This window comes from Natranaeroarchaeum sulfidigenes, assembly GCF_017094485.1.
GTDB classification, from domain to species: domain Archaea; phylum Halobacteriota; class Halobacteria; order Halobacteriales; family Natronoarchaeaceae; genus Natranaeroarchaeum; species Natranaeroarchaeum sulfidigenes.
In genome coordinates this window covers 166,665-391,737 of the sequence record NZ_CP064786.1, presented here as the reverse complement: position 1 = coordinate 391,737, position 225,073 = coordinate 166,665, and the positions used below count along the sequence as shown (strand labels likewise).

At 61.3% G+C, this 225,073-nt stretch carries 222 protein-coding genes, 8 tRNA genes, 3 rRNA genes and 7 pseudogenes (1 of these 240 running past the window's edge); 97 read left to right on the top strand and 143 right to left on the bottom strand.

What is annotated here, in order from left to right; genetic code table 11:
* A protein-coding gene (gene truA / locus AArcS_RS02025; protein WP_238478757.1) for a tRNA pseudouridine(38-40) synthase TruA crosses the window boundary here: on the bottom strand, positions 1–806 show its 5' portion. Its footprint begins 28 nt before the window's first position; 806 of the gene's 834 nt are visible here — the first part of the coding sequence; the start codon lies at positions 804–806; the stop codon falls past the left edge of the window.
* Positions 807–904: 98 nt separating this feature from the next.
* Between truA and AArcS_RS02020 the strand changes: the two genes are divergently transcribed.
* Both AArcS_RS02020 and AArcS_RS02015 read left to right on the top strand, forming a co-directional pair.
* Positions 905–1,939 (top strand): amidohydrolase family protein, encoded by a 1,035-nt coding sequence (locus tag AArcS_RS02020; protein WP_238478756.1) that lies wholly within the window; start codon positions 905–907, stop codon positions 1,937–1,939.
* A gap of 101 nt (positions 1,940–2,040) precedes the next feature.
* Entirely contained in the window at positions 2,041–2,205 is a 165-nt protein-coding gene (locus tag AArcS_RS02015) for a 30S ribosomal protein S14 (protein ID WP_238478755.1), read from the top strand.
* Here the strand turns inward: AArcS_RS02015 and AArcS_RS02010 are convergent.
* Both AArcS_RS02010 and AArcS_RS02005 read right to left on the bottom strand, forming a co-directional pair.
* A complete protein-coding gene (locus AArcS_RS02010) occupies positions 2,202–2,645 on the bottom strand; it encodes a TIGR00725 family protein (RefSeq protein WP_238478754.1) in 444 nt (147 codons plus the stop codon). The two genes, AArcS_RS02015 and AArcS_RS02010, sit on opposite strands and share 4 nt — an antisense overlap.
* A gap of 32 nt (positions 2,646–2,677) precedes the next feature.
* Positions 2,678–4,003: an oxidoreductase gene (locus AArcS_RS02005; protein WP_238478753.1), complete on the bottom strand. Its 1,326-nt coding sequence runs from the start codon at positions 4,001–4,003 to the stop codon at positions 2,678–2,680.
* 116 nt (positions 4,004–4,119) lie between these two features.
* On the opposite strand from AArcS_RS02005, the gene AArcS_RS02000 reads away from it, so the two are divergent.
* The gene (locus tag AArcS_RS02000; RefSeq protein ID WP_238478752.1) at positions 4,120–5,991 is read left to right on the top strand and encodes a heme-binding protein; all 1,872 of its coding nucleotides are present in this window, start codon (positions 4,120–4,122) and stop codon (positions 5,989–5,991) included.
* A 170-nt stretch (positions 5,992–6,161) separates the two neighbouring features.
* The gene (locus tag AArcS_RS01995; RefSeq protein ID WP_238478751.1) at positions 6,162–7,508 is read left to right on the top strand and encodes a metallophosphoesterase; all 1,347 of its coding nucleotides are present in this window, start codon (positions 6,162–6,164) and stop codon (positions 7,506–7,508) included.
* On the opposite strand, the gene AArcS_RS01990 is transcribed toward AArcS_RS01995, so the two are convergent.
* Positions 7,505–7,996, bottom strand: a complete 492-nt coding sequence (locus tag AArcS_RS01990; RefSeq protein WP_238478750.1) for a Tfx family DNA-binding protein — start codon at positions 7,994–7,996, stop codon at positions 7,505–7,507. The genes AArcS_RS01995 and AArcS_RS01990 overlap by 4 nt on opposite strands.
* A gap of 198 nt (positions 7,997–8,194) precedes the next feature.
* Between AArcS_RS01990 and AArcS_RS01985 the strand changes: the two genes are divergently transcribed.
* Positions 8,195–8,890, top strand: a complete 696-nt coding sequence (locus AArcS_RS01985) for an SDR family NAD(P)-dependent oxidoreductase (RefSeq protein ID WP_238478749.1) — start codon at positions 8,195–8,197, stop codon at positions 8,888–8,890.
* A gap of 4 nt (positions 8,891–8,894) precedes the next feature.
* On the opposite strand, the gene AArcS_RS01980 is transcribed toward AArcS_RS01985, so the two are convergent.
* From AArcS_RS01980 to AArcS_RS01965, 4 genes are read right to left on the bottom strand one after another with little or no spacing between them, the layout of a single operon-like run.
* A complete protein-coding gene (locus AArcS_RS01980; protein ID WP_238478748.1) occupies positions 8,895–9,410 on the bottom strand; it encodes a hypothetical protein in 516 nt (171 codons plus the stop codon).
* A 50-nt stretch (positions 9,411–9,460) separates the two neighbouring features.
* A complete protein-coding gene (locus tag AArcS_RS01975) occupies positions 9,461–10,075 on the bottom strand; it encodes a MogA/MoaB family molybdenum cofactor biosynthesis protein (protein WP_238478747.1) in 615 nt (204 codons plus the stop codon).
* A complete protein-coding gene (locus tag AArcS_RS01970) occupies positions 10,072–11,424 on the bottom strand; it encodes a CobW family GTP-binding protein (protein ID WP_238478746.1) in 1,353 nt (450 codons plus the stop codon). Before AArcS_RS01970 ends, AArcS_RS01975 begins: the two co-directional genes overlap by 4 nt.
* A complete protein-coding gene (locus AArcS_RS01965; RefSeq protein WP_238478745.1) occupies positions 11,424–12,632 on the bottom strand; it encodes a GTP-binding protein in 1,209 nt (402 codons plus the stop codon). Before AArcS_RS01965 ends, AArcS_RS01970 begins: the two co-directional genes overlap by 1 nt.
* 106 nt (positions 12,633–12,738) lie before the next feature.
* On the opposite strand from AArcS_RS01965, the gene AArcS_RS01960 reads away from it, so the two are divergent.
* Entirely contained in the window at positions 12,739–13,167 is a 429-nt protein-coding gene (locus tag AArcS_RS01960) for a CopG family ribbon-helix-helix protein (RefSeq protein WP_238478744.1), read from the top strand.
* A 3-nt stretch (positions 13,168–13,170) separates the two neighbouring features.
* Here the strand turns inward: AArcS_RS01960 and AArcS_RS01955 are convergent, their stop codons facing one another.
* Positions 13,171–13,560 (bottom strand): CopG family ribbon-helix-helix protein, encoded by a 390-nt coding sequence (locus tag AArcS_RS01955; protein WP_238478743.1) that lies wholly within the window; start codon positions 13,558–13,560, stop codon positions 13,171–13,173.
* A 178-nt stretch (positions 13,561–13,738) separates the two neighbouring features.
* Here AArcS_RS01955 and AArcS_RS01950 point away from each other — a divergent pair, with 178 nt between their 5' ends.
* The 3 genes from AArcS_RS01950 to AArcS_RS01940 all read left to right on the top strand — a co-directional run bounded on the left by AArcS_RS01950 (position 13,739) and on the right by AArcS_RS01940 (position 15,443).
* Positions 13,739–13,921, top strand: a complete 183-nt coding sequence (locus AArcS_RS01950) for a DUF7501 family protein (RefSeq protein ID WP_238478742.1) — start codon at positions 13,739–13,741, stop codon at positions 13,919–13,921.
* Positions 13,918–14,151 (top strand): helix-turn-helix domain-containing protein, encoded by a 234-nt coding sequence (locus AArcS_RS01945; protein WP_238478741.1) that lies wholly within the window; start codon positions 13,918–13,920, stop codon positions 14,149–14,151. The genes AArcS_RS01950 and AArcS_RS01945 overlap by 4 nt, the downstream gene beginning before the upstream one ends.
* A 119-nt stretch (positions 14,152–14,270) precedes the next feature.
* Entirely contained in the window at positions 14,271–15,443 is a 1,173-nt protein-coding gene (locus tag AArcS_RS01940) for a hypothetical protein (protein WP_238478740.1), read from the top strand.
* Here the strand turns inward: AArcS_RS01940 and AArcS_RS01935 are convergent.
* From AArcS_RS01935 to AArcS_RS01920, 4 genes are all read right to left on the bottom strand, one after another.
* A complete protein-coding gene (locus AArcS_RS01935; RefSeq protein WP_238478739.1) occupies positions 15,440–16,600 on the bottom strand; it encodes a DUF5305 domain-containing protein in 1,161 nt (386 codons plus the stop codon). The two genes, AArcS_RS01940 and AArcS_RS01935, sit on opposite strands and share 4 nt — an antisense overlap.
* A 126-nt stretch (positions 16,601–16,726) precedes the next feature.
* The gene (locus AArcS_RS01930) at positions 16,727–17,884 is read right to left on the bottom strand and encodes a signal peptidase I (RefSeq protein ID WP_238478738.1); all 1,158 of its coding nucleotides are present in this window, start codon (positions 17,882–17,884) and stop codon (positions 16,727–16,729) included.
* A gap of 97 nt (positions 17,885–17,981) precedes the next feature.
* A complete protein-coding gene (locus tag AArcS_RS01925) occupies positions 17,982–19,127 on the bottom strand; it encodes a CARDB domain-containing protein (protein ID WP_238478737.1) in 1,146 nt (381 codons plus the stop codon).
* 37 nt (positions 19,128–19,164) lie between these two features.
* Positions 19,165–19,749 (bottom strand): hypothetical protein, encoded by a 585-nt coding sequence (locus AArcS_RS01920; protein ID WP_238478736.1) that lies wholly within the window; start codon positions 19,747–19,749, stop codon positions 19,165–19,167.
* A 441-nt stretch (positions 19,750–20,190) separates the two neighbouring features.
* Here AArcS_RS01920 and AArcS_RS01915 point away from each other — a divergent pair, with 441 nt between their 5' ends.
* The 5 genes from AArcS_RS01915 to AArcS_RS01895 all read left to right on the top strand — a co-directional run bounded on the left by AArcS_RS01915 (position 20,191) and on the right by AArcS_RS01895 (position 23,947).
* A complete protein-coding gene (locus AArcS_RS01915) occupies positions 20,191–20,697 on the top strand; it encodes a hypothetical protein (protein ID WP_238478735.1) in 507 nt (168 codons plus the stop codon).
* 115 nt (positions 20,698–20,812) lie between these two features.
* Positions 20,813–21,235, top strand: a complete 423-nt coding sequence (locus AArcS_RS01910) for a nucleoside 2-deoxyribosyltransferase (protein ID WP_238478734.1) — start codon at positions 20,813–20,815, stop codon at positions 21,233–21,235.
* 282 nt (positions 21,236–21,517) lie between these two features.
* Positions 21,518–22,048, top strand: a complete 531-nt coding sequence (locus AArcS_RS01905) for a DUF7344 domain-containing protein (RefSeq protein WP_238478733.1) — start codon at positions 21,518–21,520, stop codon at positions 22,046–22,048.
* Positions 22,049–22,258: 210 nt separating this feature from the next.
* Positions 22,259–22,933: a hypothetical protein gene (locus AArcS_RS01900; RefSeq protein ID WP_238478732.1), complete on the top strand. Its 675-nt coding sequence runs from the start codon at positions 22,259–22,261 to the stop codon at positions 22,931–22,933.
* A gap of 51 nt (positions 22,934–22,984) precedes the next feature.
* Positions 22,985–23,947, top strand: a complete 963-nt coding sequence (locus AArcS_RS01895) for a nucleoside recognition protein (RefSeq protein WP_238478731.1) — start codon at positions 22,985–22,987, stop codon at positions 23,945–23,947.
* Here AArcS_RS01895 and AArcS_RS01890 read toward each other — a convergent pair.
* The 6 genes and pseudogenes from AArcS_RS01890 to AArcS_RS01875 form a co-directional block, all read right to left on the bottom strand.
* A complete protein-coding gene (locus AArcS_RS01890; protein WP_238478730.1) occupies positions 23,944–24,360 on the bottom strand; it encodes an RNA-binding domain-containing protein in 417 nt (138 codons plus the stop codon). The two genes, AArcS_RS01895 and AArcS_RS01890, sit on opposite strands and share 4 nt — an antisense overlap.
* Entirely contained in the window at positions 24,357–24,908 is a 552-nt protein-coding gene (locus tag AArcS_RS01885) for an AAA family ATPase (protein WP_238478729.1), read from the bottom strand. The genes AArcS_RS01890 and AArcS_RS01885 overlap by 4 nt, the downstream gene beginning before the upstream one ends.
* Positions 24,909–24,956: 48 nt before the next feature.
* Positions 24,957–25,832 (bottom strand): zinc metalloprotease HtpX, encoded by an 876-nt coding sequence (gene htpX, locus AArcS_RS01880; RefSeq protein ID WP_238478728.1) that lies wholly within the window; start codon positions 25,830–25,832, stop codon positions 24,957–24,959.
* Between the two features lie 69 nt (positions 25,833–25,901).
* A complete protein-coding gene (locus tag AArcS_RS15895; protein ID WP_375139643.1) occupies positions 25,902–25,994 on the bottom strand; it encodes a PIN domain-containing protein in 93 nt (30 codons plus the stop codon).
* 74 nt (positions 25,995–26,068) lie between these two features.
* Positions 26,069–26,140: pseudogene (locus AArcS_RS15980) on the bottom strand (IS6 family transposase); the annotation flags it as partial.
* Positions 26,141–26,233: 93 nt separating this feature from the next.
* Positions 26,234–26,883: pseudogene (locus AArcS_RS01875) on the bottom strand (ISH3 family transposase); the annotation flags it as partial.
* A 357-nt stretch (positions 26,884–27,240) separates the two neighbouring features.
* Between AArcS_RS01875 and AArcS_RS01870 the strand changes: the two are divergent.
* Positions 27,241–29,064, top strand: coding sequence for a hypothetical protein (locus tag AArcS_RS01870; RefSeq protein ID WP_238478727.1), 1,824 nt, complete (start codon positions 27,241–27,243; stop codon positions 29,062–29,064).
* A gap of 3 nt (positions 29,065–29,067) precedes the next feature.
* Positions 29,068–30,111, top strand: a complete 1,044-nt coding sequence (locus tag AArcS_RS01865; protein ID WP_238478726.1) for a CARDB domain-containing protein — start codon at positions 29,068–29,070, stop codon at positions 30,109–30,111.
* Between the two features lie 90 nt (positions 30,112–30,201).
* Here AArcS_RS01865 and AArcS_RS01860 read toward each other — a convergent pair whose 3' ends face one another.
* The 5 genes and pseudogenes from AArcS_RS01860 to AArcS_RS01840 all read right to left on the bottom strand — a co-directional run bounded on the left by AArcS_RS01860 (position 30,202) and on the right by AArcS_RS01840 (position 31,858).
* Complete coding sequence (locus tag AArcS_RS01860) at positions 30,202–30,480, bottom strand: hypothetical protein (protein ID WP_238478725.1); 279 nt, start codon at positions 30,478–30,480, stop codon at positions 30,202–30,204.
* Between the two features lie 251 nt (positions 30,481–30,731).
* A pseudogene (locus tag AArcS_RS01855) lies at positions 30,732–30,991 on the bottom strand (ISH3 family transposase); the annotation flags it as partial.
* A 17-nt stretch (positions 30,992–31,008) separates the two neighbouring features.
* A pseudogene (locus AArcS_RS01850) lies at positions 31,009–31,365 on the bottom strand (transposase domain-containing protein); the annotation flags it as partial.
* Positions 31,366–31,395: 30 nt separating this feature from the next.
* A complete protein-coding gene (locus tag AArcS_RS01845; RefSeq protein WP_238478724.1) occupies positions 31,396–31,638 on the bottom strand; it encodes a PIN domain-containing protein in 243 nt (80 codons plus the stop codon).
* Positions 31,635–31,858 (bottom strand): annotated as a pseudogene (locus AArcS_RS01840) (antitoxin VapB family protein). The gene AArcS_RS01845 and the pseudogene AArcS_RS01840 overlap by 4 nt, the downstream one beginning before the upstream one ends.
* A gap of 164 nt (positions 31,859–32,022) precedes the next feature.
* Here AArcS_RS01840 and AArcS_RS01835 point away from each other — a divergent pair.
* On the top strand, positions 32,023–33,156 hold the full coding sequence (locus AArcS_RS01835) for a 60S ribosomal export protein NMD3 (protein ID WP_238478722.1): 1,134 nt from the start codon (positions 32,023–32,025) through the stop codon (positions 33,154–33,156).
* On the top strand, positions 33,149–34,231 hold the full coding sequence (locus AArcS_RS01830) for a class I SAM-dependent methyltransferase (protein ID WP_238478721.1): 1,083 nt from the start codon (positions 33,149–33,151) through the stop codon (positions 34,229–34,231). Before AArcS_RS01835 ends, AArcS_RS01830 begins: the two co-directional genes overlap by 8 nt.
* Here the strand turns inward: AArcS_RS01830 and AArcS_RS01825 are convergent, their stop codons facing one another.
* Positions 34,232–34,705, bottom strand: a complete 474-nt coding sequence (locus AArcS_RS01825; protein ID WP_238478720.1) for a cupin domain-containing protein — start codon at positions 34,703–34,705, stop codon at positions 34,232–34,234.
* A gap of 198 nt (positions 34,706–34,903) precedes the next feature.
* On the opposite strand from AArcS_RS01825, the gene AArcS_RS01820 reads away from it, so the two are divergent.
* Entirely contained in the window at positions 34,904–35,803 is a 900-nt protein-coding gene (locus tag AArcS_RS01820; protein WP_238478719.1) for an NmrA/HSCARG family protein, read from the top strand.
* A 62-nt stretch (positions 35,804–35,865) separates the two neighbouring features.
* Positions 35,866–36,870, top strand: coding sequence for a type IV pilin domain-containing protein (locus AArcS_RS01815; protein WP_238478718.1), 1,005 nt, complete (start codon positions 35,866–35,868; stop codon positions 36,868–36,870).
* Positions 36,871–37,151: 281 nt separating this feature from the next.
* On the opposite strand, the gene AArcS_RS01810 is transcribed toward AArcS_RS01815, so the two are convergent.
* From AArcS_RS01810 to AArcS_RS01780, 7 genes are all read right to left on the bottom strand, one after another.
* Positions 37,152–37,236: transfer RNA gene (locus AArcS_RS01810), tRNA-Leu, on the bottom strand.
* Between the two features lie 55 nt (positions 37,237–37,291).
* Positions 37,292–37,636: a ferredoxin gene (locus tag AArcS_RS01805; RefSeq protein WP_238478717.1), complete on the bottom strand. Its 345-nt coding sequence runs from the start codon at positions 37,634–37,636 to the stop codon at positions 37,292–37,294.
* 41 nt (positions 37,637–37,677) lie between these two features.
* Complete coding sequence (locus AArcS_RS01800) at positions 37,678–38,193, bottom strand: peptidylprolyl isomerase (RefSeq protein ID WP_238478716.1); 516 nt, start codon at positions 38,191–38,193, stop codon at positions 37,678–37,680.
* A gap of 48 nt (positions 38,194–38,241) precedes the next feature.
* On the bottom strand, positions 38,242–39,165 hold the full coding sequence (locus AArcS_RS01795) for a BtuF-related (seleno)protein (protein ID WP_238478715.1): 924 nt from the start codon (positions 39,163–39,165) through the stop codon (positions 38,242–38,244).
* Between the two features lie 102 nt (positions 39,166–39,267).
* On the bottom strand, positions 39,268–39,687 hold the full coding sequence (locus AArcS_RS01790; protein WP_238478714.1) for a PIN domain-containing protein: 420 nt from the start codon (positions 39,685–39,687) through the stop codon (positions 39,268–39,270).
* Entirely contained in the window at positions 39,684–39,986 is a 303-nt protein-coding gene (locus tag AArcS_RS01785; RefSeq protein ID WP_238478713.1) for an AbrB/MazE/SpoVT family DNA-binding domain-containing protein, read from the bottom strand. Before AArcS_RS01785 ends, AArcS_RS01790 begins: the two co-directional genes overlap by 4 nt.
* A 58-nt stretch (positions 39,987–40,044) precedes the next feature.
* Complete coding sequence (locus AArcS_RS01780; RefSeq protein ID WP_238478712.1) at positions 40,045–41,559, bottom strand: carboxypeptidase M32; 1,515 nt, start codon at positions 41,557–41,559, stop codon at positions 40,045–40,047.
* Between the two features lie 220 nt (positions 41,560–41,779).
* On the opposite strand from AArcS_RS01780, the gene AArcS_RS01775 reads away from it, so the two are divergent.
* The 4 genes from AArcS_RS01775 (at position 41,780) to AArcS_RS01760 (ending at position 46,608) form a co-directional block, all read left to right on the top strand.
* On the top strand, positions 41,780–42,892 hold the full coding sequence (locus AArcS_RS01775; protein ID WP_238478711.1) for a GNAT family N-acetyltransferase: 1,113 nt from the start codon (positions 41,780–41,782) through the stop codon (positions 42,890–42,892).
* A gap of 155 nt (positions 42,893–43,047) precedes the next feature.
* Positions 43,048–43,983, top strand: a complete 936-nt coding sequence (locus AArcS_RS01770; RefSeq protein ID WP_238478710.1) for a TylF/MycF/NovP-related O-methyltransferase — start codon at positions 43,048–43,050, stop codon at positions 43,981–43,983.
* A 106-nt stretch (positions 43,984–44,089) separates the two neighbouring features.
* The gene (locus tag AArcS_RS01765) at positions 44,090–44,695 is read left to right on the top strand and encodes a DUF8173 domain-containing protein (RefSeq protein WP_238478709.1); all 606 of its coding nucleotides are present in this window, start codon (positions 44,090–44,092) and stop codon (positions 44,693–44,695) included.
* A 53-nt stretch (positions 44,696–44,748) separates the two neighbouring features.
* Positions 44,749–46,608: a PINc/VapC family ATPase gene (locus AArcS_RS01760; RefSeq protein ID WP_238478708.1), complete on the top strand. Its 1,860-nt coding sequence runs from the start codon at positions 44,749–44,751 to the stop codon at positions 46,606–46,608.
* 10 nt (positions 46,609–46,618) lie between these two features.
* Here the strand turns inward: AArcS_RS01760 and AArcS_RS01755 are convergent, their stop codons facing one another.
* The 5 genes from AArcS_RS01755 to AArcS_RS01735 all read right to left on the bottom strand — a co-directional run bounded on the left by AArcS_RS01755 (position 46,619) and on the right by AArcS_RS01735 (position 51,608).
* The gene (locus AArcS_RS01755; RefSeq protein WP_238478707.1) at positions 46,619–47,155 is read right to left on the bottom strand and encodes a GNAT family N-acetyltransferase; all 537 of its coding nucleotides are present in this window, start codon (positions 47,153–47,155) and stop codon (positions 46,619–46,621) included.
* Positions 47,156–47,200: 45 nt separating this feature from the next.
* On the bottom strand, positions 47,201–47,620 hold the full coding sequence (locus tag AArcS_RS01750) for a hypothetical protein (protein ID WP_238478706.1): 420 nt from the start codon (positions 47,618–47,620) through the stop codon (positions 47,201–47,203).
* Positions 47,621–47,847: 227 nt separating this feature from the next.
* Positions 47,848–48,150 carry a hypothetical protein gene (locus tag AArcS_RS01745; protein WP_238478705.1) on the bottom strand — a complete coding sequence of 101 codons (303 nt, stop codon included), beginning with the start codon at positions 48,148–48,150 and terminating at the stop codon, positions 47,848–47,850.
* A gap of 1 nt (position 48,151) precedes the next feature.
* The gene (gene alaS, locus AArcS_RS01740; protein WP_238478704.1) at positions 48,152–50,929 is read right to left on the bottom strand and encodes an alanine--tRNA ligase; all 2,778 of its coding nucleotides are present in this window, start codon (positions 50,927–50,929) and stop codon (positions 48,152–48,154) included.
* A 106-nt stretch (positions 50,930–51,035) separates the two neighbouring features.
* A complete protein-coding gene (locus tag AArcS_RS01735; RefSeq protein WP_238478703.1) occupies positions 51,036–51,608 on the bottom strand; it encodes a hypothetical protein in 573 nt (190 codons plus the stop codon).
* 89 nt (positions 51,609–51,697) lie between these two features.
* Between AArcS_RS01735 and AArcS_RS01730 the strand changes: the two genes are divergently transcribed.
* Positions 51,698–52,207 carry a metallophosphoesterase gene (locus AArcS_RS01730; protein ID WP_238478702.1) on the top strand — a complete coding sequence of 170 codons (510 nt, stop codon included), beginning with the start codon at positions 51,698–51,700 and terminating at the stop codon, positions 52,205–52,207.
* Between the two features lie 243 nt (positions 52,208–52,450).
* On the opposite strand, the gene AArcS_RS01725 is transcribed toward AArcS_RS01730, so the two are convergent.
* A complete protein-coding gene (locus AArcS_RS01725) occupies positions 52,451–53,230 on the bottom strand; it encodes an ArsR/SmtB family transcription factor (RefSeq protein WP_238478701.1) in 780 nt (259 codons plus the stop codon).
* 89 nt (positions 53,231–53,319) lie between these two features.
* Between AArcS_RS01725 and AArcS_RS15830 the strand changes: the two genes are divergently transcribed.
* On the top strand, positions 53,320–53,445 hold the full coding sequence (locus tag AArcS_RS15830; RefSeq protein WP_259372673.1) for a DUF7859 family protein: 126 nt from the start codon (positions 53,320–53,322) through the stop codon (positions 53,443–53,445).
* Positions 53,446–53,451: 6 nt separating this feature from the next.
* On the opposite strand, the gene AArcS_RS01720 is transcribed toward AArcS_RS15830, so the two are convergent.
* Entirely contained in the window at positions 53,452–54,486 is a 1,035-nt protein-coding gene (locus AArcS_RS01720) for a threonine aldolase family protein (RefSeq protein ID WP_238478700.1), read from the bottom strand.
* Between the two features lie 59 nt (positions 54,487–54,545).
* On the opposite strand from AArcS_RS01720, the gene AArcS_RS01715 reads away from it, so the two are divergent.
* The 3 genes from AArcS_RS01715 (at position 54,546) to AArcS_RS01705 (ending at position 57,596) form a co-directional block, all read left to right on the top strand.
* The gene (locus tag AArcS_RS01715; RefSeq protein ID WP_238478699.1) at positions 54,546–55,625 is read left to right on the top strand and encodes an aminopeptidase; all 1,080 of its coding nucleotides are present in this window, start codon (positions 54,546–54,548) and stop codon (positions 55,623–55,625) included.
* A 493-nt stretch (positions 55,626–56,118) separates the two neighbouring features.
* A complete protein-coding gene (locus AArcS_RS01710; RefSeq protein WP_238478698.1) occupies positions 56,119–57,312 on the top strand; it encodes a carboxylate--amine ligase in 1,194 nt (397 codons plus the stop codon).
* Complete coding sequence (locus tag AArcS_RS01705) at positions 57,309–57,596, top strand: hypothetical protein (protein WP_238478697.1); 288 nt, start codon at positions 57,309–57,311, stop codon at positions 57,594–57,596. The genes AArcS_RS01710 and AArcS_RS01705 overlap by 4 nt, the downstream gene beginning before the upstream one ends.
* A 44-nt stretch (positions 57,597–57,640) precedes the next feature.
* Here AArcS_RS01705 and AArcS_RS01700 read toward each other — a convergent pair whose 3' ends face one another.
* The 6 genes from AArcS_RS01700 to AArcS_RS01675 all read right to left on the bottom strand — a co-directional run bounded on the left by AArcS_RS01700 (position 57,641) and on the right by AArcS_RS01675 (position 63,834).
* Positions 57,641–58,048, bottom strand: a complete 408-nt coding sequence (locus tag AArcS_RS01700) for a DUF5788 family protein (RefSeq protein WP_238478696.1) — start codon at positions 58,046–58,048, stop codon at positions 57,641–57,643.
* Positions 58,049–58,109: 61 nt separating this feature from the next.
* Complete coding sequence (locus tag AArcS_RS01695) at positions 58,110–58,790, bottom strand: DUF7504 family protein (protein WP_238478695.1); 681 nt, start codon at positions 58,788–58,790, stop codon at positions 58,110–58,112.
* A gap of 93 nt (positions 58,791–58,883) precedes the next feature.
* Positions 58,884–59,966, bottom strand: coding sequence for an SDR family oxidoreductase (locus AArcS_RS01690; protein WP_375139626.1), 1,083 nt, complete (start codon positions 59,964–59,966; stop codon positions 58,884–58,886).
* Positions 59,954–61,540, bottom strand: a complete 1,587-nt coding sequence (locus AArcS_RS01685) for a succinic semialdehyde dehydrogenase (RefSeq protein WP_238478693.1) — start codon at positions 61,538–61,540, stop codon at positions 59,954–59,956. Before AArcS_RS01685 ends, AArcS_RS01690 begins: the two co-directional genes overlap by 13 nt.
* A gap of 71 nt (positions 61,541–61,611) precedes the next feature.
* Positions 61,612–63,354, bottom strand: coding sequence for a nitrite/sulfite reductase (locus AArcS_RS01680; protein WP_238478692.1), 1,743 nt, complete (start codon positions 63,352–63,354; stop codon positions 61,612–61,614).
* A gap of 126 nt (positions 63,355–63,480) precedes the next feature.
* Positions 63,481–63,834 carry a DUF8134 family protein gene (locus AArcS_RS01675; protein ID WP_238478691.1) on the bottom strand — a complete coding sequence of 118 codons (354 nt, stop codon included), beginning with the start codon at positions 63,832–63,834 and terminating at the stop codon, positions 63,481–63,483.
* 318 nt (positions 63,835–64,152) lie between these two features.
* On the opposite strand from AArcS_RS01675, the gene AArcS_RS15825 reads away from it, so the two are divergent.
* The 3 genes from AArcS_RS15825 to AArcS_RS01665 all read left to right on the top strand — a co-directional run bounded on the left by AArcS_RS15825 (position 64,153) and on the right by AArcS_RS01665 (position 65,192).
* Positions 64,153–64,284, top strand: a complete 132-nt coding sequence (locus AArcS_RS15825) for a DUF8595 family protein (protein ID WP_259372672.1) — start codon at positions 64,153–64,155, stop codon at positions 64,282–64,284.
* Positions 64,285–64,353: 69 nt separating this feature from the next.
* Positions 64,354–65,067 carry a DUF7119 family protein gene (locus AArcS_RS01670; protein ID WP_238478690.1) on the top strand — a complete coding sequence of 238 codons (714 nt, stop codon included), beginning with the start codon at positions 64,354–64,356 and terminating at the stop codon, positions 65,065–65,067.
* A gap of 51 nt (positions 65,068–65,118) precedes the next feature.
* Positions 65,119–65,192 (top strand) — tRNA-Lys (locus tag AArcS_RS01665).
* 411 nt (positions 65,193–65,603) lie between these two features.
* Here AArcS_RS01665 and AArcS_RS01660 read toward each other — a convergent pair.
* Together AArcS_RS01660 and AArcS_RS01655 are read right to left on the bottom strand one after the other, a co-directional pair.
* Positions 65,604–66,401, bottom strand: a complete 798-nt coding sequence (locus tag AArcS_RS01660; protein ID WP_238478689.1) for a DUF8231 family protein — start codon at positions 66,399–66,401, stop codon at positions 65,604–65,606.
* Between the two features lie 413 nt (positions 66,402–66,814).
* On the bottom strand, positions 66,815–67,225 hold the full coding sequence (locus tag AArcS_RS01655; RefSeq protein ID WP_238478688.1) for a hypothetical protein: 411 nt from the start codon (positions 67,223–67,225) through the stop codon (positions 66,815–66,817).
* 158 nt (positions 67,226–67,383) lie between these two features.
* Here AArcS_RS01655 and AArcS_RS01650 point away from each other — a divergent pair.
* Positions 67,384–67,712, top strand: a pseudogene (locus AArcS_RS01650) (PD-(D/E)XK family putative nuclease).
* A gap of 1 nt (position 67,713) precedes the next feature.
* Here the strand turns inward: AArcS_RS01650 and AArcS_RS01645 are convergent.
* Positions 67,714–68,103, bottom strand: coding sequence for a PIN domain-containing protein (locus AArcS_RS01645; protein WP_238478686.1), 390 nt, complete (start codon positions 68,101–68,103; stop codon positions 67,714–67,716).
* Positions 68,100–68,252, bottom strand: coding sequence for a hypothetical protein (locus AArcS_RS01640; RefSeq protein WP_238478685.1), 153 nt, complete (start codon positions 68,250–68,252; stop codon positions 68,100–68,102). Before AArcS_RS01640 ends, AArcS_RS01645 begins: the two co-directional genes overlap by 4 nt.
* Before the next feature lie 152 nt (positions 68,253–68,404).
* On the opposite strand from AArcS_RS01640, the pseudogene AArcS_RS15890 reads away from it, so the two are divergent.
* Positions 68,405–68,783 (top strand): annotated as a pseudogene (locus tag AArcS_RS15890) (PD-(D/E)XK family putative nuclease).
* Between the two features lie 42 nt (positions 68,784–68,825).
* Here AArcS_RS15890 and AArcS_RS01635 read toward each other — a convergent pair.
* On the bottom strand, positions 68,826–69,650 hold the full coding sequence (locus AArcS_RS01635) for an HNH endonuclease (RefSeq protein WP_238478684.1): 825 nt from the start codon (positions 69,648–69,650) through the stop codon (positions 68,826–68,828).
* 211 nt (positions 69,651–69,861) lie between these two features.
* Here AArcS_RS01635 and AArcS_RS01630 point away from each other — a divergent pair, with 211 nt between their 5' ends.
* On the top strand, positions 69,862–70,839 hold the full coding sequence (locus tag AArcS_RS01630) for a hypothetical protein (protein WP_238478683.1): 978 nt from the start codon (positions 69,862–69,864) through the stop codon (positions 70,837–70,839).
* 412 nt (positions 70,840–71,251) lie between these two features.
* Here AArcS_RS01630 and AArcS_RS01625 read toward each other — a convergent pair whose 3' ends face one another.
* The 3 genes from AArcS_RS01625 to AArcS_RS01615 all read right to left on the bottom strand — a co-directional run bounded on the left by AArcS_RS01625 (position 71,252) and on the right by AArcS_RS01615 (position 72,641).
* A complete protein-coding gene (locus AArcS_RS01625; protein ID WP_238478682.1) occupies positions 71,252–71,656 on the bottom strand; it encodes a hypothetical protein in 405 nt (134 codons plus the stop codon).
* 737 nt (positions 71,657–72,393) lie between these two features.
* Positions 72,394–72,468: transfer RNA gene (locus tag AArcS_RS01620), tRNA-Ile, on the bottom strand.
* A 100-nt stretch (positions 72,469–72,568) separates the two neighbouring features.
* Positions 72,569–72,641: transfer RNA gene (locus AArcS_RS01615), tRNA-Asn, on the bottom strand.
* A 99-nt stretch (positions 72,642–72,740) separates the two neighbouring features.
* Between AArcS_RS01615 and cca the strand changes: the two genes are divergently transcribed.
* Positions 72,741–74,102, top strand: coding sequence for a CCA tRNA nucleotidyltransferase (gene cca, locus AArcS_RS01610; protein WP_238478681.1), 1,362 nt, complete (start codon positions 72,741–72,743; stop codon positions 74,100–74,102).
* On the opposite strand, the gene AArcS_RS01605 is transcribed toward cca, so the two are convergent.
* From AArcS_RS01605 to AArcS_RS01595, 3 genes are all read right to left on the bottom strand, one after another.
* Positions 74,099–75,118, bottom strand: a complete 1,020-nt coding sequence (locus AArcS_RS01605) for a histone deacetylase family protein (RefSeq protein ID WP_238478680.1) — start codon at positions 75,116–75,118, stop codon at positions 74,099–74,101. The genes cca and AArcS_RS01605 overlap by 4 nt on opposite strands.
* Before the next feature lies 1 nt (position 75,119).
* The gene (locus AArcS_RS01600; protein ID WP_238478679.1) at positions 75,120–75,551 is read right to left on the bottom strand and encodes a histone family protein; all 432 of its coding nucleotides are present in this window, start codon (positions 75,549–75,551) and stop codon (positions 75,120–75,122) included.
* 62 nt (positions 75,552–75,613) lie between these two features.
* Positions 75,614–77,062, bottom strand: a complete 1,449-nt coding sequence (locus tag AArcS_RS01595; RefSeq protein WP_238478678.1) for a single-stranded DNA binding protein — start codon at positions 77,060–77,062, stop codon at positions 75,614–75,616.
* Positions 77,063–77,313: 251 nt separating this feature from the next.
* Here AArcS_RS01595 and AArcS_RS01590 point away from each other — a divergent pair.
* Positions 77,314–77,386: transfer RNA gene (locus tag AArcS_RS01590), tRNA-Arg, on the top strand.
* A 333-nt stretch (positions 77,387–77,719) separates the two neighbouring features.
* Here AArcS_RS01590 and AArcS_RS01585 read toward each other — a convergent pair.
* From AArcS_RS01585 to AArcS_RS01575, 3 genes are all read right to left on the bottom strand, one after another.
* Entirely contained in the window at positions 77,720–78,322 is a 603-nt protein-coding gene (locus AArcS_RS01585) for a DUF4382 domain-containing protein (protein ID WP_238478677.1), read from the bottom strand.
* A 47-nt stretch (positions 78,323–78,369) separates the two neighbouring features.
* Complete coding sequence (locus AArcS_RS01580) at positions 78,370–78,735, bottom strand: hypothetical protein (protein WP_238478676.1); 366 nt, start codon at positions 78,733–78,735, stop codon at positions 78,370–78,372.
* Positions 78,736–78,993: 258 nt separating this feature from the next.
* A complete protein-coding gene (locus tag AArcS_RS01575) occupies positions 78,994–79,446 on the bottom strand; it encodes a hypothetical protein (protein WP_238478675.1) in 453 nt (150 codons plus the stop codon).
* Positions 79,447–79,671: 225 nt separating this feature from the next.
* Between AArcS_RS01575 and AArcS_RS01570 the strand changes: the two genes are divergently transcribed.
* Entirely contained in the window at positions 79,672–80,100 is a 429-nt protein-coding gene (locus AArcS_RS01570) for a DUF5807 family protein (protein WP_238478674.1), read from the top strand.
* Positions 80,097–80,783, top strand: coding sequence for a hypothetical protein (locus AArcS_RS01565; RefSeq protein ID WP_238478673.1), 687 nt, complete (start codon positions 80,097–80,099; stop codon positions 80,781–80,783). The genes AArcS_RS01570 and AArcS_RS01565 overlap by 4 nt, the downstream gene beginning before the upstream one ends.
* Positions 80,784–80,789: 6 nt before the next feature.
* On the opposite strand, the gene AArcS_RS01560 is transcribed toward AArcS_RS01565, so the two are convergent.
* Positions 80,790–81,881, bottom strand: coding sequence for a DHH family phosphoesterase (locus tag AArcS_RS01560; protein ID WP_238478672.1), 1,092 nt, complete (start codon positions 81,879–81,881; stop codon positions 80,790–80,792).
* Between the two features lie 66 nt (positions 81,882–81,947).
* Positions 81,948–82,370 carry a universal stress protein gene (locus AArcS_RS01555; protein ID WP_238478671.1) on the bottom strand — a complete coding sequence of 141 codons (423 nt, stop codon included), beginning with the start codon at positions 82,368–82,370 and terminating at the stop codon, positions 81,948–81,950.
* 113 nt (positions 82,371–82,483) lie between these two features.
* On the opposite strand from AArcS_RS01555, the gene AArcS_RS01550 reads away from it, so the two are divergent.
* Positions 82,484–82,990 (top strand): universal stress protein, encoded by a 507-nt coding sequence (locus tag AArcS_RS01550; RefSeq protein ID WP_238478670.1) that lies wholly within the window; start codon positions 82,484–82,486, stop codon positions 82,988–82,990.
* Here AArcS_RS01550 and AArcS_RS01545 read toward each other — a convergent pair.
* On the bottom strand, positions 82,982–83,515 hold the full coding sequence (locus tag AArcS_RS01545) for a GNAT family N-acetyltransferase (protein ID WP_238478669.1): 534 nt from the start codon (positions 83,513–83,515) through the stop codon (positions 82,982–82,984). The genes AArcS_RS01550 and AArcS_RS01545 overlap by 9 nt on opposite strands.
* Positions 83,512–83,880, bottom strand: a complete 369-nt coding sequence (locus tag AArcS_RS01540) for a universal stress protein (RefSeq protein ID WP_238478668.1) — start codon at positions 83,878–83,880, stop codon at positions 83,512–83,514. Before AArcS_RS01540 ends, AArcS_RS01545 begins: the two co-directional genes overlap by 4 nt.
* A gap of 286 nt (positions 83,881–84,166) precedes the next feature.
* Between AArcS_RS01540 and pdhA the strand changes: the two genes are divergently transcribed.
* From pdhA to AArcS_RS01525, 3 genes are read left to right on the top strand one after another with little or no spacing between them, the layout of a single operon-like run.
* A complete protein-coding gene (gene pdhA / locus AArcS_RS01535) occupies positions 84,167–85,276 on the top strand; it encodes a pyruvate dehydrogenase (acetyl-transferring) E1 component subunit alpha (protein WP_238478667.1) in 1,110 nt (369 codons plus the stop codon).
* A gap of 2 nt (positions 85,277–85,278) precedes the next feature.
* Complete coding sequence (locus tag AArcS_RS01530) at positions 85,279–86,304, top strand: alpha-ketoacid dehydrogenase subunit beta (protein WP_259372671.1); 1,026 nt, start codon at positions 85,279–85,281, stop codon at positions 86,302–86,304.
* 1 nt (position 86,305) lies between these two features.
* Complete coding sequence (locus AArcS_RS01525) at positions 86,306–87,853, top strand: dihydrolipoamide acetyltransferase family protein (protein WP_238478666.1); 1,548 nt, start codon at positions 86,306–86,308, stop codon at positions 87,851–87,853.
* A gap of 14 nt (positions 87,854–87,867) precedes the next feature.
* On the opposite strand, the gene AArcS_RS01520 is transcribed toward AArcS_RS01525, so the two are convergent.
* Together AArcS_RS01520 and AArcS_RS01515 are read right to left on the bottom strand one after the other, a co-directional pair.
* On the bottom strand, positions 87,868–88,602 hold the full coding sequence (locus tag AArcS_RS01520; protein ID WP_238478665.1) for an FAD-binding protein: 735 nt from the start codon (positions 88,600–88,602) through the stop codon (positions 87,868–87,870).
* Between the two features lie 141 nt (positions 88,603–88,743).
* Entirely contained in the window at positions 88,744–91,101 is a 2,358-nt protein-coding gene (locus AArcS_RS01515; protein WP_238478664.1) for an amino acid permease, read from the bottom strand.
* A 192-nt stretch (positions 91,102–91,293) separates the two neighbouring features.
* On the opposite strand from AArcS_RS01515, the gene lpdA reads away from it, so the two are divergent.
* The gene (gene lpdA, locus AArcS_RS01510) at positions 91,294–92,724 is read left to right on the top strand and encodes a dihydrolipoyl dehydrogenase (RefSeq protein WP_238478663.1); all 1,431 of its coding nucleotides are present in this window, start codon (positions 91,294–91,296) and stop codon (positions 92,722–92,724) included.
* 44 nt (positions 92,725–92,768) lie between these two features.
* Here the strand turns inward: lpdA and AArcS_RS01505 are convergent, their stop codons facing one another.
* Positions 92,769–93,206: a halocyanin domain-containing protein gene (locus AArcS_RS01505; RefSeq protein WP_238478662.1), complete on the bottom strand. Its 438-nt coding sequence runs from the start codon at positions 93,204–93,206 to the stop codon at positions 92,769–92,771.
* Positions 93,207–93,389: 183 nt separating this feature from the next.
* Between AArcS_RS01505 and pheA the strand changes: the two genes are divergently transcribed.
* Both pheA and AArcS_RS01495 read left to right on the top strand, forming a co-directional pair.
* The gene (gene pheA, locus AArcS_RS01500; RefSeq protein WP_238478661.1) at positions 93,390–94,193 is read left to right on the top strand and encodes a prephenate dehydratase; all 804 of its coding nucleotides are present in this window, start codon (positions 93,390–93,392) and stop codon (positions 94,191–94,193) included.
* 85 nt (positions 94,194–94,278) lie between these two features.
* Complete coding sequence (locus AArcS_RS01495) at positions 94,279–94,692, top strand: Hsp20/alpha crystallin family protein (RefSeq protein WP_238478660.1); 414 nt, start codon at positions 94,279–94,281, stop codon at positions 94,690–94,692.
* A gap of 69 nt (positions 94,693–94,761) precedes the next feature.
* Here AArcS_RS01495 and AArcS_RS01490 read toward each other — a convergent pair whose 3' ends face one another.
* The 5 genes from AArcS_RS01490 to AArcS_RS01470 all read right to left on the bottom strand — a co-directional run bounded on the left by AArcS_RS01490 (position 94,762) and on the right by AArcS_RS01470 (position 99,329).
* On the bottom strand, positions 94,762–96,195 hold the full coding sequence (locus AArcS_RS01490) for a hypothetical protein (RefSeq protein WP_238478659.1): 1,434 nt from the start codon (positions 96,193–96,195) through the stop codon (positions 94,762–94,764).
* A gap of 389 nt (positions 96,196–96,584) precedes the next feature.
* On the bottom strand, positions 96,585–96,887 hold the full coding sequence (locus tag AArcS_RS01485; RefSeq protein ID WP_238478658.1) for a hypothetical protein: 303 nt from the start codon (positions 96,885–96,887) through the stop codon (positions 96,585–96,587).
* A gap of 59 nt (positions 96,888–96,946) precedes the next feature.
* Positions 96,947–98,770, bottom strand: a complete 1,824-nt coding sequence (locus AArcS_RS01480) for a helicase C-terminal domain-containing protein (RefSeq protein WP_238478657.1) — start codon at positions 98,768–98,770, stop codon at positions 96,947–96,949.
* 69 nt (positions 98,771–98,839) lie between these two features.
* Positions 98,840–98,998, bottom strand: coding sequence for a hypothetical protein (locus tag AArcS_RS01475; RefSeq protein ID WP_238478656.1), 159 nt, complete (start codon positions 98,996–98,998; stop codon positions 98,840–98,842).
* Positions 98,999–99,113: 115 nt separating this feature from the next.
* On the bottom strand, positions 99,114–99,329 hold the full coding sequence (locus AArcS_RS01470; protein ID WP_238478655.1) for a DUF7561 family protein: 216 nt from the start codon (positions 99,327–99,329) through the stop codon (positions 99,114–99,116).
* 112 nt (positions 99,330–99,441) lie between these two features.
* Between AArcS_RS01470 and AArcS_RS01465 the strand changes: the two genes are divergently transcribed.
* Genes AArcS_RS01465 through AArcS_RS01455 form a run of 3 tightly spaced genes read left to right on the top strand, consistent with a single transcriptional unit; the run spans position 99,442 to position 101,953 of the window.
* Positions 99,442–100,302, top strand: coding sequence for a YkgJ family cysteine cluster protein (locus AArcS_RS01465; protein WP_238478654.1), 861 nt, complete (start codon positions 99,442–99,444; stop codon positions 100,300–100,302).
* A 41-nt stretch (positions 100,303–100,343) separates the two neighbouring features.
* Positions 100,344–101,270, top strand: a complete 927-nt coding sequence (locus AArcS_RS01460) for an NAD(P)H-binding protein (protein WP_238478653.1) — start codon at positions 100,344–100,346, stop codon at positions 101,268–101,270.
* A complete protein-coding gene (locus AArcS_RS01455; RefSeq protein ID WP_238478652.1) occupies positions 101,267–101,953 on the top strand; it encodes a DUF7530 family protein in 687 nt (228 codons plus the stop codon). Before AArcS_RS01460 ends, AArcS_RS01455 begins: the two co-directional genes overlap by 4 nt.
* Before the next feature lie 24 nt (positions 101,954–101,977).
* Here the strand turns inward: AArcS_RS01455 and AArcS_RS01450 are convergent, their stop codons facing one another.
* On the bottom strand, positions 101,978–102,151 hold the full coding sequence (locus tag AArcS_RS01450) for a DUF5786 family protein (RefSeq protein ID WP_238479960.1): 174 nt from the start codon (positions 102,149–102,151) through the stop codon (positions 101,978–101,980).
* A gap of 109 nt (positions 102,152–102,260) precedes the next feature.
* Here AArcS_RS01450 and AArcS_RS01445 point away from each other — a divergent pair, with 109 nt between their 5' ends.
* Positions 102,261–103,292 carry a DUF5784 family protein gene (locus AArcS_RS01445; RefSeq protein WP_238478651.1) on the top strand — a complete coding sequence of 344 codons (1,032 nt, stop codon included), beginning with the start codon at positions 102,261–102,263 and terminating at the stop codon, positions 103,290–103,292.
* Here AArcS_RS01445 and AArcS_RS01440 read toward each other — a convergent pair.
* From AArcS_RS01440 to radA, 4 genes are all read right to left on the bottom strand, one after another.
* Entirely contained in the window at positions 103,289–103,570 is a 282-nt protein-coding gene (locus AArcS_RS01440) for a DUF5789 family protein (RefSeq protein ID WP_238478650.1), read from the bottom strand. The two genes, AArcS_RS01445 and AArcS_RS01440, sit on opposite strands and share 4 nt — an antisense overlap.
* Before the next feature lie 113 nt (positions 103,571–103,683).
* Complete coding sequence (locus tag AArcS_RS01435; RefSeq protein ID WP_238478649.1) at positions 103,684–104,550, bottom strand: redoxin domain-containing protein; 867 nt, start codon at positions 104,548–104,550, stop codon at positions 103,684–103,686.
* Between the two features lie 38 nt (positions 104,551–104,588).
* Positions 104,589–107,627 carry an FAD-binding and (Fe-S)-binding domain-containing protein gene (locus AArcS_RS01430; RefSeq protein WP_238478648.1) on the bottom strand — a complete coding sequence of 1,013 codons (3,039 nt, stop codon included), beginning with the start codon at positions 107,625–107,627 and terminating at the stop codon, positions 104,589–104,591.
* Positions 107,628–107,784: 157 nt separating this feature from the next.
* Complete coding sequence (gene radA / locus AArcS_RS01425) at positions 107,785–108,819, bottom strand: DNA repair and recombination protein RadA (protein WP_238478647.1); 1,035 nt, start codon at positions 108,817–108,819, stop codon at positions 107,785–107,787.
* Positions 108,820–109,142: 323 nt separating this feature from the next.
* Here radA and AArcS_RS01420 point away from each other — a divergent pair, with 323 nt between their 5' ends.
* Entirely contained in the window at positions 109,143–112,151 is a 3,009-nt protein-coding gene (locus AArcS_RS01420; protein WP_238478646.1) for an alpha-amylase family glycosyl hydrolase, read from the top strand.
* A gap of 4 nt (positions 112,152–112,155) precedes the next feature.
* Here the strand turns inward: AArcS_RS01420 and pspAB are convergent, their stop codons facing one another.
* A complete protein-coding gene (gene pspAB, locus AArcS_RS01415) occupies positions 112,156–112,767 on the bottom strand; it encodes a PspA-associated protein PspAB (protein WP_238478645.1) in 612 nt (203 codons plus the stop codon).
* A gap of 92 nt (positions 112,768–112,859) precedes the next feature.
* Between pspAB and AArcS_RS01410 the strand changes: the two genes are divergently transcribed.
* A tRNA-Arg gene (locus AArcS_RS01410) sits at positions 112,860–112,934 on the top strand.
* A 430-nt stretch (positions 112,935–113,364) separates the two neighbouring features.
* Here AArcS_RS01410 and AArcS_RS01405 read toward each other — a convergent pair.
* Entirely contained in the window at positions 113,365–113,790 is a 426-nt protein-coding gene (locus tag AArcS_RS01405) for a universal stress protein (RefSeq protein WP_238478644.1), read from the bottom strand.
* A gap of 156 nt (positions 113,791–113,946) precedes the next feature.
* On the opposite strand from AArcS_RS01405, the gene AArcS_RS01400 reads away from it, so the two are divergent.
* Positions 113,947–114,357 (top strand): universal stress protein, encoded by a 411-nt coding sequence (locus tag AArcS_RS01400; protein ID WP_238478643.1) that lies wholly within the window; start codon positions 113,947–113,949, stop codon positions 114,355–114,357.
* A gap of 214 nt (positions 114,358–114,571) precedes the next feature.
* Positions 114,572–114,742, top strand: coding sequence for a hypothetical protein (locus tag AArcS_RS01395; RefSeq protein WP_238478642.1), 171 nt, complete (start codon positions 114,572–114,574; stop codon positions 114,740–114,742).
* An 8-nt stretch (positions 114,743–114,750) separates the two neighbouring features.
* On the opposite strand, the gene ilvD is transcribed toward AArcS_RS01395, so the two are convergent.
* The gene (gene ilvD / locus AArcS_RS01390) at positions 114,751–116,475 is read right to left on the bottom strand and encodes a dihydroxy-acid dehydratase (protein ID WP_238478641.1); all 1,725 of its coding nucleotides are present in this window, start codon (positions 116,473–116,475) and stop codon (positions 114,751–114,753) included.
* 128 nt (positions 116,476–116,603) lie between these two features.
* Here ilvD and AArcS_RS01385 point away from each other — a divergent pair, with 128 nt between their 5' ends.
* The 6 genes from AArcS_RS01385 to xylA all read left to right on the top strand — a co-directional run bounded on the left by AArcS_RS01385 (position 116,604) and on the right by xylA (position 121,735).
* Positions 116,604–117,596, top strand: a complete 993-nt coding sequence (locus AArcS_RS01385) for a beta-ribofuranosylaminobenzene 5'-phosphate synthase family protein (RefSeq protein ID WP_238478640.1) — start codon at positions 116,604–116,606, stop codon at positions 117,594–117,596.
* Positions 117,597–117,661: 65 nt separating this feature from the next.
* The gene (locus AArcS_RS01380; protein WP_238478639.1) at positions 117,662–118,498 is read left to right on the top strand and encodes an RAD55 family ATPase; all 837 of its coding nucleotides are present in this window, start codon (positions 117,662–117,664) and stop codon (positions 118,496–118,498) included.
* Positions 118,499–118,569: 71 nt separating this feature from the next.
* Positions 118,570–119,454: a hypothetical protein gene (locus tag AArcS_RS01375; protein WP_238478638.1), complete on the top strand. Its 885-nt coding sequence runs from the start codon at positions 118,570–118,572 to the stop codon at positions 119,452–119,454.
* Entirely contained in the window at positions 119,447–119,977 is a 531-nt protein-coding gene (locus AArcS_RS01370; RefSeq protein WP_238478637.1) for a DUF8135 domain-containing protein, read from the top strand. The genes AArcS_RS01375 and AArcS_RS01370 overlap by 8 nt, the downstream gene beginning before the upstream one ends.
* Before the next feature lie 30 nt (positions 119,978–120,007).
* Positions 120,008–120,337: a transcription factor S gene (locus AArcS_RS01365; RefSeq protein WP_238478636.1), complete on the top strand. Its 330-nt coding sequence runs from the start codon at positions 120,008–120,010 to the stop codon at positions 120,335–120,337.
* Positions 120,338–120,415: 78 nt separating this feature from the next.
* Positions 120,416–121,735, top strand: a complete 1,320-nt coding sequence (gene xylA / locus AArcS_RS01360; protein WP_238478635.1) for a xylose isomerase — start codon at positions 120,416–120,418, stop codon at positions 121,733–121,735.
* A gap of 42 nt (positions 121,736–121,777) precedes the next feature.
* On the opposite strand, the gene AArcS_RS01355 is transcribed toward xylA, so the two are convergent.
* From AArcS_RS01355 to AArcS_RS01345, 3 genes are all read right to left on the bottom strand, one after another.
* Positions 121,778–124,219 carry a DUF2309 domain-containing protein gene (locus AArcS_RS01355; protein WP_375139625.1) on the bottom strand — a complete coding sequence of 814 codons (2,442 nt, stop codon included), beginning with the start codon at positions 124,217–124,219 and terminating at the stop codon, positions 121,778–121,780.
* Positions 124,216–125,730 carry a proton-conducting transporter transmembrane domain-containing protein gene (locus AArcS_RS01350; RefSeq protein WP_238478634.1) on the bottom strand — a complete coding sequence of 505 codons (1,515 nt, stop codon included), beginning with the start codon at positions 125,728–125,730 and terminating at the stop codon, positions 124,216–124,218. Before AArcS_RS01350 ends, AArcS_RS01355 begins: the two co-directional genes overlap by 4 nt.
* A 245-nt stretch (positions 125,731–125,975) precedes the next feature.
* A complete protein-coding gene (locus AArcS_RS01345) occupies positions 125,976–126,455 on the bottom strand; it encodes an Lrp/AsnC family transcriptional regulator (protein ID WP_238478633.1) in 480 nt (159 codons plus the stop codon).
* A 106-nt stretch (positions 126,456–126,561) separates the two neighbouring features.
* On the opposite strand from AArcS_RS01345, the gene ppc reads away from it, so the two are divergent.
* Positions 126,562–129,252: a phosphoenolpyruvate carboxylase gene (gene ppc / locus AArcS_RS01340; RefSeq protein WP_238478632.1), complete on the top strand. Its 2,691-nt coding sequence runs from the start codon at positions 126,562–126,564 to the stop codon at positions 129,250–129,252.
* A 176-nt stretch (positions 129,253–129,428) separates the two neighbouring features.
* Here the strand turns inward: ppc and AArcS_RS01335 are convergent, their stop codons facing one another.
* The 5 genes from AArcS_RS01335 to AArcS_RS01315 form a co-directional block, all read right to left on the bottom strand.
* Entirely contained in the window at positions 129,429–130,823 is a 1,395-nt protein-coding gene (locus AArcS_RS01335; RefSeq protein ID WP_238478631.1) for a signal recognition particle protein Srp54, read from the bottom strand.
* A gap of 59 nt (positions 130,824–130,882) precedes the next feature.
* The gene (locus AArcS_RS01330; RefSeq protein ID WP_238478630.1) at positions 130,883–131,092 is read right to left on the bottom strand and encodes a helix-turn-helix transcriptional regulator; all 210 of its coding nucleotides are present in this window, start codon (positions 131,090–131,092) and stop codon (positions 130,883–130,885) included.
* Positions 131,089–131,526: a DUF2178 domain-containing protein gene (locus tag AArcS_RS01325; RefSeq protein ID WP_238478629.1), complete on the bottom strand. Its 438-nt coding sequence runs from the start codon at positions 131,524–131,526 to the stop codon at positions 131,089–131,091. The genes AArcS_RS01330 and AArcS_RS01325 overlap by 4 nt, the downstream gene beginning before the upstream one ends.
* Positions 131,527–131,678: 152 nt before the next feature.
* On the bottom strand, positions 131,679–131,876 hold the full coding sequence (locus AArcS_RS01320; RefSeq protein WP_238478628.1) for a hypothetical protein: 198 nt from the start codon (positions 131,874–131,876) through the stop codon (positions 131,679–131,681).
* 74 nt (positions 131,877–131,950) lie between these two features.
* Entirely contained in the window at positions 131,951–133,453 is a 1,503-nt protein-coding gene (locus AArcS_RS01315) for a TrkH family potassium uptake protein (RefSeq protein ID WP_238478627.1), read from the bottom strand.
* A 278-nt stretch (positions 133,454–133,731) separates the two neighbouring features.
* Here AArcS_RS01315 and AArcS_RS01310 point away from each other — a divergent pair, with 278 nt between their 5' ends.
* Positions 133,732–134,178 carry a universal stress protein gene (locus AArcS_RS01310; RefSeq protein ID WP_238478626.1) on the top strand — a complete coding sequence of 149 codons (447 nt, stop codon included), beginning with the start codon at positions 133,732–133,734 and terminating at the stop codon, positions 134,176–134,178.
* Positions 134,171–136,429 carry an amino acid permease gene (locus tag AArcS_RS01305; protein WP_238478625.1) on the top strand — a complete coding sequence of 753 codons (2,259 nt, stop codon included), beginning with the start codon at positions 134,171–134,173 and terminating at the stop codon, positions 136,427–136,429. The genes AArcS_RS01310 and AArcS_RS01305 overlap by 8 nt, the downstream gene beginning before the upstream one ends.
* Before the next feature lie 14 nt (positions 136,430–136,443).
* On the opposite strand, the gene trkA is transcribed toward AArcS_RS01305, so the two are convergent.
* Complete coding sequence (gene trkA, locus AArcS_RS01300) at positions 136,444–137,778, bottom strand: Trk system potassium transporter TrkA (protein WP_238478624.1); 1,335 nt, start codon at positions 137,776–137,778, stop codon at positions 136,444–136,446.
* A gap of 287 nt (positions 137,779–138,065) precedes the next feature.
* On the opposite strand from trkA, the gene AArcS_RS01295 reads away from it, so the two are divergent.
* From AArcS_RS01295 to AArcS_RS01280, 4 genes are all read left to right on the top strand, one after another.
* The gene (locus AArcS_RS01295; protein WP_238478623.1) at positions 138,066–139,382 is read left to right on the top strand and encodes a PAS domain-containing sensor histidine kinase; all 1,317 of its coding nucleotides are present in this window, start codon (positions 138,066–138,068) and stop codon (positions 139,380–139,382) included.
* 152 nt (positions 139,383–139,534) lie between these two features.
* On the top strand, positions 139,535–140,299 hold the full coding sequence (locus AArcS_RS01290; RefSeq protein ID WP_375139642.1) for an ABC transporter ATP-binding protein: 765 nt from the start codon (positions 139,535–139,537) through the stop codon (positions 140,297–140,299).
* The gene (locus AArcS_RS01285) at positions 140,289–141,512 is read left to right on the top strand and encodes an ABC transporter permease (RefSeq protein WP_238478621.1); all 1,224 of its coding nucleotides are present in this window, start codon (positions 140,289–140,291) and stop codon (positions 141,510–141,512) included. The genes AArcS_RS01290 and AArcS_RS01285 overlap by 11 nt, the downstream gene beginning before the upstream one ends.
* Positions 141,509–142,720, top strand: coding sequence for an ABC transporter permease (locus AArcS_RS01280; RefSeq protein WP_238478620.1), 1,212 nt, complete (start codon positions 141,509–141,511; stop codon positions 142,718–142,720). Before AArcS_RS01285 ends, AArcS_RS01280 begins: the two co-directional genes overlap by 4 nt.
* An 8-nt stretch (positions 142,721–142,728) precedes the next feature.
* Here AArcS_RS01280 and ftsY read toward each other — a convergent pair whose 3' ends face one another.
* The 7 genes from ftsY to AArcS_RS01245 all read right to left on the bottom strand — a co-directional run bounded on the left by ftsY (position 142,729) and on the right by AArcS_RS01245 (position 146,135).
* The gene (ftsY, locus tag AArcS_RS01275) at positions 142,729–143,829 is read right to left on the bottom strand and encodes a signal recognition particle-docking protein FtsY (protein ID WP_238478619.1); all 1,101 of its coding nucleotides are present in this window, start codon (positions 143,827–143,829) and stop codon (positions 142,729–142,731) included.
* Positions 143,830–143,832: 3 nt separating this feature from the next.
* Positions 143,833–144,297, bottom strand: a complete 465-nt coding sequence (gene pfdA, locus AArcS_RS01270; RefSeq protein WP_238478618.1) for a prefoldin subunit alpha — start codon at positions 144,295–144,297, stop codon at positions 143,833–143,835.
* Complete coding sequence (gene rpl18a, locus AArcS_RS01265) at positions 144,294–144,467, bottom strand: 50S ribosomal protein L18Ae (protein WP_238478617.1); 174 nt, start codon at positions 144,465–144,467, stop codon at positions 144,294–144,296. The genes pfdA and rpl18a overlap by 4 nt, the downstream gene beginning before the upstream one ends.
* 62 nt (positions 144,468–144,529) lie before the next feature.
* Positions 144,530–144,967, bottom strand: a complete 438-nt coding sequence (locus AArcS_RS01260) for an SRPBCC family protein (RefSeq protein ID WP_238478616.1) — start codon at positions 144,965–144,967, stop codon at positions 144,530–144,532.
* A gap of 69 nt (positions 144,968–145,036) precedes the next feature.
* Positions 145,037–145,702, bottom strand: a complete 666-nt coding sequence (locus AArcS_RS01255) for a translation initiation factor IF-6 (protein ID WP_238478615.1) — start codon at positions 145,700–145,702, stop codon at positions 145,037–145,039.
* 2 nt (positions 145,703–145,704) lie between these two features.
* Positions 145,705–145,983 (bottom strand): 50S ribosomal protein L31e, encoded by a 279-nt coding sequence (locus AArcS_RS01250; protein WP_238478614.1) that lies wholly within the window; start codon positions 145,981–145,983, stop codon positions 145,705–145,707.
* A complete protein-coding gene (locus AArcS_RS01245) occupies positions 145,983–146,135 on the bottom strand; it encodes a 50S ribosomal protein L39e (RefSeq protein ID WP_238478613.1) in 153 nt (50 codons plus the stop codon). The genes AArcS_RS01250 and AArcS_RS01245 overlap by 1 nt, the downstream gene beginning before the upstream one ends.
* A 135-nt stretch (positions 146,136–146,270) precedes the next feature.
* On the opposite strand from AArcS_RS01245, the gene AArcS_RS01240 reads away from it, so the two are divergent.
* On the top strand, positions 146,271–146,882 hold the full coding sequence (locus tag AArcS_RS01240; protein WP_238478612.1) for an MBL fold metallo-hydrolase: 612 nt from the start codon (positions 146,271–146,273) through the stop codon (positions 146,880–146,882).
* Here the strand turns inward: AArcS_RS01240 and AArcS_RS01235 are convergent.
* Positions 146,879–147,028, bottom strand: a complete 150-nt coding sequence (locus AArcS_RS01235) for a 50S ribosomal protein L40e (protein ID WP_238478611.1) — start codon at positions 147,026–147,028, stop codon at positions 146,879–146,881. The genes AArcS_RS01240 and AArcS_RS01235 overlap by 4 nt on opposite strands.
* Positions 147,029–147,208: 180 nt before the next feature.
* Here AArcS_RS01235 and AArcS_RS01230 point away from each other — a divergent pair, with 180 nt between their 5' ends.
* Positions 147,209–147,592 carry a DUF7522 family protein gene (locus tag AArcS_RS01230; protein WP_238478610.1) on the top strand — a complete coding sequence of 128 codons (384 nt, stop codon included), beginning with the start codon at positions 147,209–147,211 and terminating at the stop codon, positions 147,590–147,592.
* A 67-nt stretch (positions 147,593–147,659) separates the two neighbouring features.
* Positions 147,660–148,187 carry a DUF5813 family protein gene (locus tag AArcS_RS01225; protein WP_238478609.1) on the top strand — a complete coding sequence of 176 codons (528 nt, stop codon included), beginning with the start codon at positions 147,660–147,662 and terminating at the stop codon, positions 148,185–148,187.
* On the opposite strand, the gene AArcS_RS01220 is transcribed toward AArcS_RS01225, so the two are convergent.
* Both AArcS_RS01220 and AArcS_RS01215 read right to left on the bottom strand, forming a co-directional pair.
* A complete protein-coding gene (locus tag AArcS_RS01220; protein ID WP_238478608.1) occupies positions 148,184–148,414 on the bottom strand; it encodes an Lrp/AsnC family transcriptional regulator in 231 nt (76 codons plus the stop codon). The genes AArcS_RS01225 and AArcS_RS01220 overlap by 4 nt on opposite strands.
* Complete coding sequence (locus AArcS_RS01215) at positions 148,415–149,110, bottom strand: potassium channel family protein (protein WP_238478607.1); 696 nt, start codon at positions 149,108–149,110, stop codon at positions 148,415–148,417. It lies immediately after the preceding gene.
* 118 nt (positions 149,111–149,228) lie between these two features.
* Between AArcS_RS01215 and AArcS_RS01210 the strand changes: the two genes are divergently transcribed.
* Positions 149,229–149,459 (top strand): Lrp/AsnC family transcriptional regulator, encoded by a 231-nt coding sequence (locus AArcS_RS01210; protein ID WP_238478606.1) that lies wholly within the window; start codon positions 149,229–149,231, stop codon positions 149,457–149,459.
* Here the strand turns inward: AArcS_RS01210 and AArcS_RS01205 are convergent.
* Positions 149,456–149,830, bottom strand: a complete 375-nt coding sequence (locus tag AArcS_RS01205) for a DUF5518 domain-containing protein (protein ID WP_238478605.1) — start codon at positions 149,828–149,830, stop codon at positions 149,456–149,458. The two genes, AArcS_RS01210 and AArcS_RS01205, sit on opposite strands and share 4 nt — an antisense overlap.
* Before the next feature lie 92 nt (positions 149,831–149,922).
* Between AArcS_RS01205 and AArcS_RS01200 the strand changes: the two genes are divergently transcribed.
* The gene (locus tag AArcS_RS01200; RefSeq protein ID WP_238478604.1) at positions 149,923–150,963 is read left to right on the top strand and encodes an NOG1 family protein; all 1,041 of its coding nucleotides are present in this window, start codon (positions 149,923–149,925) and stop codon (positions 150,961–150,963) included.
* Between the two features lie 228 nt (positions 150,964–151,191).
* Positions 151,192–151,809, top strand: a complete 618-nt coding sequence (gene engB / locus AArcS_RS01195) for a GTP-binding protein EngB (protein WP_238478603.1) — start codon at positions 151,192–151,194, stop codon at positions 151,807–151,809.
* Here engB and ribB read toward each other — a convergent pair.
* From ribB to AArcS_RS16030, 4 genes are all read right to left on the bottom strand, one after another.
* On the bottom strand, positions 151,806–152,513 hold the full coding sequence (gene ribB / locus AArcS_RS01190; protein ID WP_238478602.1) for a 3,4-dihydroxy-2-butanone-4-phosphate synthase: 708 nt from the start codon (positions 152,511–152,513) through the stop codon (positions 151,806–151,808). The two genes, engB and ribB, sit on opposite strands and share 4 nt — an antisense overlap.
* Position 152,514: 1 nt before the next feature.
* On the bottom strand, positions 152,515–153,219 hold the full coding sequence (locus AArcS_RS01185; RefSeq protein ID WP_238478601.1) for a DUF120 domain-containing protein: 705 nt from the start codon (positions 153,217–153,219) through the stop codon (positions 152,515–152,517).
* 134 nt (positions 153,220–153,353) lie between these two features.
* Positions 153,354–154,316, bottom strand: coding sequence for a 4-demethylwyosine synthase TYW1 (gene twy1 / locus AArcS_RS01180; RefSeq protein WP_238478600.1), 963 nt, complete (start codon positions 154,314–154,316; stop codon positions 153,354–153,356).
* A 251-nt stretch (positions 154,317–154,567) separates the two neighbouring features.
* On the bottom strand, positions 154,568–154,813 hold the full coding sequence (locus AArcS_RS16030; RefSeq protein ID WP_510627370.1) for a DUF8015 family protein: 246 nt from the start codon (positions 154,811–154,813) through the stop codon (positions 154,568–154,570).
* A 271-nt stretch (positions 154,814–155,084) separates the two neighbouring features.
* On the opposite strand from AArcS_RS16030, the gene AArcS_RS01175 reads away from it, so the two are divergent.
* Positions 155,085–155,678, top strand: a complete 594-nt coding sequence (locus AArcS_RS01175) for an HdeD family acid-resistance protein (protein ID WP_238478599.1) — start codon at positions 155,085–155,087, stop codon at positions 155,676–155,678.
* Positions 155,679–156,138: 460 nt separating this feature from the next.
* On the opposite strand, the gene AArcS_RS01170 is transcribed toward AArcS_RS01175, so the two are convergent.
* From AArcS_RS01170 to AArcS_RS01160, 3 genes are all read right to left on the bottom strand, one after another.
* The gene (locus tag AArcS_RS01170) at positions 156,139–156,696 is read right to left on the bottom strand and encodes a flavodoxin domain-containing protein (RefSeq protein ID WP_238478598.1); all 558 of its coding nucleotides are present in this window, start codon (positions 156,694–156,696) and stop codon (positions 156,139–156,141) included.
* Positions 156,697–156,766: 70 nt separating this feature from the next.
* A complete protein-coding gene (locus AArcS_RS01165) occupies positions 156,767–157,378 on the bottom strand; it encodes a peptide-methionine (S)-S-oxide reductase MsrA (RefSeq protein ID WP_238478597.1) in 612 nt (203 codons plus the stop codon).
* 114 nt (positions 157,379–157,492) lie between these two features.
* Positions 157,493–158,734 carry a cytochrome P450 gene (locus AArcS_RS01160; protein ID WP_238478596.1) on the bottom strand — a complete coding sequence of 414 codons (1,242 nt, stop codon included), beginning with the start codon at positions 158,732–158,734 and terminating at the stop codon, positions 157,493–157,495.
* 152 nt (positions 158,735–158,886) lie between these two features.
* Here AArcS_RS01160 and AArcS_RS01155 point away from each other — a divergent pair, with 152 nt between their 5' ends.
* The 4 genes from AArcS_RS01155 to AArcS_RS01140 all read left to right on the top strand — a co-directional run bounded on the left by AArcS_RS01155 (position 158,887) and on the right by AArcS_RS01140 (position 165,056).
* The gene (locus AArcS_RS01155; protein ID WP_238478595.1) at positions 158,887–159,636 is read left to right on the top strand and encodes an SIR2 family NAD-dependent protein deacylase; all 750 of its coding nucleotides are present in this window, start codon (positions 158,887–158,889) and stop codon (positions 159,634–159,636) included.
* A gap of 831 nt (positions 159,637–160,467) precedes the next feature.
* Positions 160,468–161,244, top strand: coding sequence for an IclR family transcriptional regulator (locus AArcS_RS01150; RefSeq protein ID WP_238478594.1), 777 nt, complete (start codon positions 160,468–160,470; stop codon positions 161,242–161,244).
* 1,132 nt (positions 161,245–162,376) lie between these two features.
* Positions 162,377–162,877: an LUD domain-containing protein gene (locus AArcS_RS01145; protein ID WP_238478593.1), complete on the top strand. Its 501-nt coding sequence runs from the start codon at positions 162,377–162,379 to the stop codon at positions 162,875–162,877.
* A complete protein-coding gene (locus tag AArcS_RS01140) occupies positions 162,870–165,056 on the top strand; it encodes an LUD domain-containing protein (protein WP_238478592.1) in 2,187 nt (728 codons plus the stop codon). Before AArcS_RS01145 ends, AArcS_RS01140 begins: the two co-directional genes overlap by 8 nt.
* 169 nt (positions 165,057–165,225) lie before the next feature.
* Here the strand turns inward: AArcS_RS01140 and AArcS_RS01135 are convergent, their stop codons facing one another.
* Both AArcS_RS01135 and AArcS_RS01130 read right to left on the bottom strand, forming a co-directional pair.
* Positions 165,226–166,521 (bottom strand): TRAP transporter large permease, encoded by a 1,296-nt coding sequence (locus AArcS_RS01135; protein WP_238478591.1) that lies wholly within the window; start codon positions 166,519–166,521, stop codon positions 165,226–165,228.
* A complete protein-coding gene (locus AArcS_RS01130; protein ID WP_238478590.1) occupies positions 166,512–167,054 on the bottom strand; it encodes a TRAP transporter small permease in 543 nt (180 codons plus the stop codon). The genes AArcS_RS01135 and AArcS_RS01130 overlap by 10 nt, the downstream gene beginning before the upstream one ends.
* 541 nt (positions 167,055–167,595) lie before the next feature.
* Between AArcS_RS01130 and AArcS_RS01125 the strand changes: the two genes are divergently transcribed.
* The gene (locus AArcS_RS01125) at positions 167,596–168,615 is read left to right on the top strand and encodes a TRAP transporter substrate-binding protein (RefSeq protein WP_238478589.1); all 1,020 of its coding nucleotides are present in this window, start codon (positions 167,596–167,598) and stop codon (positions 168,613–168,615) included.
* A 153-nt stretch (positions 168,616–168,768) separates the two neighbouring features.
* Here AArcS_RS01125 and AArcS_RS01120 read toward each other — a convergent pair whose 3' ends face one another.
* Positions 168,769–169,212: a universal stress protein gene (locus AArcS_RS01120; RefSeq protein WP_238478588.1), complete on the bottom strand. Its 444-nt coding sequence runs from the start codon at positions 169,210–169,212 to the stop codon at positions 168,769–168,771.
* A 1,050-nt stretch (positions 169,213–170,262) separates the two neighbouring features.
* Here AArcS_RS01120 and AArcS_RS01115 point away from each other — a divergent pair.
* Positions 170,263–171,147: a dihydrodipicolinate synthase family protein gene (locus AArcS_RS01115; protein ID WP_238478587.1), complete on the top strand. Its 885-nt coding sequence runs from the start codon at positions 170,263–170,265 to the stop codon at positions 171,145–171,147.
* A 1,246-nt stretch (positions 171,148–172,393) separates the two neighbouring features.
* On the opposite strand, the gene thpR is transcribed toward AArcS_RS01115, so the two are convergent.
* From thpR to AArcS_RS01085, 6 genes are all read right to left on the bottom strand, one after another.
* The gene (thpR, locus tag AArcS_RS01110) at positions 172,394–172,954 is read right to left on the bottom strand and encodes an RNA 2',3'-cyclic phosphodiesterase (RefSeq protein ID WP_238478586.1); all 561 of its coding nucleotides are present in this window, start codon (positions 172,952–172,954) and stop codon (positions 172,394–172,396) included.
* Between the two features lie 145 nt (positions 172,955–173,099).
* On the bottom strand, positions 173,100–173,564 hold the full coding sequence (locus tag AArcS_RS01105; RefSeq protein ID WP_238478585.1) for a PTS fructose transporter subunit IIB: 465 nt from the start codon (positions 173,562–173,564) through the stop codon (positions 173,100–173,102).
* Positions 173,561–175,249, bottom strand: a complete 1,689-nt coding sequence (gene ptsP / locus AArcS_RS01100; RefSeq protein ID WP_238478584.1) for a phosphoenolpyruvate--protein phosphotransferase — start codon at positions 175,247–175,249, stop codon at positions 173,561–173,563. The genes AArcS_RS01105 and ptsP overlap by 4 nt, the downstream gene beginning before the upstream one ends.
* Positions 175,242–175,514 (bottom strand): HPr family phosphocarrier protein, encoded by a 273-nt coding sequence (locus AArcS_RS01095; RefSeq protein ID WP_310736980.1) that lies wholly within the window; start codon positions 175,512–175,514, stop codon positions 175,242–175,244. The genes ptsP and AArcS_RS01095 overlap by 8 nt, the downstream gene beginning before the upstream one ends.
* A complete protein-coding gene (locus tag AArcS_RS01090; RefSeq protein WP_238478583.1) occupies positions 175,511–175,978 on the bottom strand; it encodes a PTS sugar transporter subunit IIA in 468 nt (155 codons plus the stop codon). Before AArcS_RS01090 ends, AArcS_RS01095 begins: the two co-directional genes overlap by 4 nt.
* 41 nt (positions 175,979–176,019) lie before the next feature.
* Positions 176,020–177,159 carry a PTS fructose transporter subunit IIC gene (locus tag AArcS_RS01085; protein ID WP_238478582.1) on the bottom strand — a complete coding sequence of 380 codons (1,140 nt, stop codon included), beginning with the start codon at positions 177,157–177,159 and terminating at the stop codon, positions 176,020–176,022.
* Positions 177,160–177,597: 438 nt separating this feature from the next.
* Here AArcS_RS01085 and AArcS_RS01080 point away from each other — a divergent pair, with 438 nt between their 5' ends.
* From AArcS_RS01080 to AArcS_RS01070, 3 genes are all read left to right on the top strand, one after another.
* The gene (locus AArcS_RS01080; protein WP_238478581.1) at positions 177,598–178,470 is read left to right on the top strand and encodes a fructosamine kinase family protein; all 873 of its coding nucleotides are present in this window, start codon (positions 177,598–177,600) and stop codon (positions 178,468–178,470) included.
* Positions 178,471–178,763: 293 nt separating this feature from the next.
* Complete coding sequence (locus tag AArcS_RS01075) at positions 178,764–179,519, top strand: tetratricopeptide repeat protein (RefSeq protein WP_238478580.1); 756 nt, start codon at positions 178,764–178,766, stop codon at positions 179,517–179,519.
* The gene (locus AArcS_RS01070) at positions 179,516–179,809 is read left to right on the top strand and encodes a DUF424 domain-containing protein (RefSeq protein WP_238478579.1); all 294 of its coding nucleotides are present in this window, start codon (positions 179,516–179,518) and stop codon (positions 179,807–179,809) included. The genes AArcS_RS01075 and AArcS_RS01070 overlap by 4 nt, the downstream gene beginning before the upstream one ends.
* On the opposite strand, the gene AArcS_RS01065 is transcribed toward AArcS_RS01070, so the two are convergent.
* From AArcS_RS01065 to AArcS_RS01055, 3 genes are read right to left on the bottom strand one after another with little or no spacing between them, the layout of a single operon-like run.
* On the bottom strand, positions 179,806–179,991 hold the full coding sequence (locus AArcS_RS01065) for a hypothetical protein (protein ID WP_238478578.1): 186 nt from the start codon (positions 179,989–179,991) through the stop codon (positions 179,806–179,808). The two genes, AArcS_RS01070 and AArcS_RS01065, sit on opposite strands and share 4 nt — an antisense overlap.
* Positions 179,992–180,028: 37 nt before the next feature.
* A complete protein-coding gene (locus AArcS_RS01060) occupies positions 180,029–180,919 on the bottom strand; it encodes an ABC transporter permease subunit (protein WP_238478577.1) in 891 nt (296 codons plus the stop codon).
* Positions 180,916–181,869: an ABC transporter ATP-binding protein gene (locus tag AArcS_RS01055; protein WP_238478576.1), complete on the bottom strand. Its 954-nt coding sequence runs from the start codon at positions 181,867–181,869 to the stop codon at positions 180,916–180,918. The genes AArcS_RS01060 and AArcS_RS01055 overlap by 4 nt, the downstream gene beginning before the upstream one ends.
* Before the next feature lie 143 nt (positions 181,870–182,012).
* Here AArcS_RS01055 and AArcS_RS01050 point away from each other — a divergent pair, with 143 nt between their 5' ends.
* The 3 genes from AArcS_RS01050 to sufU all read left to right on the top strand — a co-directional run bounded on the left by AArcS_RS01050 (position 182,013) and on the right by sufU (position 184,290).
* Positions 182,013–183,263 (top strand): aminotransferase class V-fold PLP-dependent enzyme, encoded by a 1,251-nt coding sequence (locus AArcS_RS01050; protein ID WP_238478575.1) that lies wholly within the window; start codon positions 182,013–182,015, stop codon positions 183,261–183,263.
* A gap of 151 nt (positions 183,264–183,414) precedes the next feature.
* Positions 183,415–183,783, top strand: coding sequence for a TRAM domain-containing protein (locus AArcS_RS01045; RefSeq protein WP_238478574.1), 369 nt, complete (start codon positions 183,415–183,417; stop codon positions 183,781–183,783).
* An 87-nt stretch (positions 183,784–183,870) separates the two neighbouring features.
* Positions 183,871–184,290, top strand: a complete 420-nt coding sequence (sufU, locus tag AArcS_RS01040) for a Fe-S cluster assembly sulfur transfer protein SufU (RefSeq protein WP_238478573.1) — start codon at positions 183,871–183,873, stop codon at positions 184,288–184,290.
* Here sufU and AArcS_RS01035 read toward each other — a convergent pair.
* From AArcS_RS01035 to AArcS_RS00985, 11 genes are all read right to left on the bottom strand, one after another.
* Positions 184,287–185,384 (bottom strand): aminopeptidase, encoded by a 1,098-nt coding sequence (locus tag AArcS_RS01035; protein ID WP_238478572.1) that lies wholly within the window; start codon positions 185,382–185,384, stop codon positions 184,287–184,289. The two genes, sufU and AArcS_RS01035, sit on opposite strands and share 4 nt — an antisense overlap.
* Before the next feature lie 42 nt (positions 185,385–185,426).
* The gene (locus tag AArcS_RS01030; protein WP_310736979.1) at positions 185,427–187,019 is read right to left on the bottom strand and encodes an MATE family efflux transporter; all 1,593 of its coding nucleotides are present in this window, start codon (positions 187,017–187,019) and stop codon (positions 185,427–185,429) included.
* Between the two features lie 322 nt (positions 187,020–187,341).
* Positions 187,342–188,274 carry a lipoyl synthase gene (lipA, locus tag AArcS_RS01025; RefSeq protein WP_238478571.1) on the bottom strand — a complete coding sequence of 311 codons (933 nt, stop codon included), beginning with the start codon at positions 188,272–188,274 and terminating at the stop codon, positions 187,342–187,344.
* A gap of 196 nt (positions 188,275–188,470) precedes the next feature.
* Positions 188,471–188,546: transfer RNA gene (locus AArcS_RS01020), tRNA-Cys, on the bottom strand.
* Between the two features lie 209 nt (positions 188,547–188,755).
* The gene (locus tag AArcS_RS01015; RefSeq protein ID WP_238478570.1) at positions 188,756–189,088 is read right to left on the bottom strand and encodes a BsuPI-related putative proteinase inhibitor; all 333 of its coding nucleotides are present in this window, start codon (positions 189,086–189,088) and stop codon (positions 188,756–188,758) included.
* Positions 189,089–189,097: 9 nt separating this feature from the next.
* The gene (locus tag AArcS_RS01010; protein ID WP_238478569.1) at positions 189,098–190,936 is read right to left on the bottom strand and encodes a S8 family peptidase; all 1,839 of its coding nucleotides are present in this window, start codon (positions 190,934–190,936) and stop codon (positions 189,098–189,100) included.
* Positions 190,937–191,182: 246 nt separating this feature from the next.
* Positions 191,183–191,304 (bottom strand): 5S ribosomal RNA (gene rrf / locus AArcS_RS01005).
* Positions 191,305–191,455: 151 nt separating this feature from the next.
* Positions 191,456–194,376, bottom strand: a 23S ribosomal RNA gene (locus AArcS_RS01000).
* 236 nt (positions 194,377–194,612) lie between these two features.
* A tRNA-Ala gene (locus AArcS_RS00995) sits at positions 194,613–194,684 on the bottom strand.
* Positions 194,685–194,818: 134 nt separating this feature from the next.
* Positions 194,819–196,289 (bottom strand): 16S ribosomal RNA (locus AArcS_RS00990).
* The 16S, 23S and 5S rRNA genes sit together here with 1 tRNA gene alongside, the layout of an rRNA operon.
* Positions 196,290–197,146: 857 nt before the next feature.
* Positions 197,147–197,455, bottom strand: a complete 309-nt coding sequence (locus AArcS_RS00985) for a non-histone chromosomal MC1 family protein (protein ID WP_238478568.1) — start codon at positions 197,453–197,455, stop codon at positions 197,147–197,149.
* Between the two features lie 247 nt (positions 197,456–197,702).
* Between AArcS_RS00985 and AArcS_RS00980 the strand changes: the two genes are divergently transcribed.
* Together AArcS_RS00980 and AArcS_RS00975 are read left to right on the top strand one after the other, a co-directional pair.
* Positions 197,703–197,900 carry a hypothetical protein gene (locus AArcS_RS00980; RefSeq protein ID WP_238478567.1) on the top strand — a complete coding sequence of 66 codons (198 nt, stop codon included), beginning with the start codon at positions 197,703–197,705 and terminating at the stop codon, positions 197,898–197,900.
* A gap of 65 nt (positions 197,901–197,965) precedes the next feature.
* Positions 197,966–199,021 (top strand): quinone-dependent dihydroorotate dehydrogenase, encoded by a 1,056-nt coding sequence (locus tag AArcS_RS00975; RefSeq protein ID WP_238478566.1) that lies wholly within the window; start codon positions 197,966–197,968, stop codon positions 199,019–199,021.
* Positions 199,022–199,143: 122 nt separating this feature from the next.
* Here AArcS_RS00975 and pheT read toward each other — a convergent pair whose 3' ends face one another.
* Positions 199,144–200,871, bottom strand: a complete 1,728-nt coding sequence (gene pheT / locus AArcS_RS00970; RefSeq protein WP_238478565.1) for a phenylalanine--tRNA ligase subunit beta — start codon at positions 200,869–200,871, stop codon at positions 199,144–199,146.
* A complete protein-coding gene (pheS, locus tag AArcS_RS00965; protein WP_238478564.1) occupies positions 200,871–202,382 on the bottom strand; it encodes a phenylalanine--tRNA ligase subunit alpha in 1,512 nt (503 codons plus the stop codon). Before pheS ends, pheT begins: the two co-directional genes overlap by 1 nt.
* Before the next feature lie 347 nt (positions 202,383–202,729).
* Between pheS and AArcS_RS00960 the strand changes: the two genes are divergently transcribed.
* The gene (locus AArcS_RS00960; protein ID WP_238478563.1) at positions 202,730–203,815 is read left to right on the top strand and encodes an Mrp/NBP35 family ATP-binding protein; all 1,086 of its coding nucleotides are present in this window, start codon (positions 202,730–202,732) and stop codon (positions 203,813–203,815) included.
* 53 nt (positions 203,816–203,868) lie between these two features.
* Here AArcS_RS00960 and AArcS_RS00955 read toward each other — a convergent pair whose 3' ends face one another.
* From AArcS_RS00955 to AArcS_RS00940, 4 genes are all read right to left on the bottom strand, one after another.
* On the bottom strand, positions 203,869–204,843 hold the full coding sequence (locus AArcS_RS00955) for a DUF8054 domain-containing protein (protein WP_238478562.1): 975 nt from the start codon (positions 204,841–204,843) through the stop codon (positions 203,869–203,871).
* A 72-nt stretch (positions 204,844–204,915) separates the two neighbouring features.
* Complete coding sequence (locus tag AArcS_RS00950) at positions 204,916–206,562, bottom strand: tryptophan--tRNA ligase (protein WP_238478561.1); 1,647 nt, start codon at positions 206,560–206,562, stop codon at positions 204,916–204,918.
* A 77-nt stretch (positions 206,563–206,639) separates the two neighbouring features.
* Positions 206,640–207,689, bottom strand: a complete 1,050-nt coding sequence (gene endA, locus AArcS_RS00945) for a tRNA-intron lyase (protein WP_238478560.1) — start codon at positions 207,687–207,689, stop codon at positions 206,640–206,642.
* A gap of 82 nt (positions 207,690–207,771) precedes the next feature.
* Positions 207,772–208,545 carry a topoisomerase DNA-binding C4 zinc finger domain-containing protein gene (locus tag AArcS_RS00940; protein ID WP_238478559.1) on the bottom strand — a complete coding sequence of 258 codons (774 nt, stop codon included), beginning with the start codon at positions 208,543–208,545 and terminating at the stop codon, positions 207,772–207,774.
* A gap of 96 nt (positions 208,546–208,641) precedes the next feature.
* On the opposite strand from AArcS_RS00940, the gene AArcS_RS00935 reads away from it, so the two are divergent.
* Positions 208,642–209,307: an HAD family hydrolase gene (locus AArcS_RS00935; protein ID WP_238478558.1), complete on the top strand. Its 666-nt coding sequence runs from the start codon at positions 208,642–208,644 to the stop codon at positions 209,305–209,307.
* Between the two features lie 48 nt (positions 209,308–209,355).
* On the opposite strand, the gene AArcS_RS00930 is transcribed toward AArcS_RS00935, so the two are convergent.
* Positions 209,356–211,713 (bottom strand): DEAD/DEAH box helicase, encoded by a 2,358-nt coding sequence (locus AArcS_RS00930; protein WP_238478557.1) that lies wholly within the window; start codon positions 211,711–211,713, stop codon positions 209,356–209,358.
* A 176-nt stretch (positions 211,714–211,889) separates the two neighbouring features.
* Between AArcS_RS00930 and AArcS_RS00925 the strand changes: the two genes are divergently transcribed.
* Complete coding sequence (locus AArcS_RS00925; RefSeq protein WP_238477757.1) at positions 211,890–212,456, top strand: DoxX family protein; 567 nt, start codon at positions 211,890–211,892, stop codon at positions 212,454–212,456.
* Between the two features lie 160 nt (positions 212,457–212,616).
* Entirely contained in the window at positions 212,617–213,324 is a 708-nt protein-coding gene (locus tag AArcS_RS00920) for a DUF5806 family protein (protein ID WP_238478556.1), read from the top strand.
* A 38-nt stretch (positions 213,325–213,362) separates the two neighbouring features.
* On the opposite strand, the gene AArcS_RS00915 is transcribed toward AArcS_RS00920, so the two are convergent.
* Positions 213,363–214,157 (bottom strand): AAC(3) family N-acetyltransferase, encoded by a 795-nt coding sequence (locus AArcS_RS00915; RefSeq protein ID WP_238478555.1) that lies wholly within the window; start codon positions 214,155–214,157, stop codon positions 213,363–213,365.
* A 106-nt stretch (positions 214,158–214,263) separates the two neighbouring features.
* On the bottom strand, positions 214,264–215,559 hold the full coding sequence (locus AArcS_RS00910) for a dihydroorotase (RefSeq protein ID WP_238478554.1): 1,296 nt from the start codon (positions 215,557–215,559) through the stop codon (positions 214,264–214,266).
* Between the two features lie 185 nt (positions 215,560–215,744).
* Here AArcS_RS00910 and AArcS_RS00905 point away from each other — a divergent pair, with 185 nt between their 5' ends.
* On the top strand, positions 215,745–216,263 hold the full coding sequence (locus AArcS_RS00905; protein WP_238478553.1) for a DedA family protein: 519 nt from the start codon (positions 215,745–215,747) through the stop codon (positions 216,261–216,263).
* On the opposite strand, the gene AArcS_RS00900 is transcribed toward AArcS_RS00905, so the two are convergent.
* Positions 216,260–216,958, bottom strand: a complete 699-nt coding sequence (locus AArcS_RS00900; RefSeq protein ID WP_238478552.1) for a lipoate--protein ligase family protein — start codon at positions 216,956–216,958, stop codon at positions 216,260–216,262. The two genes, AArcS_RS00905 and AArcS_RS00900, sit on opposite strands and share 4 nt — an antisense overlap.
* A gap of 38 nt (positions 216,959–216,996) precedes the next feature.
* On the opposite strand from AArcS_RS00900, the gene AArcS_RS00895 reads away from it, so the two are divergent.
* Positions 216,997–217,842, top strand: a complete 846-nt coding sequence (locus AArcS_RS00895) for a DUF8155 domain-containing protein (RefSeq protein ID WP_238478551.1) — start codon at positions 216,997–216,999, stop codon at positions 217,840–217,842.
* Here the strand turns inward: AArcS_RS00895 and AArcS_RS00890 are convergent.
* The 3 genes from AArcS_RS00890 to AArcS_RS00880 form a co-directional block, all read right to left on the bottom strand.
* Entirely contained in the window at positions 217,839–218,213 is a 375-nt protein-coding gene (locus AArcS_RS00890) for a VOC family protein (protein WP_238478550.1), read from the bottom strand. The two genes, AArcS_RS00895 and AArcS_RS00890, sit on opposite strands and share 4 nt — an antisense overlap.
* A 48-nt stretch (positions 218,214–218,261) precedes the next feature.
* Complete coding sequence (locus tag AArcS_RS00885) at positions 218,262–218,834, bottom strand: cysteine hydrolase family protein (protein ID WP_238478549.1); 573 nt, start codon at positions 218,832–218,834, stop codon at positions 218,262–218,264.
* A 108-nt stretch (positions 218,835–218,942) separates the two neighbouring features.
* Positions 218,943–219,401: a TRAM domain-containing protein gene (locus AArcS_RS00880; protein ID WP_238478548.1), complete on the bottom strand. Its 459-nt coding sequence runs from the start codon at positions 219,399–219,401 to the stop codon at positions 218,943–218,945.
* Between the two features lie 160 nt (positions 219,402–219,561).
* On the opposite strand from AArcS_RS00880, the gene AArcS_RS00875 reads away from it, so the two are divergent.
* The 3 genes from AArcS_RS00875 (at position 219,562) to AArcS_RS00865 (ending at position 223,531) form a co-directional block, all read left to right on the top strand.
* Positions 219,562–220,437, top strand: a complete 876-nt coding sequence (locus AArcS_RS00875) for an EamA family transporter (protein ID WP_238478547.1) — start codon at positions 219,562–219,564, stop codon at positions 220,435–220,437.
* Positions 220,438–220,603: 166 nt separating this feature from the next.
* Complete coding sequence (gene hisS, locus AArcS_RS00870; protein WP_238478546.1) at positions 220,604–221,908, top strand: histidine--tRNA ligase; 1,305 nt, start codon at positions 220,604–220,606, stop codon at positions 221,906–221,908.
* Between the two features lie 129 nt (positions 221,909–222,037).
* Positions 222,038–223,531, top strand: a complete 1,494-nt coding sequence (locus AArcS_RS00865; protein WP_238478545.1) for an MATE family efflux transporter — start codon at positions 222,038–222,040, stop codon at positions 223,529–223,531.
* A gap of 81 nt (positions 223,532–223,612) precedes the next feature.
* On the opposite strand, the gene AArcS_RS00860 is transcribed toward AArcS_RS00865, so the two are convergent.
* A complete protein-coding gene (locus tag AArcS_RS00860; RefSeq protein ID WP_238478544.1) occupies positions 223,613–224,896 on the bottom strand; it encodes an adenosylhomocysteinase in 1,284 nt (427 codons plus the stop codon).
* Positions 224,897–225,073: the final 177 nt, after the last annotated feature.

Sequence of the window (225,073 nt, the reverse complement as noted above, 5' to 3'; positions counted from 1 at the left end):
GCGACGAGTTGTCCCGCTACTCGGCCCGCCGTGACATGCTCGACGCGCGCCGCCTCAAAGACCTGCCGGGCGCTCTCGGCAGCCTCGACATCGACGTCGAAACCGATGCCATCCGGCAGCGCATCGCTCGGGCCGTAGGTCACCCCTGCGAGCACCAGGGGCTGGGCTGGCGCGGGGGCAACGCCGCGGGGTCCGTCCAGCGGCTCCTCAGCAAGCACGCGCTCGACATCCCCAAGCGGGCGCTTGTCCCGTGCTACCGCGGCGACCAGTGAGACGAGTCGTCGGACGAGCTGGCGGGCGAACCCGCCCGCTGAAACCGTCAGGACGAAAAACGGACCGTCGACGGCGAGGTGGACCTGGAGCGTCCTGACGGTCCCGTCGTCGTCGGGCGTCAGGTTGTGGAAGTCGTGGCCACCCGAGAGCCGTTGAATGGCTTCACGCGCCAGTGCGGCGTCCGCTTCGGGCGCGTGCAGGTGGTACGTGTACCGGCGCTGGGTCGCGTGATGAGTCGCGTGAAATCCGTCCGGAACGTCGGAGCTTGCCCACGCCCGGACGGTCGCGGGGAGTTCGCTGTTCAGCGCGGCGGGCGAGAGCCAGTCTGGAGCCTCGAACGCGATGGTCTGGGCGAGCGCGGAGACGCCCGCGTCGGTGCGGCCCGCCGCCGCGTAGCTCGCCGGTTTCTCCCCAGTGAAGACATCGAGCGCATCCAGGGCGTCGAAAATAGCGTCCTCGACGGTCGGGACGTCGGGCTGGCGCTGGAAGCCGTAGTAGGGGCGACCGTCGTAGGCGATCCGATATGCGCGCATCACCGCACCGTTCCGGCGGAAACGGTTTGGCCGTTGCGGTGGGCGGTCACGCACCCGCGTCCGGAAGTGTATAATAGATGCATCAGAGAAAATCACGTGTGAAACAGATCGAGGGAACCATTCTGACGGGGCGGTCGTTCGAGCCGGTTCGTGGACGTGTTCTCGTCGAGGATGGACGGATCACGGCGGTCGAAGAGACGTCCGTCGATTCGACGGATATCGTGGTGCCGTCGTTCGTCAACGCACACACCCACCTCGGGGATTCGATCGCGAAGGAGGCGGCGGTCGGGCTCTCCCTGACCGAGGCGGTCGTTCCGCCCGACAGCCTGAAACACCGACGACTGGCCGCTGCCGATCGTGACGAACACGTCAGGGCGATCGGCCGGACCCTCCGCTTTATGGAGCGGACGGGGACCGCATCGGTGCTCGATTTCCGGGAGTTCGGCATCGAGGGCGCACGCGTGTTGCGCGAGGCTGCAGTGGACAGACGGATCGAGCCGTTCATTTTCGGGAGCGAGGAGCCGGCGGTGCTCGACTACGCCGACGGCTACGGAGCCAGCGGTGCGAACGATGAGGACTTCGAGGAACGGCGGGCGGCAGTCGCGGCGACCGGAAAGCCCTTCGCCATCCACGCGGGTGAACCCGACGCGACGGATATCCATCCCGCATTGGATCTCGAGCCGGAGCTGCTCGTCCACATGGTCCACGCCGAGGAGGAACACCTCGAACGGGTCGCAGAACAGGAGGTCCCGATCGCCGTCTGCCCACGGGCTAACGCCGTCCTCGACGTCGGCAAAGCGCCGCTCTCGGAACTACTCGCTCACACGACCGTCGCGCTCGGGACCGACAACGTGATGCTCAACCAGCCGTCGATGTTCCGGGAGATGGCCTTTACTGCGAAAACGTTCGACGTGAGCACCCGGGACGTGCTCCGGATGGCGACGGTCAACGGCGCGGAGATCACGGGCCGCAACTGCGGATGTATCGAACCGGGCCGGGAGGCATCGATGGTCGTTCTCGACGGCGACTCGGACAACCTCTCCGGCACCGAGGATCCCGTCCGGGCAGTCGTCAGACGGGCGACCGAACTGGACGTCGCGGACACGATCATACGGGGCGAATCGGTCGAGTGATCGCTCTCCCAAGCGTCGTCCCCGATCCTCCCCAGAGAGTTATTAATATTGCATTCTTTGTTAGCAACTTCTTTCAACCTGTGGAGCGTGCAGGGTGTTGTATGACTGACACAGCCGAGGAGACGGCCGACGAGCGCACAGGCCAGCAGAAGGAGTGTCGCGCGACAGGTCGCACGGACGGTCTGATCGGCACGTACGACATCTGGCTCTGTCGGCAGTCGTTCCGCGAGATGGCCCGTGATATGGGCTTTCGCAAGTACGACTAGCGCCGGGCCGATCCCACGTATTCGACCGCCGCTTCGGGGGAGTCGACCGCCTCGACACCCTCGATGTCGTGAGTATTCAGCCCGGCGACGGGCAGGCCAGCATTGAGCGCGAGTGCGATCTCCGAGAGCGTTCCCATGTTGCCGTCGATAGCGATCGCGGCGTCGCCATTGAGCACAACGAGGGCGTTCCGGGCATCACCCAGTCCGGTCGCGATCGGCGTCGTGACGTACTCGTTGGCGGCGTCACGGTGTTCGCCGGGCAGGATCCCGATCGTCTCGCCGTCGGCCTCGCGTGCGCCCCGACAGACCGCTTCCATCACGCCGGTCAGGCCGCCGCAGACGACGGTGTGGCCGCGTTCCGCCAGCAGTTGTCCGAGTCGTTGCGCCCGCTCGTACGTGGGCGTGTCGACGGTGCTCCCGCCGATGACGCTCACTCGCATACGCGGACCAACACGGTCCGGGCACATACGTTCTACTCACTGCGCTCGTACGCCCCCTCTTTCTGTAACTCGCCGTGTCGCCGCAGGATTTCGGGCGTCCGGCAGACGCCGGGTGCGCCGGTGGCCTGTGGCACCGTACAATTGTTACAGCTCTCACAGAGCACCCGCGAGTCCGGGTCGGCGTCGAGCAGGCGTGCGGGAAGCCGTGGCTCGGCGTAGAAGGGTCGGGCCATTCCGACCGCATCACAGGCCGGCCCGGTGCCGTTAGCACCGAGCAGTCGCCCGATCTGCTCGCGCTCGCGGATCCCGCCCTCGGCGAGAACCGGCACATCGACACGCTCGCGAACGCGGCGACAGAACGCCTCGTTCCAGCCCGGTTCGAAGTCGAATCGCCGCGCTTGCAAACGGTTAAGCAGGGCAACTGCGCGGGCGCGGTACCGGCTCCCGAACGCCTCGGTGTAGCCGTCCTGAAACCCCTCGTCGGCCCAGGCGCGCTCTGGGTACTCCCCGCGAACGATGCTCATGTCCCAGAAGGTCGACGTGACGACGGGGACGATGGCGTCGAAGCCGACCACGTCGAGTCGCGCCGCGATGTCGACGCCATCCTCCAGCGTGAGATGCCGCTGGATGGCACGCGGCGCGGCGGTCTCGGCGGGAACTTTAGTCAGGATCGGTACGTCGCCCGCCCGCCGTCGGATCTCGTCGTGGACGAGTTCGAGAAAGCGCGTCCGGTTCCGAAGCGTGCCGCCGAACTCGTCGTCTCGTCGGTTGTAAAACGGGGAGAGGAACTGCTGGATGATCCCCATGTTCGCGCCCGCCAGGTGGATGGCGTCGTACCCCGCATCGACGGCATAGCCCGCCGAGCGGCCGAAGTCGGCGGCGAGCGCGTACACCTGCTCGGTCGTCATCACGTCGGGATCGTAGGAGACGACGCCGAGCCGGTCGAGCGCGCGCAGTTGCCACGGTGGCTTCGAGACCGCGAGCTGTGAGAGTCCGGGATGGTCGGCGCGGTAGCCCGCGTGCCACGTCTCCATGCTTCGCAGGCCGCCGTATTCGAGCTGGATCGCAATCCGCGCGCCGTGGTCGTGGATGCGATCGGTGAGGTTCGCCAACCCGGCCACAAATTCGGGGTCGTGAACCCGGGTCATCCCCGGCGCGGCACAGCCGCCCTCCCCGCGGACGATCGTCGCACCCTGACAGAGCAGGCCCGCACCCGAAGCCGCACCCGGTTCGAGGTCGGCGATCAGTTGCTCGACTGCATCTGGGCCGTTTCCCGCGCATTCGAGCAGCGGCGCGCGATAGAGGCGGTTCCGCAGGGTCAGGTCGCCGATCGTCAGGGAGTCCTCCAGTCGCGCCATCTGGTACTGCTAGCGCCGCGAACGGCTTCAATGCGAGGGGAGGCCGGGGCAGGACCACCGGACAGAACACAGTGCCAGGAAGCAAGCCCCTTAACGACCCCGTCCCAAGGGAAAATATGGACAGACGCGAACCGCCACAGACCGACGAGGGCTGGTACGTGCTGCACGATCTGCGGACGATCGACTGGGACGCCTGGACCGAGGCCGCGCCGGCCGAGCGCGAGCGCGCGCTCGATGCTGGTGTCGAGTATCTCGAAGCGGCCGAAGCCGTCGAGGACGCCGACGAGGGGGCCTCTGCGGTGTTCACCGTCCTCGGCCACGAGGCCGACCTCATGCTGTTGCACCTCCGGCCGACACTCGCGGATCTGGACACGCTGGAACGCCAGTTCGAGACGACTGCCTTCGCACGCTTTACCGAGCATACTGGCTCGTACGTCTCCGTCACCGAGGCGTCGGGCTACACCGGTGCGGAGGCGTACTTCGACCCCGAGCAGGAGGCCGATCCGGGCATCAAAAACTACATCGAGTCCCGGCTGTATCCGAGCCTGCCGGACGCCGATTTCGTCTCCTTTTACCCGATGGACAAACGGCGCGGGCCGGATCACAACTGGTACGATCTGTCCTTCGAGGACCGTGCTGAGTTGATGTCCGGCCACGGCGATATCGGGCGCTCGTACGCGGGGAAAGTCAGCCAGATCATCTCCGGGAGCGTCGGACTCGACGACTTCGAGTGGGGCGTTACCCTCTTCGCCGACGACCCGACCGACGTCAAGGATCTCCTCTACGAGATGCGTTTTGACCCATCCTCCTCACGCTACGCGGAGTTCGGGCCGTTCTACTCGGGGCGACGGTTCAGCCCGACAGAGCTCGACGCCGTGCTGGCCGGGGACCCGGTCGGCGTCGACGACGCGGATGAGACAGGAATCAGCGACGAGGGGGCGGCGACCCCCGCGGATGCGGAGGCCGAACACGGGGACGCGGTCTCAGCGGATGCGGACGACGGCAACGGCCGCGACGTGCCGAGCGAACTCGATCGGCTCGGCGTCTCGCTACCCGACAAGGGGGTCGCACTCGTCGTCTACTCCGACGGGCGGACCGAGGAGGTTGACGAGGAAGTCGAGGGACTGCGCGGGAACTTCGAGCATTACGACTCCCATCTGGGCACCGAGGTCGTCGCCGACGGCGAGGACACCGCGGTCGTCAGCGGCTGGGAGACCGACCGGGCCGCGGGCATCGCCAGCGGCTTCCTCGAAGAGCTACCCGGAGTCACCGGCTACCTGCAGGGCAGCCTCGACGGCGGGGAAAGCGAGTTCCACCCCGTCGGCGAGGGCGAAGACATGGCAGGCGATCAGGGTGACGAGGACGGCGACGACGGGGACGCCCACAGCGGGTCCGACGAGGACGCCGCGGGCATCCGCGAGGAGCTCGATAACCGTGGTATCTATGCGGGCCAGCCCCACGGCGAGGACGTCTACGCTCTGGTGCTGTATTCGGCGGCCGACGTCGAGGAACTCCGCGAGGAGGTCGATAGCCTGAGCGACGGCTTCGACCGTTACGACACTCACGTCAAGACGGCGGTCTACGAGACAGCCGACGCCGACCCGGCAGTGGTCAGCATCTGGGAGACCGAAGACGCCGCCAACACCGCGAGCGACTACCTGTCGGACCTCCCTGACATCGTCCGGCAGGCGGGCGACGATGCCGACACCTTCGGCACGATGGGAATGTTCTACACAGTCAAGCCCGAACACGAGGATGACTTCGTCGAGAAGTTCGACACCGTCGGCGACCTGCTGGCGGAGATGGACGGTCACCGACAGACCGACCTCTACGCGAACGTCGAGGACGACTGCGACATGTTCATCGCGAGTCGCTGGGACACGAAAGAGGACTGCATGGAGTTCTTCCGCAGTGACGCCTTCAGTGACACTGTCGACTGGGGCCGGGACGTACTGGCGGACCGGCCACGTCACGTCTTCCTGGCCTAGACGACGGTACTCGTTTTTCACCGAGCCCGTCGTACCCGTCGTGTGAGTCTGTTCGGCGAGTTCCACGTGCCAGCCGAATCGTTTGCCCTCTATCAGACGTTACAGGCGCTTCCGGACGTCCGTCGACGAGAGAACAAACCATTTAGTTCTAGAAAGTGAATCTCCGGGCAATGAGTCAGGACAGGGACGACCGAACATACTACGTCATCAGTGATCTCCACATCGGGGGCGATGAACAGTTAGAACACGTCGACTTTCTCGACGAGTTGATAGACTTTCTTGAACGGCTCGAACAGACCGAAGAGGACGCCGAGCTGATTATCAACGGCGACGCCTTCGGCCTCTGGGAGTTCACCACGATCGAGGGGATCCAGAAATTCGATGCCCTCGAAGCGAGCTATCCCGAGCTGTTCGAGCAGTTCCGTGCGACCGGCGAGACGATGCCGATCACGATACTTCCCGGGAACCACGACCACGAGCTGGCCGCCTACGAGGAGTACATCGACCGGTTCGCCGAGTACAACATCACCCTCAAACAGGAGCTCTCGGCTACCCGACCCGTTGGCGATCGAACGATTCATTTCGAGCACGGCCACCAGCAGGACCCGAACAACCGGATCGACGACTTCGGAAACGAACACGCAACGCCGCTTGGCTACTTCTACAACACCCAGGTGACGAGCCGGGCGGGCCAGCTATCCGATCGCGGTCGGTTCAACTGGCTCAAGGATGTGCAGGCGGTGACGCCGACCGAACGGATGCCCAACTGGCTCATCTCGAAGTACTTTTATCGTGAGATGAACCCGTTCCTGCGCTATGCCGTCGTTCCGTTCCTGTTGCTGTTCAACATCAGCGTGATCCTCGCCGTACTCGCGGGGCTGGACCTCGCCGGAATCTGGTCGATGCCGGTCGAGCGGACACAGGCGATCCTCAGCCAGTTCGGGCTGGCCGGGACCGCGGCGTACATGATACTCTGGCTCAACGCCATCGTCGCGGGGCTACTCTTGCTGATCGGCATCCCACTGTACGTCTTCATCCGGGACGTCAGGCAGACGATCGACCGATTCGGCGTCTTCGAGACGCCACTGACCGTCGATCCGGAGGAACCCTACGTCGAGGCGGCCCGGGACGTCTTCGAGGAGCGCCCGGAGACGGCAGTCTTCTGTTATGGGCACACCCACCGACCGGGGATCAGAGAGGTCGACGACCGGCTGCTGGTCAACACCGGGACGTGGCTCAAACGCCTTCATCGCCGTGACGTCGCCGGACGCCTCATTCCCCCGGTGTTCGCCCCGAGCTACCAGATCCCGGTCGTTCGGATCGAGGCCACCGAGGAGGGCGTGGCGGTCGAGTACGAGGAGATCGAGAAGGACAACCCACGCAAGGAAGAGCTCACCCTCACAGAGCGGTTCCTGACGCGGAGCCGGGAGCCGAACCCGGAGCTCCCCGATCGGACGGTCGTTTCTGACGCGACTGTCTCGGGCGATCCGGAGCGGGCAGAACAGCCAGCGAGCTAGGAGGCGTCGGCCTGCTCGGGCTCCGGTCGCCGCACGTTGATATCCCCGTTCGTCGTCACGCTAACGACGAGCGACGCCGTCACTTCTCTGCCGACCACCGCGTCGCCCGCGGCGTCGCTAACCGCTTTCATCAGATCCGGTGCGGATTGGGTGACCTTGACGTTTGCGTCGTCGCAGGCGTCGTAGACACGATCGGGCACGTCGTACAGGTCCGTCTCGGCATCGATCCGGACCCGGACCGGGGCCTGTAACGCTTCGGCGAACGCGATCGTCTCGTGGGACTTTCGGATGTTCTCTCGCGCACTCGACTCGATACTGGAGACGTTCGCCCGCGAGGTGCCGAGTCGCTCGGCGATCTCCGACTGGGAGCGTCCGCGTTCGCGGAGTGTCAGCACCTCCGCCTGTCGGCGCGTGAGGACGTTTTCGTCCCCGTCGAAGCCGATACTGTCGAGTAGTTCGTCGACGTCGAGCGCCTCGTTCTCGCTCATCGTCCACCTCTACTGTGGCGATCGGCAGGACGACCGGTCTCGGACGGGAACGTACTATCGAACGGCATTAGCGGTGTTTGGCCCCCCACTCGCAAAAAAGCACCTGGACGTGGCGTCGCGGCACGCGAGACGTTGACCACGATAGTGACCCTTGCCGCCTGGGCCACGTTTAGGCTCTCCGGGCCCCTAATCGGATGTATGGACGACAGTACCGCGGTCGTGACGGGCGCAACGAGTGGAATCGGGCGAGCGGTCGCCGCCGCCTGCGCGGACGAGGGCGCACACGTCGTCGCCTGTGCGCGCGATGCCGATGAGATCGCCGACGTGGTAGCCGAGATCGAGGCCAGCGGGGGGACGGCAACCGGCGTCCGCGCCGACGTCCGTGACGAGTTTGACGTCGAACGGCTGGTCGAAACCGCCGCACGGGTTGCCGGTGATGGCATCGAGTATGTGTTCGCAAACGCCGGTGTGTTTCACGGGAGCCCCGGCGACGAACCGATCGACGCGGAGAGTTACAGCACATACGACGACCATCTGCGAACGAACGGTAGAGGAGTCTTCGCGACGATCAAAGAGGCGAAGCCGCATCTGACCGACAGCGCCCGAGTGATCGTTCCGACCGGCTCGGTCGCCCGTGACGCGAAAGCGGGGATTGGCTCGTATGCGGTCTCGAAGGCGACCGCCGAGGCCGTCGCCCGTGCGTTCGCGGTAGATATCGAGCAGACAGTCGGCTGTGTCGATCCCGGACAGGTCGCCACCGATCTGTCGGGACCGGATGGGCGCGCTCCGGAGGACGTCGCGCCGCTGTTCCTGTGGGCGGCGACAGAGGCCGATCCGGAGGAGCTAGACGGTGCGGTCCTCGGGCTTCGTGAGTGGAAGATGGCGACGCGATGAGGAGCTATAGCTCCCGATCGCTGTCCGGATTGTCCAGTTCCCAGAGCACTTCGGGGAGAAACGCGTCGAGTTCGTCGATGACGCGGCGCTCGCTGACATCGAGGCCCTCGCAATGTTCGTGGGCCGAATCACGGATATCGACGTGAAGCTCGCCGTCCTCGCGCGTCACTGCGAGCGGAAATACCGAACAGCGCGCGGGCTTCCAGTCGTGTTCGGCGTGGAGCGAGCACAGTCCATCCTCGCGCAGGAAATAACAGGCAGCGCCGTCCTCGGCGACGTGCTCGTCTCGGTCTTTCTCCTCGCGTCGGACGAAATCGTGACCGCGAAACTCCGTCGTCGACTCGTTGAGGTTCGCACGTTCGGCGAGGCCCAGAAAATCCCGGTCGTACAGCAGGACGCCGTGCTGACAGCACCAGGTGCAGTCGTCGACGCACTCGAAGGTGAGCTCGGGGTCGAACTCGACGATGACCTCGCGGCCGGGATAGACTTCGACGCGCTGGCCCGTCTGGTCGGTCGACACGGAGGAGTGTTCGGGTGGCGCGGGCAAAAGCGGCACGCATCGGGCGTGTTTTATAGATCGTTCTCGACGAGTGCCTGTCCCGCCGGATCGATCGCCTCATGGCGCGTTGCCAGCCCGGCCAGATGTGGTGCCTCGGGAACGATCAGGGTCTCGGTCGCCAGCTCTACTGCGCTTGCGCTTCCGGGGAGACAGAAAATCGGCACACCCGCTGTGACCCCGGCGAGTGCACGACTCGCCATCGCGCGGGTACCGACTTCCTCGTAGGAGAGCGCGCGGAACAGTTCGCCAAACCCACGGAGACGGCGGTCGATCGTTGCCAGGACCACGTCGGGTGTGACGTCGTCCGACGTGACGCCGGTGCCGCCCGTGGTGACGATCGTGTCAACGTCCTCGCGCGTCAGCAGGGACTCCAGCAGGTCTTCGATACGGTCAGCGTCGTCCGGGACCAGCGCGCGGGCGGTCACGCGATGGCCCGCAGACTCGAACGCCGCTACTGCGGTGTCGCCGCCGGGATCGTCGACCGAGGAGAGGGCGTCAGCGGGGTCGTGCTCGTCGTACGTGGAGGTCGAGACGGTGACGACGGCGACGTACAGCGGATCGATGACGTCATGGCCGTGATCGTCGGTTCCGCGACGGTCGGAACGGTCGAGGCGGTCGGCGGTCATCGTCCACCCTCCAGCGCCGCCGGTTTCGTCTTCCGGACGCCAGAGGCGTCGATCACGAGCTCCTGATCGGTGCGGCGTGGGAACCGGTCGTCGTCCAGTCCCTTGCGTTCACCCTCACGGACGAGCGTCTCGTCGAGCGTGGCGGTGACTGCGGCCTCGTCAAGTCCCTTGCCGATGACGACCAGACGGGTCTCCCGGTCGCCGACGTCGGGGTCCCAGTCGAGATCGTCGCCGCGTCGGTAGATCTCCTGTTTGGACTCCGGGAGGCTGGCGATCCAGCGCCCCTCGGGGACGACTCTGGTCGCCGACCCGGCGAAGCTCGCGGTGAAGGCGTGGCGATCCCGGCCTGCGACCCAGAGGATTCCTTTCATCCGGATAACGCTCGGGGGCAACGACTGGAAGCAGTCGACGAATCGCCCCGGATGTACCGGCTGGCGTCGGTGGTACGTAAACGAGTCCAGTCCGAACGCCTCCGGCGGATGCTCGTGATCGTCGTGGGAGTGGCCGTGATCCTCGTGCGAGTGGTCATCGTGAGAGTGGCCGTGATCCTCGTGCGAGTGGTCATCGTGAGAGTGGCCGTGATCCTCGTGCGAGTGGTCCCCATGCGAGTGCTCCGTACCACTCTCGTCGGTGTCACCGCCGTCAGCGTCGCGCAGGATCTGCTTCCACGCTGCCGAAGACTGTGACTCTTCCTCGTCGAACAGGCCGGTATCGAGGATCTCGTCGGGTGCGACATCGCCGTGGGTCGTCTCGTGGATCGTCGCACGCGGCTGGAGGGACCGAAGCGTCTCGGTGAGAGCCGCACGCTCGTCGGCATCGACCAGATCACATTTGTTGACGAGCAAGACGTCGGCGAGTTCGACCTGTTCGACGAGCAGTTCCGAAATAGGGCGACTCTCGTCAGCCTCGTCGGCCGCGCCGAGAGGCTTCCCCTCGATGACCGTGTCGTGGAACGCGCGGGCGTCGACGACCGTAACGAGCGCGTCGAGGTCATATCTGGGCGCGATCCGGGGCGAGCGGACGAACCGCTCGACGATCGGCGCGGGATCGCTCACGCCGGAGGGTTCGACCAGCAGGTGATCGAACGACGACTCGCCGTCGAGTTCGAGCAGGGCGGCGTCGAGTTCGCCCTGTAGCCCACAGCAGATGCAGCCGTTCGAGAGCTCGGTGATCTCCGAGCCGCCGGAGAGCTCCGAGCGGGACTCGATCAGGTCGGCGTCGACGTTGACCTCGCCCATGTCGTTGACGAGGACGGCCACGTCACGATCCGCCTGGGTTAGCACGCGGTTGACCAGCGTCGTCTTCCCCGCGCCGAGACCGCCGCTGAGCAGGGTCACGGGAACGGCCATCAGTCGTCGGCCAGCGCCAGTTCGCGCTGGTCGTCGGTCCCGAACGGATCCGGAAATCCGGTCCAGTCTTCGTCCATCTCGGCATCGGTGAGCACGCAGTCCTCTAGCGACTCGACGAGCGGGGCCGCATCGAACTCGCGGCCGATGAAGACGAGTTGTGTGCCGCGGTCGCCCCACTCCTCGTCCCAGTCCTCTTCGATACCGGGACGCGCCTGGAAGTACCGTTCCTGCTGGGCGGGCGGCAAGGCGGCAATCCACTGTCCTGCCGGTCCTGCTCGAACCGACGTGCCGGCCTTGTCGATCCCCATCGCCACGTCCTCGCGGCCCGCACTCCAGAAGAAGCCCTTCGCGCGAATGATCTGGGCGGGGAGCTCGGCGAGCAGGTCGGCGATCCGCACGGGGTGGAACGGGCGATCCGCCTCGAACGTGAATGACGTCACGCCGTGTTCTTCCTGTGGGTCGTGATGGTGATCGTGGTTGAGTTCGTGTTTCCAGCCAGCGGACTGGCTGGCGGCGTCGAAGTCGAACAGCCCGGTGTCGAGGATCTGTCCCGGATCGATGCTCCCGTGTTCGGTTCGGATGATCTCCGCGCGGGGCTGGAGCCGTTCGAGCACGGCCTCGATCTCGTCGAGCGCGTCATCGGGCACGAGATCGCACTTGTTGAGCAGGAGGACGTCACAGAACTCGATCTGGTCGAGCAGCGCCTCCTCGGGGACGCGACCGTCTTCGGGGGTGAGTTCGTCGGCTGTCAGCGCCGCCCCGGAATCGAACGCCTCGTAGAAGCTGTGCGCGTTGACGACCGTGACCATCGTGTCGAGTTCGTACGTTCCGGTCGGATCGAACTCGGCGTCCTCGAACCCGCGCGCGAACGTCTGTGCGACCGGGATCGGTTCGCTGATGCCCGAGGACTCGACCAGCAGGTAGTCGAAATCGCGACGCTCCGCGAGGCGGCCGACTTCCTCGAGCATGTCGCCGCGTAGCCGACAGCAGATACAGCCGTTGGACATCTCGATGATCTCCTCGTCGCCCTCCGAGAGCTCCGATTGCTGTTCGACCAGTTCGGCGTCGACGTTGATCTCGCCCATGTCGTTGACGACCACGGCGACGTCGAGGCCGTGCTCCTCGTTGAGAACGGTGTTGAGCGTCGTCGTCTTGCCCGCACCGAGGCTACCGCTGAGTATCGTGACGGGAATCGGTGAGTCTGTCATTTGTCCGTGTGGGGTTAATAATTTAGAACAACTTAGTATTAATCATCCACTAATTACTGCTTCAGACATAACAACCACTATTATCCCCGGCCACAAACGCACCGATATGCCGGTCGTCAGTATCTCGCTGCCGGAGGAACTGCTGGAATCCGTCGATAGCTTCGCCGAGGACCGGGGGTACACGGGCCGAAGCGAAGTGTTCAGACAGAGTGTTCGGGGACTCATCGGGGAGTTCGACGATCCCGAACTTCAGGGTCGGGAGCTGATGGGAACCGTTACCGTGCTCTTCGAGTATGGGAGCTCTGATGTCGAAAACGAGGTGACCCACTTGCGTCACGAGTACGAATCGCTGATCGTCTCGAACGTTCACGGTCACGTCGGCGAGCGCTACTGTATGGAGCTGTTCGTCATCGAGGGGACTATCGAGGATGTGTCCGATGTCGTTTCGGGCGTCCGGACGGTGGACGGCGTGTTGACCGTCGATTACTCGCTTCAGCCGATCGACGATGTTGGTGGAATCCCCAGTCAGTCCTGAGGACTAAAGGTTGCGCAACGAGAGTAGTTTGACACGACCCACACCGTCGAAATCCCGGAGATCGTAGACCAGCTTCCGAATTCGGGCAGCATCCCCCCGACAGAAGACAGTCTCCAGACACCACTCGCCTTCGTGGACGTGACTGGTCGCGTTGATCGCATCCTGGTAGTCGTGTTGGATTCCGTGGAGTTCGCGGATCACCTCTTCGTGTTCGTAATCGAAAACGATCACCGCAGCCACCGATCCCGACATCTCCTCCAGTTTCGAGTGCGCCTCGACGTACTCCTGGATCGCCTCACGAACCGCCCGCGAGCGTGAATCAAACCCCTCGGCCTGCCAGACAGCGTCGAACTCCGCGAGCACGTCTTCGGGAATGTTCAGACTCGTTCGCATATCTGTCGATGGTGCCGAACGGTGTTAGGACCTGTCTTTTTCGGTGTCTCCCCGTGGAGCAAAGTGTGTCATGTGCCAGTTATACAAACAACAATAATACACGTACTAGGAAAATCGAGACATTGGATACATATGGACCTAAGTTTATATTCGAGTTCCCCATTAGTAACAGATACACATGAGCCAGAGCGCCTCGACATCGTGGAGGGACCCGTCAACCTGTCCGTTTTGCGACGCCGAACTCACCGACCCCGGCGCGGGGTTCGTCGACCACATTCACACGAGCACCGAGTGCAAGAGCGAGTTTGACACCTGGCGCTCGAACATTGCGGGCGATATGGGAGGTGAGTGGAGCGGATGAGCCTCGGACGCCCCACTGCGACGACGTACACGCCGAGGCCGCTTCCGAGCGAGATCGAAACGCCGACGGCCAAACTCGTCTACATGGCACTCGACGCCGACGGCCCCCACACCGTCGACGAGCTGAGCGATCGGCTGAACATGCAGAAACTGGTGCTGTTCGAGACGCTCCGAACGCTCGAATCTAAAGGAATCGTTGAAGCTAACGGCGATTGCTGCACCACCCGGTAGCGATAGAACACTGGCGCTCTCTTTTTGACGACAGCGTGGGAACTACGGAGATCACCTAGTAACTCCCCGATAGCCGAGCGGCGACAATTGTTAAGTTTGTTCACCGGTTGATTGCGGGTATGGAACGACGACGATTTCTCGCCGCCGCTGGTGTTGGCGTGACGGGACCCCTCGCAGGCTGCACCGGCGTCCTCGACGACGAGACGGCCCCAGAACGTAATCCCGCGAACGAAGTTACCGACAACATCCGTACCGCCGTCGGGCTGGCAAACACTGCTGCGCTGTCGCTCGACAGTGTCGAAACGGACTTCGAGGATCCGGACAGGATCGAGTTCGATGAGAACGAGCCTCGCGACCGACTTGCCGAGGCCCGAACTGCGCTCGATGACGCCGAAGCCGACGACGATGGAAGCCACGAAACAGAGATCGTAGCCGCTCAGGCGTACGTCGGAATCGTCGAGTCGATGATCGAGATGTTCGTCGAGCTGCTCGACAGTGCGTCCGAACTCGCGGACTCCGACGAGTCGTTCGACCCCGACGATATCGATCGACTCCGGGAGAGTATCACCGGGGCCCGTGATCCGATCGAACGGGCGGTGAGTGCGCGAACGGCGGGCTCCGAGTACCGTGATTCGGCCGACGAGTCAACGCTGACCGACCTCGACGCCGAGTTCGAGACCGTTACCGACGGCTTCGACGAACTCGTTGCCTTCACCGACGGCTTCGACGTGCTAACCACGGGCTACGCGACGCTGCTCGATGGGGTCGAGTACGTTGAGACCGCACAGGAGCAGTTCAGTGCCGAAGAGTACGACGATGCGCGCGGTGGGTTCGCCGATGCAACCGCGGCGTTCGACGCGGCAAATTCGACGTTCACCGACGGTCGGTCCGACGCTCACGAGGAACTCGATGGGGAGTTCGATCGGGCGACAGGCCGCAGCGACTCGCTCTTTCGCCTGTCATCGAGCCACGAGTCAATGCTCGATGGGCGAGAGTTGCTGGAGGACGGCAAAGCGGAGTTCGAAAACGAGGACTTCGAGGCCGCAAGCGCTGCGTTCTCCGGGGCACAGGAGGAGTTCACAGCAGCATCCGAAGCACTCGACGCGGAGCCACGACCCGACGGAGAGTTCGATGCGGAATTCGATCAGGCCCAGTGTCGTGCCGACAATCTCGGTGAGGCCGCCGAGGAGTTCGCGGCCGCGGCCGACGCGGCCGATCAGGGGGATTTCGTCGAAGCGGACCAGCGGTTCGAGGACGGCGAAGATGCGCTTGAAGCGGCCGAAAACTGCTAGAAGTTCCGCCAGACGTCCTCGTCCCAGCTATCGGATGACTCGGAGTCGTCGTCCCCACTGTCCTCATCCCTGGGTGCTTCGCCCGGAGGACTCGTCGCGCCGCCCGCGACGTTGACCGGCTCCTCGGCTTCTGGAAGGTTCAATTTGGGCCAGGCCCCCTCGTCCCAGTCGCCGACCTTGCTGTAGTAGTAGACGACGTTCCCGTTGATGACCGCAAAGAGGTCCCGGCGCCGGTCGTGTACCACTCGTTCTTTCGTGTCGATCGCGACGTCGACCACGTCTTCGAGCGTGTCGAGTTCGATATAGTTGTTGCCGACCCACATCGGGATCGAGCCCGTCGAGATCCAGTCGGCGTACCGACGCCGGTGGATCTCCTGTTTGATCGCCGCGATATCCATCTCCTCGGGATTGGTCGCCCGAACTGTTCCAGCCGCAGTCAGGAAGAACAGTCCGATGAGACTGAACAACGAGACGGCCATCCAGTTCGGCGAGCCGGTCTCCTCGACCGTTCTCGTCGTATCACGGGTCTCCGAGTCGGTCAGGTCCGACTCGAACCAGTAGGCGCGGTCGGTTACCTCCAGCTCACTGCTCGTTGTAAGGTCACCCTCGTAGGTTCCCGTATCGTACTCTGTCCGCAGGTGGATCGTCGTTTCGACGCTCCCCACTCCGGAGAGTCGTTCCTGCAGTTCGGCGAGTCGTTCCTGCAGTTCCTCGACGTCGACCGAGGTAGTCGTGGTCGCGTCGCCGTCCTCGACAGTCGTCTCTTCGGTGATGAGTACCTCCTCCTCGTTCCAGAACACGTCACCGTCACGGGTCCCCTCGATCTGCAGAGTTACCTCGTGGGTTACCGCAGTCCCATCCGGCGCAGACGTCTGGGGTTCGATGTCGACGACTGGTGAGGCCTCGATAAGATACGTCGATCCGTCACTGGAGACGCCACTCCATTCCTCCTCGTCGACGACCTCGGCACTGATCATCCCGGTCGTCTCGATCGACTGCTGGTCAGTCTGCTCGGTCGCGGTCGTGGTCGGTGGCGTCAACGCGATGCCCGCCGCGACGACGAGCGCGATCACTCCGACGACTGCGAGCGCGATCATCAGGTTCCGCCCGTGGTTTGCGATCAGTAGCTTCGCGCGAGGGTCGTCGATCAGTGGCATTGTAATTGGTGTGACAGTCGTCGGTCTCCGGCGTGTTGCACCGTGTTCCGTCGACCGTCGGGCACGAGTCGTTCGTAATACCGCATTCCCATGATATAATTTTGTTGGAAAATCATTGGGGCGAAGTCACAGCCACTTGCGGAGCTTCCGTCGGAGTCGATATGCAAGCGGGACGTCTTTGCCCGACCTGAGCCGGATATCGCCCGTTCCGAACAGGGCGACGATCGCGGCCAGCCCGCCGATAGAAATCACGGCGTTGATGGTCAACAGCGCGACCAGCGGATGAATCGAGTGCAGTCCCGCGATCAGCGAGGGTGGCAACACCACGAGATAGCGGTGCTCGGTGACGTGACGTGTGTATCTTCCTTCCTCCTCGGGGACTGACAGCGTGACGCTGGTCTCGGCGGTAGCGCCGCGGCTCACCCACGTCCGATCCGGATCGGTCGTGACGTCCTCGCCGGGCTCGAAGAAGACGACAACGGGGACGAAACCGTCGTTTCGCACGGTATGCTCGACCGTCGAACTGCCGCCCGCCTCGATCACCAGCGGATCGTCTTCGGGCGTCTCCGAGCTTGCCACGCCGTACTCCTGAATCCCCGCGGGCACGACCATCGCCGCGGTCGCGGCGACGACCAGCACGACGAGTACCGCGCCGCCGACCACCCAGATCTTCACGACATCGGGGCGTGACGACGGGCGTGTGAGATCGCGCGCGTTCCGCGAGCCGGTCAGGACGGCCAGCCCGATAAAGAACATCCCAAGAGCGACGAACGCGCCGCCGAGCTGGGTTCGTTCAAGCCCGCCCTCCCCGCCCATGGCAGAGACGACGGACTGCTGAACGCTATCTGCACCCGACTGAAAGCCCATCACGACCGTCCCGAGATGCGGAATGGTCACGACTGTATCACCAACCTGGAGGGCGTGGGCGACAATTTGCCCATCCGAGACCGGCGGCTCGTCACCGTCCTGATCAGTGAACGGGTTGGCGTCGCCTCTCGTAATATAGCCCTCGTCGGTCTCCCCGACAACCCGGTGGGTCGTCAGCCCGCCGCCGTGGAGTTCCTCGGCCTCGAAGACCACGACATCGCCCTCGCTCGTATCGTCTGCGACCAACGATGGGACTGCCACGAACCCATCGCCAGCGCTCATCGTCGGCTCCATGCTACCCGTCGAGACGAAGCCAAGCAAGACCGGCTGGCCGAGCAACTGGCCAAGCAAGAGCGCAAGCACGACGACAACCAGCAGAATACCGAGCGCCCACTCCACGTAGGACCTGAGCGTCATAGTTCCCCCGCGCTTCCCGGGCTGGGCTGGCCCATACGTATCCGGGAAGTATTCTGCATACAGAGGTGTGGGCTAGCAACGGTGATATATTTGTTCCTCAGACGTACCGGCGGGCCAGCTCCCAGATGCTGCTGCGACCGATCGCAAGCAGTCCGACCAGCGCGGCCAGCCCGACGCTTGCCGTCGCCGGATTACTCAGATATCGTTGTGTGGTCTCGACAACGGTCTCGCCCGGCGACCCGACGGTTACCTCGCTGGCGTCGCTGCCGCTGACGCTCACTGCGAAGGTGCCTTCGTCGGCAAACCCGCGGGTGAAGGTGACCGTCTCCTCCTCGCCAGCCGCCACGTCGACCTGCTGGCTCTGGAAGACGATACCAGCAATCGCGAGTTCCGCTGTGAAAGTCCCGTCCTCGTCGCCGACGTTCGCGACGGTGGCCGTGACGTCGACGTTCTCGCCGGGGTCGATTTCGGTCGCCGACACAGCCGCGTCAGTCACCTCGAAGGAGGGACCACTGGGTGGGTCCGTGACAGTTACCGTCCCTGCATCGGTCGTGTAGACCGTCACGCCGGGGCGGTTCGTCACCGCGATCTCGTACTCGCCGGACTGCTGGAACGTGCGATCGAACGTCACCGCTGTGGTCTCGCCCGCGCGAAGACTGACGAGTTGCTGGGAGACGATCGTCCCGTCGACGGACAGCCCAACCCGCGTCGAGCCCGGCCCGTCACCGCTGTTCTCGACCGTCGCGGTCACCGTCGAGGACTCTCCGGTCTCTACCTCCCGCGGGTCGACGTCGACATCGGTCACCGAAATCGAGGATGACTCACTATCCTCCTCTTCGGTCTCGACGCGAATCGTGAACACGTCGCCATCCAGATCCTTCGAGCTATCGACTTCGAGGCCCACGCCCACCGACTCGCCGGGGTTCAGGGTCACTTCTTCGACCGGCTCGCCGGTGTCGCTCCGGTGGAATTCGACGCCCTCGACGTCGCTTGTCACCCAGACGCGCTGCTCGGTGTCTCCGGTCGAGCGGATCTGGAACGCCTCGTCGACGCTCCCCGTTGCGTATGGCAGCGTGTCGGCGTCGATCCTGATCTCGCTGTCCTCGATCGTCGCCACGCTGTCGTCGGTCGCCTCGATAGTGATCGTATCCGACGGCGAGTCCTCCCCTGCCACCACAGTCGGCGCTGCGAACAGCGCCAACAGGCAGACCGCGGCAATGAGCAGGAGGTTTGTTCTTCGCATAGTCGATTCAGGTGTTCATTCACTCTGTGGTCGAGTCTTACTGGGATGCACTGATCTCGATGATGAGCGTTCCCTCGGTTATCTCGTCGACGCCGCTCTCGGGACTAATCGAGACGTCGATCTGTTCGGTCGTGTCGACACCCACGTTCTCGATGTCGTTTCCGTCGTTGATCTCGATGTCGACCTCGTCGGCGTCCACGTGAAAGCTCACGTCGAAGGCCCGGGAGTCCTCGCCGTCGTCGAGGTTCACGATCCGGAACAGATCGTTGTACGCGTTCCTCGCGCTCCCCAGGAGGGAGCCGAACTCGATTGTGACGTCCTCGTTCAGGATACTGACTTCCTCGCCGGATGAGCTGAACCCGTCGACATCCTCGTAGTCGTTCTGTTCCGGAAAGAGGTTCGTCGCCTCGTCCTCGGAGGCATTGAATCCCGCGCTGCTGTAGGGTTCGGACTGCAGGAGCACGTCGGCGAAGCGCTCTGCAATCCCGGCCTCGGTATGCACTTCGACCTGCAGGCCACGCTGGGCTTCGGTCTGCGTGAGCGCCCCCGAGCCGAAGATGGCGCTACCGCTCACTGTGAGCGCGCCGAGACCGAGCATCATCTTTCGTCGACTTGTTCCCATTGGTGTGTCCGATCCGTGTCTAAGCTGTGGTTACCGCTCGACTGTTGTACCAGTACTCAACGTCCTACCCACTTTGTATTGAGTAGCTTGAACCTAGTCATCGCTGCCCCATCTGTCGGAAAGGTGGGCTTGAAGGGTTGTTTTGCTGCGTTCGATCCGCGATTGAGCTGGGTCGGCGGGCGCAATCGAGCCGTCTGCACGGTACAATTTCTACACATTCCACACATTGTAGCGGTTTTGTGCCGTTTTTCTCCCGAATGCGTGGTGCTGTTGGCCATGGTTGTCGAGGCGGTGTTTTGGAGGAATTGCAGTACTCCGGCGGGTTCAAGCCCAGCTTGAAAAATATATTGCTCGTCAATCCATGCTTCAAGCACCCTAATACAATGTGGGTAGGGTTTCTCGTACTGGGTAAGCGCAAACTAAGCGCAACAAGATTCAACCATGAAATCCAATCGACGAAGCGTTCTGATCGGACTCGGTGCACTGACAGTCGGCGGCGGCGCAGTATTCGGCACGGGCGCGTTTAGTAGTGTTGAGGCGGAGCGGCAGGTGGAAGTGAGCACAGAAGGCGACGCGGCCGCTCTACTTCAGTTAGAAATACTGAGTGACTCGCTCCATGATGGTGCCGACGGCGACGGAAATACTATCGAATTCAATCAAGACTCACTGAACACGGACGGAGTGACAAGGTTCGATCCGGGACTACGGATTGGTAATGACGGCTCTGAAGAGGTTACTGTAACAATTTCAGGCAGTGACGGGACCGCCGAACTTGCGGATAGCGCTGATGACGACGATGGGAATGGAATGTATTTTGTCACAAGCGAGGTTTCCGGAGATGAATTAACTGTTACAACGGAAGATGATAGAGAACTTGAAGTCGTATTTGTACTTGGCGATGATGATGACATTCCAGGCTCAATTACTGTTTCAGCAAACACGGAATAAAGCAAGGCCACCATCACCATCTGTAATTTAATTAATTATTTAGTTTTTATAACTTATAAACCCCTTATAAATATTTTTAACAGCATATATTATATGACTTAGCTCGAATTTTTATATGAACCTATTTTTCAGCGCCTCGATCCGCGGCGGCCGCGACGATGTCGACCTCTACGCCGACCTGATCAACCACCTCAACAGGCACGGCGACGTCCTCACCGAGCACATCGGCGAGCAGGACGTCGAAGCCAAAGAACAGGCCCAGGGACTCACGGACGCCGACATCTACAATCAGGATGTCTATTGGCTTCGCGAAGCCGACGCCGTGATCGCCGAAGTAACCACCCCCAGCCTCGGCGTAGGCTACGAACTCGGTCGGGCTGTCGCCTGGGACAAACCGGTACTTGCGCTGTATCGCCCCGACGCAGATCACGAGCTGTCGGCGATGGTCCGCGGGAATCCCGATGTTGAAGTGGTCGAGTACGAGACGCTCGACGACGCCAGACCAACGATAGACGCGTTCCTGAGCCAGCACGTCTGAGCTGCCGTAGGACCACCCGCAGATTTCTGCCACCCCGTCTTCCCCACGACAGTACTCGCCCACACAAGAACGCGGGGGGGACTGAAAGGGGCTGGCCGGGTCCGGGACGACGGGCGACGCAAGCACGGGACGCAGTCCCGCGCGCAGCGAGCCCCTCGACCGGAGCCGGGCAGGGGCTTTCGGGCTGTTAGTACCGTTAGAAACAGAGCCAATCACGTAAACAAATCATTCTGCGACCCGAAACAACTAACAACCATCCTCACATCTCCCGCAATAACCCGTATGTCTGCCGACGAGTTGCCCGACCGGGGCGAGATCTTCGATCTTCTGAGCAACCACCGCCGTCGGTACACCATCCACTTCTGCAAGCAGCAAGGCGAGACAGTGACGGTCTCGGATCTCGCCGAGCAAGTCGCGGCCTGGGAACTCGACAAGGAGATCGCAGAGATCGACTCCGCGGAGCGAAAGCGCGTCTACACCTCCCTCCAGCAGACTCATCTGCCAACGCTCGACGACGCGGGGATGGTCGTCTACGAGAACGGCGAGGTGACGCTGACCGAGCAGGCTGAACGAATGGAGGTCTACATGGACATCGTCCCCGGCGATTCGATCCCCTGGGGTGAGTACTACCTCGGGTTGTCGGTTATCGGTGCGCTGGTGTTGGCTGGAGTCTGGTTCGAGGTGCTCCCTACTGAGACTGTGCCGGAAGTCGGATGGGCGTTTGCGGTGCTGATGCTGTTTGCCGGGTCGGCGGCCTATCACGTCTATCAGGGGCGACAGAATCGGCTTGGAGAGATGGAACGGCCGCCGTGAGTCCCTAATTTGGTCGAAGGCGATGCTATATTGTGTATTTGTAGTTTAGTTTCTGAATAGGTATGTTCACAGCAGTTATGATGGTTGAGAATGTACTATCTGGTAATGAAGCGGCGGGCGTTCCTAGGACTGGGGGCTACTTCGGTTGGTGTCGGTGCGCTGTACAGCACTGGCGCGTTTAGCTCTGTCTCCGCCGGGCGAGGAATTTCTATGAGCGCGTCTGACGACCCTGCAGCACTTGTGGGGCTTGATATCGCAGACGAGGTTGAATCGAATAGCCTGAATGAACTTCTCACTGTTACTAACAATTTTAATAATACATTTGACTTCACTATCGAATTAACTGGCGATGCATCTAAAGAAGATTTTAATTTGGTTATAAACGGTGAAGAAGAGGGTAACTTTGCAACTGTGGCAGTTGATCCTGGGTCCGAAGAGAGTCAGCAAATCAACATAGATATCGATGGGGGTGGCCACAATGAGGCTGATGAAATTTCGTTTGATGTAGATGTATCCGGACAAAATGGGGAATCGGTTTCACTCAGTCGAGATGGTATCGGGGTAACAAATCCTGGCCCTGGTGGTGGCAATGATGACGATGAGGACCCTCCAGAAGAAGGTGATGAGGAAGACGCAGAAATCACCCTGTCGTTCGACAACCGGTCGGGGAACAGTGATAATCGAGACTACTCGTGGACAACAGATCCGATCATTGAGGGTGGTTCAGTAGAGTTCCGCGTTAACGATGATCTTATTGAGGATGGTCTACCACAGAATGAAGACGACTACAGAGACAGTAATGGCAGATCGGGAGATACTGTGACTGTGGTTCTAGTTAATGATGATGGTGATGAAGTTACATCCGATTCGGTAACTCTACCATAGAATTAGTATAAATCAGTACCCCTATTCAACCTCCGTCCTCTAAATTATTCAGTGACAACCCTCTCCACCCTCCTCCTCTCTGACGTCCTCCCCCGAATCCTCACCATCGCCCTCGCAATCGGCGTCGGCGTCACGCTCGCGAACCTCGCCGTCGAGTTCGGCGCAGTCGAGTACATCGCTGTCCTCTCGAAACCACTCACTGGTCCGGCGAACCTCCCAAACGAGGTCGGCACGGCTATCCTCACCACCGCAACCTCGACAACCGCGGGCTACGGCATGCTCGCGGAGTTTCGCGAATCCGGCCTGCTCGACGACCGGGCGACCCTCGTCGCCGTCACCATCAACACGTTCTTCGGCTTCGTCCAGCACATCTTCACCTTCTACATTCCAGTCCTCATCCCCATCCTCGGCGTCCAGGTCGGCGTGCTCTACGTCGGTGCACGCGCTGGCATCGCGCTGGCGATCACGCTCACCGGGATTCTCGCCGGGGCGCTCTTGCTCACCGAGCGCAACGTCGATCCGACTGCGATGGAGTCGGTCGAGGGGCCAGATGACGAGCCACGATCGCGCCGTGAAAAGGTTCGGAGCGCACTCCAACGCACCTGGAAACTGCTCCGGAAGATCGTCCCACGTCTGGCGATAATCTACGCCGTCGTGGTCGTCCTGATCGAGTCCTACGACATCGCAGAAGCGCTCGATTTCGCCGCGCCGCTGTCGGGCCTGCTCGAGCTCCCGCCCGAGGCGATCCCGGTGATCGCGATTTACGCCGTCGACACGACTGCCGGGGCGGTCGCCATCGCGCCACAGCTCGGTGATCCCTTTACTGCTACGCAGGCAGTGGTCGCCATGCTCGTCGGAGGAGTAGTCTCTTTTGCGTTCTCGACGTTCAGACGATCGATCCCGTTTCAGTACAGCATCTGGGGTGCTGAGTTCGGGACGAAAGTGATCATCGTCAACACCGTGTTGAAAATCGTCTTTATCAGCCTGACCGTCGCGCTGTTGCTGGTCGTCTAGTGCTCGTCGCTCGTGATCGGCTTCCCGTCCTCGGTCGGCGGCGCAACGGCATCGATAAACTCCTCGACTGACGGCTCGTCGACGTAGACCCGAACGTGCATATCGCCCAGCTCGTCGGGATTGCCGACGGCGAAGTTGACCCGTCCCTCGAATGCGGGGCCTTTCTTCAGCTCGAAGGTGAAGACATCGCGGTTATGGTTCTCGAAGAACGCCCCACGGGCGGTATCGAGGATCTCCTGGCGGTGGAGCTGTTCGGAGAAGTGATCCATCGAGTGCGCTTCGCCGCGGATCTCGCCGTGTGCCTCAGTTACCTCTGCCTCGGGGAAGAGGTTGGTCACCGCGTCGCTCACGCGGTCGGTGACTTCAGTATCCCGTACTGGTGCCGTGATCTCGACGTCGATGCTGTATATCATACGAGTTCCCCCTCGATGACGCCCGTAACTTGCTCGCGAAACGCCTCCAGACTGTCGGTGTTCTCGATTGTCAGGTCCGCCCGATCCATCGCGTCGTCCATCCCGAAGCCGAGTTCGCGCTCGTCGCGCTCGCGGAGCGCCTCACCGCCGTTTTCTGCGTCTGCATCGCGTCCCCGGTCGGTGATTCGTTCGGCTCGCACTTCGAAGGGTGCCTCGATGCTGACGAGGAAAAAGTCCTCGCCGAACGCGTCCTCGAAGACGTCGACCTCGACGCCGCTACGGATGCCGTCGACGAGAACGGTGTCGTGCTCATCCAGAGCCTCCCGGAGCAGCGGCAGGGAGCGCTCGGCGACGGCCGCGGGACCGTTCTCCTCGCGCAACGCCTGCGCGACGGTGCCGTGCTGGGTGGCCGGATCGAGCCCCCGGTCCCGACACTCCTCGCGGATCACGTCGCCCATCGTCACGACGGGGACGCCCTGTTCCTCGGCGACGGTCGCGGCTTCGCCCTTGCCGCTTCCGGCGAGGCCGACGGTACCGATTACTCTCATTAAAAGTGGATAGCGCCGACGCGCGCTTAAGCGCTGTGAATCGCCGACTTACCGCCCGCTCATTTCGGCGCTGAGCTGATTCAGCTGCTCGATGCGCTTCTCGGTCGGCGGGTGCGTACTGAACAGTTTGGCGATCGAGCCCTTCGAGATCGGGATGATGAAGAAGGCGTTCATTTCGGCCTCGTCGCGCATGTCGTTGGTCGGAATCTTCTCCATCTCACCCGAGATCGTCATCAGCGCCGAGGCCAGCGCGTCGGGCTTGCCCGTGATCGACGCCGCGCCGCGGTCGGCCGCGTACTCGCGGTAGCGACTCAGCGCCCGGATCAGGATGTAGCTGATGATCCAGACGACCAGCGAGATCAGGATCGCAACGATGATACCGCCGCCCTGACGATTTCGCCCGCCGCCGAAGATCGCGCCCCATCGGACGATCATAAAGGCGAGCGTCGAGAGGAACGAGGCGATGGTCATCACCATGACGTCCCGGTTCTTGATGTGGGCGAGTTCGTGGGCGATCACGCCCTCCAGCTCGTCGTCGTTCAACTGTTTGAGAAGCCCGGTCGTCACACAGACCGCTGCGTTGCGCTGGTTCCGCCCGGTCGCGAAGGCGTTGGGTACCCGATCGTCGGCAACCGCGACTTTCGGCTTTGGCAGGTTGGCCTGTTGAGAGAGCCGGGCGACCTGTGCGTGCAACTGCGGGTAGTCCTCTTCGCTTACGGTCTTTGCACCCATACTCCGGAGAGCTAACTTGTCACTGTAGAAGTACTGGACAAAGGAGAAGCCGCCGATCAGCATGGCGGCGATGACGATGCTCCCCCCGGTGTAGGCCCAGATCGCCGCGAAGAAGACGATATAGAGGGCGAACAGGAGGAACATAGTGAGACCCATTCGGGCGCGGAGACCCCAGTCGGCTTTCCACTGCATGGCCGGAAGTACGTACTCGACGACATTAAGGCGTCCTACATCGACTGAGGCTGACGGGGGCAATATCAATCAGTAGCGTACAGTCTGAAGACCGTCAACGTGGTCGAAGTCGCCGTCACGAGTGACGAGGCGCGCACCATTTTGCCGACAGACTCCAGCGATGAGTACGTCTCCAAGATTGATCGGGGTTCCCGCAGCGAGTATTCTACCTCAATAGTTGCGGCCTCCGGTAGTGTTTAGATAAGCTGATTCCATGCGAATGCGAACTCTTGAAGCCAATTTTCGACGGTGTTTGCTTCAGTGTGGCTGTCTAATGTAAGGTACCGACGTCGGGGTACAGTTTGGCCAATGACGGTTCGTCCCTGATTGGTATCGAACATTTCTCCCCACTTGACGATTTACATGATATCGTCGTAGTTGTGCGCGTACAGCAGTTTGAGGCAGTGCTGTTGTAGGATCTGCGGTCAAGGTAGATGGCCTTGACGCGCTGTTCAAGGCCGTCAAGGTGTTCGAAGAACTTATTGAAGGTATCACTGGTAGTTTTGCCAGCAACCAGTTGGCAAACCACCAGCGTATGTCTCTTGTTGCGCACCCGCGCGCACAGCGTCATACAGGCGTAGAACGCAGTGGTTTCTCGTTTCGCCTATGAGAAATACACCGCTTTTGTCTCGTCCTCGTCACCGTAGTAGGGATTGAGGAGGAGGTCGGCGACAACCTCCACTGGGCGATCTAAAAGCATCTCAATGACATCCATTTGTAAGAGCGCGTTGCCAACGGTCTCGACGGTTTAAGGATCGAATTGATCGGTGAGGTGTTCACGGACGGTATTGGCGTTTGGCGAGTCATCGGTCATCTCGTAGACGTGATTGATAGAAATATCGCAGTCGCTGGTGCCGGCGAGGACCTCCTAGAGCTTACCCGTCGTGACCTCAACGTTCTCTCCAAGCTCAAGCGGAAAATCGTCCCCGAGGCTGTTGACGGTAAAATTAGGAGGGTGCTTTTTTATCTCGCTGTTTTTTGTATTCGTTGTACACTTTCGAAAAGCGGACACTTTCACTCAAACCCGATGTGATCGACTGAGACTTAATCGGACAACTAATAGGCTATCGACATCATCAAAAATAACACCACGCAAGCGATTTCAGTGTTTTCAACAGAATGATGTCAGTATCGGGTGACCTGTAATTTAATCTGACGTATTTGTCTACAAAATCAAGCGTGTTATCACATGTTGAATCCCACCGCAGTATGGCGATTCACCACGGCCCTATCTACATAAGAAGCTGGTTCCACGGACACTGACTGCCGGACGATGTTGGATTGTGTGAACTCATCTGAATCATCTGAAATAGTTATTAGAAAGTATTATTAAGCTAGGCTAAAAATTATGTATATAGTTAAAGAAACTATGAAAGAGATTAACCGTCGAAAGTTCATTCTGTGTAGTACTTCAACGACTATCGCTAGTTTCGGGGCGGCTGGAGCTGTAACGGCGGACGATGAAACAGAAAGATTTGATTACAGTGAAGTAGACGATCTCGGAAATCCGATTGAGAAGGGAGTAACCTCTACAGTAGAAGGAGTAAGTACGTCTTCCACCAATCCAGACGATCCACCGAACGCGACAATTGAAGCTTCGGAGTTCGAATGGATCGATGTTGAACCGGATGAACACGGAGATGACACGACAGCGTTGCGACTCAGCGATGATGGCGGTGTCAATTTCAATTTTCAGTACGAAACTGAGGGTGATCTAACAGCGGACATAATTTGGCGTCATCATTCGGGTGACCAGCTTGCGTACCTGTTCAATGATCTTGACAGCACCCAATTCGGTTTCCGGGCTTTCACGAATGGCATTGCCGGAAACGGCCTATTCTTTAGGAACCCCTTCGGCGGTGACGACATCTTTGTCAATGATGATTTCCAGGATGGAAAATGGTACAAGATCAGAATCGTCCTTGACGCCGATGAGAATACGTACATAGTGTTCATCAATGGGGACGAAATTGCCGAAGTGTTCTACGATGGTAGTGGATTCGTGACGAGCGATGACTTCAGAATCATGGGTCGTAAGAGTGGGAGTCCTACCCTCATCAACTACCGGTACTTTGCATGGGCAAACAACGTAGTGCTTCCTGGCGACGCCGACCGAGTTGATTCTGAACACCTCCAGCTTGATCTCGAAGAAGGAGAGGGAGACTCGATAAACAACGAGCCTAAAGAGCAGATTCAAATAGAACCGCTGATTGACGACAAAATCGCACTTGCGGGAGAGATCGATGACGTTGGTGCGACATTGAATGAGCAACCACAGGTGAAGAGAACACTCACAAATCTCGAACGCAACGTCGATGATGGTGAAATCAGTGCTGATCGCGCATCGGAAGCAATCAAGCGCAAGCAGATTGGAGAGTCCACTACACGCTCGTATGTTGGTGGATTGAGTCCAAGAGATACAAGCAACTTCGATACTGGTGGCGAAATTACCGGACTCGCAATCACGGCTGGTGCCCAAGGATTAATTGGCGCAGCTGCTATCGGTCGGGTTGCGAACTTCGTCGGTTGGGGTCGGCTTGGAAGCCGGTTGGGATCCGCGAAGGATCGAATTAAACGTGGAATCGACAAGGCTGTCGATACGCTGGTGGGTGCCTCCAGCCGGGTTTCGCGATTCGTTCATACTCGGGCTAACCAAACGGGGACTTTCCTCAGAGAGTTGATTATCGATGGCGGAATTACTACCGGAGCGACCCTCGCAGATGAACTCGCTAGTCGTGTCGAAGGTGCCCGTGAGCAAGGAGGCGATCTTGTGCTGCAGTTTTACGAACAACTGATCCCAGGAAGAACGGTCAGCGACGATCTGGCAAGGCTTGATCAAACCCTGGGGCCAGCAGACGGTGGACCTACATTTGAGGGTACGACTGAAAATGCCCGAAGAGCCAATAAAAAAGCGGTTGAAAATATCGAGGAAACACTTGAGGACACTGAACAGACAATCAACCGAATTGAGAACGGACTGACCATCGCTAGCTTTCTCGGTGTTGCAGCAACTGCACTCGTTGTTAGCGGCTGGGGGTCTGCTATCGGGCTCGCACTTTCACTTGTTGAATTAGTGATCTCAGTCGCAGCCGCTCTCGGGGGGGTTGCAGTTGGTCTGGACGGAATTCGGCGAGCCCACCGAACCCACAATGACTCCATCGGTGCTGTCATCAACGGTCAACCGGGGGTGTAAACAATGACAGAAACTGATAATATTCTGACCGATTTCAAAGAAGCGATCAAGGCGGACGATAGAGAACAGACGGCAAACTTACTCGATGAGCTAGATACTGCTTTCGAAGAGGCGGAACTCACAGAAAGACAGTTATCTGCCCAGTCACGGAGCGTTAGACGGAACAGACCACTGGAACCGGCCCAAGCTGAGACTCTCGCAACGTATGATGGAACGCTTAGTAGTGTCGAACTTACTCGTGGAGCACTGCTCACCGCTGGTTCGATGTATGTCGCTGACCCAGACGAGGTACCCGCTACTGAAGTGATAAAAGCAATCGATCAGCTCCGGGAGTTCAACGGAGCACTCAATGAACAATCAAACGACGTTGAGCAGGTTCTCACGGCAATGGACGTTCCAGCTTCGTTGGTCGTCTCAACGTCTACAGACGGTGGTCCCTATCTGAAAGGACAGAAAGTCACTGTCTCGCTGACCATCGAAAATGCTGGCAATGAACCGGCGACATCCGTGTTTGTCAAAGCCGACTCTCAGGCGTCACCTGAGCCAGAACAGTTCGATATAGGTAACCTCGAAGCAGGAAACGAAATCACCGAACCTGTCACGATCCAATTTGAAAAAGCGCAGGAAACGACGGTAGTTTTCGAGGTTACTGACGAAGATGGGGCTAACGCTGAAGAGGAGCTCTTGTTCACAGTCAATGATAAAAAAGCCTTGGCTGAAGGGGCGCTCGAAATTGTCGCGACAGTTCGAGACCAGATCAGGGATGACGATTCGATCACCGGTGGATTGGAAAATTCATTGGTTAGTCAGCTTGAGGCATCTGAAAATAGTCTTCAACGTGCTCTGGATGAGATCAAAGATAAGCACTCACGTCAGGCGAATAACGCTCTCAACACTGCAACTCAACAACTTGGAGCGTTTCTGAACAATTTCGAAGCGCGCCAGAACGGGCGCAGCTCTCTCAAGGACAGTAAAGCGTTCTCGATCACGACCCGGATCGAAGGCGCAATTGAAAACGCCGCGAATGCGAAAAAGGCCGAGATCTAGCACCGATCTCGTGCAGTCTGTTGTACGGATTCACCGGCGCAACCGAAGGGCGGTACACAGTATGCGGTAAATGTCTTGACGCAGACCCTCTCAATGAGCGTCTTCATTCGAATTGAATTTCCTCTTTTCTAGGTTATCAATCCAACCGAGGAGATGGAATCCCGCGATAACTATCACAAAACCAAGAACGAGGATTACCGGTAGGTGGAGAAAACTCCCGGTTACTAGATAGGTTCCTCCGAAGGTCTCGTCGAGACTCCTAACGCCAAACCGTGCCAAAAAGCTGAAAACTGGATAAAGAATCACGCACGCACCAATAAACGCCACTGCCCACCCAGCGCCTCGTGCAAGCCTTAGGATGCTGTCCATATAATCAGATGTGAACGCTATATATTAAATTTAGTCACTATCGGTGTATATAGTGAATCGCTATACTCAGTCAATCATATCAACAGCCGTACTATCTCGTCCAGTAGGCACTGAATCTGCTTGAACTGTGCTCGGGCCGTCTCCAAGAAATGGGTGGCGGTGAGTTTCGGCACTGAACAACCGTTATCGGCGGCTGATCGCCGCTGACATGACAGTATCGCCATTCACCACCGCTGCTTCAACAGGGACAGCTACCGCAAGAACCGATGGTCAAGTGGTAGGTTTGCTGGGACCCCTCTGCACACACCGAGAGCTGTCCAGGTAGTACGAACTGTCATTTCACAGAACTCCGTGAACGACCACTTCCAGAGGCGGTGACCTCACGGTGGGGCACCGCCACGTACATCCAGTGGAGATATCACCAGATATTCTGCGGCATCAGACCCACGATGAGCAGCAATAACCGAAGCCCGACATCTCAAGAACTGGTGAGCGCGGGGCTCTGGAGCGCGTCATCGACGAGATGTTTCTCGTCGGAACAAGCTTCACGTGCAACAAGCGGTTCGTCTTGGGATCGACCGCAGCATACAGCCAGAACCGTTCGTCATTCAGTTGGATCACGGTTTCGTCAACCGCGACGTGATCCAGGTTTGCTCCATCGAGCGGCTGTAGATCGGCCTTCTGTACCTAGTTATGAACTGTTGATCGGCAGCGATTGACACCAAACCTATCAAGTACATATACAGTATTCGAAAGTGAAATACTGCCGACGTGCAACTGAATACCAAGCTGCATCAGCTCCTCCGGTGTCGCTTCTCGCTCAATACAATCCAAGTCGATCCAGCCAGTACATCCGTTGAGGCGGGTGGTTTCTGGCGTAGGCACTAGCAAATCACACCGCCTCACCCTTCGTCCTTATCTGAACACCGCCTCCCGAGCGGCCCCGTCGGTCACCGCCAGCGGCTCGATCCAGTCGAGACGGGTCGTGACCCGATATAGCCCGTCAGAACCCGATGACGTGGCTGCTCCGCGATACGTCTCGAACAGCGCAAGCGACGGTGCATGGACCGGTTTGTTGGTGCGTGATTCGAGAAATTCCCCTGCGGCAGGCTCACCGTCGAGATAGTCCAGGAGAAACGTAGTGTCCAGAGCGATCACCACGTGTCACGCTCCCGAAGATCGGCGTCCAGCTCCTCACGAGTCGATGTCACCGCGTCACGGAACCCCTCGTCATCACGCATTGCTCCGACCCCTTCATCACGTCACCCTCGCTCTCGGTAAGGCGTAGGATCGTGTCCGTGAAGCCCTCATCGTCTCGTTTGTGTGCTTTGAGACGCTCATACGCCTCCTCGGAGATGGTTAGAGTCTTCGTGCCCATACGTGTAATACGCCCACACGAATTTGTATCATCAGGGAGTTACCGATCTTGCGTACCCTCGCCCGCGACGGGGTCACGGTCGTCTGGTATCATCCTATCGCTCCGGCCAACCTGGACCGGACAGAACGCGGCGTTTAACACGGATTGGGGCGTACGACCGCTCCATGAGCGAATCCCGTGCCTTCTGCCCGCGCTGTGGCGACTCCATCGAGACGCCACTCGAAGTGCGGGAGGCCCGCCGCGGCGACGCCGCCCTCTGTGATGACTGTTACTTCGAGGAGTTCGAGCTGATCGACGCACCCGACCGCGTGCAGGTGCTCGTGTGTGCGACCTGTGGCGCGGTCCACCGGGGCAACCGCTGGATCGACATCGGCGCGGAGGACTACACCGACGTGGCCATCGACGAGGTGACCGAGGCGCTCGCGGTCCACATCGACGTCGACGAGTTCTCCTGGCAGGTCGAGCCCGAGCAGGTCGACGAGACAACGATCCGGATGCACTGTTACTTCACCGGCCTCGTCGGGGAGGAACCGGTCGAGGAACAGGTGACCGTCCCGGTCAGGATCTCCCGCCAGACCTGCCAGCGCTGCGGGCGCATCTCGGGCGATTACTACGCCAGCATCGTCCAGCTGCGCGGAGTCGATCGGACGCCGACCGCCGAGGAGATCAGCCGGACGAAAGAGATCGCCAACGAAGTCGTCGCCGAGATGGAGGCCACGGGCGACCGGGATGCGTTTGTTACGGAAATGAAAGAGAACGACGACGGGCTGAACATCCGCCTGTCAACGAACAAGATCGGGATGAAGGTATCCCAGCGTGTCGTCGACGAGTTCGGCGGGAGCTTCAACGACGCCGAAACGCTGGTCACCGAGGATTCCGACGGCAACGAGGTCTACCGGGTAACCTACGCGATCCGTCTCCCTCCCTATCGGCCGGGCCACATCATTGACCCGAAAGACGACGACGAAGGGCCGGTGCTCGTGACCAGCGCCCGCGGTAACCTGAAAGGGACCTACCTCACCACCGGCGAGCGCTACGAGGCGTCCTACGAGGACGGCGATTCACCGGACGCCCGCCGACTCGGCAGCGTCGAGGACGGCGAGGAGACCACCCTCGTGACGGTCGAGGATGACCACGCAGTGCAGGTGCTCGACCCCGAGACCTACCGCGCGAAGACGATCGCACGGCCCGACTATCTCGACCCCGATGCCGAGACGGTAACCGTGCTCAAGAGCCGTGCGGGATTGCACGTCCTCCCTGAAGACGGGCGATCGCAACGCCAGCGTACTGATGAGTGAGGACGCCCTCGCCGCCCTCGTCGAGAAACCCCACGCAGAGATCGCGATCGAGTCGCTCCGGGATGAGGGCGTCTACGACGACGGTCGACGGGTTACGGACCACGACGACGGCACAGTCGCGCTCCCGGTGACCGAGCCGCCACAGGAGACGGACGTCCTCGACGTCATGCGCCAGACCGACCTGGAACTCCGTGCACCCGACCTCATCGATCTACTGGCCGAGCGGGGCTGGACCGAGGCGGAACTGGAACTCGCTCCCGGCTCGTGGGCGGTGATCGGCAGTGTCCTCCTCGTGACCCTCGACGAGGACTGTCCCCGGGAGGGAGAGGTCGGCGAGGCGCTGCTGGAGCTTCACGGCGAGGCCGACACTGTGCTCGCGGACGGCGGTGTTTCGGGCGTTCACCGCGAGCCGAGCGGGCGGATTATTGCTGGCGTCGAAGATACCGAGACGATCCACACCGAACACGGCACCCGGTACGCGCTGGATCTCCGCACGGTGATGTTCTCGCCGGGGAACAAGGCCGAACGCGCCCGGATGGGCGCGGTCGTCGCAGGCGAAGAGGGACCCGAACCGGAGACCGACACCGATGGTCCCGAGCGCGTCTTCGACATGTTTGCCGGGATCGGCTACTTCACGCTCCCCATGGCTCGCGCTGGCGCACGGGTCACCGCGGCCGAAATCAACTCCACAGCCTATCACTTCCTGATCGAGAACGCCGTGCTCAACGACGTGACGGCGAACGTCGAGGCCTACCGTGCGGACTGCCGTGACGTCGAGGTCTCGGACGCCGACCGCGTGGTGATGGGCTACTACGGCGTCGAGACCGAGGAGGACGAATCGCGCTCGCTGGAAGCCCACGAGTTCTTAGACACCGCCTTCGACGCGGTTGCGCCGGGTGGCATCGTCCACGTCCACGCGGCGACGCCCGAGTCCTGCCTCTGGGAGCGGCCCACCGAGCGGATCGAAGCGGCCGCAGATCGGGCTGGACGTGACGTCGAGATCCTGGAAAAGCGGCGCGTCAAGAGCCACTCCGAAGGCGTCTGGCACGTCGTCTGTGACGTTCGGATTGGGTAGCTACTCCTCCCAGTACTCGACGTCATCGTCCATCTCGTAGTAGCCGTGCAGGGAGCGCTCCTCGCGTCCACCGGGGGGCGATCCGACGAAGACGCCAAAACGCTCGGACTCGGGATAGATCGTCACGTCGGGTTCGTTCATCGTCGAGAGCATCAGGTACCGGAGCGTCTCCTCGCCATCGTTGACGATTCGGTGGCCGCCCCGCTTGTCCGCCAGGAACGTCACGAAGTCGCCGGGCTGGAGCGGTTCGAGGCCGCTCTCGCGTTTCACGCTCCCAGCCCCCGAAAGTACGTAGAGCGCTTCCTCGTTCGCGGTGTGGTAGTGATACGGCCACGAGCGATTCCCCGGTGGTAGTTCATAGAGGCTACACCCGAGCTGCTGACTGTCGACTGCATCCGAAAGCTGCTTGCGGCGGAAGGTGGCGTCTCCACGATCGTACTCGGTCCAGTCGAGCTCCGACTCATTGATTTTCATGCGATAACCGTCGCAGTCCAGCCACTTGTGTCTGTACTGATTGCTCGGTAACACTCGTGTTACGTAGTAACTCCACTGTCGCCAAACGCATATAGTAGTTTCAGAACGAACTAAGTAACGTAATGAAACTGACTTTCGGACCCGCACAACAGCCCGTATCGACGACAGCGACCAACACGGCGATGGAGGGGCTCTGAAATGACGAGCGTGCTCGTCACCGGCGCGACCGGCAATCAGGGCGGGGCCGTAGTTGACCACCTCCTCGCTTCCGAGGAATCGTTCGACGTGCTCGGCCTTACGCGTGACGCCGACAGTGACGCGGCAGTGGCCCTTGCGGATCGGGGCGTCGAGATGGTCGAGGGGAACCTGAACGACCCCGACTCGTTCCGGGCGCACGTCGCCACGGCCGATGCCGTCTTCGCAGTCACGAACTTCTGGACACAGGGCTACGAGGCCCAGGTGCAACAGGGCAAGAACCTCGCAGATGTCGCCAACGAGGAAGGCGTCGAGCAGTTCGTCTTCAGCGGCGTCGGCAGCCATCACAAAGACACCGGCATCCCCCACTTCGACTCGGCAGACGAGATCGAGACGCACGCACAGGAGCTCGATCTCCCGCTGACCACGCTCCAGCCCGTGTTCTTCTTCCAGAACCTCGAAGCGTTCGCCGAGGACATCGTCGAGGACGGCACCATCGCGCTCCCGCTCGCCGAGGGCGTCCCGCTGCAGATGATCGACGTCGACGACGTGGGCCACGCCGCGGCGGTCGCCTTCGAGCGCCCTGACGAGTTTGTCGGGGAGCGCATCGACCTCGCGGGCGACGAACTGACGCTCGCCGAGACTGCGGCCGTCCTCTCGGAGGTGACCGGCCTCGACGTCGAGCCGTACCACGTCCCCATCGAAGACGCCTACGAGAGCTTCGGCGAGGAGTTCACCGTCATGTGCGAGTGGTTCAACGAGGTCGGCTACGAGGCAGACATCGACGCGCTTCCCGAGCGATTTGGCTTCGAGTTCACCACGCTTCCCGAGTACCTCCGCGAGAACGGCTGGGAGGACAAAGACGGCATGGCGTCGGTTCCGGGCTGGGTCAAAGCGCTGTAGAGGTCAAGGCGACCGCAGGGCCTCGGCCGGGATTTATTACTGTCCAATAATATGTAGGTTGTATGTCTTCCCCCAGAAAATCATCACTTCCCGGTGATGACCGCGGCGTCTCCCCGGTGATCGGTGTCGTGCTGATGATCGGCATCTTCGTCACGATGGCCGCGGTGATCGGCGCGTTCGTCCTGGGATTCTCGCCGACCCAGGCCCCACCAGACACCGAGATGGCATATATTGAGGAGGGGGCGGCAGGCGTTGGCGTGCAAGTCGTCATGGATACCGGTGAGGAGGTCGATTCCGGCAACATCGAGTTCCAGCTCGACGACGGGACCCAATGTGAAGACTGGGGAGGGAACGGTGCTATCAGCACAGGCGACGAGACGATCCTATCGTACTGTGACGGGGAGGACCTCGAAGAGGGCGATACGATTCAGGTGATCTGGACCGACGACACGGAGTCCCGGTCGGCGATTATCGACTCGTACGAACTGCGCGGGGAGGAGGTGACACTTGCGGATGACAATTGTGAGTCGTACGATATCGATCGCGAAGACGACGATATCGAGATTGACGAAGGCGATACTGTCGCCTGTGACATCGGCTCCTCCGGGGATCGCTGGGACGCGGAGTTAGAAATCGAAGAGGATGGGATATTGATCGGTGACGTCTACATTACCGATGAAGTTGATGTTGATGGTGGGTATCTGATTGGAGACGATATTGTGTCCGACGACGAAGTTGAGGTAGATGGTGGGGGAGAGATTGGTGGCGATGTCACGTCCGACGGTGAAGTCGAAATCCAGGAGGACAGCGAAATTCACGGCAATGTAGATGCTGGAGGAGATATCGACATGGCCGAGGAGGCCGATCAGGCAACGATTCACGGCGATGTTAGCGCGGAGGGAACCGTCGACCTGGACGAAGAGAGTCAGATCGGCGGGGACGTAATCGATACCGCTGGCAATACGGAGCTCAATCTCGATGATAGCCACATCCGTGGGGGGACAGATATCGAGGATGCCCGTATCGATTGCAGTGGCGACTCAACGATCGATGGGGAGTCCTGCTAACCAACACAGGTTTTCACGCCTCTCACGTCCGTTCGAGCCGGAAAATGCGAGGGCTGGGATTCGAACACGTCGAGACGGTCGCTCACAGTCGTTCGCGCTGCGACTCGTCTGCTCGAATCCCATTGTTAGATTTTCACGGCTCTCCCGTACGGTCGAGCCGGAAAATGCGAGGGCTGGGATTCGAACACGTCCAGACGGTCGCTCACATTCGTTCGCGCTGCGACTCGCCTCTTCGAATCCCACATTACGTACTCGTCACTCGCGAATATGCTCGTGACGAGTGCGAGGGCTGGGATTCGAACCCAGGAACTCCTACGAGAGCGGGTCTTAAGCCCGCCGCCTTTGGCCTGGCTCAGCCACCCTCGCGCAGGATGCACTCGTCGGTACTGCCCACTATGACAAGTGGGTTTCGTTACCCGACTTACCGCTCCAGACTGAACGTTCCGTCGCCATGTGGATCCGGCGCGACCTCCTCGTCGGTGCGGCGGTCGATGACATAGATACAGCCAGCGCCCTTGTTGGCAGGACAGACCTCCGCAGCACGGACGTTCTCGTCGAGGTCGTCCTCGCCGATGTAGTACGATCGGGGCTTTGCCATCCCGCTTTTGATGTCCATTTCCCAGTTTTTCGCCACCTCGGCGCACTTGCCGGCACCGAAACACGCGCTGGCGTCGAAGATTATCTTGTACGGCTTCTCATCGGCTGGCGGCGCATCGCTGTCCCCGAACGTAGACGGGTCCTGCAGTTCGGCGTCGAGATCGCTCATTGGATAGAATCAGGAATCGGAGTGTCTTTCGGCTTACGGTCTCAGTCGTGGATCGTTACCGACTCCATGACAGCTTCCTTCTGGGGCTTGTCGTTCCGATCAGTCGGCAGGTTGCCGATTTCCTCGACGACGTCCATCCCGTCGACGACTTGCCCGAAGACGGAGTGTTTCCCGTCGAGGTGGGGCTGGGCATCCAGTGTGATGAAAAACTGCGAGCCGTTCGTGTCGGGGCCACGATTCGCCATCGAGAGGATGCCGGGGCCATCGTGGGAGAGTTCGTCGTCGAACTCGTCGTCGAAGGTGTAGCCCGGGCCACCGCGGCCGGTACCGGTTGGGTCACCGGTCTGGAGCATGAAGCCGTCGATGACGCGGTGGAACTCGACGTCGTCGTAGAGGGGTTCGCCGTCGATCGTCTCGCCCGTCTCTGGATCTTCCCACTCTTTCTCGCCAGTGGCGAGGCCGACGAAGTTCCCGACTGTCTCGGGTTTTTTGTCCTCGTAGAGTTCGACCTCGATGTCGCCGCGGTTCGTGTGGATCGTCGCAGTCAGTTCGCTCATACCAGTACCGAGGGGCGTCGACGGGAAAAAGGCTTGTAGTCCAGTCGGTCAGAGTGTCCGCAGTTCGGGCCCGCCAAAGGCCGTGGCGACGTCCTCCGGGGGCGCGTCCACCACGCCCGGGTGTAACACGCCTGCGAGGTGTTCGAGGGTATCGACGAGACGCGGCCCCGGCCGATTGACATAGTGGTGGCCGTCCATCGCGTAGACACGACCCGTTTCGACCGCCCGAAGTTCCGCCCAGCCCGATCGCTCGGTCAGATCCGACTGGTTTTCGGAGGTCTGTTCGAGGTCGAACCCGCAAGGAGCGGCGATCAGCACGTCCGGGTCGTACTCTATAATCTGGCTCCACTCTCGCGGCGTCGAACGCTGGCCGTTGTCAGCAAGTCCGTACTCCCCACCAGCCCACTCGACGAGCTCGGGCATCCAGTGGCCCGCAACCATCACGGGATCGAGCCAGTCGAGGATGGCGACCTCGGGGCGCTCTTTGACCTCGGCGGTGGCTGCCCGGACGCGCTCGATTCGCGCCTCCAGATCGGTAACCAGTTCCGCGGCGCGCTCCTCGCGGCCCGTCGCCGCGCCCACTGTCCGGATATCGTCGAGCACGTCCCCCACGCTGTGGGGATCGGTCGTCAGTACCTCTGGATCGGCCTCGATCTCCTCGATGGCGTCGGCCACCAGCACCTCGTCGACCGCACAGACGTCACAGATCCCCTGCGTGACGATCAGGTCCGGGTCGGCCCGGTCCAGCGCGTCGACATCGATGCCGTAGACGCCGCCGTGTTCGGCCTCGGCTTCGAGCACCTGCGCGTCGATCTCCCCGCTGCTGGCTGTCGGATCGACGTGCGCGTAGTTGATCGAGGGCTGGTCGGTGGCCCCGGGCGGGACGTCACACTCGTGGGAGACGCCAACTGGCTCGATCCCGAGGGCATAACAGATCTCGGTAGCTGAGGGGAGCAGGGAGACGACGTTCATCGGATGGGCGTACGGTCGGGGAGGGCTAAACGCTGACGCCAGCACAACCAGTGGTTACAGAGAACAGAGGAGAGAGCCCACGGTGTTAGCAGTGGACGGATCTCAAACCCCATCCGTCCGGAATCGAACGAGGTCGATATCCGCTACATCGTCGTAGTCGTCGTCAGCGCCGATTAACAGCGTTCCGTCGACATGTGCGGCTGTCGCCAATGCGAACGCATCGCCGAGCGCGGGCGAGTACCGGGATTTGAAGCCTGCCGCTGTCGGCCACGTCTCATCGGTGTCGACGCGCTCGATTCCGCTCTCTTCAAGGACATCGACAACCGTGTCAGCACGCTCTTTGCCAACGATTGACCGGACAACGTAGTGCAGTTCTGCGAGGTTGACTGCGGAGATATACCCGTCGCTCGCTCTTTCGACGGCCGCGAGATGGCGTTCGACGGTATCGCTTCCCGGTTCGTTACAGAAATACGCGACGAGCGGTTCGGTGTCGAAGACGATCGACTCCGGATACCCGCTCATCGATCACTGTCCCCGGCATACTTCTGCTCCAGAGCTGCCTCACTGGCGCGGTCGCGTTCGCGCTCGTCCTGGAGGCGGTCGGTCGCTGCACGACCCCTGTCGTCCGTCTCCCCCGTGAGGACGCCACGCAGATCGGTCACCGATCGGATCGGGCGGACCACGACCTCTCCCCCCTCAGTGCGAATAAACTTGACGCGTCCTGGCGCGTCAATCCCGAGTTCCTCCCGGAACTCCTTCGGGATGGTGGCCTGCCCCCGTGCAGATACAGAGACTACTTTTTCAGAATCTGATTTGCTCATACTCTCCTTGAGTATGAATACAGTGGCTTCGCACAAGAATGTGTCGCCGGGAGCCACCTCAAACGTCGTACAGTTCCCCAAATTTCTCCTCGGCGTACTCGACGAAGTAGTCGGCAGTGAAGGGCTCGCCGGTGGCTTCTTCGATCAGGTCGTCGGTGGTGTACAGACAGCCGTGCCCGTGGACGTGCTCGTTGAGGTAGTCCATGATCTCGTCGAACTCGCCGTCCCGCACCAGCGCGTCGACGTCGAGTTCCTCCCGCATCGTCGCGTCGATCTGGGCGGCCAGCACGCTCCCGAGCGAGTAGGTGGGGAAGTAGCCGAAGCTCCCATGGCTCCAGTGGATGTCCTGTAGACAGCCCTCCGCGTCGGTGTCCGGTCGGATCCCCAGATACTCCTCGTACTTGTCGTTCCACACTTCGGGGACGTCCTCGACGTCGAGATCACCGCTGATCAGCGCCTGCTCGACCTCGTACCGGATGATGATGTGCATGTGGTAGGTCAGCTCGTCCGCCTCCACTCGAATGAGGTTGTCGTCGTACACCTGATTGGCGGCCTCGTAGGCCTCCTCCACCGTCACGTCGTTCAGTTCGGGGAACTCCGCTTGCATCTTTGGCAAAATGAGCTCCCAGAACGCCCGCGTGCGCCCGACATGATTCTCCCAGAAGCGAGACTGGGACTCGTGGACCGAGAGGTCGCGCGACTGGCCCAGCGGCGTTCCGTACTGGTCGTCGGGCAGCCCCTGCGTGTAGGTGGCGTGGCCGAACTCGTGAATCGTGCTCGTCAGCGCACCGAGCGGGTCTGACTCGTCAAAGCGCGTCGTGACGCGGGCGTCGAACTGCGTCCCCGACGAAAATGGATGCGGCGCGGTGTCGAGCCGCCCGCGCTCCCAGTCGTAGCCGAGTTCGTCGAGGACGTCCCGGACGAACGACTCCTGCTCGTCCTCCGGGAACTGGCCCGAAAAAGCACTGGTAGCGAGATCGGCGTCACTGTCGGCAATGTCGTCGATCAGCGGGACGAGCTCCTCCCTGAGTTGCGTCAGGACGAGATCCGCCGTGCCGAGATCGAGATACGGCTCGTACTCCGCAAACAGGACGGCGTAGGGGTCGGCGTCGGGGTCGACGTGCTCGGCGTACTCGCGCTTGAGTTCGACCAGCGTCTCCAGGGTCGGTGCGAAGATCGAGAAGTCGTCTTCCTCTTTCGCTCGCTTCCACTTCGGATGGGCCTCGCTGGTGGTCTTCGAGATCTCCTCGACGAGTTCGGTCGGGACGCTGGTTGCCCGGTCGTACTCCCGTCGCACCTCCCGGACGACGGCCGTTTGTTCTTGGTCGAGATCGGCATCTTCGAGCGCGTCGAGGTGGTCACCCGTCTCCTCGTCGGTCAGCATCTCGTGGGAGACTGCAGAGAGCGCAGAGAGCTGCTGGGAGCGCGCCGGAGTCCCCCCTTCGGGCATCACGACTTCCTGATCCCATCTGAGGACGCCCGCGGCGTTCCCGACGTTCGTGTAGCGTTGAATCCGTTCGAGGAACCGTTCGTACTCCGATCGCTCCGTCTCGGCGGCAGCATCCGTGGCCATATCTTTTGTTTCGGGCCACTACCTATCAATCTCCTGCAACCGGCGGTCCGTACTGGCTGTTCCGTATCGGGATAGTGAACCGTTACTCAGTTATGGGTGCGGGTAGGGTAAGGTTCCCGACTACTAGGCCACGAACATCAGCGATCGGTACTCCGGCTACCGATTTCACTGTAATACTACGCCGATGATTACTATGTAGATCACGGACCCAGTGGAGATAATGGCTGGCAACGTTCTCACGGACTATCAGATACGTCAGTACCGTCCTGGAGACCGCGACGGCGTCCTCGCCCTCGACTCGCTCGTCTGGGACCGGGACCGTGGGGCCGACTGGCTCGACTGGAAGTACCGCCAGAACCCCTACGTAGATCACACGCCGCTGTTTGTCGTCCGCAACGACGGTGAAGTCGTCGGTGCGCGTCCGTTCATGGCCTTTGAGATGCGGACGAACGGCGGTACTGTCCTTGCATTACAGCCGTCTGATACGATGGTTCACCCGGAGCATCGCCGACGTGGAGTGTTTACCCGGATGACTGAACATGCGATCGAATACTATCAGGGGACGAACGCCGACTTTTTCTTCAACTTCCCGAACGAGGCATCGCTCCCGGGGTACGAGAAGCTCGGCTGGCGACAGATCGACGACAAGCGAACGTACTACCGGGTGCAACATCCCGAATCGCTCGCCCCCGAGTACGTCAACTCGGACGTGGCACGGGTCCTCGGCGTTCTGTTCGGGCCGTTGCTCAGGAACTACTACGACCGTCGTGGGGCGTCATCTGACCCTGATTCCGACGTATACGTCGAAGTGACACCCGGCCTGGCTGTCGACGAGCTCGTCGAGTTATACGAGCGGCGACCACCCGACGCTATCCACGCACACCGAACACGTCGGTTCTACGAGTGGCGTTTTGACAGTCCCGTCTGGTCCCGATCGACGTACGTTGCCAGAGAGGATGGCGACCAGGTCGCTGCCCTGATCGTCCGTACCCGCCGGACGAGCGACGCCGTGACGATCACACAGATCGTGGATATCGTCCCGATGACCGGCGGGCAGGCGTGGGAGACCGCACTCTCACATCTGTTCGATGCCGTTTTGGACGATCATCGAAGCTCTGATCTCATTGCCATCACGGGGACGGTCGTACCCGCGGAGCTACTGAAAACGTACGGCTTCCGGCCGGACGACCGACTCCCGCTGTCCTCGTTTTCCGGCCATCGCTGTACACTGGTCTCCCGTCCCGTCGACGGCGTCTCGTGGACGCTCGACGACCGAACGCTCGACGACGCCGGGAACTGGACACTGACCTACGCGGAACGCGACACGACGTGACATCCTCGCCCGGCGTGATGCTCGGGCAATCCACTGGTAAGCTGGATGTATCCATGGGACAGCGAGGTTCTAGCCTCATCGTAACTACCGGTAACGCGATCCACACCGTAACAAACCCCTTCGTTACAAACCCCACTGGCTCCGTCCAGCCTGTAATGCAATCCCAACAGCGAACGGAACCGGAGACCGACGAATCACGCCCAGCTACCGCGAACCGGTCACTGCTCGATACGGTCTTGCGACTGTACCGTCTGGGACTGCTCGTCCTCAGTCTCCCCGTTCTTCTCTCGACGTACTTCGCCCGTGAGACCGGCAGACAGTACGGCGTCGGCTTCACCGACAAACTGCTTCTGATCGCGCGGATGATCCGGAACAACCGATCGATCGAGACTGGCTCTTCCTTTGTCGAACACCTTGCGATAGCGACGCGAATCCTGTCGATTCCCCGTGACGTCGAGGGAGCTATCACCGAGTGTGGCTGTTACAAGGGCGGGAGCACGGCGAACCTCTCGCTGGTCGCCGGGCTCTGTGACCGCGAACTGGTCGTGTTCGACTCCTTCGAGGGGATGCCCGATCCGGACGAGGATGACACAGAGCACCTGCTAGTCGCCTCGGAGCGAGTCCACACGTACGAAGCCGATTCCTGGAGTGCGCCCCTGGAAGAAGCGAAATCGAACGTCGAGCGGTACGGCGACCCATCGATCTGTACGTTCTATCCGGGCTACTTCGATACAACGATCCCCACGTACGACGACCCGGTCGCGCTCGTGTTTCTCGATGTCGGACTCCGGTCATCGGCCGAGACCGCTATCGAAGGGCTCTGGCCGTTGCTCGGGGACGACTGTGCGCTGTTCACCCACGAGGCAAAACACATGGAGATCGCCTCGCTGTTTTTCGAGTCCGAATGGTGGCACGAGCGCCTCGGCGTCGAGCCGCCGGGGCTGATCGGTGCAGGAAGCGGTCTCGGCCTCCATCCGACGCCCGACGGCTTCTCCAGTCTGCTCGCGTACACGATCAAGAATCCGGACCGGAGCGCCTTCGAGGTCGTCGCGGAGACCGGCGAGGACAACACCGTCGACGCGAGCCTGTAGAGGGGGCCGATACTCATGGCCGGTAGCATCCGACGGACGTCATACACCTCTCGGGTTTTCTTTCATTAACCATACGTTATTTATAATCACCGAGCAAGTATAGAACATGAACTGGCGAGTCGGGGGATTCGTCGCTGTCGGGCTGCTGGCAGTGATGCCCTCTATTGTGGCCGCACAGAGCGTTCCGACGGAGTCACTCGTCGAGTTGACCCTGATCGAACGGGTTGCGATCGAGACGAGCGTGGTGCTGTTCATGGGGATCGCCATCCTCGGCCTGTTCCCTTCCTGGGGAACCTCGGCCATCGAGACGGCCCGGGGAAGCACCTTCGTCTCCGGGTTTTTCGGCGTGCTGGTCGCTGTAGCGCTCGTTTTGCTCGGCGCGTCCGCGTGGATCTACTCGCAGGTAATGCTGGGGTGGCTGGCTGCGTACCCACTCGCCCTGCTCGTCCTCGGAACGACGTTTATCGCCCGCGCGATCGGCTTTATCGCCCTTGGAAACACGATTATCGCCCGACTGGGCGTCGATCACAACTGGGTCGGTCTAATCGTCGGCGTCGCAATCGCCGCAGTTCTCGCCCTGATCCCGATCGTCGGCGCGGCGTTCGGGCTCTTGCTCACGGTCGTCGGACTTGGAGGAGTAGCGCGAACGGCGCTCGGGAGCGGCAAGCGCACGGAACGCGAACAGAGCATGCCGCCCGCCCACCGGCTCTGACTGTGCCGTCCGCCGCTTGAAACCCTTTTCACCACGCGGAGCAAAGCGGGGGTATGAACGTTGTACCGGACACGAGCGTGGTCATCGACGGCCGCGTGTCCGATCAAGTGGAAGACGACACGTTTGCCGGGGCCACGATTTCGATCCCCGAAGCTGTCGTCGCCGAGCTGGAAGCACAGGCGAACGATGGCATCGAGAGCGGCTGGGACGGTCTCTCCGAACTGCAGCGGCTGGCTGAACTGGCCGACGGCGGCGAGGTCACGCTCGAATACGTCGGCGAGCGCCCCGACGCAATCGAGCGCGGCCACGCCAGCGAGGGCGAGATCGACGCGCTGATCCGCGATCTGGCCGACGACATGGGCGCGACCTTCGTCACGAGCGACATCGTCCAGAGCGAGGTCGCCGAGGCGAAAGGGCTGGATGTCGAGTACATTTCCCCGCGCGTTGAGGATGTGGGGACGCTCTCGATCGAGGAGTACTTCGACGAGCTGACGATGAGCGTCCATCTCAAGACTGGCGTCGTGCCGATGGCCAAACGCGGCGAGATCGGCGAGATGCACTACGAGGAGATCCGCGAGGACATCCTCTCGGAAGCGGACATGAAAGAGTACGCCAACGAGATCGAAAGCAGTGCCAAGGAATCGCCCGATGGCTTCATCGAACTCTCCGAACCGGGCATGACGATCGTCCAGTTCCGGGACTACCGGATCGCGATCGCGCGCCCGCCGTTTTCGGACGGGATCGAGATCACCGCGGTCCGACCGATCGTCCAGACCGATCTGGACGACTACGAGTACGATCAGGAACTGCGCGATCGACTGCTCGAACAGCAACGCGGCGTCCTGATTTCGGGCTCCCCTGGAGCCGGAAAATCGACCTTCGCGCAGGCGGTCGCTCGATTCCTCGCCGATAGCGATTACTCGGTCAAGACGATGGAGAAGCCACGGGACCTGCAGGTCGGCCCGGAGATCACCCAGTACACCGAACTCGACGGCCAGATGTCGCTGACCGCCGACTCCCTGCTGATGGTCCGGCCGGACTACACGATCTACGACGAAGTCAGAAAGACCGACGACTTCGAGGTGTTTGCGGACATGCGTCTGGCGGGTGTCGGGATGATCGGCGTCGTCCACGCGACTCGCGCAATCGACGCCCTCCAGCGACTCGTCGGGCGCGTCGAGCTCGGGATGATCCCGCAGGTCGTCGATACCGTCGTCTACATCGAGGACGGCGAGGTCCACACCGTCTACGACGTGACGACCGAGGTCAAGGTTCCCCACGGCCTGATGGAGGAGGATCTCGCCCGGCCGGTGATCGTCATCAGGGACTTCGAGACCGGCGAACCCGCCTACGAGATCTACACGTTCAATCGGCAGGTCGTCACGGTCCCACTGAACGACGGCGAGAACGAATCGACCGGCGTCGATCGGATCGCCCGACAGGAGATCGAACGTGAGATCCGCTCGATCGCGCAGGGCCACGTCGACGTCGATCTCAAGGGACCGAATACGGCGGTCGTCTACGTCGAGGACCGGGACATCTCCTCGGTCATCGGCAAGGGCGGTGGACGAATCACGGACGTCGAGAACAGGCTGGGAATCGACATCGACGTGCGAACCCACGACGAAAAGCCAAACAGTAGCGCCGGAAGTGGCGGGGCAGGAGGCACGTCACCCGCCGCAGCCGATCGCACCGGCCAGATCGTCCAGCCGGAGATCACGTCCCGGCACATCGTCGTCCCGGTCGACGGCGAGGCCGGAGAGACCGTCGAAGTCGAGGCCGACGGCGAGTACCTGTTTACCGCGACGGTCGGCCGTGGCGGCGAGGTGCAGGTCTCCCGGGGCAGCGCCATCGCCGAGGAACTGGAACTGGCGATCGACCGCAAACAGCAGATCACCGTCACGCCGTCCTGATCGGGGGCGACTACTGAACGGCCCCTAGCGGTCGCCGCATGATCGTCGACGGGTAGGGAATTCCGAACAGTTCGAGAACGCGCTCGCCGATTCGCTCGAAGCCTTCCGAGCGGTAGAACCGCCGTCCCGTCGCGTTTTCGCTGAGTACTTCGACGAGCACGGCGGCCGCGTCGTCGTCCAGCCGTTCGATACCCGACGCGACCAGCGCCGACCCCACGCCCGCCCGCCAGTGATCCGGGTCGACGTACAGCGACTGGAGCTGTGTCTCGCCTTCGTCGGGCGCGACGAACGAGTGTGTCTCCGACCCGGTAGCAAACTGGATCTCACCCACGACTGTACCGTCGATAACCGCAACCAGAAACCACAGCTCGTCCATCTCGATCACCCGATCCAGCGACGCCGCAGGAAGGAACCGTTCCTCGTCCCCGATGAACGAGAGCGCATCGGGCGGCAGAAGTTCGGCGTAGGCGGCCCGCCACGAGTCGCTGACCACGCGCTGAACCGCGGGAATGTCCTCGGGTCGTGCTGGACGGATCCTGACACCCATCCCGTGCTACTTCGGCTTCGAGCCAGATATATCCCGGCCGAGAGCCTACTCGGACGCCTTCGCGGCGGCGTAATAGCGCAAGTTTCTGGCGCTGAAAACGCCGAACGCGGTGAAGTATCCGATCACGCCGATGCCCAGCAGTCGCGCGGTGCCACCGACATCGACGACCTGTGACATCTGGGCAGTCAGCAGCGTCGCGAGCAGACAGACAACGAGGATGACGGCGGCGTCCGTGAGAATCCCGTCGATCCCCTTGTCGTCGTGGTACTCCCGAAACGGGAACTGCCCGGTCACCAGCGTACCGAAAAAGACGATCGGGACGACGACCAGCGAGAGCCCGATCGCATCCGCCGTCGCCGGGGTGATACCGTAGGGAAGCGTCTGTGCGATCGCCGCATACGCGAGCGCTGCAGCGATCATCGCGACGATCGTGACGAGGAGTCCTTGGAGCCGGAAGATGTTCATGCCCGCGTCTGCTCGCCGAACCGTGATAAAATCCGCTATCCCCGCTGGCCGACGTGGTCGGTCCCAGCCCGTTTTCGATCACGGAAGTGTAACATTGTAACATAATTTACAACGTTACACGCCCGCTGCCCCACCGATCAGAGTCCTATTCTGACGAGAAGTGAGTCGGAGAACACGGACGCGACGCCATAGTGAGAACAGAACCCGTACGCCACGTCACTTCGTTCTCAGTCCGTCCGCTCGTCGAGGCGCGTCTCGACGTCCTGAACCAGCACTGTCAGTGCCTGCGCCCGCTTCCGTTCGGCTTCGGTCGAGTCCCGTGCGGCCGTCACTTCCTCGACGAGTTCGGCGTCCGGCGCAGTCGTCGAGAGCGTTAGAATCCGGTCACAGACATCGCCGGTCAGCTCGGGGACCCGATCGCTCACGCTCGCCCAGACGTCCTCGTTTTCCGGTGGCTCGGCCCGCGCTCTGGCGTCGGCCACGAGGTCGTCGATCAGCGCGTCGTAGGCGGCTCTGGTATCGAGTTCCATCTCAGGCGTCCTGCACCTGCTGGAGCACGTCCGGGGCGCTGGCGAGTGCGTCCTCCAGCTTGTCCGTGTCGGGACCGCCACCCTGTGCGAAGTCCGGCGGGCCACCGCCGCCCCCACCGACCTCGCTCGCGAGTTGGCTGACCACCTCTCCGGCGTTGACCGCGACGTCGTCGGGGACTGCGACGACGAACTGTGCGCCGTCCGCGCTACTGCCGAGCACCGCGACCTTCCCTTCCTCGACGATGGCGTTCGCCGTTGCACGGAGCTCGTCGACATCGCCGTCGAGGCGCTGGACGACGGCAGTCACGTCGCCGACCTCGAACTCCGAGGCGTCCGCACCGCCGCCAGCTCGCACTTCCGCGAGCTCTTCCTGGAGGTCCTCGATGCGCTTGCCGCGCTCTTTCCACTCCGTAAAGAAGCGGTCGGCGGTCTCGGGCACCTCGGTCGGCGTCACGTCGAGAATCTCGGCGGCCTCGTAGAGGGCGTCTTCGGTCTTCTGGGTGCCCTCTATCGCGGCCTGTCCGGCCGAGAACACGAGTCGCTCGACGCCGTCCTGGACGCGTTCTGCCGACCGGATCTTGATCGTGCCGATCTCGCCGGTGCGACTGACGTGCGTGCCACCGCAGGCCTGCACGTCGTCTTCGACGTGGATCAGGCGAATCTGCTCGCCCGGCGGGATGCCGCCCTGATAGAGATCGAAACCGTACTCGGCCTCCGCGTCGTTGCGGTGGGGCCACTCCTGTGTGATCTGGTGGTTGCCCATCACGAGGTCGTTGGCGACGCGCTCGATCTCTTTGACGTCTTCGCGGGTGATCCGCTCGTAGTGACGCATATCGATCCGCGAGGAGTCGACGCCCTTCTGCGCGCCAGCCTGTCGGATGTGCTCGCCGAGGACACGCCGAGCGCTGTGGATGACGAGGTGGGTCGCCGTATGGTTTCGCATGAGCTGTCGTCGACGGTCACCGTCCAGCTGGCCACGCACCATCGAACCCCGGTCAAGCGGCTCATCGGTGTGGTGGCGAATGACGCCGTTCTCGCTCTGGGTGTCCGTGACGGTCACCGTCGCGTCGTCGGTCGAGAGCGTCCCGACGTCGCCGGGCTGGCCACCGCCCTCGGGGTAGAACATCGTCTGGTCGAGCACGATATCGTAGCCCTCCTCGCGCTCGAAGACGTCGAGGACGACCGCCTCGAACTCGGTTCCCTGCTGGTCGTCGTAGTAGAGCTTCTCGGTTTCTGGCAGGTCCTCAAAGCGGTCGTCGATCCCCTCTGCCGCCAGCCCGCTCGCGCTCGCGTCGTCGTGGCGCTCGGCGACGAGACTGTAGAAGTCATCGGGCACAGCGACGCTTGCGCCCTTCTCGACGGCGATCTCCTCGACCATATCGGGCTGGATGCCATGGGAGTCGTAGAGTTCGATCAGCTCCTCTGTCGGGATCGCTTCGCCACGCTCGCTGTACTCCTCGGCGAGCTGTTCGACCCGTCGGGAGCCGCGTTCGAGCGTCTCGCGGTACTTCTCGACCTCGCTCCGGACCACGTCGCGGATCGTATCGCGGTTCTCGTAGCCCAGCCGCTCGGCCTGCATGTCGACGAGTTCGTCGAGCGGGGCGTCGACGCCGACGCTGTCGACTAGCCGTTTCGTCCGCCGAAGTACCATCCGCGCCAGATAGCCCGTCCCGACGTTCGAGGGAACGATCTCGTCACCGAGCATGTACGCAAGTGTCCGACAGTGGTCTGCGATGGCGTAGATATCTTCCAGCGGTTCGAGCAAGGCCTCTAGCTCCTCGACGTCGACGCCGACCTGTTCGGCGATCTCCCCGCGGGCCGCTTCGAGATCCTCGGCCTCGTCGATGTCCATCTTCCCGGCGAGCTTCGAGGCCTCGTGGACGACCTGTGCCTCCTCGTCGGTGTGGTCGATCCCCGCGTTCTCTTTCAGGAACTCGATCGTCTCGGGATAGACGGCCTCGTAGACGGTCGGCGTGCCCTGACTGACCCAGGTCCACCGTTCGAGCCCGTAACCCGTGTCGACGACGTAGGTATCCATCTCGGAGTAGCGGTTGCCGTCTTTCATCTCGTACTCGCCGTCGGGATCCTGCTCGAGCGACATGAAGACGAGCGTCGCGAGTTCGACGCCCCGGTAGATGACTTCGATGGCGGGACCGGCGTTGCCGCCCCCGACCCACGGATCCTCGATGTAGATTACCTCGTCCAGATCGACGCCAACCGCCTCGAAGAGGCCGTCACAGTACTCGACGGTCTCGTCTTTCCAGTAGACCTCGCCGTGGTAGGCGTACTCGTCCTCGTCGACCTCGTCTTTCGTGTTGAACGCGTGATGGGCCATCATCTCGAAGGCCATCGTGTGTCGGCCCGTCTTCCCCACGTTGTCGATGTCTTGCATGCGAATACACGGCTGGCTGATGCACAGTGGGTTCGCAGGCGGCGGCGTCTGTCCGCTCGTGACCAGCGGCTGGAAGTCGTAGATCGACGCCTGAGTGAGCAAGACGTCGTCGCGCCAGCGGTTCGCGGCGACCGGATACGGCTCAATCCGACCGTGGCCCTGCTCCTCGAAGTAGGTGAGGAACTGCTCGCGCATCTCGGTCAGGCTGAACTCCTCGTCGAAGCCGGTGTCGTCCATGAAGGAGTACTCCCCACACGGCGGCTCTCCGCACGTCTCCCGATCGTGATCACGAGTCCAGAAGTGCGCACCACACTCCGGACACTCCTTGCGGACGAAATCCTCCTCCTCAAAATACTCGAGGCGGTACGCCTCCTCCAGTTGACTCATTACTCGCACGTGGCTTCGCGGAGAGTAAAACAGTTCCGCACCGGCGCTGACCGGCGTGACGGCGTCGTCGAGTGGAATTCGATTGGCAATGGCAGTCAGCCACAGATCAATCGGCGATCCGCCACGTCCCATCGTCCCGCTCGACACCGGGGAGTTCGACGAGCCGCGGTTCGATGCAGTCCCACCACGTGTTGTCGCCGGCGTACCCCGCGCGGTGTGCTGGGTAAACGTCCTCGCGGAACGCCTCTGCGTCGACCGGTTCGCGCTCGCGCAGGTACTCGTAAGCCGCTCGGACGGCGTCACGTCGCCACTCGCGCATCAGCTCGCTTGCCCCCGGGAACGACAACTCGTCCAGCGCGTCCTCGATCGCCTCGCTATCGTCAACCACGAGGTTGACAGAGCCCCCGGCGAGTCGTTCTTCGGGGAGGTACCATAGCTCGACAGTAAGCGCGTCGAGCTCCTCGCTCGTGAGTCGCTGCTCGGGGTCGTCACGGCCGCGTACCGCTTTGTGACACAGCGCCTCGCGCTCGACCAGCGCCGAGAGGGTCGCCCGGACAGTTTCGACATCCAGCCCGACTTCTTCGGCGACGCCCTCGGCTGTTTGCGGCGTTGCATCCTCGAACGCCGCGAGTACCTGGTCGGCGTGGTCGAGCGCCGTCTCCTCGCCCTCGGTCGGCATACGCGCCCGTTTTGGGGCCGCGCTCATGGACCTTCGGGTTCCCGACGCAAGCCGAAAGACAGGTTTCGGTCCCGACCCACTCTCCAGCTATGCTCACCATCTGTTCGGACACACACAGCCTGGATGGCCACGCACTGACAGGTCGGACCCTCGAAGCGGTCCGCGAGGCTGACCAGGTGATCCACGCCGGAGATTTCACGTCGACGAGCGCCCTCGACGCGTTTCAGGACGAGGCCAAACGGCTCGACGCGGTCCACGGGAACGCCGACCGGATGGCCGTTCGGGACCGGCTCCCGACCGCCCGAATCGTCGAGTACGAGGGTATCAGATTCGCCGTCACGCATCGCAAGCGTGGCGGGGCGACCGCGCTCTCGCTGTTCGGTCGCCAGCGCGAGGCCGACGTCGTCGTCTCGGGTCATTCCCACCAGCCCTCGGTCGTCGACGCGGACGGGCTCACGCTACTCAATCCGGGAAGTCACGCCGACCCGCGGGGGAATCGGCCGGGTCATGCCGAACTGGAACCAGCTGCTGGTGGATTGGATGGGCGGCTCTGCCAGCCGGATGGAACCGTCTTCGAGGAGTTCAGAATCGAGCCGTAGCGTCAGCGAGGACCACTCAGGTGAGACCAGCGCGGCCCGCACGTCACAGCGGGCCAGCGGCGACGGCGGGCCGCGAGGTGGAGGGCTGCGGGCAGCGGAGATGGGCGGCCACAGCCGCTTGTTGCTGTCAGGGTCAGGTAGACGGCCGTACGGAGAGCCGGTCGGCAGCTACGTCCAGTATCGGACGCAACGATGTATACGAGTACAGGGGAAAAATAGCCACCGTAGACTCAAATGACAGTTTCACCTATTGATCCGGACGTACCAGAGCACGAACCAGGCAGCCATGACGGTCGCCCCACCCGCGAAGAAGAGCGCACCCGGCGGTAGGCCAGAGATACCGATCAGGCCGAAGTCGTCCTCGACGAACGGGATGTCGAACCCATCGTCTTCTGCTGTCGTCGGCTCGGCATCATCGTCTTCCTCCACGTCCTCAGTGGGCGCATCGTCGCCGTCCGGGGCGTCTTCCTCCTCCGTTGCGATGTCAAACTCCTCCTCTTCCGGGGGAGCCTCCTCGTCTTCCGGTGGTTGCTCGTCGTCCTCGGCGGTCGCAGGAGCGCCGTCGTCCGCGCCGCCCAGAATCCCTTCTCCCGCGAGCGCCTGCACGAACAGGCTTCCGGCCGCGAGCGCGCCGATCCCGCCGACAAGTCGTTTGAGCGCGGCACGCAGGCCGGTCTCTTTTGATTCGTCGCCCGCGAAGACGACCAGCGGCTGGTCGGTCGGGCCGTAGACGTTCATCTCCCGACCCTTCTCGGAGTAGGCGGTGTCGATCACCCGGACCACGTTTGCATCCTCCAGTTTGCCGAGGTGGTACTGTGCGTTCTGCAGGGAGGTATCCACGCGATTGGCCAGCTCCGAGGGCGTTCCGGGATCCTCGTGCAGGGCGGTCAGCAGCTGCCGCGCGGTGTTCGCCGAGAGGGCGGCGAGCACGTCGTCGGCTTCGTCGCTGTCGATCCCGACTACTCTGGGGGCTCCGTCGTCGGCCGCGGAGGTGTCGGGGAAGGAGGGCAGTAGATCGGCCATACTACCGATTCGACGGTCTAGCGGCATGAATTTTCTGCACGCTACAGTGTGCCGAAACGCATTAGTTCGGCCCGGATGAACTCGGTAGTATGCTTACAGACCCATTCTTCCTCGGCCTCATCGGCATCTTCGTTGGCCTGTTTCTGTTCTTTTTCCTGCTCATTCGCCGGACAGTGATGTCGTTTAAAGAGGGCGTCGACGAGTCACAGCGCTGAGGCGCGCTACTGTTTTCCGACTGTCGCCGCTACCGTCTCGACGGCATCGACAGCCTGCTCGATATCCTCACGGTCGATGTCAAGATGCGTACAGAACCGGACTGTCGACTCGCCGAACTCGCTCGCCAGCACGCCGTGATCTTCGAGCGCGTCACAGAAGGCCGCGGTACCCAGTCCCAGCCCGCTCGTCTCGGCGAGCACGATGTTTGTTTCGGGCTCCTGCACAGCGAGTCCCTCGACTGTCGCCAGTCCCCCTGCGAGCAAGTCAGCGTGCTCGTGATCGACCTCCAGCCGGTGTCGGTTCGCCAGCGCCTCTAGCCCCGGCGCGGCGATGATCCCCGCCTGACGCATCCCGCCACCGAACAGCTTTCGCACGCGTCGGGCCTCGGCGATGAACGACTCGCTCCCGGCGAGCATCGAACCCACTGGCGCGCCCAGCCCCTTCGAGAGACAGAACATGACCGAATCGACCTCCCGGGTGAGCCGCTCGGCCGGGACGTCGTGGGCGGTCGCGGCGTTGAACAGGCGCGCGCCGTCGAGGTGGACCGGAACCTCCAGTTCGTGGGCTGCATCCGCGGCGGCGTCGATCCGCCCCGGAGCGATGGCGATCCCACCCCTGCTATTGTGGGTGTTTTCGAGCGTCAGCAAGCCGGTACCGGGGCGGTGCAGGTCCTCCGCGACGTGGCCCGCCCGGATCGCGTCGGGCGAGGGAATCCCCCGATCACCACCGTCGAGGGGGCGTGTCTGTACCTGTGCGTGCTGGGCCAGCCCGCCCAGTTCCCACTTGTAGACGTGACTCTCCTGCTCGACGAGCACTTCCTGTCCGCGCTGGGTGTGGACGCGCACGGCGATCTGGTTACCCATCGTCCCGCTGGGCACGAACAGCGCCGCCTCGAAGTCCGTGATCTCGGCCGCCCGACGCTCTAGCTCGGCGACCGTTGGGTCCTCTTCGTAGACGTCGTCGCCGACATCGGCATCTGCCGCGGTGGCGCGCATCGACTCGTCGGGTGTCGTCACCGTATCGCTGCGGAGATCGATCATACCTGCACTGGGTCGCCGAAAACGTAAACGGTTTTTCACCTGCCCCGCGAGTTCGGTGTATGGACCCGCGAATCCGCGAGCACGCAGAGATCATCGCACATCACTCCGTCGACCTGGAGGCTGGCGACGACGTCGTCATCACCGCGCCGCCGGTCGCCGAAGACCTGGTCGTTGCGCTCCACGAGGTCATCGGCGACGTGGGCGCAAATCCGATCAGCCTCTCCAGCGACGACCGCGCCCAGCGTGCGTATCTCCGCGCGAGTGAGGAAGACGACTTCGAGACGCCCGCGCATACGGAAGCGCTGATCGAGGAGACGGACGTCTACATCGCCATCCGGGCAAACGAAAACGTCACCGAGACCAGCGATGTCGATGCCGAGATCAACGCCGCCTACCGCCGCGCACAGAAGCCGATCACCGCAGAGCGGCTCTCGAAGCGCTGGTGTCTCACGCAGTTCCCCGCGCCCGCGAACGCCCAGCTCGCCGAACTCTCCACCGAGGGCTACGAGAACTTCGTCTGGGACGCCGTCAACAAGGACTGGGACGAACAGCGCGAGTTCCAGGCCAACATGGTCGAGATTCTCGACCCCGCCGACGAGGTCCGGATCAAAAGCGGCGACACCACCGACGTCACGATGTCGGTCGCGGGCAACCCCGTGCTCAACGATTACGGCGAAAAGAATCTCCCCGGCGGCGAGGTCTTTACCGCGCCGGTCCCCGACAGCGTCGAGGGCGAGGTGCTGTTCGACAAGCCGCTCTACCATCAGGGCCGCGAGGTCACCGGCGTCTACCTCGAATTCGAGGACGGAAAGGTCGTCGACCACGCCGCCGAGAAGAACGAAGAGGTCCTGACCGAAGTGCTCGAAACGGACGAAGGAGCGCGTCGGCTCGGCGAACTCGGGATCGGGATGAACCGCGAGATCGACCAGTTCACCTACAACATGCTGTTCGACGAGAAGATGGGCGATACCGTCCACATGGCGGTCGGACGCGCCTACGAGGATACCGTCGGCGAGGACAACGAACAGAACGACAGCGCGGTCCACGTCGATATGATCGTCGACATGAGCGAGAACTCGAAGATCGAAGTGGACGGAGAAGTGGTGCAAAAAGACGGCCAGTTTATCTTCGAGGAGTAGGACCGCGAGCGTAGCGAGCGGCTTTTTGGCCGAGATTTTTTCGCGAGCGGTGCGCTTGCGCATCCCGAGCGAAAAAAGGTCGGAGCGAGAACTCGAAGATCGAAGTGGACGGAGAAGTGGTGCAAAAAGACGGGCAGTTCATCTTCGAGGAGTAGGACCGCGAGCGTAGCGAGCGGCTTTTTGGCCGAGATTTTTTCGCGAGCGGTGCGCTTGCGCATCCCGAGCGAAAAAAGGTCGGAGCGAGAACTCGAAGATCGAAGTGGACGGAGAAGTGGTGCAAAAAGACGGCCAGTTTATCTTCGAGGAGTAGGACTGCGGCGTTCTGTCCGGAAGTTGCCGGGTGATCGTCAGGCTGTTTTTCCGTACGTGACATCCTCCTCGCCATGAACGGCGGGGTTCTCTCACTATAAGAAGATAGCTGGCAATTGACCTGCAACTAACTGGTGCAAACGAATGACCGTCACGCAACGGATATCGAGACAGGGAGACACTGATGCAAGCAGAACGCAAGTTTGGAGAGACGGTAGTCGTACCGGATGGGGGTGCAAGCTCGGTCGCCTGCCTCCGGGCGCTCGGCGAGCACGGGATCCGGACGATCGGGATCTCGGAATCGGAGCAGGCACCCGCACTCGCTTCGAAGTACTGTACAGAGCGTCGGATCGTCCCGGATCCGAAAGAAGACAGGGCCGGTTTCCGGGACGAACTGCTCGATCTTGCAGCACGTGCAGACGTCAGAGCGATCGCGCCGATGCGCGAGGTGGACGTGTTCACGTTGGCACGGTATCGGTCCGATTTCACCGACCATCTGCTACCGACCTGGCCCGACTTAGAGACGCTTCGGGAGATCCATGATCGGACACGGCTGGTCGAGATCGCGGCAGACGCTGGCGTGGCGACGCCGGAGACGTACCTGCTCGGTGACGTCGACGACTGGGAGCGACAGCAGGTCGTCAAGCCGCGGTTCGCGCTGCTGGCCGAGGAGTACAACGAAACGATGCCACCGGACCGGCTCGGCAGTCCGGGCTCGGCGGAACTCCTCCAGCCGGGTGTCGAGCCCGATCGAGAACAACTTCGCAACCAGATGGGTCACGAACCGATCGTTCAGGAGTACGTCCCGGGCTCGGAGTATGCGCTCTGGGCGCTGTACGACGACGGCGAAGCCGTAGCGACCTGCGGAAAACACCAGTTGCGAGCCTACAAGTACAGCGGCGGGACGAGCATCGCCCGAGAGACGACGTCGATCCCCGCACTGGAGCGTGCTGGTCGGGCAGTGCTCGACGCGCTGGAGTACGACGGTCCCGCGTCGGTCCAGTTCGTCAGGGACGAGCGGACTGGCGAGTTCACGCTGCTGGAGGTGAACCCCCGATTCTGGCTCTCACTGTCCTGTCCGGTCGTCGCCGGACTCGACTTTCCGCAGCTGTTCTGGCAGCTTGCCGGGGGAGAGACGGTCAACAGCGTGCCCTCGTACGAGGACGGCGTCGCAACGCATCTCCTTCGCGGCGAGGCAGTTCATCTCCACAGCGTGCTCCGTGACGAGTTTCCGCTGGTCGATCCACCGCCGTTCACCGAAGCCCTCCGAGAAGTCGCCGTGTCGGTCTACGAGGAGCCGAACTTCGATTATCTCAGTCTCACCGATCCGGGGCCGTTCCTCAGGGATGCAAAAAGCGTTGTTCCACTGTTGGAGTGACGGCGATTATTATCGCGGACCCGATTTCGGTCATCGGGCTGCCGATTTCGAACGAGGACTCATCTGAGATCGAGCTCACTGACGAGGACCGTGTCGAGTACGACGAACAGACCTATCTGACGATCGCCGACCGGGTGCTCGATCTCGACGGGATCGAGGATCGTATCGAGACACTCGAAGCGATGCTGAGGGAGGTAGTTGACGAGGCCGAGGCTGCTTCGGAGGCAGACCTCCGTGCGACAGTCGCAGCTGCGCTGGATATCGACGACGAGCGATTGCCCTGAGACCTACCTACCCCTGAGTCGTGCCCCGTCTCCTCGATTCACAGTTACCCGGAAACGGATTCGAGGAAATCAAGCCACTGCTTGTGGTCGTTGACGTTGACCGCTCGGGATCGCTCGCCGTACCGACGACCACGCAGGCTATCGAGCGCGTTCAGCGCGCGGTCAATCCCGACGATGGTATCGGCGAGTTCCTTGCCCTCCTCGTAGCTCATTTCTTCGGTCTCCAGCCGCCCGACCAGTTCCTTGCGCTCGGCTTTCAGGGCCCGCTTGGTCTCCAGCACCAGCTCCTTTGCGTCCTCGGGAATCCCCTCCACGCGGCGCGTTTCGATGAGGAACTCCTGGAGGTCGAGTTCTTCCCCGTTGACCGTGATCGTGTCGGGCGTCTTCGCACCGATCGTCGAACTCTGTCTGTTGATCCGCTTGAGTAGTCGCTCGCGTTTCGACTCGTCCATACGCGGCCATTACCACGAGCGGTCAAAAGGGTTCGGCGCGTCCCCGGTTCGTGAGAAGTCCCTAGACGAACCCTCGTACGTCGAACTCGTGTCCCTGTTCAGAGAGGTCGAGCCACTCGTTCGGTGTTTCGGGCGGTCCCCGGAGCCGAACCTGACGTGTTCCCCCTCGCTTTCTGACCTCGATCATCCCTTCCGAGAGGTGTTTGAGTTTCGTGACGTCGCTGTTCGAAGTAACGTTCGTACACACGGGGAAGAGCTGGAGTCCGGTCTTCGACCCGCCTTCGAGCATCACCTGATGGGCGAACCGCATGAGAGTGGACGAGTCAGTGGCAAGCAGTGGCGTCGTTAACGTGTCGAACAGTAGATGGATGGTATCGTACTCGACGGCGAGTGATTCGTAGCCGCGCCGAAGTGCGAGCATCGCCCCGCCGAAATCGACTGGCGAGCTCGTCTTCCAGACGTTCCGCTCTGGCTCTGCGTGTCGGCGATCCTTCGGTGTTCCGTCGACGACTGCCAGTCCGGCTGTCGACGTGAACGCGGCCGAGCGATCGAACCGGCGCCGGATGCCCTCAGCCGTGTCCTCGGTCGTGACGACGACTGCCGCCTCGTCGTCGTCGACGGCGCTCCAGAGCAGCTCCTGATGGAGCGACCCGATCGTTTCGGTACACGTGCCAGTAACGAGTACACTGGCGTCCTCGGGGAATTCCGTCCTGATTTCGTCGATATCTTTGACTCTGGACACGCCGACACCTGCGCTTCGAATACATAGTCACAACTGGGTGAAATAAAGATTGTGGGTGCTTCCCATAGCGATGGTGTCGGTGAGAGACCGTGTTTATCGCCGTTGCCCAGCAGCGTCCGTCATTGCAAACTCGACGAGCCGATCGGCGTACGATTCGAACGGTGGTGCCTCGACCCCGGTCCCCGAGAGCGCCCTGCGCGTGTTCGGGCAGGCGTACCGGGTCGGGTGGTCGAAATAATCGAGTGCTGCCGGTTCGACATTGATCCCGTACCTCTGGAGCAAACCCGATACCGTTCGAGCGACTGGCTTTGTCGTCGGGAGCATAACCGTACGGTGACCCGCCGTAGCGGCTATCGTGTCGATGAACGCCGGAACCGGGAGTGGAGCGGGATCACAGAGCTGGTAGACCTCGCCGACCGAGCCGTTTTGCGTTCGAATCTCCGCGATGGCGTCGACGACGAAATCACGCGGCACGACGTTTAGCTCGGCGTTTTCCGATCCCAGTACTGTGAACAACAGTGATCCCCATTTCGGCTGAGCCAGTAGCAGCGAAAGCAGATAGTACGGACCGTCGTATTTGTCCGTCTCTCCGGTCTCGCTGTCGCCGACGACGATCGATGGCCGATAGATCGTCCCCGGAAACCCCCCCTCCATACGTTCCTGCACCGCGACTTCGGCACGATACTTCGACTCCTCGTAGTGGTTGTTGAACTCCTGGCCTTCCTGCAGATGCTCTTCGGTAAACACGCCGTCGTATCGACCACTTACGTAGCAAGTACTGACGTAGTGGAACTGGTCTACGTCGATTGCCTCGGCAACATCGAGGACGTGCCGGGTGCCCTGGACGTTCACCTGATCGGCGAGTTCGGCGTCGACAGCGAGATCGTAGACTGCGGCGAGGTGATACAGTTCCTCGACGTGCTCGAACGTCTCACCGGGGTCGTCGATCCCAAGCCGCGTCTCCGTGATGTCTCCCTCGAATAGCCGGATCGAGTCGTCTTCGTCGACGTTCGCTGTGAGTTCGTCCACACGTCGCTGTGCGCGGTCGCGGTATCTCGGCTCCACAATACAGGCGATCGGACCATCACCCCGCTCCAGCAGACGTTCTACCAGCGCCGACCCCAGAAAGCCCGGAAATCCCGTGAGAAGCACTCGGGAGTCGGTCATGACAACCACCGTCGAATCCGGGTCTGTACCCGAAGGGCCCCCGACGAGAGCCGGATGAACCACCGTCCGGGGAGCGACGCTGGCCGTTCCATCGGCCCGAACGCCGAGGTGGCGATCGTACGCGATTCGACATACTGGAGAAGGCCGACCTCGCCGTGGCGACGGCCGAGCCCGGAGTCACCGAATCCACCCATCGGCGCGTCCATCGACGCCCAGCCCACGGTGAAGGGGTCATTGACACAGACGGTCCCGCAGTCGATCTGCCGGGCAACGGCCCGCCCGCGCTTCGTGTCGCGGGTGTAGACACTCGCGTTCAGCCCGTACTCGGAGTCGTTGGCACGGCTGACTGCTTCCTCGACGCCCGAAACGGGGTACACGGACACCACTGGGCCGAACGTCTCCTCGCAGGCGACCTGTGAGTCCGGCTCGACGCCTTCGAGGATCGTCGGTTCGTAACAGAACGGCCCGACGTCCGGACGATGCCGACCGCCGGTGAGCACCGACGCGCCGTCCTCGACTGCACCGTCGACGTGCTCGCGAACCCGGTCAAGCTGTCGCTCGTCGATCAGCGACCCCACATCGCCCTGGTAGCCCACTCCGACGCCCAGCGTGAGTTCGCGCGTCTTACCGACGAATGCATCGAGGAACTCGTCGTAGACCGTCTCGTCGACGTAGATCCGTTCAGGGGCGAGACAGAGCTGGCCAGCGTTCGTAAACGCCCCTTTTACCGCGCCGCGGGCTGCTGTCTCGACGTCGGCGTCGTCGAGGACGAGCATGGGGTTCTTGCCGCCGAGTTCCAGCGAGCAGTCGATCAGGTTCTTGCCTGCTCGTTCGGCGACGACCCGCCCCGTCTCGGTGCCGCCGGTGAAGGCGACGTAGTCGACCCGGTCAATGAGTGCGGGGCCGACAACGCTTCCCTCACCGGTAACGACCGAGAAGACGTCTTCGGGCAGTCCCGCAGCTTCGAGCAGCTCGGCCAACAAGAGCGTGGCAAAGGGGGTCCGTTCGTCTGGTTTACAGACCACGGCGTTCCCAGTGAGCAGGGCGGGTAACACATCGGCCATCGACAACGTCATCGGATAGTTCCACGGGCTAATCACGCCGACGACGCCAACCGGTTCGTAGGTCTCGACAGCGCTGGTCAGGAACGGTGCAGGGCCCGTCCGATTGCGGTCGTCGAGCAGTCCTGGACCGTCTTTGCCGTAGTAGCCAGCGGTGTTGACGACATCGAGCACCTCCTCGAAGGCGTGTTCGCGCGCTTTTGCCGTCTCGATCTGGATCGCATCGAGCAACTCCTCGCGGAGATCCAGTACGAGGTCCGCGAACCGAAAGAGAACCGCTGCTCGCTCTCGGGGAGTACGCTCCGCCCACGCGACCTGTGCGCTCCGTGCGCGCTCGACCGCGACGTCGACATCGGCCGCCTCACAGGCAGGAACTACACCGACGCGCTCGTCGGTCGCTGGCGTTCTGACGTCGATGGAGGATCGCTCTCCGACCGTTCGGACTCGCTCGGCGAGGTCGTCAAGACGATCGTGAGTGAGCGTCGAATCGGCGAGCACTGCTGACGGCGTGAACGATGACATATCAGTACCGTCGTACTGCAGGACCTACTGTCTTGTCCGCACGGAGGATCGGGCGGATCCGTTCGACCCTCTCAGTCGTCGGCAGGGGACGGACTGGCGTCGAGGCTGTCGTCTTCGGCGTAGGGGTACCAGGTCCGCTTGGTGTTGTGCATATACGGGTCCTCGTAGCTCGTCTCCTCGGGCTCGACGAGGTCATCGAGCGTCTCGTCGTCGAGCCGGGCGATGTAATCGCGGAACGTCTCATCACCGTTGCGCTCGTCCTCGAACGTGGCCAGGAGGTTCTCGATGGCACCGGGCACCTCGTCGGCCGGGACGCGCTCGGCGACCCACTGGGCGAACTGCGGATTCTCGCCGAGGCCGCCGCCGAGGCCAATGTCGAGCGCCTCGACCGGCTCGCCGTCCTTGCGCGTTTTCATGCCACGCAGCGAGACGTCGGCGATCTGCGGCTGGGCACACGAGGCCGTACAGCCCGAGAGGTGGATGTGGAAGTCCTCGACGCCCTCGGGAAGCTCGACGTTCTCCTTGAGCCAGCGGGCGTACCGGACCTGCCGGTTCTTCGTCTCGACGATCGAGAGCGAGCAGAACTCCGTTCCCGTGCAGGCGACCGAGCCGCGCATGAACGGATGCGGATCGGGCGAGTAGTCCTCGAGCAGGTCCTCTCCGAGCAGGGCGTCGAGGTCGTCCTCGGAAACGTCGGTGATGATGACGTTCTGTCGCTGGGAGATCCGGACCTCGCCGGAGCCGTACTCCTCGGCGAGGCGGGCGAGTTCGTGGGTATCGTCCGCACCCATCCGGCCGACGAGTACGTTGAGGCCGACGTAGTAGTTGCCGTCGCGTTGCTCGTGGACGCCGATCAGGTCGCCGTGTTCGTTGCCACCCGCGTTGTAGGTGTACTGCTCGCGGAGATCAGTCCCTGCGGTTTCGAGCTCGAAGTCCACGAAGTCGTCCTGAAGGACGCGACGGAACTTCTCAGGGCCCCACTCGTCCATCAGGAACTTGATGCGGGCGTTGTAGCGGTTCTCGCGGTCGCCGTGTTCGCGGAAGAGGGCGGAGATACCCGCGGCGACGTCCGCGGCGTTCTCGGGGCGGGTAAAGACATCCAGCTCACGGGCAAGTCGGGGTTCATTCCGCGAGAGGCCGCCGCCGACGCGGACGTTGAACCCACGGACTTCCTCCCCGTCGATCTCCTTGAACGCCGGTTCGAGGGCGAGGTCGTTGATATCGCCCTGTCCGGAGCCGTCGGACGCGCCGGTGACTGACACCTTCCACTTGCGTGGGAGATTCGAGTGGTCGTCGTTACCCTTGAACCGCTCGTTGAGCTCCATGATGACTGGCAGCGCGTCGACGAACTCCGGCGCTTTCCCGGCCATCGGGTTGCCGACGATGTTGCGCCAGGAGTCACCACAGGCCTGCTGGGTCGAGAGGCCGACTGATTCGAGTTTCTCGAAGACGTCCGGAATATCCTCGAGCCGGATCCAGTGGAGCTGGATCGACTGGCGCGTCGTCCAGTCGACGTAGGCGTTCCCGAACTCCGGGTTCGACGCCGGCCCGGTCGCGTACTCGTTTGCGACTTCGGCGACGACCTCGGTCTGGCCCGGTTCGAGCACGCCGTTTGGCGTCCCGATCCGCATCATGAAGTAGCTCTCCTGGCCTGCGCGCTGGTGGTAGAGACCCCACCATTTGAAGCGCTCGAACCACTCGTCGTGTTCCTCCTCCGGGATCGACTCCCAGCCCTCCTCGGCGAACTCCATCAGGTGCTCCCTGATCTCGTTGCCGTAGATCTCGTCTTTCCACTTCTCGACGTCAGTTGGCATATACGCGCCATACGAACCCCTTTCATATACCACACCGCCTCGCGTCAGTTCTCCCCACATCTACAGTGTAGCGGAAATCTTTGCCTGACACGAGACCACATGCCACGAACCGGGACTTCGTCGTGATCAGTACCGGCCGGAGAGTCGGTGTTCTCCTGCGATGGGGTTCTCGACGGGTTCGAGCAGTGACTGAACCTGACCGGGGTCATACGCGTAGAACTCCCCGTCGATGATCCGACCGACCGGCAGCGTGTCTATCGACCCTTCAGTACCGCAGTCAATACACTGCCCGACGACGCCTGCGACGATCCGATGGTCGTCAACCCCGACATCGTAGAACGCTTCCAGCAACAGATGTGCGACTTCGCACTCACAAAAGTCGTGTCGAGCGATGGGCCAGATCTGGCTCACACCGACGGCCCGCGAGTCGTTGACGCTGATCCAGGCCCCGTCGTCGAGCGTCCGCACGGAGACTACCATAGCTGTTCACAGACGCTCCGGGACCCTTAGCGACTCGTCGATAACAATGCTTACCGGAGCTGTGACGATAAAAACACGACGAAAACGACGTACAGCGGTGTATCTGACGCTATACTGGGCGTCAGAGATGCCGGAAATGTATACTGGTAATCTGGAGTTCGGGTAGGGATTGTTGCTGAGCGCCCTTTTAAGCGGATACCCGTACAACAATCGAATGATGACAGACGAGTCGGATATCGACCGGGTACCGGCCAGCCAACATACATCAGCAGATGTCGCACCCGAACTCTACGAGTCGGATGCACTGGAGGTGAGCTCATGACTAACACGACGATGACGGAGCCGGACGAGGACGACACACAGCAGGACGACCATCTCGCAGATATCGAAGAAGGGGCAGGCTGCACCGAAATTTGGGAGCACCTCTCCGAGCAGCGCGAAGAGTCGTGAGTCCGCGCACGCTCCTGACCCTCGGGAGAGTGGAAGGTTTTTCTATGCTGCCACTGCTATGGAACGATAATGACTGCTGACTGGTCGGAAGACCAGAGTGACGATCCATACGAGCGCACGCGGGGGGCGCAGACTCCACCCGCGGACCGTGAGGAACCGGTCGGAGATCCAGTCGTCCGTGGCGACGAGCGCGTTACTGGTGAGCACGCCGACGAGGCGGTCCAGTTCGATCCCGACGACCCCGAGAGTCTCGAACGTGCTGCGGAAACCGTCGCCGCGTTCGCGGAGAACACGGCAGGTGCCCCCGACAACGTCTACATGCTCCGTGGTGCGGCAGCGTGTGCAGCCCTCGTCAGAGGCGAGGGGTCGTACAAGGTCGCCGCCGAACGCGCAGGTGGCGAGGCGACGGTTGCGTTCATCCGCAAGTGGGCACGGGTCCACGACCTTCCCCAGTCGATCCGCCGTCACGTCGCGATGGGACATATCGCGCCGACCGCCGCGAAGCACATCGCCCGCGTCAGCGGGACCGCCCGGTTCGACCTCGCATGGGCCGCGCTCGACAACGATCTCACCGTCAGGGAGATTCGGACGCTCGCAAGCGAGATTAACGACGGGAGCAGTGCCGAAGAGGCCCTCGACGCACACGGGATTCACCTCGGCGAGATATCGCTCCGGCTCCCACCCCATGTCTACCGCGAACTTCGCCGACGTGCTGCAAACGAGGGTGTGTCTCCCGATCAGCTCGTTTATCGCGCACTCGATACCGAGTTTCGGGATCACTGACCGTCGCGCATCATAAGGGTTTAATTGTCCCTTCCCCAATCGAGTGGTGTTGGGCCGGTAGCTCAGTTAGGGAGAGCGTCTGGCTTTTAACCAGACGGTCGAGGGTTCAACTCCCTCCCGGCCCGTACAACGAACCGTCGAGTGACAACGAGGCGGAGAGTGAACCGGTAGGAAGGAGTTGAACCCTGCCAGTCGCGCGCAACGTAGTGAGCACGTCTCCACTCGGTTCAACTCCGTCCCGGCCCGCTTCTGCGACGTCGTCGCGAATGGCGTGAGCGACGGCGTGAAGCGCTGGACACTGCAGTGAACAACCGTGACGAGCGGCCCGTGTGCGATGGTGTTGAATCATACGAGACGAAGGGAGTCTAGTATCAGCTTCAACCTTTCTCCGGCACAGAACTCCCGGACTCGTCGGGCTGTCCCACCTGAACGACAGGTTACAGTGCGATCATCGAACAGAGTCGCGCCGGTCCAGATGGTGCTCGAAAATTGCGAACGGCCACCCATCGCAACTCGAAAAAGACAGCAGAACGCGGCTACTCCTTGCGCGGCAGGTACGCCATCCCGACCAGCAGGAACGCGGTCAGTCCGGAGAGAATCGTCGCAACCGTCAGGCCGTCCGTCCGCTCCTCGAAGTACGCGATTTCGTCGGCCTGTTCGTTGTAGGACTCGTGGTCAGACGTCAACTGTAATCGATCACCAGCGGTAAAGTGTGCGATGTAGGTCTGGTCTTCGGATAGCTGTGCGACCTCAAGACCTTCACGGAGCGTGAGATCGTCGGTCGCTTCTTCGGTCCACTCGATCCGGACTTCGTCCTCCGTCACTTCGGCAACGGTAGCGTCGTGTTCATCGTACTCGATAGCGTCACCTTCGGCGAACGTCTGGCGGTCGAGCGGCTCGTACTCGTCGATCGGAACGAACTCCTCTTCGCCGTCTTCCTCGACGCGGATCACACGATCGTCACCTTCGCCGCGGACATCGAGGTCGTCGCCGGGCTCCTCACGGAGCGTGAACTCGGAGGGATCGGTCTCGTTCGGAATGAGAACCTCGTAATCCGACTCCTGATACTCTATTACGTCTCCATGTTCCCAGCTCTCTTCTTCGTCAACGGTGATGTTCCACTCCAGTGTCCCAGTCGGGACACCGTCGTCACGCGTCACTTCCGTGAGCGTGTAGGTCACGCCCTCGGCCTCGAACTGATCACCCTCCTCGACGTCATACTCGGGGTCTTCAAGCGTTATTTCAGGACTTTCGGCTGTCACTGCGAGCCCGTAAGCTCCGACCGCGATGACGAGGAAGAGCGCGACGTATCCGGCCGCTGCTCGTCGTTGCATATGTGCCAGGTGGAACGCGTACCGTATAACGATTACTTTTCCGCGAACGGTCTACACTGGTGTCGTCCCCCCACCAGCGGGTGTTTCAGGATGGGACCCGGTGTAGCAAAGGTTCTTTATCTCTCAGTGACATACCCTAGCATGCCAGCGCTCGCTGGGATGCCATATCAATACGTGTATCCTCGCGTTCGGCAACCGTGATGTGGCATCGGGCGTAATACGCGAATCCTCGCGGGCGGGCACGTCCCGCCGTCCCGTTTCTGGATCGACCGCGACGATGCCTCCGAACGACGGTTCTGGGACAGGGCTGGCGGGGCCGCTGATCAGATAACGGAGATCACAGTGCCAACAACTGATACACGCACACTGTGTGGTCCTGATCCGCAGCCAGCACGTCGCACTCCTGCAGCGGACTACTTCGCAAAGAGCGCTCGTTCCCCGAGTACGGCCCCCGCAAGAAGGACAAATGGGAACGCCATCGTCACCGGTAGTGCAAGAATAAACAGGTGGACAAGAGCGGTGTCAGCAGGATGCAGTACACCCTGATAGCTATTGATGGCCACCCAGATCGACAGTCCAGCGCAGAACCCGATCATGGCGGCTATCATACCCTCATGCATCGGCTTCAATCCGATAGAGCTCGTGTACCCGGCCACGGCACCGCTGATTCCACCGGCAGCGATCCCGACACTGGAAACCACTGCCAACATCGTGTACGGGTCGGCCAGTCGGGCACCAGCGAGCAACAACGGGGCGGCTACCGTTATCCCACCAACGGTACTCCCCAGCGCTATCGCCCGCCCGTCAATCTGGTCGGAGTCCATTTATCTCATTCAGATATATCTTAGTTCAATTGCTTATGAGTTTCGTTGTATGCGGCCTGCCGACAGTGACTCCAGCGCGCTCTCGTCGGAGCTGGAGATGCCACGCGGGCGGGTCCAGTCGTGGGACACTGGCTCGAACGACGATCTGCGAGAAGCGGATGGCCAAGAAGTGCCGGTTCTCGCTGGAGCGTGCTGGCACGATGCGAGGTTTCAGAACGGGACGCCAGTCGAGATCAAAAGCACGATGCGCGAGCACTCGGAGGGCCAGCCGGGGAACTTCGAGGTCTACAAGCAGTATCACGAGAAGCTCAGGCGAGCAGACGGCTGGTACTGTTTCGTCGTCTACCGGCCCCACGGTCGAAGCGGCTGCACCGTCCTCGACGACAGGATGGTCCGGGCGGGAGATCTTCCGCTGCTACGGTGGCATGGGGGCGGTGATCATCGCGGGACCGAGCAGGCGAAAATATCGATCAGCGACATTTTCTAACTTACAACACGTCTTGCGGTCGCTTTGCCCCGTGTTCAAGAAGTTCGCTATCGAACGTGATCAGCGTCGCGTCGACGGCGTCCGCAGCTGCCACAAGAAGTGCATCCAATGGATACAGTAGCGTCTCGGACTGGAGACGGTTTGCATCCATCACGTCGGACGAGTCAAGAAACGAGATGGTAGCACGGGAGGTGATCCGGTTTTCGATCTGCTCAATTCGATCCCGCTCGAACTGTTTTTTCTTCGTCAGTACGCTCCGGAGTTCCATGAGGCTCAGAACGGATACAAAAACATCATTGGACTCGTCAAGTAGTTCGATTGCCTGCTCGGTTCGATCAGTGTCGTCAGTGACGGCTGCAACGAGAATGTTCGTATCGAGGAAGAGCCTCATAGCCGCTCGCGGACATCTCGAACTGCCTCAACAGAGTCAGTCTCAACATCAACAGCCAGCTCGCTCAGTGCCGTTCCGAGTGGGACATCGGTATCGTCCTCTGGATCCTCCGCAAGGAACTCGGCGAAATCGTCGGTGGTAAGACTCATACGTACTGCTTGCTCTGGGATCTGCAAAAGCTTGGTGGTGAGACCGACACCCGCGGTCTCCGGGGAGTGGATCGCTTCGATCGTGTCCGGCTGGTTCACGATCGTGGTGCTTCGGGCGACCGTCCGAAACGATCACCGCTGGAGAGCCACCGATGAACCGGAGTAAGCGAGGAACCACTTCGGCACGATCTGCGAGAAGCGAATGGCGAAGAAACGCCGGTTCTCGCTGGAGCGAGCTGGCACGATGCGAGGTTTCAGAACGGGACGCCCTTCGAGATCAAGAACACGATGCGAGAGCATTCGGATGGCCAGCCGGTTAACTTCAAGGTGTATCGGGAATACCACGAGAAGCTCCGGCGAGCGGACGGGTGGTACTGTTTTGTGGTGTATCGGCCCCACGGTCGAAGCGGCTGCACTGTCCTCGACGACAGGATGGTACGTGCGGGCGGTCTCCCGCTGCACCTGTGGCACGGAGGCGGTGATCACCGTGGGACTAAACAGAGTAAGATCGCAATTGACGACATCTTCTAACTACTTGCCTTGTGGGATGAATTCAGTAACGCCAAGAGAACTTTACTGAGTAGAGAGACTCGGTAATCGTTTCACTTTGGCCTTCAATTTTGATCGTGGAATCGCTTCTCGATCTGCTTTCTCATGGCAATTTGGACAGAGGACTATGAGGTTTTCAGGTTCGTTCGGTCCTCCCTCTCGACGCGGCTTAATATGGTGTACATGTGGGTGGTCAAAACTCTCTTCACACCATTCACACTTCTGGCCTGCTCTATCAAAGATCAGCCTGTTCTTCAGTTTCTCTGGCGTTGGTGGTGTCTTTTCGGGCTTATCCGTTTCTTCTGAAGATGTTAAGTCGTCGTCAACAGTTATCAAAAATTCCAGTGCGTCCGACCAGCCATGCTTCTTGTACAGCAACCCAGCCCACGCAAAAATAGCTACACCGATGATCGCCGAGACAACGCCACTTAAGAACACGACTGAAGTGGGTGCGAACCCTGCACTGCGCATCACAAATACACCAGCCACTATGAGGACTAAAGCAAGACCTCCTGCCGGCAGATTATTTTCCTCCTCTGAGCCGAAACCACCACTGTCGAGTTCACCTCCCAAAGTACTCTCTGTTCCAGTGGCTGTACTTCCTACAATCGTAGGTCCAGAAACTGGTGCGGCATCACCGTTTGCCATTTCCTCAAATAATCCCTCGGCTTCAGAATATGAACCGACCTCTCTAACAGGTACTGCATCAAGCCTCGGATTATCCATCATTCCCTGTTTGTAATCGGGGGTCAGGATCTTCATTCGGAGGTCTTTCTGATATGTGATCTCATAGAGTCCGTCTTCCCGTTTTTCGAGACGCCAATCATTTTCCCGACGGACGACACCCATATAACTACGTCATATACCTCACATACAAATAACTAGTTGAAAATTCTACACGCACCTGTACAATTTGGTTCGGTAGGACGGGTCGGTGATCACCGTGGAACCGAATAGACAGAGATACAATTAATAGAGGTTGAAATCAACAAGGTATCTTATAATCAAAGCCACATTATAGGCACCTAAATTATAAAATTCTTCCAGACAATAACCAGTTGTGAATGACACGAACTCTGCTGAGATAGACATCGAAGAGGTATCTGAAGAACTTACTCAAGAGTGTATGCGGTTATTTTCTCAAATCTTCGGTCAAGATATTCCTTCACAGACGACCGAAGAACAACTCCAAAGTGCGGAAGATCAAGTTTCAGAACTTCTCGAAGATTGGATACAAGTTGCAGAATCAAAAGAGAACGATGAGGAGATAACGGAATTTATGCTTACCAAATATTCTAAGATTTCAGGTGAAATACTGGGAATGGAGCCCTCAAACGAGGATCCACTTGCTGATTTTATTGAAATCTACGAACAGATTGAGGGGATAATGAATGACATGAGAGAGTGCCATGAGATACTTGGATATCCTGAATACTATGATATTGTAGACTCAACTTGTGAAGAGCTAATTTATGAAGGAAAGGCAACCGAGTTTATGGAAGCAATTGATGAGTCTTTTCCATACGATATGAGATTGTTCCTCCAGCGTGTACTCAGCAGCTATGATGAGAAGCTGGAACTCATCTTGGAAAATCCAGAAATACAAAATGCCGAGACCGTCGAAACCTACCTTCGGATGTATGAGCGACAATGTGAGATTTTCAAGACGACTGTTCCTATCTTGATTTTCTCATGTGAATTGCTAAATGATCGTGAGGTAGATCTTGGTGATTTGACGGGCAAACGGCTTGGTAATTATATTGACATGGTTTCGGCTAAAAGTCGATCACGGATCAATGATTTTGCAGATTCAGTTGACAACGAATACCGCAATTCAATAGCTCATAACGATTACCTTGTTCTCCCAATTGAGAATCAGGTTGAGTTCAAATATGAGGAGGAACCCGTCGATACACTACCATTCTGTGAAATTCGAGACCTGTGTGTAGAGATCTTCTGTATGAACCAGAGCGTGTTCCTAATACATACCATGTTACAAAATAAGCAAAACAAGAAGGCTATTGAGGAAATCAGATAGATCATATCCGCAGCATCCTATTGATGAATAAATCAGCGCTGGGTGATCTTCCAGTTGGTAGGATCAATCTGCAATCCAGCTATATTGAATGGTTTTCTACATTGGATTGAACACCTTTCTAAGCATATCTGATAAAGCGTCTTCTCAGGGCACCTTACGGTCCTGCACCGCGTTACAGCGTCCCAGACTATCCACAGTAGCCGATTCGGTTTCCCACCGCTGCGGTGGCGGTAAGGCCGGACCGTTCTGGTCCGGCCGCATTGTCCACCACCTTAGTGGCAACTGCCGAAATCTGGCTGATCTAAATTTTCAGAAATCAACAAAAATCGCATCCTGAATACAGAGGATAGATGCAGCAAACCGATACTGGTGGTTCCAAGCGGTTCAGCTGAAGCAGCAGATCAGTAAACGTTTAAACAGCCCACCTTCGCGTCAAGACCCCTGATGAACGAATATCAAATGTCAGATTGTCGCTCTCATCCTCGTCTCCCGGATAGTAGTAGAAGTGATCTTGTTCTGTTAGAGTGGTATTGTTCTCATAGAGACTGTACTCTATAAGATACCGCTGTTGTTCGGCAACGTCTTCGCTGATACTGTGCTCGTCTGGTTCAATATCGATCCGCCCTGAGAACACTCGGGCTTCGCTTCTGGAAAGATCGCCATCTGTTCGTGAAAAAGCCATTTCGATTGTGTAGGAACTCTCGGCCTGATTAAAAACGGCCACGGAGAGCATTGGAGAATCGGAGAACAGTCCTGTACATCCAGCAAGCCCCGAGCAGAGAGGAATCGTGCCAAAAACAAAAGAGCGCCGTTTCATACGATGAGTATATGTTCAATTAACAAGTGTTTTTGGGAGTAATTTGTACACCATCTTATATTGAATGATCTGGATGCTCGTTGGTCGAGTTCTGATCTATACAGCATTCGCCCCCTGTATTCAGCACGATCACTGGAAACTGTCACTGTGCAAGATTTCCTACTGAAACGTCTATGTCATCCGACCCCCGTTTCTCGTGGATCAACTGGAACTCAGCGGTGCGGGGTACTTTTTTTGGCCAGTGCCCTTAGGCACACTCCCTAAGGGGTGTGTCCCGCTCGGTGGGAACACTCCCGTCTGGAGATCTCCCCGATCGGCCCGATCACCGCGTAGCCACTGCCTGTAAGTAAAGTAAACTATACCTAAGTATCCGAAAACTGCAACTCCAGTTGAACTACTGGGGTCGAAGAATAGCGTTGCCACTCAACTGTCGGGCGCTACCGGGTGAGCGAACGCACCCGACTCTGCCGCCGATCCCCGTCCGCGTTCAGCCACTCGACGCGCGCCTCCAGGAGCTCGGCAACGTCGCGACTGTCCGTTACTCAGGCCTTCTTTGCCACCCGAAGAACGTGGTATGAGGACGTTGTGAACTCCCAGAGTCGCGTCCGCCGCTCACAGGATCAAGGGGCCCGATCGGATTTGAACTACGCAAACGCCTCACTTCGTTCGGCGTTTTCTACTTCAAATCCTCGCTCATCCAGTAGCTGTCGCTCGCGGAGTAGCTCGCGACAGTAACATGGGCCCGCTCGGATTTGAACCAAGGACGAAGCGGTTATGAGCCGCTCTCTCTAACCAGACTGAGATACGGGCCCTCGGTCACCAGTTGATGGACCTGAAACTAAGACCTGTCGCATCCGAACGCACCGTCTGATCGACAGCAGATACTACAATCACCGAGTACCGCAGAAGATACGCCGCCGCCAGGGCTCGAACCTGGGACAACCTGGGTAACAACCAGGTGCTCTACCAACTGAGCTACGGCGGCCCGTGCGCATCTCACCGTAGTCGACGTCTTTTGAAATGGCTTTCGTTTTCACCCGGCCGTACACCGGTATCCTTTCCCTCACCAAGCGTGAACGGGACGATGATGAGCGAGGCCGAGACGTTCGAAGAGGTCGTAGCTGCCGTCAGCGAGTCGGTCGATCCGTCGCCCGAAGAGGTAGAGCGCATGGAACGAGTGGCGACCGCGCTGATCGGTCGGGTCGAGGCAGCAATCGAAACGCTGCCGGTCGAGGCAGATGTCGTTCGCGTCGGCTCCACCGCTCGCGAGACGTGGATCAGCGGCGACCGGGATATCGATCTGTTCGTCCGCTTTTCGCCCTCGATCGAACGTGACGCGCTAGAGAAGTACGGTCTCGCCGTTGGACACGAGGTGTTGCCCGACGGAACCGAGGAGTTCGCCGAACATCCCTACGTCAAAAGTACCGTCGATGGGTTCGATATCGACCTCGTCCCGTGTTACGCCGTCGACGATCCCGGGGAGATCAAATCCTCGGTGGATCGAACCCCGTTCCATGCCGAGTACGTCCAGTCACGACTCACGGACGAGCTCGCACGAGACGTCCGCCTCGCAAAGCAGTTTTTCACCGGGATCGGTGTCTACGGCAGCGACCTCAGGACGGAGGGGTTCAGCGGCTACCTGACGGAACTACTCGTCCTCGAATACGGCGGCTTCCGGCCCATGGTCGAAGCCGCCGCGGCGTGGCATCCGCCGATCGAACTCGATCCGGAGGATCACGGCCGGGTGACTTTCGACGACCCGCTCACCGTTATCGATCCGACGGATCCAGGCCGGAACGTCGCTGCAGTCCTCTCGGCCGACAACGTCGCCCGACTCCAGCATTACGCTCGCGAGTTACTCGACGACCCACGGACCGAGTTGTTCGCGGCGGTCGAACCCGACCCGCTGGACGAGCACGCACTCCGAGAGCAGCTCCAGAATCGGGGGACGACACCGGTAGCAATCAGGTTCGATGCCCCTGATATTGTCGAAGATCAGCTATACCCGCAGCTCAGACGATCCCGGCTGGGTATCATCGAGGAACTCGACCGGCGCGGCTTCACTGTCTGCCGTTCGATGGCGATCGCCGACGAGACGGCCGTCCTGTTCGCCGAGCTCGCCGTCACCGAACGGCCGCGGGTCGAGCGTCACGTCGGACCACCTGTTCACGTACGGGACCACGCCGAAGGCTTCTTCCGGAAGTACGAGGGAACTGACGCGTATGGGCCGTTCATCGAGGGGGACAGATACGTCGTGGAGCGTTCCAGAGAGTACACGACTGCCGAGGCGTTCCTGAACAGCGATGATCTCTTTACCGTACGGCTGGGGACACACGTCGAGACGGCGCTCGACTCGGGGTACGATGTACTCGTCGGAGAAGAAATCACGGTGCTTATCGACGAGTTCGGCGTCGAACTCGCCGCGTACTTCGACCCGTCACCCTAGTTCGGCGGCGTGACGCCGCGGTGTCGGGTCTGGATGTCGCCGATCAGGGCTTCGACGTCTTCGTCCACGTCACCGTCAGGCATCGACGGGTCGAGTCCATCGAAGACCTCGTGAACCATCACGACGCCGTCAGCGAGAACATCGAGCCCATAGCCACCTTCGAGGACGAACGCAAGCGCTGTTCCGATTCGTTCCGTGAGGATGCGCATCCGCTGGGTGAGCACGCCGTAGCCCTCAGTCGTAAGTCGCATCCGCGAGATGGGATCGTGCCGGTGGGCGTCGAAGCCAGCGCTGATAAGCAGCAGGTCCGGGTCGAACTCCTCTATCGCCGGTTCAAGCAACTGCTCGAACACTGCCACGTACTCAGCATCGCCGCCACCCGCCGGAAGCGGAACGTTGAGCGTCGACCACTCGCCCGCCGCCGTCCCCGTCTCGCCAGCCCGTCCCGTGCCGGGATAGATCCCGTCCTCGTGAACCGAAGCGACGAGGACATCCTCGCGATCATAAAATATCTCCTGGGTACCGTTCCCGTGGTGGACGTCCCAGTCGAGGATTGCAACCGACTCGGCGTCGGTGGTATCGAGTGCGTGCTGGGCGGCAACCGCCACGTTGTTGACGAAACAGAACCCCATCGCGTTGTCGGTGACAGCGTGATGTCCAGGCGGTCGACCGAGCGAGAACGGCGTGTCGCGACCGTCATCCCCTGCGAGTGCACGCTCTGCAGCCCACGATGCCAGTCCGGCGCTCTGGAGAATCGCATCCCACGATTCCTCGACCGCGACTGTATCCGGATCCCAGTCACCGCCCCCGTCCGCACAGAACTGCCGTAGTTCCTCGATATACGCGTCGTCGTGAACGGCTGTGACCGAATCGACCGACGCTGGGGATATATCGACGTACTCGACGCCGTGTTTTCGCTTGAGCCCTTCACGAACTGCCAGTAGCCGGTCGGCTGCCTCCGGGTGGCGCTCGCCGGTGTCGTGGTCGAGGCACGTCTCGCTGTAGCCGAAGTTCATCTCATTCGAACAGCTCGAAGTACGTTTGAATGTCTTCGGCCTTTACTGTTCGGCGGTCCGCATGTCTGGCGAGTGTCGCGGCCGCAGTTGCGACGTTGTCCGCGTAGTCTTCGAGAATGTCCGCGAGTGCGATTCGCGCGTTCATCGAGACGCGATAGGAATCGTCGATATCGAGGCGCGCGATCCGGTCGATCGGTGCGACCGGTAGTTCGAGGTCGTCCTTGTCGATAACCTGCTCGACGCCAAAGTCCTCGGCCATCAACGTCTTCCGGCCGTCTCTGGTGGCCTCGATCGCGGCGTCGGCTGCGAGATCAGCCCCGTGTGTCTGGATCCGGCGTGCGAGTTCCTCTGCGGCCTCGGCACTTACGCGCAACTGCCCGGCGTTCCGTCGAATAATAGTGTCCACGGGAGCAAACGGTAACTCAACGCTCATACCCAATTTCGGGCAAGTCGGCACCTTAACCTTTTCCGTCCCGGCGCTCTGGGAACTCGTCGCTATACGACATCGTCAGCGTCGAGCCGACCGTCCTGTAACAGCCCGCGGGCGGTAACCTCCTGTCCGAGGTGGACCTCCGTCTCTGTCTCGACACTGACCGTCTCCTCCCCATTGTCGAGCACGACCGGATTTCCGGCCTGCACGACCGTTCCAGTAAACTCGGTTCGTTCACCGTCGGCCATCGCCGTCGCAGCGCCCCCTTCGCTCGCAGTGGCCCCACCGGTATCTTCAGCCGGTGTCGATGTGGCTTCGGTATCACCCGATGCCGTGCTGTCGTCACCGCCGTCAAACGATCCCAGCGTCGCATCGCCGTCTGCTGTTGCGTCCTCGGTCTGTGTGGTCGTATCGCCGAGTATGGTCACCGATGACTGCCAGCCAGCAGAAGCTTCGAGGTCGTCTTGCCACCCGTCCTGAATCTCGACATCCGCGAGCGCCACCTCGTCGCCCGGCGCGATCTCTTTGTCGGCCTTCTCGCCCCACAGCGCGACCCGGATGTCTCCAGTATCGTCCTGAACGCGAATGTTCCGGACCTGCCCCTCGCTGCCGTCGTCCCGGTCAAACGTCCGTTTCGGGTCGGCAGAGCGTACCACACCCGCAATATCGACGGTCTGTCCGATTTCGAGCGTCTCGATCGGCGTTCGCTCGGGCTCGTACTCGATCTCCTCGTCGATCTCCTCGACAGCGCCGCGATCCCCGACGTGCAGCTCGATGTCACCGTCGCGTTCACGAACGTAGCCGTCCACGACCTCGACGCTCGTCCCCGACTCGATCTCCGTCGCGCGGTCGGCCTTCTCGTCCCACAGCGTGACCCTGATACGTCCCGTCGGATCCCCCAGCACGAGGTTCGACACTTTCCCCTCGCTTCCGTCGTCGCGGTCGAACGTCCGTACCGGCTCGGTATCGAGCACGAGCCCCGCCAGATCCACATCGGAGAGACCCATCGAGAGATCCTCGACCTGATAGGTGTCGGTCACGGAAACATCGATCTCGATCTCGTCGTCCGGCTCGGCGTCCTCGACGCTCACTTCGAGGCCATTGTAACCGTCCTTCGGTCGGCCTTTCACCCGCAACACGTCGCCGACTTCCAGTTCCTCCCGGGCGGCCTCGGCCTGTCCGTCCCAGAACGCCGCGCGCAGGCTGCCGGTCTCGTCGGCTAACTCGACGTTGACGACCTGTCCTTCGGGCTGTTCTTCGTCGTCGCGGTCGAAGGTCCGAACCTCACCGACCCCCATGACCTTGGCGAGGAACTTCACCTCCTCCATCCCCGGTTCGATATCCGCGATTCCGTTCACCTCGCTGTCCGCAATCTCGTGTGCAACGAGCATCGCAGCGGTCTCCTCGTCCGCTAACCCCCCCATCTGTTCCACCTTGGCCTCCACGGCCTCGCGGAACTTCTCCTGGGGGACGTCCGCCTCCAGATCCTCGTATACGTCCTCGATAGCACCCATTCTAGTACGGTGTGGTAGTTTGGCCCCCGGTTAAGCGTTGTCCTTGCCGCAGGTGGCGGTGCTGTCTGGGGGTTTTGTTGAGTATTCTGGACGCCGTCTGTGGGTCATAGTGTGGGTGCTGCGGGTTTCTCTGGGTCGGCATGGTCACCGATTGCCTCGGACTCGTGTATAAACCTCCGGCTCCGTCAGGCGTTGACAGAGACGCCACGGATCGTAACCGCTTTACGTGGGTCGGCGATACGTAGAGATGAGTCCGGGTAGGGTAGTGGACTATCCTCTTGGCTTGCGGAGCCAGGGACCGGAGTTCAAATCTCCGTCCGGACGTTCTTCACGGCGCTAAACGACGAGCGTAGCGAGGAGCTTGCGCCGTGAAGGACGACAAAGGAGATTTGAGCAGATCAGACGCGCGCAGCAACGCGAGCACGTCTGAACGAGTTCAAATCTCCGGGCGACCGGAGGTCGCCCGTGCATCGCGTTCGCTACAGCTCACGCGATACTCCGTCCGGACGTGCCTCACGCTTCGCTGCGCTCGCGTGAGACTCCGTCCGGACGCTACATTTTGCGCGAACAACACGGCGAGCGACCTCTGTGTCGCTCGCCAGCGAGTACGTTCCGAAAATCGGTCGGAGAGTCAGCAGCGCCAGCGGGACCGTACCGTTATTCGTCGTCTTCGTCGTCGTAGTGGACCCGGATTCCCTCGGGAACCGGTCGGAGGAGGTACCGATCTGTCTGTCCCTGGCGGACGGGCGCGAAGTCCGCCGTGAAAGAGGTCCGGACGTCCTCCCGGATCTCGAACGGTTCGTTGAACGTCAGCGGAGCTTCGCCGGGGGTGTCCATCTCGGCCAGTTCGCCGTCTTCAAGCGTCCCCTCGATCTCGGAGATGTCGAGCTGTAGGAACTCGTACTCGGCCGTATCGAGCTCACGCTCGTCGATCAGCTGGGTTTCCTCACCCTGGAGCTGGACCAGGTCGGCTTCCTGTGGCTCGTCAAACTCGTAGTACTCACGCCCGGAGGGCTCTCCGTTCTCGTCGTCCCCAGTGTCGCCAGCGTCGGCGTCGTCGGGGCCGAGCCAGATCCCCTCGATCGTGACGATACAGGACTCGAAGTCGCCGATGTCTTCTGGCTGGTCGGTGACGCTGGTCGCGAGCGTTCCGGTTGCGTCGCCGAGGCAGCCAGCCAGTCCGGTCGTGGTGATGGCCGCTGCGCCGCCAGTCAGTTTGAGATACGTCCGTCTGTCAGTCGTGTGGATGTCGTTAGTCATTGCTATTGGAGTTCTGGTTGGATAGTTGGAAGTGTTTTCTGGCCGTGTTATAGCATCCGGTCGACAGCGTCTTCGGCCTCATCATCGGCGTCGTCAGCGACGTCACCGCTACCGATGTCGTCGGCCGAAGAGGCGATACTGCTCACCGCGTCGCCGAGTCTGTCGGTCCCGCTGTCGAGATGCTCACCGATCGTGTCGTGGATCTCGCTCACGTGGTCAGGCACCTGCTCGGGGAGCGACCCGGGCAGTCCGGCGTCGTCACCGGCTGCCGGTCCAGGGTCCTCGACTGCGTGATCGTCTGCCGTTTCGTTTGCGTTCGATGCGTCCGCGGGGGCGGCGGCTCCGACTGCCGCTGCACCGCCGATCAGGACGACCGCGGCGAGCGCGACCGTCAGTAGTGTTCGAGCGTTCATTGCATCCGGATCGGGGAGTGGCAGACACTTAACCACCTGAAGCGCTCAATCCGAATTTGCGGCAATTAACTGGTTGTCCCGACGATTAAGCCGAATTAACTGGAGTTTCTCCGGTCCTCTCGCGCGTCACCGGCCACCCGGTGCAATCGAGCGCCGCTCCGGGCGATCGCTGGCTCACGCGCGCCGGTGGCGGATGCCGTAGCGAGCACGACGAGATCGCCACCGACGCGGTGCGGGCCGATCGACGTCCGCAGTCGGTCAGTGCCCGAGTCGACTGCGAAGCCGTGGCGTCAACTCCTCGTGGACGACGCGGTCAACGATCGGACGTACCAGTACGACGACCGCAAGCGGGATGGCGACGACAGCGACCAGAATGTGACCCATAAAAACGCCGCCGCCGTCCGGCGGGAACAACAGTGTGGCGAGGCTCAGAACCGTCAGCCCGAGGGTCACGACTGCCAGCGCTCCGGCGAGAAGGGAGCCAGCGCTCGGTCCATTCAGTAGCGCGTTCGCGAGTGCGGCGAGCGCGAGCGCGGTGGGCGGAGCGAAAATGAGCATTGGCCCCAGTGTTCCCGGGGCCGATACGGTGCCCAGTGTGGTTTCCAGCATCCTCATACCCGGTATCAGTTCGACCGTCACCGCAATCAGTCCCAGCAGGCCGACCGCGAGCGTCGCTTCGAGGACGCGCAATCTCGAGTTGTTGGAGGGCATACATGAGAGGTTCCCGGCGAATCCAAAATAGGTTCGGGTTGGATCGATCGGCTGGTCGGGTCATGTCAATACCAAAGTTGATCGGAGACAGCAATGTACTACAATATTCGAATCTATGTACTATACTATTCGAAGCGAATTACTATAGTTTTCGAAGTATAGCGTCTTTCCACCGATCTCGCTCGCTGTCGCGGGCCTTTTGAAGGTCGAAGGAGAAAGGCGGGTATGACCGAGGCACGCGCGGAGTTTCTGGCGGGCGAGCGAACCGAGGACGTCGCCTTCTTCCTGGCCGACGAGGCGGTCGACAACCCTGACAAACTCGACGGGTTCGGCGAGCGCGTCGACGGGGGGCATCTGCTGATCGTCGACGGCGAGGCTGGTCGGGCGGCGTTCCAGTCGGCGACCGGTACCGACGCGATGGGCTTTGCAAAGAAAGCGATGGGCACCGAGGGCGAGATCGACCGCTCGCTCACCGGCGGGACCTGTCCGGACGGTGCGGACCACGACGTGCGCTTCGTCTTTGCCTTCGCCGAGGAACAGAACGAGGAGGTCGGCGGACTCTACGGCGAGGGTGACGTGATCCACGCCTACGCCCAGTGTGACTGTGGGACCGCTTACTCACACAAGTGGGTGGTCGGGGAGCGAGACGAATGAGTCAGCATCCACAGGCGACCAGTCGGGGGTTCCTGATGAACAGCCGTGAGTGGCGCATCGTCGGGATGGCGACGCTGCTGATGACGATCAACGTCGCGCTGATGTACGCCTTCGTCCTGACGCCGCTCGCGGTGGTCAACGACTACCTCTTTGCCGCCCCGATCGTCGGCGTCCTCGTCTACGGTGCCGCACTGATGGTCGGCGAGATTATCGCCGAAAAGGGCGTCAAGAACGGAAACATGGGAACTGCACTCGCGGGTGTCGCGTTACTCCAGCTGGCCTTCGGGACGCTCGGCGCAGGCATCCTTTCGTTTGCCCCGCGTGACGTGCAGGTCACCGCGCTGGGGATTGCCGGTGTCATTACCGTCCTGATCACCTTCCTGATCGCCACCTACGTCTACGCCCGATCGAAGAGCTTCGATCGCTGGAGCACCTACGCCAACGGCTCGTTCATCCTGGGCGTCGTCGGCGTCGGCGTCGGCATGCTGATCCCGATCGTCTCGCTGCTCGGCTTCGTCTTCATCTTCTTCGGCTTCCTGCTCCGGCTCGGCTGGGAGATCTGGCGGATCCGCGAGCGCCGCGGCACGTCGGAGTTTCTTAGCGCTATCGGCGTCTACATCGCCATCGCTGGCGTGTTCGTCCACGTCCTGCAACTCGTCCTCCGAGTGATGGCGCGGGACTGATCCGCCCTACTCGTCGTTCTCGGCGGCGTCGTCCTCCCAGTCCAGGTTCCGGAAGGCGTCCAGAATCACCTGCTTCGTCGTCGCGCCGCGGCTCGTCCAGTGGTGGGCGTAATCGAGCATGTCGTCGTAGATATCTGGCTTACAGCCCGCGGCCTTGGGGTGGCCGCCGCCGTTTACCTGTCCGGCGACCTCGTGGCAGCGCTCGAAGCCGTCGGTCCCGCGGATCGACGCCGATCCGGCCGGTTTGACGATCACCGACGCGTCCGCATCCTGTTCGCGCATCGCTTCGGCGACCTCGTTCTGTGAGCATCGGCCGTAGGTGACCCCAACCGTCCACGGGCCGATCTCGACGAACTCCGCGCGGTTGACCGCACGGTCGATAAGATCGTTCTTCTCGATGCGCTGTTCTTCGAGAAAGTCGAGGACGTCTTCGGGCAGATCCGCCCCGTACTCGGCAACCGTCGCGACGTACTCCTCGGGCTCCGACCAGTAGGAGTAGTCGGCCAGGTCGTCGCTGCGCTCGTCCTCACGGATCCAGAGGTCGTGATCGCGCGTGACGACCGCGAGGTCGCGCAGGTGTTCGGGGAAGTCGTAATCGAGCGAGCGGAGGGCGACATCGGCAGTACACTCCTCGTCGGAGTCGCCGACAACGAGGTCGACCCCGGCATCACGGACGGCCGCGGCGACTTCGTCGTCCCACTGGTGGTGGTCGAACCAGCGCACTTCGCTGGCTCTGTCGAGCAGGGCGTCGAGCTCCTCGTCGACGTACTCGAACCTGTCCGGACAGAGGTCACAGACGAAGGCTGTGATCCCCTCTTCGCCGTACTCGGCCACGTACTCCATCCCGTCTTCGAGGTCGTGGGGGCCGGCGGGGATCAGGGCGGCCTCGCCGTACACTTCCTGCAAGAGAGCGACACAGGCCAGTCCGTCGGCGTCCGGGTCGGCGACGACGGCGACCTCGACGCCGTCGAGCGCCTCGGCAGCCTCCTGCGCTTCGAGTTCCTCTTCGAAAGAATCCGGTACGAAAAACCCCTCGCCGGGGAGTACGGATCGCCGCGGCGGGGCGAGCTCGCTGTCGTCAATGAGTGACTCGTCCATACCGTCTTCTGTGGGCCCGGCTCAAAGAACCCGCCGATCCACGGATCCGCTCTGCGGCGTGGCGCGCTAGCCCAGCTGGCGGACGGTCAGGACGGGAATCGGACTCGATCGGACGATGCGCTCGGCGACGCTCCCGAGGAGAAACCGGTGTTCGCCATGTCGACCACGGGTGCCGGTCGCGATTACGTCAGCGTCGACCTGACGGCCGTACTCGCAGACTTCCTTCGCCGGTTGTCCCTCTCTGAGGGCTGTGTAGATCTCCCGATCGGTGCTCTCCCGGACTGTCTCGAACGCGTCTTCTGCACTCCGTTCGAGCGCGTCCCGCAGGTCGTCGCGTAACTCGTCCGGTGATCCCTCCACGTCCGTCTCGTCGATGACGTACAGCGCGTGGACCTCCGCGTCGAACCGCTCTGCGAGGTCCACGGCGACGTTTATTGCCCGCTGGACGCTCTCGGAGCCGTCAGTCGCGACGACGACTGTCTCGATCATACCTACTCTTCCCCCGCAGGTCGCATAAATCTCCGGTCCGCCGCCCGCGTGGTGTCCACCGCGCCGAGCGGATGGCAGGTGGCTTTTTGACGGCGGCACCCGTTCGTCCCCGTATGTCACCACGCTCGACTCAGCCTCGCTCCAGCTTCGAGGACTCCCCTGTCGATGATCCCGACCGGGTACCGACCGTCGAAACCGTCCTCGTCCCGGTCGACGGTAGCGACGAGTCGACCCGGGCCGTCGAGTACGCGATCGCGATTGCCGACCGGTACGATGCCGGTCTGGAGGCACTATACGTGCTCGGCGAGGAGGTCGTTCGAGCGATCGAACAGGAGCGGATCGAGGGGGATGCCGTCGCTGAGAACAACAGAGCGTATCTGCAGACGATCGAAGAGATGGCCACCGATCGAGACGTTCCTGTCAGTACGATGATCGCGTACGGCTTCTCGACCCAGCGCAAGACACAACATCCCGGCAGTGTCGTCCTCGATGTCGCCGAGGAGAACGATGCGGACTTTCTCGTTATCCCTCGGGAGCCACAGACCGACGAACCGGATGTGCTTGAAAAGGCCGCCGAGTACACTCTGCTGTATGCCAGCCAACCCGTCCTCTCAGTCTGAGAGTCGGAGTGCCATCTCCAGCTCGAAGCTCTCCGAGCCGCTTTTCTCGAAACCGACTTTCTCGTACAGCGAGACTGCTGCCGTGTTCCAGCGCTCGACGGTGAGCCAGACGCACTCGATACCCTGCTCTCGGCCATAGCCGAGCAGGTGCCGGAGTAGCTTTCCGCCGATTCCGGCACGCTGGTACTCCTGTGTGACGAAGATCGCCAGCTCGTAGGCGTCGCCCTCGGTATCCTGTACGAGCGCCGCGTGTCCGGCGATGTCGTCCCCGTGGCTGGCGATGACACTGTAGCCTTCGCCAAGGATGACGTCAAGCCAGTCCCGGACGCGCCGCTCCGAGGATGGGGGGATGCCCTGTGCGCGGTCAGCAGGATCGAAGCCGACGTACATCTCGACCAGGGCTTCCCTGTCGTCCGTACCATACGGTGCGATCCGGATGTCCCGGCCCTCGCGGTCCTCGAACGTCGTCGGAGGGGCCGGGAACGATCCCGCGACCTCGTCCGGGTAGAGGCGGTCGTCGCTCATCGTATCAGCTTCACCGTCACCTGTGCGTTTACGAGCACAAACTCTGTGATCGGCCCGAGCTTGATCTTGCCCATCGGACTAGCACGCCCTCCCCCGATTACGATCTGGTCGAACCCTTCTTCCTCTGCGATACGGAGGAGTTCGCTTTCGGGCGCTTCCTCTATGTGTCGGATCGTTGCATCGAGACCTGCCCCCTCAAGTTCGGTCTTCACATCCCTCTCGATCTCCTCTCGTCCTTCATCTCGCTCGTCAGTCTCGAATATCGCGATCGTCAACTCGTCGTCAGCCTCCACCGCTCGCTCAACCGTCTGTGTCAGCGCGCGCCGGGACTCGTCACTTCCGCCGACCCCGAGCAGGACTTTCATGCAGGTCAGTTTTATCGGCCCCTTCAAAACTGTTGTGTCGAAGGACCGATCGATCTGACACGCAACCCGCCACACCACGTCGCTCGCCCGATCACACCGTACGCACGAGCAGCCAGAGGTGGTACTCGAGGGCGTTCGACATACCCGACAGTAGTACTTCAAACGTACAGTATTACTGGAAAAGACCCCGCTACTGTCCGCTACTGTACGGAAATGTGTGACTGATCCACGAAAACCCTATAACCCGAGCGATTGATTATTATGATATGCAACGGGGGTATCTCCGGTGAGCACGATACAGCGAGATCCCGACGACCGGGTACAGATACTGGACGATAGCGGCCACGTCCGGGAGAATGCCGCGGTCCCGGACCTGTCGGACGACCGGCTGGTCGAAATGTACCGGGACATGCGACTCGCCAGACACCTCGACGAGCGGGCCGTTAGTCTACAGCGACAGGGACGGATGGGAACGTATCCGCCGATGTCTGGTCAGGAGGGTGCACAGGTCGGGAGCGCGTACGCGCTCGACGCCGAGGACTGGATGTTCCCGAGTTATCGTGAGCACGCCGCCGTGACAGTGCACGGAATGCCGCTTTCCCGGACGATGCTGTACTGGATGGGCAGCGAGGCGGGCGGGAAGATTCCGGAGGACGTCAACGTCTTCACCGTCGCGGTCCCCATTGCGACCCAGGTTCCCCACGCGACCGGGATGGCATGGGCGTCGAAGCTCAGGGGAGAAGAACGTGCATTCCTCTGTTACTTCGGCGACGGCGCGACCAGCGAAGGAGACTTCCACGAGGGGCTGAACTTCGCGGGCGTCTTCGACGTGCCCGCCGTCTTCTTCTGTAACAACAACCAGTGGGCGATCTCGGTGCCCAGAGACCGCCAGACGGCCAGCGAGACCCTCGCACAGAAGGCGACCGCCTACGGGTTCGAGGGCGTGCAGGTCGACGGAATGGATCCACTGGCAGTGTATCAGGTCACCCGGGACGCCGTCGAGAAGGCGAAGGGTCCCGGCCCTGGCGAGCTCCGCCCCACGCTCATTGAGGCGGTCCAGTACCGTTTCGGTGCACACACGACCGCGGACGACCCCTCGGTGTATCGCGACGAGGAGGAAGTCGAACGGTGGAAACAGAAAGATCCCCTGCCGCGCATGGAGACGTTTCTGCGCTCGACCGGGCGACTCGACGACGAGACGGTCGACGCAATCGAGGCCGAGATCGAGGACCGCGTGGCGGAGACGATCGAGGAAGTCGAATCGATGCACCGACCCGAGCCCGCCGAGATGTTCGAGTACGTCTACCGGGACATGCCAGAACGGCTCGACGAACAGCTGCGCTATCTGCAACGGATCCGGGACGAACACGGCGACGACGCGCTACTGGAGGGATAATCATGGCGAGCAAACAACAGCCGGCCACCGCGCCGGATCCGGCCGACGTATCGAGCGAGTCGCTCACGCTCGTCCAGGCGGTACGGGACGGGCTGGCGACCGAGATGGCGATCGACGAGGACGTCCTGATGATGGGCGAGGACGTCGGGAAAAACGGGGGCGTCTTCCGGGCGACTGAGGGACTGTATGACGAGTTCGGTGAGCATCGCGTGATCGACACACCGCTCGCCGAGTCGGGGATCGTCGGCACGGCGATCGGGATGGCGGCCTACGGTCTCCGCCCCGTCGCGGAGATGCAGTTCATGGGCTTTATCTACCCCGCGTTCGACCAGATCGTCTCCCACGCCGCTCGCCTGCGAAACCGCTCACGCGGCCGGTTCACCTGTCCGATGGTGATCCGCGCGCCCTACGGCGGCGGCATTCGTGCGCCCGAGCACCACTCCGAGTCGACGGAGGCCTTCTTCGTCCACCAGCCGGGACTCAAAGTCGCCGTCCCGTCGACGCCCTACGACGCGAAGGGACTGCTGACGAGCGCGATCCGCGATCCCGATCCCGTCCTCTTTCTCGAACCCAAACTGATCTATCGGGCGTTCCGCGGGGACGTCCCGGACGAATCCTACGAGATCCCACTCGGCGAGGCCGCGGTCCGACGCGAGGGCGAGGACGTCACCGCCTACTGCTGGGGGGCGATGGCCCACCGGACAGTGGAGGCCGCCGACAACCTCGCCGGTGAGATCGACGTCGAGGTCGTCGACCTGCGCTCGCTTTCACCCCTCGACCGCGAGACGATCGTCGAGAGCTTCGAGAAGACCGGCCGGGCGGTCGTCGTCCACGAAGCGCCCAAAACGGGCGGGCTGGCCGGCGAGATCACCGCGACGCTACAGGAGGAGTCACTGTTGTATCAGGAGGCACCGATCGGGCGCGTCACCGGCTTCGACACGCCGTTCCCGCTGTACGCGCTCGAAGACTACTACCTTCCCGAGCCCACCCGTATCGAGGAGGGGATCAGGGAGACCGTGGGGTTCTGACATGGTCCGCGAGTACCGACTGCCCGACGTCGGCGAGGGCGTCGCAGAGGGCGAGATCGTCCGCTGGCTCGTCGAACCGGGCGATGCCGTCGAGGAGGATCAGCCGATCGCGGAGGTCGAGACCGACAAGGCGATGGTCGATCTGCCAGCGCCAGTCGACGGGTCGATTCGGGAACTCCACGCCGAGGAAGGCGATATCGTTCCGGTCGGCGACGTGGTCGTCACGTTCGACATAGAGGGCGAGGACGATACCGACGCGACTGGGGGCGAACCCGACGACTCCGACGAGGAAACAGAGATCGCTTCCGACGACGGGGCCGAGCCTGCTCCCGGCGATAGCCCCGACGCGGGATCGGAGGTGCCGGACGGCCGGGTGTTCGCCTCGCCGTCGATCCGCCGGGAAGCACGTCAGGCTGGCGTCGACATCGGTGAGATCGAAGGCAGCGGTCCGGGCGGCTGGATCACGGCGGCCGATATCCAGCAAGCGGCCAGCAGTGGGGAACAGGCGTCCCCCGCGGTCCCCGATGAGTCAGCAGTCGAAGAAGGGGCCGGGGCGGCGTCCGAGCCGTCGGGCCCCGCCCCGCAGCAGACGGTCGCCGATACAGGCACAATCGGTTCTGACGCCGATTCCGCGGCCGCAGACCGCGACCGAACCCTCGCCGCCCCGGCGACGCGGCGTGTCGCTCGCGAGGAGGACGTCGACCTGAACGCCGTACCCGCAGTCGAACAGCGCGACGGCGAGGCCTTCGTCACCGCCGATGCTGTTCGGGAGTACGCCGCCGCCCAGCAAGTCGCACAGGAGGCCGACGCGGCGGCGGTAACGGGGGCCGGTTCGGGCACGGAGGCGGCGTCCGGCGACACGCGCGAACCGTACCGCGGCGTCCGGCGCGCGATCGGCGAGGCGATGGAGACCGCGAAGTACACCGCGCCCCACGTGACCCATCACGATACCGCGGACGTCACGGAACTCGTCGCGACGCGTAAACGCCTCGCGGCCGAAGCCGAGGAGCGCGGGATTCGCCTGACGTACACGCCATTCGTCATGAAGGCCGTCGCCGTAGCGCTCAACGAGCATCCGATCCTCAACGCACAGCTCGACGAGGAGGCCGAGGAGATCGTCAAGCGCGGCGAGTACAACCTCGGCGTGGCGACCGACACGGAGGCTGGACTGATGGTGCCTGTCGTCGAGGACGTCGATCACAAGGGATTGCTCGAACTCGCCTCGGAGACGAACGAGTTGGCACAGAAGGCCCGCGAGCGCTCGATCGAGCCCGCAGAACTGCAGGGCGGGACGTTCACCATCACGAACGTCGGCGTCATCGGTGGCGAGTACGCCACGCCGATCATCAACCATCCCGAGGTGGCGATACTCGCGCTCGGCGCGATCAAGGAACGCCCGCGAGTCCACGAAGGCGAGGTCGTCCCGCGTGAGACGCTACCGCTCTCGCTGTCGATCGACCACCGGGTGGTGGACGGCGCGGACGCCGCGCGGTTTACCAATCGTGTGATCGAGTTGTTAGAGGAGCCGAGCCTGTTGCTTCTGGAGTGAGCCTGTCTGGTCACTCACTCCTCGAGGCTCGGATGTGTCTCCTGTTCGTCGGGATGGCGCTCGGCGAATCGCTCGCGCATGAGCTTGTTCGCCTCGTCCTCGCGCTCGCCCGCCGTCTCGGCGTCGATCTCCTCACAGCCCGGCGGGAGATCACGCCCGCGGTCGGTGAAATAGCCCTCGGGTGCGACCCAGTCGTGGTAGAAGGGTCGGTCGTCGTCTTCGAGTAGCGTGACCGCGACTTCCGCGCCGTGGCCCGCACAGACGATCGCCTGATGGGGTTTTTCGGCGAGGCGACCGGCAGCATAGAGCCCGTCGACGCCGGTGCGGCCCCGCTCGTCCGTATCGACGAACGTCTTCCCGCGGTCGATGAGCCCGACACCATCGACCGATCGGAGATACGCCACTTCGTTTTTCGTTGCAGCGATCACGTACTGGGTGTGATAGCGCTCGTCGGCGTCGGTGTCGACGGCGAATCCGCTGTCGGATTCCTCGACAATCGTGACTGTTCCGTCGTGGAACGTCGCCCCCGCCGCCTCCGCCTGGTCGGTCATGAGGTCGAGCAGCCGGCGGGGGTTCACGCCCGCAGGAAAGCCGGGGAAGTTCTCGACGTGGGCGTTCCGGCGCACGATCGAGTTACCCGCATCGATGACGACTGTTTCCAGCCCGTGTCGGGCAGTAAACGTCGCGGCAGCGAGTCCCGCAAGGCCACCCCCAACGACCACTACGTCCAGCGCTCGTCCGGAGGGCATCTCAGCACCAGCTCCCTGTCCGAGTAATTGCTTCCTCGCCTGCGCGTCCGGTCCGGTCGTCGTGCGCGTACATGCCGGATGACAGGCGGGCGTGAGCAAAGTAGCTTCTGTCGGCGGGACACCTCTCACAGGGGCGGTCGGCTAGAAGACGTACTCCATCACCAGCTGTTCGATGAATCCTTGCCGCCTGCTCTCGTGGGCCTGAACGGAAATCACCGAGCAGTCGAGGCGCTCGACGAGTTGCTGTTCGGGCTGGCCGAACAGACGCCCGGCGAGGCCCGTTCGCCCCACGCCGGTGAGCACGAGGTCGGCGTCGCCGACGAATCGCTGGAGACCGACCAGCGGCTCGTCCGTCTCCAGAATCCGGGAGGTCACCGGGACTGTACAGATAGATGTCAGATCGTTATGGTAATCTTCGATGGTCCGGCGCTGCGTGTCGGGGGCGTCCTCGGGGATCGTCTGAAGGAGGCTGATCTCGGCACCGGTCTCCTCGGCGATCGCGTCGGCGATCAGTAGCTTGACCGGGTCGTACGCACCGCGCGCCGTGACGACTGCGATCTCGTCGGGGCTCTCAAAGCCTCGATCCTCTACGACCGCGACGTCACAGGGCGCGTTCCGGAGGATTCGCTCGGTCTCGCGATCACCGAACAGGCGCTGAAATCGCTCCTCTGCACGGCGTTCGAGCAGGATCAGGTCGATCTCCTCGTAGGTTGCGTAGTCGACGATCGCCTGCTCGTGGTCCTCGCTGTCGATCTCACGATATCGGATCTCGACATCGCCGTTTTCCTCCGGGACATCCGCGGGCTGGTCCGTTCCCTTGGCCTTCCCCTGTCGCGTTCCGCCGGAAGTTCGTAGCGCTGGATCGTCATCGGAGGGATACCACTCGGGGGCTTTCGTGGGATCCTCCGGCAACCAGTCCGGGCGCTCGTCCGAAATCACCTTCGCGTGCCGTTCCGGGAAGACGTAGTGAGGGATATCGAGGAACTCGACAACCGTAACGACGGTCGAACGCAGCCGCCCGAGATCCGCCGCGATCCGGGTCATGTCCTGGCGCGCCCGGTCGGAGGTCGATTCGGTGACTGCAACGAGCACGTCGTACTCACGGGTCGACTCGAACAGTTCTCTGGTGTGCTCGACGGCGCGCGAGCCTGCGGATTCACGGACCTGTGCACGGGCCGCACCCTCACGGTCGATCCCACCGCTGTAGTATCGAACGTAGCCAAAGTACCAGAGCGCCGCGAGCGCTACGATTCCGAGAGCTCCCGCCACGGCGACGATACCTGTGTAGACCAGCACGACGGAGCCGCCGAGGATTCCTGCGATGGGCATCCACGGGTACAGCGGCGTCTCGAAGGCAGGATCATACTCGGGGACGACACCCTCACGGAAGCCGATCAGAGCGACGTTGAGCAGAATGAAGACGAGGATCTGGAACGCGCTCCCGAACGCGGCCACCTGCTGGATCGGTAGAACGGTGACCATCAACAGCAGGACGCCCCCGGTCAGCGCAACGGCGTTGAACGGCGTCGCAAAGCGTTCGCTGACCTGTTCGAGCTGTTCCGGGAAGACGCCGTCCCGGGCCATCGCGAGGGGGAACCGGGAAGCCGCAAGTAACCCAGCGTTGGCGGTCGACGCAAGCGCCATGAGCGCCGCGATGACGATGGCGATCGCCCCCGCTGGACCGATCGCCTGTTCGGCGACCAGCGCGATGATCGGCCCTTCACCATCCGATCCGAGCTGTCCGGCGTCGATCGCCGCCTGAATGTCGAGCACGCCGATCGTGATGTAAACGATCGCCGCGTACATCACCGCGACGAAGGCCAGCGCGCCGATGATCGCCAGCGGCAGGTTTCGGCCGGGGTCCTCGACCTCCTCGGCGACTGCCCCGACTTTCGTCAGTCCCGCATAGGAGATGAACACGATCGCGGTCGCCTGCAGGATCCCCTCGCCAGTCGGGTCGAACGCGCCGGCGGTCGCCGCAGTGTCGATCTCGGGAATCCCACCGACGACCAGCCAGCCGAGGATCAGAATCAGAATACCGACGATCCCGAACTGCAGTTTACCCGATCCCTCCGCGCTGACGAGGTTGACGACAGTGAAGAAAATCGCCAGCACGACTGCAAGCGCGGTGACGAACTCCGCCAGCGTCGGGTTGACGTAGACCAGATACGGCACCCCCCCGACCAGCGCGAGGGCGCTCTTTAGCGAGAGCATCAGCCACGTCCCGACGCCCGCGATCGTCCCGAGTAGCGGCCCCATGCTTCGCTCGACGTAGAGATATGGACCACCGTCTTCCGGGATCGCGGTCGACATTTCGGCGACGGCAAGCGCCGCGGGCAACACGAGGATGGCCGCGAGGACGAACGCGAATACGGCGGCGGTGTCCGCGAAGAACCACGCCAGCCCGGGCAGGATGAAGATACCACTGCCGATCATTGCGCCCACCGCGATGGCTGTCGTTTCCGCCAGTCCGAGGTCTCGCTTGAGGCTACTTGGCATAGTTACTCACGTCGGTCACACGGTTTACGGGGGTAGGCCGTGCAGGGGTTATCAGGGCTTAGGAACGTCTCTGAATGATACCTGTACCTTACAATGTTAGATCTCATCTGAGGGACCTGTTTGGCCACGATGCGCAGGGACTACATTCGGGGACCCCACCATTCTTTCACTCGACGCCACTAACACGCCATCATGGTCGTTGGAGACGTTGCAACCGGAACGGACGTACTGGTGATCGGCGCGGGACCGGGCGGCTACGTCGCCGCTATCCGCGCGGGACAGCTCGATCAGGACGTCACGCTGGTCGAGAAAGAGGCCTACGGCGGCGTCTGTCTGAACCATGGCTGTATCCCCTCGAAAGCGCTGATTACGGCGACCGGCGTGGCCCACGAGGCCGGACACGCCGAGGAGATGGGGATCCACGCGGATCCCGAGATAGACGTCGGGGAGATGCAAGAGTGGAAAGACGGCGTCGTCGACCAGCTTACCCGCGGGGTCGAAAAACTCTGCAAGGCCAACCAGGTCAATCTCGTCGAGGGACGGGCTGAGTTCGTCGGCGAGCATGAAGCCCGCGTGGTCCACAGCGGCGAGGGGCAGGGAGCGGAAACCGTCGAGTTCGAGCACGCCATCGTGGCGACGGGCTCACGGCCCATCGAGATTCCCGGCTTCTCCTACGCCGACGAGCCAGTACTCGACTCCAAACAGGCACTGGCGATGGACGGGGCACCGGACTCACTGGTGATCGTTGGCGCGGGCTACATCGGGATGGAACTAGCGGGCGTGTTCGCCAAACTCGGCACCGACGTGACGGTCGTCGAGATGCTCGACTCCGTCCTGCCCGGCTACGAAGCGGACCTCGCCCGGCCGGTCAAGAAACATGCCGAGTCGCTCGGCGTTGACTTTCACTTTGGACAAAGTGCGACGGGCTGGGAGGAAAGCGATGACGGCATTATCGTCCATACCGACGCCGCAGGCGATGACGATGAGGGGCTCTCCCTCGATACCGAGAAGGTGCTCGTCGCGGTCGGTCGCCAGCCGGTCACCGACACCGTCGACCTGCCGGCGGCGGGCGTCGAAACCGACGACCGGGGCTTCGTTCCGACGGACGATCGGGCACGGACCAACAAAGACCACATCTTCGCGGTCGGCGACGTTGCGGGCGAGCCGATGCTGGCACACAAGGGGAGCAAAGAGGGGCAGGTGGCCGCGGAGGTGATCGCTGGCGAGCCTGCCGCACTCGACTATCAGGCGATCCCCAGCGCGGTCTTTACGGAACCCGAAATCGGCACGGTCGGGATGACCGTGGCCGAAGCCGAAGACGCTGGGTTCGAGCCGATGGTCGGAGAGTTCCCGTTCCGCGCGAGCGGGCGGGCGCTCACGACCGGCGAGACCGATGGGTTCGTCCGACTCGTGGCCGACGCGGAGGACGGGTTCGTCCTCGGCGGGCAGGTCGTCGGGCCGGAGGCGTCGGAGCTGATCGCCGAGATCGGCCTGGCGGTCGAGATGGCCGCGACCGTCGAGGACGTCGCGTCGACGATTCACACGCACCCGACGCTCTCGGAGTCGGTGATGGAGGCCGCCGAAAACGCGCTCGGACACGCGATCCACACGCTCAATCGGTGAGGTAGTCTCAAAAGAGCCGCCGTATTCCTGTCGACCCCGAGTCGCTATTCGACCACAACCGAGCCCTTCATTTCAGAGGCCTCGTGTGGTGTGCAGATGTAGTTGAACGTGCCTTCCTCCTCGAACGTGTACTCGAAGGTGTGACCCTCCCGGTTTACCAGGTCGCTCTCGAACAGTTCCGCGCTGCCGGCGTGAACGACGTTGTGGCTGCCACCGTCGCCGGTCCACTCCCAGACGACGGTCGTCCCCTGATCCACCTGGATCGCCACGGGATCGAAGGCGAGGCCGTCCCCCGCGCCGACCGCGACCGCGACCTCGCTGGATCCAGTGTGGTCTTCGACGCCGTCGAACTCGTCCACGGCCGAGAGCCAGACGTCTGCATCCTCGTCGCCGTCCTCGTAGCCGCCGTTGCCGAGACACCCGGCAAGTCCCGCAGCTGCCAGTCCGGCTGCTGTGGCGAGGACTGATCGACGGGATCTCATCGCGTACACACCTCGATAGTGGCGGTACACTCCTCCGCTGTGCGGCGACCGTACTGATTGAGGGGAGACATCAATTTAGATCTCGGGAACGGCATCGTATAAGTCCACTGAGATCCACGTGGACAACTCACTCTCCGCGCTTCGCCGACGCTCTTTTAGGCCCGCTCGGAGTACAGGAAGTCGATGAAAGCAGTCACGCTGGGTCCCGAAGGGACCTACTCCCATCGTGCCGCCGGGTCGGTCGCGGATGTCGTCGAGTTTCGCGAGTCCGTCACCGCCATTGTCGAGGCGGTCGCCGACGGCCAGTACGACCGCGGCGTCGTTCCGATCGAGAACAGTATCGAGGGGAGCGTCACCGAGAGCCTCGACGTGCTCGCGGACAACGAACTCGCCGTCATCAAAGAGATAGTCACGCCGATCCGACACGCCCTGCTCGCCCAGGACGAGACGTTCGAGACGGTGGCCAGCCACTCTCAGGCACTTGCACAGTGCCGGGAGTATCTGTCCGAACAGTACCCGGATGTGGGCCTTGAAGCGGTCGCCAGCACGGCTCGTGGCGTCGAAATCGCCCGTGAGGACGCGACCGTGGCGGGCATCGCCCACCCCGACAACAGTGGAAATGGTCTGCAGGTGCTCGCCGAGGATATTCAGGATCGGACCTCAAACGCGACTCGCTTTTTCGTCGTCGCACCGGTCGAGGATCGCACGCAGGCGGGCGGAAAGTCGACGTTCATCGTTTACCCGAACGACGACTATCCCGGTCTGTTGCTAGACCTGCTCGAACCCTTCGCTGACCGTGACATCAACCTCACCCGTGTCGAGTCCCGTCCCAGCGGCGAACGTCTCGGCGACTACGTCTTCCATATCGATATCGCGGCAGGGCTGTACGAAGACCGAACCGAGCAGGCGCTCGCCGATATCGACGAACTCGCAGCAGATGGGTGGATTCGTCGACTCGGATCGTACGACACCTCGCATGTCGTGTGACTCTCCAACTCTGTTCTCGTCGAGGGGACAGAAGTTATAGGTCAGGATGACGTAGTTTGAGGCGGGCAGATCGCCCTGAGTAAGTATGAAAGGCAACCCGTTCGAGGAGTTCGAGTCACTGCTACAGCGAATGGAGCAGGGGTTTGAGGGAGGTATGGATCTCCAGACGCGCACCGGTTCGACGGCGGTCGACGTCGCAGACCGTGACGAGGAGTTCGTCGTCACCGTCGACCTGCCGGGCTACGAGACGGAGGATATCGATCTGACTCTCGCGGACGACACGCTTCGGCTGGAGGCCGAGCGTGAGATCGAGTCCGAAGACGAAACCGACCACTATCTCCGCAGGGAACGCCGCCGACAGTCCGTCTCCCGGTCGATTCCGTTCCCCGAGTCAGTCGACGCAGAATCCGTGACGGCATCACACACCAACGGCGTGTTGACCGTCACGGTGCCAAAGGAGTTCGACTCTGACGAGGGCCACAGCATCGACATCGAGTAGTTCCTTACTCTCAGTTTCCGCTGCCGGCAGTGACAAACCGAAAAAAGTCGGGCGTGATACTCTGGAGTTTCAGTATCCGTCGTTGTCGTCGTTGTCGTCGTTATCGTCGAAGTAGTCCTCGTAGTCGTCCGGATCGATGGACATGATAACGTCCCCGTCGACGAGAACTTCGATCTTCGACGACGTCTCGATGTAACCGACCCAGAAGGTATCTTTCCCGTTAGCCGGAACGCTAATTTTTCCGCCGTAGTTGCTCCCTTTGGCGTTCCACGAGAACTTTAGCTTGTGGTCGAGGTCGTTGTAGATTGCGCACTTGATCTTGACCTTGCCGTCTTTGTGCTTGTAATCGAGGACGTCCACGTCGACGTACTCTTTGTACTTGTCGTACTCGTCGTGGTCGTCTTTGTCGTCCAGTTTCGTGTACGCGACCGTCTCGCCGTCGTGACGGATGTACACTTTCTCGTACTTCGTCGCGTCGTAGACCCAGAAGTTCGTTTTGCCGCCTTTCGGAACCTCGATCTTCTCGCCGTCTTTGCCGTCCTTGAGGTCCCACGAGAGCTTCAGGTCGTGGTCGCTGTCGTTGTAGACCCGAACCCTGGCTTTGACCGTGCCGTTTTTCTCTTTGTGCTTGATGACTTTGGCATCGACGTGCTCTTTGACGTCCGGCTTGTCCTTCTCCTCTTCTTTGTCGTCGTCATCTTTCTCGAAGTCGAGCGTCACACCGACGACCCGGTGGTCGTTTGCCTCGACGACTGCCCGGAACTCGTAGGACTCGCCGGGCTCGACGTCGATTTCGGCGCTGAACGGACCGGTTTCGGTAAGGGTCTGTCGGTCCGTCTGCTGGAAGTCATCGTCTTCAATATTACGCCACTCGAAGAACACCTCGACCTCGGTGAAGTCACCGATCTCCGTGAGGACCCCGTTGAGCGTCGCCGTCGAACCGTTGATCTCCGTTGCCGGTTCCGTCTCGACTTCGAGCTCTTTCTCGTCGTCCTCACCCTCGCGACACTCCGCCTCGCTGATCGTGAGGACGGGGTTATCCCCTCCGCCGTCGAACTCGACGAAGGCGCTCTCGACGGTGCCACCACCGTCTTTGAACGCCTCGAACTGGACTGCACCTTGTCCCTCACCGGGACGGAAGCCATCGTACGTTTCCGTCGTGTTGTCCTCGTACGTAACAGTGAGCTGGGCCCCCTCCTCGATTGGTGGCTGTCCACCGGGCGTCAGGATCCATTTCCAGAATCCGACCTCGTCGTCCTCACAGTCGAGGGTGGCGAACTCGTCGCCCTGTCCGCCCCACGTCAGTTCGTTCTCGAAGTTGTTTTCGTTACCGTTCTCATTACCATTTGCATTGCCGTTTTCATCGCCGTTCTGGCCAGTGTTGTCGTCTCCCTCGCTGTCGAGGCAGCCTGCAAGACCTGCTGCGACCAACCCACTCGCGCCTAGTACCGTTCGTCTGGATGGATTGTCATCCATGGTCGGAGCCTCATGGAAGGGACTCATTGTATCTCGGAGATTACCTGGTAGTAACGAGGTCCGAACGTGTTGCGTTAGCTTCCATCGAGAAGTAATTGCTCTATTCCCCATACGATTGCAGTAATACTCAACCTATAGTTGCGAGGTTATCCACGTCGTTGCTACAATACTCACGCCCCAGCTGACTGTCATACGGCGTCGATTTCCTTTCGAATAGTATCTATCTAGACGGCCTGACCGACGGAGCAACCGCTACGACTCGTTGCCGCTGACGACACCGCGGATCTGGCTGCCGTTGAATTAATGAAGGTTCGGCGTGTACCGGCCCATATGGACCGACAAAAGATATTCGCGATATTTCTGACCTTCCTGATGGTCTCGTCGCTCGTGGCGATGACCGCCTCGGTGCTGTAAGGTCAGAATCCATCGAAGAGTCGCTCGACGATCCCCCGGCGTTTGCGTGCGCCGGCGTTACTCCACCGCTTCTCGCGCACCTGTCCCGGTAGCTTCAGGTACTCCGTCTCGTCGATGGCCGCCGACTCGTGGGTGAGCACCAGCGAAACGAGGTTTCCGACCGCCTCGTCTTCGACGCGACCGATGCCCGTACATCCCGTCTCGGCGTCTTCTGCGACCCACATGTCACGTTCGATTCCGAACACTGGCGGCTCGTACTGCTGGACCGTTGCACGGTCTCTGATTGCGCGTCCCTCTTCCCCCATACTGAATGGTAGACTCCCACACACTAATCGTTTGGTGTGGTCCTGCTGAGATTCCGCGCTCACTCGGTATCCCAGACGTCCGCAATCGGGCTGTTATTCGAGGACTTCTTCCGCTTTTGTCCCGCCGACCGGCTTCTCGTCGCGGCGCTCGACGTTTTACTCCCCGAACGCTCCGTACTGCCGGAGCCACGTCGACGCTGTCCGCTCGCTCGTCCCACACTCCTCCCGGCGAGCGCCTCGCCGGGATCAAACGCCGGAAGCTCCGGTTCGCTCATCTGCCTGATCTGTTCGTCGAACCACCCGGGAACGTCGTGGCGCGCGCGCTCGAACAGGTCGAGCAGGCTCGAATCTGCCAGATACGTCGCACCGTAGTCGTCGGGCGCGCGAACCACCCGACCACAGGCCTGAATCACCGTCCTGAGTGCGGCGCGATAGTACCAGCCCCACTGGCCGTCCTCCAGTCGGTGAGCGATCCGTGAGTCCCCGGTGTTGGGGTAGGGTGCCTTGCAGAGCACCTGCCAGCGCGCGAGGTCGCCTTCCAGATCCAGCGCCTCCTCCATCTTCACCGAGAGGAAGACGCTCGCGTCGTCACTGGCCTTCCACGCGTCCAGATCGGCGTCCCGATGGTCCCGATCGTGGGTTCGGATCCGGTTTCCGACGCCGAACTCGCGCAACTGCGTCGCCAGCCGATCCTGAATGTCGTAGGAGTGACAGTGGATCAGCCCCTTCTCGTCGTCGTGTTTTCGCATGATACGGACGACCGTCCGGGCGACCTTCGGGAGCGTCTCCGAGCGGTGCTCGTAGGTCATCTTCCCCTGCGTGACGTCGTACAGCGGCCGGTGTTCGACCGGAAACGTGTGGCCGACATCGACCAGCGCGACGTTCGCCGGATCGAGGCCGACGCCGCGACAGAATGCTTCCTTGTTGAGAATCGTGGCGGATAGCAGGGCAAATCTGTTTGCTCGGTCCCAGACTGTATGGCGGAGATACCGCTCGGGATCCATCGGTTTGATCGTCACCGGCCCGCCTTCCCCGTCGGAGTTTCCATCATTCTCGCTCTGGTCGACCAGCCACGTCGTTGCACTCCCCGGATCGCGGTAGTCCTCGACGAACCAGTTCAACTCGGAGATAAGCTCCTGTAACCGGTCGCGTTCGGCGGCCTCCTCGGCGCTGAGATCGCCCTTTTCCAGCAGGTCGTCTTTCCGTCGAGTACACCGATCGACCAGCGCGTCGGCGTACTCGACCGCGTCGTCGAGCCCATCGAGCGCTGGAACGCGAAGCTCCTCCCAGAACGGGACGGTTCGGGGGCCGAGATGCGTCGTCGCGTACATCTCCGCCCACTCGGCGAGCCCGTGTGCCTCGTCGATAACGCAGACGTCGCGCTTGCGAAAGACGTCCGATCCGGCGGTTTGCATGAAGTAGGCCAGGGTCATCGCGGCGATCCGGCGGTTCGAGGCGATGGCTCGATCGGAAAAGTACGGACAGCGGTGTTTGACCGAGCAGTCGTACCCACGCTCGCGGGCACAGGGGGCCTGATCGACCGGCGTTTCCGTCTCGTCGGGCAGGATGCAGTCGTAGTTGCTCTTCCCGCGGATGATGCTCAGATCTTCGAGGAGATCGTCGTCGGCCACGTCGTCCAGTTGCGAGACCTGCGGCGTCGTGTAGTACGCCTTGGTTGCCTGACTCGGCGTCGCGTCCGCACCGCGGCGTGCACAGCCGGCGATCGCACGCGCAAGCAAGGACTTGCCGCTCCCGGTCGGTGCCCTGACGAGCACGACGTCGTTGCCCGCCTCGAACGCGGACTGGATGTCGGCCAGTGCCGATCGCTGGTTTCCACGGTAGGAGGGTGCGGGGAACGCATCGAAGATCCTGTCGGAGTCCACTGTGCTGGCTTTCTGCGTCCTCGGTCTTAACCTTGCGGAAGGTCGTCGCCGCCGGGAAGGCTGATCGCCCTACAGTGAGAGTTCACTGATTTCTCCCGACCCACAGGCGGGACAGGCTCGTTCGGTCGCCGTGACGGTCGTTCCACACCGCCTGCACTCCCGGTGAACCGACGCCTCGGTGTCGTAGAACTGCTTGAGTCGCTCTTCTAGCTCCTGCAGTAACGCCATCTCGGTGTCTCGGTCTGCCCACCATCTCGGTAAATACTTTCTGTCCGCGTCCCGCAGTACTCTCCGAAAAAAGACAGGTAGCGACAGCGACACTCATAGGCTGTGGCACCGATAGCTACTCGCCGTCCCGCCGTTCGAGCGCCTCGACGTCCGATTCATCCGGATAATCGGGAAGCTGGTCGATACACTCATTACAGAGAAAGTGCTCGCTGTCGTCCTCGAACTCCAGTGTCATCCCCTCTGTCGGCGTCGGCTTCATCGTCCAGAAGTCACTGATTCCCCCGCCGATCCGCACCTTCCGGCCACAGCCGTCACACGGTTGGCGTCCCATCGGGGCGACGTAGGGGCCCAATCCGTGAAAACCTTCTGACAGAGACCTCCTGCCGTGCGGTTGTGCGTGCCCGGCACCCGGAGTTTAGTCGACAGAAGTAGTAGTACCCAACATGCGGGTGGACTGTGCAGGCTGCGCGGGCTGTTGTCTCGACTGGCGACCGCTGACCGACGAGGACGTCGACCACGAGCGCCACGGCCGGTACCGCCCTCTCGACGACACCTACAACCTCACACCGCTGACTCGCTCGGAGATCCGCCGGTTCCTCGACGATGGGATGGCTGCAGCGATGACACCCCGGTTCTTTACGGCCGACGATGGAGTCCGGATCGACGGCCACGAACTCGCCGCGATCGATGGCAACCCCGTCTTTTTTGTTGGGCTCCGGAAAGTCCCGAAGCCGGTGGCTCCGTTCGGCGAGTCTCCACACTGGCTCCGTAGCTGTGTCTTCCTCGATCCGACCACGCTCCAGTGTCGGATCCACAACACGGATCGGTATCCCGAGCAGTGTGCGTCGTATCCGGGCCACAACCTCGCGCTCGATCAGGAGACGATGTGTGAACGTGTCGAGGGAGCGTTCGGTGGCGAGCGGCTGGTCGACGACGAGCCGCCCGAAGCCCTCGATGGACTCTTGCTTGGCCCACAGGCCCTCGGCGAGAAACTGTTTACTCATCCCGAGCCAGCGCAACTGACTGGCTCGATCGAGCGCTGTGCCGCCGGTGAATCCAGCGCCGCGGATCGTGCGGAGTGTCTTGCGGTCGCCGCGGCGTCCAGTCCCGGTACGACGACCGTCGAGCAAGAGCGCTATGAGACGTACCGAAAACGGGCGCTGGCGGGAGACTCGTGGATCGACTGCGCAGTCGGCGTGTGGAGCAAACGAGCCGACGAGCCGGGCCGCTCCGCCCCGGATCCGGCCATCGCGGTCGCAGTCGAGGACGAGCGCGGTGCGCCAGAAACGCCAGGTTGGAACTGAGCCAGCGGCGATATTATTATCCCGGCGTCCTACCGGTTCGTATGAACGTTCTCGTCACCGGTGCGACGGGCTTTGTCGGACGCCGACTCGTCCCAGCGCTCCTCGATGCCGGCCACGAGGTGTGCGTGCTCGTCAGGGATCGATCGAGCTACGACCTCGACCTCGATGTCGATATCTACGAAGGCGATCTACTCGAACAGGGCAGCTTCGAGTCCGCACTGGCAGGAGTCGACGCGGCGTACTATCTCGTTCACTCGATGGGATCGAGCGGGGACTTCGAGGAGCGTGATCGCCAGGCAGCCCGGCATTTCCGCGCAGCCGCAAGCGCAGCAGGCGTCGGGCGCGTGATCTACCTCGGCGGACTCGGCCCCAGCGAGGAGAAAGAGGGCGTCTCGGCACATCTGCGGTCCCGACAGGAGGTCGGGCGACTGCTCGGTGATGGAACCTACGACCTGACGACGCTCCGGGCGGCGGTCATCGTCGGCGAGGGGAGCGCGAGCTTCGAGCTGATCGATCAGCTCACCGGTCGGCTCCCTGTGATGCTCGCCCCGAAGTGGGTCCGGACTCGCTGTCAGCCGATCGCGATCGACGACGTGATCGCCTACCTCGTGGGCGTACTCGATGCCCCCGAAACAGCCGGGACGACGTTCGAGATCGGCGGCCCGGAGGTGATGACCTATCAGGAGATGCTCCAGCGCACGGCAGAGATCGCTGGACGGAGCGTCTACATCATTCCGGTCCCGGTGCTCACACCGACGCTGTCTTCTCACTGGCTCACCTTCGTCACGGACGTGCCTACCTCAGTCGCCAAACCCCTGATTGCGGGTCTCAAGACGCCGGTCGTCGTCGAGAACGATCGGATCAGGGAGTTCGTCGATATCGAGCCGACATCGTTCGAGACGGCTGTCCGGCGAGCGTTCAGCAGTGAATCATCCCCCTCGTCGCCGCCAGTGGAGGCCACTGGATGAGCGTCGAGTACGGCGAAGCCTGGGTCTACGAGAGTATCGTCGGCGCGATTCCGGGGCTCGATCTGTCGGACAGGGCAGCGGTCACGATCCAGCTGGTCGGCTTCGAGTTCGCGGTCCTGCTCGGTGCGCTCTACTACGATCTGTGGTACGCGGCCGCGTTCGGGACCGTTGCAGTCGGCGTCGCTGCAGTCGGTAGTGCAGTCATGCTGCGGTTCAGCCAGCGACTTCGCGCACTTGACCCGCCCGAGGCCTACCGGACCGCGCTCTTTGGCTCCAGTTTCGAGGTCGTCCTCGGGCTGGTTGCCTTCCTCGTCCTCGTCACCTACCTGTTCGTGTACGATCCGCGGACAGGGTCACTACCGCTCGTCGAACGGCTATTCGGTCCGGAGCCCCCGCTGCTCGTCGTCTTCCTCGCGTTGCTGATCGCCTGGGACGTGGCCTATCGAATCGGGACGAGCTGGTGGGCGAGCGTCGTCGCCGTCTGGCGGTCCTACACCTTCGAGTTCGATGAGCAGACAGCCCTCGCGTACCGGCAGCTCGATCTCCTCAACATCGGTTTCGCCGCGATTCAGCTGGCACTGCTCCCCTTTGTGTGGGATCGCCCGGTGCTGGCGGCGGCGCTGATCGGACACGTGGTCGCAACCGGCGGCGCGGTCGCACTGTCGACAGCACTGCTGCGGTAGCGCCAAGAAAAATAAGAGCCCTCGTCAGTTCGATTTGATCTCCTCGAACGTATCCAGAAGGTCCTCGGCCGAGTCGCCGGAATCGTATTCGATGGTGCCACGGTACTCCTCTCTGGCGTCGTCGAAGTCCGCATCGACCGTACTCGTTTTCTGCTCTCGGCGTTCGTGTTCGTCCTCGTCGTAGGCACCAAGTGACATGGTAAGTATACTCATGCTTGGGAGTGATCAGTTATCAATGTAACGGTCGTTCAGGTCCGATTCCCAGCCGAGGACAACTGGTATACCACTCCACTACCTATGTTTCTTCGTGGCGAGCCCGCTTCGATTCCGCAGATCAGACGAGCGCTGGACGGCAGCCAGAGTCGAACGTGACGTCTTCGATCCGCTGGACGCCAACCTCGGCGCACGACGTACGACCCCCCGCTTCGAGCCGACCGGCAACTGGCAGATACGCCGATACGATGTCGACAACGGTGACCTCGCGCTGTTCGCGTGGGACGACGACCACGGTTACTGGCTCGGCAACACCGAGACGCCCGAGTCCCTCTGGCGGACCGACAAGTACGGGTGGCGCAGTGTTCCGTATCAGATCGCCCGCTGGGCACAGCGGGAGTTCCTTGCGGAACTGTACGAGGAGGACCCGTGGCTAGAGCAGTACGGACATCTCTCGTGGTACTTTCTCCCTGTCTTCATGTCAAAAGACGGTCGGGAGACGACGCGGGCGTTCTTTAGCGAGCACGCCGGGGGGTTCCCGGACGCGGACAGCGAGGACGCGCTGGCGTTTTACGAGGAGTTCCTTGCGACCGGTCGGCTCGACGAGTATCGAGAGACGATGGCGGGGAAACTCGGGACCAGCGAGCTATTCGACAGAGTGCGAATGACCGCCGCCATGGGCGAGTTCAATGCCGCAAAGCTACTGATCGATGCGGGATACGAGATCACGCCCGAGATCGAGGTCGGAACGGGTCACTCACTGGACTTTCGTGCCCGATCAGCAGAAGCTGATGGGGCTGTCGAGGCTGACGGCGGGTCGGGAACGCTGGTTGAGGTGACGCGACCCCAGCCTCCGACGCGACGCAACGCAAGTACGCCGACAGCCGCCGTTCGGGAGACTGCAGGGACGAAAGCGACGGGACAGCTACGCCACAACGGGGATGCAGTCCTTCTGGTCGATTGTTCGAGCTTTCGGGACGACGAGTGGGCGGCGATCAAGGGAGAGCGTCCTGACCTTCCCCACCGCCCAGCAATCGTCTACCGGGTGCGCCCGTCCGGATCGGTCGACGGCTACGCAACGGGGACGCCACCACTGGACGTCGACGCCGTGCTGGCCAGAAGTTAGAACGAGTACTGGTCGGGCCCGTACGGACTGCCCAGCGGCGTCGGGTCACGGTCGCTGTACCCCTTGCGGCCGATCGCTCGATCGCTGACTCCGGAGTAAATGGCGAACTCGGCGTCTTCTCTGTTCTCGTACGTCTCCGAGCCGGTCCGTTCGAGGACCTCACGCAGGGTTTCATTGGAGAGATCGATCTCTTCGTCGCCGTATCGGTCGAGCAGTTCGTCGGACGTCATCGGGAACTCCGCGTCGGTGAGCAGTTCGGTCGTGTTCTTCATCGTCATCTGTTTGTGGGTGAAAGATCATTATAAATCTTCGCTATAATGTTTGGGGGGTGATGGTGCATCCATTAAAGACCTTATATTGCATCTAGTGAGTGGAGGAGACACGGCACGGCTCAAAACGTATAGAGATCCTGCACCGGCTCCATCGCGCGTGCGGCATCGAGGGCCGCTTCGGCGTCAGCTTCGGTCTCCGTCGCGAGCGGGGTATCCCCACTGGTTCGTCGTCGCGCCGCTTTGCCGTACCAGCGAGCACACTGGCGATACTGCTTCGTCTTGGTTTTTGCGCTCTCTGCGGTCCGAACCACGTTCTCGGACTCGGCGAATCGCCGCGCCGTGTCGAACCCGCTTTCTGCCTCCCCGAAGTAGTACTCGGCTTCGGCGAACGCCTCGGCCGCAACGCCCCAGTCCTCTCCCGCATACGCCGCCCGGGCGTTTTCTAGCTCGGACCGGCCGTACCGGTAGTGGTCGTGTGCCGAGCGGTATCGATCGATCGCTCCACGGTCGTCCTGAACGGAGTCAACGGCCGCTCGCACTGCCTCGATATCCGGCAGTTGATATGGATCGGCGGTCGCCCACGCATATCTGATCTCCTGTCGGTCGTCGACGACGAATACCGCCCGCTGCGAGAGACGGTTATGTCCCTCGAATTCATCGTGGAGCACGCCAAAGAGTTCGGAGACTCGACCATCGTTGTCACTCAACAGTGGGAATTCCAGGCCGTTCTGACGGGCGAACTCGAGGTGGCTAAAGGCGCTATCGGTCGAAATCCCGAGGATCGATATCTCGTCCTGGAGGTTGAACAGATCGATATCCCGGAGCGAGCAGAGTTCATCGGTACATGCTGGACTGAAATCTGCCGGATAGAATGCGAGAACGGTGAGTTGGCCTGCTGCGTACTCACTGAACGTCAGCTGTTCGATCTCTCCGCCGACCGCCGCAGGTAGCGTAAAATCGGGAGCCCTTGTTCCCTCGGTGAGCATATCTCACCGTGGGAGCGTGCCGTGTTAAGTGGTGGGGCCTAGTTACCCGCCAGTGCGTCCGCAACGCGTTCGATCGGGTGCGGTGGCTCGCCGTGCTGGGCGTCGTAGTCCGACAGCTGTGTCCGACAGGACGCCCCCGGCGCGACGACCTGTTCGCCTGGCGAGTCGTCGACCTGCCCGAACAGGATATTGCCGATCGCCTGACTCATCGAGTAGTGTTCGACCTGATAGCCAAAGGACCCAGCCATCCCGCAGCACGATGAATCCAGCGCGTCGACCTCGTAGCCTGCCCGCCGGAGCACGCCGACTGCGTGGTGGTCCTTGCGCGTTGCCTTCTGCTGGCAGTGACCGTGATACGTCAGCGACTCGGCGTCCGCGTCGAAGCTCATCCCCTGATCGAGCTCGAACCGGTCGATATACTCACAGACACCGTAGGTGTTGGCCGCGACGGCGTCGACATCCTCGCCCGAGAGCAACGACTGGTAGTCCGACTGGTACATAACCGCGTCGGACGGCTCAACGGTCACGACGTCCCAGCCCTCTGCCACGAGCGGTGCAAGCGTGTCAACGTTCTCCCGTGCAGTCGACCGGGCGTGATCGAGCATACTCTTCGAGAACGCCGGGCGACCACTGTCGGTCACGTCGTTGGGGACCCGGACGTGGACGCCTGCAGCCTCCAGCGCCTCGACTGCGGCTTTTCCGACGTGTGGGTGCGTGTAGTCGGTGTAGGGGTCGGCGATCAACAGCGCCTTTCGCTCCGCATCGGCTTCCGATACCGTGGATCCGCCGCGCGAACGCATCCACTTGCGGAACGTCCTGCGATGGAACGACGGGAGGTCGCGCTCGCGGGCGATTCCCATCACCTTCTCGGCCATCAAGTTGGTTCCCGGAAGGCTCATTGCGATGTTCGAGACTGGTGCGAACGTGCTCCCCAGTTTGAACAGCGTCTCGACGTTGGCGAAGAGCCGGTCCCGCAGCGGGATGCCCTCGCGCTGGTGATACTCATGGGTTACCTCGGCTTTGAGCTTCGCCATGTCGACGCCGCTCGGGCAGTCGTTCTTGCAGCCCTTGCAGGCGATACAGAGATCGAGCACCTCGTTGACGAACTCGTCGGTAAACAGTTCGTCGGGGAGTTCGCCGTTCATCGCGTTTCGGAGCATGTTCGCCCGCCCCCGAGTGCTCGTTATCTCCTCGTCGGTCGCCCGGTAGGTCGGACACATCGTCCCGCCAGTGGTGTCCTGGTGACCCTCACAGCCCGCACAGCCGTGACAGAGCTCTGCCATTCCCTGAAAGCCGTTCTCGTTCTCCCAGTTGAGGACCGGATCAAAGTCAGCATCGAAGCTATACTCGGGATCGAACCGGAGATTCTCGGTCGGGTCGTGATCGCCACAGACGTTCCCCGGATTGAGCAGCCCCTGTGGATCGAAGGTCGATTTTAGGTCACGGAAGACGTCCCACAGCTGGTCGCCGTAGAGTTTCCTGTTCCACTTCGTCCGCGCTCGCCCGTCGCCGTGTTCACCCGAGATGGAGCCGTCGTATTCGACGACGAGGTCGGTCAGCGCCTCGGAGATTGCCGCCATCGTATCCAGCCCGTCCTGCGTTTTGATGTTCAGAAGTGGGCGGATATGGAGAACGCCGGGCCCGGCGTGGGCGTAGTAAGAGGCAAACGTGCCATGCTCGTCGAAGACATCCTGAATGTCGGCGACGTACTCGGGCAGGTTCTCGGCAGGTACCGCCGTATCCTCGACGAACGGCCAGTGTTTGTCGTCACCGGTTCGTGAGAGGAGAATTGGCAGACCGGACTTGCGCATCTTCCAGAACTTCGCCTGCCGGTCGGGGGCGTACGCCTCCAGCGCGTCGACCGCATTTATTGGCGCGTCAGTACTTGTTGGGTTCTCCGGAGCGACTTCGGCATCGTGGGCAGGCAGGCGGTCGGCGAGCAGATTCGCCACCTTCTGTTTCCCCTCGGCGATGGAGTCTGCGTAGAACTCGACGAGCAGCGTCGAGTCAGTTCCATCGGGAAGTGTTGCAACGAGATCAGCGAACTGGCCGGTGTCCCGCGCCAGATCGAGCAAGACGTCATCCATCACCTCGACTGCGGCGGGATCGTGTTCGAGGATCGGCGCGACGTCTTCCATCGCTGAAATGACATCATCGTAGGTCAGCAGGACAACCGAGGTCTCGGACGGAATCGGTTCGAGTGACACCTCCGCCTCGGTGACGATTGCGAGGGTCCCCTCGCTGCCCGCCAACAGCCGCCCGACGTTGACCTGTCCTCGTTCGTTGACGTCCTTGACCAGCCGATCGAGGTTGTACCCCGAGACGTTGCGCTTGAGATCTGGGAACTTCGCCTCGATCTCCCCGGTGTGTTCCTCGAGGATCGCCTGGACCTCGGCGTAGATGCGGCTTTCACTGTCAGCATCTCCGGCGAGCTCGTCAAGCTCATCTACGTCGACCCAGCCGAACTCCGTCACCGTACCGTCGGCCAGCACCGTTTCGACTGATTCGATATACCCGTCCGCCTTATGATACTTTAGTGAGTGTGCGCCAGTCGTGTTGTTACCGATACAGCCACCGAGAACGCTTTTGTCGCCCCACGCCGGGTCAGGTGCGTACTTCAGGCCGTATTCCTCGAGATGATCGTTGAGGCGTGCAAGCGTGATTCCGGCTTGCGCTCGTGCGACCCGCTCGTCGGGATCGACCGAGAGGAAGCCGTTCATGTGGCGTTTGAAATCTAGCACGACCGCTTCGTTGACGGCCTGCCCGGCGAGGCTTGTCCCGCCGCCGCGGGGGAGTACTGGAATCTCATTGTCGGCACAGTACTCCATTACCGCGGCGACGTCCTCGGTCGAGCGCGGCGAGACGACGCCGATCGGGAGTTGCTGGTAGGCACTTGCATCGGTGGCGTACAGCTGTCGGCTGTAGGAATCAAACCGAACATCGCCGTCGACCCGGCTGTCGAGATCGTCTACGAGGTCAGGTCGTTCGATCCCGCTACCCTGATAATCGTAGTTGGCCCGCGGGTCGTCTGCTACATCGACGCCAGTCGTCAAACCTGATTGATAAGTATCGCTCATCGTACCCTCTGAATATCACTGACAATGTTCTTCATATACTTAAATGGGTCAAATGATACCGGTCTGTGAGAACCTACTGCCCCCTTGCGAACACGGCCGAAGTTGGAGGTTTCCCGTCGCAAAAAAACAGCGTCAGTCGCTTCTAGTGGCTACGGCGCTACTCGGGGACGAGGCCTTCGTCCTCAACGCGCATGATCGCCTCGCCATCGGCTAGGTTCGGGGCGTCGACGAGCTTGAAGATCCGCTTCGATCCCTTTGACTTGCGTAGGTACACTCGGAACGTGGAAGTGTGCCCCAGGATGTTCCCGCCGATCGGCTGGGTCGGATCGCCGAAGAAGGAGTCGGGGTTCGAGGCTACCTGATTGGTGACGAGGACGGCCGTGTTGTTCAGATCGCCGACGCGCATCAGGTCGTGGAGGTGTTTGTTGAGCTTCTGCTGGCGTTCGGCAAGCTGACCCCGGCCGACGTACTCCGCGCGGAAGTGGGCGGTCAGTGAGTCGACACAGAGGAGTCGGGTCGGGAACTCGTCGTCCTGACTCTCGCTTGCCAGTTCTTTTGCCTTTTCGGCCAGGAGAATCTGGTGGTTGCTGTTGAACGCCTTCGCAACGTGGATGTTGTCGAGGAAACTCTCCAGAAGCTCCTCCATCGCCTCGTCCTCGCCCGGCTCGCCCTCAATCCCTCTATCTTCCATCGTCGCCGCGATGATCTCGTCGTCTAGCCCACGGATCATGTCGTCGATACGCTCGGGACGGAACGTATCTTCGCTGTCGATGAAGATGGCGCTGCCGTGGAGTCCGCCGTGTTCTTTGGGGAGCTGGACGTTCACCGAAAGCTGGTGTGTGACCTGGGATTTCCCCGAACCGAATTCGCCGTACACCTCGGTAATCGACTGGGTCTCGACGCCGCCCGACAGCAGGTCGTCGACCTCCTCGATGTTGAACGAGAGCTTGCCGATCTCCTCGCGGCGTTCGAGTACCTGCGAGCCACTCTCGAAGCCACCGATGTCTGCGGCTTTTCTTGCGGCCTGAATGATATCCGAGGCCGTACTCTCACCGACGTCGGCGGTGTTGCTCAGTTCACCCGGACTGGCGACTGCCAGTCCCTGATACGAGTCGAAGCCGTTCTCCTGAAGCTTCTCTGCGGTTGCCGGACCCACGCCGGGGAGTTCCTCTAGATCCTCGTTTGCTGCCATGGATCTCCGTTGTGCCCGACCCTACATAAACCTCCGTTAACAGCATAATGAAAGTAAAACTGACTCGTAGCCTCGGTCTCATTTTGAGAAGATTCCATCCGCCCCATTCCTACACTAATATTCCTGAACAATCGGACAAGAAAAGGAAATAATATAAGTGTAGACTGGTCAGGCTATGTGTGCACGTTTGGCAAACTCCCCACACCAGACAAATTCATCCGGGGCGAGACGACACTCACCGGCGTTCAGTGACCGGTATCTCCTCTCTCCCGTGCGGAACTACTGCCACGGAACACCCATCAGACGCTACTCAATAAAGCATTATGAGCCAGAACGACAGTGGATCCGACCGCGGATCGGTTTCCCGAACGACAGGCGGCGACGTCTCACCAACCGATGAGCTCGCCCGTGATCGAGATACCGAGGGGCGGTCGTATCGGCATTACGCAAGCGAGGGTGCGGACTCGTACCATCCCGGCCAGCCCCGGATCGTCACGGTCGGCTCGGAGATCGTCAACCCGGCCTTCGTCGGTGCGATCTACGGGAGCGACCACGGAGATTTCCGGAACAGGGACCACCTCAGCCCACGGCTGCCCGTGCTTCGGCGAGATCCCGAAGAGTACGATTCCGACGACTTCGCGTGGTCGATCGCAGAGCGCCCCGAGGGTAGCACCGCGGAACTCAGTTTCTCGACGCCGACCAACGAGAACCAGCCACGCTACGACCACGGTCGCGAACACGTCACGGAGTTCGTCCCCGACGAGTCTGGCCGGTACACGCTCCGGCTCGACGCACCGGACGGGACGCACACCCAGACGATCTATGCTGTTCCCGAGCCGACCGATCCGGATGCTGGTCGCCCACGGGTCGAACTCGACGCAACGCTCGAAGGTAACGAGTTCTCCGTCGGGGCGACGCCGAAACTCGCCCCGAGCCGTGACTCGACGACGCTGCGTCTCGACGTTACGTTCCTCGTCGACGACCGTGATTCGCTTTCCGAAGACGCGATCAGCGTCAACGACACGACGGCACACATTCCGCTCGACGCGCTCGACGGCGAGTCCGCCCGGCTCCACGCCGTGGCCTACGACGGAAACCGCCCCAGCGTCGTCGATACCGTCGAGCTCTCCCCCGACGGGGACGTCTCGCTTCCGAACCGTCCCCCGTCGTGGCTCGACGACAGCGTCATATACGAGATCTTCACCCGGTCGTTCCACGGCGAGCGCGGCAAGACTGATTTCGACGTCCTCACCGATCGCGTCGAGTATCTCGACGAGCTGGGTGTCGACGTCGTCTGGCTGACGCCGGTCGTCCCCTCGGTGAGCGGGGCAATGGATCTCTCTGGAGGCGGTCCACATGGCTACGACACGCTCGATTACTTCGACGTGGCCCCCGATCTCACACCGTCTGGAACGACACCGATCGAGGCCTACAGGCAGTTCATCGAGGCCTGTCACGACCGAGATATCAGGGTGCTGTTCGACCTCGTCGCGAACCACTGCGGGCGCGATCACGAGTTCTTCCAGGCGTCGATCGAGGAAGCCACGGATCGGGCAGGCAAGTGGCCCCACGTCGAATCGTGGGACGACGAGTCGAAGTACTACGACTGGTTCCATCGCGTCCACCAGTCCCGCTACGACGGGGCGGGCGAGCAGGTCGAACCCGAACCACGAGTGACCGGGTTTTACGACCATCTCCACATGCCCAACTGGAACTACGACAACCTCGCCGTCCGCGAACATATGCTTGCAGTCGCGGACTTCTGGTCCGGCGAGATCGGCGTCGACGGCTTCCGGTGTGATATCGCGTGGGGCGTCCCCCACGACTTCTGGAAGGACGTCCGCGAGGTCGTTCGAGCGAACAACAGCGAGTTTCTCATGCTCGACGAGACGATTCCCCACGACGCCTCGTTCGCGGAAAACGAGTTCGACGCGCACTTCGACACCGCCGAGTACACCGAGACAGCCCACGCCGTCGCCCGCGGTGAGGTCGAGGCGTTCGAGCTACTCGAAGCCGTCAAAGCGCGCACTGACAAGGGCTTTCCGGACTACACACGCCTGCTCAACGCCACCGAGAACCACGACGAAAAACGCCTGCTCAACGAGGCGATCCACGCCGGGGCGTACGATGATCCGGAGAGCGTCCAGCGTGCCTGCTGGGCCGCGGGCGTCGCGCTACCGGGCGTCCCCTTCGTCTACTACGGGCAGGAACGGGCGATCAGCCGCCACGGCGAGAATCGTCACCTCGGTCCGTGCGACCCACGTGAAAACGACGTGCGCCCCGGCGGGATGCAGCGCGCGTTCATGAACTGGGACGAGTACGACGAAGATCACTTCCAGTTCTACAAACGGCTCATCGATCGGTACCACGATCTCGACGCGCTCAAACCCGCCGCAGAACTGGAAGACGTCTGGCACCAGTCCACGGACAACGTCCTCGCGTTCGGCCGGGACGCGAGCGACCTCGACGACGTCTCGGGGCCCGAGCGCGTTGTCGCGATCGTCAACTTCGAGGACGGCGACCCGGCGCAGGTGCAGCTCCCGGCTGCGGTCGACACGACGGACGTCATTACCGACGAGGACGTCGCCGTCGAGCACAATGGTACAACCACGACCGTCAAGGTCGAGACGATCGCTGTCCTCGAAACGCCGACGTTCGACCCTCTCGGCGAGACGGTCGTCGAGTGGCGAAACGACAGCAAGTACCGGCGGCGCAACGCCTACGACATGCCAACTCACGAGACGTTCGACGAGGCGTGCTTCGACCTCCAGCGCTTCGAGGTCCGCGAGTTCGCCGACAGCTACCAGTTCGTCTTCGAGTTCGACGCTATCGAGAACGTCTGGAACCGTGATCGGGGCTTCTCGCTCCAGTTCCCACAGGTGTACGTCCGCGATCCCGACGCCGAGTATGGGGCGCTCAACGCCGCCGCTGGCGTCAACGCCACGTTCGAGTCGGTGTATCAACGCCGTGTGCTCGCTCGACCCGAGGGCCTCGTCAGCGTCGAGACGGGCCACGGCTCGCTAATCGGTACTGGAGGCGCGGAGACGCTCACCGACCGTGACGCCATCCTGGTCTGGGCCAGCAAAGACGATTTGCCGGACCCACGAACCGTCGAGATCACCCCGCTGGTTGCGGGCTACGACGCAAAACACAAGTATGACGTTCGCCAGACGACCACGAAGGCGACCGACTGGACGTTCGGCACCGGCCAGATCGAGGGGACGCCCCCGAACGTCCTCGATCTGATCACCCCTGCGGGTGTCGACCGCGACGACGCGCTCGCTCCCTTTGTCGACGGCGTGGCGCGAATTCCGTTCCGTTCGGTCGACTGATCGCTCACTCCCAGGGGTGGCGGCCCTCACTCGGCCACAGCGGGTACCAGTACTCCTTGTCCGGTTCGATCTCTAGCTCGCCGTCGAGAACGCTCTGTAATTTCAACTCGACCTGATTGTCCCGCTCGTGGGCCGCCCCCGGCGTCGGCGCGAACGGGTAGAACGTCCCCCGGCGGAACGAGTAGATCCAGTCGCCGGGCTGACCCTCTCGCTCGAAGGCGAAGACCGCCGCGAGCAGGCGTGAGCCGTAGCCCTCCTCGATGAACGTATCCGCCGCGAAGTAGACGTTCGTCACCAGATCCTCGAAATCGTCGTCGTCCTGGAAGACCACCCAGCGGTAGCCGTGATCGTCGTCGACAAAGCGGGAGACGGTTCCGGTCTCGGCTTCTCCCTCTGCGAGGATCGACCGGACATCGCTGACCGTACCCGCGAACTCGTGGCTGTTGACGTCGCCGAAACACAGCGCCGCATAACCGGTCGGCTCGAAGCCGAGGTTCGCCTCCATCGTCAGGTAGGCCGTGCTCATCCCGAACAGATCGTCGGGGTCGGCGTCGCTCGTGGCGTCTCGTTCGGCGCGAACTCCCAGCACGCTCCGGATGCTGTCGAGCAGTCCCATTGGTGGTGAGTTTGTCGCCGTGGACATAATCCTGACCGTTCCCGGCGTGAAACCCAATCGCTTTTGAGAGGCGACCGGTTACGAGTGGGTGAGGGCACGTAGCTCAGTCCGGATAGAGCGTCGGACTTCTAATCCGACGGTCGTGGGTTCGAATCCCATCGTGCCCGCTAATTCTGCGACGAACGGACGTGAGGAGCGAATCAAGGACCGCGTGGGATTCGAACTAGACAGGGCGCGCACAGCGGAGCGAGCACGTCCTGGCGTAGTTCAAATCCCATCGTGGCTGCTCATTCTCTTCGATCATTCGCGGCCACGATGATGTTCGCAAACAAACCACCTTTGCTCACTCCCATCGTGCCCGTTCACTCCTTTCCGTCGTTCACTCCCACGATGATGTTCGCAAACAAACCACCTTTGCTCACTCCCATCGTGCCCGTTCACTCCTTTCCGTCGTTCACTCCCACGATGATGTTCGCAAACAAACCACCTTTGCTCACTCCCATCGTGCCCGCTTCTACGAGGAGCAGACGAGGCACCGAGTGCGGCGTTCGAGAGTAGCCCGCAGAAAAGAGAGTGCGGGCTGTCGCGACGTGCTGTCTACTCGCGATCGGACGGGACAGCTACGACAGGCCGATCAGCGTTCAACAGCAGCGACTGTGTAACGCTCCCGAACACTGCCTGCCCGAACGGTGGCCGCTTTCGCGCACTCACGACGATGTAGGCCGCATCCTGTGCTTTGCTGTACTCGATTAATTCCTCGACAGTGTTCCCTGCCAATCCAACGGGCTCGAACTCGTCGACACCATCGACGTCATCCGCAATCTGGCGTGCCATCTGACGAGCTTTCTGCGTAGAGAGGTTCCGTTCGTGGTCCGCGTCGTACCCGCCTTCCGGACTCGGGACGCCAACGTCGCCGACGTGGACGACGTGAAGGCTGACACCCGCGTCGTCAGCAAGTGTCCGCGCCGCTCGAATTACGGCCTGTGCTCGCTCCGACTGATCGACTGCGGCAACGACAGGCATACCAGAACTATGACCATATCAGATATTAACTGGCGGTGGTTAATGTCATCCAAAAAATAAAAATGGTTACGGGAATCGGTCGGCTCGAGTCTGAACCACCGGTTTCAATCCCTGCCCCCGCCGTATATACTCTACACCGTGGTGGCCGTACACGTCATGTACGAGATCCTGATGCCGATCGATACCAGCGAATCGCGGGGACGAAAGCAGGCGGCGTTCGTCACGGCGCTCCCCGGAGCGAGCGAGTCGATCCACGTCTCATTGCTGTACGTCTTCGACGACGAGAACAAGGCGGAGACGACAGCACCGCGCCAGCTGAGCGGCGGGAACGCGGCATTCAAACGCCTGCGGGAGGCCAACGTGGGAATCGAACAGGTCTCCCGGATCGGCAAGCCCGCCGAACAGATCGTCAGTGTCGCCGAGGAGCTAGACGCCGACCTGCTCGTGCTGGGTGGGCGGAAACACTCGCCGGGTCGGTCGGCACTGTTCGGCAGCGTCACCCAGTCGGTGATCAGACAGACCGAGCGACCGGTGACGGTGACTGGCGGGGAAGCCGCGGAGACGTGATCGGCGGTCAGACGTCGGAGCGGTCGTCGGGTTCGAGTTCTCGATACAGATAGTACGAGTAAATGACAGGTCAGGGAATCATATAAACAGGATGTCGACGCTCCGGCCTGCCCGCGCTGTGTTACAATGCAATTTTGTATACAAGAAGCACAGACTTCGAGATGAGCAGAGTGGCGACGCGGGTTTTTTGTCGTCCCACCGGGAATCGACTGCCATGGTTCTCGAACTCGTCGTGAGCGGCGTCGTCGGATTCGTGCTCCTCGTCGGTGCCTCGTACGTCGGCACGACGATGGCGCTTCGCGGGTTCTTCGGACGCGACAGGTACTCGTACAAACACAAACCGCCCAGCGAGAGTTCAGAAAAAAGAGGCCCTGACGAACGATAACCGATTCGTTACTGCTCTTTTGCGCCGGGGTTCGTCACCGCACCGTTGGCCGCCGAGCCGAACAACCGGCCGTACTTGGCCATAACGCCGTTGGTGTAGTTCGGCTCTGGTTCCTCGCGCTCGTCGAGACGACGTTCGATCTCCTCGTCGGAGACGTCAAAGGCGAGGGTGCGCTCCTCAACGTCGATCGTCACGATGTCGCCGTCTTCGAGTGCGGCGATGGGACCATCGGCCGCGGCCTCGGGGGCGACGTGGCCGATCGAGAAGCCACGCGTCGCCCCCGAAAAGCGCCCGTCAGTGAAGAGCGCGACGTCCTCGGCGTGGCCCTGCCCCGCAACGGCGCTCGTGACGCCGAGCATCTCGCGCATGCCGGGGCCGCCCTGTGGCCCCTCGTTTCGGATACAGATTGCGTCGCCCGCTTCGACGTGGCCCTCCTGGACGTACTTCATGGCCTCTTCCTCGTTCTCGAAGACGCGGGCGGGGCCCTCGTGGCGGAGATCCTCCTCGCCGGTGACCTTGAGCACCGCGCCGTCGGGGGCGAGATTACCGGTGAGGATGCGGATCGCGCCCTGTTCGTTTTTGGGGTCGTCGACCGAGTAGAGGTAGTCGACGTCGAGGTCATCGAGGGAAGGGAGATCCATCGCGTCGAGCTCCTCGCCGATGGTGTTGCCCGTCACGGTCAGCGCATCGCTGTGGAGCAGTCCGGCCTCGTGGAGCGCGTTGAGAACGACCGGGACGCCGCCGACCTCGTGGAGGTCGTTCATGACCTTCTCGCCGCCGGGCTGGAGGTCGGCGATCTTCGGCGTTTTCCGGCTGATTTCGTCGAACTCCTCGATGTCGAGGTCGATGTCCGCCTCGGCGGCCAGCGCCAGCAGGTGGAGCACGGCGTTGGTCGAGCCGCCGATGGCGACCTGCAGGGCGATGGCGTTCTCGAAGGACTCCTTGGTGAGGTAGTCGGAGGGACGTCGACGTTCCCTGACGACCTCGACGGCGAGTTCACCAGCCTCGCGGGCAACCTCGTAGCGTTCGTCGGCTTCGGCGGGCGCACTGGCGCTGCCAAGCGGCGCAAAGCCAAGCGCCTCGCTCAGGGAGGCCATCGTGTTGGCGGTGAACATCCCACCGCAAGAGCCCGCGCCGGGGCAGGCGTGACGCTCCATCTCGTCGAGTTCCTCCTCGCTCATCTCGCCCTCGGCGACCGCGCCGACGCCCTCGAAGACGTTCTGGATCGTCACCTCGCGGCCCTCGTGCTCGCCGGGCATGATCGAACCGCCATAGAGGAAGACCGACGGCAGATCGGTGCGGATCATCGCCATCATCATGCCGGGCATGTTCTTGTCACAGCCGCCGATGGTGACGAGGCCGTCCATGTGCTCGCCGAACGCCACCAGCTCGACGGAGTCGGCGATGATCTCGCGGGAGGTCAGTGAGGCTTTCATCCCCTCGGTACCCATCGAGATGGCGTCGCTGATCGTGATCGTCCCGAACTCGATCGGCATCCCATCCGTCTCGTCGACGGCGTCGTACGCACTCTGTGCCACGTCGTCGAGGTGGACGTTACACGGCGTGATGTCCGCCGCAGGGTTCGCCACACCGATCATCGGCGCGGAGAGGTCATCGTCGTCGTAGCCCATCGCCCGAAACATCGCACGGTGGGGCGCTCGTTCGACCCCTTCGGTCACTTCGCTGCTCGGAAGCTCGGGGTCTTTTTCGCCGCCCATCGTCTCCTTGCTCATACCTCGTAGGTTCGGCCCGGGAACCTTAAGTCACTATATCCGAACGTCTTCGGCTGCTCGTGGGGCCGTCCGGCGTCCCCGTCTCCGGTGTCGAAACGCCCTTGCCAGCCGCGACGCTATCCCGACGCATGGCGACGGTACGTACGGCGGCGCGCTTGCACTTTGGTTTTGGGAACCTGTCGCTCGCCCACGCGCGCCTGTACGGCGGCGTCGGCGTGACGCTCGACGCACCACGACTGGTCGTCGAAGCCGACCGTGCCGCACCCGTGACTGTTACCGACGAAACCGGAGCTTCCGAGTCCTTCCGAAGTACTGTCGAGTCCTACGCCGAGCGCGCTGCAGACCTGCTGGATGTCGATGGCGCTGCCCTCACCGTTCACGAGCGACTGCCACGCCACGTCGGACTGGGCAGTGGGACACAGCTCGCGCTCGCCGTCTACGCCGCGACGGCGGCCGCCCACGACCGGCCGGTCGACGTCCGGGAGGCGGCCCCGGCGCTGGGCCGTGGCGGGCGAAGCGGGATCGGTGTCGCCGGGTTCGAGTCCGGCGGGTTTCTTGTCGACGGCGGCCACCCGACGAGTCAGTTCACGACCGACCGGCCCGCTGACGGCGAGTGGACTGTCCCGCCGGTGATCGCCCGTCACGAACTCCCCGAGGACTGGCGATTCGTACTCGTGCTTCCGGACGCCGAACCGGGCCGTAACGGCGACAACGAGGACGCCAGTATGCGAGCGGTTGTCGAGTCCGCCGATCCTGCGCTGGCCGACGAAATCAGTGCCGTGCTGACGCGCCGGGTACTCCCCGCGGCCGCGCTGGGGCGTCGCCAGGAGTTCGGGGCGGCCCTCGCCGAGATCGGGCGGCTCAACGGCGCGTGGTACACCGACGCACAGGGTGGCGTCTTCCGGCCACCAGTGGGACGGATCGTCGACGAACTCGGGACGCATCCGGCGATCGATGGGGTCGGCCAGTCCTCGTGGGGGCCGACGGTGTACGGCCTGACCCACATCGATGCGGTCGAGAGCGCGCGTGCGGCGGGCCGGGACGCGCTTGCCGTGGCTGGCGTCGACGGTGACGTGCTGGTCGCTGGGCCACGGAACTCCGGCGCGACGATAGAGCGGTGACCGCGCGGAGTGAGCCGCACAGCCACTGGCGCAACGCCTAACAGGCCGGACCGAGAGATGCAGGTATGTCGCGTATTCCGTTCGGTATCTCGCAGTTCGACAGGACGATCGGCGGCGGCGCACCCTCGGGCAGCGTCGTCCTGCTGGCCGGCGAGGTCGGAGCCGGTGCCCGTGAGTTCATCTATACTACTGCTGTCATGAACGGACTCGCGCGAGCGGACCAAGAGCAGTTCGATCTGTACTACGGTGATCTACACGACCGTGCACGACTCCCCGAGGAGGTCCATTACCTCTCCTTTACCAGCACCGAAGGCCCTCTGCTCGATGAGATGCGTCACACGCTCGAGGCCGACCTGGTGGAGACCGGTACCGGGCCACTACGCTTTGGTGACCTCTCCGAGGAGTATTTCCAGTTGAGTCCGGTACCCTCCGAGTGGTACTCCGAGCGCACTCGCAGCATTACGTCCCTCGGCCAGGACACCGATACCGACGATGTGCTCGACGCGATGGGGGACTATCTGACCGATCACGCCGCTGGCAGCCTCGTGGTTGTCGACTCCGTGACCGACCTGATCAGCGCTGCTGGCAAGGTGATGGACTGGACCGACATCACACTCCTGCTGAAGGGCCTGGAGAAGGCTGCAAACCAGTGGGGAGGGTTGATCCTGCTACACGTTACGCTCGATACGCTCTCGGACACTGAACTCGGGCAGTTGATGGACGCCACGAACGGCACCTTCCTGTTCGAGTGGGAAAGCGGGGGAAGTGAGCGGGATCGGACGATGGTCGTCAAGCAGTTCCGGGGCGTCCTCTCACGACTGGAAGACGAGAATATCGTCCGGTTCGAGACGGACATCGGCGACACTGGCTTCGACATCAGCGACGTCCGAAAGATCCGGTGAGATGAACAGACAGCGATCTAACATATTCTCCCACCGAACTATTAAGACTCTCCTTTGACAAGTAGGGGTGAATGGCCAGCGACGATTCACGTGGCGGGAAGACGATGATCGAGCTCCCCAGCGACGTGTACGACTGGCTCGACGAGGCCCACCACGGTGACGTCGATGCCGTCGCTCGACGACTGCTCGACGCGCACCGACAGCTCGCTGCCGGGGGAGAGCCGATCGCCCCATCCGGCGACTCGGACGATAGTCGGCCCGTTACCGAAGCTGAACTCGATGAGCGTCTCGCCGATCTCGACGCGACGATCGACGAACTGATCGAGGACGTCCGCAAACGCGTGATTCAGCTGAAGCGAGAAACCGACGCAAAAGCGCCCAGAGACCACGATCACGAGGAGCTCCGCGAGCGTCTCGACGGAGTCGAGGGACGGGTCGCGGATGCCGAGGGGCAGGCCGAATCGGCGGCCAAGCGTGCGGCCGACGCCGAGTCCTCGCTCGCCGCTGGCTTCGAGAACTACGAGGAGATCCTCACCTACCTCACCGAGGAGACCGACCTGCTTGCTGATCGGGTCGACCTGCTCGCCCGCGCCGTGATCGATCTCCGCTCCGAGGTGGAGACGGTTGCCGCCGAGCGCGCCCGGCGGGAGGCGGTCGACGAGCTAAAACGGGCAGCCAACCAGCAAGGCGTCCGGACGGCCGAGTGTGACGCCTGCTCGGCATCGGTCGATATCGCCCTGCTGGCGAAACCGCGCTGTCCGCAATGTACCGAACGGTTTGTCGATGTTTCGGCGGGCGGGCGGTTTTTCAGACCGAACGTGCTCGAAACTGGTGACCCGCCCGCACTGACCAGTACTGACGAACCGGACGACCTCGGCGCGGAACTCGACGCCGCGTTCGAGGAGGAGACCGACGATGCACCCGATTGGGAGCCGCCGGGTGAGCCCAATGGCTGAGGACGGTTCATCCGAGGATCTGCACGATGAGTTACAGGACTTCTCTGACGATCTACCCGACGAGCTACACGATCCCCCAACGCTCCGCCCGGATGACGAGTCGGCTCCGGCGCTCGAATCACACGCCGATGCCGGGACTGATGAGTCCCCATCGGGTCGACAGGGGCCGCTTGAGGACCTCGCCGACAAACTGGGTCGACGCCGCGAGGAACGTACAGAGGGCGAGTACGACGATCTGTTCGTCTCCGAGGACGTCGGCGACCTCGACAGCGATCTCGTCTGGGAGGAGCTCGAAACTGGCGGCGTCACAGTCGAACCGAAGCTCGGGACCGAGGAGTACGTCGTTCCGACATCGAGCTACTGCGAGACGTGCGAGTACTTTTCTGCACCACCCGAGGTAGCCTGCGGGCACGAGGGGACCGAAATCACCGACATGGTCGACATCGAACACTTTACCGTCCGGAACTGCCCGAAAGTCGCCGAGGACATCGCACTCGGCGAGTTCGACGCCGGGGGCGAGTAGTTTTTCCCGTCGGTTGTTCTATCCCAATCTATGCAGTTCTGTGACGAGTGCGGTTCGATGATGCGCTCACAGGGCGACCGAATGGTCTGTTCGAACGACGACTGTGGCGCGACTGACGAACAGGACGAAGAGCTTGCCGCACAGTTCGTCTCCACGGACGAGCAAAGCGGCGACGAACTGATCGAGACCGAAGAGGGGGCGAGCTTCGAGGGGAAACCCACGCGAGAGGACATCAACTGTGATCGATGCGGCCACAACGTCGCGTGGTACACGATCAAACAGACCGGCTCCGCGGACGAACCACCCACACGATTTTTTAAATGCAAGGAGTGTGGCCACCGGTGGCGCGAGTACAGCTAGCGATCGGCTCAAAATACTTACTCGCTCCAGAGTAATATTACCAGATTTATATCCCCCGAGAGCAAACAGTGTAGTTGTATGTCCGAATACTTCCCGGAAGTTCCCCACATCGAGTACGAGGGGCCCGACTCCGACTCGGAGCTGGCGTTCGATTACTACGACCCCGACAGGCAGGTCGGCGACAAGACGATGAAAGAGCACCTGCGCTTTGCCGTCTCGTTCTGGCACGCCTTCACCGGCGACGGCTCCGACCCGTTCGGTGCGCCGACGATGCAGCGTCCGTGGGACGACATCGAGGACCCGATGGAGAAGGCCGAAGCGCGCATCGAGGCCAACTTCGAGCTACTCGACAAGCTCGGTGTCGATTACTTCTGTTATCACGACCGCGACCTCGCACCGCGCGGCGACACCATCGAGGAGTCCAACGAGAACCTCGACGAGATCGTCCCGCTGATCAAAGAGAAGATCGACGAGACGGGCATCGGGGTGCTCTTTGGCTCCGCCGAGCTGTTCGCCGAACCCAAGTACGCCGTCGGCGCGGCGAGTTCGCCCAGCGCGGACGTCTTCGCCCACGCCGGTGCGCAGGTCAAGAAGGCGCTGGAAGTCACAAACGAGCTCGGCGGCGAAGGGTTCTGTCTCTGGGGCGGCCGTGAGGGCTACAAGACCCTGCTCAACACCGACATGGGCCTCGAACAGGACAACGTCGCTCGCTTCCTGACGATGGTCGCGGACCACGCCGACGAGATCGGCTTCGAGGGCCAGCTCATGCTCGAACCCAAGCCGAAGGAGCCGATGAAGTTCCAGTACGACCACGATTCGGCGACGATCCACGCGTTCCTCCAGAAATACGATCTGGACGACCGCTTCACGCTCAACATCGAGACCAACCACGCGACGCTCGCGGACCGACCGTTCGCCCACGAACTGCGCTACGCGCGGCTCAACGACATACTCGGCAGCATCGACGCCAACCAGGGCGACAAGCTGGTCGGCTGGGACACCGACGAGTTCCCCTTCAGTCTCCGCGACCACACGCTCGCGATGTACGAGATCCTGCAGAACGGCGGGATCGCGCCCGGCGGGATCAACTTCGACGCGAAGGTACGCCGCGAGTCCTTCGAGCCCGTCGATCTCGCCCACGGCCACATCACCGGGATGGACACCTACGCCCGCGCACTCGAAGCCGCCCACGCGCTCAAAGAGAGCGGCGAACTCGAGGAGTTCATCGACGAGCGCTACAGCAGCTACGACGAGGGGATCGGCCAGAAGATCGTCGAGGGCGAGGCCGACCTCGCCGACCTCGAGGAGTACACCCTCGAAAACGACGTTCCCCATCCGGAGTCCGGTCGCGAGGAGAAGCTCAACGCCCTGCTGAACCGCTACATCCTCGAAGTCTGATCGTTCGCTGATCAGCTCCGCTTCGTTCGGTTTTTCGCCACGTCAGTCGTCCGCGAGAGCGAGTGGAACGGGATCTCCGTCCTCTGGTGTCGATCGGTCCGAAACAGCCGTCCAGTTCAGGTTTCCGGCGTACTCGAACGCACGGTTGTCCTCCTGTGGATCGACGACGGTCAGCGAGAGCCAGCCGTTGTCCAGCAGCTTGGCGACATCGTCGTGATCGGCGAGGATCTCGGTCACGCGGTCGACGGGTGCGTGAACGACCGCTGAGAGTCGCAGTGGCTGGTGGTGTGGGTCGTCGTCGGTCGCCTTCAGCGACTGCAGGGGGAGGCCACCCATCAGGTCGCCGCCGTTGCCCTGGACCACGCCTACGTTGCCGACCGGATTCTGGGTGACCTTCGATCCGCTGCCGAAGACCGCGTTGTCGACGGTCGCAAAGTAGTACTGGTTGTTGATCCACTGCGTGACCACGAGGGGTCCTGCGAAGATGGCTTCGAGAGCATCGCCGTCGGGATCGGCCGACCAGTCGTATGAGTGGAGGAAGGCCCGCCCGCCAAGGTCCGCGTCGGCGGTGAGCCCACGCGGCCCGATGACGAACGCCGCGTTGCCCGCAAGCCCCCACTCAGGACGAGTTTCGGCCCAGTCGTGTGCGCGTCGTTTCGTCTCCGAGACGGCATCCTCCTGCCGGGCTGCAGGCATGGTCGCGGCGCGTTCCGCGGCGGCGCTCTCGCGGGCGCTTTCCAGATCCGAGTTGAGCGTCTCCAGATCCTCGGCGTGACTCTCCGGAACCGGCCCCTCGAACAGCGTGATCTCGTCTGTCGTCGTGTTGTGCTCGGCCGCGACGAAGACGGTATCTTCTGGAATGTCGAATCCGCGCTCGCGCAGATCGTCTTTGACCGCTCCACGGTTACAGATCTGGGCGAGGACACGGGCGTTCGGGCCGCCGGCGTTGCCCGCACAGGCACCACAGTCGAGGCTCGAATCGAACGGGTTGTTCGTCGTGTGCGCGGCGTGGCCAGTGAAGACGACCAGCCGGGCGAACTCGGACCAGCCCATCAGCTCGAACGCGGTCGCGGCGTACTCGACTTGCTGATCGTGGGTCAGTCCCTCCTGAAGGCCGTGATCGTGGCTACAGCCACCGTCGGACGACAGATCCGCCTCACAGAAGTCGCCAGTGTGAGGGAGCCGCTCGCGGACACGATCGGCAAGGGAGGCTAGCTTGGAGGGGAACAGCGTTCGGGTGGCGAGTGCGGAGCCGTAAGCGCCGCCGGCTCCTTCGACGAAGGTGAACGCGGCAACGGCGTTGGTCTTCAGCGTCTCGAAGTGATCGTGGATCGCGCGGGCACCACCCGTCCAGTGCGAGTACGTCTCCTCTTCGTCGTCAGCCACCGGCAGATCGACGACGTGATGTTTCGGGTCGACGATCGGCGGACAGGCCTTCGAGGCAGCCTCCGTGCCGTAGCTCTGGTGTTGCATCGGGATCCCGAAGAAGCCGGCGTAGCCGTGGGTCTCATAGTTACCCTGGGATTCGATGTGTCGGCGGATGATCTCCGAGCGTGTGTCGATACAGAACACCATCTGGGCAGTCGGCCGGGTGGAGTCGTCGTTCCCGGCCGAGGTGTCGATCGTCTCGATCAGGGAGTCGCGGTAGCTACGCTCCCAGGCAGTCAACCACCGATCGGCTACCGGTGGCGTTCCGTCGTCTCCGGTGTCGGCGTTCTGGTCGGGGTCTTCCTCGACGGCAGCCGGATCGAGCGGCGCGTCCAGCAGGTCGGCGATCGTCACCCTGACGGCGAGGTACTGCTCGATGGTGATCGGATGTGTCTGCTGCCAGGAATCATGGTCGTCGCTGGCTCGCTGTTTGACGAACCCGGTCCAGCCGGGGAGAGCCGCGAGCTGGTGTTCACAGATCGCGCCCCAGCGGTCACGGGGGTACCTCCCGATAATCGACTCGAGGGCGTCAGTCGCAGTCGTCGGAAGGTCACCGGGGTCGGAGCAGCCGGGGAGGTTGCCGTCGTACGGTGCGAGCTGTCGCCAGGCGGCGTAAAATCCCGCCTCGCGGTTCGGCATCGACCACGTCGCCTCGCCCTGATCGAGAAAGACCGCGAGCCACTTTGTGACGAGACGGTCGACATCGTCGGTCGCGTCGGCGGTTCGGGCCGTTCGTTTCTCCTCATGTTCGGCCATCTCATCGAGCAGGGTTTCGGGATCCGCGTCGTACTCGCCGAGTTCGTCGTCGAGGATCTCGGGATCGATACGCTCTGTCTCCCAGGCTCGACGGAACACCGAGGGATGGGGATAGCCCCGACCGCCGAACAGCTCGGTCGCCTCGTCGACGGCCTCGTGGAACGGCCTGTCCTCGAATCCGGCGAGCGGGTTCGCGGTGACAAACGAGTGGATCGGCCACACCGCCCCGATGCGCTCGGCCGCCTGCTCGATACTGTCGGTGAGCGATTCCGTCTCGATGGTGCTGGCAGTAGTCGTCATTTGGTGTACTCCGTTCTGGTGGTCAAGACGGTGTCAGCGCCCGGCTGGGTACGGTTCAGCAGCCAGACGTAGAGCCGGCCACTGCGACGGTACCAGCCGAGTTCGGTCACGAGGTACCCGCCGAGGAACAGCGCCACGACGATGTAATGGGCGATCGTCAGCTCGGTCGCCGCGAACGCCATCGGGACGCCGGCGACGATCGTCGAAACGGCGTTAAACGCCAGCCCGTAGCCAGTGATCGCCACGAGGACGATTCCCGGAATGGCGGCGTACCTGACCGCAGTCGGGATCGACGACCTGTGGATGATATCCCGCGCGGCAGTCAGCGTGGTCAGCACGACGACGATCGTCAGGATGAACGCGCTGTCGAGGGAGGGTGCGGCTGCCTCACCCACCAGGAACAGCGGGTCGGCTTTTCCGGTGAGGAACATAAAGAGTGCTCCGCCACCGATGGCGGTAAGCAGGCTGATCGTGACCCCGATCAGCTCCGGTTCCGGACGGCGGTGAGAGGAGGGCGATTCGTGCTCGACGGTGGCTCCCGCAGAGAGGAAGAGGTAGGCCTTGTAGAACCCGTGCAGGATGAGGTGGGCGATCGCCGCGGCGAAGAATCCAAGCCCACACTGCATGATCATAAAGCCCATCTGGGCCATCGTCGAGCTTCCAAGTTCGCCCTTGACGTCGGTCTGGACCAGCAACATGGCCTGCCCGAACAGGGCGCTGATTGCGCCGACGATGACGATAATCGACATGACAGCCAGCTCCACGGAGACGACTGGGGCGAACCGGGTGAGCAAGATCGCCCCGGCGTTGACGAATCCGGCGTGCATGAGCGCCGAGGCGGGCGTCGGCGCTGTCATCGAGGACAGCAGCCAGGTGTGAAACGGAAAGAGCGCGGACTGGATGATCGCCGCGACGACGAGGCCGACAGCGGCGACACCCACGAGCGTCGTCGATGCGCCGTCGACGGCCGCTATCTGGGCCGAAATCGTCGCTTCGCCGGTCAGCGTGAACAGTAGAGCGAGGCTTGCGCCGAGGATCAGGCTACTGGTCACGAAGTAGTTCCTCGCGAGGCTGGCCGCTTCGCGCGCCTGTGTCCAGTTCCGGACGTGACCGATGAGTTCAGCCATGATCAGCCCCATCGCCAGCCACGCGCCGACGAACAACACGACGTGATTCGCCGCCACCAGCGTCATCACGACGAGCGTGAACCCGAAAATACACAGGTAAAACCGTTCGATGTCGCGATCACCGGCCATATACCGGCGAGAGTAGCTGTGAACGATTCCACTGAAGAACGTGACTGTCACCCACATCACGACGGTGAGTCCGTCGATGGCGACCAGTCCCGCCAGCTCCGGCGTCCCGTCAGTCAACTGGTATGCGGCGAGCGCACCGATCGCCAGTACCCACAGGAGCCACACGGTCCACGTAAGCGCGGCCGGTATGCGGGACGGCTCTGTCGTCTCGTTCGGAAGCGATCCTACGATCGTCGACTGTTCGTGTTCTACCATCGTTTGAGCGTGCTCGACTGACAACTGTCATCATCGGTCTCCCCTCCCGACCGTGGATGACAGGTATCGGTCGTACCTGTGTCCCAATACGAACAGTTCGTGTATTAAATCCTTCTATACTACCAAATCGTTCTGAATAAGGTCTTTAAGGAATATAACGTTCGTGGGGCGGAGGCAGTCGTCGAACGGCACTCGTAGCGGAGCCAGAGACGTCGAGACCGATCCAGTCTTCTCACCCGAGACAACTACTCCTGCCGTTCGCCCCCGGTCTCGAATCCCTCGAACGGCGTCGTCTCGTGGCTCCTGACGAGCACCTCGTCGGTGACGGTTAGTCCCATATCCAGGAGTTCCTGAGCGACTGGCGTGATATCACTGTCCGACTCTCCGACAGCCGTTACCAGCAGATTCTCGCTACCCGTGACCAGTTCCTGCACCGATACGACGCCATCGATATCGAGGATCTCCGTGATGTGTTCCCCTCGCTCCGGAATCGGGGCGGTACAGTACAACAGCATTCGCAGTGGGAACCCCGATCGCTGATAATCTACTTCGGCGGTATATCCTTTGATGACCTCCTCGCTTTCGAGCCGCTGGATCCGTTTGCGGACAGTACTGTCGGACACTCCAGTTCGCTCGGCGATATCGCCAGACGACATATTTCGGGCGTCCCCCTGCAGTGCGTGGATGATCGCCTTGTCCACGTCATCGGTATCGTTGGTCACCATGCCCGTACGTCGTACGTACTCCACAATGGAACTTTGGCTCTCTGGCCGCGTCACGACGGCGCACCGTTCCGGAGCGTTTTAACCCCAGGGAGGATATTCGTGAGATATGCGACTGCACGACAGGGACGTCCGACAGGACGTGCGGGAACTCGGTGCACTGCTCGGCGACGTACTGGAAGACCAGACGTCCCGGGAAGCCTTCGAGACTGTAGAGATGCTGCGTACGTCCGCGATCGACTATCGGGACGGCGAACTGGACTCTCGTGAAGCGCTTCACGAGGAGCTAAACGGGTTGACACCCGAACGCGAGAGCATCGTTGCGCGCGCATTCACCACGTACTTCGAGCTAATCAACCTCGCAGAGGAGCGCCAGCGCGTCCGGGCGATCCGGACCGCATCTCACGAGGAAACGCTCGAGGACAGCCTCGAAACGGCTGCCAAAGAGCTCGACGAACTGGACGACGACGAGCTGGAACAGGTGCTCGATGACGTTCTCATCGAGCCGACCTTCACCGCACACCCGACCGAGGCCCGGCGCAAGACCGTGAAATCGAAGCTCCGCTCGGTGGCGAACCACCTCGAAACGCTCGACGAGCGACGGCTCACCAACAAGGAAAAAGGGCAGGTCGAGCGGGATATCGATGCAGAGGTCACGAGCCTCTGGCAGACGCCACAGGTCAGAGACCGAAGCCCCGAGCCGGAAGACGAGGCCCGGAACGTCCAGTGGTACCTCGAAAACACCCTGTTCGACATCGTCGGCGAGGTCTACGACGAACTGGAAGACGCCTTCGAGGATGAGCTCGGCGAGGAGATCGATATCCCAAAGCTCGTCGAGTTCCGTTCGTGGGCCGGCAGTGACCGCGACGGTAATCCCTTCGTCACCCCCGAGGTGACGACGAACACGCTCGAACGACAGCGCCGTGTCGTTCTCGATCGGTACCGCGACCAGCTCAAGAGCCTCTCTCGGGTACTCAGTCAGGATGGCACCCGAATCGCCGTCGGAGAACGCTTCGAGAAATCCCTCACGGCCGATCGCGAGCGACTGCCCGGCCTGACCGAGGAAGTCGAGGAGCGCTATCCAAACGAGCCGTACCGCCAGAAGCTCAAGCTGATGCGCGAGCGGCTCAACCGGGTCGGCGATGTTCGTCCCGGCGGCTACGAGGACGAGGACGAACTGGCGGAGGACCTGGCCGTTATCGAACAGAGTCTCCGTGCGAACGGTGCCGACTCCGTCGCCGAGGCGTACATCGACCCACTGGCCCGTCAGGTCGACACGTTCGGCTTTACGCTGGCCAGTCTCGACCTGCGTGACCACCAGGAACAACACACCGAGACCGTCACCGAGGCGCTCGCCCGCGAGGGGATCGATTACGAATCGATGGACGAAGACGAGCGCGTTGAGCTACTTACGGAATCGATCCTGCAGGACGAGTCGGTCGTCGACGTCTCGAACGTCGAAGGGGTCTCCGATACCGCCGCGCGCGTGCTCGAGCGGTTCGACTCTCTCGCCGAGTGGCAGGAGGAGTACGGCATCCAGGCGATCGACACCTACGCCATCTCGATGACCGAAGAGCCGAGCCACGTGCTGGAAGTCCTGTTCCTCGCCGATCAGGCCGACGTGGTCGATCTCCCCGGCCACTGTGGGCTCGACATCGTCCCGCTGCTGGAAACCGAGAGCGCACTCTCGGGTGCGCGCCGGATCATGGGCACGCTGTTCGAGAACGAGGCCTACGCGAAGGCGCTCGAAGCACGGGACAACACCCAGGAGATCATGCTGGGGTACTCCGACTCCAACAAGGAGAACGGCTTCCTCGCGGCCAACTGGTCGCTGTACGAAAACCAGATCCGCCTCGGTGAGATCTGTGACGACTTCGACGTCACGATGCGGCTGTTCCACGGTCGTGGCGGCTCGATCTCCCGCGGCGGCGGCCCGATGAACGACGCCTTGCTGGCCCTGCCAAACAGCACGGTGACCGGTCAGGTCAAATTCACCGAGCAGGGTGAGGCCATCGCCGAGAAGTACTCCAACCCGCGCATCGCCGAACGTAACCTCGAGCAGATGCTCAACGCACAGCTGCGTGCCCGCAAACGCTCGCTCCAGCAGCCCTACGAGGACGTCGAAGACGAGTGGATCGAGGCAATGCGGCTGATGGCCGACGTGGCTCGTGATGAATACCGTGACCTGCTGAACACCGAGGGCTTCGTAGAGTACTTCGGACAGGCGACGCCGATCGGCGTTATCGAGAACCTAAATCTCGGATCGCGTCCGGCCTCCCGCTCCGGTGAGCGGAAAGTCGAGGATCTGCGTGCGATCCCGTGGGTGTTCTCGTGGACCCAGTCGCGCTGTATTATCCCCGGCTGGTACTCGCTGGCGACCGCGATGGACGCCTATCTCGACGATGGCGGCGACATCGAGACACTACAGGAGATGTACGCCGAGTGGCCGTTCTTCCAGTCGATGCTCGACAACGCCGCGATGGCGATCGGTCGGACCGACCTGGACATCGCCGCCGAGTACGCCGACCTCGCCGATCCCGAACTCCGCGAACGGTTCTTCCCGCGCGTCTCCGAGGAGCACGAGCGAGCCCAGGAACTGGTACTGGAGATCGCCGGTCGGGACGATCCGATCGACCGTGACTGGCTCCAGAAGAGCCTCGAACGTCGGAACCCCTACGTTGATCCGCTCAACCTGCTCCAGACGCACCTGCTCTCCCAGACTCACCGCACGGATCTGGAAGAACGCACCCTGCGCCTGACGGTCAAGGGGATCGCGGCCGGGATGAAGAATACCGGGTAAGGCGTCGGAACGCAGTTTTTGAGTCCGGTGTCGATCGAAGTCGAGAGCGGTTGATCGTCACTTGCGACCAGTGTTGTAGGCGTTTTCTCTATACTACAAATGTCGAAGTGTTTTACTATAACTATTGAAGTAGATAGCTACAGATCTCGAAGTTAAATCTAAGAGGAACTAAACCGTCAGAACGGGCCGCCGTCGCCGCCGAGGCCGCCCATCCCGCCACCGCCGCCCTGCTGTTGCATCTTCTTCATCATCCGCTGCATGTCGCCATCGCCCATCCCCTGGAACTGCTTGATCGTCTGTTCCATCATCTTGTGTTGCTGGAGCAGTTCGCGAACGCGCTCTTCGGGCTTCCCGCTGCCGCGGGCGATCCGCTCGATCTGGCTCGCGCCGATCGCACGGGGATGCTCTAGCTCCGCCTCCGTCATCGAGTCCATCACGACGTCGAAATCCCGCATCCGGTCCTGCGTGACGTCCATCGCGTCGTCGGGCAGCTGGTCCATCATCCCGCCGCCCATGCCGGGGATCATGTCCATCACCTGATCGAGGGGCCCCATGTTGTTCATCGCCTCCATCTGCTTTTGCATGTCCTTGAGGGTAAAGGAGCCCTGCAGCATGTCCTCGGGGTCCCAGTCGTCGTCTTCCAGCCCTGTTTCCTCCATCGCGCGCTCGACGCGCTCGGCGAGCTGTTTGAGGTCGCCCATCCCGAGCAGCCGGGAGATGAAGCCGCTGGGCTCGAAGCGTTCGACGTCGCCGACCTCCTCGCCGGTCCCGAGGAAGGCGATCGAGGAGTCGGTCTGATCGACGGCGGTGAGCGCCCCACCGCCTTTCGCCGTCCCGTCGAGTTTGGTGATCATCACGCCGTCGATGCCGATCGACTCGTCGAACTGCTGGGCCTGTTCCTTTGCGCCCTGCCCGATCGCCGCGTCGAGCACGAGCAGGTTCCGGTCGGGATCGACGACCTCCTCGATCTGCTCGATCTCGTCGATCAGGTCGTCTTCGAGGGCGTGGCGACCAGCCGTGTCCACGATGTGTACGTCCGCGTCGCTCGTCGCTTCGAGCCCCTCGCGGGCGATCTGGACCGGATCGTCGACGTCCGGGTCGCCGTAGAACTCGACTTCCGCCCGCCCGGCCATCTGCTTTGCCTGATCGTATGCGCCGGGGCGGAACGTATCAGTCTGGATGACGGCGGGGCGCAGGCCCTTCTTCGAGAACCACCACGCCATCTTCGCCGCGGAAGTCGTCTTCCCCGATCCCTGCAGCCCGGCGAGCATGATCGTCTGCTCTTCGAGCGGGAGTTCCGTACTCTCGCCCACCAGCGCGACCATCTCCTCGTAGACGATCTTGAGGACGTGATCGCGTGCCGACGTGCCCGCCGGCGGATCCTCGTCGAGTGCGCGCGTCTCGATACTGTCGGACAGATCCTGAACGAGCGAGATGTCGACGTCGGCCTGGATCAGCGAGCGCTGGATCTCGCGGACGACGTCCTCGACGTCTTCCTCCGTGATGCGTGTCTTCCCCTGTAGTTTGTCGAGCGTCCCGCGCAGGGACGTGCCGAGATCGTCGAGTACCATTTATCCGGTGTACGCGAGCCAGTCGGTAAAGCCTTTCTCGCTGGAGTCGAGCGATCCGGCTATTCTCCCAGGGGCTCGATCTCCGGCGAGAACAGGTCCTCGACCTCACAGTCGAAGTAGGCCGCAAGCTTGAATGCCAGTTCGAGCGAGGGATCGTAGCGCTCCCGTTCGATGGCGTTGATCGTCTGTCGGGAGACGCCGACAGCCGTGGCGAGTTCGCCCTGGCTCAGCCCCTCTCGCTCGCGGTAGCTGTCGATCGCGTTTTTCATGTGTACTGTCGCTCAGTGAACCACTGGGCGGCGATGTACACCAGAATCAACGCCATATAGCCCCAGATCGCGCCCCGGAGGGCAGCAGGTGCGGTGTAGATACCAGTCGCGTTGAGCACGACTTCCGCCGGGAGCCCGACGATGGTGACGACGACCACGACCAGCAGGGTCGTCGTACTGGCCTCCCGTTCGATCTGTCGCTCAAGCTCGTCCGGGATGGAGACCGGCGAGCGCCAGTAGCCGATCGCCATCCCCAGACAGCCGAGCCAGTACAGCCCCAGCCCGGCGTAAAGCACCAGCGGTTCGGCGGTGACCATCCAGACAGCTGTCGCAACGAAGACACTGGCGACACCAGCCCCGACCGATCGGTTGATCCATTCGCTGTACTGTTCTCGGGTCTCGACTCGTCCGCTTGCGGTGAGGTCTTCGGTCATGATGTAGTGTAAAACACCCTTTACAGTAAAGGATGCTTTACATCCAGATAAAGATATCGCCTACTGATCGACCAGTATGGGCGTCGCCGCTCCCACCACACGAGAATCTCAACCGTCAAAACGAGACGAATCGAAGGCTCTACGGGCAACCCTCAATCGGGTCGCTGTTCTTCGAGCTGACGAGCCTGTTCGTTAATTTCGTGAATTTCCCGATCGACTTCGGAGTCGGGACCGCCGTGTGCAAACCGGACGGACAGATCCATTGGGGAGGGTCGAAAGCCGGACTCCTCCTCTTCTTCGTCATCACCCCCAAACAGCGACCGAAACACCTCCCAGAGTAACCGAGCCATAGTGTCAGTGCATTCGCCAAGATATTAAAAGTGTCACGGACGTCCAGACCTGTCCTTAGTCCACCGACCACGGCTCACGACCGCCAGAAGGAGGTCGTAAGCAGCGCAATCACGGGGATGATTTCGATTCGACCGACCAGCATCCAGACGACCATCGCCGCCTTGGTCGACATCGGCAACACGTCGTAACTACCATACGGTCCGGCCGGACCGAACGCGGGGCCTATGTTGAGGAAGGTCGAGGCCGCAGCACCGACGGCGTCGAACGCACCGAAGCCGTCCAGACCGGCGCGTGCGCCGTCGACGGCGACGAAGACACTGACGAGGAAGACGCCGAGCACCGCGACCAGCGTGTACGAGTAGATGTCCCGGATCGTCTCCTCGTCGATCGCCGTGCCGCCCAGCCGGATCGGGCGAACAGCGCCCGGATGGACCGACGTGAACAGGTCGCGTCGAAAGGCCTTGAATACGACCAGCCAGCGCAACGATTTGATCGAGCAGGTGGTCGATCCGGCCATCCCGCCCAGAAACATGGCGAGAAAGAGCAGGTACTGGGCGAACGCCGACCACTGCGTGAAGTCAGCGTTCGCGTAGCCAGTCGTCGTGATGATCGAAACGACGTTGAACAGGGACTGGCGAACCAGATCGTGCGTCCCCTCGCCGGTCGGATTGCCGTTCGCCGCAAGAACGGCGAGGACGAGCCCCGCTACCACGAGTACGCTCCCGAGATAGAAGCGGAACTCCTCGCTTTCGCGGAGCCGATTGAGGTCCCCTCGCAGGACGAAGTACATGAGGACGAAACTCGTCGAGCCGAGGAACATAAACGGCATCAGTGCCCACTGGACGACCGGCGCAAACGCCTCGATGCTGAGCGGTTCGGGCGAGAACCCGGCCGTCGCGACGCTTGTAAAGGCGTGCGCAACGGCGTTGTACAGGTCCATGTTCGGCGCGAGCCCCGAGAGTCCGAGCGTATAGAGGACGCCGATCGCCACCGCGGTCAGCCCGGCGTAGAGTTTCAGAATCAGGCGCGCGGTGTCCTGAATGTGTGGCGTCACCTTGTCGACATTGTCGTACTGGGTTTCGGTCTCCATCAACTGAGCCCCACCGACGGAGAGCTGCGAGAGTATCGACGTGACGAGAACGAGAATACCCAGCCCGCCGATCCACTGGATGAGCTGTCGCCACATGAGGATCGATCGATCGTGCGCGGAGAAGTCCTCCAGCACGGTCGCACCGGTCGTCGTCAACCCGCTCATCGCCTCGAAGGCGGCGTTGATCGGGTGGGCGATCGTCCCCACCCCCGCGACGACAAAGGGGATCGCACCGATGAGCGCAACCAGCGCCCAGCTGAGCGAAACCATCAGAAACGCTTCGCGCGGACCGATCTCACCGTCGCTCTCGAATCGATCGAACGCCGTTCCGAGCACGAGCGTGACGGCGATCGCCACCACGAAGGGTGCGATCGGTTCACGATAGTAGAGCGCGAGCACGAGCGGGAAGACGAGCGGAATCGCGAGGTATTGGAGCACTGACCCGGCGAGTCCGACGCTCTGTCGCCAGTCTACCCGAATCCTCATAGGCGTAACACGCTACTGGATGTGAGCCACGGATATGTAAGTGCCACTGTCCAGCGACGGGGAGGACCCCTCCAAAACGCGGACCTCCAGCAGGCAGTAGGCTGTACTTACCGCCGGGGTGAGAGTGAGAGACACCCAGTCTCCCGGCAGTGCGAATGACTTATGGCGGTCCCCATTCACCACTCCGACAATGATACGACCGTCCGACAGCAGCGATCGATGCGGCTGGCGGAACCGTTCTCCTGAACATCAGCCTCTGACTGGATGGTGCTAACAACATGACCTCGACATTGCTTCAACGGATAGTTCTCCCTGTCGCCAGCGAGGCGGATGCAAAAGCGACAGCAAGGGCTGCAGCACCGTACGTCGAATCGGATACCTCAGTCTCCGTCGTCCACGTTGTCGAAAAGGCAGGCGGGGCACCCGACAAGGCGTCGGTCGAACAGCGAGAGGAGCTGGGTCGAGAAATCACGACCCTCGTCGCCGACCGACTCGCCGAGCAGACGGAGTCGGTCTCGACCGAGATCCTCTATGGGGAAGACATCGTCGAGACCGTCGTCGAACACGCCAAGGAGATCGATGCCACGGCAGTGGCGTTTCTCCCCCGGAATGCCGGTCTGCTGACCCGGCTGCTCTCCGGGCAAACGACCGTCTCGATGGTCACCGATACCGATCTCCCGGTGATCGTCCTGCCGGAGATCGAGGAGGACGCCGACGATGAGTGACGAGGAACTCGCAAAGGACCTCGGACTCGTCTCGGCGATGATGATCGGGATCGGGACGATGGTCGGTGCGGGGATCTTCGTCCTGCCCGGCATCGCCGCCCAGCGTGCGGGTCCCATCGTCGTCCTGTCGTTCATCATCGGTGCCTTTATCGCGGTGTTCAACGCGCTGTCGGTGTCGGAACTCGGGACCGCGATGCCGAAAGCAGGCGGGGCGTACTACTTCATCAATCGGTCGCTCGGCCCTGCGTTCGGATCGATCTCGGGGCTCGGCGACTGGCTTGGCCTCGCGTTCGCGTCGGCGTTCTATACCATCGGCTTTGGCCAGTATCTCGGCGAACTGCTGGAGCTCCCCTCGATTCTGTTTCTCAACAACGTACAGGTCGGAGCAATACTGGCCGGTCTACTGTTCGTCGGCGTCAACTACATCGGTGCCAAAGAAACAGGTGGGATCCAGACCATCATCGTCTCGCTGTTACTCGGTATCCTGACTATCTTCGCGATCGTAGGCTGGTTCTCCTTCGAGTGGTCGACGGTCACCGGTGATGGCGGACTCACGCCGCTTGGCACCGCCGAGATTCTCCCCGCGACGGGGCTCGTGTTCGTCTCGTATCTCGGATATGCCAAGATCGCAACTGTCGCGGAAGAGATCAAGAATCCCGGTCGAAACCTCCCCATCGCGATCGTCGGGAGCGTCGTGATCGTCGGCACCCTCTATACGATTCTGGTGACGCTCATGCTGGGTATCGTCCCATGGCCTGAACTGGATCTCGACGCGCCGGTCGCACAGGCGGCCGAGATGGCCTTCCCGGCGGCGGTCGCCGGTGCCGCTGCGACGGCGATGACGCTCGGCGCGCTGCTGGCGACGGCCTCCTCGGCGAATGCCTCGATTCTCGCGTCCGCACGAATCAACTTCGCTATGGGCCGGGACAAGATCGTCACCGACTGGCTCAACGAGATCCACCCCCAGTACGCGACGCCGTACCGGTCGATTATCGTGACCGGTGGCATGATCATTCTGTTCGTGATCCTGCTAGGTCGAGATGTCGGGCTACTGGCGGAAGCCGCCAGCGTGTTGCATCTCATCGTGTTCGCGCTGTTGAACCTCGCCGTCATCGTCTTCCGGGAAACCGACCATCCGGACTACGACCCGGACTTCGAGGTGCCGCTGTATCCGATCGTTCCGATCCTCGGCGCGACGCTGTCGCTTGGGCTCATCGCCTTCATGGAGTTCTGGCCACAGGTCATCGCCGTCGGGTTCGTGGTCGGCGCGTTGCTCTGGTACATGTTGTATGCCCGTCGACACACCCCCGTTGAGGGTGCCCTCGGCGAGTACGTCCGCGACCGTGCCGACGAGATGCCGGACGCTGCAGTCTCGGCTGCAGAAGCGGCAAGTCCGGACCAGACCCGTCCCTACCGCGTGATGGTGCCGCTCTCGAACCCCCGTACCGAGGAGACGCTCCTCGAACTGGCCGGAACCCTCGCAGAAGAGCGGGAGAACGGGATCGTCCACGCCGTCCACATCGTGGAAGTGCCCGATCAGACGCCGCTGGACCGCGGTGCCGAACAGCTGGATCGGATCGACACAGAATCCGAAAAGCAGCTACAGCGGGCTCGTGAACGCATGACCGACAGGGACGTCGAGATCGAAACCTCGACGATCCTCTCGCATCGCTCCTTCGAGGAGGTGTTCGACTCCGCCCGCCGACTCAAGGCCGACAAGGTCGTGATGGGCTGGGGCGGCGGTCGCCCGTGGGGTGCCGGACGGGCGGAACGACCGATCGACGAGCTAACCCACGACCTGCCCTGTGACTTCCTCGTATTGAAAGATCGAGAGTTCGATCCCTCGAAAATACTCATTCCGACTGCGGGCGGCCCGGACTCCGATCTGAGTGCGGAGCTCGCACGCACGCTCCGGTCGATGGTCGGTGCGGAGATCAGTCTGCTCCACGTCGTAGATAGCCCCGAGGAGCGCGAGGACGGTGAACAGTTCCTCGCCGACTGGGCGGCCGACCATGGCTTCGGCGACGCGGTACTCCGGGTCGATGACTCCGGCGAGGTCGAGAGAGCGATCGCCGAGGCCGCCGACGAGCACACGCTCGTGCTGCTGGGTGCAACCGAACGCGGACTGCTCTCTCGGCTGGTCAACCGCTCGCTGACCCTCGACGTCGTCGATCAGGTCGACGCGTCGGTGATCCTGGCCGAGCGGCCGAGTGACCGGTCGCTACGCCAGCGGCTCTTTGGTCGGCGATAGGCCTCGCAAACCTCTCAGACCAGTTTCGTCACGTCATCGAGCACCGACGTCTCGGTGAACAGGACGACGTGGTCGCCCGCCTCGAAAACAGTATCGCCACGCGGGATGACGAATTTCCCTCCGCGGGAGATCGCGCCGATGACGACACAGTCGGGAAATTCGTTTGCGGCATCCGCGATCGTCAGGCCGACGATCTCGCTTTCCGGTCCGATCTCCACTTCGAGCACTTCTGCGAGGTCGTGTTCGAGCATCGCGATCTTCTCGGTTCGGTCGTTCCGGGTGAACCGGATGATCTCCTCGGCAGTCTCCTCGCGCGGACTGATCGCGACGTCGATACCGACGGCTTCGAACAGCTCCGCGTAGGCGGTGTTCTCGATCAGAGAGATGGTTCGGTCGACGCCCAGTTTCTTGGCGAGGATCGAGACCAGCAGGTTCCGGTCGTCGTGTCCCAGCGCAGCGACGACCATGTCGGCTTCGTCCATATGCTCACGTTTGAGAAACGACATATCGGTCGCATCGTGCTCCCAGACCGACGCGTTCGGCAGTTCCTCGGCGATCTCACGGGCGCGGTCGTGATCCTGTTCGATCACGTGGGGACGATACCCGTGTTCTGCGAACAAACGGGCAGTCTGAAAGCCGATTTCGGTTCCGCCGACGATCACGACCTCCTCGATATCGCTGTTACCTGCTCGGACGGTATCGGTGGCAAACTCACCAACCGAGTCGCTGCTCCCGATGACAACCACCCGATCGCCGGAGTGGATACGGGTATCCCCACGGGGGATGATCAGTTCGTCATCCCGGAAGAGCGCGGCAAAGGTCAGTGAGTCGTAGCGATCGGCATCGCTGACTGTCTGTTCGACGATCGGGCTGTCCTCGTAGACCTCGAACTCGGCCATTCGGACCAGTCCTCCGATAAACGAGTCGACATCTTGGGCGCCCGGAAATCCGGAGAGTCGGAAGATCGCTTCGGCGGTGAGCAGGTTTGAGCTCGCCATAAAATCAACGCCGAACGCCCCTTCGGTTCCCTGCCAGGTCAGGAGGAGGCTATGGCGTTTGACTCGAGCAATCGTGAACACGTCGCCGGTGGTTTTTGCGGCACCACAGGTGACGATGTTTACCTCGTCGTCGTCCGTCGAGGCGATCACCATCTCGGCGTCCTGGATTCCGGCCTCCTGCAGCGTCGAAAGGTCGGTCCCGTCACCCTGAATTACTAGCGCATCGATATCGTAGGTTAGCTCTTCGACCAGCTCCCCATCGCGCTCGATAACGACAACCTCGTGGGTCGCAGTGAGGGTATTCGCAATCGTCTGACCGACCTCGCCCGCACCGACGATGATCACGCGCATGGGAAGCCGTCACCGTTCATGTTCGGGGGTTGAGCGGGGCGTGATATGTGTCTTGCGGAGGGCCATTGACCTCCTCCCGCGCCTGAAGACGCGGGTATGCGCTCGCACTATGTATCAAACTCGGTGAGACTCCGGACCATAGTACTACTGGGACATTTACAAATTGTGGGCGAAAGTACGGTACAAAACCCCAGTAATTCATCACACCTCATCAATTAGGCACGTGTTTTTTATCACCCACATCAGTACTGTATACAGCAGAACAGACCGATTATAGCTGATTCATCATGACTGCCAGTACCGGCGAAACCCCGACGAAGCGACGGTTTATAGACGCCGGGAGGGCATTCAGTATCGTCGTGATGGCATCAGCAATGGTCGTTACTGGACTAGTGATCTCGGCGACTGGGGGCGTGTCCGGAAGCGCCACCTCCCTGCTGATCGGCGGCGGCGTTCTGGGCGGGGTTGTGATCGGCAGTGCCTACGAGCGCCATAGAACCGACGGCCCGGCGATGAACTCGGAGTCAGTGAAGTCACCTCCGGGCCAGTTCCAAACGTTCTTCGAGCGTGCCCCGATACCGGGAGTTGGGATCAGCATCGAGGATGGGGAGGAACCGATCGTCGAACACGTCAATACGAACTTCGAGGAGGTCTTTGGATTCGACGCGGAGACCCTCGAAGGTGAATCGCTTGCGTCCTATATCGTCCCACCTGAAAAACGCGATGAGTCGATCGCCCTCGTCGGAGAACTGGAAGATGGACGTATCGTCGAGGGGGAAGTCCAGCGGGAGACGAACATGGGCTTTCGGACGTTCGCGTTCACCGGGATCCCAGTCGAGGGAGACGATAGCGAAGTCGATGCCTACGCGATATACTCGGACGTCACGACCGAACAGGAACAGCGCCAGCGGTTACAGGTCCTCTACCGTGTGCTCAGACACGACTTACGAAACCGAATGAACGTCGTAAAAGGGAACGCAGAGATCATCTGCGAGGAGATTACCGACCCCGAGTTGCGCGAGTGGGCCGAGTCCCTCAGCGCCTCGGCGGACGAGTTGATCGAGCTCAGCAGCCAGACCAGACAGATCGAACGCTCGCTCGACGCGGGCGACTATGCCCGACACACCATCGATGCGGCAGAACTCGTTGAGAATGTGCTCGAGGACGTTTCCACTCACTATCCTGAGGTCGAGAGCCAGTGCGACACGCCAGACGAGCTACACGTAATTGCCAACGGTCTGATCGATACTGCGGTCAGAAACGCCATCGAGAACGCGTTCGAACACAACGTCGGTCCAGAGCAGAGCGTCGAGGTTTCCGTCCGCACGGCATCTCGGAACTACGCCGAAATCAGTATCCGGGATGATGGGCCAGGGATCCCCACGTCCGAACGCCGATTGTTCGACGGCGGAAGCGAGATCACCCAGCTCCAGCACGCGAGCGGGCTCGGCCTGTGGTTGCTAAACTGGATCGTCACACAGTCCGGCGGCGAAATCGAACTCACAGATAGGACGCCAACGGGGACGGAAGTCCTGGTCAGGCTTCCACTCGCCTACCGAGAGGCGGAGCCGGCAGAGACAGCAGACGAAATTGCAGGCGACTGAGTACCAGCTGCGGTCTGACGCACTCAAAACAAGTCCCCTTACCGGCGATCAGGGATAGCACACCGCCGTGGAATACGGAGGTTATCCATCCCTCTTCGGGAGTAAGCCAAGAGAAACAATGAGTAGCTACCCTGTCCCATCGACGCGTGGGAATACTCGATCGGTCCCCAGTAACGACACGTTCGAGCGATACCGAGACGGATGCAGGTGAGAACCGGCCCCCAGCAGTCCGACTCGACGACGTCAGCCACGAGTATCGACTTGCTAGTGGACGGTTCCGATCAGGCCAGAGCCGCTCCCTGCAGGCCCTCCGGGACGTCTCACTCGACGTACAGCCGGGAACGATCGTCGGCATAAAAGGGCCAAGCGGGAGCGGGAAGTCGACACTGCTTCATGCAGTCTCCGGACTGCTCGTCCCAACGAGCGGCACGGTGTCACTGCTGGGGATCGATCTCACCGAGCTCGGCGACCGGCGGCGAGCACAGGTCCGTCGCCGCCACGTCGGGATCGTCTTTCAGGGCTTTCACCTCCTCCCCTCGCTATCGGCGCGGGCGAACGTCGCGCTCCCACTGGTTGGTGCTGGTGTCGGACGGACTGAGCGTCGAACACGAGCAACTGAGCTGCTAGACGCCGTCGGGCTGGGCGAACGAACGACGCATCTGCCGGGCGAACTCAGCGGCGGGGAGTGCCAGCGCGTCGCCATTGCGCGGGCGCTCGTGACCGATCCCGACGTGATCGTCGCCGACGAGCCGACCGGCGAACTCGACACGAAGACGGGAGAAACCGTACTGGACCTGCTGACGGAACTCGGCCGGAATCGGGCGGTACTGGTCGCCTCGCACGACGCTACAACCCTTTCCGTCGCGGACCGGGTCCTCTCCCTGCACGACGGGCAGGTGGTCGAGCGTGACCGATGACGGCAGACGCCGCGGGCAGTTCGCCGGACTGGTCGAGCTCGCCCTGACGCGCCTCTGGAAACAGGCAACGAGAACGACGTCGGGACGTCTCGTCGCCACGGTTGCGGGCGTCGCCCTGACGATCGCATTGCTCTTGCTCGTTACGGGGATCGCACTCGGGCTTGCAGGCGGCGGAATCGCGGCTGCGGACGACGCTGACGTTCGGATCGGGCCCGCCGAAGAAACTGTCGTGGCCTCAGTAGACGGCGTCGAAGGGGTGAGACTGGGGGAGGCCAACGAGCATGCGGCCGAAATTCGCTCGGAGCCGGACATCGAGCACGCGTCGCCGGTACTCGTCGAGCCCGTCCGGCTGGAGCCGGCCGACGGTGGCGAGTCACGGATCGTGCTACTGGTTGGCGTCGTCCCCAATAACGAGCCACGAACTATCGCGGGGCTGTCGACAGCGAGGCTCGAACCGGGCGATCCCCACTACGGCGACGGCACGTTTGACGGTCCACGAGCGGAGGAAATCGTACTCTCCGAGGCGGCGGCCGAGCGGTTCGAAAGCGATCCCGAACGACTCGTTCGCGCCAGCGACCGAAGCGACGAGGATATCGGCTTCGACATCGCGGCGGTCGAAGCGACCGAGGAGGGACACCCAGTCGCACTCGTCCATCTCAGCGAACTCCAGTCGCTTGCCGGAACCGAGCGCGATGGCCTCGCTGACCGACTGCTGGTGTGGGGTGACGCCGACGCGGCCACGGCCGCAGGCGAAGATCGCTATCCCGACACGACGATCCAGCAAACGGCGACCGCGACGAACCCCGCGGCGATGTTCGACGACGACCTCGCGTTCGCCACGAGCCTGATAGCGCTCGTGGTCGGTATCGGGATCTGTGCCTCCTTTATTACGACGACGATGGGGATGACCGTCGAGGAGGACCGGCGGGTGCTCGCAGTGCTCGAAGCCATCGGTTTTCCGGCGTACAGCCGACTCGCAGTCGTGGGTATTTCGACGCTCGCGACGACGCTTGTTGGTGCAATCCTCGGGATCGGTCTGGGCTGGCTCGCAATCCTCACCGTGAATCGCCTCGTCGAGTCGACCGTCGCCGTTGCCCACCCACTGTTCGTTCCCTACGCGGTCGGTGTTGCGCTCGTCTCGGGGCTGCTCGCCGTCCCGTACCCGCTGGTCGTCGCCGCACGGACGACCGTTCTGGACGAGGTGGGACGATGAGTTACAACACGGTCGTCCGTGCAAGCGCCGTCCTCGGTATCGCCGCGGCACAGCTCCGACGCTCTCCCGGTCGGACAGTACTAACGGTGCTGGCCGTCACGGTCGCCGTACTCTCCGTGACCCTGCTGGCGAGCCTCGGCGTCGGCGTCGTCGATGTCGGCGAGGAGAGTCTCGGGGATGCCGACCGGGACCTCTGGCTCACGGTAGAGGGGCCGGAAACGGACAACGGGATCGTCGACGCCAGCGAGGTGGCGGCGTCGATAAACGACAGAGAGGACGTCCGAACCGCCGCACCGATCGCATTACACGACGTGTATCTGGGAACCGACGAGGGTGAACTCCAGCGCATCCCGGCCGTCGGCGTTCACGAGACCCACGGGGGCTACGACTTCCAGGAGGGCGACGGTTTCGAGCTCGATCCCGCGGATTACCGAAACGCGCCACGCTCGGACCCCGTGCGGAGCGAGATCGTTCTCGATCCGCGGACCGCCGACGCCCTCGACGTCTCGGTCGGCGACACCGTCCGGATCGGCGCGAGCAGGGAGCGAGCCGACAGGGAATTCACTGTCGTCGGTACGTCCGCCCACCACTCGACGCTACTCGGGGAGCCCGCCGCGACCGTCCCGCTCGCGGACCTGCAGTATATCGCCGGGACGAGCGGGACCGATCGGGCGACGTTCGTCATGGCGGATACCACGGACGATGCCGACAGCACAGCCGTCCGCGATGACATCCAGAACGAGTATCCGGAGTACGCCGTCCGGACGAGCGAGGAACAGGTCGAGATGATGCTCACCGACAGGCCGGTCGTGATCGCAAGCGGGGCGACCCTTGTCGGACTGGCGGTCGTCGGTAGCACCATCTTGCTGGTTAACCTGTTCGTTCTCGTCGCCTACCAGCAGCGCGACGAACTCGCCGCACTGCGAGCGATCGGGCTCTCACAGCGTTTGCTCGCCGCCACGATCGGTACACAGGGACTGGTCGTCGGGATCGTCGGCGGGCTACTCGGAGTCGCTGCGACGCCGTTACTCAGAAACGCGTTAAACCGCATTGCGGCGTCGACAGTCGGTATCGAGGGACTGCTGGTAACGCCGACCGAGGTGTACGCCGCCGGGTTTGCGCTCGCGCTCGCGCTCGGCGGAATCGTCGCAGTCGTCACCGGTTGGCACACGGGGCGCTACGCACGCCTGGAACGGCTAAAAGCATGAGGGCCCGATTATCCGTCGAGGCCGAGCAGCCGATCGACCAGCCGTTCGGGCTCGAACTGTTCTAGATGCTCGTAGCCCTGCCCGACGCCGAGAAAGAGGATCGGCTTCCCGGTGACGTGGGCGATCGAGATGGCAGCGCCACCCTGCGAATCGGCGTCCGCTTTCGTCAGGATCGCACCGTCGATCTCGGCGGCATCGTTGAACTGCCGAGCGCGCTGGACGGCATCCTGCCCGGCGACCGCTTCGTCGACGAACAGCGTCATGTCCGGGTCGACGACGCGTTCGATCTTCTCTAATTGCTCCATCAAGTCGTCGCTAGTGTGGAGCCGACCGGCCGTATCGCCGAGTACGACATCGACATCGTTCGCTTCCGCGTACTCGACGCCGTCGTAGATCACCGCAGCGGGGTCGCCACCCTGCTGGTGGGTGATTAGCTTCTTGTCGAGCGCCTCGGCGTGCTCTTCTATCTGTTCGTTGGCACCCGCACGGTAGGTGTCGCCGTTCGCAAGCACCGACGAGTAGCCTCGCTCTTCGAGGTACTTCGCCATCTTTGCGATCGAGGTCGTCTTGCCGACGCCGTTGACGCCCGTGAAGATGATCACGAGCGGTTTATCGGCCGCGGCGACGCGCTCTTCGAAGTCGAACTGACCAACGCTGATGACATCAACCAGCGCTTTCCGGAGCGCGCGCTGGACCACGCCGGTCGTACTCTTCGTGATCAGGTGGGTCTCGCCGATCGTCTCCTCACGGATCGTCGCTAGAATCTCGTCGACGACCGTGAGCTCGACGTCGCTCTGGAGCAGCGCCATCTCGAGTTCGTCAAGTGGCGCTTCGACGTCTTCGGCCTCGATAATAGTCTGGCCGGTTGCGGCCGACTTCGCACGCTTGGCGAAACCGGGACCATCCGACTCCTCTGTCGGGTCGGGGCCAGTACCGGCTGGTTCGGGAGTCGTCGGGTCTGCTGCCTGATCTGTTGCATCCGCGGTTGCGGCTGTCACGTCGGCGTCCGTCTCTGCCTGCGTCTCCGCATCAGCGTCGACCTTCTCTTCCGCGGACTCCTCGACCTCCTCGCGAAAGCTCCCGAGTTTTTCCTTGAGACTGTCGAACATCCCTTACTCGTCGTCGCCGCCCTGCTCTTGCATCTGTGCCATCTGCTGTTGCATCTGCTGTTGCTGGAGCTGCTGGGCCTGCTCTTCGATCTGGCTGCTTTCGTCTTCGAGCTCCTCGATCTGCGCTTCGACGCTCTCGATCTCTTCGCTGACGGTCTCCTGCTTTGCTTTGAGCGTCTCGATGGCATCATCCTGCTCTTGCTCGGCAGAGTAGCCGCCGCCGAGCCCGACGATCACCTCGTCGATGTCCTGTACCTCGGCGCGCAGGTAGGCGTCACCGCCGAGTGGAACCTGCACCGTCGAGCCGGATTCGAGCGTTTCGATGGCCTCGATGGCCTCGTCGATCTCGTCGGATTCGGTTTCGAGCTTGTCGATCTCACCTTCGAGTACCTCGACCTGCTGTTGAATCTCCTGTAGCTGCTGGCTCAACTCCTGTAGTTGTTGTTGTCCACCGCCACCGCCCATCATTGTTCGACACCCTCGATCTCGATCTGGGTCCGCTTGAGGCCGTGCTGGCTCCCAATGTTGGCGTAGATGTGTTCTTCTGCGACGTCCTCGTTCTCCGCGTCGACTGTGGATTCGAACTCCTGCCAGCCGTCGCGAGCCTGAAACTTGCCGGTAACCGTGTATTGGCTCATACCACCTGATCGGCTCCGAAGTCGGAAGAACCTTGCTACTCGGAGATGCCACCGGAATCGAGTCAGTCTGCGAGCTCGAAGTGCGTCTGGACGTTTTCCAGCGTTGTCCGGAGCTCTCGCTCGTTGTACCGCCGTGCAAACGGCTCTGCGACGGCCGACAGCACATTCCCGGGGATCTCGTAGGTCGCCGCGTACGTCAGCCGTGTCCCGCCGTCTTCGGCCTCGAACTGGAGCTCAATCTCGCCTTCGAGCCGCCCACGCATCTCGAAGACCATCCGCTCGTCGGGCTCGTGGACGGTCTGAACCAGCTCCCCATCGAGGGGGACGCCAGCCATCCGGAAGGTGTGATCGAGGCGTTTTCCGCCGTTTTCGAGCCGCTCTACGTTGTCGATATTGGCGATACTGGGAGTCACGGCCATGTGGTTGTCCGGATCGTCGAGAAACCCGAATACCTCATCGACTGGTGCTGGGACGTGGATAGTTTCGCTAACAGTGCTCATACACGGACGTACGTCACAGAAAGTCAAAAACGTTGATCCGCGTGGGCAACAGCCCGAAAACGGATCGTCTCAGTCGATATAGCCCAGCGCGTCCTCGATCCGGCCGAGTTCGGGACCGGTCGTGTCCTCGCCGACGAGATAGCCATGCTCGTTGGCAACCAGCCCGGAGCCAACGAGCGGGCCACCGTAGTTGATCGTCCCCACGTCCGCTCGGACATCGAGGAGCTCCTCGAGATAGTCGAGTTCGGTATCAGTGGTCTTCGGGTGACAGAGGACGCCATCGGCGGTCGCCACTGCGGCGGTTCCGACGGTACGGACACCGGCGAGTTTGCCCTGTTCGACGGGGACGTCGAGGGCGTCTTCGACGGTTGAGACTGCCTCCTCGGAGAGTTCGGGGTGGACGTACGCGCCGTAGTCGTTCGCGAGGACGACGTTCCCGGCGGCGTTGATCCTGCCCGGAAGCTCGTAGACGTCGCTGCCGGTCTCGTCTTCGAGGCGTTCGCGCTCGTGATCGACGATCCGGCTCGTTACCAGCAGTCCGTTCTCGTTGCCGGTGGCGAGCGCCCCGACCGTTCCGGAGCCAGCGACCGTCGTCGGGACGGCCGTAACGTCCAGTTCGTCGGCCATCGCGTCGACCAGGTCGTCGTCTGCATCGGGGCGGACCAGCAGATACTCGTCAGTAGCCGTCGCGAAGACACCGACGTACGCGGATCCGGTGAACGCGGCGCGAAGCAAAGTTACTCTGCGTGCTCTGCTTCGACGATGCTTTCGCCCTCTTCCTCGAAGCGGGCGGCGCGCACGCGAAGCTTGCTCGGCGGTTTCTTGCGGCCGCGCGACCAGACTTTCTCGTTGATCGAGGAATCCAGCCGGACGTTCTCTTCCTCGACCGAGAAGTGCTGGGCGAGGTGCTCGCGGACGAGCTTCATCGCACGGTCTGCGCGCTTGTGTTTCGGTTCGGCCTTGGCGTCTCGCAGGGGAACGGTCATGACCCGTTCCTCGAAATCACTTGCGCTCATTATTCGTCAGTGCTCTGTCGCCGCCAGTTGCGTCGCTTCGGGTTGCGCGTGACGTCACGGTCGGTCTTGATCATCACCCACGCCGGGACGCGACTGTTCTGTCGCTCCAGTTTGGCGAGGCGCTTTTTCTTCGATTTCGATTTCTTACCCATAGTGGTGGGTCTTACCCGACCGTCGTTTAAAATCTTGTTCTTTTCGGGGCGGGGAGCCATCTGTCTCGGTGCAGTGCCGGGGTCATGGGATCCGCAACCCCACCGTTTTCGGCGTTCCCCCCACATACTCCGCGTATGGACGTGATTAACGTCACCGCAGACGCCGAGTCGTTCACCTGTAACGCCTATCTCGTACCGGGTAAGCGCACGACACTGATTGACGCCGGGGCCATGCCGGGCGTGGAGGACGTCATCGCGGAGCATACTGACGAGCTAGACGCCGTGGTGATAACTCACCAGCACGGCGATCACGTCCAGCAACTCGACGCCGTGCTAGACCGATTCGACGCGGACTGTTTCGCCTACGACAGCCACCCGCGACGGACCAACGGACTCGTCGATGGCGAGGAGATCGTCATCGGTGACGAGGCGTTTGACGTCGTCCACACGCCCGGGCACGCGGATGATCACATCTCGCTGATCAGCGAGTCGACGATATTCAGTGGCGATGTCGTGGTCCACGACGACGGTGCCTTCGACGACGGTAGTTTCGGACGTACGGATCGCCCCGGCCAGTCGCGCGAGCAACTCATCGAAAGCATCGAGCGAATCCTCGACCGACTTCCGGACTCGGTCGAACACATGTACGCGGGCCACGGCGGCGAGTTCCACGGCGACGTCCGAGACGTTATAGAGACAGCGCTGACGCGTGCGGAGAAACGAGAACCGAAATATCCGGAGGACTAGGCGGAGCGCGCTTCCTTGGCTTTGGGCCGCAGTTTCCCGTAGCCACATTTGCGACAGCGGTCCGCTCCTTCGGCGTTGCGCGCGTTGCATCGCATACAGATCATCTTGCTGAGGATTCGATCCTCTGCTTTCTCGAATGAAGCCATACCGGGGCGTTGGCCGCTCGCTCATTTAACCTTGGTGGTCCACGGCGGCATGTGGGTTGTGAATGCTTCACTTTAATTTTTGTAGTAATACACTTCAGTGTTCGAAGTCATTGACTGCAGAGCGATCCACCGTCGGACAGGACCAGTTACTTAATCATTCACAACAAACGACCATGTGATATGGCGAGCCAGCTACTCGCGGACGAAGCAGCTGACAACATCGTGCGAACGAGTCGGACGTCGCTCGGTGACAGCCTCCGATCGGTGACGTACTTCACACGCGACGACTACGAACAGCTCTACCTCCGGGAGGATCTGGAGCGAGACGCCGACCTCACCAGTTTCATCGGTCACGAGTGGCGCGGCTTCAAGACCGCACAGGCAGCCTACGAGGGAACCGAACTCGGCGATTACAACTACACGATCCGCGTCTTCGACAACGGATTTCTCCTCCGTGTGACCGACGAACGCGAGGGTGTTTTCGTCACCACGGATAGCCTCACAATGGGCGATTTCAACACCGTCGCACAGGCAGTGCGGTCCGTCCTCCGCGACGACATATAGAATTTGAGCACGTTTTGGGCTGTCGAGAGCGCAACGCCCATGTCCGACAAAGCCCCAGAGAGTATCAATGACAACTGACGAAATCCCCGAGCCAGCACGTCGCGCGCTCGACCGCCACGATGCGTTCGAGCCGACAGCGGACGGCTACGAGTGTACGACGACACCGTTCGATGCCGACGTTCGGGCCCGTTCTGCCGAGGGTGAGCGAGACGCTGTCTTCGAGATCGAGGTCCGCGTTCCGACGCTCGACGCCGTGGTCACGGACCAGACGGTCGGAACCGCCGTCGCTGATGGCTGGTTCGACACGCTCGAACGACGGCTGGCCGACGCCTACCACGCAGCCGACGTCAGCGACACCGACGAGCCCACGATCGAACGCGAGAGCGAAACGGTTACGGCGACGTTCGGGCTGCGCGCCTGGAATGCGAGTCGGGGCGTCGACGCCGCAAAAGCCGTCATCGATTTTACTGAGGGAACCTACGTGCAGGGTGTCATCCCCGGCTACGAGTACGGCGAGCCGGTCGCCGGGCTACTGAAACGAGCACAACAGAACGGGAGTGCAGACGACGCTGCCCGCGGTGGCATGCCGCTTTAGTCCATCGCGATATAGGTGTGTGTGTCCTCGACACCGTCGACGTCCTGAATCGCCGTGGCGGCGATATTTTTCACTTCGCCGGGCGTCTCGACGAGCACCTTGGCGATTATGTCGACGTCACCGGCAACGATATGTGCGTCCTCGACACCGTCGATTCCGTCGATCTCTTCACGTAGCCGGTCCGCCTCCCCCGTGTTCGCCTTGATCATGACGTATGCAGTAACCATTTAGACACCTCCCGCGCCCGCCTGCGCGGCGGCGCGGCTGTTGTCGCCGACCAGTATCTGTCGCACATCACCAAGCACGTCGAAGTCGGCGAGCACGACCAGTCGGTCGCCCTCCTCCAGTGACTCGTCCGGATCGGGAATATCGAGCGGTTCGCCCTCCTTTCCGAACGCCAGCACGGTCGCATCCGCGGGAAGCTGGAGCTCGCTGATCGTGTACCCTCGCGTCGGTGCTTCCTCAGTCACCGTCAACTCGACGACCTGCAGGTTCTGGGCAATATCGGCGATCGCACGGATATCGCCGCCAAGCAGGGCATTTTTCGCCCCGATCGCACCTAGCCGCTCTGGGTAGACGATCTCGTCGACCGCCTCTGCGTACTTCCGGTAAATATTCTCGCGGTAGTCCTCGTCGATCCGCAGGATCGTCCGACAGCCGTGGTGCTTGCCGATCAGACAGGCTGCGAAGTTCGTATTGAGGTCCCCCGTGAGCGCACCCAGTGCATCAGCCTCATCGATTTCGGCCCGTTCGAGCACCTCCTCACGGGAACCATCGCCACCGACGACATCGAACCCCTGATCGCGCGCGCGCTCCGCGAGCGCTGCATCGCGTTCTACCAGCGTCACCTCGTGTCCCTCTTCCTGTAGTACGCGACCGGTCCGCAGTCCAACTCGGCCAGCGCCTATGATAACAAACCGCATATCAGCGCATACGCTTGCCCCCTTGAATAATGTTACTCATGCGGTCGTCGGTTGGCGGTTCCCTCAGTGGGTTCGGTTCGCAGAAAGGTTTTTGACGTGTCATAGAGTACCACACAGCATGGTTCATGCGTTCGTCATGGTGAAGACGGCAGCCGGGAAGTCGGAGAGTTTGCTCGCCGAGGTCCGCGACGAACCACACGTCGTGGAGGCCCACATCGTGGCGGGCGAGTACGACATCATCGCAGAAGTCGAAGTTGACGAAGTGTATCAAGTACTCGATGCATCATCGAGCGGGATTCAGGCGCTTTCGGGCGTTAGCGACACGAAAACGTACATATCACTGGACTAATTTTCCGAGAGGAGGCCACCAATCGCCCCGGCGAGGGCACACTCGATCGCGACGATCATCGAGAAAAACACGATCGCAATCGCAAGCACGAAACCGCCAGTGGCTCCGATCGCGCTTCCGATCGGCCCACCGGCGGTTCCGACGATCGTCAGTCCGATCCACAGGAGCAGGCCTGCAACGATTCCCCCAAGACTGCCAGCGAGGAGGCCGTGCCACGCGCCGCCAGTCAGTCCACCCCCAGCGAGATAGCCCGCAACGAACCCGCCGATTAGCCCGGCGGTGAGCTGTCCCAGCCCCGGAACGGCGATCCCGAAGATGCTCAGTACCGTCAGGACGAGGAAGCCGATCACGACCGCGCGCCAGTTTGTCATGCCAGGCTGTAGTCAGCGGAGACGGATAAGGATACCAGCACGCACGCATGCCGAAGAACGGCCTTTTATAGCCAGCTACCATATCCGAAGCTATGATTTTCGAGGATCTTCCGACGACGCCACGGTCGGAGGAGCTCATCGACAAGGCGTTCTCTCGCGCGTCGCGGTCCGGCCGGGCGAAGCAGGGCCGAGAGGCCCAGGAGTCAATGGTACAGACCGCATCGAACATCCTCTCTGACAACCTGGAGAACGTCGTGACGGCGTGGCCCGATTTCGACGAGATCGATCCCTTTTATCGCGAACTCGCCGAAGCCATCGTCGAAACCCACGAGTACGACACCGACGCGGACGGCGTCGACGCGCTCAGACAGAGCCTCTCGGAGGTGACCTGGGCAAGCCGCCAGACCAAACAGATCGGCGACGAAGCGATGGGGAAGATGCGGAAAGCCAGCGACGATCTGGCTCGAAAGCACCGCAAGCAGGCGTTTGCGCGGATGGCGGATGTCGTCGAGCAGGTCGCGCCGAACCTGCGACTGATCGGCGACGCGAGAGATGCCCTGAAGACACTGCCCGATATCGATCCAGACGAGCCGACGATCGTCGTCGCCGGCTATCCGAACGTCGGGAAGTCCTCCTTTGTCAACACAGTCACGCGAGCGCGCCACGAGACTGCGGAGTACCCCTTCACCACGCGGGGCATCGGCGTCGGCCACTTCCACGGTACCGACGTTCCGAGCGAGCTCCGCGAGGGCAAACGCTCGGCCGCGGATGACCACGTGCGGTATCAGATCGTGGATACGCCAGGACTACTCGACCGTCCACCGGAAGAACGGAACGATATCGAGTCACAAGCGGTCAGCGCACTCGAACATCTCGCCGACTGTGTACTCGTGGTCGTCGACGCCAGTATGGACTGTGGCTACCCGATCGACGTCCAGCTGGAGCTCCGGGACGCGCTGAAAGCGCAGTTCGATGACGTCCCGGTGCTGACGATTTGCAACAAGATCGATCGGTCCCGCGACGTCGAGGCCGATCACTACATGAGCGTGACGGAAGACGAGAACGTCGAGGGTGTCCTCGCGGCGGCGGTCGATGCGGTCGGCTACGAGCCTGAGCTCCCCTTCGAACAGTAGGCAGGACCTTGCCGTTTCAATGGCGAACAGGCACCGGGACAGTCACGACGCGGATCGGTGCACACCCGCTTGCCGCGCCGTGGTCGCTCGTCAGGTCATGTCGGGGCTGGCCGCGGGATCGGTTTTGAACCTGTGGACAGAAAGCCCGTCGACGCTCCGCCGAGTTGTTCCGCGGGACACCACGGCCCGGTACGTGAGTCTTTTCCCCGCGCCTCACCAACGACGCGTATGTTCGATGACCGACCGAACCGCGCCGACGAAGTCGTCCTCACCGGGCGGTCGAACGTGGGCAAGTCGACGCTGATGCGGGAGTTGACTGGCCACAGTTTCGAGACGGGCGGCAAGCCCGGCGTGACGCGCTCGCCGAACAGCTACGACTGGGCGAGCGACGACTTCATGATAACTGATCTGCCCGGCTTTGGCTTCATGTCCGGCGTTCCCGAGGAGGTGCGCGAGGAGATCAAGACCGAGGTCGTCCAGTATATCGAGCGCCACGCCGACGACATTCTGGTGGCGATCCTCGTCGTCGACGGAAAAAGCGTCATCGACATCATCGACCGCCACTCCGGCGAGGGCGAGATTCCCCACGATGTCGAGATGTTTCACTTCCTCCAGGAGCTCGATATCCCAACCGTCGTCGCGGTCAACAAGATGGACAAGGTCGACGACCGGGACGAACGACTGAACGACCTCTGTGATCGACTGGGGATCTACCCGCCGTGGAAGCAATGGCAGGAGACGATTGCGCCGATCACCGCGAAGAAGGGATCTATCGAGCCATTGAACGACGCGGTTCGCCATCACCTCGAAGCCCAGAAACGAGACGACCTGAAGAAGTTTTTCTAGCCCAACCGCTCGACGAGTCCCTCGCCGTCGACGAAGGGAATTCCCTTGGCGGCTGCGTACTCGCGGGCCGCCGCAGTCGAGAGCGCTCGGCCCGTGTCATCATCGAGCATCTCACAGACGACAGCGGCAGGGGGCTGGTCGGCGGCCTGGGCCAGCGCGATACCAAGTTCAGTGTGGCCCTGTCGCTCGGCAAGGAGGCCATCCGCCGCCCGGAGCAGGTGGACGTGTCCGGGCGCTCGGAACTCGCTCGCGAAGTCCTCCGCATCGAGTGAGTCGCCGTCGTCGACTGCCGCCGCGAACTCGGCAACTTTGGTGATCGTCAGCGAACGGTCCTCGTCGGTGATACCGGTGAACGTATCACGGTGGTTCACCGTCAGCGAGAACGACGAGCGGTCGCCATAGGCGAGATGGTCGGTCTCGCTGGCTGGATGATCGATCGCATCCGAGAGGAAGGGAAGCGATGCGGCATCGGCGACAGGCCCGGAGAGACCGACACAGACCAGCCCACCCGCATCGTTGCGCAGTTGCTCGACTGCATCCACGTCGACCGCCCCGGCAGGATAAATGATATCCGTTTCTCCCTCGCGGTCGTCGAAGTCGTGCACGCAGACCGGCTGGCCCTCGCGGAACGCCGTGATCGCTTCCTCGACTGGATCGACGGGCGGCGTATCGGCGACCTCCGCGTTGCTGGTTGTATCGACCATCTTATCGGTCCTCCACGGTGACGGTGACCGTATCGTCATCATCGAGTCCGAGCTCGTCGCGAAGCCGGTCGGACGCGATAAGCTCTAGCTGGTCCTCATCGTGGTGGGTTCGCTCCGGAGCGATCACGTGGGCACCCTCGTAGCGCTCCCCGTCCACGGCCTCGATCGTTGCCGGGTAACAGACTGCCGGGCCATACGTCCGATCCTCGTCCTCCCAGCCATCGATATGGACTGGTTCGAGCGCCTCCATCGCGGAGCGTCGTCGAATACTGGCGTCGGTGAGTTCGACGTTGAGCGTTCCCTCGAACGGTTCGTAGGCCAGTCGTTCGCGGAACTGCGCCATGTAGCCCGGCAGGGAGATGTAGTGTTTCCCCTCGCCCATCCCGCCAGTGATCGTCCCGACGAGCTCGACCCTTGTCGCCCCCTCGAAAATCCGTCGGTAGTCCTCGTACTCGGCACGCAACGCTTGCTCTCCCTCCTCGGTAACCGAGAGCCACTGCCCATCAGTCACCGTCTCACGGGCGAGATACCCCGCGTCTTCGAGTCGCTGGAGCCGACGTGACGCCGTCTGTGTCGAGGCGTCAAGTTGCTCTGCGAGTTCCGAACAGGAGGCTTTCATCTCTCCCGCAAGCGCGCCATCGAGCGCAAGCAGCTTCAGGACGGCGAGTTCGTCGTGTCCGACGGTCAGCGTCGGTGCGTTTGACATATCTCAACGTTTGGCCTACCCGCTCATAAGCATAACGAATATGGGATGCATCACAATATCCTGAATAAAATCAACCGTGTTACGGGAGATTGGGGCCACGAGCGCATAAGGCCAGTTGGCAATATATTGGGTCTTTATTCCTCATTCCAGAACTCGCTGCACTTTTCGAGTTTCGGCACCCAGGTGTCGGCGTCTTTCGCGACCAGTGCGACGCGTGAGTCGGGGACATCCTTGATCGCATCGTGGTCGGGCATGTGCTCGCGGATCGCCTCGGCGAACGCAACGACATCATCGTGGTCGGGCATCGAACTCCGATCGAGCCGACCCCGCGAGTGGCCGACGTGCATGTAGGCTTTCAGCTCGATGTAGTCCGGATCCGCACGGTCGTAGAAGGCGGCGTACCAGTCGGGATCGCGCATGTTCTCGCCGTCGACGAGGGTCGTCCGGAGCACGGTTCGGGTATCTGCTTTCTCGGCCAGCACGTCCATCGTATCCACGAGCCGTTCCCAGGCGTCGTCTTCTACTGGTTTGACGACTTCATCGAAGGTCCACCGGTCCGGCGCGTCGACGCTGACGTACAGCTGCGTGGGCTCACATCGCTCCAGCATCTCTGGGTTGGTGCCGTTGCTCACGAGGAACGTCGTCATGTCGCGGGCGTGAAACTCGTCGATTAGTTCCGGAAGATAAGGGTAGAGGGAGGGCTCGCCGTCCAGCGAGATGGCGACGTGTCGGGGCTCCATCGACTCCTCGAACACCTCGCGGGGCACCTGCTCGTTCCCGCCAAAGCCCGAGAGTAGTTTCTTCTGCAGGCGGATCGAGGCGTCGACGACCGCCTCGGGGTCATCCCATTCCACGTCGCCGAGTTCGTAGGCGTGTCCGGCGTGATCCCGCCAGCAAAAGACACAGCGCTCGTTGCACTTGACGACCGGCGTCATCTGGATACAGCGGTGGGACTCGATGCCGTAGAAGGCGTACTTGTAGCACTTCCCCTCGCCACGGAGGGCGTTTGCCGTCCAGCCACAGGTCTGGGCGGCAGTGTGATTTTCGCTATGATAGTCGGGGTTCCCGACCTGTTTTGGCCCGTCCGAATCGCTCATTGTACGGGGGGATGTTCGCCAAGGATAAAACCTCCTTCCTCTCCGGTGCACCTGATCCCTCCAGGGTACAAGGAAACTCTGCGGACGAGAAGCTGCTCCACAAAACGAACTAGCAGGGAAATAACAAACTCGACTCGATAGCGCTGAGGACCCAACACAGACGAGTCGAACCAGTTTATGACCGTTTAGCTCGATCACACCCTATTCTTCAGATATAGGATAGTCCGGAAGCCAGTCCCAAGGAGTGTAATCTACCATACCGCAGCAATGACCGTCCAGACCACCAGCACATGCCACAGGATTGCAGCAAATGCTCGCTGAACATCGCTTTCCGGAAGCGGTGGGTTTCGAAAGATTGCATCATAGACGAACGGTGTAGCGAGCAAAACCCCAGCGACCATACCGTACTCTATTGGAACCGTCGTAAGCACACCAATAGCCCACCCACTGAGCAACGCTACCGGGATAGCCACCAGAATCCAATCATAGCGATACACGACTTCTCACCTCAACTGTACTGACAACGTCTGACGTAATAGCCCTCATACACATGTACTGTCAGGGAGCCTCGATTTACGATGACATTTTAGTCAGTTACATGGGGAGTGGTTCAGCTGTACTGACACGCGCTATTCAGGGTCTGTTACTGAGAAATTTAACAGACTCTAATGATATGCATTTCAGAATTAATCAATTCCGTAGATGATCTGTAAAATCGTGTATATTCTATATGCGCTCGCTCGACGTAGTTTCTCTTGGTGAACGAAAATGAGTACTGTAACACCAACACCTGAAACGTACTCCCTCGAGACGGGATGGAAAACGCTGGCAGTAGCAGGTGGTAGTATCGCCGTGCTGGGCGTCCTCGCGATGGTTCTTCCGCTTGCAGTGGGCGTAGCAGTCTCGTACATCGTCGGGGGCCTCCTCATTGTCGGGGGGCTCGTCCACGGAGCGCATGTCGTCTCTGCAAAGGGATGGATGGGGTCACTCTGGCAGCTGACACTCGCCATCGTGTCGCTCGTCGCTGGGATCGTCATCGTGGTGAATCCGATCATCGGTCTGCTGAGTCTCACGCTCATGATCGTCGCATACCTGCTCGTCAACGGCATCGTCGAACTCGGAGTGAGCCTTCGGATGGAGCGTGGATCCGGTCGTGGGTGGATCGCTGCCAGCGGCGTCCTGTCGCTCGGTTTGGCAGTATTGCTCTGGGTGCAATTCCCCGAAGTCGCGGCCTGGATCGTCGGGTTCATGATCGGAGCGAGCTTGTTCCTTACAGGGCTCTCGATGGTCGCCGTGGCATACACGGGCCGCCAACCAGTCGAGGACATCACACCCCCAGCGGGTGAACCGCGCGGGACGTGACATTTGTTCATCTCGGACACGGTTCGGCCGGTCCGAATCGGATCACGACGGGCCGTTTCGCGATGACCGTTCTTAGCCGCTGGCGATTGATCGGTACCAACTGATCTGAATTATTTCAACGTCAACTGCCCCGTGGATCCAGTACGTCTATCGATTAGGCACAGCTATGGAAGCTACAGCATCTGTGACATATACAGGAGAGTGACTCGACTAGCGAGCGTAATCTGGCCAGAGAGACCCTCAGACACCCATCTCTGTGTAGATTCGCTGGTCATTCAGACACCGCTGTCGATCCCCCGTCCATGGCGGTGGTACTGCTCCCAGACAGGCAGTCGTTCGGAGTGCTGACTGAAGCGTGGCTCTCAGTAGATGTAACGGGCAGAGCGAAGAGACCCATACCAGCCCGAACTCAATAATGTCTTCTCATGCTACGTGGACTAGACGAAGCCCCGAACGCTGTTCACTCATCATCAAGACGCCGTTCCACGAACCCAGCGAAGTCGGCGGCAAACGCCTCGACCTCGTCCCAGTCCGTGTACTCGTGGTCCCGTGACGTATCGATGTCACCAGTCGCGTTTTTGGCGATCCGTTTCATCAGGAGCCGCTTGAGAAAGCCGTACTTCGAGTACCGGAGTGCACCGCCAAAGAGCCCGATTCGATCGGGATGCCAGTCCGCGGCTTCGAGCAGGTCGTCGACGTACCGTGCCGCCTCCGCCCGTCGCTCCGCATCATCAACAGCCGACGAAAGCGAGAGCTGAAAGAACGCGCTCGGGCGAGCCGAGGCGCCGCTCAGGCTCGTCTCGACGTATTCGCGGATCGCTTCGTGATGGGCCCCAACGTGGATCGACGAGCCGACAAGGACGGCATCGAACTCCTCGGGATCAGCCGCGGACCCGGCGTCCTCGATATCGGTGACCGTCACGTCGTGAGCGCGGTCCGCGAGGACGTCACCGATTCGTGCTGCGACCCGTGCAGTCTGTCCTTCACCGGTGCCGTATACGACGAGAAGCCGTGCCATACGGAGAGATACTACAGCACACTCGTTAATCGCGGGGGATCGAGCCTGCACCCACTGGGGCACCCTGCTCTCATCGACCGGGCTCGTACGACTGCTGGAGGCCGGGGAAGGTCACGTCGTGACCGGCGGCGTGAGCGTTCAGTTTCGCCGCTGCAGGCGAGTCCCTGACAGCCGCGGTGTCGTAGCCCGCTTCCTCGAAGGCGTCGGTGATCCAGCGTGTCCCGCGGAGCTGGAACTTCTGGTGATACTCCTCGGCGAGGGTGAACGCGTCGAGGCGTTCGAGTCGAGTCTCGATTTGTGCTTCGGTCCACTCACTGGCGTCGATAAATCGTCGAAGTTGCTCACGCTGAGTCGACGTCTCGGTAAAGACGACGTTCTGGTACTGGCGTTTGTCCGGCTGCGTGGGTGGATGGTGCTGTGAGAACGCCCAGTCGAGGAGGTCGCTGAACGAAGTCGTATTGGGATCGTACTCGATCTGGACGACTTCCGTGTGGTCACCGATCGTCTCATAGGTGGGATCGAGCGTCGTTCCACCGGCGTATCCCACGCGCGTCCGCACCACCCCGTCGATCGCACCCGCGGCCGCGTCGGGGCCCCAGAAACAGCCGAGTCCGAACGTCGCCGTCGCCGTGTCGGTCGGTGCGTTCGCGTCGTACGTCGTCAGGCGATCGGGCGAAAACATATGAGATATCGGTAGGGGCTCGATCAAAGTAACCCTGTCTCCGGTGGGACGAAAGAGTCCACCGACTCGTCGGACAGATGCCGGAGGATACCGGTCACGAATCTGGTCGAGGCGTCACTCGTCGCGCTCGAACCGGAGAGGCAACGATTCGACGCCGTAAATAAACGAGCTCCGAACCGGGGTGAGATCGGCGTCCGGCGCGATAGTTATGTCGGAGAGGCGGGTCAGCAGCTCGTCGAGGACGACCCGCGTTTCGAGTCTGGCCAGCGGTGCACCCAGACAGTAGTGGATCCCATGACCGAACCCGAGATGCTGGTTCGGCGACCGGTCGGGGACGAACGTGTCCGCGTCGGGGAACTGTCGCTCGTCCCGGTTGGCAGCGCCCAGCCAGACGACGATTCCATCGCCAGCCTCCAGTTGCTTCCCACCGAGTTCGACGTCCTCACGCGGGACACGAGTCATCGCCTGAACCGAGCCGCGATAGCGCAGCACCTCCTCGATGGCGGCCGAGAGGGAGCCGTCCTCGTCAGACAGCGTCGCAAAGAGGTCGTCGTCGTGCTCGTCGAAACAGCGGATCGCGTTCGTGATGAGATGCGTCGTCGTGATGTTGCCCGCGATCAACAGCAACATACACATCCCGAGCGCCTCACGGTGGGAGAGCTGTCCGCTCTCTCCCTCCTCGGTGGCAATCGTGGTCAGGAGGTCGTCCTGAGGTTGCTGGCGGCGACGTTCGATCTGGTCCAGAAAGTACGCCGCCATCTCCTGGCCCGCCTGTTGTTGTTCCTGAACGAAGGCCTCCGGATCGACGTCCTCGTCGGCTCCACGGACGATCGTGTCCGACCATCGTTTGAACTGGTCGCGGTCGTCGTGTGGGATACCGAGGAGTTCGGCGATAACGATGACGGGCAGTGGGTACGCGAGGGCGTCGACGACATCGAGTTCCCCGTTCGCGTCGACCAGTGCCTCGTCGATCAGCTCCGCGGTCAGAGTTCGGATCCGTGGCTCCAGTTCCCGGATCGACCGCGGCTCGAAGGCACCCTCGACGACGCTCCGGAGTTCGCCGTGCCGGGGCGGATCCTGAAGCAACATCGTCTCCAGCAGGAACCCCTCGTCCTCGGGCGGTTCCTGGAACCCCGCGATGTTTCGGGGACTCGTCGAGAACTGCTCGTCGTCGTTGGCGAGAATGGTCTTGACGTCCTCATACCGGAACACGTCCCACGTTTGCCGCGTGGGATCGTATCGGATCGGTGCGTTCTCACGCATCTCCGCGTACCAGTCGAACGGATCGAGCCACGCGTCACGTCCCTGCAAGGCGTCGGGGAACGTCTGTAGTCCGCCGATGTCGGCTCCACTCATGGTAGAATACTGTCGGAGCAGCGTAAAAACGCGAATTGCCAGTCCGTGGCCGAACTGTACTGGATGTATACAATTTAATTGCAATAGACGGTCTCCACGGTGTGGCCGGACCGGCCGGGGGAGCTTTCAATCGCCGTCATCAACGATCCCGTATGGACGACACGCTGACAGCGCTTGCGGAGGACCTGCAGGCAGCCGACTCGGCGGTCGCCCTGACCGGGGCGGGCCTGAGTACCGCATCGGGGATCCCCTCCTTTCGCGGCGAGGATGGCATCTGGGGAGAGGAGTTCGACCCCCAGTCGTTTCACCGGCGGCGGTTCAGACGCGATCCCGGGGGATTCTGGGAGGACCGCCTGCGACTGCAGGAGCGAATGCTGCCCGAGGACGTCGCGCCGAACGCCGCACACAACGCGCTGGCTCGACTCGAACGCGAGGGACCGCTGACTGCCGTCATTACGCAGAACACCGACGGGCTGCACGCCGAAGCCGGAACCGAGCGGCTGATCGAGTTGCACGGGAACGCCCGGCGAGTGGTCTGTGGGGACTGTGGGACACAGTGGGACGCCGAGTGGGCGTTCGATCTCGTCGAGGACGGGGACGGTCCGCCGACCTGTGAGTGTGGCGGGATCTACAAACCCGACGTTGTGCTATTCGGCGAGGACCTAACCCCCGAAGCGCTCTCGACCGCCCGGGAACTCGTCGCCGACAGTGACGTATTGATCGTCGCCGGTTCCTCATTGCAGGTACAGCCCGCCGCCTCACTCCCGGCCCGTCGTGACGGCGCGACGCTCGCAGTCATCAACTACGATCTGACACCGTTTACCGCCAGCGCCGACTACGACTTCCGGGCGGACGTCACCGAGGTGCTGCCCGCGCTCGCGGATGCGGTCTGTGGGCTATAGTGGTCGGAGGAGCCGTAGCAATCGGAACCACAACAGGGGCAACCATCCAACGAGTGCACAGAGGTTCATATCGCCGCTGCATCCGGATTACGGCCCGACACTACAGTATCCGGATTAAATTATATTTTTATGATAATTATGACCTAACAAAATTGTATTGATATTACGACAGCAGAGACGCTCGACAGACGCCTTGAAATCAACAGCGGCTCTCGATCATGACCGACCTTTGGCAATCGGTGTTAATCAAGAAGCCAACACGTCATTAAGTAGATGACAGCAATACAGCTCGGGCGTGAGCCAGCATAATTGAAAGGCAATAAAAGCATGGCCACCCCTTTTCAGTTTAGGAGTAGCCAATAGCCAGTATTTATAATATATGGTGGACTGTTCTCGCGATCGTGAGTAAAGCTCGATCAGCGTCGAAATCGGCCGCACCTCAGCCGGCCAAGACCGATCAAGAGCCACTATTTATAGGATACTGACAATAGTCAGATGTATGTTCTTTCTTGGACTCATCTGCTATGATAGATGCCCCATTTAATAGTACAGGTGCGATCCACAGACAAACTGAACTCCGCGAAATGCTCAGTTATTCGCTCAATGTAGCAGGCAAAAGACCCGAACACAGAATAAGTGATTTTTTGGAATGTTTCCTAATACAAATGTATGATTTCTACAGATTGTGTTGTCATTCAATATACCTCGCCAGATAGTTCGAACGATATGAACAGAATCGGTAATCGCTGGAGTTATTACATTTTTTAATAAGAATGAATAAATGTCTTCAGGAGCACAGCGTATATACGTGGTCCTGAGACAGTTGTGGGTATGAGCGACCCCAAGAATAGGTACATAAAATCAGTAGAACATGCGTTAGATATCGTCGAACATGTCTCCGAGCAGGGACCGATCGGCGTCTCGGAACTCGCAAAACAGATCGATATGCCGAAAAGTACCGTGTACGTCCACCTTCAAACTCTCAAAAAACACGGATACATTAATAAAGAAGACGACAAATACGATATCGGGTTGCGATTTCTCGAAACCGGGAGTTATGCTCGGCGTCGTCGGGGCATCTATCGCTCTGCAAGAGAAGAAGTGGACAAGCTCGCATCAGAGGTAGAAGAAGCAGCACACTTGGGTGTAGAACAGAACGGGAAACGAGTTATTCTTTACAAGTCTGAGTTTGGGGACGCCATCTATGACAACACGTCAACAGGCGAATTTACACACATGCATTGGACGGCAATCGGCAAAGTGCTGTTGGCACACATGACAACATCTCGTGTTACTGAGATAGTCAAAAAGCACGGACTTCCATCGGCAACATCAAAAACCATCACTGACAAAGAAGACCTGTTCGATGCGCTTGAACGGATACGAGATAGAGGGATTGCAGTTGAGAATGAAGAACGACGGAGTGGTGTCGTCGCAATTGCAGTTCCTATCTTCGATACTACAACTGGCGACGTCGTCGCTGCGATCTCGGTCTCAGGACCACGTCAACGGATTGTCATGGGAGAGGAGGAGGAAATAAAACAAGACATCATCGAGGCCGTTAGAAATCGAGCAAACGTCGCCGAACTTCGCTACAACCACTACTGAAGGTCACGTTCAGATACGCTGGTGCATTGCGAAGGCTAATAATCTGGGCCAGTCGTCGGCAGTGGCGGCTTCGGCGTGGCTAAAGCATTACTAAACGAGTAGGTTTGTCATTTTACTTCTCGAAATATATGTTCAGCACTATTTTAATTCCCGTGTTTTTCGTCTCTGAAATCGATTCCGTGTCGTGAGTAGGCTGTAGGTGTGAACGTGCGTCAGCAAGAAAAATACCCGCCCTCATCGTCGTTTTCTCCCGGTAGTGTGGCGAGAAAGGACGGGCGAAAACAGTAGTTGTAGTTGATGCAAGCCCTGCCTGATCGATTCGGCTGTTTCTGAATCAACAGGATTCACAAGAACAAAACTTTTAGCCAGTTTGTAAGAATTAAATTATTCCTGTAAAAAGAACATAACCAGCACTACAGATCAATAATGCGTCGAGAGAGTCTAAGTGCCCAGCGTCATCAGCAGCACTGGTGTCGCTTCCTATTCAACACGGTCTACGTCAATCTGTTCAACACTACCGTTGAGGTATGCGTTGTTGGTATAGATCCTTCGAAAATGCACCCTTTTACTTTTTCATCCCGATCTGAACATCGCCCACTCCTCTGAGCTGAGTTGCCGTATTGACGAGAAGCAGGACGTCCCTCAGTTCATGTATCTCCCGCACCGTAGGAAGGAACGAGTGAGCACGAAGATAGTGTTAGTCGGTTCAAGCCGCGTATGTGACACGTCATTCCGTTCCCGGATTGCCACGTACACGAAAGTCGAGTGTCTGGACAGTCCGCCGGGAACTGTTGTTCGATTAACAAGACCTGACCGTTGTGCTTCCGGGTCTGCCGAGGGATCCGATTGTACAGAGCAGCGTTAAGCCATCAAACGTACTGGTCGGTCGGCCAAGCCGTCATTGGTGGACTGTCGTGCTGACGTTCGGAGTATCGCCCCAGGTTTAATCTGGGGGCACCCTACCGTTACCGTTCGGACTCATCACCGCAGAGCCCAAACGTCATCTGAACTGCCTATCGTGGGCACGAAACCTTTTTTAAATCGTGGACAAAAGATAGTACGAGATGGAGTGCCTAGCTAAGAGTACGTTCGACACAGCCGACAGTGCCGTTTCACTGTGGAGGGGATACCAATGAGCGCCGTCGATCGGTTCTCCACTGCCGCGTCGAACGCCGGCGCAACAGTTCACGCGGTAGACCGTTCGGAAGCCGCTGAAACCATTGCGGAACTCGCTTGTCAGCCCGCAATCGGTACGCCTCTGTCGTTTGATGGTGTATCGCTTCCAGAGATGATCGAGACAGATCCAAATAAGGCCGAGTTGCAAGTCGCCGAAAGCGGTATCACGTCCGCACCACTGGGTGTCCAATCTCTTGGAAGCGTCCTCATTCCATCCGATGAGCGGATGGGCGGACCGTTCAGTCTCTTCCCAGAGCGGCACATAGCAGTCGTCGAAAGCGACGACCTGGTTCGGGACGTAGAAACAGCGTTCACCCGGATTGCCGATCGGTATCGGACAGACGGAAACGACGCCGTGCTCGTTACTGGGCCGAGCACGACTGGCGACATGGGTGCGCTCGTGACGGGTGTACACGGACCCGGGGAGCTACACATTGTGGTGATCGACGATGAGTAGTGAGTCCACAGACGATGACCTCGCGGCCGGTATTCGTCATCTCATGAAGACGGAAGGAGAGATTATTTCCGAGAATACGCGGCGGCTTAACGTCGACAGATACCGCGCCTTCGAGGAGCTCGGAGAGAATCGACATGAGGAATTGCGTGAACGGGCGCGTTCGATCAAGGAAGACGCAATCGAGCGGCTTCCTGAATTGATCGAAGAGTTGACCGAAAGTATCGAAGCAAACGGTGGCTCCGTCTATATCGCCGACAATGCCGACGATGCTAATGAGTACATTCGTGAGGTCTGCGAACAAGCAAATGCCGAAACGGTCGTGAAAAGCAAGTCGATGACAAGTGAAGAAATCGAGGTCAATACTGCGCTCGAAGACGCTGGAATCGAGCCTGTTGAAACTGATCTCGGCGAGCTGGTCATTCAGATCGCCAACGAAGAACCCTCGCACATCGTCGGTCCCGGCCTTCACAAGTCAAGAGACGAGATAGCCTCCTTGTTCAACCAACACTTCGATCCCGAGCAGCCTCTAGAAACCGCAGAAGAACTGACTCGGTTCGCACGCGACCATCTTGCCGAGCAGATTGACGAAGCAGATATCGGGATGACGGGGGCAAACTTCTTAGCCGCGGACACGGGTACGATGGCTCTCATCACCAACGAAGGCAACGCGCGAAAGGTAGTCGAAGCCACGGATACGCATATCGCTTTGGCCGGCGTCGAAAAGATCGTTCCTTCGATCGAAGATCTCGCTCCGTTCGTTCAGCTTGTTGCACGTTCGGGAACAGGACAACCGATAACCTCGTATACACCGCTGTTTTCGCCACCGATAGACACCCCACCGGTCGACGCAGAGGAGCGAGAGTTTCATCTCGTATTGATAGATAATGGTCGACTGGAGATGCGGGAGGATGACGAGTTGCGAGAGACGCTTTACTGTATCCGCTGTTCAGCGTGTCTCAACTCCTGTGCGAATTTCCAGTCGGTCGGCGGTCACGCCTTCGGTGGCGAAACGTACACCGGGGGGATCGCTACTGGCTGGGAGGCGGGCGTCCACGGACAGGAATCGGCAGCCGAGTTCAACGATCTCTGTACTGGCTGTTCTCGCTGTGTCAATCAGTGTCCTGTAAAGATTGACATCCCATGGATCAACACAGTCGTTCGCGACAGGATCAATCGCGGAAAAGATCCGAAAAAATTTGATCATCTCGTCGACAGCCTGCTGCCGGACGAAGAGCCCACTGGAACTGATCTGGATAAACGGTTCTTCGGAAACTTCGAGACCATCGCAAAGCTCGGGACTGCTACCGCACCACTCTCGAACTGGGTTGCTGACCTCGGCCCGACACCGAAAGTGCTCGAACGTGTGATCGGGATCGACTCCCGCCGTGATCTACCGTCCTTCGCTAGCGAAACGCTATGCGAGTGGTTCGAGTCGCGCAACGTCCAGGAGCCGGAGGATCCCCGGAGACGGGCCGTTCTTTATCCTGACCTCTATACCAACCACATCGATCCCGAACGTGGAAAGGCAGCAGTTAGAACGCTCGAAGCACTTGACGTGGCCGTCGAGGTTCCAGCCGTCCGTTCCAGTGGCCGTGCGCCACTATCACAGGGAATGATCGAGACCGCACAGGATCACGCTGAGGACGTCACGGATCGTCTCACACCGTACATTGAAGAAAACTACGACGTAGTCGTCGTCGAACCAAGCGATCTTGCGATGTTCCGACAAGACTACCAAAAACTTCTCGACGATGAGTCGTTCGGCCGGCTTGCGGAGAACAGTTACGAGCTCATGGAATACGTATATGGACTTCACGAGAATGGGGCCGGTCTCGAGGTCCTGTCCGGCGGAGCTGACTCTCCCGTGTTCTATCACAGCCACTGTCAGCAGAGAACGCTCGGTCTCGAGGCACATACAGTTGCGATCCTCGAAACCATGGGGTATGAAGTTACAACGAGTGATACCGAGTGTTGTGGCATGGCTGGCTCGTTCGGGTACAAAAACGACTACTACGAACTCAGTATGGAAGTCGGATCCCGGTTAAAGGACCAACAAGAGGATGCCAGTGGTATAACCGTCGCCAGCGGGACGTCCTGCCAGGATCAGATAGGCGACCTCACTGGTAGGCGACCCCCACATCCGATTGAACTGCTCGACCCGACTGCGAGCGGCTCGTGAGGAATCCGCCTGTCACACATCGCGGCAGTCAGCGTTATAGGTGATCTCGTGTACTCGTTTTTTACCGTTATATAGACCGAAAACGTCTCGTCCACAAACCGGGAGAGACAAGTGATAGAAACGAACTCTACGGAAGCCACCTCCGAGAGATGAAACCCAGCCCTCGGGGTTACTGACTCAGTTCATAGGGTATGTACGTCGTCAGATCAGGGATAAAGATCACCAACAGAAGAACGATGATCAACGGGATATACCACGGAAGCACCGCGTACATTACCTCTTCAAGTGTTGCGTCTGTGACTTTCTCGAGCACGAAGAGGATCACTCCGAACGGAGGGGTCAGAAGGCCGATCATGAGCGAGAGAATCATAACAATCCCGAAGTGAATCGGATCGATCCCAACCATATCGACGACAGGCATGAGCACGGGAACCAGAATCGTGATCGCGGCAATCGTCTCCATGAACGTCCCGACGACGAGGAAGAGCACGACAAGTAGTAGAAGAACCATCGTCGGATTATCCGTCACTGCGGTAACCGCGTCAGCCATCATCATCGGCAAGCGGAGTTCGAGAGCAACCAGTCCGTAGGCAGCCGCAACGGCGATAATGAAGGTCAGTGCGAACGTTTCGACTGTCGCATCGCGAATCTCCTCGATAATACCGGTGAGTGTGAGATCGCCCAGAACCGTCCCAACAATCAGCACATAGACGACTGTTATCGCACCAGCTTCGGTCGCTGTGAAGATGCCGGAAAGGATCCCACCAACGATCAAAACTGGGATCAGAAGGGCAGCGAACGCTCCCGAGAACGACCGAACGACGTTGGTGATACTGAATTCACCGGCACCGCCGTACCCCCGTTTCAAGGCGGCGATAAACACCATTCCAAGCAAGAACGCCCCGAGCAGGAGGCCGGGGATGACCCCGGCAAGAAAGAGATCGCCGATAGATTCCTCAGCAAGAACACCGTAGATGATGATCGGAACGCTGGGTGGAATGATCGGACCGATTATCGCTGAGCTACCAGTAATTCCGAGCGCAATATCCTTGTCGTAATCGTATTCACGCATTGCAGCGTATTCGATCCGGCCAAGACCAGCAGCGTCGGCAAGTGCGAGTCCTGACATCCCAGAGAAAATCATCGACGCAGTAACGTTCACATACCCGATGCCGCCCTTCACATGACCGATAATAGCGTTTGCAAACTCGAATATTTCCTCTGTCATCCCGCTCCGATTCATGAGTCTCCCCAGAACAAGATAAAACGGGATCGCAAGCAGAGTGAACGAGTTTAGACCGTACAGGAGCTGATTGCTGAGGAGGGAGGCGTTCATTCCAGGCCCATACGGTGAGACCATTACGACGATGACTGTCGCACCCATTGCCACTGCGACGGGAACTCCAAGCGCGTAAAGGAACAGCAGCGTCCCAAGAAACAGCAGACCGATAATCGCTAGCTCCATAGTCCACCTCGCTCTCCAAGCAGGTTTTTGAGCCACTCGGGAAGATGGTCTCGATACAGGATCTGGAGTTCATAAACTAGCATGCAGAGCAACCCACCCGAAATACCGAGATAGAGCATTCCGCTGGTTACGAACCCAACCCCACCGAGGTTGGATCCCCAGTTATTGATCGCCGCTGGGATCGTTCCCATAAGCGCAAACAGCACGAAGACAACGACCACGATGATGCTAATCAGATCAAACGAGTGTCTCACAGTGGGATGACGTTCCTCGAGTTTGTCGAGTACGAACGTCATGCGAATATGCTCACGGTTCCGAGAGGCCACGGCCGCGCCGAAGAACGTCGCGACAATGAGGGTGAACCGCGCTGCCGGTTCGGTCCACTGTGCAACAACAGGTAGATCTAGCAGTCGAATTAACACCTGCATGGTCGCGAGGACGATCATCAAGGAGAACATTCCGGATGCGAGATACAGGACCATCCGATCAAACAGACTCTCCCGTGAGAGATCCAGTGACTGGTCAACCTCCATGCTACCTCAACTCGTTTGTGGACAAATAAGCATTATGTTTCAATGAAGATACCAGCTCGTACTTTGGCTCTACACACGATACAGTCTATTGTTACAGGGCGAATGAAGGGAGCCAGCCTTAGCGTGACAGGAGCGGACGAGCAAGGGTAAGTCATGTGTTGAACAATGCTCAACTGTGTGGACGAGACGGTTCGCCAGTAGGAATGCTTTCGGTAACGGCACGCCGACGTAGGGGCGTGTCATTGTGATGTTTTGTGCCATGCCGGCCGCCACACCGACGAATCGAACCAGTCGTTGATCACTCGTATGGAGCCGATCGGAAACTAGTTTTGTTGGTTGCTCAGTAAGACGCGGTCAAGATCGACAAATATCGATCAAGGCGTTTCTATCATCGATTTCTCCTCAACAGTACTACCAGCCAAAATCGAGCAGGGCACACTGCATTCGCTGCGCTTCACGATGTTACCCTCTGACCTAGACACCGTATTCAAATCCAACCAAAACAATTATTATGGATGGTCGAAAATTGCCAATGGACGCCATGAGCAAGAGCTACAAACGGACAAGTCGAAGAGAGGTTTTGAATCGAACAGCAGTCGGTCTCGGCGGGATCAGTATTGTAGGGCTTGCCGGTTGTCTCGGAGATGACAACGGCGCCAGTGATGTGACGCTGGCAACCTCTTTTGAGGAAGGACACGTGTTGGTCGACGCCGCAGAGGAGTTCGCCGACCAAGTCGAAGATGAGACTGATGGTGCTATCTCGATCGAGATCACGCCTGGCGGAGCATACGGTGCTGAGGACGAAATCGCCGAACAGGTTCAGGACGGTGTTATCGAGATGCACTCCGGAGGTGGGATGCCGTATTCGATGTTTGCTCCGGAATATTACTTCTTTGACAACCCGTTCGTCGTCGAGGACCTCGACCATCTCCGGCAGATCGAGGATAGCGAACAATTCGGAACCGGACAAGAGATGCTCGCTGAGGAAGGAAACCAGCGCCACATCGGCTCGTTCATTTACCGAGGGCTCAGACAGTTTACTTCAAACGAGCCAATCCGCGAGCCGGCTGATCTCGATGGAATTGATCTTCGGCTGCCCGAGCTCGATCCCTGGGTGTCGATCTGGGAGGAAGTTGGCGCATCCGCAACAGCAGTGGCCCTTGATGAACTCTACAGCGGCCTAGAACAGGGAGTCGCCGACGCATCCGAGGGCGATGCCGAGCAGATCAGCTCGTTCAATCTCCACGAGGTCCAAGACTATCTGAGCCTTACCGAACACCAAGTACAAGCTGGTGGACTCTACGTCAACGAGGACTTTTTCCAGGGACTTGACGAAGCCGATCAGGACGCAGTACTCGAGGCCGCAGAAGCAGCCTCAATGACTGCCAGTCAGCAGTCCGAAGACGAAGAACAGGACATCATCGAGGAACTGGAAGCAGAAGGGATGGAAATCATCGATGATGTAGACCAGGGCGCGTTCCTTGATCAGGCGGAGCCAGCCGTCAATGAGCTCTTCGAATCGGAGTGGGAAGGTACCTGGGATGAATGGCGCGAGGTGTAGTTCGTTGAGTTAGCGATATTACGCGGTTCGGACAGTGGAATCAGAATCGATTATCAATACCCTGTTGGCACATACACCTGAGAGCGTTCAAGCGCTTCCAGTGACGGTTTGTTCAGCGGTTGAACCGCATTCGAATTCAGAACTGCGACCACGTCAGTCGTCGCTAGTTACAATTGTTACTGGGCCGTCGAACTCGAGAACAACTTGCTGCGTGAGGTCCCCGAAAAGTGCCTTGCCGACGGGGGACCGTTTTCGGCCAGCCAGAAACACGTGATCACAATCGTATTCGTCAGCAATATCGAGAACCGCGTCGGGACCGACGCCTACGATACCGATGGCTGTAGTAGCGACATCCGCTGGAAATGCCGATTCCGATACGCTCAACGCCTCCGCTTTGGCGGATTCCTCGAGTTCGGCGACGGAATTCATCTCTGCCCCCGATCGAGCATCCTGCTGTATCCCGCTTCTGTACCGCTCTTCGTCGACAAGTCGGCAAACGACGACGGAGGTGTCGCTGCCTGAAACATACTGGACCGCCGCTGACAGGAGCTGATCATTGGGTTCCTCGTCCGATATGAGGACTAGTATTGAGTCCATACATAGCCGTTTCAACTGTCGAACGTAAAAATCACCCGGAACAGGTGAGGAGTAAAATCTGCACCGTCCCCGATTCCATGGAAGTCGAATGTTGAAAGAACCTCGGGCGGGGTGGGTAGAAAGGCTCGCTTGCCAGTCCTCTGAATACGATGCCGGGCGGCGTTTCGCTGGGTACGGTACCAGTGTCACTCAGTTGAGCGATATATTTATCATTATAGTCCCGGCTAGGATTGGAGGCGACCCCGAAGTGCTTCGGACAGACCGCGACCATTGATTAGCGTTCGTCATCAGTAAACGAACGAGCGGGAGTGGCGAACGGTGGCTGTGATAGTTTGTTGGGGGTATCATCAGTAAAACCGGCACCTCTACTGTTATAATAGACGATTCGCGTTTGTTCCAGATGTAACGATGACGAAGCTGACATTGACGCCACCGTTCCGGTACTCCGAAAGACGGCCACAGCGCTGTTCATCAGGGAGTGGTAAATGAAGGTTCGTTCGAAAAGATAACAAATTCTCGCCTGAATCCCTTTTGTCGCTGACTCCACGGATCAGATCGATCCGGAAACGCACCTGCAATGCGGTGCTGAAAACACATTCCACAACATTGTTCGTGATGAATAAACGGCCAATGGGAGTATGTCGGATCCAATATTCCACAGTTACAATGAAGTTGCTGGCAGAGAACGGTGTGGGCTATTACACAGATCAGTCCGGATACGCACTATCGCAATCTCTTATTACAAAGGTACTGTCGTAAAAGAGCGCGATTATGGCAACCTATCAACCTAGCTTGTTCAATTCTAGCGAACGATAAGATGACGGTAGTGAATATTGGCCACAGCGGGTGCCTATTTCGACCCACAATACTGTGATTGACAGCGTCGATCAGGTTTTCCGATATAATCAGCATAAGCTTCGCAGAACAGGTCGCTGTTTCGTGGACGAACGGATTTTTGTCAATCAGCCATCCCGCATCTAATACGAGAGACCGGATACCGTCTTTCTCGTCGACACATACATTTTTCACTAAGCGACCGAACACTCATATATGGACGTACAGCCCACTGGTATCACTTGCCCACTCGTGACGCCTTTCGACCCGAGATCGAACACCATCGACGAAGACGCGCTTGAGGACCTCACAGATCATGTACTCGAGAGTGATATCGACGGTCTGTTTCCCTGTGGAACAGCAGGGGAGTTCGCAAGTCTCACACCCGAGGAACGTCGTCTAGTCTCCGAGATCGTGGTAGAGAGGACCAGTAGCGACACGACTGTTCTCGTGGGTGCCGCCGCAACCACGATTAGCGAAACGGTTTCATATGCGACCCACGCCGATAAAATCGGTGCGGATGCCGTCGTCGTTACCATGCCGTACTTTCACACGGCAACTGATCCAGAAGGTAATCGACAGTTCTTCGAGGCGGTCGCCGACCGATCGCCACTACCGGTATTGTTGTATAACATTCCGATATATACGGGATCCGTAATCGAACTCGACACTCTTGTGACCATCGCCTCCCACGAGAATATCATCGGTATCAAAGACTCGGGCGGTGATTTCGAGTACTTATCTTCGATACTCCGCCGGTTGCCTGATGACTTCGTCGTGCTGCAGGGCTACGATACGCTACTCACACCTGCACTCCGGATAGGTGCCGACGGTGGTGTAAACGCGGGATCAAACGTCGTCCCTGAGACGTACGCTACCCTGTATGAGACAGCCGAAACCGACCGCGGAAAAGAGTTTCAAGAAGCCATTTTTCCATTTTTCAACGCCTGCACGGAGTACGGGTTTGCACCAACAGTCAAAACTGCACTCGAGTATCTGGATGTACTCCCCAATGCTACTGTTCGACCTCCGCTCCGGCCGCCCTCTGAGAAGGGACGCGAGCGGATCAAAACGAGCATCGATAGTTTACGCGAGCACTGATGGTTCGGCCTAATAATACGCAGAGTATGTGCGGTGGGACGAACAGACTGTCGCGGCCGTCAGCTGTTTCGTTCGCTCCAATTAACCACTATACAAACCAAATATTTTGATGTTCATTTCTAAGAAGAGACATTCAGTGTCGAATGGTGTGGGGTAAGGGGACGCGTAAACCATTATAACGGAACTTGCTGATTTAAGACTATTCGCTTGGTTATCGGCGCAGATAGTAAACAAATAGCAAAAGTACGCTATTGGAAGCGATCCATGAATCATTGCTAGCTCCCGGAGCCTTGTCGAACCATGGAAGTTGATTTATACAGGCAGGGGGGCCTTTGTAGCATACATCACTCGAGGATCGCTCATTTCCACTTCTCGATGTTCTTCTGAACCTCGTTCTGCCCATTTATATTTTCGGTTTAATATAAATCCAATCAACATTATTTGCTCCAAGAGACCGATACTGATCGTACTGGGACCTAAAAAGTAGTAGTTCTATCACTTCCAGAAGTGGTCTGAAGTACAGTCAAGTAGATCCGTAGTCGACCGGATTGACCAACAACAAAAGACGATGGAGAGTTTTGTCGAAAAGGATCTAAAAGTACGTCAGAGCATTTAGGAGCATATATCTCCGTAGAATACCGTATGGGTAGATTCAGGAACTCACATTGTATTTCAACAGATCTATCGAGTTGTTATGCCAATTCCAACGAGAAGCTATCATCAATACAGAATTTAGTTATGGGAGAGTGGCACCAGTATTTAAGCCTCATTTTTAATATAGTTTGTTGAAAAAGACATCTTTATTATATTTAATCAATCTGACTGCGGCTCGTTATCATCCAGAGATATTCACGTCGACAACAGCGACGAACGGACTGACAGGAGAAAAGATAACTGACCCCTACCCAAAGGATAACCGATTTACATTACAAACCGAGATCGTATCGCTGTTCGCAGTAGGAGAGCCGTTTGTGTGGGTCAGCACTGGATCTACGTGGCGTAATAGCCAACGAGACCTGTTACGACGCTTCGACACTGACAGGAGAGGGACGGAGTTGTGCCAGTACCACAATAACAAACTAGGAACGATGATAGTAATCGAGATGTTATCACACCTCCAGTCCCGTCTCATCAATCATAGCCGGCGATTCAAAACTTCCGGCAATATGAATGCAATGGTACCTGGGTTACGAACGGACCTATCGTGATGAACTTATGGGCAAATAATCGGAGCGAAAGCAACCAGTCACAGCTCGAACCGCCGAACCGTCGAGTACTCCGGGCCGTCGGGCGTCAACTCGCTTTCGGTCAGCCGGACGTCCTCGACGGTCCACTCGCCGACGACTGGGTCGAGTTCGCGGACGCCCTCCTGTACAAGCTCCTTGCCACCCGCGTGATCCATCCGCGCGAGGGTGACGTGTGGGGTGAACTCGTGATCGTCGGCGTCGAATCCCAGATCGACGAGCCGCGGTTCGATCGCTTTGTGAAGGGTAGTGAGTTCCTCCGCCCCGACGGAGACGCCTGCCCAGAGCACGCTGATGTACTCCAGTGAGGGAAAGACACCGAGCCCCTCGACGCGAGCGGTGAAAGGGTCGATATCCGCGGCTTCGACCGCCTCGATGAGGGCCGATTTCACCGTCTTCACGCGGCTGGGGTGGACGTCCCCAAGGAAAAAGAGCGTGACGTGGGCCTGCTCGGGATCAGTAACGCGGAGCCCGCTTGCATCCGCAAACTCCTCTTGAACCGCCGCGACCTCGTCGGCGAGTTCGGTCGGTAGATCGACACTCACGAACAGTCGCTTGCTCATACTGATATTGAGTCACGGAAACATCAAAAAGGGATGCCACGGCTGTAGAGGGCTCGCTCTGTCAGTAATTTCGCGTTGTTCCGACTCTTGTCCCGGACGCCGCTTCAACACAAAAGACGCCCGTCGTGAATGACGGGTGAGGAGATTACGAGAAGATATCCTTGATCGCACCGATCAGTCCACCATTGCCGGAGGCCTCCTTCCGGTCTGTCTGCTCCTCAGAATTCTCATCCGACGCCGTGTCGGTCTCTTCTGTGGCTGTCTCTTGCTCGGTATCATCTGCCACGTCGACAGCATCCGAATCGCCGCCGGCTTTTTCGATGGCTTCGTCGATCAGTCCATCTGCATCGTTGACGGCCGCTTTGATGTTGGACTTGACCAGGGGCTTACCTTCGAACCGGTCCTGGCTGACGGACGTATCGGCCGCGATGATGACGGCATCGGCTGCCTGAATGGCCTCGCTGGAGAGTTCATTTTCGGTGCCCATCGCTCCCTGGACTTCGACATCGATGTCATGGCCGCGGTCCGTTGCGGTGTTTTCCAGGTTTTCGGCACCCATCTGACTGTGCGCAATACCGGTCGGACAGGCTGTGACTGCTACGAATTTCATTGTGAATCTGTTATTATTTCTCGTACTTCCGATTTAGTACTGGCGCTCAGCGCTCGTTCAGCGAGCGCTCGGGCCGATTCGGTATCCGTTTCGGTGACCTCGGCTTTGACCTCTGGGATCGTTACCGCGCTCATACTGAGCTCGTCGAGGCCGAGTCCGACGAGCAGTTCTGTGACGGTCGGATCACCGGCCATCTCACCGCACATGCCGATCCAGGCGTCGTTGTCGTGGGCTGCGTCGACGCTCCGGTCGATTGCCCGTAGCACGGCCGGATGGAGCGGATCATGGAGGTGGGCGACCGCGTCGTTCTCACGCGAAGCGGCCATAACGTACTGCGAGAGGTCGTTCGTGCCGATGCTGAAGAAGTCGACACGGCTGGCCAGTTCGTTGGCCATCATCACCGCTGCGGGCGTCTCGATCATGATACCGAGCTCGGGCCGATCGTAGTCGATCCCGTCCGCAGCTAGCGACTCGGCTGCCGCATCGACGACGTCCAGCGCTGTTTCGAGCTCCTCGACCGTCGACACTAGCGGAAACATGACCGAAAGCCGTCCATCTCCGTTCGCCGCAGCACGCAGGAGAGCGCGAAGTTGCGTCTCGAACAGGTCGCTGTCCTCGTCGAGCGATCGGCGGATCCCCCGGTTGCCGAGGAACGGGTTCTCCTCCTCCTTCGCATCGAGGTATGGGATCGGTTTGTCACCGCCGATGTCGAGGGTCCGAACGACCAGACGTCCTTCCGGGAAGGCTTCGAGCGCCTCTACGTACGACTCGAACTGTTCGTCCTCGTCCGGCGGCTGGTCACGATCGAGGAACAGGAACTCGGTCCGGTACAGGCCGATCCCGTCGGCACCTTGCTCGATCGCACCGTCGAGTTCGGCTGTCGTCCCCAGATTGGCTGCGACCTCGATTTCGACGCCGTCGGTTGTCTGGACGGGGTCGTGTCTGACTTGGACATCGCGACCTGCAGTGACCCGCTCACGGGTTTCCTGATCGGGATCGACGATGACATCGTCGTTCTCCGCGTCGACGGCGACATCGGCATCTGCTTCGATATCACGGAGCTCTTTCCCGACACCGACGACTGCAGGAATCCCCAGTGAACGGGCGAAGATCGCTGCGTGGGAGGTTCGCCCACCGGTTACTGTTGCGAAGCCCGCGACACGGTCGGGATCGAGCTGTGCTGTATCACTTGGTGTGAGTCGTTCGGCCAGTAGGACCGTTCCCTCCGGCAGGGACGCAAGATCCATCCGATCGCCACCCGAGAGGATTCGAAGAAGCCGATCGCGGATATCTCGCATGTCGTCCGCTCGTTCTGCCATCATCCCTTCCATCCCCTCGAACTGTTCGATAGCACTAGCGAACGCACGGTCGACGCCCGCCTCTGCGGCTGCGCCGTCGTCGATCGCCTCTTCGACGGCGGTGGTGATCTGTGGGTCATCGAGGAACTGCAGATGGGCGTCGAAGACTGCCGCTTCCTCCTCGCCGACGCGCTCTGCCGTGTTCTCACGCTCAGTCTCGATCTCCACGCGCGCCTGTTTCTGAGCACTGGCGAAGCGTTCGTGCTCCGTCTCCTGATCCTTGGGCTCGACGGATTCGGGATCCGGTCGCTCGTCCGGACGGTACCAGCGTGCCGTTCCGAGCCCAGAGAGCGGGGTCACGCCAACGCCTGGTAGGGTCTTACTCATACTCGGATTCAGGTGTCGTGAGGACTGCTGCGACCGCTTCGATGGCGGCTTCTTCGTCCGGTCCATCGGCTGTCAGCACGACTTCGTCGCCGGACTTTGCACCGATACCGGTGACTGCAAGCATACTCGCCGCATTGACCGCCTCGCTGCCCTCCGGCTTGACGGTGATCTCGCTGTCGTACTCGTTTGCCGTCTCGACAAACTTCGACGCCGGGCGCGCGTGCAGCCCGTCTTCAGGGACGATGGTGACTGTACGTTCGATCATTCGTCGATCGCCTCCAGTACAATCTCTTCGACCCGTTCCGGTGAGTCTGCCTCGTGGAGAGCATCGCGGTTCTCTTCGTGCATCAGCGAGCGCGACAAGGCGCTTAACATCGAGAGATGCTCTTCACCGCCCTCCTCGGGGACGAGTAACATGAATATCAGGGTGGCCGGTTTGTCGTCCATCGCGTCGAAATCGATTCCGTCGTCGACACGCGTAAACGCGATTGTCGGCGACGCCACGCCGGCGCTTTTCGCGTGTGGGATCCCGATTCCCATCCCGACACCGGTCGTTGCATCCTCTTCACGTGCGAGGAGGTCATTCAGTGCCTGTTCTCGGTCCGTGACTCGCCCTGCGTCGGCTGCCAGATCGAGCAGGAACTCGATACACGCATTTTTTTCGGCCGGTGCACCCTCTAGAGCGACGAGATCCGTCGTCAACGGTGTGTGGTCACTTTGGGTTGTCATAGTTGATGTAAGCGTTGGTGGGTGAAAGCGGTTTGTGTTGGTCAGTCTGCTGTTGCTTCGACGGAGTCGACTGCTGCTTGATCCGGCTTGAGTAGCGTAACGATCGCAGCGGTCACGATGGTTCCGATGGCGAGTGCGCCGAGGAAGCCAAGGACGTTCTCCGCCAGGATGACCACAAAGATACCGCCGTGGGGGGCTGGCATCCCGACGCCGAGCAGCAGCGCCGTAGCAGCGGCCGAAGCGCTTCCAATCATGATACTTGGAATCACGCGTAGCGGATCAGCGGCCGCGTACGGGATTGCCCCTTCCGTGATGAACGAGAATCCCATCGGGATCGCAGCGATGGCGTTCTCGCGCATCTCGTCGGGGTACTTGTGCGGGAACGCGAGGTTCGACAGCGCCAGTCCAAGCGGCGGGGTCATGCCAGCGATCATCACGGCAGCCATCGGTCCGGTGATACCGTCAGCCACCAGCCCGACGCCGAAGACGTAGGCTACCTTGTTGACTGGACCGCCCATGTCGAAGGCCATCATCGAACCGAGGATGAGGCCAAGCAACGCGGCGTTAGCGCCTTGCATACCTTCGAGTGTCGACGTCAGCGCGTCATCGACGAGTGCGATCGGGACACCGAGCCCTAGCACGACCACCGGTGCAAGTAGCGCGACCGTCAACACTGGAATCACCAGGATCGGCATCATCGGCTTGACAAACGACGGGACGGACCAGCTCTTCATCCAGCGTGCGACGTAGCCGGTGAGCAGACCGGCGACGATTGCGCCGAGGAATCCGGCAGTCGCACCGTCAGCAGCGAACCCGACAGTATCACCGGCAGCCTCAATGATGTGTGGCTGCTGAATCGCGTACGAGAGAATAAACCCTGGTGCAAGACCGGGCTTATCGGCGATCGCGTACGCGATGTACGCCCCGAGGATCGGGATCATTATCTCTAGCCCGAGGCCACCGATCTCACCGAGATACCAAGCGAGCGATCCAGTCTCCTCAAACAGGGTCTCGGTATCGCCAGCGGTGAACGGTAGCTCTGCTACCATGAAACCGACCGCGAGGAAGATCCCACCGATGGTAACGAACGGGATCATGAATGAGACCCCCGTCATGAGGTCCTCTTTTACTGAAGTCAGGTACGACCGTAATGCATTTTCGGCATCGTCTTTTGAGCTCATGGCCTCGGGCACTAATATACGTAAAAGAGTTAAAACACTTTGGAAGATTGTTCATTACTATCGATTAATTACGAAACTAAATATTATGGACAGAGATATATTTGATGTAAAAACTCATCTGGGCTGCGAAGACGGCCCCTAACCCCTGAAACAGCATTGTTGCTCGAATTTGCCGACTTTATCTTACAGAAACACTTTTATTTGTTTCTGTGCAGTCTTCCCTCCCCGAATCCCGGATTATTATTTACTCCCAGATGTCTTTGAATAGTATACCTCAGAATGTACAGCTGTTGTTAATATTGACGACAGAAATAAAACATATCAGCTTGAATTCAGTTCGGGGCTTCTGCGTGGTTACTCTCTCACTATGATGTGTAGGACCGGCACTCACAAGCAATCGGAGGACGTTTGTCGCCCCGAGTTCAATTGATATCGTTGATGGACGGGGATTCTCCACTACACACTGCCGATGGAATTACGGATCGTATCGAAGCCGCTCTCGGGACCGACATCCGATCGGTAAACGAACTCGATGGGGGCCTAGTGGGACGTGTGTTCCGTGTTGAGCGTGTCGACCATCCGCCGGTGGTAGCCAAACTTGACGACAACCCGTTGGACAACGAGGCACGGATGCTCCGCTGGCTCGCTACGGAGACTGAGCTGCCAGTCCCTACAGTCAAACACGTCGAAGAGGGGCTACTGGTGATGGAATATTTCGACGGTGACGGTAGGTACGATGAACAGACCCAACGAGCGCTTGCAGATCATCTCGCGGCGCTGCACGATGTGACTGCTGATGCCTATGGGTTCTCTTTCGATACGCTTTCGGGACCGTTCTTGCAGTCGAACCCGTGGACGGACTCGTGGATCGACTTCTTTCGAGAACAGCGCATCCTTCCATTTGCTCGCGCGGCCAGGGACGATGGGTCGCTTCCGGAAGTGACGTTTGACCGCGTCCTCACGCTTGCTGACCGTCTAGACGAGTTGCTCGTTGAACCTGACGAGCCAGCGCTTGTCCACGGGGACATCCATCCCGGGAATACGGTAGTTCAGAACGGAGCGGTACGGGCGGTGCTTGACCCTGCAATCTACTTTGCCCACGACGAAATTGATCTTTCATACATCGCTCGGTCGCCGGAGATCAGCGATGCGTTCTTCGATCAATACCAGCGCCACCGCGGGATCGACGAGGGGTACTTCGACCGGCGACAGGGCGTCTACAACGCCTTTCATGCACTCGAAAACGTCCGGTTCTTCGGGGCTGAGCGCCTGCCTCGTCTAAGAGATACGCTCGACCAAATCAATTGGTAAAACGCTAGTATTCGAGGTCGGGGCTTATGGGCCCGTGTCAATCGATGCGTATGGGTCGTCCGCGCAAAACTAGCTAGCTGCCCAGGCCCCTACCCACCGGATAGGCGTTTACGTCGGGGGAGACGTCCATTCGGCAAGCGTGTGCATCGGGAGACGAAGACACTCCGGAAGCCCAGACGACCGCAGGAGCCAGCGGCGACTGGCACGGAGTAAAGCGCTAGACGACCTGAACTCCGGTTCCGCGTGCGCCCGCCAACGCAGGTCTTAACACCGCGCCAGCCGAACTATCTGGCATGACTGATCCAGCCGACGACCCGAAAGAGGACCACGAGTTCTCGGAGGGCCAGGGCTTCTCCGGGGAGTACGACGAGTTCGATCTCGACCCGCCCGAACTCGACGTCGATCCGGACAAAGTCGATCCGGTCGACTCCCGTGTGATCCCGGATCTACTCGACGAGGAGACGACGGCGAACGAAGACATCGATGCGAACGCCCTGCTCGATGTCGGGCTGAACTACATGGGAATCAACCGCTACGAGCAGGCAACGGAGACGTTCGAGCGGACCGCCCGCTTCGCCGAGGACGAACGCCTCGAACAGGAAGCGTGGGTAAACAAAGGTGTTGCCCACGCCGAACTCGAAGAATGGGACGCGGCGATCGGCGCGTATCAGGAGGCGATCTCGATGGACGCCAGCAGCGATCACGCCGCGACCGCCGAGACGAACCTCGCGTACGCCCTCTGGGAGTCCGGCCGGAGCGAGCAGGCCCTCGAACACGCCGAACGCGCCGTCGAGATCGACCAGCGGTTCGCCGAAGCCTGGTACAATCGTGGCTTTCTCCTGCTCGAACGCGGCCTCGCCGAAGACGCACTGAACGCGCTCGATAACGCCATCAGGCTGGGCATGCGCAATCAGGTCACGCTCGAAGAGAAAGCCCGCGCCCTCGAAGAACTGGGCGAGTACGACGAAGCCGAAGAGATCGCAGCGGAGGCCGAGGACATGCGCCGACAGGCAGAAGGGGAGATGATCGACGAGGAGATCAGGGAGTGATCGTCAGCGAGCGCACGACCGAGAAGGGGCTGCTCGTCACCGTCTGCGATCCGGAGACGCTCGGCGAGACCTACGAGAGCGGCGATATCTCCCTTACCGTAACCGAGGAGTTCTATGGCGGGGAGGAGGTCACCGAAGACGCTGTCGTCGACAGTCTCTCGCGGGCGACGATCGCCAACATCGTCGGGACCGAGGCGGTCGAACTGGCGATCGAGCACGGCTACGTCGACGAGGCGAACGTCCTCGAACTCGAGTCCACGCTGCACGCACAGGTTCTGCGGCTCGCCTAGCGGTTCGTCGATCCGCCGCCAGTGTTTACGAGTATGATTCCCAGCAGCGATAGCCCCGCGAGACCGAGACCGATCCACCCAAGCCCGCTGTCGAAAATCAGCGATGCGAGCGCATGAAAGACGCCGACGAAAGCGAGACCGAGCAGGAGGAGGCTGATACCGAGCGCACGTTTCGTCACCATACCGGAGCGCAGGCGCACAGAAACTTAAGCGTCGCCCTCAGCCCAGATCCGCGTTTCTAAATCGGAGATACCCCAGCGCGACGGGGACGACGAACCAGGCGAGCAACACGACCGCCGAGAACCACTCCGAGAGGTAAAATGGAACCTCCCCGATCACGACGTCTTCGAGCGGTTCGTTCCCGACGACGTTGACGCCGATCGGGAACTGCAGGGTCAGCGGAAACACTTGCTGGTCCATCAGCCCGGAGGCGACGACGCCGTAGGCTTCCATCGGATTGAGTCGCTGGAGCGCAAGCGCCCACGGCTCGATTCGGCCGTCCATCGGAATGATTCCCGGCGGGAACGCCCCGGTAGCGAACCGGTAGATACCGCCGACGAAGACGTCCCAGAAGCCCAGAAAGACCAGATACGTCCCGACGACGCCAGCCATTGCACGCCCGCGAGATGCTACAGCTGCCGAGAAGCCGACGGCGATACCGACGAAGGCAAAGCCAAGCAGCAGAGTCGCGACGGCGAGGCCGAACAGCTCACCGACCGCCACTTCGCCGAACAGCACCAGTCCGAGCACCAGCGCGACGGCGAACGCAGCAAGGACGGCGGTCGCGACGACGCCCGCTCGCCCGAGAAGCTTTCCGGCGACGACGTCCTCGCGCGTCGGTGGAAGACTCAACAGGATCTTGATACTGCCCGAACGACGCTCGCCGACGATGGCCATGTAGCCCACGATCAGCGCCGCGAGCGGGACGATTACCTGCATCGGGAGAGCGAGTATTGCCGCCAGCTCGTCCGCCGGTGCACTGCCCTCGAAGTATCGGACGGCACCGTAGATGAGTACTATCAGCCCGACCAGCAGACCCGTCATCGACCAGAGCATCTGCGAGCGGACGGCGTCCTCGAAGTCCTTGCGGGCAACCGTTGGGACGCTCATGCGACCACCTCTTCGGGGGTATCCCCCTCCGCATGCGTGGAGCCATTGCCGGTGAGTTCCGCGAACAGATCGTCGATATCCTGGTCCTCGACCTGGATGTCGAGCACCGTCGTTCCCGCATCCTCGACGTGATTGATCGCTTTCGCCTTGGCCGCCGACTCGGTACAGGTGACATCGAGCGTGCCGTTGCGTGCCGTTGCACCCGAAACACCCGCGATGTCGGGGAGCGTGTCGACAGTTCGCTCCGGAACGTCGTCGACCGAGAGTTCGAGGTGGGCGTCCCCGCCGATCCGGGCGTGGAGTTCGTCGAGGGTTCCGACGGCGACCAGTTCGCCCTCGTTCATCACGCCGATCCGGTCACAGACTTCCTCGACGTGATCGAGGATGTGGCTCGAAAAGAACACGGTCGTGCCACGCTCGGCTTCTTCGCGGACGATCTCTTGCATCTCTCGAATACCCGTGGGATCGAGACCGCTGGAGGGTTCGTCCATGATCAGCAGATCGGGCTCGCCGACCAGTGCCATCCCGAAGGCCAGGCGCTGTTTCATCCCCTTCGAGTAGTCGCCGGCGTTTCTGTCGGCCGGATCACCGCCCAGACCGACGCGTTCGAGATACTCCACTGGGTCGCCGTTCGCACCTTTCGCACGCTGGGCGAACTCGATGTGTTTGCGCCCGGAGAGGCGTTCGTAGAGGTCAAACCCCTCGGGGAGAACGCCGACACGTTTGCGAATCTTCTGGGACTCTTTCTGCGTGTCATAGCCCAGCACCGTGGCGGAGCCGCCGGTCGGTCTGGCAAAATCGAGCAGCATGTTGATCGTCGTCGACTTCCCGGCACCGTTCGGGCCGAGGAAGCCAAACACTTCGCCGTCGTCTATCTGGAGGGACAGGTCGTCGACCGCGACGACATCGCCGAAGCGCTTGCTCAGCGAGTTCGTTTCGATAGCGGGCATGTCGTTTGCAGTATCGAGAGGGTGTATATTAATACCGGCGTCATAGTTTCCGGCCCAGAAACGGTAGGCCGTTTCATGCTCCGTGTGGCCGTCTCCCCGTCGCACCGAAGGAGTGTTTTGTGTGGAGACCCTCCCGACTAGCAATGGGAACGCAAAAGACTGCACCACTCGACGTCGAGCGGATCCGCGAGGACTTCCCGATCCTGCAACGGCGGGTCAACGACGACCAGCAGATCGTCTATCTCGATAACGCGGCGACGACCCAGACGCCGAATCAGGTCATCGACGTGTTCGGCGAGTACTACCGCGGGTACAACGCAAACGTCCACCGGGGCATCCACCATCTCAGTCAGGAGGCCTCCATCGCCTACGAGGAGGCCCACGACCGTCTCGCCGACTTTATCGGCGCGAGCGGCGGGCGCGAGGAGATGATCTTCACCAAAAACACCACCGAGAGCATGAATCTCGTCGCGTACGCGTGGGGATTGAACGAACTCGGTCCCGGCGACGAGGTCGTCCTCACGGAGATGGAACACCACGCCTCGCTGGTCACCTGGCAACAGATCGCCAAGCGTACCGGTGCGGACGTGCGGTACATCCGTGTCGACGAGACCGGACGGCTCGACATGAATCACGCCCGCGAGTTGATCGGCGAGGACACCCAGATGGTCAGCGTCGTCCACGTCTCGAACACGCTCGGGACGATCAATCCCGTCGCCGAACTGGCAGATATCGCTCACGAACACGACTCGTTTATTTTCGTCGACGGTGCACAGGCCGTCCCGACGCGTCCGGTCGACGTCGAGTCGATCGACGCAGACTTCTACGCGTTTTCCGGTCACAAGATGGCTGGGCCGACAGGGATCGGTGGCCTCTATGGGAAAAAGGAGATCCTCGAAGGGATGGAACCGTTCCTCTACGGCGGCGACATGATCAAGAAAGTCACCTTCGAGGACGCGAAATGGAACGATCTGCCCTGGAAGTACGAGGCCGGAACTCCTCTGATCGCCGAGGGCATCGCCATGGCACAGGCAGCCGACTACCTCGACGAAATTGGGATGGAAAACGTCCAAGAACACGAAGAACAGCTGGCCGAGTACGCCTACAACCGCCTCTCGGAGTTCGACGATATCGAGATCTACGGCCCCGAACCCGGCCCCGAGCGCGGCGGGCTCGTTGCCTTTAATCTCGATTCAGTTCACGCGCACGACCTGGCCTCGATTATGAACGACTCGGCAGTCGCCATCCGTGCCGGCGACCACTGTACCCAGCCACTGCACGACAAACTCGGTGTCGCCGCCTCCGCACGGGCTTCCTTCTACATCTATAACACTCGTGCGGAGATCGATATCCTGATCGATGCGATCGACGACGCCCGCCAGCTGTTCGCGTGAGCGAGCAGCGTCGGGATCAATCAACCATCTAACTTTTACTGGCTACGGAACCCCATGCGTTCACTTCGAGGGGTGTCAGCCCCTTGCTTGTCTGACATGCGTCGGCCAGCAACGAGGGGTTTTTTAAAGGACGAGTGAACAGAGGGGGACAATGAACGTACCACCGGAGATGACGCCGCTGTTCGGGACTGTACTCGTCGTGGTCGTCATCGGCGTTGCGGGCGTGCTCTGGTGGCGCTCGCGACGGGGATCCGACAGGAGGGCCTCGAAACGGGCCCACGAGAAAGCACAGGCCCGGGATGCCCCGGTCGAGAAAGGTGAGATTATCGAGGCCGGCGTCGAGGAACTCACTGAACACCACAGCGGGGAGACCGACGCGGTCGTCAAAGTCGAAGGGTTCGTGATCTTCGTCAAGGACGTCCCCGACGATATACAGCCCGCCGATATGCTTCGGGTCCGCGTGCTCTCGTTCAACCGGAAAGGCACCTCCGCAAGCGGGAAGCTGCTCGAACGGCTCTGAGGCGGCGATCTATCCCAAACGACCCCTAGCGATCCGGCGATGGCGTCGGAATCCTTTTGCCCCGGACGGGCCTATCCGTTTTCAACAATGGGAATGGGATCAGATATGTATCGCCAGCAGATCCTCGATCACTACAAGAACCCGCGTAACTACGGGGAGATCGAGGAGCCGACCTACACCCACATCGGCGAGAACCCGATGTGTGGCGACGAGATCCGAATCGACGTCAAGCTGGCCGACGACGAGGAGACCATCGAACACGTCGCCTTCCAGGGCGACGGCTGTGCGATCAGCCAGGCCAGCGCCAGCATGCTGTCGTCGAAACTGCCGGGTGAATCAGTCAATGACCTGATGGAGATGGACAGAGACGACATCGTCGACATGCTCGGCGTCGACATCAGCCCGATGCGGATCAAATGTGCTGTCCTCGCCGAGAAGGTCGCACAGGACGGCTACGAGATCTATCAGGGCGAGAAGGACATCGACCGGACGTCGACTGAAGACTAGTTCTCGAACCCGTCTTCCCACCGGAACTGACCGTCTCGCTGGACGACTTCACCATCGATCTCCAGTCGTGAGTCCCCGCCCACCGACGTGATCAGGTCGACGTGGACCGCGCTGTCGTTGCCCGCTTCGCCCTCGGGCAGGTTCGCGTCGTAGGCCCGGCCGAGCGCGAGGTGGACGGTGTCGCCCATTTTTTCGTCAAACAGGATGTTATCAGTGTAGCGGTCGATCCCGCGGTTCATCCCGATACCGAGTTCGCCGAGTCGGCGTGCGCCCTCGTCGGTATCGAGCACGTCACCGATCACGTCAGCGTTCTGTGCGGCGTCGTACTCGACGACCTCGCCGTCCTCGAACGTCAGCGAGACGTCCCGGACGCGCTTGCCGTGGATCGTCATCGGTACGTCGAACTCGACGTGTCCCGACGTGTCGTAGGGGGCGGTGAATACCTCACCGCTCGGGAGGTTATGGGAGTCGTACGCCACGGAGGCACAGCTGTTGACCGCGGTTCGGCCCTCGATCGACATCGTGAGATCGGTGTTCGCGGAGACGAGTCGGACTTCGCTTCCTTCGTCGAGCAGCCCCTTCATCCGATCCATCTCCTCGGCCAGCGATTCCCAGTCACGCAGGACGGCGTTGTAGACGAACTCCTGATACTCCTCGTAGGCCATTCCTGCCTGCTGGGCGAGCGACCGCGTGGGATGGACGGTCGAGACCCAGTCGGTGTCCATCCGGGCTTCGCGGACCCCCTCGGTGGCTCTGGCGTGTGCCTGTCGGCGCTCGGCTGGCACGTCGGCCGTGGCCGCCGTGTTGTGGCCACCGCGAAGCGAGAGGTAGACGTTGGCGTTCTCGTAGAGGGCCAGTTCGTGGGCGGGATCTGGGTCGAACTCGTCGTCGTGTGCCCGAAGATACGCGCGTGTAATCTCGCCCGAGGCCCGCGTCGTGACGAGGTTTGCCCCACGCTCACCGAGCAACTTCGCGGTCGCGACCGCAAGTTCGTGTGCACCGGGGCTGACCGCCATCACGACGTCGTCTCCCTCCTCGATGCGTGCGCTCCAGTCGACCAGTACCTCGGCGTGCTCTCGGATTCGGTCGTCCATACGTCTCGCAAGCGGCGGCGGAACTAAATACGTCCGGAAGGGTTAGTCGTCCTCGCCAGTGATCGCTGCATCGCCAGCGTCAACCGCCGGTTCGTCGATGTACTTCTCCTTCCAGGTGCCACGCAGGAACCACGCCACGGCGATGGTTGCGCCGAGCACGTTCCCCACGGCCATCCCGATCCAGATACCGGTCGCACCCATGTCGAAGACGAACACGAGCAGGTAGACCGTTCCCACCCGGCCGACCCACAGGGTGAGAATCGAGATGACCATCGCTATCTTCGTGTTTCCAGCCCCACGGAACGCGCCGAGCATCACCTGCGAGACGCCGATGAAGGCGAACTCGACCGAGCGAATCTGGACGTATTCGACACCGAGGGCGATCGTCTCCGGGGCGTCGGGCACGTCCCCGAGGAAGACGCTCACGATCGGCTCGGTGAAGGTAACGGCGATCACCGCGACAACGAGCATCACGCCCGCGCCGGTCGAGGCCGCGATCCACGCTGCCCTCGCTGCTCGATCCGCACGGTCCGCACCGAGGTTCTGGCCGACCATCGTATCGATCGCCCGCCCCAGCCCCATCGCAGGCAGGAAGACCAGCGAGATGAGTCGGTTCCCAAGCCCGTACGCCGCGACGACCGGCGGCGCGAACGTGACGACCATCGCCGTCAGGCTGATCATCGCAAGCGCGCTTGTCGACTGCTCGACCATGCTCGGTGTGCCCAGTCGGATGATATCCTCAATGACCCCGAAGTCCGGTCGAAGGTGGCTCAACTGAACGGCTGGTCCGATCGATGTGCCAAAGAGCAGACCGAGGCCGATCCCCGTTCCCACCCCGCGGGCGACGATCGTGGCGGCGGCAGCACCCTCGATGCCCCAGCCGGTGTAGCCAGTGGCCGCAAGTAGCGTCGCTTCGAGACTTTGCAAGCCGAGCCACACCATCACCGGGTTGTTCTCGAACCCGAAGATCAGGAACGGGTCGAGGAGGACGTTCACGAGCACCGAGACCACCATCACCAGCATCGGTGTGCGCGTGTCACCGTACCCGCGCATGAGCGCCGAAAAGACGAAAAAGCCGAACATCAGCGGCATCCCGAGGAAAATGATCTCCATGTAATCCGCCGCGAGCGGGACGACACTCGCCGCCGTATCCGGATCGCTTGGCAGGAGTTCGAGTGCTGGACGCGTGTAGAAATAGCCGACAACGCCGATAACGACCGAGAGCAAACTGACGAACGAGACGGTCTGGCCGGTTACGAGCCCGGCGGACCGATCACCCTCCGCACCGATATACTGCGCGACGAGGATCGCACCCGCCGTGGTAAACCCGCCCGCGACGGCGATCAGCAGGAAGATGAGTGGAAACGCGAGACTGATCGCGCCGACGGCATCCGCGGAGAGCCGTCCGAGATACAGCGTGTCGACGACGTTGTACGTTACCTGCAACAGCTGGATGACGACGATAGGCCACGCGAGGTGAAAGAGCGGCCGTAGCAGACTCCCCTCTGTGATCGACTCACGAGGATCGTCGCTGGACCCGTCGGTCGACGAGGAATCGTCCGGGGTGACCTGCTCGGCCGGACCGTCGTCCGTCTCGGTTGGAGGGCGATCCGAATCGCGGGGCTGACCTGTCACTGGTACTGCTGAAGTAACACTATCAGTTGAGTATTTTGTTGTCGGGGTCGACTACCGAAACCGGTTTGTCGGTATACGTATGCGTACTATTTCCGATCGAGTGAGGACATCTGGCACCCCCTCGATCAAGGAGAGGCACGAGATTATATACAAGGGAGGGTACGACAGGGGGTAGACGGCCGGGTGTTCGGCGTCCAGAAGATCGTCTGCTCGTCGTGATTCTTGTAGCCAAGTCAGTATCGGCCAGTGGAACGGCGTGAAGCAGACTGCACCGATACTCTGTTGCAACTGGTGAAATGGCTGTCCCCGCAAACCGCGGCGTTCAGTCGCCGCCAGCCCCTGCCTCTGCCCGCGCCTGCTCGACCGTTTTGCCGTCCCGGATCACGGCGTCGACGAACAGCTCCCCCGCCCTGTACGACGAACGGACCATCGGTCCGGAGGCACAGTACAGAAAGCCCAGTTCGTCCTCGGCGACGCGCTCCCACGTATCGAACTTGTCGGGATGGACGTAGCTCCGGACTGGGAGGTGATCGGCCGAGGGGCGGAGATACTGGCCGAACGTGACGATGTCGACCTCTGCTTCCCGCAGATCCGCGAGCGTCTGGTAGACCTCGTGATCGTGTTCGCCATGGCCCAGCATGATTGAGGTCTTGGTATGGATGTCGGACTCACGCTCGACCTGCTCGAGGACGCGCAGGCTCTGTTCGTAGCCAGCACGCGGGTCCCTGACCCGACCCTGTAGGCGCTGGACCGTCTCGACGTTGTGCGCGATGACGTCCGGCTCGGCCTCGATGATCTTCCGGACGAGTTCGGGCTCGCCCTGAAAGTCGGGGATCAGCACTTCGACGAGCGTCTCGGCGTTTCGGCGCTTGATCTCCCGGATCGTCTCGGCGAAGTGGTTCGCACCCTGATCCGGCAAGTCGTCCCGGTCGACCGACGTGAGGACGACGTAATCGAGCCCGATGTCGGCGACTGCGCTCGCAACTTCGGTTGGTTCGTTGGGGTCGAGTGACTCACCACCGCCGGTCTCGACGTCACAGAAGCCACACGAGCGGGTGCACTTGTGGCCCATCAGCATGAACGTCGCCGTGCCCGGCCCGTCCTCGCCGCTCCAGCACTCGCCCATGTTCGGGCAGTTGGCCTCCTCACACACTGTGTGAAGGTTCCGATCCCGCAACGTCTGTTTGATACCCGTGAACTCCTCGCCAGTCGGCAACGGCTTGAGAAGCCAGTCGGGCTTCCGCGAGCGACTCATGGGGGTACCTTACAGGGCAAGCATCTACAACGTTGCGGCATCGCCAGCACCCACGCTGGGATCACCCAGACTCACGGATAGCGGTGGAATCGGATGTCACCACCCGGTGTCTGAGGTAGAGGCGTTCACTACGCACACTCCGGGATCGAAGCACGTCTCCAGGACTGCCGCTCAGAAGTCGCTTGTAATACAAAAAAGCCAAGGGCCGGATTTGAACCGGCGATGGGCGGCTCTGCAGGCCGCTGCGTTCGGCCGGACTCTGCCACCTTGGCGCGTATGTAGATAGATTCGTCTCCCGCTTAAGCCCTGCGTTTCGCCAGCAGCGGTAACGATACTTCGCACACAATTCTCGCTCCGCGTAAAACAAGTACCGAGCGGCGATCGGGTCTCCCGAAGGGATCTCAGGCCGTTCAGTGTTCTCAACCGGGTCGACAGGCCGGCCACGTTTTCACCGTTGATCCGAATCGACCGACTCCTTCCCTCATATCGTCACCGCAACACGTGCTGTTACGTCCTCGTCCGCCGTAAGGGCCGCGACTGCGACGTACTCTCCGGATGGTGGATCTGACCAGACGTACTCCCGCTCAAACTGATCACCAGGTGCAAGCGTTACACGCTCGATCGCCTGTGTGAACAGTTTGCCGTCGCTCCACCGCCAGCACTCCTCATCGGTAGTGGCGCCGTAGACCACGATATCGGCACGGCGGCCATCCCGGAACGTCAGCTCGACGGGCGTCGATCCGGCGTTGGTAACTGTCAGCCGAAAGGTGACATCCCGGTCGATAGTCGCGGAGAGCGCCGGTTCCAGGGACATTGGTATCGACTAGACAGATTCCGTTTCGCTGGTCTCGTTACCGGCTTCGTCGACGACGGTGAGACGGACCTCGTCGACAGACGACCTGCGACTCTCCAGATCGTGGCGGCCGTCCGCGTTGCCGCCGCTCACGTCGGAGGTCACGCTGTCGACGACGGAGCCCGCATCCAGCTGTTCGCTCGTCACTGTGTCGAGGGCACCGTCCTCGTCGCTGACTTCCCAGTCGACCGTGTGTCGTGACCAGTTGGGGTTGGAATCCTCGGTCACGTCGAACTGTTCGATTACTGGGTCGCTGTCGCCCGTCCCGTCCCCGTCGTCGGTCGTGAAACTCCGGATTTCACCGGAGTCACTATCCGCATCAATCTCGGCCACTGCACGGAACTCGTACTCCGTGCCACCGTCCAGACCGTCGATATCCGCGTCGAATGTCCCTTCTGACGAGACGGTTCCCGCATCGACATCGCTCGAAAGCTCCTCGCCGCTGTTGCCGTACTCGAAGCCAACATCGGCCTCGTCCACGCCGTCGAGCTCCGTGACCTCGCCGTTCAGCGTCGCCGAGGTCTCCTCAACATCGGTCGCCGCCTCGGTGGCGACGGTGACGCTCTCGTCCTCTTCTTCGTCATCGTCTTCATCGTCGTCATCGTCATCGCCGTCCGCGTCGACCGCCGCGGCGACATTCAACCGGCCTGCGCCCTGTTCCTCGTCGGAGAGACCGATATCGTCCGCAGCGTCTTTCAGCTCTGCGCGGACGGCTTCACGATCCTCTGTCCCGTCGGCGATGACAGTAGCCGCGGCACCCGCGACGTGTGGCGCAGACATCGATGTACCGGAGAACTCGTCGTAGTCGTCCCGCGGAATCGACGAGAGCGTATCGACGCCAGGGGCTGCAAGCTCGACCTCCGGCCCCGTCGAGGAGAAACTCGCGAGTTCGTCGTTCTCGTCGGTCGCCGATACCGCAACAACGCGCTCGTCCCGCGCGGGGAACCCGACACAGTCGGTGCACTCCCCGGAGTTACCCGCCGAGCCGATCATCACGACACCCCGGTCGGCTGCGTACCGGAGCGCGTCTGTCACGACATCGGAGTCGGAGTCCCCGCCCAGGCTCATGTTCTGGACATCGTGGCCCTGATCCGCCGACCACTCGATCCCTGCAGCGATGTCGTCAAAACTGCCGCTTCCACAGCAATCGAGAACCTTGACAGCGTGCAAGGTCACTTCAGGAGCGACTCCAAGCACCCCAGTTCCGTTGTCCGCGGCCGCAGCCGTCCCGGCGACGTGTGTTCCGTGGTCGTTATCGTCGTCCCATTCCTCCAGACACTCGTCGATGTCGCTCCCGCCACCCCCGAACCGACAGCCACTACAGTCCGACTCACAGGCCGCATCCGTCGCGGCCCAGCCCTCTCCCAGATTTGACTCCAGAGTTTCGTGCTGGGCATCAATCCCGGTGTCGAGAATCGCCACGCTGACCCCTTCCCCGGTATCCCCATCATCAATTGCCACGTCGGCATCCGTGATATCAATACCGTAGGGCGTCGTCTGGTCGTGTGCGTGCATCCGTCCGTTCCGTTCGACGTACCGGACGTTGGGGTTGCTGCGCAGCGCGTCCAAGGCCTGCTCGGAGAACCGACCCGATACCGCCTCACCGATCTCGCCAAAGTCGAGTCGCCGAAACACCTGGTCGGCGGCCTGCGCCGGCAGGTCCGACTTACCGGGATCGACCCCGATAATATACCCGTCTGACGGCCCACTGTCATCTCCACTGGCAGTTCCTGTCCCAACGGCACCGGCTACACCTGCACCGCCGACTGTCTGTAGTACTCGTCGTCGAGTTATGTTATTTGCTGGCACGTGTCGCTAGTAATAGCCATATCTAATAGTAATTACGGTTAATAATACATAAGTAAAAGTGCTGAACAAAATTTGAGAGACTCACAAACGTGTAGAAGCAGATAGTTTGTAATAGTCATTAGTTAGTCTACAAGGTGTAAAGTGAGTCGAAGACCTCACGAGGTATCGGAAACCGCACCGCTGGCTCTCGCCCGGTTCGAAATGAAAAACGCCCCCATGCGCGATGCATGGGGGCGCGATATGATTGACAGGCGGCGATCCGGTGTTCCCAGAGGGTCTCCCACTCCAGTACTTGCCGTAACGCGGGCAGGCTTATCTTCCGTGTTCGGGATGGGTACGGGAGTTGCCCTGCCGCTCTGGCCGCCTTAATCCCAACCTGTGGACTCGAACCACAGTTCCAACAACCTGCGTTGGTCGGTGACCACTCTTGTGTACGTGCGATCCAGTTTACGCCTGGACCAGGTCACACAGCGCGAATACGCTCTGTTCGTGGACCAGTGCAGATGAACACTCGTTATGAGTGATTGGCTTGGTTTGTTAGTGCTCGCGGACTCAACGTCTCGTTGCCTCGACGCTAACATCCCGAGTCTATCGAACTCCTCTTCTACGAGTAACCTCAGGAGTACCTCGTATCCAGGTGGGTTTCGAGCTTAGATGCGTTCAGCTCTTACCCCGTGGTGCGTAGCTGCCCGGCACGTGCCCTTGCGGACAACCGGTACACCAGTGGCACCCAAGCACAGTTCCTCTCGTACTATATGCTCGTTCCCGTCAGGTACTCAAACACCCCCAATAGATAGCAGCCGACCTGTCTCACGACGGTCTAAACCCAGCTCACGACCTCCTTTAATAGGCGAACAACCTCACCCTTGCCCGCTTCTGCACGGGCAGGATGGAGGGAACCGACATCGAGGTAGCAAGCCACCCGGTCGATATGTGCTCTTGCGGGTGACGACTCTGTTATCCCTAGGGTAGCTTTTCTGTCATCAATCTGGCCCATTGAGGACCATGATTGGTTCGCTAGACCCCGCTTTCGCGTCAGCGTCCATCGTTAGGCTGGACACTGTCAGACTATCTTGTGCTCTTGCACTCTGCGCCGGATTTCTGACCCGGCTGAGATAATCATGGGGCGCGCTCGATCTTCTCTCAAGCGCGTACCGCCCCAGTCAAACTGCCCGGCTACCGGTGTCCTCCGCCAGGAGTGAGAGTCACAGTCACTAGTGGGTAGTATTTCACGTGTGCCTCGGTGGCCCGCTAGCGCGGGTACCTGTGTAACGGCTCCTACCTATCCTGCACACTAGCGACCGTGTCTCAGCGACAGCCTGCAGTAAAGCTCCATAGGGTCTTCGCTTCCCCTTGGGGGGCTCCAGACTCCGCACTGGAATGTACAGTTCACCGGGCCCAACGTTGGGACAGTGACGCTCTCGTTCATCCATTCGTGCAAGCCGCTACTGAAGCGGCAAGGTACTACGCTACCTTAAGAGGGTCATAGTTACCCCCGCCGTTAACGGGTCCTTCGTCCCATTGTACTGGGTGTTCAGATACCCGCACTGGGCAGGATTCAGTGACTGTACGAGTCCTTGCGGATTTGCAGTCACCTGTGTTGTTACTAGACAGTCGGAGCGTCCGAGACACTGCGACCTGCTCCATAGAGAGCAGGCATCCCTTCTTGCGAACGTACGGGACTAACTTGCCGAATTCCCTAACGTCGGTTGCTCCCGACAGGCCTTGGCTTTCGCCGCCATGGATACCTGTGTCGGTTCTCGGTACGGACACCATACTCGGATTTTCACGGGTTCCAGGTTGACCCAGCTTGCGGCATCCCGCCGTTCGTCCGCTTCGTGCCATTACGGCTTCCACGGAGTTAGACGGTTACACTGGGCGCGAGCCCAGCCTGGGCGACCCCGAAACGTCTCCTTTGAGTGTATGGTGGCACGGAAATATTAATCCGTTACCCTGCTTCGATCTCCGCGAGTTACGAGAGATCTTAGGACCGGCTAACCCTCGGCTGATCAGCATTGCCGAGGAACCCTTATCCATTAGGCCGTCGGGGGTCTAACCCGACTATCGCTGCTACTATGGCCAGAATTGTCGTCACCAGTCGGTCCACACGAGTTCTCACCCGTGCTTCCACCCAACTGGAGCGCCAACCTACTCGATCACCCTGTCAGGGGTGCGGCCAGGTCTCGGTCGTGGATTTGAGCCCCGATCATTTTGGGCGCCCCGAACCTCGGCCGGTAAGCTGTTACGCTTTTCTTAGAGGGTAGCTGCTTCTAAGCTCACCTCCCGGCTGTCTGGGGCTCGGGACCACCTTCGATCGCACTTAATCCACAGTTTGGGACCTTAACCCGGCGCTGGGTTGTCTCCCTTACGGTACGCAGGCTTACCCCGCGCACCGGATTCCACGCGTCAACAGCGTTCGTAGGTTCGGAGTTTGACAGATGAGCCGACTCCTCTCGGAGGCGGGGTCATCAATCGGTTGCTCTACCCCACGAACTACCTCGGCGCAGGTCATGCTTCGACATGTTTCGGTTGGAACCAGCTGTTGCCGGACTCGATGGGCCTTTCACCCCTATACGTGGGTCACGAGAGGGTATTGTAAAACACCAACTCTAGCAGGCCTCCACATGGCTTTCGCCATGCTTCACCTTGCCCACGCATAGATCGTCCGGATTCGGGTCGTGTCCGAATGGCTCCCCGCGCTTGAACACGGTGGCCCTCGTCGTAAGACTGCGGCCGTATTGGTTTCCCTGTGCCTTCCCCGATGCTCGGGTTAGACTCGCCATTCAGACACACTCTCTGGCTCGTTTTTCAAAACGCACGACGGAACACCGGCTTCCCATGATTCCTACTGTATCCTCGCGGATACCTCGTTTTTCATGGGACCTTCTGTGCCCCGTCGCTCAGTGGCTGACTGAGTTCAAGCCCTATTTCACCATCCGTTATGGAATACTTTTCAGTGTTCGCTCACGCTACTTGTTCGCTATCGGTCTCGAGGAGTGTTTAGTCTTCTCAGTCGATGCCTGAGATATTCACAAGGGATATCCAACCCCTGTTACTCTGGAGCTGACGCGTTCTGTACTGGTCTACGGTACGGGGTTGTCACCCTGTTTCACGCTCCATTCCAGGAGACTTCTCGTAGACGGTCCAGAAGTGAGAGTCAGTCCGAACACCACATTGCCCGTGAGGGCTTCGGTTTGGACTGTGTCGCGTTCACTCGCGGTTACTAACGATATCGCGGATTGCTTTCTGTTCCTGCCGATACTGAGATGTTTCAGTTCTCGGCGTTCCCCATTGCGCAAAGCAATTGCAAAGAGGATTCCTATTCGGAAACCCCGAGTTCTTCGCCTCCGTGCGGCTCCCTCGGGCTTTTCGCAGCTTGGCACGTCCGTCGTCGGCTCTCGAGCCGAGCTATTCACCAGTCAGCGTTGTAGCCACGCAAATAATTCGTGTGTCGTCTGTGTTGGACCACGTCAGAGCAGACTCGCTGTCTGCGGAACTGGTCCAGTGGACGTCTGGATCGCACGTACACATGGTTTCCTCACATTCGGGGTGGTCTAGCCGAATGTTCAACCCTTCCCATCCGCGCTTGCACGGGATGGTGCATCAGTTTCGTCGTACTCCAATCGAGCGCCCATTGCCGTATAAGGGCAACGGTTCTCGATTCGAGCACGAGCCATGGACCCACAGGGATTCGAACCCTGGGCATCCTCCTTGCAAAGGAGGCACTCTACCACTGAGCTATGGGCCCACTCCCCTTCCGGGGAGATGGTGTATAGTGTTAGCTCTGGTAGTTCGTTAGCGTCCGGACGCTCGTGGTGGCGTCGCCGGCATGCGGACTATGAATATGTAGGTGGGTCGGGGCGTCGCCCCGATCCCGGTCAGTGGAGGTGATCCAGCCGCAGATTCCCCTACGGCTACCTTGTTACGACTTAAGCCCCCTTGCGGAGCCCAGATTCGACCGCCGAAAGCGGCCTCATCCGGACCCCACTCGGGTGCTTTGACGGGCGGTGTGTGCAAGGAGCAGGGACGTATTCACCGCCGCCTTCTGAGCGGCGATTACTACCGAATCCAGCTTCATGAGGGCGAGTTTCAGCCCTCAATCCGAACTACGATCGAGTTTCGGAGATTAGCGTCCCCTTTCGGGGTTGCATCCCACTGTCTCGACCATTGTAGCCCGCGTGTCGCCCAGCACATTCGGGGCATACTGACCTACCGTTGCCCGTTCCTTCCTCCGTGTTAGCCACGGCAGTCTCCCTAATGTACCCACCTGGCGCGAGCCAGTGCTGGCAATTAAGGATGCGGGTCTCGCTCGTTGCCTGACTTAACAGGACGCCTCACGGTACGAGCTGACGGCGGCCATGCACCTCCTCTCAACAGGTCTGATAAGCTCATCACACTGATCGTCACTCCTGTTGTCGATGCTGGTGAGATGTCCGGCGTTGAGTCCAATTAAACCGCAGGCTCCTCCGGTTGTAGTGCTCCCCCGCCAATTCCTTTAAGTTTCATCCTTGCGGACGTACTTCCCAGGCGGCCCGTTTATCGTCTTCACTGCGGCACAGCACAGGCTCGTAGCCTGTGCCACACCTAACGGGCATCGTTTACGGCCAAGACTACCCGGGTATCTAATCCGGTTCGTGACCTTGGCTTTCGTCCCTCACCGTCGGATCTGTCCTCTCGAGGCGCTTTCGCCACCGGTGGTCCGACCAGGATTATAGGATTTCACTCCTACCCCGGTCGTACCCCTCGAGCCGTCCAGTCCCAAGCCAGGCAGGTTTCACCGGCCGCCTACGCGTTGAGCACGTAGATTTCCCGATAAACTTACCTGGCGGGCTACGGACGCTTTAGGCCCAATAATCGCGGCCATCACTTGAGCTGCCGGTATTACCGCGGCGGCTGGCACCGGTCTTGCCCAGCTCTTGTTCCACCACCTCCCTACGGTGGTGAAAAGCGAGGACTATATGCCCTCGCACTGGGGATCCCCTTATCGCACTGTCGTGCAGTGTAAAGGTTTCGCGCCTGCTGCGCCCCGTAGGGCCCGGTATCTTGTCTCAGATACCGTCTCCGGGCTCTTGCTCTCACAACCCGTACCGATTACTGGCACGGTGGGCCGTTACCCCACCGTCTACCTAATCGGCCGCAGCCACAGCCTCTGGCGCCGGAGCGTTTGCGGTTCCGTGCAGTTCCAGCAGCGGAACGGTATCGAGTATTAGCCTCAGTTTCCCGAGAGTATGCTCGTCCAGAGGGTAGTTTGGCCACGTGTTACTGAGCTTTCCGCCACGAGTCTGAACTCGTGCGACTAGCATGGCTAAATCGGATCCCCATAGCAATGGCCTCCGGCAGGATCAACCGGAATGTGCCTCCCTGGTGGGAGGCGGTTAGGCGGGATGCCATCCCAGAGGGATAGCGTCACCATTCGTTCCCGAAATGGGAACGAGATCGCGTTTGTAACATTGCATGAGTCCGTAATCCGGCGACGACCAGGCACGAGCGCCCGGATGTCGCCGAACTACCAGAGCTAACATCAGATTCCATCGTGTACGGCGGACCGCAGGGGTGGAATCCTCATCTCTTCCGGACCAAATCGTACTCCGAGAAAGCCCTTAAGGCCTTCGAAGCGTCTTGGTCTGGTCCAAGCGACTGAGGCCCGAGTTGAACGGGCCATCGGTCGCGTTGTGTCGTTCGCATTCAATCCGAGTGCCCTTAACCACTTAAGGGCGTCGGATCGCGACACCGTCGAACAAGTCGACGGGCACGTTGTGCGCGGTTAGTCTGTAGCCCACATCCACACTTAACGGCGTCGGTTTCCTATTTTGGGTGTGTCGTGGAACGCACCTGCCTCCAAACCGAGGTATGGTCAGAGGGCCACCGAGAGTTTCAGTGGAGTTCGACTGCGCCACGTCGTTGCATTCTGTCGGAAGTCGGTGGTAAACTTAAGACCGTCGAACGAATCCGTCATCGGAAAGGAGTACCATGGGAACGTAGTGACTCACTCGGAGCTACAACAACGACACAACGTGGAAACAGCGCCATAGGCGACCCTAGGCTGGAAAGAATATTACGCGGCTGGAGGTCGGCCGCTCATTCCGCGCATCGTGCGTGTGGTCGGGCCGAGAGATGGCCGCGCAGAATATCAATCGAGACAGGAACAAAAAGTCGTTACGAACCGTATTACTTCACTGAGAGCCGGGCCAAAACGCTGTCACCGAGGGGCTACTCGTCGATGTGATCAATTCCTTCTTTCGAGACGTTCGCCTCAGTGATCTCTTCGGGCATCCAGTCTGGTTTGTCATCGGGGGCCTCCTCGTTCCACGCCCAGCCCTCATAGATATGGACCTTGTCGGTCCCCTTCTCTCTGAGCCGGAGCTCGGTCGTATCCGCATCCTCCTCAGAAGGGGCCGGATCGAGCCGTCGCGCTGCCTTCAGGGCAGCCTGTCGGGGAGTGTTTCCGGAAAACACGCTCGGCTCTTCGCCTTCTTCCTCGCGCAGTGCAAAGTTTCGTTTACCGTCTTCTCGTACCATGATTTGTCGCCTCCATGCGAATCGAACGCATGGTTCAATATAAATATATCCCCGACGGAAAGACCGTTCATATCATCATATATAATACTAACCTTTTCAATCACGTATTCTGTCGTGAAAACGGGCGACGCAGGCAAGATTGGACCAATATGTAGGGCACAAAGGATACGTGCGCACGGATGCGTTCCTGCGGTCGTAGAAAACACTTAAGTATATCGTGTATCGAATCTCGTCATAGAATTCCCTGATGGTACGGAAAAAGAAGCTCAGTCCCAGCGGTGCGAAAGGTGAAGATGGCGAGTACCACAACGTCCATATCAACCTGCACGAAGACGAACTGGCGGTCGCCGGCATGGATATCGGCGACGAAGTGTTTGTTCGCGTACGGGAGGACAAGATCATCATTCAAAAAGCCGACCAAGACGAAGTAGAACACGACTTCTGAATCGCCGTACCGATAGTATAGACCCTTCGGGAGATTTATGATCGAACGCTCGACGACAACATACGATGGGCATATACAGTATTACGAAGCCGCTCTTTTTTAGACTCCCAGCAGAGACAGCCCACAATATCGTTCACACGGGGCTAACGATCGCACAGGGTACGTCGATCGAGCAGTGGACAGAACGCCGATACGCGGTCGACGACGCTCGACTTGGCGTCGACCTGTGGGATCTCGAATTTCCCACACCGGTCGGCGTCGCTGCGGGGTTCGACAAGAACGCGGAGGCACCGTCGATGCTCAGTGCACTCGGATTCGGCCACGTCGAAATCGGCGGCGTTACTGCCGAAAAACAGCCCGGAAATCCACGTCCGCGGATGTTCCGGCTACCCGAAGATAGGGCACTGATCAACCGAATGGGGTTCAACAACGACGGGGCAGATGAGGTTGGTGCACGGATGCAACGCCTTGATCTCCCGGACGTTCCTATCGGTGTGAACATCGGGAAGTCAAAGTCGACGCCACTGGAGGAGGCCGCGGACGATTACGCCTACACGTACGAGCGCGTAGCCGAGCACGGCGACTACTTTGTCGTAAACGTTTCCAGCCCGAACACGCCAGGACTCAGAGAGTTACAGAACCGCGAGCACCTGGAGCGGATCCTCGGCCGACTCAAGGAACTGGGTGCGGATCCACTGCTGGTAAAGCTCTCACCGGACCTTCCGGAAGCGTCGATCGAGGAGGCACTCACCGTCGTTGACGATCTCGACCTTGACGGCGTTATCGCGATCAATACGACAACCGAGCGTGACGACTCGCTACGGAACCCAAACGCCGCCGAAGAGGGTGGGCTCTCGGGGAAACCAATCGAAGATCGGGGGACAGAGACAGTACGCTTCGTCGCCGAGCGAACCGATGTCCCAGTAATCGGTGTCGGTGGCATCTCTGACGCCGAAGGTGCCTATGAGAAGATCCGGGCTGGCGCGAGCATCGTCCAGCTGTATACCGGACTTGTTTTCGAGGGGCCCAGTCTGGCACGCGATATAAACGAGGGCCTGCTAGAGCTGCTAGACCGGGACGGGTTCGACTCGATCGATGAGGCTGTCGGCGCGGATCTGTGAGCTAGGGACACACGTTTTTGTACGAATCCGGGACCAGAGCCGTGTGTGTACTGACCGACGCCGTAGCGTGGGACGTAGAGCGCGCCACGACTCGCTACGGAAGAAAGGGTGGTGCCTGTTCGCTACTGCAGCGCGTCGAGCCGTAGCTCGAACGCCGAGACGGGCAGTTCGAGTTCGTGTTCGACCAGCACCTCGGGATGTATCTCACCGACGACACCCACAGCCGTCCCATCGATCACGATGTCCGCAGTCCGTCCGTCGATGAAGCTTGGATGCGTCGTCGGCGGCGTCTCCAGTTCGACGTCGAAGTTCCGGGCCAGCGTCTGGAGCCGTCCCTTCGCGTCCTCGTAGGTCGCGTCGTGTCGGGCAAGAACACCAGCAACAGCCCGGTGTTCCGCGACGTTCGTGTTCTCCGACTCATCGACCTGCGCGGCGAGACCGATCTCGGCGAGATCCTGCGGGTAGCTCCGGTGGGTGTTCCCTTCGAGCACCATCAGCAGGGAGGGCAGAACCCACGTCCGGAGCATCGTGTAGTCCTCGCTGTAGGGGTTCTTGATCGTGGTCGGCGTCGCCGCACCGAGGGCGTCGTCCTCCGGGGAGATCCCCATCCGATCGAAGTTCTCGGCCTCGTTGATCATGTAGAAGTTGAGCATGTCCTCGAAGCCGAGGCCGACGAGCTGGGTCCGGACGGCGTCTTCGAGCCGGGAGCGCTCGTGTCGACCGCCGACCGTGCTCACGTCCGGGTAGCGCGGTTCGAGATCGTTAAACCCGTACGCCCGCCCGATGTCGTCGACGAGATCCAGCGGGTGAAGCACGTCGACACGGTACGGCGGGATCGTCACTTCGTAGACGAGGTCCCCGTCGTCGTCTTCCACGACCTCGGCGTCGAGACCGGACCGCTCGAAGAGGTCGATTACCTCCTCGGGATCGAAGTCGACGCCAAGCAGCGTCTCGATCCGGGCGTGCGAGACTACTTTCTCGGACACCTCGAAGTCCGGCCTGTGGAGTTCGCGGTCGGAGTACTCCACGACGACATCCTCGATAGTCGCACCACGGGCGTCGAGTGCGTAACAGATGATCGCACACATCCGGTCGATCGTCCACTGATCAGTGCCAGTCAACTCGACGAACAGATCACGGGAATCCGTCGACACCTCGGTCCGGCGGCCGTTGATCACCGGCGGGAACGAGAACAGGCCGATATCGTCGTAGATCGCGGGATACCGGTCGTACTCGCTGACGAGATCCGCGTACGTCTCGCCGGTCGGATGCTCTTCGAGAACCTGTCCGGGGATAAGCTCCCGATCGGAATCGAGTGGGACGAACCGGTCACCGTCGGGAGCGACGCTCGTGTAACGAATGCTGTTGGTCGTTCGCTCCTCGCCCGCAGTGGGGTCGAGCGACGTGCCCTTCAGCATCGTGAGATCGTGGATACCGATCGCACCTTTTGCACGCTTTCGACCCATGGTCGCGTGGAGCTTCTCCTGTAGCTGGATCAGCGAGTCCAGCGCGTCTTCGCTCAGGTTGACGCCTCGGATTACGGCACCGGTCACGTACGGACGCTCCTCGGGGGCGTCCTCAACCTCGATCACCCAGTCCGCGTCGTTCGTGTTCGGGACGTGGACGCCGCGGTCGTCGCCGTACTGATAGCGCAGCGACCGGGCGATCCCCTCGACTGAAAGCCGATCCAGCCGGTCGGGAGCGAACTCCAGTTCGAACTCGCCGTCCTCGGTCGATCCCTCGTATTCGAGACCCAGCGAGAACAGGTCGTCTTTGAGCTGTTCGTCGGATTTCTCCTCGTGGTCGGTCAGGTCGCGCAGTTCGTCGGGGTCGACATCGACTGTTGGCATCAGTACATCACCTCCGTCTCCCGCAGCAGTTCGAGATCACACAGCGTGCCGTGGACGTCGCGGATGTCCTCGAAGCCGTAGATCAGCATGAGCAGGCGTTCGAGTGCGAGGCCCCACGCCATCACGTCACACTCGACGCCCAGCGGTTCGAGCATCTCCTCGCGGAAGATGCCGCTGTTCCCGATCTCGATCAGTTCGCCCGTCTCGGGATGAGTCCCGAACAGTTCGAAGCTCGGCTCCGTGTAGGGGTTGTAGTGCGGTTTGAACTCGATATCAGTGATGCCGAACTGGGCGTAAAACTCCTCGAAGGTACCCATCAGGTCACGCACGGAGAGGTCCTCGGCCATCACCCAGCCCTCGATCTGGAAGAACTCCAGGAGGTGGGTCGGATCGAGCGTGTCGTTCCGGTAGACCTTCTCGACGCTGAAAAATCGCTGTGGCGGTTCGAGCTCGCCGACCTGCTCGCCGGAGAGATAGCGAGTTGAGAGACTGGTTGTGTGTCCACGTAGCGCGAGCGCACGCGCGAAGTCCTCGTCCCACGGGGAGTGGTAGCCGTCGCCGTGCTCGCCGACGCCCTCGCGGTGGGCACGCTCGACGCGCTCGACGAGGTCGGCGGGGAGCTCGTCGATCTCCCGTGGGTTGTCCATGGCAAAGCGGTCCCAGTGGGTCCGTGCGGGATGGTCCTGGGGCATGAACAGACAGTCGTTGATCCAGAAGTCCGCGTCGACGTGTGGGCCCCCCATCTCCTGAAAGCCCATCCCGACGAGGACATCCTTGACGCGATTCGCCGTCTGCCGGAGGATATGCTCTTTTCCGCCGCCGTACTCGGGGGCGTCGGCCTCGACGTTGTACTCGGTAAACTCGACCTCGGCCCACTCGCCACTGGTGAGCAGCTCGGGCGTGAGTCGGTCAACGGTTTCGGCCGCTTCGACGCCCTCCATCAGCGCGGTGACGCCATCGTCAGTGAGTCGGACGGAGCGAACGGTTCGTTCGGAGCGGTCGACCAGGCCCCGGTGATCGAGCTGGTCGAGCGTCTCGGCGTCGATCGCGTCCGTCTGCTGGGTCTCGATGGCGGCGAGTGCAGCGGCTTCGGCGTCCGCGGCAGGGTCCGCAGCAGGATCAGCCGTGATCTCGCCGCTGTCGATGACGCCGTACCCCTTCCGGGCGTAGTTCGAGAGCGCGATGTCGACGGCCGCCCCGTCGAGACCGGATGCGCCGATGGCCTGTCCCATCGAGACCGGCTCGTCGGCGGCGCCGAGTTCGAGCGCCGCCTCGTACAGCCGGACCTCCGGCAGACCGTCGTCGAGATACGCCTGGCCCTCCTCGGTGAGCTCGACGCTCTCCTTGACTTCTTCCTCGATCGAGACGAGTCCGTCGGCTTCGAGGTCGAACGCCGCCCCGGTGACGGTTTCGGGCTTCTCGCCGGTGGCTGACGCTAGTTGATCGATCGTCTGTGCCTCGTCCGCGCTCGCGGCCTCTATGACCGCAACCTGTGATGCTGGGAGTTTCATGGGTTCATATGTCTTAGACTGCGTGGTCGTCAGTTACCGGTTGCGATTTATCGGTCGGTTTCGTCGGCGCGTCGGGCGCGAAGCCGTCGACGCGAATCCACCGATCGATCACGCCGTGGAAAAAAAGCCGAACCCAGTGCTGTCGATCGATGGCTGCGTGGCGACGCTGGCACGGCACATGGGTTCGGATGCCATACCCGCATATACTACAACGGTGAAATAAAAAGCTTTGCGAGTCCGCTACATAGCTTCCCTGTCGATTGTTCCCAGCAGATGAAAACCGACTGGTATCATATACCGCTACTGACCTAACTAGGAACGAAAGACGCGGATCGCACTGACCATCCATGACATCAGAACGTGAACTTCTCGACCGGCTCGGCACAGTAACCGACCCACAGCTAGACGACGATATCGTGTCCCTGGGGCTGATAAACGAAGTGACAGTCGACGACGGAACGGCGTACGTCTCGCTGGCGCTGAACACGCCGTACGCGCCGGGCGAAATGGAGCTTGGCGAGCGGATCCGCGATGCAATCGCGGAACTGGGTCTGGAACCCCAGCTCCAGGCCGACGTCGACGAGTCGGTCGGCTTCGATACTGAAGTGTATCCGGACATCAAGAACGTGATTGCGGTCGCAAGTGGCAAAGGCGGGGTCGGAAAGACCACCGTCGCGACGAATCTCGCTGCAGGGTTGAATGACCTCGGCGCCCGTGTCGGAATCCTGGACGCGGATATTCACGGTCCCAACGTGCCGCGGATCCTCAACGTCGAGGACGAGCCGTCACTGACGGACGACCAGCGTCTCATTCCGCCGAGTTCGGACGGGATCAGCGTCATCAGTATGCGCTTTCTCACGGAAAACGAGGACGACCCAGCAGTGCTCCGTGGCCCGATGGTGAACAACGTCCTCATGCAGTTTGTCGAGGACGTGGAGTGGGGGCGTCTGGATTATCTGATCGTCGATCTGCCGCCGGGGACTGGCGACGCCTCGCTAAACCTGCTTCAGAGCGTCCCTGTTACCGGCGCAGTGATCGTCACGACGCCACAGCAGATGGCCGTCGACGATGCCCGCAAGGGGTTAGAGCTGTTCGCACAGCATGATACCGAGGTGCTCGGTGTCGTCGAAAACATGAGCGCGTTCCAGTGTCCGAACTGTGATGATACCCACGAGGTGTTCGGTCGCGATGGCGCGGACGGGATCGTCGAGGACTACGGTGTCGACCTGCTGGGGCGGCTACCCGTCCACCCGGATCTCGGTGCCGAAGGCACTGGACGGCCGGCGGTCACTGACACGGAAAGCGCCGTCGCCAAACCGCTGACCGAACTCGTCGAGACGGTTGCCGATCGAGTCGGCGAAGTCAACCGGGCAACAGTCGGCGATCACCGTGCCGAGCCGGACGACGCCGACTGGCTCGACGACGGAGCGTAATCGTCCTGAGTCACGTTCCCTGGTTGAGCGACCCGCGGCACAGTCCGAGATTGCTACTCCACTGCCCCCTCGATCGTTTTCGCGTCGACTTCCAGATACCGCTGCTCGCAATCGTTACAGGCAACTGCTACGACCTCCCAGGACCGACAGCACGACTCGACCGTCTCCTCGCCCATCTCGATCGACCCCTCACAGAGCGGGCAGGTCGGCAGGAAGGATCTGAGCGCCTTCAAAATGGGGAGTCGCTGGTGTGGCGCAAGCGCGGCCCAGCGGTCGTGTTCGGCCAATAGCCGCTCGTTCGCCGTCGCGTCGGCGAGCAACGCGCCAGTCGAGAGCCAGCGCTGGCGGCCGACACCGGTTGCCTCGACGACGACGGACTCCTCGTTGTCGGTAACCTCGATCCGCTCGGCGTCGGCGTCAAAAAGCGGCGCGAGGAGGTCAGGATCGAGCACGTCGTCGCGGTGGCGCTCGGTGGCGTCGAGCCACGACCGCTCGAAGGCCTCGGTGAGACAGAGGTCGTCGACCGACTCACAGGGCTCGACGACGTCGAGGTCGCCGAGGAGTTGCTCGGGGACGATATCGGGCTCGGGCGCGTCGGCGTCATCGGCGGGGTCAGTCGACGACGCCGTCTCGGGATCCGCTCCGGTCGCCGTCGCATCGGGAGTACCCGGCGTCGCCCCGTGCCCGGCCTCGACTGACGGGCTCTCGCTATCGGCCTCTCCGTGACCGGTCGCAGCGTCGGCTGCCGGGACGAACTCGTCGGTCGACGCGGGCTCCTTGTCGAACAGCGCAAGCACCCGGTCAGGAAGATACCGTTTCGTCAGCGTAGGCGTTCCGGGAACGAGATACCCGCGGAGGTAGATCGCCGCCAGCGAGAAGACGAAGACGACGACGCCAGCCAGTGGGAACGCCACGCCGACCGCCACCGCCAGCAGGGCCGCAATACAGACGTTGACCACGGTACAGGGTGTACACCGGTTCTCACCGATGTACTCGGGCTGTCTGAGAGGATCGAGACGCGTAGACATAGCTACGGGTACTGCAAGCGGGGTGAAAAATTTCACGGCGGGCTAGCGAAAAGGATTCGTCGACTGGTGGGGTTACCGACGCGCTCGATCGCTGTCGAGTTCGATATCCAGCTCGTCAAGTTTCTCGGCCCACTCGTCGCGTTTCTCCTGATGCTCTTCGAGGAACTCGGCCATCAGCTCGGCGGCCTGTTCCTTGCACCCGCCACAGAGCCGTTCGCCCCCGACACATTCCTCGTAGACCTCCGTTGCGAACTCGTCGTCATCGTCCGCGAGCAAGTAGGCGTACAGCTCGTAGACCGGGCACTCGTCGGCTTTCCCGCCGAGTTCGCGCTGTTTTTCGGCTGTTTCGCGGCCGCCCGTGGTCGCGGATTTGACCTTGTCGTACCCCTCCTCGGGATCGTCCAGCAGCGAGATGTGGCTCGCTGGGATCGAGGATGACATCTTGCCGCCGGTGAGACCGGTCATAAAGCGGTGGTAGATCGACGACGGGGGCAGGAAGCCGTAACCGCCGTGGTCGAGTTCGACCTGCCGGGCGAGCTCGTCGGCGTCCGCACGGGTGAGCTCGAACGTGTCGACGTGATTCTCGTAGACGCGTTTTTCACCCTCGACTGCGTCGATCAGCGCCTCGAAGGCCTCCTCGGTGGCGTTCCGATCGAGGAGCCTGACGCGGGGGCGAACCGGCTCCTTGCCCGCGGCGTCGAGTTTCTCCATGGCTGACTGGCGCTCGTCCTCGGGCGCTGGTTCGTGCTCGCGGAGCCAGTCGGCGATGTCCTCGCACCGAACGGTATCGCGGTCGGCATCCGTGCGGGCCGCCTCGCCGTCAAGCGCTGCGTATGCCTCCGCGATCAGCTCGCGTTCATCCTCGGTTGCCTCGAAGCTCGCGTACGCCTCGGTGACGCCGAAGAACCGGGTTCGAGCCGCGAGGTCGCGCGCGAGACGCATATGCGGATCCTGGTCGGGACCGACTGGGATCACCGTCGGCTTTGGCTCGTCAGCGACCTGCGGGTAGAGGATGTCGGCCATCTGCGTGACGACGCTTTGCATGTGCGAAACATCGGTCTCGCCGTCGAAACCGTAGATCGATCCCAGCTCCGAGTAGTTCGCTTCGATCCCAAGCTCGAAGGCCAGATCCTGTACCTCGCGGTTTGCCGACTGCCGATACAGCGTGCCCTCTTCGGGATCGAAGCCGAGCGCGAGCAGGGAGAGGATGTAGCTCTCGGCGTGCTGGTCAATCTCGTCCCAGGTGAGCCCGCGGGCGCTGTGGGCTTCCAGATCGGCGATCAATCCGTAGGCGTCCCCGCCCTGCTGTTGATGCCAGATGATCTCGTCGAAGACGAGTTTGTGGCCGATGTGGGGATCGCCAGTCGGCATAAAGCCCGACAGGACGGCAAACGGTTCGTTCTCGCGCATCGCTGCGGCGACCGGTTCGTAATCACGGTGACCGAAGATCACGCCGCGACGCATCAGGTAGTGGGGATTCGGCACCGAGTCCAGGAGTTCCTCGAACTCGGCGATACCGAACTCCTCGAACAGTTTGCGGTAGTCCGCGACCGACGAGGACCCCCACGGGTCGAGGGCGACCTCGTCGGCCCCGGCGGCGCTGTCGGCTCCCGCACCGTCGGTCCGGAGGTGGGCCGACGAACGCCAGTTCTCCCCGTCCGAGGCGTCTCGTTCGGACGGCGATGCGCTGGCGTCACGGGAGTCTGTGTTGCGGGTCATCCGTGCGACTACTGGAGAGTGGTGCAGGCGAGCGCATAAACCGTTCGTTTCGGGAGACCGTAGCGTCCCGAAGGCGTTCAGGGAGTGATCCGTTCGACGCCGAGCCAGTCGACGCTCTCGCCGTCGGTCAGCGAGAACACCATCTCCTTGCGGACGCCGTGTGCCAGCCGAATGTCGAGCGACAGATCGCGGGGAGCGAACTCGTGGTCGGGCGGGAGCACCCGGACGAGCCGCTCGGAGTGGCTCAGTTCCTCGACCGATTCGACATCCGCGTAGGTCCGGAAGTCCGCGCCGAACTTGAAGCCGGTTTTGGGGACGACACCCCGCTCGCGGAGAGTGGAGTAGGTGTAGAGTCGCCGGTCGAACCGCTCGCCCTCGACGGCGCGGCCGTGTTCGACGACGGCCTCGTAGCCCCCCTCGACGTCGATCGCGCCCGCGGCGGCGAGCTGGGCGGCCTCGACGAGCGAGAGCTGGAGTCCGTGGATACCCTCGGCGTTACGCTCGGCAAGCGGTTGGCCGTAGAAGCCGCTCTCGTAGAGATTCCCGGGAGGTTCCCAGCAGATCGCCCGGTCCGCAAAGAGGACGGCAGGAATGGTTTCGGGCAGGTCGACCGTGGTCGATCCCTCGATCTCCGGCCGACCCGTCTCGAAGTAGGTGATCTCGCTTTCCTCGTCGACGATCGCGAGGGTGCACTCCCCCAGCGAGGACGCCGCGACGCGCTGGCGCTCGCCGACGACCCGGATTCGGTACTCCACGCGCCCGTCTTCGGGACCCTTCCCACGGGGGTATACGACGAAATCCACGCCGTCAAGCTCGGCCGAACTCGGCGTCCAGCGATCGCGGGCAGGCGAGAGATAGAATCCCCGTGCGCGCAGGTCGGCGTAGACGAGAAACCGGAGGCCAAAGCCGTCCCTGCCCGGCTCGGTGAGAAACTCGCGGAACCCGAGGCGACGGTCGCCGTCGACGACCGCATCCAGATCCCCGCGAAAGAGGAGGTGGGCGGCCTCAACCGGCGCGACGGCGATGTCGTTCCCGCCGGTCGGATAGCCGTAGCCGCGCGCGTCGTAGAACTGCTGGCGTGCGTTGCCCGAGAGGTGGACGACGCCGTCGCGGAGTGTGCCTTCCATTGGGAGACTCTCGCCCGCGGGCGGGCAAAGGTGCTACGGTCCGGAATTGGACCGGGCGACCGGAGGTGGGACAGCCCCCCGGTCATGTCCCGGGAAGTTCGCTGGCCTCACACGTCGCATCGAGACAGCGCCGACCGGTCGGCGTCTCGAACAGTGGGAGACCACAACCACAGGTGCCCACGACCGTCCCCGCGGGGATCGAAAAGCCCGTCTCGCAGTCGGGATAGGAGTCACACCCGGCGATCAGCCCCCCCCGGCGGAGGATCCGGAGGTCGTCGCCACACTCGGGACAGTCCCACGCGCGGTCGAACTCCTCGCGAACCGCGGCGTCGAGCGACTCACACTCCCGATCCATACAGATATCGAATGGGAGACCGCGTTCGGCCCGAAGCCGGGGAAGACCACACTCACAGTGTTCCGATCGGATCGACGCACCAGCCGGAAGACCGTACCGGTTGCCACAGCCAAGACAGGACACTGCGCCGCTTGCGCGGACGAGCGAGCGTCCGCAGTCGGGACAGGAACCGACCGGCACGCCCGCTTCGGTCGCCGGATAGCTGGCGTAGCCGTCCTCACTGTGGCCGACGACCCGGAGCGTCTCCTCGCCCGACCGTGCGGTCACCGAGAACCCACGGTCGCGGGCACAGGTCACCGAGTCGGCGCGGGTGAGCCACGCCACGGGCTGGTAGCCATCGGCGTCGTGGACCAGTACGGTGTTGTCGGGCTTGACGACCACGGTAACGTGGCCGCGATGCTCCTCGCGCCCGTCGCTGTCGTAGATGGAAGTACACTCGCCCGCGAAGACGCGGATCGAGTGGTCGGTCTCGGGTAGGACTGGGTCGGCCGTCTCGGACATGCACCGCTCTGGCCGCGGGTTCGTACTTCAACCTGTGGACCAGCCCCCAGTACCGTGGCGGCGGGTATATCCGGCAGGCCGCTGTACCAGTCGGGTATGCAGGCAGTACTGTGGGATATGGATGGCGTGCTGGTCGACTCCGAGGAGTACTGGGTCGAACTCGAAGAGGAGCGGGTACTGCCCGAAGCAGTCGGCGAGGGCGTCGTCGCCGACGAGGAGATTACGGGCATGAACTACCGCGAGATCTACGACTACCTCGAAGCCCACTACGGCGATCAGTTGCGGGTGGACCGCGAGACGCTCGAAGCCCACTACGAGGACGCCGCCGAGGAGCTCTACGGCGAGCGCGTCGACCTGCTGGAGGGCTTCGAGGGACTTGCCGAGGAGCTCGACAAGCGTGACGTAGCACTCGCTGTCGTCTCATCCTCGCCCCACGACTGGATCGACATCGTCCTCGATCGATTCGGCATCCGGGAGTACTTCGACGCGGTCGTCAGCGGGAACGCCATCGACGGCCGCAGCAAGCCCGAGCCGCTGGTCTACGAGACTGGCGCGGCCGAGCTCGGCGTCGATCCGGCCGACTGCGTCGCCGTCGAGGACTCCGAGAACGGGATTGAGGCGGCGAATCGTGCGGGGATGACGAGCATCGCGTATCGGACCGAAATCAACCCCGGCATGGATTTCTCCGGCGCGGACGTCGTCGCAGAAGGTCCGGACGAACTTCGTGAGACGGTGCTGGCAGTCGTCGACGGCGAGCGCTGACCCGGCGTCGGCCGGGAAGTATCGGGCGTCGACGGCGAGCGAGAATCGTCACGTCACGTCGACGCTTCGCGAGTCCCGCACTGGCAACAGCGGGAGTTCGGGAAACGTGACCTCGACTGCATACTCCAGTGGCGACTCGTCGCCGCCGAAGACGCCGACCGGAACGGCGAGTTCGTCGCTCAGGTACGTCTCGTCAGTCGTCATCTCGATACCGTTGACCGTGACGCGCACGCCGACCGCGGCGTTGCCCGCCACAGTTCTGACAGTTACTTCGCACATCTCGTTTTGCCCCTGTGGGATCGAGTCGGGGAACGAGCCCCACTCGATCTCGATGGCGGGGAGTTCACCCGCGGACTCGACGACCCGCTCGGCGACGCCCTCGGAGAGCCCGGCGGCGATGAGACCATCGACGCCAGCGGCGATGACCTCGCCCGGCGTCGTGACCCCCTCGGCAGCGAGTTTGCTGGCCCGGCCCGACCCGATCCCGTCGACTGCAGTTAGACCCACAGCCCCCTCGCTGACCCCGTGGTCGAGGCGCGCCTCGACGCGCCGGACGAGGTTGGCGGTCTGGGGGTCAGCAAAGCGCCTGCAGAAGGCCCCGAGTGCGGACACCAGCCGGACGGAGTTCTGCCGGATCACCCACGCGTCGCTCGTCAGATCGGCGGGTGTCGAGCCGGTCATCGAGGAGTGCAGGATTGCGAGCACCTTCCGCTGGCCAGCGTCCACCTCATCGGTGTAGGTTTTGCCCGAGAGCACGGCTGAGATGGCGTCACGCTCGGACTGGCGGGCGTTGACGCTGTCGAACTCCTCGGCGGTCGCAACGGCTTCGAGCACCGCATCGACGTCCTGTTGGTCTGCCGTTGCGAGGTCGTGAAATCGCTCGGCCGTATCGAGCCGAAGGTAGTACTTCGACGCGAGCCGCCCCAGCGGCGTCGGATCGACCCCCAGTTCGTCGGTCTCGACGAAACCAGCCTCGACCAGTTCCGAGAGCGTCTCGCGGACGCGCTCGCGGAGGTTCTCGAAGCCGTATTTCGAGGGGGCACTCTGTGCGCGCTGGTAGTAGAAGGTAGTTTCGAGCCAGTCCATCACGTCGTCGAGATCCCGGATCGTCCCCATCGCGATCTCGGCGTTGAGGTGGGCATCGAGATCCTCCGCCAGCTGGGATTCGATCTCTTTCCCGTCTCGCAGAAGTTCTCGGTACCTGTCAGCATCGGCGCGGTCACAGACGATCCAGCCGTAGCCCACGTCGTCGTAGCCGGGTCGGCCCGCCCGCCCGAGCATCTGGAGGACATCGAGCGGGCTCATATCGACTTCTCCCTCCAGTGGATCGTGGTACTTCGTGTCGCGGATCACCACACAGCGTGCGGGCAGGTTGACACCCCACGCGAGCGTCGACGTCGAGAACAACAACTGGATCTGTCCCTGCCGGAACCACTCCTCTACGAGATCCTTGTCGTTTTTCGAAAGGCCCGCGTGATGAAAGCCGACACCGTCGAGCGCGGACTTTCGCAGCGTGTCGTTTTCCAGTTGCTGGGTATCGGTGTGGTAATCGTACTCGCCGCGTGCGCCCATATCGAGGTCACGTTCGGCGATCTCGTCGCGAGCTTTCTTGGCGGCCTGGACGGTGTCCTGGCGCGAGGAGACGAACACGAGCGCCTGCCCCCCGTCGTCAATGTGGGGTTCAGCCAGATCCAGCGCACGGTAGAGCCGCCGGTACTTGTCGGCAAAGGAGTTCTCCCCGTGTGTGTACGTGCGCACGTCCGCGTGCAGGTCGACCGGCCGATACTCGTCGCCGAACTCGAAGGTGGTTTCGGCGGGCGCGTCGAGCCACGCTGCAACGTCGTCGATGTTCGGCATCGTCGCCGAGAGCGCGACGACGCGGGGGTCACAGAGCCGCCGAAGTCGCGAGATCGTCACTTCGAGGACGCTTCCGCGGCGGTCGGAATCGAGCAGGTGTACCTCGTCGATGACGCAGACATCGATGTCGGTGATGAAATCGTACCGGCGGCTGTCGTGTTTGCGGGTCGCCGAGTCGGTCTTTTCGGGCGTCATCACGAGGATGTCGGCGCGGCGGGCGCGGCGGGGGTTCAGATCCCGTTCGCCCGTGACGACGTAGACCGAGTAGCCGAGCTCCTCGAAGCGCTCCCAGTCAGCCTCTTTTTCGTTTGTTAGCGCGCGAAGCGGGGCGACAAACAGGGCAGTGCCACCGTCGGCCAGCGCCCTGCAGATCGCCAGTTCGGCAAGTGCCGTCTTGCCGCTTGCAGTTGGCGCGCTGGCAACGACGTTCTCGTTGCTCCCGAGTAGTCCGGGCAGGGCCTCGCGTTGCATCCGGTTGAACGACTCGAACGCGAACGCGTCGGCAAAATCTGAGAGATCGAAGTCGGCGAGAACCTCGGCAAGTGCCATCAACTGATAGCGTGGGGCGGGCAGTCAAATGCGTTTCCTTCGAGCGCTGACCGTGACCTGGCCCTGTACGAATGACCAATTATTGTGAACGATAGTGTTGTTCCCAGCAACTGAGAACCGCGTCGGGTCTTCAAGTGTCGATAGCCCCGAGATGTAGCTGTACGAGGCAGATCACGATGTCAACCAAAGCTCAAAACCGACTCGAAAGCCAGTACGCGGGAATCAACCTCGAAGGCCAGCCACACGCCCTCAGCGCGTGGTTCGTCGTCTTGCTCCGGGCCATGATCGGCGGCATGATCCTCTTTGCCGGCCTCGGCAAGTACGCCTTCGTTCCCGGCGGCGAGGCCTTCGACGCCGGCGGCTACCTCGCCAACGTCGACGCCGTCAGCCCCGCCAGCGGCCTCTTCGCACTCATGGCCGAAAGCGCCCTGTTCATGGAATTCGTCAACGTGATCGTCCCACTCACCCAGGTCCTGATCGGCCTCGCGCTCATCACCGGCGCGTTCGTCCGCCTGGCCGCCCTCGGCGGTGCCATGCAGATGGCGCTGTTCTACCTCGGCGGCTGGCCCACCGAGTGGCTCGCCATCTTCGACTCCACGCTCATTTACATGGTCGTCTTCCTCGCAGTGGCCGCCTTCGGCGCAGGCCGAATCCTCGGCCTCGACAAACACATCGAACAACTCGACATCGGCGGCGAACCACTCATCGAGAAGTACCCCGCCGCAAAGTACATCCTCGGCTAAACTGAGGACCACATTCGGCTCCGTCGGGACGGGAATCGGTAAGGACCGGCACAACCAACACGACAACCGAACGTCTACTCTCGTTTTTCGACGATCACTACATGAGTGCCAACCCCAGCACGACGACAATTCTTTTGCCACCGCCTCGGCAATGAGAGGTATGACCGAGGAGTCGCCGGGGACAGGCATCGAAGGGGAGCAGGCTGACCGACCGGTAGAGCACGACGAGACGGACAGCAATCCCGAACCGGACGATACCCCCGAGACGGACGACACCCCCGAAATGGACGACGAATCGTCGAGTTCACCACAGCCCGGCGTCCCGGACACCGATTCGCAGCCCCCCGAGGATGTCCAGAAGTACGAGAAGTTCACCAAGATGGACGGCGCACAGTACGACCGGGTCAACGAGTTTCTCCGGGATCGGACGTATATCACTGCCCGCGAGTGGGCGATCGCCCGGCTCTGTGCGGACTTCCGGACCGAAACGGGCGTCGAGATGACCAAGATCGGCGAAAACCTGCCCGAGCTCGTCCCCTTCATGACTGACACCTACAGCCCGCAGGCAGTCAATCAGGCCCGCGCATCGTTCGAGGAGAAGGTCCGAACTGCGGGGGCGACCTTCCTCTATGGAGCGATGTGTGATTTCTTCACCGCCGAAGAGCTCGATGACGTGATGTACGAGGTTACCGAAGTTGCGAAGTTCCTGCTGGAGGTCGAGGGCGTCGATCTGGACGTCGAGGACGAACTCGACGCCGAAGACCGTATCTCTGCGGTGATGCGCGAGGTCCGCTCGTCGAGCGAACAACTCCGCCACGACGCCACGGAGTGTCCCCACTGTGGCGGTGACCTCGACGCCCACGAGTAGCGACTCACGGCGCGCGAGGCTCTTGGGACGTGAAAGCGTTACTTGACGAGGTAGTACGGGTCATCGACGATCCGCGGTCGGAGCGACTCCAGCATGTCGTGTGCACCGACACTGATGACGTTCAGCCCGTTGAGTCGGTAGTGATCGAGCACGCCGTCGGTCATCAGATCGCGCCCGATCTTCAGGCGGTTCCAGTAGTAGACGTACTTGTTCTTCTCGTAGTTGTACTGGGTGACCGGTTCGTGCTCACCGTTCGCCCGGTGGATCGTGCCCTCGACCGGGACCGTTTCGGTGTAGGGTACATCAAGAACGCGCTCCACGTAGTGGAGCTGCGTCGTGACGAGCCAGGGCGTCCCGATGTCGAGGATCCGCACGTTGTCGGCGTCGAGTTTGCCGTAACAGCCGCCCGGAGCGAACGTGTCGTGGTGATCACAGTCGTCGAAGCGGTACTCGCCGGAGACGAGAATCGAGTGAAGCGGGTCGTCGGTGCGGTAGTCGGCATCCTCGAAGAACAGGTCGGCGAACGCGCCGAGTTCCGGTTCGGACTCGGTTTCGTGGAAGTAGCCGGTGGATCGAAACGACTGGGTAAAGCCCGGCGTGAGAACCGAGTCGAACACCTCGTGCAGACGCTCCAGCAGGAACTCGTAGGAGTCATCGCCGAACGCGTCGGCGACATCACTGAGACCGACATGGATGAAGACGACGTCCTCCTCGTAGCCGTCAAGTACCGACTCGAACAGCCCTCTGCCGACGCGACCGACCGGCCGGTCCCGCTGCAGGAGAGCGTAGTGTTTCGCGCTACACCAGAGGGTCCGGGGCAGATGGACGACCATCGACAGAATCTCCGCGATTGCGTGGTTAGTTATAGGGTCGTTACCGCGGCGGCGACCGGATCGTTATCGCGGCAACGTGACGACCGACTGGAAGCCGGAAGGGGAATTATTGCCCGCCGTGTTCGCGGACGTTCCGGCCAACCGCGTCGCCGAACTCACCGTCCTGATAGACGACTTCTCCACGGACCATCGTGAGTTCGGGGAAGACGCCGGGCAGCCCTGCAAAGGGCGTCCATTGGCACTTCGTGTGCAGCGCCTCGGCGTCGATCTCGGTCGCCTCGGTAGGGTCAAAGAGGACCAGATCGGCGTCGTAGCCTTCCTTGATCCGGCCTTTGCGGGCGAGACCGAACGTCTCCGCGGGGGTGGTTGCGATCAGATCCCGGACGCGCTCGTAGGAAAAGCGGTCCTGTCGGGCCTCTTCGAGCAGGAGCGGAAGCATCGTCTCGACGCCCGGCACGCCGCTGGGTGCGTCCCAGATCCCGGCGTCTTTCTCGTCGAGCGTGTGCGGTGCGTGATCGGTCGCGATCATGTCGACGGTGCCGTCGGCGACGGCCTCGTAGACGTCCCGCCGGCGCTCCTCGTCGCGCAGCGGCGGGTTCATCCGGCCGTGAGTACCGAGGTCGTCGAGGTCGTCCCGCGAGAGAAAGAGGTGGTGGGTCGTCACCTCGCAGGTCGCACCGCCGTCGACCGCGGCCTCGATCCCCTCCGGCGTGCTAGTGTGAGCGATGTGGACGTCCGTGCCGGTATCGCCCGCAACCTCGATAGCGCGCTCGACCGCGGCTTCCTCGGCCTCAGGTGTCCGGAAGGCGCTCCAGAGGTCGGCGTTCGCGTCGGTCCCCGCGCCGACTGCTGGCATATCCTTCACCGACTCGTCGAACAGCGTCGCGTCCTCGGCGTGGACGGTGACGGTCGTGTCGTGTTCGCCCGCGCGCTCGACGGCGTCGGCGAACAGGTCGGCGTCGATCCCCATCTCCCCGGTCGAGTCTGCAAGGAAGACTTCACCGAGCGCGAACAGTGGTCGCTCGAACAGTTCCTCCGGGGACCAGTCGGCGGTGACCCCGCCGTTGATCCCGTAGTCGACGTAGGAGGCCGCCGCAAGCTCGGCCTTCCGGTCGAATCCCTCGCCGTCCGTGGTCGCCGGGTCGGTGTTGGGCTGGTCGACGACGGTCGTTACACCGCCCGCCGCAGCGCTTTTCGAGCCGGTTTCCCACGTTTCCTTGTGCGAGAAGCCGGGCTGGCGGAAGTGAACGTGTACGTCGATCGCGCCAGGAAAGAGGCGCTTTCCGTCGGCGTCAATGTCGGCCGTTCCGTCGAGCGACGGTTCGACGGCCGCGATACGTCCGTCCTCGATCCGGACGTCGACCTCGCGGTCGTCCGGCAAGACGGCGTTCGTGATGAGCATGGTCGTACTGGAGCGGCGAGGCCCCTAAACGTCCCGAATGTCGGTGAGGCAGTGACCGCGACGAAGCAATCGATCGGAACGCCATCTTCGGTGTAACATTGTGATGTTGTATACAATGTTACATCGGCTAGCCGTCCGCACCGACTACAAGAGCTTTATAGCCACAGACCCGTTATAGAGTTGAAATGATAGACGCGGCCGCAGGGCTGACGATCGATCTCGTCGCCCGGTACGGCGTCGTGGTGCTCTTTCTGGTCTTCGTACTGGAGGGTGCGCTCGTCGGGAAGGTGATCCCGACGCGGACGCTGTTCGTTGCAGTCGTCGTCGCCATGGGAACGAGTCTGCTGGACATCGTCCCGGTTCTCGCCGCTGCGGTCCTCGGGGCGACCGTCGGCCAGTCGATCCTGTTCGTGCTCGTCAGGCGACGGGAGATCGATCTCGCGGAGATCGACCTGATCCCGATCGACGCTGGACAGGTGAATCGAGCGGAGGGGTGGCTCGACCGCTGGGGATCGCCAGCCGTCGCGGTGACGAACGTGGTCCCGCTGGCGCGTGGCTCGTTGATCGTCCCGATGGCGCTGTCCGACACGTCGGCATACCGCTTTTCGGCGTGGTCGATGGCCGGTTCGGCGGTCTACGGGGGCGCGCTTGTCGGCGTCGCTATCGGTATCGAGAGCCTCGCTGCTCTCGCCGGACTGTTCTAATCCTCGGCGTCGACGAACTCGCCGACAGAGAGGACGGACCGCGTTTCGTCGCCGACAAAGGCATCTTCGAGTGCGCGAGCGACGGCTCCCGGCTCGGCAGGCCCGCCAGCGCCCGCAACGCTGCCGACAGAGTGCGGATCGAACGGGACGCCGAGCGCGTCGTAGACGGGATCGAGCACCTCACGGATCGCCGCGCGGTTATCGACAACGACGATACCCGAGACCAGCGCCGCACCGCTCCGGACCCGCTGAGCGATGCCGACGATTTTGCCATCCGCCTGTAGGGAGTGCGATCCGGGACAGAACGCGTTGGGCGGCTCACCCGCGGTGGCATCGACGCCGAGCCCCGCTAGCGCCTGCTGGACGGTTGTCGTCGCGTCGTCGTACCGCTCGCTCAGTCCCTGCCGGAGATCATCGATGGGACGCGCGTGTTCGAACGCGAGCGTCGTCCCGGTGTAGGCCACGGCCCGCCCGCCGACGCTTCGCTCCGTCGGCGTGAACCCCCGTACCCGTGCAGCCTCGCGTGCAGCGTCGTAGCCCTCCTCGTTCGCATCACGGCGCCCGAACGCGACCTGTCGGTGGGGCGTCCAGACGCGGAGCGCGGGCTCACGAGACTCTGCCGTTCGGCCGAGGATCGTTGCTGTCGCCGAACGATCGGCCGTGGGCGTCGCCGCACGGCCGCGAACGAGACGCATCGACACGTGTTAAGTCCCCACATACTAAAGCCCGTTCGATGGTCACCCTCCCCGAACACGTCCTCTCGCAGTATCGGCGGTTCTCGCTGTACAACTCGCCGTACACCGCCCACGACACCGGATCGGCGATCGACCTGTATCCCGACGCCGACGCCACGACCGCGCCGAGTCCCGTGGCCGGAACGGTCGCGCTGACCCGGACAGTACAGGCACCCCCGAAGCCCTACGCCGAGGAGACCGATCACCTGATCGTCGTCGATACCGGCGACCATCTGGTCCGAATTATGCACGTCGATCCGGACGTCGAACCGGGCGATATCGTGGCGGTCGGCGAGTCGCTCGGCCGCCCGGTTCGAGCTGGCTTCTTCGCGCCGTGGGTCGACAACCATCTGCACGTCGGAATTCGACCGCGTGACGCCGACCCGGTCAGAGCGTCGGGCTCCCTGCCGATCGAGCCCGCGGTCGACGTCGAAGCGCTCGCGTGGGACGGGCGTGGGACCGTCGTCGAGCGCGGCGAGACGTACGCCGTCCTCGACGAGCCAGCACATCCCGCGCCGGGCGAGTACTACGTCGGGATGGGAACACTCGACGGGCAGGCGGTGCTCGACGGCGGACTCCCCCACTACGACTGTGGCGGGCTGCTCAACGCGGGAACAAGCGGTGAAACGGACCGCGACCCCGTCGAGCTAGCCGGTGGCCAGGTCGGCGTCGCAACCGGTCGGGACGTCACGTGGGACGACGTGACCGTGCTGGCGAACGGCGAGCCGATCACCGGCATCGCGCTGTTTGCCGACCGGGAGCGTTTCGGCGCGAAACTGATCTGTCCGGACGCGACGGTCGCGGTCGGGGAGAGTGTACAGGTCGGAATCGAGCAGTCGACCTAGTCGAGCGGCGAAAAGAGCTCGACCTCGTAGCCGTCGGGGTCCTCCACGAAGACCGCCCGCGCTCCCGCACCCTCGATCGTTAGCGGTCCCTTCAACACGGAACAGTCCGTCGCCTTGACGAGCGCGTCCAGCGTCGCCTCAACGTCCTCGACCCGGATCGCGAGGTGGACGATGCCGGACGGGTCGACCGCCGTCTCGCTACCATCGTGGACAAACTGGAGCGTCGTGTCCAGCTCGTCGCCGGTGAGATAGTAATGATGAGTGCCGTCGAGATGGAAGTCGTGTTCGTAGCTGAGGCCGAGACCATCCTCGTAGAAGGCTTTCGTCGCGTCGAGATCCGAAACTGCGACCGCAGTGTGGTGTATATCCATATACGCTCCTGCGCACTCGACCGGAAAAAGGCGTTCTATCCGGGTCTATCAGTCGAACTCGACGGTTTCGCGCGTTGTAACCTCGCCAAAGAGCCACTCGGCGTGCTCCAGAGCGTACTCCCGGTGGTCGTCCTCGATCGCGCCGATGGCGTCCTCGATAAGGATCGGCCGGTAGTCACGCAGCCCCGCGCTTCCTGCGGTGTGGAGCACGCAGACGTTCGCAAGCGTGCCACAGAACACCAGATCGTCGATCCCGCGCGCGCTCAGCCAGCCGTCGAGTTCGGTTTCGTGGAAGGCGTCGTAGGTGTGTTTCTCGACGACGTGATCGTCGGGCTGGATCGTGAGCTCCTCGACGAGTTCTGCCTCCCACGAGCCTTCGAGGACGTGCTCGCCCCACTGCTCGAACTCGTCGTAGTAGTGGTTCCCCTCGAACTGTTCGGGCGGATGGACATCTCGCGTGTAGACGATCTGAACGCCAGCCTCACGGGCGCGCTCGACCAGATTGACGATGGGCTCGATCACGTCCTCGCTTCCCGGCGCGTAGAGCGCACCGTCGGGATGGGCGAAGCCGTTCTGCATGTCGACGACGACCAGTGCGGTCGAGTCACTGTCGAGGTGCATACGAGATCATAGCAGGTCGAACGCAAAAAACTCCGCGTCAGGTCGGGTCGGTAGGACCTCCGACGGACCGGCAGCTGTCCAGAACTGGCGATACGAAACGGGCGACGCTTACGAGCCCCAGAAGTCCTCGCGACTTCCGAGCTGTGGGCGGCGATCCGTTGGGTCGGTCCTGTCCCGATCAGAGGCATCGGCCTCGTCGGCCTCGTCGGCCTCGTCGGCGGCCTCCGCCTCGTCCATCGGGAGCCGTTCGACCTCTTCGGCCTGGGCGTGGTTCGAATGGACGTTTGTGATCTTGACGCGGGCCCGCGCATCGGGGAGAATGCCATCGACGAGAACGATGAAGCCATCCTCGGTGCGGCCGACGCCAGCACCGCTCTCGTGGATGTCAGTCACGTCGACGACGACCTCCTCTTTCGGTTTGACGGGCTGGGTCTTCAACTCGGAGATCGGCTGGGCGTAGTGGGTACACCACTCCTTGCCGCCACGGTCCCCGTAGTGGCTACATCCCATCCCCTCGATCCGCTCTGAAAAGCTCGGGCAGTCGTCCGCCAGTGGACAGTTCGCCATGGCCAGAGCTACTGTACCGGCCAAGTAAACGCTTGCGATGCGACCCCTGAGTGGATCGAACGCGGTTTCGACGGATGTTTTAGATACCACAGCAAACTCCGACGCATGTTTTTGATCGTGAACTCGATTGCGTGTTCTCCCCGTGTGAGGTGGTAGTTAGATGGAGCTGGGGCTGAGCTACTCGATCGTCGCGGCGTTCGTCTGGGGGGCGTACCTGTTCGTTCTCAAGCGGTATTTCAACGAGTTCCCGGCGACGACGCTCGCGGTGGTCGTCAACGCCTTCGCGATCGTCTTTTACGCGCCGGTCACGATTCGGGCGGTCCGGAACGGGGACGGCGCGTCACTTGCGGGGGCCGGACTCGAACACGTCGCCGTGATCACGCTGACGATCCTGACGACTGCGGGCGGGTTCATCTTCTTCCTGTACGCGATTCAGGCCGGTGAGGTCTCCTACGTCGCGCCGATCAACAAGATCGTCCCCGTCTTCGTGCTCCCGATCGAGGTCGTCGTCCTCGGGCAGTTCCTCACGCCGCTCCAGGTCGCCGGCGTCGTCGTCGCGACGCTCGCGGTCTACGTGGCGAACTACCGGGCCGGGAGCCTGCTGGATCCGATTCGGCGGGCCGCCCACTCCCGGCCAGCACAGCTTGCATTGCTCTCGGCGATGCTCTTTGCGGTGACCGATGTGGGCAGGCGGGTCGTCCTCCAGGAGCTTGCAGTGCCGACCGCGATCTGGGTGCCGCTCCTGCTGGCGGGCGTCCTCGTTGTGTTCCTCCCCTCTGCGTTGCGACATCCCCCGGAGGATCTGCGCGGCGCGCTGCCGAAACTCGCCGGTGCGGGCGCGATCGTCGCGGTCGGCGAACACACGACGACGCTGGCCTTCTCGTTGATTCCCGCGAGCATCGCCTCGCCGGTCGTCAATACGCAGGCAATCGTCGCCGTAATCCTCGGCGGCGTCCTGCTCGGCGAGCAACACTTCCGCATCCGGATCGTCGCCGCAGTACTCGCGGTCGTCGGCGTGACGATGATCGCGATCTGAGCACAGTACCGCGATCCTGAAGCCAGGCTACAGATATCGAAGTATATCACTTCGAATAGTGTAGTCAGTACCGGAGCGAGTGGTATCCTCATCTCGGATGGCACCGGTCACCACGGTGAGGGGCGGAAAGACAGGTTTCAAGCGTCCCCTCGGCGAACCAACTCCCATGTACGAACGCATCAAGGGCTTTCGCGATTTCTACCCCGCAGAGATGCAGGCCCGTCGACAGGTTTTCGACGAGGTCGAGTCCACTGTTCGGGGCTACGGCTTCCGCGAGATCGGGACGCCCGCGATGGAAGACGCACAGCTGTACATCGACAAGAGCGGCGAAGAGATCGTCGACGAACTCTATAGTTTCGAGGATAAAGGGGGACGTCACGTCGCGCTCACCCCCGAGCTAACGCCGACGGTCGCGCGGATGGTCGTCGCCAAACAGCAGGAGCTTTCGAAACCGATCAAGTGGTTCTCGACCCGACCGTTCTGGCGCTACGAGGAACCCCAGCAGGGCCGATTCCGGGAGTTCTACCAGACCAACGTCGACATCTTCGGCTCCAGCGATCCGAGCGCTGACGCCGAGATACTGGCCGTCGCAGCCGACATGCTGACGAACCTCGGCCTCGACGCCGAGGACTTCGAGTTCCGCGTCTCCCACCGGGACATCCTCGGAGGTCTCCTCGACGCCTTCGGGGGCGATATTGCCACCCAGCAGGCGATCCGCGCAGTCGATAAGAGCGCGAAGATCGAGACAGCTGAGTACCACGACCTGCTCGTCGACGCCGGACTGGACTACGAGCAGGCTCGCACGTTCGACGAGTTACTCGCCGTCGACGAGGACGAACTGGACGAGTTGGTCGAGTTTGCGGGAACTGACCGCATCCACGAGGCAGTGACGAACCTCCAGAACGTGCTCGCCGCCGCCGAGGACTTCGGCGTCCGGGAGTTCTGTGATCTCTCGCTGGAGACCGCTCGCGGGCTCGATTACTACACCGGCGTCGTCTTCGAGTGTTTCGACTCCACTGGTGAGGTCTCACGGGCCGTCTTCGGCGGCGGTCGCTACGATGACCTCATCGAGAGCTTCGGCGGGCAGCCCACGCCCGCGGTCGGCTTCGCGCCCGGCGATGCGACGCTCTCACTGCTGCTCCAGCGCGCCGGTGTCTGGCCCGACGAGGAACTCTCGACGGACTACTACGTCTTGCAGGTCGGCGACACGCGACCGGTCGCCGCACGCATCGCCCGCGACCTGCGCGAGGGCGGTCACGTCGTCGAAACCGACGTCTCCGATCGGAGCTTCGGCGCACAGATGAACTACGCCGACTCGATCAACGCCGAGACGGTCGTCATCGTCGGCGAGCGCGACCTGGAAAACGACGAGGTGACGCTCAAGGACATGGCAAGCGGCGATCAGGTACAGGCTCCGGTCGGTGAGTTCCCCGGCGAGCACGACCGACCGACGATCGAGCAGTTCGAGTGACGCGATCTACGTCGACCTGACGGGGACGTCCTTCCGGAATCGTGAAACGTTTATTCGTGTGCGGGAGAGCCTTGGATATCTAAACTGTGAACACCGATATCTTCAGCTATTTGCGGAGGCCGTGCTGCGGTGAGTGACGACCGGTCCGTCGATCTCACGGAGGGGCGGCTGCTCGTCCCGTTGCTCGTACTCTCGGGACCGATCGTTGCCTCACAGCTCCTGCAGGTGTCCTACAATCTGATCGACACGTACTTCGTTGGACGGCTGGGGGCAGACGCCGTCGCCGCGCTGGGCTTTGCACTCCCCTTTGCCTTCCTGATGATCAGCCTCGGAAGCGGACTGACCGTCGCCGGAACCGTGCTGGTCGCCCAGCACAAAGGTGCGGGCAACGAGGAGAAGGTCGCCCGCGTTGCGGGACAGACGATTACCTTCGTCTCGATTACCTCCGTACTCCTCGCCGCGATCGGCTACGTACTCGCGCCCGTCCTCCTGCCGTACATTGGTACCGATCCGGGCACCGCGACTCACCGGATGGCGGTCGAGTACACCCGGACGATCTTCCTCGGTGTCGTTTTCATGTTCGGCTTTTTCATCTTCCAGGCGATCCTCCGGGGATGGGGAGACACGCGGACCCCCCTGTATCTGATGGTACTCAGCGTCTCGATCAACATCGTGCTTGACCCGTTTCTCATCCTCGGCTTCGAGAACAACCCGCTGTTCGAGTGGGCCGGGCTGCTCGACCTTCAGGCCGACCTGCTCGCCGCGACGGGCTTTACCGGCTATGGTGTGCAGGGAGCGGCGATCGCCACTGTCTTCTCGCGTGGCGTCGGCGCAGCCATCGGCTTCTGGCTGCTGTTTACCGGGCGCGTCGGCATTGATCTCTCCTTTGCGGACCTCAAACCCGAGATGGCCGTCGTACGAAAGATCCTCGACGTCGGGGGACCATCCGGCCTCGAACGCGGGGCCGACTCGCTTGCCTACACCGGGATGACAGCACTCGTCGGGCTCGTGAGCGCGGACGCTGTCGCTGCCTACGGGATCGGTAACCGGATCAACACACTGGTCTACCTCCCCGCGGTCGGACTCGCGCAGGGAACCGAGACCGCAGTCGGCCAGAACCTCGGCGCAGGCAAGCAGGGCCGGGCACGAAAAGCCGTCCTCCTCAGTTCGGGAATCATCTTCGCCGTCCTCGCCGTGTTCAGCGTGCTCGCGTTCGTCTTCGCCGAGACGATCGTCTCGATCTTCATCGAAGGCGAGGGGGCCGAAATCGTCGTCGAGAAGGGGACGGACTACTTCAAGATCATCGGCCCGACCTACGTGTTCATGGGGCTGTTTCAGGTACTCAACGCCGGGTTCCGCGGTGCTGGCAGCACGCGAACGGCGTTCATTTTCTCCGTGCTCGCCCAGTGGGGCCTGCGGATCCCGCCGACGCTCGTCTTCATTACCATCCTCGCGATGGGGGCGACCGGCGTCTGGTGGGGGATCGCGTTCTCACACGTCGCCGCGGCCATCGTCGTCGCCGCCTGGTTCCTCGTCGGCGACTGGGATCAGAGCGTGATCGAGGAAGACGAGGACACGTCGCGGGACGGTGGAGCGGAGGGAACCGTCAACGCCGCGGAGTGACGAGCCGGCCTCCAGAAGCGTCGTCGGTCCATACGGAATCTACGCACGAAGTGATCCCAGAATCCAACAGGTACCGGGCGTCTACGTTCCGTGGTCCCAGCTGTTCATGTACTCCGACTGCTCGGCGGACAGCGAATCGAACGCGACCCCCTCGGCGTCGAGCTTGATCTCGGCGATCTCGCGGTCCAGCTCGTCGGGAACGTTGTGAACTCCCGCATCGTACTCCCCGCTGTTCTGGGCGACTTCGCGGGCAGCGACGGCCTGAATGCCGAAGCTCTGGTCCATCACTTCGACGGGATGGCCCAGCGCGATCGGCGAGGCGAGGTTGACCAGCCGCCCCTCCGCAAGGACGTTCAGGCGGCGGCCGTCGTCGAGTTCGTAGGTCCGGACGCCGTCGCGGGCCTCGTAGGTGTCGACCGCGAGATCCGAAAGCTGGTCGAGGTTGACCTCGACGTCGAAGTGGCCCGCGTTGGCGAGCAAAACGCCATCCTGCATGACCTCGAAGTGCTCCTCGGTGATGACGTCGCGGTTGCCCGTCGTCGTGATGAACACGTCGCCCTCTTTGGCCGCTTCGGCCATCGGCATGACCTCGTAGCCCTCCATGTGGGCTTCGAGCGCGCGGCGTGGCTCGACTTCGGTGACGATCACGTCGGCGTTCTGTCCTTCCGCCTTCTTGGCGACACCGCGGCCACAGTCGCCGTAGCCGCCGACAACGACGGTCTTGCCCGCCCACGAGAGGTTCGTCGTCATGGCGATGTTCGCCAGCGAGGACTCGCCGGTGCCGTGGACGTTGTCGAACAGTCGCTTCATCGGCGTGTCGTTGACCGCGAACACGGGGTAGTCGAGCTCCCCGTCCTCGTCCATCGCGCGCAGGCGGTGGACGCCCGTCGTCGTCTCCTCACAGCCACCGACGATCGAGTCGATTAGCTCGGGGTACTCCTGGTGGATGCGGAAGATCAGGTCCGCGCCGTCGTCGACCGTGATCGTCGGCTCGTGATCGATGACCGCGTCGATGGCGGCGTAGTACTCCTCGTCGTCGACGCCGCGTTTCGCGTAGCTTTCGATCCGTTCGTGCTCGTCGAGCGCCGCGCTCACGTCGTCGTGGGTCGAGAGGGGATTACAGCCCGTGATCGCCACGTCCGCGCCGCCTTCGGCGAGCAGTTCGACGAGACACGCGGTTTTGGCTTCGACGTGCATCGCCATCCCGACGACCTCGCCCGCGAGGGGCTGGTCGGCGACGAAGTCGTCCCGAAGTGCGTTGAGAATCGGCATGTGCTGGCGCGCCCAGTCCATCTTTCGGTGGCCGTCCTCGCGAGCCGACGAGACATCGTCGAGCTGTGCGGAGATCGGCTGGTAGTCGCTCATGCTCCAACAGTAGTGGAGCGCCTCCTTTACCCTACCGGACCTGCATCGCCGGCCCGATACGATGTGGGACTGCCGCGCCGTCTTCCGTGGTGGTGTAACATCAATGTAACATCGCCGATGACTCCGTAGCGCCGGTCCTGGTCGCCACAGGCGCTCCGACCGACACCTTCCCCTTCC

Coding starts and splice junctions, on each gene's coding strand:
- AArcS_RS02015 (WP_238478755.1), top strand. CDS start 2,041: ATGACTGACACAGCCGAGGAGACGGCCGACGAGCGCACAGGCCAGCAG.
- AArcS_RS02010 (WP_238478754.1), bottom strand. CDS start 2,645: ATGCGAGTGAGCGTCATCGGCGGGAGCACCGTCGACACGCCCACGTAC.
- AArcS_RS02005 (WP_238478753.1), bottom strand. CDS start 4,003: ATGGCGCGACTGGAGGACTCCCTGACGATCGGCGACCTGACCCTGCGG.
- AArcS_RS02000 (WP_238478752.1), top strand. CDS start 4,120: ATGGACAGACGCGAACCGCCACAGACCGACGAGGGCTGGTACGTGCTG.
- AArcS_RS01995 (WP_238478751.1), top strand. CDS start 6,162: ATGAGTCAGGACAGGGACGACCGAACATACTACGTCATCAGTGATCTC.
- AArcS_RS01990 (WP_238478750.1), bottom strand. CDS start 7,996: ATGAGCGAGAACGAGGCGCTCGACGTCGACGAACTACTCGACAGTATC.
- AArcS_RS01985 (WP_238478749.1), top strand. CDS start 8,195: ATGGACGACAGTACCGCGGTCGTGACGGGCGCAACGAGTGGAATCGGG.
- AArcS_RS01975 (WP_238478747.1), bottom strand. CDS start 10,075: ATGACCGCCGACCGCCTCGACCGTTCCGACCGTCGCGGAACCGACGAT.
- AArcS_RS01970 (WP_238478746.1), bottom strand. CDS start 11,424: ATGGCCGTTCCCGTGACCCTGCTCAGCGGCGGTCTCGGCGCGGGGAAG.
- AArcS_RS01965 (WP_238478745.1), bottom strand. CDS start 12,632: ATGACAGACTCACCGATTCCCGTCACGATACTCAGCGGTAGCCTCGGT.
- AArcS_RS01960 (WP_238478744.1), top strand. CDS start 12,739: ATGCCGGTCGTCAGTATCTCGCTGCCGGAGGAACTGCTGGAATCCGTC.
- AArcS_RS01955 (WP_238478743.1), bottom strand. CDS start 13,560: ATGCGAACGAGTCTGAACATTCCCGAAGACGTGCTCGCGGAGTTCGAC.
- AArcS_RS01950 (WP_238478742.1), top strand. CDS start 13,739: ATGAGCCAGAGCGCCTCGACATCGTGGAGGGACCCGTCAACCTGTCCG.
- AArcS_RS01945 (WP_238478741.1), top strand. CDS start 13,918: ATGAGCCTCGGACGCCCCACTGCGACGACGTACACGCCGAGGCCGCTT.
- AArcS_RS01940 (WP_238478740.1), top strand. CDS start 14,271: ATGGAACGACGACGATTTCTCGCCGCCGCTGGTGTTGGCGTGACGGGA.
- AArcS_RS01935 (WP_238478739.1), bottom strand. CDS start 16,600: ATGCCACTGATCGACGACCCTCGCGCGAAGCTACTGATCGCAAACCAC.
- AArcS_RS01930 (WP_238478738.1), bottom strand. CDS start 17,884: ATGACGCTCAGGTCCTACGTGGAGTGGGCGCTCGGTATTCTGCTGGTT.
- AArcS_RS01925 (WP_238478737.1), bottom strand. CDS start 19,127: ATGCGAAGAACAAACCTCCTGCTCATTGCCGCGGTCTGCCTGTTGGCG.
- AArcS_RS01920 (WP_238478736.1), bottom strand. CDS start 19,749: ATGGGAACAAGTCGACGAAAGATGATGCTCGGTCTCGGCGCGCTCACA.
- AArcS_RS01915 (WP_238478735.1), top strand. CDS start 20,191: ATGAAATCCAATCGACGAAGCGTTCTGATCGGACTCGGTGCACTGACA.
- AArcS_RS01910 (WP_238478734.1), top strand. CDS start 20,813: ATGAACCTATTTTTCAGCGCCTCGATCCGCGGCGGCCGCGACGATGTC.
- AArcS_RS01905 (WP_238478733.1), top strand. CDS start 21,518: ATGTCTGCCGACGAGTTGCCCGACCGGGGCGAGATCTTCGATCTTCTG.
- AArcS_RS01900 (WP_238478732.1), top strand. CDS start 22,259: ATGAGCGCGTCTGACGACCCTGCAGCACTTGTGGGGCTTGATATCGCA.
- AArcS_RS01890 (WP_238478730.1), bottom strand. CDS start 24,360: ATGATATACAGCATCGACGTCGAGATCACGGCACCAGTACGGGATACT.
- AArcS_RS01885 (WP_238478729.1), bottom strand. CDS start 24,908: ATGAGAGTAATCGGTACCGTCGGCCTCGCCGGAAGCGGCAAGGGCGAA.
- htpX (WP_238478728.1), bottom strand. CDS start 25,832: ATGCAGTGGAAAGCCGACTGGGGTCTCCGCGCCCGAATGGGTCTCACT.
- AArcS_RS01870 (WP_238478727.1), top strand. CDS start 27,241: ATGAAAGAGATTAACCGTCGAAAGTTCATTCTGTGTAGTACTTCAACG.
- AArcS_RS01865 (WP_238478726.1), top strand. CDS start 29,068: ATGACAGAAACTGATAATATTCTGACCGATTTCAAAGAAGCGATCAAG.
- AArcS_RS01860 (WP_238478725.1), bottom strand. CDS start 30,480: ATGGACAGCATCCTAAGGCTTGCACGAGGCGCTGGGTGGGCAGTGGCG.
- AArcS_RS01835 (WP_238478722.1), top strand. CDS start 32,023: ATGAGCGAATCCCGTGCCTTCTGCCCGCGCTGTGGCGACTCCATCGAG.
- AArcS_RS01830 (WP_238478721.1), top strand. CDS start 33,149: ATGAGTGAGGACGCCCTCGCCGCCCTCGTCGAGAAACCCCACGCAGAG.
- AArcS_RS01825 (WP_238478720.1), bottom strand. CDS start 34,705: ATGAAAATCAATGAGTCGGAGCTCGACTGGACCGAGTACGATCGTGGA.
- AArcS_RS01820 (WP_238478719.1), top strand. CDS start 34,904: ATGACGAGCGTGCTCGTCACCGGCGCGACCGGCAATCAGGGCGGGGCC.
- AArcS_RS01815 (WP_238478718.1), top strand. CDS start 35,866: ATGTCTTCCCCCAGAAAATCATCACTTCCCGGTGATGACCGCGGCGTC.
- AArcS_RS01805 (WP_238478717.1), bottom strand. CDS start 37,636: ATGAGCGATCTCGACGCCGAACTGCAGGACCCGTCTACGTTCGGGGAC.
- AArcS_RS01800 (WP_238478716.1), bottom strand. CDS start 38,193: ATGAGCGAACTGACTGCGACGATCCACACGAACCGCGGCGACATCGAG.
- AArcS_RS01795 (WP_238478715.1), bottom strand. CDS start 39,165: ATGAACGTCGTCTCCCTGCTCCCCTCAGCTACCGAGATCTGTTATGCC.
- AArcS_RS01790 (WP_238478714.1), bottom strand. CDS start 39,687: ATGAGCGGGTATCCGGAGTCGATCGTCTTCGACACCGAACCGCTCGTC.
- AArcS_RS01785 (WP_238478713.1), bottom strand. CDS start 39,986: ATGAGCAAATCAGATTCTGAAAAAGTAGTCTCTGTATCTGCACGGGGG.
- AArcS_RS01780 (WP_238478712.1), bottom strand. CDS start 41,559: ATGGCCACGGATGCTGCCGCCGAGACGGAGCGATCGGAGTACGAACGG.
- AArcS_RS01775 (WP_238478711.1), top strand. CDS start 41,780: ATGGCTGGCAACGTTCTCACGGACTATCAGATACGTCAGTACCGTCCT.
- AArcS_RS01770 (WP_238478710.1), top strand. CDS start 43,048: ATGCAATCCCAACAGCGAACGGAACCGGAGACCGACGAATCACGCCCA.
- AArcS_RS01765 (WP_238478709.1), top strand. CDS start 44,090: ATGAACTGGCGAGTCGGGGGATTCGTCGCTGTCGGGCTGCTGGCAGTG.
- AArcS_RS01760 (WP_238478708.1), top strand. CDS start 44,749: ATGAACGTTGTACCGGACACGAGCGTGGTCATCGACGGCCGCGTGTCC.
- AArcS_RS01755 (WP_238478707.1), bottom strand. CDS start 47,155: ATGGGTGTCAGGATCCGTCCAGCACGACCCGAGGACATTCCCGCGGTT.
- AArcS_RS01750 (WP_238478706.1), bottom strand. CDS start 47,620: ATGAACATCTTCCGGCTCCAAGGACTCCTCGTCACGATCGTCGCGATG.
- AArcS_RS01745 (WP_238478705.1), bottom strand. CDS start 48,150: ATGGAACTCGATACCAGAGCCGCCTACGACGCGCTGATCGACGACCTC.
- alaS (WP_238478704.1), bottom strand. CDS start 50,929: ATGAGTCAACTGGAGGAGGCGTACCGCCTCGAGTATTTTGAGGAGGAG.
- AArcS_RS01735 (WP_238478703.1), bottom strand. CDS start 51,608: ATGCCGACCGAGGGCGAGGAGACGGCGCTCGACCACGCCGACCAGGTA.
- AArcS_RS01730 (WP_238478702.1), top strand. CDS start 51,698: ATGCTCACCATCTGTTCGGACACACACAGCCTGGATGGCCACGCACTG.
- AArcS_RS01725 (WP_238478701.1), bottom strand. CDS start 53,230: ATGGCCGATCTACTGCCCTCCTTCCCCGACACCTCCGCGGCCGACGAC.
- AArcS_RS15830 (WP_259372673.1), top strand. CDS start 53,320: ATGCTTACAGACCCATTCTTCCTCGGCCTCATCGGCATCTTCGTTGGC.
- AArcS_RS01720 (WP_238478700.1), bottom strand. CDS start 54,486: ATGATCGATCTCCGCAGCGATACGGTGACGACACCCGACGAGTCGATG.
- AArcS_RS01715 (WP_238478699.1), top strand. CDS start 54,546: ATGGACCCGCGAATCCGCGAGCACGCAGAGATCATCGCACATCACTCC.
- AArcS_RS01710 (WP_238478698.1), top strand. CDS start 56,119: ATGCAAGCAGAACGCAAGTTTGGAGAGACGGTAGTCGTACCGGATGGG.
- AArcS_RS01700 (WP_238478696.1), bottom strand. CDS start 58,048: ATGGACGAGTCGAAACGCGAGCGACTACTCAAGCGGATCAACAGACAG.
- AArcS_RS01685 (WP_238478693.1), bottom strand. CDS start 61,540: ATGTCATCGTTCACGCCGTCAGCAGTGCTCGCCGATTCGACGCTCACT.
- AArcS_RS01680 (WP_238478692.1), bottom strand. CDS start 63,354: ATGCCAACTGACGTCGAGAAGTGGAAAGACGAGATCTACGGCAACGAG.
- AArcS_RS01675 (WP_238478691.1), bottom strand. CDS start 63,834: ATGGTAGTCTCCGTGCGGACGCTCGACGACGGGGCCTGGATCAGCGTC.
- AArcS_RS15825 (WP_259372672.1), top strand. CDS start 64,153: ATGACTAACACGACGATGACGGAGCCGGACGAGGACGACACACAGCAG.
- AArcS_RS01670 (WP_238478690.1), top strand. CDS start 64,354: ATGACTGCTGACTGGTCGGAAGACCAGAGTGACGATCCATACGAGCGC.
- AArcS_RS01660 (WP_238478689.1), bottom strand. CDS start 66,401: ATGCAACGACGAGCAGCGGCCGGATACGTCGCGCTCTTCCTCGTCATC.
- AArcS_RS01655 (WP_238478688.1), bottom strand. CDS start 67,225: ATGGACTCCGACCAGATTGACGGGCGGGCGATAGCGCTGGGGAGTACC.
- AArcS_RS01645 (WP_238478686.1), bottom strand. CDS start 68,103: ATGAGGCTCTTCCTCGATACGAACATTCTCGTTGCAGCCGTCACTGAC.
- AArcS_RS01640 (WP_238478685.1), bottom strand. CDS start 68,252: ATGAGTCTTACCACCGACGATTTCGCCGAGTTCCTTGCGGAGGATCCA.
- AArcS_RS01635 (WP_238478684.1), bottom strand. CDS start 69,650: ATGGGTGTCGTCCGTCGGGAAAATGATTGGCGTCTCGAAAAACGGGAA.
- AArcS_RS01625 (WP_238478682.1), bottom strand. CDS start 71,656: ATGAAACGGCGCTCTTTTGTTTTTGGCACGATTCCTCTCTGCTCGGGG.
- cca (WP_238478681.1), top strand. CDS start 72,741: ATGATGAGCGAGGCCGAGACGTTCGAAGAGGTCGTAGCTGCCGTCAGC.
- AArcS_RS01605 (WP_238478680.1), bottom strand. CDS start 75,118: ATGAACTTCGGCTACAGCGAGACGTGCCTCGACCACGACACCGGCGAG.
- AArcS_RS01600 (WP_238478679.1), bottom strand. CDS start 75,551: ATGAGCGTTGAGTTACCGTTTGCTCCCGTGGACACTATTATTCGACGG.
- AArcS_RS01595 (WP_238478678.1), bottom strand. CDS start 77,062: ATGGGTGCTATCGAGGACGTATACGAGGATCTGGAGGCGGACGTCCCC.
- AArcS_RS01585 (WP_238478677.1), bottom strand. CDS start 78,322: ATGACTAACGACATCCACACGACTGACAGACGGACGTATCTCAAACTG.
- AArcS_RS01580 (WP_238478676.1), bottom strand. CDS start 78,735: ATGAACGCTCGAACACTACTGACGGTCGCGCTCGCCGCGGTCGTCCTG.
- AArcS_RS01575 (WP_238478675.1), bottom strand. CDS start 79,446: ATGCCCTCCAACAACTCGAGATTGCGCGTCCTCGAAGCGACGCTCGCG.
- AArcS_RS01570 (WP_238478674.1), top strand. CDS start 79,672: ATGACCGAGGCACGCGCGGAGTTTCTGGCGGGCGAGCGAACCGAGGAC.
- AArcS_RS01565 (WP_238478673.1), top strand. CDS start 80,097: ATGAGTCAGCATCCACAGGCGACCAGTCGGGGGTTCCTGATGAACAGC.
- AArcS_RS01560 (WP_238478672.1), bottom strand. CDS start 81,881: ATGGACGAGTCACTCATTGACGACAGCGAGCTCGCCCCGCCGCGGCGA.
- AArcS_RS01555 (WP_238478671.1), bottom strand. CDS start 82,370: ATGATCGAGACAGTCGTCGTCGCGACTGACGGCTCCGAGAGCGTCCAG.
- AArcS_RS01550 (WP_238478670.1), top strand. CDS start 82,484: ATGTCACCACGCTCGACTCAGCCTCGCTCCAGCTTCGAGGACTCCCCT.
- AArcS_RS01545 (WP_238478669.1), bottom strand. CDS start 83,515: ATGAGCGACGACCGCCTCTACCCGGACGAGGTCGCGGGATCGTTCCCG.
- AArcS_RS01540 (WP_238478668.1), bottom strand. CDS start 83,880: ATGAAAGTCCTGCTCGGGGTCGGCGGAAGTGACGAGTCCCGGCGCGCG.
- AArcS_RS01530 (WP_259372671.1), top strand. CDS start 85,279: ATGGCGAGCAAACAACAGCCGGCCACCGCGCCGGATCCGGCCGACGTA.
- AArcS_RS01525 (WP_238478666.1), top strand. CDS start 86,306: ATGGTCCGCGAGTACCGACTGCCCGACGTCGGCGAGGGCGTCGCAGAG.
- AArcS_RS01520 (WP_238478665.1), bottom strand. CDS start 88,602: ATGCCCTCCGGACGAGCGCTGGACGTAGTGGTCGTTGGGGGTGGCCTT.
- AArcS_RS01515 (WP_238478664.1), bottom strand. CDS start 91,101: ATGCCAAGTAGCCTCAAGCGAGACCTCGGACTGGCGGAAACGACAGCC.
- lpdA (WP_238478663.1), top strand. CDS start 91,294: ATGGTCGTTGGAGACGTTGCAACCGGAACGGACGTACTGGTGATCGGC.
- AArcS_RS01505 (WP_238478662.1), bottom strand. CDS start 93,206: ATGAGATCCCGTCGATCAGTCCTCGCCACAGCAGCCGGACTGGCAGCT.
- pheA (WP_238478661.1), top strand. CDS start 93,390: ATGAAAGCAGTCACGCTGGGTCCCGAAGGGACCTACTCCCATCGTGCC.
- AArcS_RS01495 (WP_238478660.1), top strand. CDS start 94,279: ATGAAAGGCAACCCGTTCGAGGAGTTCGAGTCACTGCTACAGCGAATG.
- AArcS_RS01490 (WP_238478659.1), bottom strand. CDS start 96,195: ATGAGTCCCTTCCATGAGGCTCCGACCATGGATGACAATCCATCCAGA.
- AArcS_RS01485 (WP_238478658.1), bottom strand. CDS start 96,887: ATGGGGGAAGAGGGACGCGCAATCAGAGACCGTGCAACGGTCCAGCAG.
- AArcS_RS01475 (WP_238478656.1), bottom strand. CDS start 98,998: ATGGCGTTACTGCAGGAGCTAGAAGAGCGACTCAAGCAGTTCTACGAC.
- AArcS_RS01470 (WP_238478655.1), bottom strand. CDS start 99,329: ATGGGACGCCAACCGTGTGACGGCTGTGGCCGGAAGGTGCGGATCGGC.
- AArcS_RS01465 (WP_238478654.1), top strand. CDS start 99,442: ATGCGGGTGGACTGTGCAGGCTGCGCGGGCTGTTGTCTCGACTGGCGA.
- AArcS_RS01460 (WP_238478653.1), top strand. CDS start 100,344: ATGAACGTTCTCGTCACCGGTGCGACGGGCTTTGTCGGACGCCGACTC.
- AArcS_RS01455 (WP_238478652.1), top strand. CDS start 101,267: ATGAGCGTCGAGTACGGCGAAGCCTGGGTCTACGAGAGTATCGTCGGC.
- AArcS_RS01450 (WP_238479960.1), bottom strand. CDS start 102,151: ATGTCACTTGGTGCCTACGACGAGGACGAACACGAACGCCGAGAGCAG.
- AArcS_RS01440 (WP_238478650.1), bottom strand. CDS start 103,570: ATGACGATGAAGAACACGACCGAACTGCTCACCGACGCGGAGTTCCCG.
- AArcS_RS01435 (WP_238478649.1), bottom strand. CDS start 104,550: ATGCTCACCGAGGGAACAAGGGCTCCCGATTTTACGCTACCTGCGGCG.
- AArcS_RS01430 (WP_238478648.1), bottom strand. CDS start 107,627: ATGAGCGATACTTATCAATCAGGTTTGACGACTGGCGTCGATGTAGCA.
- radA (WP_238478647.1), bottom strand. CDS start 108,819: ATGGCAGCAAACGAGGATCTAGAGGAACTCCCCGGCGTGGGTCCGGCA.
- AArcS_RS01420 (WP_238478646.1), top strand. CDS start 109,143: ATGAGCCAGAACGACAGTGGATCCGACCGCGGATCGGTTTCCCGAACG.
- pspAB (WP_238478645.1), bottom strand. CDS start 112,767: ATGGGACTGCTCGACAGCATCCGGAGCGTGCTGGGAGTTCGCGCCGAA.
- AArcS_RS01405 (WP_238478644.1), bottom strand. CDS start 113,790: ATGCCTGTCGTTGCCGCAGTCGATCAGTCGGAGCGAGCACAGGCCGTA.
- AArcS_RS01400 (WP_238478643.1), top strand. CDS start 113,947: ATGTACGAGATCCTGATGCCGATCGATACCAGCGAATCGCGGGGACGA.
- AArcS_RS01395 (WP_238478642.1), top strand. CDS start 114,572: ATGGTTCTCGAACTCGTCGTGAGCGGCGTCGTCGGATTCGTGCTCCTC.
- ilvD (WP_238478641.1), bottom strand. CDS start 116,475: ATGAGCAAGGAGACGATGGGCGGCGAAAAAGACCCCGAGCTTCCGAGC.
- AArcS_RS01385 (WP_238478640.1), top strand. CDS start 116,604: ATGGCGACGGTACGTACGGCGGCGCGCTTGCACTTTGGTTTTGGGAAC.
- AArcS_RS01380 (WP_238478639.1), top strand. CDS start 117,662: ATGTCGCGTATTCCGTTCGGTATCTCGCAGTTCGACAGGACGATCGGC.
- AArcS_RS01375 (WP_238478638.1), top strand. CDS start 118,570: ATGGCCAGCGACGATTCACGTGGCGGGAAGACGATGATCGAGCTCCCC.
- AArcS_RS01370 (WP_238478637.1), top strand. CDS start 119,447: ATGGCTGAGGACGGTTCATCCGAGGATCTGCACGATGAGTTACAGGAC.
- AArcS_RS01365 (WP_238478636.1), top strand. CDS start 120,008: ATGCAGTTCTGTGACGAGTGCGGTTCGATGATGCGCTCACAGGGCGAC.
- xylA (WP_238478635.1), top strand. CDS start 120,416: ATGTCCGAATACTTCCCGGAAGTTCCCCACATCGAGTACGAGGGGCCC.
- AArcS_RS01355 (WP_375139625.1), bottom strand. CDS start 124,219: ATGACGACTACTGCCAGCACCATCGAGACGGAATCGCTCACCGACAGT.
- AArcS_RS01350 (WP_238478634.1), bottom strand. CDS start 125,730: ATGGTAGAACACGAACAGTCGACGATCGTAGGATCGCTTCCGAACGAG.
- AArcS_RS01345 (WP_238478633.1), bottom strand. CDS start 126,455: ATGGTGACCAACGATACCGATGACGTGGACAAGGCGATCATCCACGCA.
- ppc (WP_238478632.1), top strand. CDS start 126,562: ATGCGACTGCACGACAGGGACGTCCGACAGGACGTGCGGGAACTCGGT.
- AArcS_RS01335 (WP_238478631.1), bottom strand. CDS start 130,823: ATGGTACTCGACGATCTCGGCACGTCCCTGCGCGGGACGCTCGACAAA.
- AArcS_RS01330 (WP_238478630.1), bottom strand. CDS start 131,092: ATGAAAAACGCGATCGACAGCTACCGCGAGCGAGAGGGGCTGAGCCAG.
- AArcS_RS01325 (WP_238478629.1), bottom strand. CDS start 131,526: ATGACCGAAGACCTCACCGCAAGCGGACGAGTCGAGACCCGAGAACAG.
- AArcS_RS01320 (WP_238478628.1), bottom strand. CDS start 131,876: ATGGCTCGGTTACTCTGGGAGGTGTTTCGGTCGCTGTTTGGGGGTGAT.
- AArcS_RS01315 (WP_238478627.1), bottom strand. CDS start 133,453: ATGAGGATTCGGGTAGACTGGCGACAGAGCGTCGGACTCGCCGGGTCA.
- AArcS_RS01310 (WP_238478626.1), top strand. CDS start 133,732: ATGACCTCGACATTGCTTCAACGGATAGTTCTCCCTGTCGCCAGCGAG.
- AArcS_RS01305 (WP_238478625.1), top strand. CDS start 134,171: ATGAGTGACGAGGAACTCGCAAAGGACCTCGGACTCGTCTCGGCGATG.
- trkA (WP_238478624.1), bottom strand. CDS start 137,778: ATGCGCGTGATCATCGTCGGTGCGGGCGAGGTCGGTCAGACGATTGCG.
- AArcS_RS01295 (WP_238478623.1), top strand. CDS start 138,066: ATGACTGCCAGTACCGGCGAAACCCCGACGAAGCGACGGTTTATAGAC.
- AArcS_RS01280 (WP_238478620.1), top strand. CDS start 141,509: ATGAGTTACAACACGGTCGTCCGTGCAAGCGCCGTCCTCGGTATCGCC.
- ftsY (WP_238478619.1), bottom strand. CDS start 143,829: ATGTTCGACAGTCTCAAGGAAAAACTCGGGAGCTTTCGCGAGGAGGTC.
- pfdA (WP_238478618.1), bottom strand. CDS start 144,297: ATGATGGGCGGTGGCGGTGGACAACAACAACTACAGGAGTTGAGCCAG.
- rpl18a (WP_238478617.1), bottom strand. CDS start 144,467: ATGAGCCAATACACGGTTACCGGCAAGTTTCAGGCTCGCGACGGCTGG.
- AArcS_RS01260 (WP_238478616.1), bottom strand. CDS start 144,967: ATGAGCACTGTTAGCGAAACTATCCACGTCCCAGCACCAGTCGATGAG.
- AArcS_RS01250 (WP_238478614.1), bottom strand. CDS start 145,983: ATGAGCGCAAGTGATTTCGAGGAACGGGTCATGACCGTTCCCCTGCGA.
- AArcS_RS01245 (WP_238478613.1), bottom strand. CDS start 146,135: ATGGGTAAGAAATCGAAATCGAAGAAAAAGCGCCTCGCCAAACTGGAG.
- AArcS_RS01240 (WP_238478612.1), top strand. CDS start 146,271: ATGGACGTGATTAACGTCACCGCAGACGCCGAGTCGTTCACCTGTAAC.
- AArcS_RS01235 (WP_238478611.1), bottom strand. CDS start 147,028: ATGGCTTCATTCGAGAAAGCAGAGGATCGAATCCTCAGCAAGATGATC.
- AArcS_RS01230 (WP_238478610.1), top strand. CDS start 147,209: ATGGCGAGCCAGCTACTCGCGGACGAAGCAGCTGACAACATCGTGCGA.
- AArcS_RS01225 (WP_238478609.1), top strand. CDS start 147,660: ATGACAACTGACGAAATCCCCGAGCCAGCACGTCGCGCGCTCGACCGC.
- AArcS_RS01220 (WP_238478608.1), bottom strand. CDS start 148,414: ATGGTTACTGCATACGTCATGATCAAGGCGAACACGGGGGAGGCGGAC.
- AArcS_RS01215 (WP_238478607.1), bottom strand. CDS start 149,110: ATGCGGTTTGTTATCATAGGCGCTGGCCGAGTTGGACTGCGGACCGGT.
- AArcS_RS01210 (WP_238478606.1), top strand. CDS start 149,229: ATGGTTCATGCGTTCGTCATGGTGAAGACGGCAGCCGGGAAGTCGGAG.
- AArcS_RS01205 (WP_238478605.1), bottom strand. CDS start 149,830: ATGACAAACTGGCGCGCGGTCGTGATCGGCTTCCTCGTCCTGACGGTA.
- AArcS_RS01200 (WP_238478604.1), top strand. CDS start 149,923: ATGATTTTCGAGGATCTTCCGACGACGCCACGGTCGGAGGAGCTCATC.
- engB (WP_238478603.1), top strand. CDS start 151,192: ATGTTCGATGACCGACCGAACCGCGCCGACGAAGTCGTCCTCACCGGG.
- ribB (WP_238478602.1), bottom strand. CDS start 152,513: ATGGTCGATACAACCAGCAACGCGGAGGTCGCCGATACGCCGCCCGTC.
- AArcS_RS01185 (WP_238478601.1), bottom strand. CDS start 153,219: ATGTCAAACGCACCGACGCTGACCGTCGGACACGACGAACTCGCCGTC.
- twy1 (WP_238478600.1), bottom strand. CDS start 154,316: ATGAGCGATTCGGACGGGCCAAAACAGGTCGGGAACCCCGACTATCAT.
- AArcS_RS01175 (WP_238478599.1), top strand. CDS start 155,085: ATGAGTACTGTAACACCAACACCTGAAACGTACTCCCTCGAGACGGGA.
- AArcS_RS01170 (WP_238478598.1), bottom strand. CDS start 156,696: ATGGCACGGCTTCTCGTCGTATACGGCACCGGTGAAGGACAGACTGCA.
- AArcS_RS01165 (WP_238478597.1), bottom strand. CDS start 157,378: ATGTTTTCGCCCGATCGCCTGACGACGTACGACGCGAACGCACCGACC.
- AArcS_RS01160 (WP_238478596.1), bottom strand. CDS start 158,734: ATGAGTGGAGCCGACATCGGCGGACTACAGACGTTCCCCGACGCCTTG.
- AArcS_RS01155 (WP_238478595.1), top strand. CDS start 158,887: ATGGACGACACGCTGACAGCGCTTGCGGAGGACCTGCAGGCAGCCGAC.
- AArcS_RS01150 (WP_238478594.1), top strand. CDS start 160,468: ATGAGCGACCCCAAGAATAGGTACATAAAATCAGTAGAACATGCGTTA.
- AArcS_RS01145 (WP_238478593.1), top strand. CDS start 162,377: ATGAGCGCCGTCGATCGGTTCTCCACTGCCGCGTCGAACGCCGGCGCA.
- AArcS_RS01140 (WP_238478592.1), top strand. CDS start 162,870: ATGAGTAGTGAGTCCACAGACGATGACCTCGCGGCCGGTATTCGTCAT.
- AArcS_RS01135 (WP_238478591.1), bottom strand. CDS start 166,521: ATGGAGCTAGCGATTATCGGTCTGCTGTTTCTTGGGACGCTGCTGTTC.
- AArcS_RS01130 (WP_238478590.1), bottom strand. CDS start 167,054: ATGGAGGTTGACCAGTCACTGGATCTCTCACGGGAGAGTCTGTTTGAT.
- AArcS_RS01125 (WP_238478589.1), top strand. CDS start 167,596: ATGAGCAAGAGCTACAAACGGACAAGTCGAAGAGAGGTTTTGAATCGA.
- AArcS_RS01120 (WP_238478588.1), bottom strand. CDS start 169,212: ATGGACTCAATACTAGTCCTCATATCGGACGAGGAACCCAATGATCAG.
- AArcS_RS01115 (WP_238478587.1), top strand. CDS start 170,263: ATGGACGTACAGCCCACTGGTATCACTTGCCCACTCGTGACGCCTTTC.
- thpR (WP_238478586.1), bottom strand. CDS start 172,954: ATGAGCAAGCGACTGTTCGTGAGTGTCGATCTACCGACCGAACTCGCC.
- AArcS_RS01105 (WP_238478585.1), bottom strand. CDS start 173,564: ATGAAATTCGTAGCAGTCACAGCCTGTCCGACCGGTATTGCGCACAGT.
- ptsP (WP_238478584.1), bottom strand. CDS start 175,249: ATGAGTAAGACCCTACCAGGCGTTGGCGTGACCCCGCTCTCTGGGCTC.
- AArcS_RS01095 (WP_310736980.1), bottom strand. CDS start 175,514: ATGATCGAACGTACAGTCACCATCGTCCCTGAAGACGGGCTGCACGCG.
- AArcS_RS01090 (WP_238478583.1), bottom strand. CDS start 175,978: ATGACAACCCAAAGTGACCACACACCGTTGACGACGGATCTCGTCGCT.
- AArcS_RS01085 (WP_238478582.1), bottom strand. CDS start 177,159: ATGAGCTCAAAAGACGATGCCGAAAATGCATTACGGTCGTACCTGACT.
- AArcS_RS01080 (WP_238478581.1), top strand. CDS start 177,598: ATGGACGGGGATTCTCCACTACACACTGCCGATGGAATTACGGATCGT.
- AArcS_RS01075 (WP_238478580.1), top strand. CDS start 178,764: ATGACTGATCCAGCCGACGACCCGAAAGAGGACCACGAGTTCTCGGAG.
- AArcS_RS01065 (WP_238478578.1), bottom strand. CDS start 179,991: ATGGTGACGAAACGTGCGCTCGGTATCAGCCTCCTCCTGCTCGGTCTC.
- AArcS_RS01060 (WP_238478577.1), bottom strand. CDS start 180,919: ATGAGCGTCCCAACGGTTGCCCGCAAGGACTTCGAGGACGCCGTCCGC.
- AArcS_RS01055 (WP_238478576.1), bottom strand. CDS start 181,869: ATGCCCGCTATCGAAACGAACTCGCTGAGCAAGCGCTTCGGCGATGTC.
- AArcS_RS01050 (WP_238478575.1), top strand. CDS start 182,013: ATGGGAACGCAAAAGACTGCACCACTCGACGTCGAGCGGATCCGCGAG.
- AArcS_RS01045 (WP_238478574.1), top strand. CDS start 183,415: ATGAACGTACCACCGGAGATGACGCCGCTGTTCGGGACTGTACTCGTC.
- sufU (WP_238478573.1), top strand. CDS start 183,871: ATGGGAATGGGATCAGATATGTATCGCCAGCAGATCCTCGATCACTAC.
- AArcS_RS01035 (WP_238478572.1), bottom strand. CDS start 185,384: ATGGACGACCGAATCCGAGAGCACGCCGAGGTACTGGTCGACTGGAGC.
- lipA (WP_238478571.1), bottom strand. CDS start 188,274: ATGAGTCGCTCGCGGAAGCCCGACTGGCTTCTCAAGCCGTTGCCGACT.
- AArcS_RS01015 (WP_238478570.1), bottom strand. CDS start 189,088: ATGTCCCTGGAACCGGCGCTCTCCGCGACTATCGACCGGGATGTCACC.
- AArcS_RS00985 (WP_238478568.1), bottom strand. CDS start 197,455: ATGGTACGAGAAGACGGTAAACGAAACTTTGCACTGCGCGAGGAAGAA.
- AArcS_RS00980 (WP_238478567.1), top strand. CDS start 197,703: ATGGTACGGAAAAAGAAGCTCAGTCCCAGCGGTGCGAAAGGTGAAGAT.
- AArcS_RS00975 (WP_238478566.1), top strand. CDS start 197,966: ATGGGCATATACAGTATTACGAAGCCGCTCTTTTTTAGACTCCCAGCA.
- pheT (WP_238478565.1), bottom strand. CDS start 200,871: ATGCCAACAGTCGATGTCGACCCCGACGAACTGCGCGACCTGACCGAC.
- pheS (WP_238478564.1), bottom strand. CDS start 202,382: ATGAAACTCCCAGCATCACAGGTTGCGGTCATAGAGGCCGCGAGCGCG.
- AArcS_RS00960 (WP_238478563.1), top strand. CDS start 202,730: ATGACATCAGAACGTGAACTTCTCGACCGGCTCGGCACAGTAACCGAC.
- AArcS_RS00955 (WP_238478562.1), bottom strand. CDS start 204,843: ATGTCTACGCGTCTCGATCCTCTCAGACAGCCCGAGTACATCGGTGAG.
- AArcS_RS00950 (WP_238478561.1), bottom strand. CDS start 206,562: ATGACCCGCAACACAGACTCCCGTGACGCCAGCGCATCGCCGTCCGAA.
- endA (WP_238478560.1), bottom strand. CDS start 207,689: ATGGAAGGCACACTCCGCGACGGCGTCGTCCACCTCTCGGGCAACGCA.
- AArcS_RS00940 (WP_238478559.1), bottom strand. CDS start 208,545: ATGTCCGAGACGGCCGACCCAGTCCTACCCGAGACCGACCACTCGATC.
- AArcS_RS00935 (WP_238478558.1), top strand. CDS start 208,642: ATGCAGGCAGTACTGTGGGATATGGATGGCGTGCTGGTCGACTCCGAG.
- AArcS_RS00930 (WP_238478557.1), bottom strand. CDS start 211,713: ATGGCACTTGCCGAGGTTCTCGCCGACTTCGATCTCTCAGATTTTGCC.
- AArcS_RS00925 (WP_238477757.1), top strand. CDS start 211,890: ATGTCAACCAAAGCTCAAAACCGACTCGAAAGCCAGTACGCGGGAATC.
- AArcS_RS00920 (WP_238478556.1), top strand. CDS start 212,617: ATGACCGAGGAGTCGCCGGGGACAGGCATCGAAGGGGAGCAGGCTGAC.
- AArcS_RS00915 (WP_238478555.1), bottom strand. CDS start 214,157: ATGGTCGTCCATCTGCCCCGGACCCTCTGGTGTAGCGCGAAACACTAC.
- AArcS_RS00910 (WP_238478554.1), bottom strand. CDS start 215,559: ATGCTCATCACGAACGCCGTCTTGCCGGACGACCGCGAGGTCGACGTC.
- AArcS_RS00905 (WP_238478553.1), top strand. CDS start 215,745: ATGATAGACGCGGCCGCAGGGCTGACGATCGATCTCGTCGCCCGGTAC.
- AArcS_RS00900 (WP_238478552.1), bottom strand. CDS start 216,958: ATGCGTCTCGTTCGCGGCCGTGCGGCGACGCCCACGGCCGATCGTTCG.
- AArcS_RS00895 (WP_238478551.1), top strand. CDS start 216,997: ATGGTCACCCTCCCCGAACACGTCCTCTCGCAGTATCGGCGGTTCTCG.
- AArcS_RS00890 (WP_238478550.1), bottom strand. CDS start 218,213: ATGGATATACACCACACTGCGGTCGCAGTTTCGGATCTCGACGCGACG.
- AArcS_RS00885 (WP_238478549.1), bottom strand. CDS start 218,834: ATGCACCTCGACAGTGACTCGACCGCACTGGTCGTCGTCGACATGCAG.
- AArcS_RS00880 (WP_238478548.1), bottom strand. CDS start 219,401: ATGGCGAACTGTCCACTGGCGGACGACTGCCCGAGCTTTTCAGAGCGG.
- AArcS_RS00875 (WP_238478547.1), top strand. CDS start 219,562: ATGGAGCTGGGGCTGAGCTACTCGATCGTCGCGGCGTTCGTCTGGGGG.
- hisS (WP_238478546.1), top strand. CDS start 220,604: ATGTACGAACGCATCAAGGGCTTTCGCGATTTCTACCCCGCAGAGATG.
- AArcS_RS00860 (WP_238478544.1), bottom strand. CDS start 224,896: ATGAGCGACTACCAGCCGATCTCCGCACAGCTCGACGATGTCTCGTCG.